This is a genomic window from Pelomonas sp. Root1217, from assembly GCF_001425705.1.
In the GTDB taxonomy this organism is placed as follows: domain Bacteria; phylum Pseudomonadota; class Gammaproteobacteria; order Burkholderiales; family Burkholderiaceae_C; genus Pelomonas.
The window spans coordinates 861,802-1,084,696 of the sequence record NZ_LMDC01000012.1; the positions used below are offsets into that span (position 1 = coordinate 861,802).

Consider the following 222,895-nt stretch of genomic DNA (forward strand, 5'->3'; position numbering starts at 1 on the left):
CCAGTGGGCGTTCGCTAGACAAGAAGGCGGAGGCGTGATCCTGGACAGCCTTTTCGACCTCGACAGCCAGATCATGCGGCGGATCGCCGTCAGTACCCAACGCCGTCGCAATATTGTGTGCCCGTTGAAAAATGGTCGCCAACGCATTCTCTTTCAGCCACTTGGCCTGAAGATCTGCCGCAGCGGCTTTTCGGCTATTCACATCACCGTCGAGAACCTGCATGCCTGTGATGCGCAGGTGGAGCGCCAGATTGATCATTTTGCTTCTCCCTCGTTCTTGCCAGCTATATAGCGATCTATCAGTTTAGCGAAATCCTCAATACGGCCTTGCTGAACAACCCAATCAAACAATCGCCGCTCAATAGCCTGTGTCATGCGGTCATTTGAATTCGCAGGTATTGCATCCAGTTCACTCAAGATGCGGAGACGCTCACCCTCCGTCAAGTCACGGAAGAAGCGCAACAAGACCAAACGATAATTTGGTGGTTCGGGCGGCACTGCGAAGCCCTTCTCTAAGCCTTCGGGCTCGACCACCATCTCGACAATGGCTTCCCGTACCTCGGGCGGCGGCTCAAACGGCTTGGCAGTCGCATTGTCGCCTATGACAGCAGCGCACACTCGAAAATTTGGGCAACCGAGCAGGAAGCGCGGATTAGGTTCGCCAAGCCGGACCGCATCTGCTTCAAAGCGCGTCATCTTTGGATTCCAGACCCGCGGGTGAATTGTTACGGCTAGACCGTCACTGTCCTTATCCCAATCAAATTCGATGACGTTGTAGGTAAAGACATAGGCCGTCTCAGACCTTGACGGAACCGCCGCACCCGCAGCCAACGTCATAAAGTCGGCGCCCTCCTCGATCGTTTCCTTCGCGACCCTTGGGTTGTGCTCATGGCCAGTGATGAGCAATCGGATGCGGCTCTTGAGATAGGTGGAAACTGCATCGCTGTCCTTGAACCAATGCAATGGATGGTGGATGAGAACAATGACCTCTTCTCCGTCATCACGAGGGATCGTGAACTGTCGCTCACCCACCAGCAGTTCAGGCTCCTCGTCATTCTCTTTGCCATGGCAAAGAAGGGAGGAATTCATTCGCACGAATTTTATGAATCGCCCAGGGGCCAGTTCAACGCGCATATTCGTCGAATATCTGCCCTCGGTATCCAAGACGCAATCATAACCCTCTGAGAAACTGCCATAAGCCTGGAATCGGGCGAACAGAGTCCCGCGATCCAGGTCATTCGACAGGACCTTCTCATATTCGTCGGCACCGCCTGCTCGAATGTCATCCAGTAAATGCTGCCCGCCACGAGACAGCATATCTCGGTCCAGATCATGATTCCCCGGCACCATTTGAATACGCGTTATGTCGCAGCCGACGGCCTCTGCAATCTGATCAAGCCATTTTGCCGCGTCAATGTACTGCTCATCTTTGCCTGAATAGGCTATATCCCCGGTCACTAAGACCCCCTGCGCGGCGCCGCCCGGCAAAAGGCGCACGACTCTAGCAACGTCCGCAATCAATTCCCTCTTCACGTCGTTGTGGATATAGAGCGTCTGATCTCGCTCCTGCCCAAAATGAATATCAGACAGATGAACGAATATTGCCGGCATGGACTCCCCCCGTTTGCTCGATATCTTTCTCGCCTAACAGCAAGATTACGCTGAGGGATGCCCGCGATAAATCCGCGTTTGCGCGAACGAGCGCTGCTGAAGCGTCACGACATTGGACTCAAGTCCAGGACATGCTGCAGTCGCTGTTGACTCGCAAAGAGCCTGGCGCGGCGGTCTTCACGCCCCGATCATCAAAAGAAACACAGAGTCAACAGCGCTGGCAGCTTCCTGTGAAGTCAGTCCAGGCGTCACGCGGTGGCTGAAGTCGCCAACTCTGCAAAAGCTGGCGTAACAACTTTGACAAAGGCGCGCGAACTTTGGATCCCCACAGGTAGCGCGAAACCTGATCGGGAGAGCAGCGGCAGGCCTTCAAAGGGCTGCCCAGATGACCACAGGGGCAAGGGTTCATCGCGGCAACGAGCTGGAAGCGCGCCGGGAATTCGGCCTGGCGGGCGGCGCGCGAGATCAGGATGCGGCCGGTCTCCAGCGGCTCGCGCAGGGCTTCCAGCGCGGCGCGGGGGAATTCGGGCAATTCATCCAGGAAGAGCACGCCGTGCTGCGCCAGCGAGATTTCACCCGGCCGGGGCGGTGAGCCGCCACCCACCAGCGCCACGCTCGACGCCGAGTGGTGGGGCGAGCGCAGCGGGCGTTGCCCCCAGCGTGCGATGTCGAACTGGCCGGCCAGGCTGAGCACAGCGGCGGATTCCAGCGCAGCTTCGTCATCCAGCGCCGGCAGCAGGGCGGACAGGCGTCGCGCCAGCATGGACTTGCCCGTGCCGGGCGGGCCCACCAGCAGCAGGCTGTGGCCGCCCGCCGCGGCGATCTCCAGCGCCCGCTTGGGGCCGGCCTGGCCCTTGATGTCGGCGAGATCGGGCTGGCCGCATGCGGCCGCGCGGGTCAGGGCGGCGGCGCGCGGCAGGGCTTCGCCGTCGGGCTGCAGAGCTGCCACCACATCAAGCAGATGGCGGGCCTGCCGCACCACCAGGCCGTCGACGAGAGCCGCCTCGGCGGCGCTGGCCTCGGGCAGCAGCAGTTCTCGCTCGCCACCATCCTGGCGTAGCGCCAGGGCCATGGCCAGGGCGCCGCGCACCGCGCGCACTTCGCCGGCCAGCGACAGTTCGCCCGCGCACTCGAAGCGCGCGAGCCTGGCGGCATCGATCTGGCCGTTCGCGGCGAGCAGGCCCAGTGCCATCGGCAAATCAAATCGGCCACCTTCCTTGGGCAGGTCGGCCGGGGCGAGGTTTACCGTGATGCGCTTGTTCGCTGGAAATGACAGCCCGCTGTTCTGCAGCGCCGCGCGCACGCGTTCCCGCGCTTCCTTGACCTCGGTGTCTGCGAGCCCGACGACCGTGAACGACGGCAGGCCGTTGGCCAGATGGACTTCCACGGTGACCGGCGCGGCGGCGAGGCCATCGAGAGCGCGGCTGTAGACGGTGGCGAGACTCATTGAAGGTCAGCTGGCGTGGGTGGTTGACGCTGGCGGCTGCATTGATCGTGCCGGGGCGAGCGATCCCTGCATCAGTGCGGCTCCTGGGCCGACGGGGCAGTCTAGCCGCCGCTCCGTTGCAGATCGGCCCGGTGTCTCTCCCAAGAATGCACCATACGAGTGCCGTCAAAGCCGAAGACGAATCCAATTTGGTGCAAACGCCTGACTTGTGGGCGCAACCTGCCCAGATTCGTGCGAGGTGACAAGGTGTGACGCTTGGCACGGAAGCTGCAAATACCCCGCCGGATCGAATCCCACCACTTTTTTACTCAGGAGCTCCCCGCCATGAAGTTGTCCCCTTCGCTGCTCGTTCTGGCACTGGCCGCGGCCGCTCTGCCTGCGTTTGCCGATGAGCCGGCGCCGGCGCCGGACCCGCTGTCGTTCAACGTCGGCGTCGTCAGCGAATACCGCTACCGCGGCATCTCGCAGTCGCGCCTGAAGCCGGCCCTGCAAGGCGGCCTGGATTACGCCTCGCCGAGCGGTTTCTATGTGGGCGCCTGGGCGTCGACGATCAAGTGGATCAAGGACGCGGGCGGCGACGGCCAGGTCGAGGTCGACCTGTACGGTGGCTACAAGACCGAAGTCGCCACGGGCCTGACGCTGGACGTCGGCGTGCTGCAGTACTACTACCCCAGCAACAAGCTGCCCACCAGCGCCAATACCTTCGAAATCTACGGTGCACTCAGCTACGGCCCCGTGACGGCGAAGTACTCCAACACCAACGGCACCAACCTGTTCGGCGTGCCGGGCACCAAGTACAGCGGCTACTTCGATGTGTCGGCAAATTTCGACCTGGGTGACGGCATGACGCTGACGCCGCACGTCGGCCACCCCACCAGACGATGCGCCACGTGCCGGCTGGCTCCTACTCCGACTACTCGCTGACGCTGGCCAAGGACTTCTCCGGCCTGGTGCTGAGCGGCGCCGTGATCGGCACCGATGCCGACAAGAGCTTCTACGCCAGTCCCGCCAACGGCAAGTTCATGGGCAAGACCATGCTGGTTGTCGGCCTGAAGAAGACCTTCTGATTACTGGAGAGCGACATGAAATTGATCACCGCAGTCATCAAGCCCTTCAAGCTCGACGAGGTGCGTGAGGCCCTGAGCGCCATCGGCGTGCAGGGGCTGACGGTCACCGAAGTCAAGGGCTTCGGGCGCCAGAAGGGCCACACCGAGCTGTACCGCGGCGCCGAATACGTCGTCGACTTCCTGCCCAAGGTCAAGATCGAGGCCGCCGTGAACGACGACGTCGTCGAGCGCGTCATCGAGGCCATCGAGTCCTCCGCCCGCACCGGCAAGATTGGTGACGGCAAGATTTTCGTGTCGCCGCTGGATCAGGTCGTACGCATCCGCACCGGCGAAACCGGCAATGACGCGCTCTGACGCGCGTCCATAACAACCATTTGGAGATCACTCAAATGAAGAAATTCCTTGCCGGCCTCGCCCTAGCGGCAGCCGTGCTGGTGCCGGCCGCGGCCTGGGCCCAGGATCCGGCCTCGGCGCCTGCCTCCGCCGTGGCTGCTGCTGCGACCGCAGCCGCCCCGGCCGCGTCCGCGGCCGACACTGCGGCTTCCGCGCCGGCCGACGCGGCTTCCGCTCCGGCGGCGGCCGTGCCCAACAAGGGCGACACCGCCTGGATGCTGCTGTCCACGCTGCTCGTCATCATGATGACGGTGCCTGGCCTGGCGCTGTTCTACGGCGGCCTGGTGCGCAGCAAGAACATGCTATCGGTGCTGATGCAGGTCATGGTCGGCTTCTCGCTGATCGTCGTGCTGTGGGTGCTGTACGGCTACAGCTTCGCGTTCACCGAGGGCAACGCCTTCATCGGTGGCACGGATCGCGTCTTCATGAAGGGCATCTGGGACAACGTCGCGGGCACCTTCGCCACTGGCGCCACCTTCAGCAAGGGTGTGCCGATGTACGAGATGGTGTTCGCCGCCTTCCAGGCCACCTTCGCCGGCATCACCGCCTGCCTGATCATTGGCGCCTTCGCCGAGCGCATCAAGTTCTCGGCGGCCCTGGCCTTCCTGACGCTGTGGTTCACGTTCAGCTACCTGCCGATCGCCCACATGGTCTGGTTCTGGATGGGCCCGGACGCCTACACGGCCAAGGAAGTTGCTGATGCGATGAATGCCAAGGCCGGCTACATCTGGCAGATGGGTGCACTGGACTTCGCCGGCGGCACCGTGGTGCACATCAACGCCGCCGTCGCGGGCCTGGTGGGTGCCTTCATGATCGGCAAGCGCGTTGGCTACGGCAAGGAGCAGTTCACGCCGCACAGCCTGACGCTGACCATGGTCGGTGCCTCGCTGCTGTGGGTGGGCTGGTTCGGCTTCAACGCCGGCTCGGCGCTGGAAGCCAATGGCTTCGCGGCTCTGGCCTTCATCAACACCTTCGCTGCCACGGCTGCCGCCGTGCTGGCCTGGTGCGTCGGTGAAGCGCTGCTCAAGGGCAAGGCCTCGATGCTGGGTGCTGCTTCGGGTGCCGTCGCCGGCCTCGTGGCCATCACGCCAGCTGCGGGCAACGTCGGTATCGGTGGCGGTCTCGTCATCGGCATCGTCGCCGGCTTCGCCTGCCTGTGGGGTGTGTCGGGCCTGAAGAAGTTGCTCGGTGCGGACGACTCGCTGGATGTCTTCGGCGTGCACGGTGTCGGCGGCATCGTCGGCGCCCTGCTGACCGGTGTGTTCGCGTCGCCCAACCTGGGCGGCCCCAGCGCCATGGGTGACTGGGTCACGGCGACCATGATCACGCCGGCCGACTTCTCGATCGGTGCGCAGTTCTGGATCCAGGCCAAGGCCGTCGGCATCACCATCGTCTGGTCGGGCATCGTCTCGCTGATCGCCTACAAGCTGGTCGACCTGACCATCGGCCTGCGCGTCACCGAAGAGGAAGAGCGCGAAGGCCTGGACATCTCGTCGCACGGCGAGACGGCCTACCACAAGTGATCCTGGGGACCGGCGTCAGGCCGGCCCCTCTTTCACGCCAGGCCGCCCCTCGGGGCGGCTTTTTCTTGGCCCCTGCGGACCCGCCGCTATGCTGGCCTGCATGGATGTCATCACCCTTCTCGGGGCGGTGCTGGTCAACGCGCTGCTGATGAGCTTGGCGCTGGCCGTGGGCGTTGGACTGCGCGCCCGCAGCGGCTTGCAGGCCTGGCAGTTCATGCTGCTCGGCCAGGCGTTCGGCTTCGGCCTGTTGATTGGCGCCACCTTGGGCGCACCGCGCCTGCTGGCGACGCTCGGGGTCATGGCGCTGAGCGGGTCGGCCTCGGCCACGGTGATCACGGTCTGCCGCTTCCTGGGGCTGGCGGCCTCACGGCGCTGGCTGCTGGGTGCGCCGCTGGGGCTGGGCGTCGTGCATGCCCTGGTCTTCAGCGACCTTGGCGTCGCCACTGGCGTGACCAACCTGACCATCGGCGCCCAGATCATCTGGGCCAGCGTGCTGCTGCTGCGCGGCGCTGACGGCGTGCGCTGGCGCTGGCTGTGCGGCGGCGCGGCGCTGGCCAACGGCGTGATGACGCTGGCCCGCGGCTGCCTGGTACTGGGCTGGCCCGAGATCTATCCGCGCTTTCTCACGCCCAACCCGCTCAATATCGGCTCGATGATGCTGCTCAACGCCAGCCTCGTGCTCGGCACCATGGGCTTTTTGCTGGCCCATCGTGACGCGGCCGAGCAGGCTCTGGTGCGGCTGGCGTCGCTGGACACCCTGACCGGCCTGCTGAATCGCCGCGAATGGATGAGCCGCGCCGGCCGGGCGCTGGGTATCGGCGCCACGACAGAGGCGGCTCCCGTGCTGCTGATGCTGGACCTGGATCACTTCAAGCGCGTCAACGACGAACGCGGCCACCCGGTCGGCGACGAGGTGCTCAAGCTGGCCGGCGAAGTGCTGCGCGGCGAACTGCGCGCCAGCGACCTGGTCGGCCGCTACGGCGGCGAGGAGTTCTGCCTGCTGCTGCAGCACTGCGAGCCCGAGGCCTTCGGCCGGCTGGACTCGCGCCTGCACATGGCACTGACCCGACGCTGTGAGGCGAGCCTGGGCTTCGTTGTCGACTTCAGTGCCGGCGCCGTGCGCGTCCAGCCTGGCGAGGCCCTGGCCGCTGCCATCAAGCGGGCCGACGATGAGCTCTACCGCGCCAAGAACGCCGGGCGCGGGCGCACCTCCTGCGCGGACGGCGTCTTGTGATCCGCCTGGTCGCCCCCAGGTGGGTCCACCTGCAGAAGCTGCAAACGAACACCGCACGCCCGCTCATCTCGCCGCAACGCCGCCACTCGGCGTTGCAAAACTTGCCGTAGCCCCCAGCTACGGCGGCGTTTTGCGCCTTGATTGGCGACGCTGCGGCGGTCTGCTCGGCCGCGCAGAGTCCATTCACAGCTTCTGAGATCATTCGGCCATGGTTCCCCATCTGATCACCGCCCTCAACGGCCCCATCAATGAGCTGGAGGCCCGCATCCTGGAATCCATGCCGGCCACGGAACGCTGGTTCAGGCTGGAATGGATGGAGCACACGCCGACCTTCTACGCCTCGGTGGACCTGCGCAATGCCGGCTTCAAGCTGGCGCCGGTCGACACCAACCTTTTCCCCGGCGGCTTCAACCACCTTACCGCCCAGATGCTGCCCCAGGCGGTGCAGGCCGCCATGGCAGCCATCGAGAAGATCTGCCCCGAGGCGCGCAACCTGCTGGTCATTCCCGAGACCGGCGCCCAGTGCAGCTTCTACCTGGAGAACCTTGCCACGCTGGCGCGTATCTTCACGCAGGCCGGCCTGAACGTGCGCTTCGGCACGCTGGACACCAGCGTCACCGAGCCGACCGAGCTGCGCATGCAAAACGGCGAGACCCTGGTCGTCGAGCCGCTGGTGCGCAAGCGTGGCCGGCTGATGCTCAAGGGTTTCGACCCCTGCACCATCCTGCTCAACAACGACCTCTCCGCCGGCACGCCGCCACAGCTGATGGGGCTGCACGAGCAATACCTGCTGCCACCGCTGCACGCCGGCTGGACAGTGCGGCGCAAGAGCCAGCACTTCCGCGCCTACGAGGAAGTGGCCAAGCGCTTCGGCAAGCTGCTGGGCATGGACCCCTGGCTGATCACGCCGATGTCCCAGAGCGTCGACCTGCACGGCAAGAAGGGCCTTGAGGCTCTGCAGACGGCTGCCGATGCCCAGCTGACCAAGGTGCGCCGCAAGTACAAGGAATACGGCATCAACGAGAAGCCCTTCGTCATCATCAAGAGCGATGTGGGCAGCTACGGCAAGAGCGTCATGACGGTGCGCGACGCCAAGGACATCGAGGGTCTGGCTGCAGCACTGCCCGAGAACCTGGGCCAGGAAGTCATCGTGCAGGAGGGTGTGCCCACGCATGAGCGCGTGCACGAGGCCGTGGCCGAACCGGTCGTCTACATGATGGACCGCTATGTCGTTGGCGGTTACTACCGCGTGCATGCCCACCGCGGCATCGACGAGAGCTTGAACGCGCCGGGCGCCAGCTACGTGCCGCTGGCCTTCGCCGAGTCACCTCATCTGCCGCGCCCCGGCGAGAAGCCTGGAGCGAGCGCGCCCAACCGCTTCTACATGTATGGCGTCATTGGCAGGCTGGCCATGCTGGCGGCCAGCTATGAGCTGGAGGCGACTGATCCGCAGGCGGAAGCCGAAGCCGCCTGAGCGGGCAACTTTCGGCAGGGCGCGGCCTTTGATCTAGGCTGGCGGTTTCGCGCAAACCGCTGCCTCAGATGAAGATCTACCGCCTCGCCGCCCTCGTTGTGTCCCTCCAGTTGGCCGGCCTTGCCTGCGCCGCGCCGCATTCCGGCCTCGACCTCGCCGGCATCGACCGCACCATGCGCCCGCAGGACGACCTGTTCCGTGCCGGCAACGGCCACTGGCTGGCCACCACCGAGATCCCGGCCGACAAGTCCTCCTTCGGCATGGTGGCCCAGCTGCGCGACCTGTCCGACCAGCGCGTGCGCGCCCTCGTCGAGGGGCTGGCCCAGGCCAAGCCCGGTTCGGCGGAACACAAGATCGGCGCCTACTACGCCGGCTTCATGGACACGGCCGCCATCGACAAGGCCGGCCTTGCGCCGATGAAGCCGGTGCTGGACGGTATTGCCGCTCTCCAGACCCGCCAGCAGATCGCCACCTGGCTGGGGCGCCAGAACGGCGTCATCGACCAGCCGCTGACGATGGTTGTCGATGCCGACTTCAAGCAGCCCGGCATCAACCGCCTGACGCTGAACCAGACCGGCCTGGGCCTGCCGAACCGCGACTACTACCTGAAGGACGACGCCCGCATGGCTGCAGCCCGCACGGCCTACCAGGCGTATCTGCAGACGCTGGCCAGCGCTGCCGGCCTGCCCGAGGGCGCCGCGGCGCGGGCCTACGCCGTCGAACAACGGCTGGCCGAAGCCCAGTGGCCGGCCGAGGACAACCGCGACCCGCAAAAGATCTACAACCCCATGACGCCGGCCGAACTGGCCACCAGGCTGCCGGGCCTGGACTGGGCGGCATTGCTGGCCGCCGCGTCCGTGCCGTCGCCGGACCGGGTCATCGTGGCCCAGCCCAGCTATGCCGCTGCCGCCGCCAAGCTGCTGGCCGAGGCGCCTTTCGAAGACCTGCGCGCCTACCTGGCGCTGCGTGCGCTCGACGGCCGGGCCGACGTGCTGCCCCAGGCCTTCCGCGAAGCCCGCTTTGCCTTCCGTGGCACGGCGCTCAGCGGTGCCAAGGCCGAGCAGCCGCGTTGGCAGCAGGCGGTGGCCGACCTGAACAACGCGCTGGGCGAGGCCGTTGGCGAGGCCTATGTGAAGCGCAACTTCCAGGCCGCGGACAAGGCCCGCATGCTCAAGCTTGTCAACAACCTGATGGCCGCCTATGGCGAGTCCATCGACGGCCTGAGCTGGATGACGCCGCCCACCAAGGCCAAGGCCAAGGACAAGCTGTCCAAATATCTGGTCAAGATCGGCTACCCCGACGTCTGGCGCAGCTATGCCACGCTGGAAATCAAGGCCGGCGACCCGACCGGCAACCGCGAGCGTGCGGTGCGCTTCGAATGGCTGCGCCAGGCCGCCAAGGCCGGCAAGCCGGTGGACAAGCGCGAATGGGGCATGACGCCGCAGACCGTCAACGCCTACTACAACCCGAGCTTCAACGAGATCGTCTTCCCGGCCGCCGTGCTGCAGCCGCCCCTCTACAACACCCGGGCCGACGACGCGGTCAACTACGGCGCCATCGGTGCCGTCATCGGCCATGAGATCAGCCATGGCTTCGATGACGAAGGCAGCCAGTTCGACGGCGACGGCGCCCTGGCCAACTGGTGGACGGATGCCGACCGCCAGGCCTTCGAGGCCATCGGCGCCCGTCTGGTGGCCCAGTACGAAACCTATGAACCCATCGCCGGCAAGCATGTGAACGGCAAGCTGACACTGGGCGAGAACATCGCCGACCTGTCCGGCCTGCAGATTGCCTACAAGGCCTATCTGCGTTCGCTGGGCGGCAAGCCGGCGCCGGTCATCGACGGCCTGACCGGCCCGCAGCGCTTCTTCATGGGCTGGTCGCAGGCCTGGCGCGAGAAGATGCGCGAGCCGCGCCGCCTGCAGCAGCTGACGGCCGACCCGCATTCGCCGGCGGAATTCCGCGCCAACGGCGCCGCCGTCAACCACGATGGCTTCCACGAAGCCTTCAAGACCCAGACCGGCGACAAGATGTTCAAGCCCAGCGAGGCCCGCATCCGCATCTGGTAGCGAGGTGCCGCCCGCGTGTACGCCTGCTGGCCGGCAGGCGTCAACCCTGGCTTGTGTGGTTTTGCTGCGCCGCACAAAAACCCAAAACCGGGCGCAGAATCCCGACTTTCGAACAATCGCCACTCCAAGCCGGTGGCCCTCGTGAAGTGAGTTCTTCCCACGCGGCTCGCAGCCCTTCGGCAATGGCGGGCCTCACCCTCGGCGCCCTCGGGGTGGTCTATGGCGACATCGGCACCAGCCCGCTGTATGCCCTCAAAGAAGTTTTCCATGGCGGCCATGTCGCCACCACGCCCGACAACATCCTCGGCGTGCTGTCACTGCTGTTCTGGACGCTGACCGTCGTCGTTTCGATCAAGTATGTGCTGCTGATCCTGCGCGCCGACAACAACGGCGAGGGCGGTCTCATCGCCATGCTGGCGCTGGCGACCAATGCGGTGAACGACAAGCCGGCGCTGCGCCGCGGATTGCTGCTGGTGGGCCTGTTCGGCACGGCCATCTTCTTCGGCGACGCCGTGATCACGCCGGCCATGACGGTGCTGGGCGCCGTCGAGGGCATCGACGTCTATGAGCCGCAGTTGCACGACGCCATCCTGCCGCTGACCCTCGTCGTCATCGCCGGGCTGTTCGCCGTGCAGCGCTTCGGCACTGGCGGCATCGGCAAGGCCTTCGGGCCCGTGATGCTGGCCTGGTTCGCCTCGCTGACTGCGCTGGGCCTGCCGCACATCGTCGAGAACCCGCACGTTCTGACGGCCATCAACCCGCTGTATGCGGTGCGTTTCTGCCTGGAGTACCGCTGGGTGGCCTTCGTGGCACTGGGTGCCGTGGTGCTTGTCGTCACTGGCGGCGAGGCGCTCTACGCCGACCTGGGCCACTTCGGCAAGAAGCCCATCCGCATTGCCTGGTATGGCGTCGTCATGCCGGCCCTGGTGATCAACTACTTCGGCCAGGGCGCCATGCTGCTGGACAACCCCGAAGGCGTGAAGAACCCCTTCTTCCTGCTGGCACCGGGCTGGGCCGAGATCCCGCTCTTCCTGCTGGCCACCGCGGCGGCCATCGTCGCGTCGCAGGCGCTTATCACGGCCGCCTTCTCGGTCACCAAGCAGGCCATCCAGCTCGGCATCCTGCCGCGGCTGCGCGTGCTGCACACCAGCGTGCGCGATATCGGCCAGATCTACGTGCCCTTCATCAACTGGGGTCTGTTCAGCCTGGTCATCCTCGCCGTCGTCTTCTTCGGCTCGTCGACCAAGCTGGCCGGCGCCTACGGCGTGGCCGTCACCATCGACATGACGATCACGACGGTGATGACCTTCTTCGTCATCCGCTACGGCTGGAGGTACCCGCTGGCGCTGTGCATCGCGGCCACGGGCATCTTCTTCCTCATCGACGTCACCTTCCTCGCGTCCAACCTGCTCAAGGTGGCCGCCGGCGGCTGGTTCCCGCTCTTGATCGGCATCGGCATGTTCACGCTGATGCTGACCTGGAAGCAGGGCCGCAAGCAGCTGTCCGACAAGCTGCGCGAGGACGCCATCGAGCTGGACACTTTTCTCGACGCCGTCTTCATCAACCCACCCACACGCGTGGCCGGCACGGCCGTCTTCCTGTCGTCCGAGAAGGGCTCCACGCCCAACGCGCTGCTGCACAACCTCAAGCACAACAAGGTGCTGCACGAGCAGAACGTCTTCGTCACCGTCAAGCACCATGAAGTGCCCTGGGTCGGCTTCGAGAAGCGTTGCGAGGTCGAGGCCCTGGGCCACCACTGCTGGCAGGTGGCCCTGCACTTCGGCTTCAAGAACGAGCCCGACGTGCCCGAGGCCCTGGCTCTATTGAAGAAGCACGGCGTGCAGCTCGACGAGATGGAGACCAGCTACTTCCTGAGCCGCGACATCGTCATCCCGACTATCGGCACGGGCATGGCACTGTGGCGCGAGAAGCTCTTCGCCAGCATGCACCGCAACGCGGCCGCGGCGGCGGACTTCCTGCACCTGCCGACCAACCGCATCGTCGAGCTGGGCTCCAAGGTCGAGATCTAAGGTCTCGGCAGGCGCTAACTGCCACAGAGAAGCCGGCGCTCGATGCGCCCGTCATGCACATGCACGACCTCGCCCTTGGCCAGTGGCTGCCAGGCCTCGGCGTCGTCGCCCAGCGGTTCTGATGCAATCGCCCAGCCGCCCGGCTGGGGCTTGAGATAGAGGCTGGGCGGCTTGTCGTCGCTGGCCCAGCGCACCGCCCAGAGCTGCTCGCCGTCGGAAAGAGCCGCCGAGAAGCGCAGCGGCGTCGTGACGCCGCGCGCCTCCATTTCATCCACCGTGTCCAGCAGCACCTGGCGCGTTGCCGCCTCGACCGTCGCGCCGGCCCGCACACGGCCCATGATGAGCAGGAAGAGCAGCTCCGAATCCGTCGCACCGCGCTTCAGGTCGTAGAGCTCGTCGCTCAGTTGCGCTTCCATGCCACGGCGCAGCCGCGGAAAGTCGCCCACCTGGCCGTTGTGGATGAAGAGATAGCGGTCCAGATGAAAGGGATGGCAGTTCTGCCTGGAGACACCGCCCCCCGTCGCCGCCCGCACATGAGCCATGAAGAGGTGGGAGCGCACGTTGGCGCACAGGGCCATCAGGTTGTCGTCGCTCCAGGCCGGCATCACCTCGCGGTAGACGCCGGGCGTGTCGCGCTCGCCGTACCAGCCGATGCCGAAGCCATCGCCATTGGTGACCGACTTGGCCTCTGAAGCCTGCAGGCTTTGGCGCACCAGGGAATGGCGCGGCTTGCAGACCAGGTCTTCCAGAAAGATCGCGTCGCCCGAGTAGGCGAGGAAACGGCACATCGACAGATCTCCTCAGGTCACATCATGCCTCGGCTGTATTCGGGCCGAGCGCCGGGCCGCCCCAAGCCGGCCCGCCTGTGGCTGCACGCGGCTCGATGCCGCGGGCGGCCTCGTCCCCGCGGGGGACCGGTCAGGCGCGCCCGCGTCCAGCGGCGCGAGCCTGGACGAGGGGCTCAACTTATGCTGGCCGCATGCGTTCTCTGCTGCAAGACTTTTCGCCGTCCACCGTCGTTGCCGGCTTCGTCGCGGTGCTGGTGGGCTACACCAGCTCGGTGGCCATCATCTTCCAGGCCACCGTGGCACTGGGCGCGACGCAGGCCCAGACGGCCTCCTGGCTGTGGGCCCTGGGCCTGGGCATGGGCGTCACCAGCCTGGCCTTGAGCCTGTGGACGCGTCAGCCCGTGCTGACGGCCTGGTCCACGCCGGGCGCGGCCCTGCTCGCGTCCACCTCGGGCCTGGACATGCCCGAGGCAGTCGGCGCCTTCATCGTCTGCGGCCTGCTCATTGCCTGGGCCGGCGCCAGTGGCTGGTTCGAGAGGCTGATGGACCGCATTCCCGTGGCCGTCGCCTCGGCGCTGCTGGCCGGCGTGCTGGCCCGCTTCGGCCTGGACGCGGTGGCCAGCGCCAAGACCGCGCCGGAGCTCGTGCTGGCGATGGCCGCCGCCTATCTGCTGGGGCGGCGCCTGTGGCCGCGCTATGCCGTGCCCGGCGTGCTGATCGCCGGCGTCATCACCGCCCTGGCCCAGGGCCGGCTCAGCTTCCTCGGCATCGACACGGGCCAGATCTTCGTGACGCCGGTCTGGACCGCGCCCGAGTTCACCTGGCATGCCGCCATCGGCGTGGCCCTGCCGCTGTTCATCGTCACGATGGCCTCGCAGAACCTGCCCGGCGTCGCAGCCCAGCGGGCCAGTGGCTATGCAACGCCCGTGTCCGCTTCCATCGCCGTGACCGGCGCGGCGACAACGCTGCTGGCGCCTTTCGGCGGCTATGCCTTCAACCTGGCCGCCATCACGGCCGCCATCTGCATGGGCCGTGAGGCGCATGAGGACCCGGCGCGGCGCTACACGGCGTCCATCGCCGCGGGCCTGTTCTATGTCCTCGTCGGCCTGGCGGGCGGCGCCGTCGCCATGCTGCTGGCCGCCTTTCCGCGCGAACTCGTCGCGGCGATCGCCGGCCTGGCCCTGCTGGGCACCATCGCCGGCGCGCTGGCCACCTCGCTGAAGGACGAGGCCCACCGTGACGCGGCCATCCTGACCTTCCTCGTCTGCCTGTCCGGCATCAGCGTCTTCGGCATCGGCGCGGCCTTCTGGGGCGTGGTGGCGGGCGGCATTGCGACGCTGGCCGCGACCTTCCGCCGCCCTCGGCCTTAGGTGGGCGAGGTGGCCGGCCCTGTGCAACACTGGCTGGATTGCACAGGCCCCCTCGATCATGAAGCTGCTCTTCGTTGCCGACCCGCTATCCACCTTCAAGACCTACAAGGACTCCACCTTCGCCATGATGCGCGAGGCCGGCCGGCGCGGCCACAGCATCGTCGCCTGCGAGGCCAGCCAGCTCGTCTGGCAGCGCGGCGGTCGCGTCACGGCGCGCGGCGCGCTGGAGATCGCGCTGACGGGTCAAACCGGGGAGGACAGCGACGCCTGGTACACCGTCACGTCGACCGGTGATGTGGCGCTGGCCGATGTCGATGCCGTGCTGATGCGCAAGGACCCGCCCTTTGACAGCGAGTTCTTCTACGCCACCCATCTGCTCAGCCAGGCCGAGCGAGAGGGCGCCCGCGTCTTCAACCGCGCCAGCGCCCTGCGCGAGCACCCCGAAAAGCTCGCCATCCTCGAGTTCCCGCAGTTCATCTCGCCCACCCTGGTCACGCGCGACCCGGCCGAGATCCGCGCCTTCCATGCCGAGCAGCGCGACATCATTCTCAAGCCCCTGGACGGCATGGGCGGCATGGGCATTTTCCGCGTCAAGGACGACGGCCTGAACCTGGGCAGCATCATCGAGACGCTGAACAAGGACAGCACGCAGACGGTCATGGTGCAGCGCTTCATCCCCGCCATCACGGAGGGCGACAAGCGCATCCTCATCATCGGCGGCAAGCCCGTGCCGCATTGCCTGGCGCGCATCCCGCAGGGCAACGAGGTGCGCGGCAACCTGGCCGCCGGCGGCAAGGGCGTGGCCCGTCCGCTGACCGCTCGCGACCGCGAGATCGCCGAATACCTCGGCCCCATCCTGGCCGCACGCGGCCTGCTGCTGGTGGGCCTGGACGTCATCGGCGAGAACGTCACCGAGATCAACGTGACCAGCCCGACCTGCTTCCAGGAGATCACGGACCAGAGCGGCTTTGATGTGGCCAAGATGTTCGTCGATGCGCTGGAAGAGGCCATGGCATGAGGCGCCGTGACTTCGCCGCCTTCGGCTTGTCGGCCATTGCGTTGCCGGCATTCGCCCAGGATGCGGGCTTCGGCAAGCTGACCGACAAGTTCCTCGAGGCACTGTGGCGCCAGGACCCCGATGCAGCCGTGGCCGCCGGGCGCTTCGAATTCGCCCCGCAAGTCACTTTGCCCAGCAACGCCCAGCGCGAGCGCATGCGGGCCTTCCTGACGCAGTGGCAGGCCGAGTTTGAGCGTCAACCCGAGGCGGCGCTGAATACCAGCCAGCGCATGGACCGCACCATGCTCGTCGCCAAGATCCAGAGCGACCTCTGGCGCCTGGACACGCTGCGTGAATGGTCCTGGAACCCGGCCGAGCACAACCCTGCCGCGCCGCTGGATCTGCTGCTGAACACCGACTACGCGCCCTTGCCACAGAGGCTCGGGGCACTGAGGCCCCGCATCACGGCCCTGCCGGCGTTCTACCGGGCGGCCCGGCTCAGCCTCGGCGGGGTCACGCGCGAGCACACCGAGCTGGCCATCCAGCAGGCGCCTGGCGTCGTCGGTGTGCTGGACGACATTGCCAAGCGCGCGGCCGAAGCCGGCCAGGCGGCGTCCTTCAGGTTGCCGCTGGCTGCAGCGCGCTCGGCCGTCGAGGCCTATGTGGCCCACCTGAAGCGCCTGCTGCCTGCGGCGCGCCGGCCTTTCCGCCTCGGCGCCGAGTTCTACGAGCCCAAGTTCGCCCATGACATCCAGTCTGCGCGCACGGCGCGTGAAACCTACGAACTGGCCCAGCAGCGCCGCGAGGAGGTGCTGGCCAGCATGCAGACACAGGCCGCGGCCCTCTGGCCCACCGTCATCGGCAGCGAGGCACCGCCTGCCGACCGCTTTGCGCTGATCGGCCGCGTCATCGCCAAGCTCAGCGAAAGGCATGTCGCCCGCGAGCGCTTCGTCGACGAGATCCGCGCGCAGATCCCCCAGCTCGAAGCCTGGGTGCGCGACCACGACCTGCTGAGCCAGGACGCCAGCAAACCGCTGGCCGTGCGCGAGACGCCCGAATACCAGCGCGGCGTGGCCGGCGCCAGCATTGAGGCGCCCGGCGCCTACCGGCCGCAGGACCGCACCTATTACAACGTCACGCCGCTGGACGACCTGACGCCCGAGCAGGCCGAGAGTTCACTGCGCGAATACAACCACTGGATCCTGCAGATCCTCAACATCCATGAGGCCATCCCCGGCCACTACACCCAGCTCGTGCACGCCAACCGCGCGCCCAGCAAGGTCAAGGCCCTGTTCGGCAACGGCGCGATGGTGGAGGGCTGGGCCGTCTACGGCGAGCGCATGATGATCGAGAGCGGCTACGGCGCCTCGCCGGAGATGACGCTGATGTACGGCAAATGGCATCTGCGCTCGGTCACCAACACCGTGCTCGACTACAGCGTGCACGTGCTCGGCATGACCGAGGCCGACGCGCTGGACCTGCTGACGCGCCAGGCCTTCCAGACCGAACGCGAGGCCAAGGAAAAATGGCGCCGCGTGCAGCTCAGCTCGGTGCAGCTGACCAGCTATTTCAGCGGCTACAGCGAGATCTTTGCGCTGCGCGAGGCGCTCAAGGCCAGGCCGGGGTTCAACCTCAAGGCCTTCCACGAGCAGTTCCTGAGCTACGGCAATGCGCCGGTGCGGTTGATTGCGGCGGAGATGTTGTGAGCCCCTCGCCCAGGCTTGCTCCGCTGAACGCGGCAAGCCTGGTCGGTCCCCCGAGGGGACGGCGATGCTTGCGGCATTGGGCCACAAGCACATCGCCCGCGAGCTAGCTCGGGGGCGGCCCAGCGCTTGGCTCGCGGTCAGTCGGGACGCTTACACCGTGAACTGATCGTGCACCCGCGGCACCGTCGCCGCGGGATCGTCATTGCGCCAGACCGGCCCCGGGCTGCCCGCGCGCCGCCAGCGCCGCGGCACGCGGTCGATGGCGATGAAGAAGGCCTGCATGCGGCCGTCCGGCGTGATGCGAAAGCGCAGGAAGCCCTTGTGGTCCTGCCCGTCCAGTGCCGAGTAGGCGTTGTTGGTCAGCAGGCCGAGCCGGCACATCAGCGCCAGGTAGCCGCCGAACAGCGCCGAACCCAGCATCGCGCCGCCGGCGAAGACGCCCGCGCCGACCAGCAGCGAGTGCAGGATCAGCCCCAGCCATTGGTCGCGGCTGCCCAGGCCCGCCCACAGGCTGACGGCCTGGTGCATGAAGAACTCCAGGCTGAACACGGCCAGCACATGCACCGCGGCATGCACGGCGCCCATGCCCCAGGTGACGGCCCAGCGCAGGGTGCGGCCATCGTCGGGTGACAGCTCGTCCACGGCCTCGCGGCCCATGGTCATGCAGCCAAAAGCCATCAGCCCGTTGATCAGAAAGCCCAGCGGGCTGAACACCATCGCCTTGAGCCACAGCGCCAGCACGGCCAGGTAGTCGCCCGGCCCATAGGCCCACAGGGGCTGGAAGCCGTCAGCCCGGAACGACCAGGAGAAGGGGCTGGAGTTCAGGTAGGCGTTGAACCAGTACAGCGCGCCCAGCAGCAGCGCGAAGCCGACATTGCCGTTGCCGCCCTGCAGCCTCGGCAGGAAGGCGAACAGATTGCGCCAGGCCCGCCCCCGCGACGTCTCGGCCGTCGGGTAGACCGTGGCCTCCTGGCGTTCGAAATGCACGCCCCGCGCGCGCCGGCCGGTCAGGCCGACCTTCAGCGCCGGCGTCTCGGTGCGCGGCTCCGGCGGGATGCAGTCCTCGGTGTCGAAGGCCTGCAGCCGTACGGGCCGCGTGGTCGCCCGGGTGTGCGTCGGATGGGTGAAGGCGCCGCCGCAGCCGCAGGTGACGAGGCGGCCGTCTCGGGTCAGATCTTGGGAATCCCAACGCATGTAGTGGTGCAGGTCGCCGGCCAGGCGCAGGCGGATGCGGCCGCGCAGCAGGCCTTCCAGGCGCTGGTAGCGCTTGGGGTGGCTCTCATCGGCGCCGTCGCCGATGGGCCGTGTCCAGTAGGGCTCGGGGTAGATGAGGATGACCTTGTCGTCGGCGCCAATGGCGGCCGGCTTGCCATGGCCGCCGAGGGCCAGGGCCTCGAACTGCTCGTACTGGTCGCGATCGATGTCGCGCGTCAGTGCAAAGTCCAGGGCCAGGGCCCACCAGCCGCCGGGCAGCTTGACGCAGAAATAGGACTGGCGCTGCGGGATGTCGGCGCCCAGCAGCGGTGCGGAGTCGTAGCCACGCACGAAGTAGCGGCTGAAGGTCGAGGCCGAGTCCATCCAGTCGTGGTTCTGCGGCACGGCCGCCAGCGTCAGCCGCCGGCCGCGCACCAGGGTGTCGGCGAAGTCGTTGCGCACCGCCTCGAACATCTCGACGAAGCGGTAGCGGTAGTCCTCGGTGCTGGCAGCCGGGTAGGCGAGGTCGCCACCGAAGAGCAGCAGCTGGCCTCTTGGGAGTGTCTGCAGGGTCTCGCCGTCGAGCGCCAGCTCGGGCGCCAGCGCGGCGCTCGCCACCGCATAGCTGGCGTTGCCGCCGTCACCGGTGTCGGCGATGAAGTCGAACCAGTATTCGCCCTTGAAGTCGCCCTCCAGCTCGGGTTGGCTGCGGTCGATGACCACCAGCGGTTGCGGCTGTGCCTCGCGGCCGTCTCGGTTGCGCAGCTGGTCCAGTGACGACAGCACCTGGTTGGCGGCCGTCCAAAGCACGCTGGGTTGGTACCAGGCGACCGGATGGCGTTCGTGGGGTGGAACGGAGCGGCCGAGCTTGGGTGAGGGCATGGGGCGCGATGATCGTCGCGGCCCCGCCCCTGATCAAGGGGCGCGTGTGCGATGCCCCGCAGCCGCCTTGTACGCATTGATCTCGGCCGCCACCTCGGCGGGGTCGATGACGTCCGCCAGATTCGCGAAGCCCGCCGGTGCCAGCGCCTCCACACGGTCGAGGATGGCGTCCAGCCCTTCCTTGCGATTCATCTCGACGATGCGGGCGCACATCGGCCGCCGTTCGTCCTCGTAAGCGGCCAGCGCCGTGTCGAGATCGGCATGTGCGCTCAGCGCGTCGGCCAGCGCCTTGGCATCCATGATGGCCTGGGTCGCGCCGTTGGAACCGATCGGCACCATCGGGTGGGCCGCGTCGCCCAGCAGCGTCGAGCGGCCGAGCTGCCAACGTGGCAGCGGGTCGCGGTCCACCATGGGCCATTCCAGCATCTGCTCGGCGCGGGTGATGAGACCAGGTACGTCCAGCCAGTCGAAGCGCCAATGGCCGAAGGTGGGCAGCAGGTCGTCGAGCCTGCCGGCGCGGCTCCAGTCGGCGCGGTCGGGGGCGGTCAGGCCGGGGACGGGTTCCTGCACGCGGCGGTCGGCGATCCAGTTGATGAGCTGCAGCCCGTCGGCCCGCGGCGCGCCAATCGGGTAGACGACGAACTTGGCCTGGCTGTGGCCGGCCTGCACCATGGTGCGGCCGTCCAGGAAGGGCGGCGCCCAAGTCGTGCCGCGCCACATCATGACGCCGCGCCAGCAGGGCGCGCCTTCGTCGGGTGCCAGGCGGCGGCGCAGCGCGGAGTGGATGCCGTCGGCGCCGATGACGAGATCGGCCGCCTGCTCGCGGGGGCCGTCCAGCGTTGCGATCTCGGCAATGGCGCGGTTGCCTTCATCGCGCACGTTGACGACGCGCTGGCCGCCGAGCACCGTGACCTTGGCCGAGGCTTCGGCCCACAGCCGCATCTGCAGCTCACCGCGATGGATGCTGAACTGCGGATGGCTGTAGCCGCCCTCCAGGCCGCGCGGGTCGCGGTAGATGGCCTGGCCATGCTTGTTGGCGAAGACGAGGGCCGAGGTCTCGACGGCCATGCCGCGCAGCGCTGGCAGCAGGCCCAGTTCGTCCAGCACGGCCACGGCATGCGGCAACAGGTTGATGCCCACGCCCAGCGGTTGAGGTTCGCGCACCGACTCCAGCACCGTCACGGCGTGGCCGCGTGCGTGCAGGGCCAGCGCCGCCGTCAGCCCGCCGATGCCACCGCCTGCGATCAATATCTCCATGGCCTCAGGGTAAGCGAGATAGTTGCAGTGAGCAACAAAAACTAATCTGAGACGGTGAGCAAGCCCGACACGCCCAAGGCCATGCCCCCCGAAGGCCCGATGTTGCCTGTTCCCGGGCTTGATTACGGCCTTTTGGACGGCTTGCTGGGCTATGCACTGCGCCGCGCGCAGAACGCGCTCTACCTGGACTTCTACCGCGCCACCGCCGAGTGGGACATCAGCCCGCCGCGCTTTGCCGCCCTGGTGCTGATCGCGCGCAACCCCGGCCTGCGCCAGGGGCTGCTCGGCCAAGCCATGGGCCTGCACCGCAGCGGCGCGCTGCGCCTGACAGACTGGCTCACTGCCCAGGGTTATGCCGAGCGCCGCGACGCGCCCGACGACGCGCGGGCCTGGGGGCTGTACCTGACACCTGTGGGCAAACGCCTGTTGGTCAAGCTTGAAGCCGCCGTCGCCACGCACGATCGCGCGCTGATCCAGGCCCTCGGCGACCAAGGCCCCACATTGAAGGCTGGCCTGGAACGCCTGGCCCGCATCGCCACCGCACCGCCCACAGACTGACAACACGATCGGAGACAAAAGAAATGATGCAACGACGCCACCTGATGCTTTCCCTTGCGGCCTTGCCGCTAGCCGCCCGCGCTCAGGGCCAGCCGCCGCGCATCCTTGTCGGCTTCCCGGCCGGCGGCTCGGTAGACACGACGGCCCGCCGCTTCGCCGAGTTCGGCCGCGGCAAGCTGGCCGAGACCATCCTCGTCGAGCAGAAGGTCGGCGCCGGCGGCCGCATCGCCATCGGCGTGCTGAAGGATGCGGCCCCCGACGGCCTGACGATGCTGCTCGGCCCTTCGTCCATGTTCACCGTCTACCCGCATGCCTACCGCAAGCTGGCCTATAACCCGGCGACCGACGTCATCCCGGTGTCGCCGCTGGCGCTATCGACCTGTGGCTTCGGCGTCGGGCCCCAGGTCCCGGCCACGGTGAAGACGCTGGCGCAACTGGCCGACTGGCTCAAGGCCAACCCCGACAAGGCGGCCTACGCCTCGCCCGCAGCGGGCGCCATGCCGCACTTCCTCGGCAACCAGTTCGAGCATGCAGCCGGGTTGAAGCTCACCCATGCGCCTTACCGTGGCGCGGCGCCCGGCATGCAGGACCTGATGGGCGGCCAGATCGCCGCGGGCTGCTTCTCCATCGGCGACTTCCTGCCCCACCTCGCCTCCGGCCGCGTGCGCCTGCTCGGCGTGACGGACAAGGCCCGCTCGCGCTTCGTGCCCGACGTGCCCACCTTCGAGGAGCAAGGCTTCAAGGGCATCGTCGGTGTCGAGAGCTACGGCCTCTTCCTGCCGGCCAGGACGCCTCAGGCGACGGTAGACAAGCTGGCTGAAGTGGCCCGCGCCGCCGTGCGCGAGCCCGGTGTCATCGAGGCCCTGGCCAAGCTGGGTTTCGAGCCGTTGTCGCTGCCGCCGGCAGACTACGCCAAGCGCCTGGCTGCCGAGCGCGACTACTGGGGGCCGGTGGTCAAGGCTTCGGGCTTCAGCTCGGACGATTAGCATGCCGGCTCCACTCATGGAGCCTGAATGCCCTGGCGTCGACTGGCTGCTTGCCTTGCTGTTTGCCTGACCCTGAATGCGGCCCACGCGGCGACCGACGCTGCGCGGCTGCAGGCGCTGCTGACCGAACAGCAATACGCCGCGGCGCGCACCGATGTCGACGCATTGCTGCGCGCCAGGCAACCCGATGCCGCCGAGCGCGCGGTCATCTACCAATGGCTGTTCGCCCGTGATGATGGCGCGGCCATCGATCGCCGCACGCAAGGCGTGCTGCGTGACCGCGAGGCCGATGCCATCGACCTGCTGGCCGCCGGCCGCCTGGCCCTGGACCGGCGCGACTTCGAGCGCGCCAGGCAATGCTTCGAGAAAGCCCTTGAGCGGGCGACGCGCCCCGTCGACAAGGCCCAGGCCTTGCGCGGCCTAGGGCAGCGCCATTACCAGCTGCGTGAGTTCGATGCCTCGCTGCAAAAGCTCGAAGCCGGCATCGCCGCCGAGCGCACCGCCGACGGCCTGGCCGCGCTGGCCGACACGTTGATCCGGCTCGGCCGCACCGAAGACGCGATTGCCGCGGCCGAGGGCGCCGTCGCGCTGAACCGTCATCACGAAGCCGCCCACTACCTGCTCGGCAATGGCTATGTGCGAGAGAACTACAGCCAGCTCGCTGCCCGGCTGGGCGACGGCTTCGCGCCGCTGATGGCCGACGTGAAGCGGGCCTCGGATGCCTTCGACAAGGGCGACTTCGACACGGCGCTGGCCATCAGCCTCGCCGTGCTGGAGCGTTGCCCGCAGCTCGGCCGGGCTCATGCCATCGCGGCCAAGGCGCTGGAGTCGCAGCGCTTTGCCATCGATGTGCACCGCGCCGACTACGAGCGCCGCTTCAAGGCCCTGCCGATGCCCGCCGTGCCGGGCATCGAGCGCTATGTACTGAACTGGCAGGATCTGTCGCCGCGCCACAAGAAGCGTGTCGCGCTGTCCGTCGCGCCGTGGAAGGCCTTCATCCCCGTGCTGGTGGAAGGCGGCGCCACCCACTTCATCAAGCCGATGTGGATGCGCCTGTCCGAGACGCCGCAGGCGCATGCGCTCAAGGATGCTCGCATCGACTACGACTCGCGCCTCTGGGACGACGTACGGGGCATGGGCGGGCACTTCACCGTCACCGGCATCGAGGACGTCGAGCGCAGCATCTTCGACCGCTACAACACCGTGCTGCACGAGCTGACCCACCAGGTTCATGGCGTGCTGACGGCCGACCAGGCGCGCAGCATCGAGGCGCTCTACCAGCAGGCCAAGGCGCGCGACGCCAGAACACGCAACGGTTTCCTGTCGCGCTACGCCGGCGGCTCAGTGTGGGAGTATTTCGCCGAGGGCGCCAACGCCGAGGCCTCGCCCCGGCGAGACGCCTATGACGGCCGCGAGATCGTGCGTGAGCGCCTGGTCGAGATGGACCCGGCCCTGCGCGCCGCGATCCGGCGCTTCTTCGCCCAGCGGGACACGCGCGCCAGTCTGCCCGTGGCCCTGGTCAATGCCGGCAACCAGAAGCTGGAGGATGGCAAGCTGGCCGAAGCCAAGCCGCTGTTCGCCCGCGCGCTCAAGCTCGCGCCCACCGACGAGCGCGTGCTGACGGCCCAGCTCAACGCGCTGGCCATCGAGGGCGATGGCGCTGCCGTCGCTGACTTGGCGGCCCGCGCCCTGGCGGCCCATCCGCGCAGCGGCGCACTGCGAGCGGGTGTCGCCGACGCCCTGTGGCATGGCGGCCGCCCGCTGGCCGCCGAGGTCGTGCCTGGCCTGGCGCGCGATGTCGCCGCGCTCAAGGGCGAGGACCGCTTCCGCGTCGACCTTGCGCTGGCAGACTACTCCCGGCGCCTCGGCGATGTGCCGCGGGCGCTGGCCGCCTATGAAGCCGTGCTCGCCTACCAGGGCGACCAGCCCGAGGCGCTGTGGGGCCGTGCCGCCACGCTGGCGCTGGACGGCCGTTGGGACGACGCCTTCAAGCAGTACGAGGCCGTGCTGCGCCTGCGCACGGGTCTTGTGCCGCTGCGCCGCGATTACGCGCTGGACCTGCTGCGCGCCGGCCGCAAGGAGGCGGCGCGAGCCCAGATCAAGGAAGCGCTGATCCTCGATCCGGCCGACCCCGACATGCTGGCGCTGAAAGGCTGGCTGGCCCTCGTCGATGGCGACCCGACCGCTGCGCGCCGCGATGCCAGCGAAGCCCTGCGGCTCGGGCCTTGGAGCGACTTGGCCGTCATCGTCGAAGCCGCTGCGCTGCAGGCCCTGGGGCAGGGCGAGGCGGCGCAGGCGGCGCTAGCGCGCCTGAAGCAGCGCATCGCCGGCAACGCGCCACCGCAATACGTCTATCGGCCCGAGAAGTCCGGCTGGTTCTCGGTGCATGAGCTGCCGGCCAGCGAGCGTCGTGTCATGGAGCTGCTCGTCAAGTGAGATTCTTCAAGCGCCTGGAGGCAGCCCATCTGAACGGCCTCAGCGTCGCGCTGGGCGTCGCGGCCACGCATCTCGCGGTCGGCGCGCTGTTCGGCGAGACGGCGGGGTTGGCGGCCGTGGGTGGCGCCGTCTGCGCCAGCCTGACGGACGTGCCCAACCCGCCCCAGCGCGTGCTGCCGCGCGTGTTGCCGGCCGCGGCCGCCGCGGCGCTCGTGACGTTGCTGGTCGGGCTGACGGACCACTCCCTCGCGTTGACCGTCGCCCTGATCGCCGTCGTCACTTTCCTGTCGCTGATGGCCCTGGCCTGGGGCCTGCGTGCCGGGCCGCTGTCCTTCGCGCCGGTGCTGGCCATGGTCTTCGCGATGGCCTGGGACCGCACGGCCGGCGCCACGTCGCCGCTGGAGCACGCGCTCTGGGTGGGCCTGGGCGGCTGCGTCTATGCCGGCTGGGCGCGCGGCAGCGCGGTCGTGCTGCGCCACCGGTTGCGCGAGTTGGCACTGGCTACGGCACTGCGCGCCACCGAGAAGCGGCTGCGTTCGCGTGCCCAGCGCATTGCCGGCGCGGTGGGCGGTGCCGAGGCGAACATCCGTGCCTCCATTGCCGACGACGTGCTGCTCGCCGATGCACTGCAGGCCGCGCGCGACCAGGTTTTTGCCGCACGGCGCTCACCGCGCAGCCGCCGTCAGACCGACCTGGTGCTAGGCCTCATCGAGCTGCGCGACCTGCTGCTGGCCAGCCGGCTCGACACTGAACTGCTGGGCCAGGACTTCCCCGGCCGCCAATGGCGGGCTGCACTGGCCGATGCGCTGCGCCACCTCGCCGACGTGCTCGCCGCCCTGGCCGATACCGTGGCCTATGGCGCACCCTTGCCCGAGGTGTCTGCCGACGCCTGGCGGGCGCAGTTGGCGGCGCGGCTGGCCGATGTCAGCGCGCCGGCTGGCGACTCGCGCACCCATCTCGCGTCGGCGCTGGCGTCGCGCGTCGGCCACATGCTGGACGACGTCAGTGCCATGGTGGCCCGCCAGACTGCGGCAGACAACCCCGACAGCCCCTGGACACCCGAGCGCCTCGCGCCCTTCGTGTCGCCCGAGGGCTGGCCGCTCGCAGCGCTGAAACCTCATCTGAACCTGCAGTCCGGCGTCATGCGCCATGCGCTGCGCTCGGCGCTGGCGCTGTCGTTCGCCTATGCGCTGGGTGCGGCCTTGCCCTGGGCCGCCCACCCCTTCTGGTTGATGCTCAGCGTGGCCGTCGTGCTGCGCGGCAACCTCGAGCAGACGCTGTCGCGCCGCAACGAACGCATCATCGGCACGGTGCAGGGCTGCCTGCTGGTGTTGCTGCTCGCGCATGTGCACTGGACGCCGCTGCTCAGCCTGTGCTTCATCGCGGCCGTGGGCACGGCCCATGCCTATGTGAACCGCCGCTACCGTGTCGCCGCGACGGCCGCGACGTTGATGGCGCTGCTGCAGCCATTGATGCTGGCGCCGGGCAGCGACCCCTTCATCACCGAACGCCTGGCCGACACCGTCATCGGCGCGGGCCTGGCATGGTTGTTCAGCTTTGTGCTGCCCTCCTGGGAGCGTGCCGCCGTGCCGCGGCTGGGCCAGCAGCTGCGCGGCGCGCTGGCGCGGCATGCGGCCAACATGCTGCGTTGGATGCCCAGCGCCGAAGAACAGACCGCCCAGCGCCTGAGTCGCCAGCAGGCCTACACGGCACTCGCCGCGCTCGCGGCAGCGGCCCAGCGCACGCGTGTCGAGCCGGAGCGCGTGCGCCTGCCCGATGCCGAGATCGAGTCCGCGCTCAGCCACGGCTATCGACTGATGGCACTGCTCGGTGCCGTGCAGCACCAGGTGCAGCGCCGCACGGCCCGGCTGGACGCTGCCAAGGCCGAGACGGCACTGCCGTTGGCGCGCAAGGCCTGCGTGGATGTGCTCAAGGGCGAGCCGATGACGGGCACCGACCCGGCAGAGACGCCCGATGGAGACGCGGGCGCCTGGCCCGAGCATCTCGGCCAGCAGGACCTGACGCCCTGGCTGCTACGCCGGCTCAGGCTGTGCCGCCTTGAAGCGCGCGAATTTGTCGCCGCACTGACCCAACTTCAAAACCCTGCAGGAGAACCGAAATGAGCATCCAGACCCGCGCCGCCGTCGCCTGGAAGGCCGGCCAACCGCTGAGCATCGAAACCCTGGACCTGGAAGGCCCGCGCGACGGCGAGGTGCTGGTCGAAGTCAAGGCAACCGGCATCTGCCACACCGACGACTTCACGCTGTCGGGCGCCGACCCCGAAGGCCTGTTCCCGGCCGTGCTCGGCCACGAGGGCGCGGGCGTCGTGCTGGAGAGCAAGGTGCCATGGTTGAAGCCGGGTGACCATGTCATTCCGCTCTACACGCCCGAATGCCGCGAGTGCAAGTTCTGCCTGAGCCGCAAGACCAATCTCTGCCAGGCCATCCGCTCGACGCAGGGTAAGGGGCTCATGCCCAACGGCACGTCGCGCTTTTCGCTGAACGGCGAGCCGATCTTTCACTACATGGGCACCAGCACGTTCGCGAACCACATCGTGGTGCCGGGGATTGCGCTGGCCAAGATCCGGCCCGACGCGCCTTTCGACAAGGTCTGCTACATCGGCTGCGGCGTGACGACCGGCGTGGGTGCCGTGCTGTTCACGGCCAAGGTCGAGGCGGGCGCCAACGTGGTGGTCTTCGGCCTTGGCGGCATCGGTTTGAACGTCATCCAGGGCGCGAAGATGGTGGGGGCCGGCAAGATCATTGGCGTGGACATCAACCCCGCGCGCGAGGCGATGGCGCGGCAGTTCGGCATGACCGACTTCGTGAACCCGAAGGATGTTGGGAATGTCGTTGACCACATCGTGCAGCTGACCGACGGCGGTGCGGACTATTCATTCGAATGTGTCGGCAATGTGCAGCTGATGCGCCAGGCGCTGGAGTGCACGCACAAGGGCTGGGGGCGCAGCATCATCATCGGCGTGGCGCCGGCGGGGGCGGAGATTGCGACGCGGCCGTTCCAGTTGGTGACGGGGCGCAAGTGGGAAGGGTCGGCGTTTGGGGGCGCTCGGGGGCGGACCGATGTGCCGAAGATCGTCGATTGGTATATGGAAGGCAAGGTGCGCATCGATGAGTTGATCACGCACAAGCTGAAGCTGGAGGACATCAACGAGGGGTTTGAGTTGATGCGGCGGGGGGAGTCGATCCGCTCTGTTGTGGAGTTTTGAGGTTGCTTTGGCGGAGCGCATGGCTGTCCGCTGCATTGCCGGGAGTCCGTCCCGGCGGCCGGGTAACTTTCTTCTGCTGCCAGAAGAAAGTCACCAAAGAAGAGGCGCTGAACCGCACACGAGCACCACGCCGCCATGAACGGTGCGCGAAAACACTCACCATGATGGCGGGAAGAAGCGAACCGCTGCGCTCTCGCTGCTGTCCCTGTAAAGAGCGCCATCCATTGCCCCTTCACGCCGGTTAACGCCGGCTGCACGCCGGGCTCATCAGGAAATACCGCGTCGCCCGAGCGACGCTGCATTCGGACTTCTGGTGAGCCCGGCGTGCAGCCGCGCGTCGGACGGGCAGCAGGCCCGATGGATGGTGGTCGTGACAAGTCAGGCGCGAGAGCGCAGCGGCTCGCATCGGGGCACGGCCCGCTCCGAGCGACGCGAGCGCCTCATCCCGCTCGAGTGCGGATTGCATTGAGCGCTCCTCTTTTGGTGACTTTTCTCTGGCGCTGCAGAGAAAAAGTTACCCGCCCTGCCGGGGCGGATTCCCGGCTCACTGCACCGAGTCGAAAGGTTCGTCGCAAAGCGTCCTAGCGTTTCTCGGGCGGCAACCCCTGCAGCGAATTGACCAACTCCGCATGCGCCACCAGATCCACCGGCCTCAACTTCGGCACCGTCCTCGCCGGATAGTCCCCAAGATAGTTCCCGCCCTTCCAGTTTCGCGCTGGCCTCACCGGCCGCGGCACAAACCCGCCGCCGCAGTTGGGGCAGACATTGCTCAGCAACCCCTCGGCGCAGGCCGCACAAAACGTGCACTCAAAGCTGCAGATGCGCGCCTCCACCGACTCCGGCGGCAGCGCACCCGCGCAATGCTCACAGCTGGGTCGCAGCTCCAGCATGTCAGCGGTTTTTCCGGTAAGGCTCATCCTCAACGATGAAATCCTTCTCGCGCATCGAGGCCGCAATCCAGTCCTCCACCGCCGGATGCGCCAGCAGCGAATCGCGATACGTCGCCGCCGCTTCCGACACCGGCAGGCCGAAGCGGCTCAGCCGCACCGCTACCGGCGCAAAGTAGGCATCCGCCGCGCTGAACTCGCCAAACAGGAAAGGCCCGCCGCTGCCCTTGAGCGCATCGCTCCACGCCGCATCCAGCCGCTCCACATCGGCGCGCAACACCTCGTCCTCCGCCCACAACTTGGCGCCGACGTCGGGGAAGAACACCTCTATATTCATCGGGCAAACCGTGCGCAGCCGCATAAAGCCGGCGTGCATCTCGGCACACAGGCTGCGCGCCCGGGCGCGGGCTTTCACGTCGCGTGGCCAGATGGCGTGCTCGGGGTGGCGGTCGGCGATGTACTCGGTGATGGCCAAGGTGTCCCAGACCGTGAAGCCATCGTCCTCGACCAGCACCGGCACGCGTTTCGTCGGCGTGATGCCGGCAATGACGCGGGTCCATTCCGAGTCCGGCGTGAAGTCAAAGCGCAGCTTGACCTCTTCAAACGGAATGCCGAAGGCCGCCAGCAGCACACCGCTGCGCATGGACCAGGAGGAGTAGTTCTTGTTGCCGATGTAGAGCTTCATGACACCTTTCGCGTTGAGCCGGCGAGCTTAAACAGCCGCTGCACCGCCGGCGATGAGCAATCCGCAACGGATTGATGCGCGCTCAATGCCTGGCGCGCCAGGCGTCCAGGCGTGCAACGCCGCCGTCAGGCGACAGATAGGTCGGCAGCACGGCTTCCAGCGAACTGGCCTGAATGCCCAGTTCCGCCAGGCCCGGCAGCTTGCCGCTTGGCACATTGGGCACGCTCAGCGACGCGAGGTTGTCGCGCGACAGCAGCGGCTCGCCGGGCAGGCATTCCATGAACAGGGCCTGCAGCGTCGCCAGCGCGCCGGGCAGGCGCAGGATGGGCCGCTCGCGGCCCGCAACACGGCCGGCCAGCGCCACCAGCTCGGCCAGCGTCAGCTCGCGCGGGCCGGCGATCTCGTAGGTCTGGCCGATGGCCTCGCGGCGCAGCAGCACCTCCACCAGCGCCCGGGCCAGGTCCTGCACCCACACCGGCTGCAACCGCGCATCCGCCGCGCCCAGCGGCATCAACGGGAACAGGCCCTGCAGCCGCGCGAACAAGTTGACGCTCTTGTCGCCGTCACCAAAGACCAGCGATGGGCGCAGCAGCGTCAGCTCCAGCGGATGGGTCTGGGCCGCGACCTGTAGCGCAGCCTCGCCGGCGGCCTTGCTGCGCAGATAGCGCGATGGCGCGTGTTCGGCCACGCCCAGCGCACTGACATGCACGAGGCGCCTCGCACCGGCCGTGGCGATGCGCTTGGGCAGCTCCACATGCACATGCTCAAAGGCGGCCATGCTGCCCTGCAGAATGGCGACGAGGTTGACGACAGCGTCATGGCCTTTGACCAAGTCCGGCAGGTCGTGGAACACGTCGGCCTGCACGACGGTGACCCCTGGCAGGCTCTGCACGGCCTGCGCATGCGGCAGGCGGCGCGTCGGTACGGTGACGCGAGCATCGGCGCCGACGCGACGCGTCAGCTGTTCGCACAAGGCGCGGCCGACAAAGCCGCTGCCTCCCAGGATGAGTACGGACAGGCTCATGATTTGGACTCCCCCACCGCTGCGGGTGGCACGTCGCTGACGTCGGCATCGCGCGCGCCGGCGGGCCCGATGCTTTGCCCCAGGCGTTCGCGCAGCTTGGTGGCCGGCAAGCCCAATACCTGGGCGTAGACGGCGCCGCCGAGCAGCACCTTGCGCACATAGTCGCGCGTCTCGTTGAAGGGAATGTTCTCGGCCCAGATGGCCGCGTCGATGACGGGGCCATCGCGCCAGCGTGCGGGGCGGCCGGGGCCGGCGTTGTAGGCCGCCGCGGCCAGCGCCTGGGCGCCTTCAAAGCGGTCCAGCACCAGCTTCAGGTACTGGGTGCCGATGCGCAGGTTGAAGTCGCGGTCGTGCATCAGCTCGGCGTTGTAGTTGATGCCGGCCTTCTTGGCCGTCCACTTGGCGGTGGCGGGCATGACCTGCATCAGCCCGGCGGCGCCGACATGGGAGCGCGCGTCCAGCACGAAGCGCGATTCCTGGCGGATCAGCCCGTAGACGTAGGCCGCGTCCAGCCCCGCGGCCTGGGCCTCGCGCTGCAGCTCGGCGCGGTGCGGCGTGGGATAGCGCTGGGCGATGTCGATCTCGGCCTTGGTGCGCTCGCTGGTGTTGATGCAACGGTCCCAGACCTCGCGGTCGCAGGCCTCCTGGGCGGCGGCCAGCAGGGCGCGGTCGCCCATGCCGCGCAGCGAGAAATTCCATTCGCGCACACCCTCGCTGCGCAGGCCGAGGTTGATCAGCGACAGGGCACGGGTCAGGCCTGGGTGGCTGCGTGCGGCGCGGCGCTCATCGGCCGTCAGCGGCCCGGGGGCGGGCGGCAGCGGCGTGGGCAGGCCAAGATCCTCGGCGGCGAGGCGGCCGAAGTAGTTCAGTGGCGTCGTGGCCAGCGCAGCGAGCTGGGCACGGGCGGCGGGCTGGTCGCCCTGTTGCCGGGTGGCGCGGGCCTTCCAGTAGACCCAGGCCGGGTCACGCTGCTCGACCGACGTCATGCGCTCGATGGCACGCAGGGCCGCAGCCGGCTGGCGGGCGCGCAGCGCGGCGCGGGCGTGCCACGCCAGGGCGTCGTCGGTCCAGGGGAGGTCGGGCGCGAGCTTCTCGGCGCGAGCGAAGGCGGCGAGGGCGTCGTCCTGCAGGCGCAGCGCGGACTGGCGGCCGATCTGCACCCACAGCCAGGCCTGCAGGTCGGCGGGCAGCTTGCTCCATTTGTCCTGCAGCAGGTCGCCGGCCTGATCGGGGTCGTTGCCGGCGACGCGGGCCAGGGCCAGCGCCGTCAGCTCCGCCTCGGGGCGCGGCGAGGTGCGGGCCTTGCGCGTCAAGTAGCGGCCGGCGTTGTCCTGCAGCTCGGCGAGCTTCTGGTCGAAGGGTTTGGCGGCCAGCAGGGCGACGGCCTGGCGCGCGGCGCGGGGGCGGCCCTGTTCGGTCGCCAGGCGCGCCTTGGCCCAGACGGTGTCCGGCTTGAACTGGCCGGCATCGACCATGGCGCTGGCGAGCTGCTGGCAGCCGTCGTCGCCGTCCTTCTGAGCCATCCACGCGGTGCGCGCGGCGTCGGCATCGACCTTGGTGCCGGCGAGGTGATCGGCCAGCAGTACATAGCAGGCGACCTCGCGGTCGTCGCGCATCTGGTAGTTGGCATGGTCGCGCCTGAAATTAGCCCAGTCGCGGCGGTGGCCCAGTTCCAGCAGCCAGTCGTTGCGCAACCTGTCCTCGACATAGCTGCCGGGATAGCGGGCGTAGAAGGCGTCCATCTCGGGCTGGCGCACTTCGCTGAGCCGCGCATTGAGATCGAAGTACTCGACCCAGCCGGCCAGCGGGTGGTTCTGGGCGCGAGCCGCCTCGACGAAGGCCGTGAGGCGCTTGCGGTCGCGCTTGACCCAGGCGTCGCGGGCCTGCACGGCGAGGTCGGCGTCAGCGGGTGGCGCCGGCGGGGCAGCGTCGGCGCTCAACGCCGCCGACAGCAGCAGGGCCAGCGCTCCACGGCTCATGCATTCCAGGACTCGACCACCCATCTGACTCATGCGCTTCACGCCTCGCAACTGCTTCACTTCGCGTGCGCGCCGGCCAGCTGGCCGAGCGCCGCGCCTTCATGCCGAATTTAACCCAGGGAAACCCGGGGCTTCGCGCTTTACGCAGGCGCGCCGTTTGCCCACGAGTTGGCCGGCGCGGCAGGCCTGGCTTGGCGCCGCCGCCAGCGCTAAAGCGACTCAGTCCGCCGCGTCCAGGTTCCAGCCCTCAATCTCGAAGCGCAGCCGGCCGCGGATACCGGGGTTGGTAGGCTTCATCTTGCCGTTGGTGGCGACGGCACTGCTGTCAAAAGGCACGCTGACCTCGATGCGGCCCGACTTGAGCTGCTTGGCCGCGATATCGGTGTCGGCCATGGACACGCCGGCATCCTGCCAGGCGTACTTGACCTTCCACGCCTCGCCCTCGTTGGCCGGCGCCACCATCTCCAGGATCAGCGCATTGCGGAACAGATAGCCGCCCTCGAAGTGCTCGTTGAGCCACAGGCGCTTCTCTATTTCGTAGTCGGGCACGCGCACGCCCAGCGTCATGCCATAGGCAAGCGACTTGCGGCGCGGATTGATCTTGGCCCGGTTGGCGAGGAAGACGCTGCTGAGATAGAGGCTGGCGTTTTTCTTCCAATCGGCCTGGGCCACGCAGGCGACGGAGTCTTCTTCCGACGTGCGCCGGGTCAGGTACCAGAGCTTGCCGCGCGGCGAAGCCTGCACCTCGATCTGGTAGAGGGCATTGACGGCGCGGCCGGCGTCGGCCTCCTCCTGCACCTTGTCGGGCAGGCGGATGTCCTCGATCTCCAGCCACAGGTCCACGCGCACGTCGCCGAACAGGAAGCGGGACAAGTTCTGGAAACCCTCCTCGCTGTTGACGATGCCGAAATAGCCCGAGTGGGCGCGGTAGACGAAGGCCTTGGCGCATTGCTCGGTGATGTTGCCCTTGGCGTCCAGGCCGCACAGCGTCGCGTTCTCTATCTTGACCAGGCCGTCGCTGCCATGGCCGACGAAACTGCGCGACATGCCGGCCGCGGCCTCATAGTCCAGCCGGTTGCTGCCCACCAGCGTGAACACGCGCCGCGACGGGAAGCGGGCTTCGGGAATGAGGTCAGCGCGCTTGTGCTTCTTGGCGGCCGCGGCCAGGTCAAGGTAGGCCGGCATGCGCTTGTCGCGGTCGAAGTTGGAGATGTCGTTGACGCTCAGCCAGGAAGGGATGTTCTGGCCCAGCACGTCGATGCCGTTGTGGGGCGTCGCATAGGTGAAGAACTTGTCGACATGCTTGGCGACCTTCTCGGTGTCCAGCGCCACGTTCTGCAGGAAGGCGCGGCAGACCAGGCCGCCCATGGAGTGGGCGACGAGATAGCAGCGGAAGTCGGCCGGCTTGATCTTGTTGTCGGGGTTCTTGCAGACCAGGTCGCGCACCCGGGCCACCAGCTTGGACAGCCCCCTGGCGAAGTCCTCGATCTCCGGCGTCTTGCCGCTGCCCAGATAGGAGGAGGCGGCGTCGTAGTAGCGGTAGATGACGATGCAGCGGTTGCCCAGCTTGTTGTCGGTCGGCTTGCCCAGGGAGTCGGCCTCCCACTCCGGGTCGACGATGTCGTAGCCGTCCTCGTAGACGTCCTTGTACTGGTACTCCGAGGCCAGCCGCACGACAGGGGACTCGAACACGTATTTGCGTGGCCTGTCGGTCTTGTTCGGCACGGCGCGGTACATCGTCGAGCCCAGGTTGAAGCCGCAGAAGGGGTCGGCCGTGGTCTCGTCGATCTCGCCGCGCGACATTGCATAGCCGCGCACGTAGATGATGGGGTGGAAGGGAGCGTCGGACGTGGGCATGGCGGCAGCACCGGGTGGAGACAACGGCGACCATAGCGCCGGCCAGCTCCTGCGGGCCATCCAGCCCCTGGCCCGCATCCTCAGGGCTGAGGAGCGACCGGAACCCTGGGTTTTAATAGGCCGATGAGTACTGCCCACCCCGACCGCCCAACCCTGCGCCGCGAGCTGCTGGCTGCTCGCCGCGACTTTGCAGCCAGCCCGGCCTTTCAGACGGCCCAGGCCGCGATCGGCGCTGCGCTGCGAGAGCTGCTGGATCAGCTGGAGCCGGAACTGGTCGGCGTCTACTGGCCGCTGCCAGGCGAGTTCGATCCCGGCGCCTTGCCCTGGTCGCGGGCCTTGCCTTTTGCGCGGCGCGAGCCGGCCGAGATGGTCTACCGCCGCTGGGACGGCGGTGCGACAACGACGCAGGATGAGTGCGGCATCGCGACCGCTACCGGTGCGGTCGTCGTGCCCGACGTCGTGCTGGTGCCTTGCGTGGGCTTCACGCGAGAGGGCTTTCGCCTGGGCTATGGCGGCGGCTATTTCGACCGCTGGCTGGCCGAACACCCGGGCGTGACGACCATCGGCCTGGCCTGGTCCGCCGCCGAAACCCATTTCCCTGTCGAAGCGCATGACCGTGCGCTGACGCTGATCCTGACCGAGCGCGAGCTCACCGCGCCCGACTGAGGCGCGAGGCTCAGGCTTTCTGCTTGGAGCCGCCGAAGGCTGCGTACAGGCCGAGCGCGAAGTACACCAGCGCCGACACATAGCGCCCGCTGCCGCCCGCGCCGCGCAGCAGCGGCTTCATCCAGCCGGCCAGCAGCGCATAAAGGCTGTCCGTCACTGCCGCCACCGCGACGAACAGGATGCTGAGCGTCAGGGCCTGCGCGGCCTGCGAGCCCTCGGGATGCAGGAACTGCGGAATGAAGGCGGCGAAGAACAACGTCGTCTTGGGATTCAGCAGCGCGACGAAGAAGCCGTCGCGGAAGAGCCTGCGCGGCTCGGCAGGTACCGACGGCGCACCGTCAGGCGCCGCGTTTGGTTGGCGCAGCGCCTGGATGCCGAGGTAGACGAGATAGGCGGCGCCTGCCCAGCGCACGACGGTGAAGGCCAGCGACGAGGCGGCGAACAGCGCCGCCAAACCGATGGAGGCGCCGATTGCATTGGTCAGATTGCCCAAGGCCACGCCGGCAACCGACGCCAGGCCGGCCGTGCGCCCTTGCGCCAGCGTGCGCGCGACGATGAAGACGACGCCGGGGCCGGGTGTCAGCGCAAGCACCAGGGTGGCGAACAGGAAGGCATAAAGGGCGGTGCCGGTGGGCAGCATGCTGAGGGGCCTCTGTTTTGGTAGGGACCCCGAAGTGTGCCGGTACGCCTGCCGTCACGGGGAGACAATGCGGGCCGCGGAGAACGTCCATTTCGCTGCCTTGCACCGGTGCGGCACCGGCAGGCATGCCTGCCGCGTACGAACTGGAGCCCGGATGGATCTGCACCTGTTTATCGGCGAGCACATGGACGAGATCATGGCCGAATGGGTCTCGTTCGCGCGCACGCTCGACCCCGCCGCGGAAGAAATGACGTTGCTGCAGCTTCGCGACCACGCCGAAGCCATCCTCAAGTCGATTGCCATGGACATCGACAGCCATCAAAGCAAAAGGGAGCAGTACGAGAAATCGCGGGGCAACGCAGACGACGACGGCAACCAGATCAGCGCCGCTTCCATCCACGGCACGCAGCGCCACAAGAGCAACTTCACGCTGCTGCACCTCAGCGCCGAGTTCCGCGCCTTGAGGGCCACGGTGCTGCGGCTCTGGCTGCCTCGCGTGAACACGATGTGCGAGGAGACCATCCGCCAGATGATCCGCTTCAACGAAGCGATCGACCAGGCGCTGGCCGAGTCCATCGTCACCTACTCGGCGCGTTCCGACCAGACGCGCGAGCTGTTCCTGGCCATCCTCGGGCATGACCTGCGCGCGCCGCTGGCCACTGTGATGATGTCGGGCCAGGTCCTGGCGCGGCCCGCCCTGGCGCCGGACGAGATCCTGAAGGTCGGCGCGCGCATCCGCCGCAGCGCCCTCGTCATGTCCAAGCTGGTCAACGACCTGATCGGCTACACGCGCACCGAACTGGGCGGCGGCATGCCCATGAACCTGGCGGCAGCAGACGTGGGCGAGGTGTGCCGGGCGGCGATGGAGGACGCTCAATCGACATTCCCGGACACGCGCTTCGAGCTGGTGACCGAAGGTCCGCTCGCCGGCCTGTTCGACAGCGTGCGGCTGCACCAGCTGTTCACCAACCTGCTCGTCAACGCCGCCAAGTACGGCGCCGCCGGCGAACCCGTGCGCGTGCGGGCCTCGGCGGACGGGCAGACGGTCCGCGTGGACGTGAACAATCGCGGGCCGACCATTGCACGCAGCCAATGGCGCAGCATCTTCGAGCCTTTGGTGCAGTTGCCCGGCGCGTCGTCCAACGATCATCCGGCCGGGCAGGGCAACAGCCTGGGCTTGGGCCTGTATGTGGCGCGCGAGATCGCCACGCTGCACGGCGGCTCGGTGGAGGTCGACTCCACCGACGAGGCCGGAACGACCTTCAGCGTCTGCCTGCCGCGAACGCAGGCCTGAGAGTCCTATACGCCGGCGACCTGCGCCCGCGTGATGGCGGCCTGTTCGCGCACCCAGTCCGCAAACTGCTGCACCTCAGGCCGGCGCGCTGCGTTCGGGCCCAGCATCATCCAGTAGCTGAAGGGGCTGCCCAGCCGCCCGCCTTTGCCGAAGGGCTCGACGAGTTCGCCGCGCGTCAGGTGCTCGTGCACCAGGGGCAGGCGGGCCAGCGCCACGCCCTGGCCGGTCAGCGCGGCCTGTACCTGCTGGTAGGTGAAGTTCAGGTACAGCCAGCGGCGCGGCTGCAGGTCGTGCTCGCCCTGTTCGGTCAGCCAGCGCCGCCAGCTCAGGTATTCGGCGCTGGGGCGGGGGTCGTCTTCCTCGGCCAGCGCATGGCCGGCGAGGTCGGCGGCGCGCTTCAGTGGCGCGGGTGGGTTCTGCAGGTACCAGGGGCTGACGGTGGGCGACAGCAGTTCCTCGAAGAGCTGCTCGGCGTCCGCCGGCACCGACGGGCGGTCGTCGTAGCGCAGCGCCAGGTCGCTTTCACCGTCCTCCAGGTCGACCTTGCGGTCATAGGCCGACACGCGGATGTCGATGTCGGCATGCTCGCGCTGGAAGGCCTCCATGCGCGGGATCAGCCACAGCGATGCGAAGGACGCAAAGGTGCTGACGTTGACGACGCGCCGGCCGCGCGAACGGCGGATCTGGCGCACAGTCTGATCCAGCCTTGAGAGCACGGCCACGGCGGTGGGCAGCAGCACGGCGCCGTCGCTGGACAGCTCGACCTTGCGCGTGCCGCGCAGGAAGAGCACGCAGCCGATCTCCTCCTCCAGCGACTGGATCTGGCGGCTGATGGCGGACTGCGTCAGGCTCAGTTCCTCGGCCGCTGCGCGGAAGGACAGCAACCGGGCGACGGCTTCAAAAGCGCGCAGCGGGCCGACGGACAACGGTCTCTGGCGGATGGGGGCTGTCGGCATGGCAGAAGTCGGTGCGAGAGGGTCTGCGCGGGCGCAGGGCTAGACAGCGTGCCTTGGTCGGGCTGCTGGCCCGGCCAGGGCGCGCAACAACGCCATGCGCCCGCGCAGGCCTTCTCCCGAAGGGTTGGCACTCAAAAGTTCGCGCGCCTGTGTCCGGTCCACAGGGTAGCTGCCCCTTCTTGGACTCCAACCCGGCTCGCGGACTTTTGAGTGGCAACGCGCCGGCTTATGCCGTGCCGGCAGTCCTCTGTGATTCATGCGCGAATGGTATCAATCCGCGCCGCGGAGTCATTGGACCGCCTTGGGTGAAATAAGCAGAATCCCTGACATCAACCCAGGAGTCTCATCATGAGCGACGCGCAATCTGTTTGGCATTTGGACGGTGGCCGGGCCATGACCTTGGCCGGTGGCGCCGAGTCTCGCCGCCTGGCGGTGGCCCGTGGCCGCGTCTGGCTGACACTTTCGGGCACCCCCGACGAGCCGGCCGAAGACAAGTGGCTGGAAGCCGGCGAGGCCGTGGCCCTCGCGCCGGGCCAGACCGCCGTGCTGGAAGGCTGGCCCGCGGCCGACTTTGAGCTGCTGGTGCCGCCCACCTCAGCCGCGAGCCGTGGTTTTCTTGGCCGCCGGTTTTTTGGCGGCTGATCCAGAAAGAGCGGGCCTGGCCGCCGGCTTCGCGCTGGCGGCTGATCCAGAAAGAGCGGGCCTGGCCGCCGGCTTCGCGCTGGCGGCTGATYCAGAAAGAGCGGGCCTGGCCGCCGGCTTCGCGCTGGCGGCTGATTCAGAAACACCCGGTTTGGCCGCCCGCTTCGCGACGGCTGCTGATTTCTTCTTCGCCACGGGGTTCGCGGCCTTGGCGTTGGCGGCACGCAAAGCCGCCTCGAGCGCCAGCCGCGCCCACGGCAGCATCAGCGCAGGCGACTCCAGCGCCTCCTCGGGCGGCTGGTAGTAGCTCATCACCTGGCGCTCGCCGTTCTTTGTGCCGTAGCTGAAGGGCTCGCAGCCGGCCGCGACGAAGCGCTCGCGCGACACGTCGTCGGTCTTCAGATAGAGCTGGTTGGCGATGACCAGGGCCATGAACAGGCCGTCGACGTAGATGCCATGGCCGCCGAACATGCGGCGCGGCCGCACCGGGCCCAAGGGCTGCAGCAGCTCGATGCAGAGCTCAATGAAGCCGTCCATGCGTGGTCAGCCTTTCCAGGTGAACGGGAAGTGCAGCTGGCGCAGGAAGCCGTCCGGCACGTAGTCACCCAACACGCCGTAGTGCTCCGGCCATTTGCGATCCGACTGCACAGCGGTGCCGAACAGGTGGTCAAGAAAGGCGAAGTGAGCCGCGTAGTTCTTGTCCAGCGCCTCCTGGTCCTGCGAGTGGTGCCAGTGGTGGAAGTTGGGCGTCACGATCAGGTAGCGCAGCGGCCCCAGCCGCACGCTGACGTTGGCATGGTTGAACACGGCCTGGAAGCCGACGACGACGATGTAGGCGTCGATGACTTCCTTGCTGAAGCCCAGCACGAAGATGGGTGCCAGCACCAGGGTGCGCGTGATGATGAGCTCCAGGATGTGCTGGCGCGAGCCGGCCAGCCAGTCCATGCTCTTCACGCTGTGATGCACCGCGTGCAGGCGCCACAGCGTCGGCACCTCGTGATAGGCGCGGTGCGTCCAGTACTGCACCAGGTCGGCCACCAGGACGATGAGGAAGAGGGCGACGGGGAAGGGCAGGCCCTGCACCCAGCCTTGGATGCCGTCCTTGGCCGCCCAGCCGAAGAACTTGTGCACCAGGAGATTGGTGGCCAGCATCACGAAGCCCACGGCCAGGTGGTTGACGATGAAGTGGTGGAAATCCGTCTGCCACTCGGGGCGGAACACCGGCTGGTCGCGGCGCAGCGCGAACAGCTTCTCGATGAAGACGAAGATCAGCGTCGAACCCAGCAGGTCGAGGATGAACCAGTCCAGGCCGACATAGGGCGTGTGGTCGGGGAAGTTGGGGTCCACCTCGACCTTGTGCCCGCCCAGGGCCAGCGCCAGGCCGAGCAGCACGAAGGTCCACAGCGCCAGCCAGCGCATGCGGCTGAACACGATGTTGAACAGCGCCAGCCCGCCGGACAGCACCAAGGCCCAGTACAGCAGGCGCCGGATCACATCGACGTCGTAGGACTGGCGCAACTGCGGCGTCGTCAGGTATTCGGGGAAGTGGAAGGCCAGCACGCCGAGGAAGCACAGGATGGCCAGCGTGAGCGCGATGACGCCGCTGATCATGCCGCGGCCCGGCTTGAGCGCCCCGCTTGATTCGCTGAGCTGGTTGAGCTTGTTCAGCACTGGTGGTTCTCCCTGCGTTTCCGTTGGGTCGGGACTCTAGCTAGGTCGGCGCTTGGCCCACAATGGCCAGATTCACAGGTCCGGAAGAAAGCCACGCTCTTGGACGCCAACGACCGCGCCGCCATCCGGCACAAGCTGATCGAACAACGGCTGGCCCTGCCCAACCGCCTGGACCTGGCCGCCGAGCTGCAGGAGGTGCTGAGCGTCTGGCTGCTGCGCCGGCGCGAGACCACCATCGGTGCCTACTGGCCCATCAAGGGTGAGTTCGACCCCCTGCCCACCCTTTACCGATGGGGTGAGACCCACCCCCATCGCCGCATCGGCCTGCCGGTGGTGGACAAGGTGCACGGCACGCTGCGCTTTCATGTCTGGTACCCCGGCTGCCCGATGGAGGAAGACGCCTTCCACATCCCCAAGCCCAAGGACACCGAGGAATTCAAGCCGCAGCTGATGCTGGTGCCCTGCCTGGGGTTCGGGCCTGCCGGTCTGCGGCTCGGCTATGGCGGCGGTTTCATGGACAAGACGCTGGCGGAGATGGATCCGAGGCCGGCGGCTGTCGGGATCGGCTATGCGCATGGCTTTTTGCCGTTGTTGAAGCCGAGTCAGCTGGATGTGGCGTTGGATGCGATGTTGACGGAGGAGGGGGTGGTGTGGGATCGGGAGGGGTGAGGTGGATTGGTTGCTTTAGCGTAGGGAGCGTTGGACTCGGTGCATTGCCGGGACGGACTCCCGGCAATGCACCGAGCGGACGGGCTCTCCGCAAAGGCACGCAGAGCGAGCACCGTAACCGCCCACCTGCCGGACAATCAAAATCCACCGTATCGCCACAAGCGACACCCAGGACCCCGCATGAGCCTCTACCTCGACCACCTCGCCACCCTGCAACGCCACGCGGAGTCCGCGCTCGAGCGCACCGGCCATGACACCCTGCTCATCGCCTCCGGCATCGAGAAATACGCCTTCCTCGACGACCGGCCCTACCTCTTCCAGGCCAACCCGCATTTCAAGCACTGGCTGCCGCTCACCAACCACCCGCATTCCTGGCTGGCTGTGCGCCCGGGCAAGAAGCCGCGCGTCGTCTACTACCAGCCCGACGACTACTGGCATGTGCCGCCCAGCGCGCCGAGCGGCGAATGGGTGGATGCGGTGGAACTCGTCGTCATCCGCGAACCGGAAGAAGCGGCCGCCGCGCTGGCTGACTGCATCACGCCGCGCACCGCTATCCTCGGCGAGGCGGATGCGGCACTGCCGGGGCTCACCCCCAACAACCCCGAGGCCCTGCTGAACCTGCTGCACTGGGCCCGCGGCGTGAAGAGCCCCTATGAACTCGAGCAGATGCGCGCCGCCCAGCGCCGCGCCGTGCCCGGCCACAACGCCGCCCGTGCTGCCTTCCTGCGCGGCGAGAGCGAGGCCGCGATCCACCGCGCCTATCTCGTCGCCACCGGCCACACCGACCGCGACCTGCCTTACTCCAACATCGTCGGCCTCAACGAGCACGCCGCGGTGCTGCACTACCAGTACCAGGACGAGAGCCCGCCGGCCGAGTCGCGCAGCTTCCTCATCGACGCCGGCGCGCAGGTGAATGGTTATGCCAGCGACATCACCCGCACCTGGGCCGCCCCCGGCCACGACGAGTTCGCCGCCTTGATCGCGGCCATGGAGCGCGAGCAGCTCGGCCTCGTCGACGAGGTGCGCGAGGGCGTCGACTACCGCAACATCCACCTCAGCACCCACCGCCGCATCGCCCGCGTGCTGCGCGAGGCCGGCATCGTCAACGGCATGAGTGACGAGGCCATGGTGGCCGAAGGCGTCACCAAGCCCTTCTTCCCGCATGGCATCGGCCATCTGCTGGGCCTGCTGGTGCATGACGTCGGCGGCTTCATGGCCAGCGAGGATGGCGGCGTGGCGGACAAGCCGGAGGGCCACCGCTACCTGCGCCTGACGCGGCCGCTGCAGGCCGGCATGGTGGTCACCATCGAGCCGGGCCTGTACTTCATACCGACGTTGCTGCGCGGACTGCGGGCCTCTCCCCATGCCGCCCAGGTCGACTGGGATGTGGTGGACCGGCTGTCGCGCTACGGTGGCATCCGCATCGAGGACGACGTGGCCTGCCGCGCCGCCGGCGAGGCACCCGAGAACCTGACACGGGACGCGTTCGCCTGATGCGTTTGCCCCTCGCCCATCCTCGCGTCGCTGAACGCGAGCGAGCCTGGTCGGTCCCCCGAGGGGACGGCGACGCTTGCGGCATTGAGCCGCAAGCACATCGCCGGCGCGGGCCGGCTAGGGAGCGGCCCGGCGCTCGGCCCGCAAACTGACATGAACCCGGTCGCGAACTTGCTGGCCGGCGCGCTGGCGCTGCCCGCCAGCGCGCCGTCGCCCGAGGCGCAACTCGGCCGCGTCGAGGTGCAGGGCGAAGCCGCCATCGCGCGCGAGAAGAAGACGCTGGGCCAGCTTTTCAAGGCCGAGTCGCTGTTCGAGAAGTTCCACGCGTTGGCGCCGGCGGCGGCGTTGAAGTTCAAGGTCTATGCCCGCACCCAGGCCGACGCGGCGCCCAGCCTGGAGCTTGGCCTGCTGACGCCGGCGGGCCGGCGGCCGCTCGTCCTTGACGCCGAAGACCGCTTCGTCGTTGACCCCGCATGGCGACAACTGGACGAGCGCGTCGAGATCCGCAGCCGCCTGGCCGATGGCCGCGTGACCTGGCGGCCCGACATCCGCACGCCCGGTGTGCCCGAGGGCGAGCGGCGCCTGGGCGACCTGCGGCTGCAATGCCGCGTCGCGTTCGGCAGCGGCGTTGCGCGCGGCACCGACTTCTTCGGCGGCCTGTTCTCCTTCGCCATCGACGACTGCTGGGACCGCGACTGGAGCCCGAGCAATTTCGCCGACACGCCCATCTTCGCGGTAACGCTGGTGCACGGCGAGCGGCGTCTGACGCTCAGCGAGCGCCTGCTGCACGGCCTGCGCGACGACGGCGGGCCGAAATACGACTGGGGCTATTCGCTGCGCGAGCGCATGTTCCGCCTGCCCATGGGTGACGCGAGCTGGCCGGACGACACGCGCGTCGTCTTCGAGGCCATGGACGATCCACCCACGCCGCCGGACCCGGCCGTGCAGGCGCTCAAGGATGACTGGGCGCAGGCGGCGCTGGGGCTCACGCCGGGCCTGACGCCCGCCGAGGTCGCGCAGCGCCTCGGCGCGGCAAGCGATGACACGCGCTTCGAGTCAGGGCGGCGCCTGCAGCGTCATCTGCACGACCTGAAGACGCCGGCCGGGCCGGTGCAGCTCGAACTCGTCAGCCTGTTCGATGCCAGCGACCGGCTGCATAAGTCGTCGCTGCGGCGGCTGCCCCCGCCGCGGCCTAAGTAGTCGGCGGCAGCGACCGCGGCAGGTCGAACCAGGGCAGCACGCTGCTCTCGAAACGCGTCAGCGCGCAGATGCGATCGCCTGCCAGCGTCATCACGAACAGGCCGGCGCCATGGCGGATGCCGTTGGGCGCGAGCACATAGGCGCCGAAGGCCGGCTGGCCGTTGGCGCGTGTGGGCAGCAGCGTGAAGCGGCGGCCCGCGCCGAAGATGCTGGCAAAGAAGCGCGTGGCGGCCTCCAGGCCCTGGTACTCCAGCGGCATCGGCGGCATGGAGACGAACACGTCGTCCGTCAGCAGGGCCACCAGCGCGTCTAGGTTGCCGGTCTCGTAGGCTTGGGTGAATTTCGTGGCCAACGCGTTTTCGGCGGGAGACTCGCGCGCAGGCGGCGCGGCGTGCCCGGCAACCAGCGAGCGCCGCTGCAGGCCGGCGCGCGCCCGCTTCAGCGCGCTGGTCACCGACTCCAGCGTCGTGTCCAGCATGCCTGCCACCTCGCTGGCACTGAAGCCGAGCACGTCGCGCAGGATGAGCACGGCCAGTTGCCGCGGCGGCAGCAGTTGCAGGCCGGTGACGAAGGCCAGCGAGATGGATTCGCTGCGCTCGTAGACGGCGTGCGGGCCCGGCGCGACGTCGAAGGCGCCGTCCAGCAACTCGTCGGGGTAGGGCTCCAGCCAGACCACCTCGCCCAGCCGCGTGGGCTCGGGTGGTTCGATGTGGGGCACATCCCAGGCCTTGGCGGGTCGCCGGCCGGCGGTGCGGCGCAGGTTCAGGCAGCGATGGGTGGCCACCTGGTAAAGCCAGGTGCGCAGCGACGCCCGACCTTCGAAGCCGGGCAGGCCCTGCCAGGCGGACAGCAGCGTGTCCTGCAGCGCATCCTCGGCATCCTGAAAGTTACCGAGCATGCGGTAGCAATGCAGCTGCAGCTCGCGCCGGTAGGGCGCGAGCGCCTTGCGGAAGGCGTCGCCGTCGCCAGCCCGCGCCTTGTCGATCCAGTCCAGATTCACGCCGTCCATGCCTGCCTCGCTTCGTCGGTGGATTGTCTTCACCGCGTGTAGACACCGGCCGGCCCCTGAACTGGGCGGTGCCCGAGCGCCCTGTTTGTCGACCTCCCGGGGTCTACAGCGTTGACGGCTTCAACCGTCGGCGGGTCGCCATGTCGGCGGCCGGCCCATTCATGCTGGAAGGAAGCGACATGCTGTTGAAGAACAAGGTGGCGGTGGTCTACGGCGCCGCGGGCGCGATCGGTGGAGCGGTGGCGCGGGCGTTTGCGCAGGAGGGCGCCCAGGTGTTCGTGATGGGCCGGCAGCTGGCGGGCGTGCAAGCCGTGGCCGGCCAGATCGCGGCAGCGGGCGGGGCAGCGCACGCCGCGGAAGTGGATGCGCTGGACGAGCGGGCCATCGACCGGCATCTGCAGGCCGTGATCGAGCAGGCCGGGCGGCTGGACATCTCGTTCAACGCGGCGGGTTTCTCGAACGCCAGGGCTCTGGGCGTGCCGCTGGTGGAGCTGGATCTCGCGCATTTCGCGGCGCCGGTTTCGGACTACGCCCGGTCTTACTTCCTGACGGCCCGGCTGGCTGCACGGCGCATGATGACCGGCAAGTCGGGGGTGATCATGACGGTCACCGCGCTGCCCGGGCGCACGGGCACGGCGTGGAACGGCGGCTACGGCGCCGCCCAGGCCGCCAAGGAGGCGCTGACGCGGGACCTGTCCACCGAACTCGCGCCGCACGGCATCCGCGTGGTGGGCCTGCGCCCGCACGGCATGCCCGAGACCGCGGTGATGAAGGAGGCCTTCGAGCTGAAGGCGGCGCGCATGGGCATGACGTGGGAGCAGTTCCAGGCGTTTCTGGCGAACTGGAGCCATCCCAAGCGGGTCATGAAGCTGGAGGAGGTGGCGCAGACGGCCGTGTTCCTGGCCTCCGACCGGGCCAGTGGCATGACCGGGACGACCGTGAACCTGACCATGGGCGGCGCCTCTGACTAGGGGTTTGGATCTCCGTACTGCACGCCGCGGCCATGCGTGCCGACGTAGACGCGGCCGAACACCTTGGGGTCGCCGCTGATCTGCAGGATCAGGCCCCACTGGTGGGCGTCGTCGTTGATGCGTAGCCAACTCGCGGCGCCGTCGGTGGAGCGGAACACGCCGTAGCGGCCGGCCACCGTGCCGACGAGATAGAGGGCCGGATCCTTGGCGCCCGGTGCTGCGCGGCCGAAGCCAAAGGCGTGGATCTCGGAGACGGCGGGCAGGCGCTTGAAGGCCTGCCCATCCGCCGCGCGGTAAAGGCCGTGGAAGGCCGCCAGCCACAGGTCACTCTCACGGCCGGGCGTGGCGTAGAGGCGATCCTGGCCGCCGCGGTCGTCGCCACGATTGCTGCGGTTGTTGCCGCGTGCGGCGGCGCGGGTGATGGCGCCGTCGGGCAGCGCCAGGGGCTTGGCGCTGAAGCTGAGGCCGGCGTCGGTGCTGGCGTAAAGGGCGTCGTCGAACAGGCCCATCGCGTGGAAGCGGCCGGGGTTCACGCGGTCGGCGATGACGCGCGTGCCGGCGGGCAGGCCCTTCACCGCCGTCCAGGTGTCGCCGCGGTCGTGGCTGACGTGGGGCAATCCTCCCTTGGGCGTCCACACCCAGGCCTTGCCATCGGCAGACACCGCGATGAAGCCATCGCCCGACTTGGGATCGGGCACGGTCGCGGGCTCGCGCCAGGTCTTGCCGCCGTCAAGCGAATAGCCAAGGTTCTTGCCGCCATCGCGTGGCCTGCCGATGCGCACGATGACTTCGGGCGCCAGCTCCGCACCGGTCACGTCATGCGTGTTGCCGAAGAAGGGCCGCCTGGGGTTGCCGGGCGCGGGTTTGTCGAGGTCGGTGTGGACGAAGCCCGAGTAGTCACCGATGGCCGTCACCAGCGGCACGCCCTTCGTCGGGCTGTGCAAGGCCAGGGCCACGGTCTCCTCGATGCCGGAACTCATGACCTGCCAATGCGTGGGCTTGGCGCTGTCGGCCTGCGTCAGGTCCAGCGTCTCCCAGCCGCCGTAGCCGGTGGTGAACAGCGCGTGGTCGGGGTTGGCGGGGTTGATCTTGACGTCGTACATCCAGTGCACCGGCGTGTCGGCCACGTAGGGCGCGGCGGTGGCGTCGAAGCGGGCGGCGGGGAACAGAGATGTCCATGTCGCGCCGCCGTCGGTGCTGCGAAAGAGCTGGTCGCCCGCGCCGCGGCCGGCGGTGCTGGCGAGCAGGCGCTGCGGATTTGCCGGGTCGACGGTGACGGTGGCGTAGCCGAAGGGCAGTGTGGCGCTGGGCCGCTCGGGCGTGATGTCGGCCCAGGTCTGCTTGGCGACGTCGTAGCGCCAGACGGCGCCGTCCTTCATGCGATGCGGGCCGGGGTCGCTGGCGTAGGCCACGTAGAGATTCCCGTCGCTCGCGAGCGACGCGCGCATCGGGCGGTGCTGCGTCGGCGCGCCGGGCACGGGCGCCCAGGTCGCCCCGGCATCGCGGCTCACCCACAGGCTCGGCCGGCCGACGACCGACACGCCCGCGTAGATGGTGCGGCTGGGTTGGCCACGCTGGCCACTCGCGGGGTCGAACAGGATGAAGTTGATCGTCGCCTTGCCGTCGCTGCCGCCCCAGCTGGGCGGTGCACCGTCCGACGCATCTCGGCGCCAGGCCGAATCGGGGAAGCTGTCGACACGCTGGAAGCTGGCGGCCGCGTCTGCACTGCGCCACAGGCCGGCCAGGCGCGAACCGAGGTAGACCACGCGGCCATCGTTGGGGTCCACGGCGAGGCGCTCGCCATTGCCGCGGCCACCTTCGTTGCCGCCGAGCTTGAAGGGCAGGTCGGTGCGCTGGAAGGTGCGGCCGCGGTCGTGTGAGCGCAGCACGGCGCCATTGGGCACCGCGGGATTGGTGTAGGTGCCGCAGGCGAGGTAGACGGCGTCAGGGTCGTTGGGGTCGACGGCAAGGCTTTCCACGCCCATCAGGTTCACGTCGGCGAGCGGCAGCCAGTCCAGTAGCGGCTGCCAGGGACCGGTTGCCGTGTCGCGGCGGTAGGCGCCTCCCATGTCGGTGCGAGCGTAGGCCAGGCCCGGCACGGCGGGCTGGAAGACGATGCCATCCACAAAACCGCCGCCACCGATGGCGACCGGGCGCCAGTTGTAAGACACGTCGGCAGGTGGCGCGGCCTGGGCAGTTGCGGCGGCGAGCAGCAGGGCGCCCAGCAGGGGCTTGATGGGGTTCATGTCTCCAGCACTTCTTATGACAGCGCTCGACATCGTAATTTGTTCGCTCGACGAACAAATACGGTTTACCCCCAGAAACTCGATGTCACTGCTGCTGATTGGATTTGGCGCGGCACTCTCTCAAGAGCGGACCGCCGACCCAGGCCGGCCTGCATCGGGCGCGAGGCAAACGATCATCGCTTGCGAAGGCTCTCAACCAATCCATCACAAGCTGCTTCGACCAAGTCCAGCACCTCATCGAAGTCGGCAGCGCCGCCGTAGTAAGGGTCAGGCACGTGGGGGTTGCCTGCGTGAGGCGCGTAGTCCATCAGCAGCTTCAGTCGATGCCGTTGGTTGGGCGGGCACAACCGTTCCGCATGGCTGAGATTGTCGGCATCCATTGCCAGCACAAGGTCGAAGCGGGCGAAGTCCTCGGCCACCAGCTTGCGGGCGCGTAAGCGACTCAGGTCATAACCGCGCAAGCGGGCGTGCTCCTGGCTGCGCTCATCTGGCGGCGCGCCGACGTGATAACCATGCGTGCCTGCCGAGTCCACCTCGACATCGAGGCCGGCGGCCGCCAGCTTCGCGCGCATGACGCCCTCGGCCGTGGGGCTGCGGCAGATGTTGCCCATGCAGAAGAAGAGGATGCGGCGTTTGCTCATGCGCCGCATTGTCTAGAACCTCATGTCCGCTCGCAGCGAGACGACCCGGAAGGTCTTGTTGCGCGACCAGCTGTCCGTGACGATGTCGTGGCTGGTGATGGCGTCGATGTAGACGGCTTCGGACGTCACCTGCGCATCGCGCGGCAGCAGGTTGGCCAGGGACAGGCGCCAGTTGATGCCGTCGCGCACCGAGCCACTGGCCCAGGAGAGGTAGGCGTCGAACTGGCGGCGGGCAGTCTCTTCACGCCTCAGGTTGAGGGTCTGCTGCACGCTGCTGGCCGGCACGTAGTTGAAGTTGAAGCCGCTGCCAAAGTTCTGTCCCAGGGCCTTCCAGCGGTGGTCCAGGCCGAAGTTCAGGCTGCCGCGTGGCTGCTGGTCCAGGCGGGCGTTGGAGCCGGGGATGCCCTTGACCTTGCTGTCGAAGACGGCGATGTTGAAGCGCAGCAGCAGCAACTGCCACTCGGGCGGCGCCTCTTCCCACAGCTCGTCCAGCCGCGCCTTGACCTCGAACTCGAAGCCCATGGTGCGTGCGCCTTCCATGTTGCGTGGCCGGCTGACCCAGCGCTGCGACTCGTCCCAGGGCACCGTCTCCAGCTGCAGATTGCTGCGGATCAGGCTCTTGATGTCGCGCACGAAGGCGCTGCCCGAGACGATGCCTCCGGTGGGCAGCCAGTGCTCCAGGCTCAGGTCCACGCCGGTGGCCAGCTCGGGCTTGAGGTCGGGGTTGCCGGCGCGGTCGGCGTAGGTGGGCAGGTTGGGGCCGGTCGGGTAGGTGGTGTTGATGGTCGGCCGGGCGATCAGGTCGTTGAGGTTGGGCGAACGGTAGCTGCGCGTCAGGCTCAGGCGCACCTGATCCTTGGGAAAGGCCTCGGGCTTCCACAGCAGGTGGAACAGCGGCGAGGTGACCTGGGAGACGTTGCGCGTGTCGGGCAGCAAGCCGATGGCATCGGCGCGGGTCTCGATGCGTTCATAGCGGATGCCGGCATAGACCGACCAGATCTTGCTCGGGCTCCACTCGTCCTGCGTGTAAGCGGCAAAACGCTGGTTGCGCGAGCCCAGCGTGTCGCCGAACTTCTGCAGTGCGGGCGACTCCACGCCGTCGATCAGCGTGCGGCGCACCTGCACGCGGCGGCTCTGCTCGCTCTCGGCGCCGGTCACCCACTGGTGTTCCTTGGCGGTCTTGATACTCCACTTGGCGCCCAGGCTGGTCTGGTCTTCGTCGGTGACGTTGTGATCGTCCTGGATGCGCTCCAGGTCGACGCCGATGTCCTTCAGCGTCTCGCGGCGCTGGCTGTTGCTGGTGGACTTGAAGCCGCCGCGGCCCACGCGGAAGTCCCAGCTCTCGCCGACGGCGGGCCGGTAGTTGGCTGACAGGTTGAGCCGCAGGTTGTGCACGCGGCCGTCGTTCTCGCCCTGGACGTCGCGAAAGCGTGTGAAGCCGACGGCGTTGTTCTGGCTCGACCCTTCGCTCTGCGACAGCGCGAAGAAGGGCGCGAGGTTGAAGCTCAGCGTGTCGCTGTATTTCCAGCGCAGGCGGGCGTTGCCATTGAGGTTGGCGCTGCGGCCCATGCTCGTGCCCTGTTGCACGGTCTCGTTGAGCACCTCGCCGGTGTCGGTGTCGACGACGCGGTTGTGTGAATCGATGTTGTTGAAGCGCCGGTGCAGGCCGGCGTTGGTCGACACCGCGCCGACGAACTCGTCGCCGTTCGGGCCGCCCCACTTCAGGTTGCGCGTCCAACTGGCGTCGGCCTGCGGCTCGCCGCGGTCCTGGCCGAGGCTCAGGCGCAGCTCGTTCGTGGCCTTGAGCAGGGGCTCGCGCAGGATGATGTTGATGGTGCCGGCGATGGCCCGCGCGCCGGTTTCGGCAGTGGGCGCGCGATAGATCTCGATGCGCTCGACCTGGTCGGGCGGCAGGTCCTCCACCGCAAAGCCGGCCGGCGCGCGTTCGCCGTCGACGAGGATCTGCGTGAAGCCGCTGCCCAGGCCGCGCATGCGGATGTCGCCGCCGCGCCCGGGGCGGCCGCCGATGGTGACGCCGGGCAGGCGGCGCAGCACGTCCCCCAGCACGGTGTCGCCGTAGCGATCCAGGTCTTCGCGCTCGATGACGATCTTGCTGGCCGTGCTGTTGCGGCGTCGGCTGTTGGCCGTCGGCCCGCCGTTGACCTCGACGCGGTCCAGGCGGTTGGCAGCGCTGGCGGCGGGGGCCGGCGCGGCGGGTGGGGGCGTTTTTTGGGGCGTTGTCTGGGCCGCGCACAGGGCGTTGGCACACAGCATTGCCAGCGCAACAAGAAGGCGGCTCATGGCCGCGCATTCTTGCGGAGCGAAGTGACTTTCGCTTACGTAAAGCGCTCATTTACATGAGCGCAAGCGGCCGTCAGAACCGCCAACCCAGGCCGACGCTGGCAAGTGTCGGGTTGACCTTGAACTTGCCGGCCGACGCGCCGTTGGCATAGACCGTCGTCTGCAGGTCGACCTTCTTCACGTCGAAGTTCAGATAGGTGCCCTTGCTGATCTCGACGTCTGCGCCGATCTGCCAGGCAGCGCCCCAGCTGTTGTGCTTGATGCTGGGATGAAGAGCGGTCTGCACGGCAGGCGCGAACTCGACGCTGGAGAAGTTGGTGTAGTTCACGCCTGCGCCGACGTAGGGGCGCACGGTGCCGGTCGGGTTGAAGTGGTACTGCAGCGTCAGCGTCGGCGGCAGGTGCTTGAGCGAGCCGATCTCGGTGCCATTGGAGTAGATCGTCTGCTTCTGCGGATAGGTCAGGATCAGCTCGGCCGCGATGTTGGGCGCGATGAAGTAGCTGAAATCAACCTCGGGGAAGGTCTTGTTGTTGATCGACAGGCCCAGGCCGGTGCTGTCCTTGTTGGCGGAATCCAGGTGCAGCACCCGCACGCGCACCAGCAGCGGGCCTTCATCGGCGAAGGCGGGCTGCAGGGCAAGGGCGGCGGCGGCAACGGTGGCCAGGCGCAGGGCGGAAGAGAACTTCATCAATGGCTCCAGTGAATGGGACGTGTCCCGATGGAGGCATTGCACGCGCCGGCTGCCCGCGGCGGTTTGAGGCAACACAAGGCGACGCCTCGCAGCGCCACATTCGATGTGTGGTTTTGAGCTGGATCAAACCTTGTTGCCAAGACCGAGGCGTTTGCACAACTCCAGCGTCAGTGCACTTTGGTTCAGCGTATAGAAGTGGATGCCCGGGGCGCCGCCGTCGATGAGGCGCTCGCACAGCCGTGTGATGACGTCCAAGCCGAAGGCACGGATGCTGGCGGCGTCGTCCATGAAGCCTTCCATCTTCATCTGCACCCAGCGCGGGATGTCGATGCCGTCGCGCTGCGCGAACTGGGCGATGCGGCCGTAGTTGTGGAAGGGCATGATGCCCGGCACGATGGGCTGGGTGACGCCCAGGCGGCGGGCTTCGTCGACGAAGTGGAAGTAGGCGTCGGCGTTGAAGAAGAACTGCGTGATCGCGCCATCGGCGCCGGCCTTCATCTTGTCGACGAAGTGCTGCAGGTCGCGCGCGGCGTAGCGCTGCTGCGGATGCACCTCGGGGTAGGCGGCCACCTCGATATGCCAGTCCTTGCCCTGGGTCTCGCGGATGAAGCCGACCAGTTCGGAGGCGTAGCGGAACTCGCCCGCCGTGGCCGTGCCGCTGGGCAGGTCGCCGCGCAGCGCGACGACGCGGTGGATGTCCTGGGCGCGGTAGGTGGCCAGGATCTCGGCGATGTTCTCGCGCGTGGAGCCCACGCAGGAGAGGTGCGGCGCGGCGTTGAATCCGGCCGCGGCGATGTCCATCACGGCGGAGAGGGTCTTGTCGCGCGTGGAGCCGCCGGCGCCGTAGGTGACGCTGAAGTACTGGGGCGACATGGCGCCCAGCTCCTGCACGACGGTCTTGAGCTTTTCGACGCCGACCGGCGTGTTCGGGGGAAAGAACTCGAACGAAACGGCTGTCATCGGGACGCCCACAAGAAGAATTCGCGATTGCCATCACCGCCGGTGATGGGGCTGTCGAAGTAGTCCAGCACCTTGAGGCCGAGGGCCGTGCAGGCCAGGCGCACGCGGGCTTCCAGTCGCGGGTAATCGGCCTCGTCCTTGACGATGCCGCCCTTGCCCAGGGCTTGTGGCCCCAGTTCGAACTGCGGCTTGATGAGCACGAGCAAGTGGCCGTGCACCTCCAGCCAGGGCAGCAACTCCGGGAGGCTGCCCACCATGGAAATGAAACTCAGGTCGCCGACGATCAGCGTGAAGCCTCCCGTCGGCGCATGCTGGCGCAGCACGTCCAGCTCGCGCACATGCACGCCTTCCAGCGCTGTGACGCGCGGGTCGGCCAGCAGCTTGGCATGCAGCTGGCCATGACCCACGTCCACGCCGACGACATGGCGAGCGCCATGGGCCAGCAGGCAGTCGGTAAAGCCGCCTGTGCTCTGGCCGATGTCCAGCACCGTGTGTGTCGTGACGTCGAAGCCGACGCGGGTGAGCGCGCCTTCCAGCTTGAGCCCGCCGCGCGACACATAGCGCAGCTCCGCGTCGTCGGTGACGCGCAGCTGGGCCGTCTCTGGCAGGTCCTCGCCGGCCTTCTTCAACATCGCCCAGCCGGTGGGCGAGGCCCATTCGGCAGCGGCGTTGGAGATCAGGCGTTGCGCAACGGAACGCGTCGGCGCAAGGCCTTGGGCAACGAGGAGTTGGTCAGCGCGCATCGGCTCAATAACGATAGGTGTCGGGCTTGTACGGACCGACCTTGGGCACGCCGATGTAGGCGGCCTGTTCCTCGGTCAGCTCGGTCAGCTGCGCGTTCAGCGTGGTCAGCTGCAGGCGCGCGACCTTTTCGTCGAGGTGCTTGGGCAGTACATAGACCTTGCCGATGTCGTAGGCGTCCTTGTGCGCGTAGAGCTCGATCTGGGCAATGGTCTGGTTCGCGAACGAGCTGCTCATCACATAGCTCGGGTGGCCCGTGCCGCAGCCCAGGTTCACCAGGCGGCCCTTGGCCAAGAGAATGATCCGCTTGCCGTCCGGGAAGATCACATGGTCGACCTGGGGCTTGATCTCTTCCCACTCGTACTGCTCCAACGCCGCGACCTCGATCTCGTTGTCGAAGTGGCCGATGTTGCAGACGATGGCGTTGTTCTTCATCGCCAGCATGTGCTCGTGGCGGATGACGTTCTTGTTGCCGGTCGTCGTCACGAAGATGTCGGCCTTGTCCTGGGCGTACTCCATCGTCACGACGCGATAGCCTTCCATCGCCGCCTGCAGCGCGCAGATGGGGTCGATCTCGGTGACCCAGACCTGTGCCGACAGCGCGCGGAGCGCCTGGGCCGAGCCCTTGCCCACGTCGCCGTAGCCGGCCACGACGGCGATCTTGCCGGCCACCATCACGTCGGTGGCGCGCTTGATGCCGTCCACCAGCGATTCACGGCAGCCGTAGAGGTTGTCGAACTTGCTCTTGGTGACCGAGTCGTTGACGTTGATGGCGCGGAACAGCAGCGTGCCCTTGGCCGACATTTCCTTCAGGCGGTGCACGCCCGTCGTCGTCTCTTCGGTCACGCCGATGATCTCGGCGCTCTTGCGCGTGTACCAGCTGCCGTCCTCGGCAACCTTCTTCTTGATGGCCGCGAACAGGATGCGCTCTTCCTCGCTGCCGGGGTTGGCCAGCACGGAGAGGTCCTTCTCGGCCTTCTGGCCCAGGTGCATCAGCAGTGTCGCGTCGCCGCCGTCGTCCAGGATCATGTTGGGGCCTTCGCCCGCCTCGCCCTTGCCGGCGAACTCGAAGATGCGATGGGTGTAGTCCCAGTAGTCTTCCAGCGTCTCACCCTTGTAGGCGAACACGGGCGTGCCGACGGCGGCCAGCGCGGCGGCGGCGTGGTCCTGCGTGGAGAAGATGTTGCAGGAGGCCCAGCGCACCTCGGCGCCCAGCGCCTGCAGCGTCTCGACGAGCACGGCCGTCTGGATGGTCATGTGCAGAGAGCCGGTGACGCGCGCGCCCTTGAGCGGCTGGGTCTCGGCGTATTCCTTGCGGATGGCCATCAGCGCCGGCATCTCGTGCTCGGCGATCTTGATTTCCTTGCGGCCCCAGTCGGCCAGCGACAGGTCCTTGACGATGTGATTCGTGGTGCTCATGCAGGGCTCCTTCAAGCGAATGAAGCCGCTGGCGATGACGGTGACGGGGGAATTGGTCCTCACCCAGGCACGGTCGGCCAGCGGGTGAGCGCAGTTGCAGTCGAAACTTGGCTACGACTCACTTGAGTACAAATGAGTCTTCACCGCAACTTCGTTGTCCGAGCCTGGCCTCGAGGGTGAGGTTGCAACGCTCCTCGGAAGAGGCGGCATTCTAGCCGGCAGCGCGGCGCAGCAGCGAGATGTCCTCCCGCGGCGGTGCGCCGAAAAGGCGACGGTATTCACGGCTGAACTGAGAAGGGCTCTCGTAGCCGACCCGGTGGGCGGCGCTGGCGGCGTCCAGGCCGTCGGCCAGCATCAACCGGCGCGCCTGCTGCAGGCGCAGGTTTTTCTGGAACTGCAGCGGTGACAGGGCGGTCAGCTGCTTGAAGCGCAGATGCAGCGTCGACGGGCTCATGTGCGCCAGCGCCGCCAGCTCGTCGATGCTGAGAGGCTCAGCAAAGCGCTGCGTCAGCCGCTCGACGACGCGGGCCAGCCGGCGCGTGACACCGTCCTGCTGCACCAGGCTGCGCAGCCGCTGGCCGAGCGGCCCGGTCAGCACGCGGTAAAGGATCTCGCGCTGCAGAAGTGGTGCCAGCGTGCGCAGGTCCTGCGGGCTGTCCAGCAGCTGCAGCAGGCGCAGGGCCGCGTCCAGCAGCGGCGCGGTGACGGGCGCCACCTGCAGGCCGGCGCCGGCCTCGTCCACCAGCGTCGGCGCGGCGATGTCCAGCAGCAGCTCGGTCAGGGCCTGGGTTTCGCAAGACAGGCGCAGGCAGAGATAGGGCTTGTCGGCGCTGGCCTCGGTGACGCGGCCGCGCGGCAACAAGGTCATCGGCACCAGCAGGCATTGCAGCGCGTCGTAGTGGACGACGGCGCTGCCGAGCTGGGCCTGCTTGCGCCCCTGCAGCACGAGCACCAGGCCGGGCTCGTAGATTGCCGGCACCGCCAGGCCGGCTGCGCTGGCGCGGATCAGCCGCAGCCAGGGCAGGGCGGTGGCATGCAGGCCGTCGGCGGGCGCGCGGGCCAGGGCCAGCGCGATCGTGCGTTCGCGCAGGGCAGGCAGGTCGGCGTCGGTTGGCATGGGGTGATTGTGCAAGTGGCTGCAACGCTGGAGTCGCGCACTGGCGCCAGTCTTGGAGGATTGGGCAAGCATGTTCGAGCTTTGTGCTGGGCGGCTCGGGCCGCGATTTCCTAAGCTCTCGCCGTCCCGCTGATGATTCATTCAAGGAGCTTTTCAATGACGAATCCGAATTTCCCCCGTCGCCGCCTCGGCGCCGACGGTCCTGACGTGTCCGCCCTGGGCCTGGGCTGCATGGGCATGTCCGATTTCTACGGCCCGGCCGACGACGCGCAGTCGCTGGCCGTGCTGCACCACGCGCTGGATATCGGCATCAACTTCCTCGACACCGCCGACATGTATGGCGTTGGTGCCAATGAGCGCCTGCTCGGCCAGCTGCTGGCAACGCGCCGCAACGAGGTGGTCGTCGCCACCAAGTTCGGCAACGTCCGCGCGCCGGACGGCACGGTGCTGCGCATCGACGGCAGCCCGGCCTATGTGCGCCAGGCCTGCGATGCCAGCCTGCAGCGCCTGGGGGTGGACCACATCGACCTCTACTACCAACACCGCGTCGACAAGACGGTGCCCATCGAAGAGACGGTCGGCGCCATGGCCGACCTCGTCAAGGCCGGCAAGGTGCGCCATCTGGGCCTGTCGGAGGCCGGCATGACGACCATCCGTCGCGCCCATGACGTGCACCCCATCGCCGCCGTGCAGACCGAGTATTCGCTGTGGACGCGCGACGTCGAGGAGGAAGTCCTGCCGACCTGCCGCCAGCTTGGCATCGCCCTGGTGCCTTACAGCCCGCTGGGCCGCGGCTTCCTGACCGGCGCCATCCGTTCGGCCGAACAGCTCAGTCCCGACGACCGCCGTCGAATCCACCCGCGCTTCCAGGGCGAGAACCTGGACCACAACCTCGCGCTGGCCGATGCGCTCTCGGCCCTGGCGCGCGGCTGGGGCTACACGCCCGCTCAGCTGGCGCTGGCCTGGCTGCTTGACCGGGGCCAGGACATCGTGCCCATCCCGGGCACGCGCAGCATCGCGCGGCTGGACGAGAACGCGGCCGCGGCCGGCATCCAACTCGACGCAGCTCGGCGCGACAGCCTCGAGACCCTGCTCGTCATGCACGCCGTGGCCGGCACGCGCTACCCGGCGGCGCAGATGGGCGCCCTCAACGTTTAGTACGGAGTGGTCGTGCTGCGATAGGCCCAGAAGCGCGGCAGCAGGAAACCGGTGGCGATGACGCCGAGCAGGCAGATTGCGCCGCCGATCCAGATCGCGGCCGACACACCCCAGGCATCGGCCATGAAGCCGGCCCGCGCGTTGCCGATCAGCGGGCCGGTCAGGTAGCTGATCATCTCGATGCCGGCCAGCCGCCCGCGCAATGTGTTGGGGATGGTCTCGTTCCAGATCGTGCCGCGGAACACGCCGCTGACCATGTCGGCAGCGCCCGCCACGGCCAGGCAGGCCAGGCCCAGCATCAAGCTGGGTGCAAAGCCCAGCGCGACGATGCCCAGCGCCCACACGGCCGCCGCGATGACGACGGCGCGGCCATGGCGCGTGACCTTGCCCGCCCAGCCGCTGAACAGGCCAATGACCAGCGCGCCGACCGACATCGCCGACAGCAGCCAGCCCACCGATTCGGTGCGCCCATCCGCCGCCGCCATGGCCGGGAACAGCGCCACCGGGAAGGCAAAGGCCATCGCGACAATGTCGACGATGTAGGTGCCCATCAGCTCGGGCCGCGCCCAGGCGAAGCGCAGGCCTTCGGCCAGGTCGGCCAGCAGATGCGGGCGCTCGCCGGTGTCGTCAACGCGCCCCATCGCCTCGCGTGGAATGCGGGCGATGAAGAACAGCGCGGCGATGAAGGTCGCGAAGTCGAAGACATAGGCGCCAACCGCGCCCCATTTCGCCAGCAGGATGCCGGCAAGCGCCGGTCCAGCCACCATGCCCACCGTGCCGCGTACCGACGACAGCGCCGCCACGGCGGCGAACTCTTCGGGCCGCGCGAGCTTCTGCGTCAGCGCCTCCAGCGCCGGGCGGTGAAAGCCGCTGGCGCCCTGCAGCGCGGCCACCAGCGCGTAGATGGCCAGTACGCTGGGCGCGGCAGCCAACGCGTTCATCAGCAGCCCGGCCAGGCACAGCGCCATCAAGGCTTCCGAGCCGATCAGCAGCCGCTTGCGGTCGACCCGGTCCGCCACCGCGCCGCCCAGCAGGCCGCAGGCGACAACGGGAATCAGCTGCACCAGGCCGAGCAGGCCGACCTGGGCGTTGGAATGCGTCAACTCATAGAGCTGCCAGGGCACGGCCACATAGCTGACCATGGTGCCCAGGCCGGAAATGAACTGGCTGGCGAAGAGACGGCGAAAGGCGGTGTTGCGGCGCAGCGGCCCGATATCAAGAAGCATTCAACGACTTTGGCTTTCGAAGCGGGCAAAGCGCGTTTCGAGATCCCATTGCAGGCGGGCCTTGGCGTGGGTGGCGAGAAAGTCGCGGCAGCGTGCAGCCTTGGGTTCAGAGCCCGGGCGTTCGCCCATGCAGCTTGCAACGAAGCGGCCGCTGCCGGTGTCGGCCAGCAAAGCCTGGCCCTCGACGAAGCCGTAGTGGAGGGCATTGCGCGACAGCTGCTTGAAGTCACGGTAGGTCAGCTTCGGATATGTCGCCGCGGCGCGCTGGTATTCGTTCGTCAGGTCGATGCGGAACACGCCCTCGTCGTCGGCCGACAGCGCCGTCGGCACGCCGAACTGGCGGTAGAGAAGCCAAGGGTGCTGGTCGCCCTTGAGGTCGTGGACGATGGCATTGCTGGTCAGGTTGATCTCGACCGCGATGCCGCGTCGAGCCATGTCACGCAAGGTGTCCAGCGCGCCGGTCTCCAGGCCGATGGCCTCGCCATGGCCGATGCGGCGCGCGCCGGCCACGTCCAGGGCCTGGCGGATGTGGTCGCGGAAGTCCTCCGGCGGTACCAGGCCGAAGCCGAACTCGCCGGCATGCAGGCTGACCTTCACATCAGGGTAGAGCTTGCCCAGGGCGCCGATGACGCTCATCTGCTCGGTGTAGTGGCGCAGCGTGCTCGGATCGTCCTCGGGCGCGACGAGATTGAGCCCGACATAGCGCGGATCGGCCTTGACGAGCAGAAAGGCCAGCGCGATCTGGGCATTAACCTGCTCGGGCGGGAAGGTGCGGATGACCTGGGCCAGGTAGCGCAGCGCCACGCCGCAGCCCGGCTCGGCGTTCGGCTGCCCGCAGTGCGACAGCTCGCGCCAGCGCTTCTCGATGCGGTCCAGCTCGGCGCGTGTGTCGGTGACGATGCGCTGTAGGACCGGATGGCGAGCCCAATCGCTCGCGGTCCGGCCGGCGCGAAAGGCCCCCGCCTCCGCCGCGGCGATGGCGCGCGCCTTTTCCATACCCCAGGACTGCAGCAGCTCCAGGTAGACGGTGTTCTCGGCGCCGCGCCGGTTGGTCGCCTCGCGCAGCATGTCGCCCTCGCGGCCGAGAGTGCCGGGAATGAAGCGGCCAAAGGTGTCGAAGACTTGGTCGTGGCCTGACTTCGGTCCGCGCTCGTAGTTGCGCACCGAGTAGGCATCGACGAGCTGGCGGTAGTTCACCGAGTCGGCCGCGTAATCCTTCATCGCCGGCCGCGAGGTGTCGCAGGGCGGGAAGCTGATCTGGCCGGTGATGGGCGCCACGCATTTGCCGTCTTCGGCCGCCCATTTGATGATGTTCTCGGCGTAGATGCTGCCGTCCAGATGGTTGTGCAGGTCGCCGCCCTTAGGGAAGCTGGCCATGAACTGGCGCAACAGCCAGGGGCTCGTTCGCAGCTTCTGGAAGGCCTTGGCGGTGCCGGCTTCGTCGGCCTGGGCGAGCGGGCTCAGGGTCAGGGCGAGCAGCAAGGAGACGAGACAACGCATGGGCGTGATTCCGGCGGCAGTCGGGGTGCTCAGGATCGTAGGCGTGAACGGCCAGGTGTCCGGTCGCCGCGATGGCTCAGGGCATTCCTCGCCGGGGCTGGACGCCCCCCTTGACCGTGGGAGGGCGCTCCGCACCTTGCGAAATATCAATTCGCGCCCGCACGGCATGCGTATGGTGCATGGAGCGTCGCGTCCGCCCCCGGGGGGGCAGGTTCGTACGACGTACGAGGTGGCCAGCATGTGCACATGGATACAGACTTCGATCTACACGGCAGCACTGGCGTTGACGCCAATGGCCTGCACCGCAGCCGTATTTGGCTCGCTCGGCAACTTCGATACCGTCAATGACACCGGGAAACCGGCCTATGGATTCGAGATCGATATCGAGGATCCATCGTTTGACCACACGAAGATCACCAGCGTCTTCGGCTACGACCGCGTCTTCTCGTTCATCTCGCCCGACCCCGGCGCGGTGGTGCGGTTCGGCCGGCCGACCATCACCGACGTACCGGGCTATGGCGTTCGCATCGTCTACGGCGGCACGATCGGTGCCAGCATCTTCACACCTGCGAACAATCCCGCCGCGCCTTTCGTCACCACCGGCGAGAGTTGCTGGCCGGGCGCGAATGCGACGTGGACGAACAACCCCTGCGACCATTTCGGCGTCAGCACCTACGGCAACCCGGCGGTGATCCGCTACGGCTGGCTGGTGGACGACGGCTTCGGCAATGCGGTGAAGCAGCCGGTCGCCGTACCGGCGGTCAGCTTTGTGCCGATCAACCCGCCGCCGGCCGGGCCGCCGCCTGCGGTGCAGGCGGTGTTCCAGGCGCCGGTGGTCGAGCCGCCGCAGCCGCGCGCCAATGCCTTCTGGGTCAAGCTGACGCAGACCACGTTGGCGGAAAACGTCGATCTGGGCGACTTGCTGATCGGCGACCACCAGGGCGCGCGTCTGGAGATCGGCGACCTGAACCGCAAGCCCGAATCCGAGACTGAGTGGTACGAACTCCAGATCGGCAGGGTTGACGAGATCTCGAAGGAACTCAAACCGAACGGCGACCCGGCGGTCGTCATCAACTTGAAGTTCTACAGGTACGAGGGGCGGTTTGACGGGGAAGGGCTGGTCGATCCGGCGAGCAACCAGCGGCCGCTGGTCGATGCCAACGGCGTCGCCTATGTGATCCTGCAGGAGAACGGCCTGGATGTGCGGCACGACCTGGTCTACGCCGGCCAACAGGTTGGCGGCTTCAACGCCCAGGAACTCGCGCCTGCGATTCCCGAGCCCCAGAGCTATGCGCTGATGCTGGCGGGGCTGGGTGTGGTTGCCGTGGTGGCTCGGCGAAGGCGAGAGGCGCGCTGAGCGAACCCCAAGGGATCGCCGCGAATGCGCGCCCCACCGATACCGCGGGCTGCGCCGAGCGGTTTGCCTCAGCCCGTGGAAACACCCAGGAAGGTCGCAAGCCTTGCCTGCTCTTCCTCCAGGGCCGCCCTGAACCCCGCATCGCGCGGCGCCTTGCCGCTCACATAGCCGCAATCCAACTGCAACCGCCCGCCCTTGACGCCCGCGTTGGCCCAGCCGATGACCTGATCCCGCCACAGCAGCGGCAGCGCGTAGTGACCGCGCACGCGCTTGGCGGCGGGCGTGTAGGCCTCGAATCGGTAGGCCCAGCCCCACAGCAGCTCGAAGCGACGGCGGTCCCACACCACCGGATCGAAGGGCGCCAGCAGCCGCACCTGGGACGGGATGCGCCAGCCGCGCGTCGGATCCTCGTCGGCCGGCCAGTACCAATCCACGCCGTCGATGCGCGTTTGCGCCAGGCGCGCCTTCGCGCGGGCAATCGTCGTCGGCGCCAGTTCGCGCCACTGATGGGCGCCATGGAACAGCATGCGGATGAGCAGGGACAGGCTGCCGGCGGGCAGCGGTGCGTATTTCTGCACCAGCACATCGGCCAGCGCGTCCATGGCCGTCTGCGGGTCGGGGTGGGCTTCCCAGGTCGGCCCGAGGCGGTAGACGCGCGTGCCGCTGTCGCGCCGCACGACGTCGAGATGGCCGCGGTAGTGCAGGCCGTCCAGCAGCTCGGTGGACAACCGGCTGTTGCCGCCAAACCAGTTCTTCACCGGCCCGTGGCCCAGGGCCGCGTCGACCTCGGCCGGATGCGCCTCGCCCAGCCGCTCGACCTCGGCCAGCACAGCGTTGGCGAGCTTCCAGCGCGGCTTGTCCCAGACGCGGCGCGTGGTGCGCGGGTGCATCAGCGCGCGCAGCTCCGGCGTGACGAAGCCGTAGTTGATGAAGAAGTCTTCCTGCAGCGGCAGGCGCGGGTAGCGGCGCTCCAGATCGCCAGCGCGGTAGTCCTTGACGCGGTGGCGCAGCGTCAGGTCCTGGGCGCGGGCCGGGGCGCGCAGCGGGTCGGCCTGCACGAAGCCGCCGAGCTTCTCGACGGCCTTGAGCAGCGTCGTGGGTGTGAACAGGCTGCGCGCGACGGCATGGCGGCGCAGGGTGCTGAGATCAAGGCTGGCGGGCATCGGTAGGCGGGGGCTGCTTGCGGGCGAACATGTCGGCGTCGGCATGCCGGAGAAGGCTCTCGGTGTCCTGGCCGTCGTCGGGGTAGAGGGCGATGCCGAAACTGGCGCCGACCTGGAAGTCGGAAGGTGCGAGGCCCGCCAGGCTTTCCAGCGGGGCACGCATGCCGGCCTCCAGGTGATCGCGCGCGGCTTCGGCGTCGGCACGGTTCTCGACCGAGTCCAGCAGCATGAAGAACTCGTCGCCGGCATAGCGGGACACGATGTCGCCGATGCGCACGCCGGCCCGCAGCCGCTGGCCGACCTCCTTCAGCACCGCGTCGCCCACGCCATGGCCAAAGCGCTTGTTGACGTCCTTGACGCGCTCCAGGTCGACGAACATGACGGCGAAGGGCCAGCGGTCACCGCGGCGGCGCTGCTGCAGGATGCGATCCTCAATGCGACGCAGGACGGCGCTGCGGTTGGACAGGCCCGTCAGCTGGTCGGTCAACAGGCGCCTTTGCATGTCGGCAAAGCTGCGCGCGAGTTCGCCGAGCTCGTCGGTGCGGTGCACCTCGGGCTGCTCGTCCAGCACACCCTCGCCCACGCGCCGGGCGGCGTCGGCCAGCTCGCGCAGCTCGCGGGTGACGATGCCCTGCACCGCCCAGCCCAGGCCCAGGGCGATGACGACGCCCAGGCCCGCCAGCACGCCGGCCTGCACGAAGTTGCGCTGCACGCCAACCAGGAAGTCGGCGCGCGGCACGGCGACGATGATGAGCCAGTTCAGGCCCAGCGCTGGGTCGACGCGGGCATAGCCGAGCTGCACGACGCGACCGTCGGCATCGGCGAAGCTCGCCGTGCGCGGCGCAGTGCCCAGGGCCTCAGTGCCGGCCGCCGTGCGTTGGCGCACCGCCTCGAAGGCGGCAACAACGAGGGCGTCCGGGCTCTGCGCGGCGTTCAGCCTTTGGTGCTGGCCGACGGCCAGCGTCTTCATGTGGGCGCCGCGTGACACGCCGACGAGTTGTCCATCACCTTCCACGACCATGGCGACGGCGTTCTCGCTCAGCGCCAGCCGCTGCAGCAGCGCGTTGACCTGCTTGAGCGGCAGGTCAGTGGCGGCCACGCCCTCGGGCTCGCCGACGTCGTTGCCTACCCGCTTTGTGCGCGTCGTGACGAGGTCCAGGGTCTTGAAGTCGATGTAGACCGGCGTCCAGCTCAGCGGTGCCGGGTTGGCCAGGGCGGCCTGGTACCAGGGGCGCTCGCGCGGCTCGAAGACCTTGTCCTCGGTGACCGGCGAGCGCATGTCGCCGGTGATGCCGCTGAGGCGGTAGATGGTGCGCGGGCCGGTCCCGGCGGTGCGCACGCGCAGCTCGGCCTCCAGTTCGGAGAAGCGCCACAGGCCGAGGAAATGGCCCTGGCGGTCGCCGTAGTAGACGTAGTTGTTGGGATCCCGGTGCACCGAGGTGGCCAGCCAGAAGCGGTTGCGCAGCGTGTCCAGCTCGCGGGGCAGGTTCGCCGGCGCCGGCAGGCCGGTGGGGAAGGCGGCCTCCAGCACCGCATCGGCCCCGCCGACATGGCGCTCCAGCGACACGGAGATGCGGTTCACGGCCTCGACGAGGAGCTGGCCCGACAAGGTGTTCACCGTGTCGCGCCCGGCGCGCCAGGACAGGGTGCCCACCAGCAGCACCAGGCCCAGCACCAGCACGACGTAGGGCAGCGTCAGCAGGCTGCGCAGGCTCAGTCGGTCGGTCAGCGCCCTGATCGGCAATGTGGAACTCCAGGCAGGTTGAATGCAGCGGCGGCAGGTTAGCAGGGGTGGGTGCTGCGGCGTAGCCCCTCGGAGCTCCGTCATCGGGGCGTTTGGCGCTGCGCACTAGAATTCAAGGTTGCCCTGCGGTTTTTGCGGCCGCCCACCCAAGGAATTCAACGTGTTCATTTCCAACGCCTACGCCCAGGCCGCTCCGGCTGCCGCCAGTTCCGACAACGGCCTGCTCGGCATGCTGCCCCTGGTGCTGATGTTCGTCGTGCTCTATTTCGTCATGATCCGGCCGCAGATGAAACGCCAGAAGGAGCACAAGGCCATGATCGAGGCGGTGCAAAAGGGCGACGAGGTCGTCACCGCCGGCGGCATCATCGGCAAGGTCGCCAAGCTGGGTGACAACTTCATCCACCTGGAGGTTGCCAACGGCGTCGAACTGCAGATCCAGCGCAGCGCCGTCACCCAGGTTCTCCCTAAGGGAAGCGTCAAGGCAGCTTGAAGTAATCGGCCCCGCGCCCATCTCCCGGGCCTCAGCCGCCCGGGCGCTGCTGATTACGCCGTGCAGGCGCATACAAGGAAGTCCCCATGAACCGCTATCCGCTCTGGAAGTACGCGATCCTGCTCGTCGCGCTGCTGATCGGCACTCTGTACACCCTGCCCAATCTGTTCGGCGAAGCGCCGGCGGTGCAGGTGTCCAGTGCCAAGGTGACCGTCAAGGTCGACAACTCGATGACCGCCCGCATCGAGGACGTACTGCAGCAAGCCGGCATCAAGGCGGATTTCGTCCAGTTCGACGGCAACTCGGTCAAGGCGCGCTTTGGCGACACCGACACCCAGCTCAAGGCCAAGGACGCGATCAGCAAGGCGCTGAACCCCAATGCCGCCGAGCCGACCTATATCGTCGCGCTGAACCTGCTGTCGCGTTCGCCGCAGTGGCTGGCCAGCCTGCATGCCAATCCGATGTACCTGGGCCTGGACCTGCGCGGCGGCGTGCACTTCCTGATGCAGGTCGACATGAAGGCAGCGCTGACCAAGAAGGCCGAGTCGCTGACCGGCGATGCGCGCAGCATGCTGCGTGACAAGAACATCCGCCACGCCGGCATCAGCCGTGACGGCAACACGGTGGTCATCGCCTTCCGCGACGCCGAACAGCGCGCTGCGGCCACCGAGTTGCTGAAGAACCAGCTGCCCGACGTCATCTGGACGCCGCAGGGCGAAGGCAGCGAGCTGCAACTGTCCGGCAGCCTGGCGCCCAAGGCCCAGGTCGCGGTGCAGGACGCCGCCATCAAGCAGAACATCACCACCCTGCACAACCGCGTCAACGAACTCGGCGTGGCAGAGCCCGTCATCCAGCAGCAGGGCGCCGACCGCGTCGTCGTGCAGCTGCCGGGCGTGCAGGACACCGCCAAGGCCAAGGACATCATCGGCCGCACCGCCACGCTAGAGCTGCGCATGGTGGACGACGGCGCCGAATCGCTGGAGGCGCTCAAGGGCAACGGCCCCGTGCCCTTCGGCACCGAGCGCTTCATCGACCGCGGCTTCGGCCCCATCATCGTCAAGCGCGCCTTTGTGCTGACGGGCGACGCGCTCGTCGATGCCCAGCCCGGCTTCGACGAGAACCACTCGCCGTCGGTCGACCTGACGCTGGACGCCAAGGGCGCCCGCATCATGAAGGACTTGTCGCGCGAGAACATCGGCAAGCGCATGGCCATCATCCTGTTCGAGAAGGGCAAGGGCGAGGTCGTCACGGCGCCGGTCATCCGCAGCGAATTGAGCGGCGGCCGCATCAAGATCAGCGGCGCGATGACGACCCAGGAAGCCAGCGACACGGCCCTGCTGCTGCGCGCCGGGTCCCTCGCCGCGCCGATGGAGATCATCGAAGAGCGCACCATCGGCCCGAGCCTGGGCAAGGAAAACATCGAGAAGGGCATCGCCAGCGTCACCTGGGGCTTTGCCGCGGTGGCCGCCTTCATGTGCGTCTACTACCTGCTGTTCGGCGTGTTCTCGTCGCTGGCGCTGGGCTTCAACCTGCTGCTGCTGATCGCGGCGCTGTCGATGATGCAGGCGACGCTGAGCCTGCCGGGCATCGCCGCCATCGCGCTGGTGCTGGGCATGGCCATCGACTCCAACGTGCTGATCAACGAGCGCGTGCGCGAGGAGCTGCGCGGCGGTGAGTCGCCGCAACAGGCCATCCGCCTGGGCTACGAGCGCGCCTGGGCCACCATCCTGGACTCCAACGTGACGACGCTGATCGCCGGCGTGTCGCTGCTGGTGTTCGGCTCCGGCCCGATCAAGGGCTTTGCCGTCGTGCACTGCCTGGGCATCCTGACCTCGATGTTCTCGTCCGTCGTGTTCTCGCGCGGCCTCGTGAACCTTTGGTACGGCCGCCAGAAGAAGCTCAAGAGCGTGTCCATCGGGCAGATCTGGAGGCCCGACGCCGACAAGCCCGCCGCCGAGACGACCGACGTCGCCGCCAAGGCCTGAGAAAGCTAGAACATGGAACTCTTTCGCATCAAGCGCGACCTGCCGTTGATGAAGCATGCGTTGGTCTTCAACGCGATCTCCTTCATCACCTTCGCAGCCGCCGTGTTCTTCCTGGTCACGCGGGGCCTGCATTTCTCCATCGAGTTCACCGGCGGCACGGTCATCGAGGTGGCCTACCCGCAGGCGGCCGAGATCGAGAAGACTCGCCTGGTCGTCGAGAAGATGGGCTTCGGCGAAGTGCAGGTGCAGAACTTCGGCTCTTCGCGCGACGTGATGATCCGCCTGCCCGTGCGCGGCGATATCAAGCAGACCGAGCTGGTCGGCAAGGTCTTCACCGAGCTGTGCACGGCCGAGGCCGGCACGATCAGCGAGCATCAGGAAGTGACACCCCAGGGCGAGCAGGTCAGCAAGCAGATCTGCAGACGAGCCGATGGCGCCGAGCCGATCAAACTGTCGCGCTCCGAGGTCGTCGGCCCGGCCGTTGGGGCCGAGCTGGCCCAGGACGCCGCCAAGGCACTGGCCGCGACGGTCATCGGCATCATGATCTACCTGGCCATCCGCTTCGAATGGAAGTTCGCGGTCGCCGGCATCATCGCCAACCTGCACGATGTGGTCATCATCCTGGGCTTCTTCGCCTTCTTCCAGTGGGAGTTCTCGCTGGCGGTGCTGGCGGCCATCCTGGCGGTGCTGGGCTACTCGGTGAACGAATCTGTCGTCATCTTCGACCGGGTGCGCGAGGCCTTCCGCAGGTTCCGCAAGATGAACACCCACGAGGTCATCGACCACGCCATCACCTCGACGATGAGCCGCACCATCATCACCCACGGCTGCACGCAGCTGATGGTGGTGTCCATGCTGCTGTTCGGCGGACCGACGCTGCATTACTTCGCCGTCGCGCTGACCATCGGCATCCTGTTCGGCATCTACTCCTCGGTGTTCGTTGCCGCGGCCATCGCCATGTGGCTGGGCGTCAAGCGGGAGGACCTGGTCAAGGCGGGCGTGAATCGTGACGACCCCAATGACCCGAACTCCGGGGCCGTCGTGTAGAGTGATCGCAACCCAACATTCCAGCCGCGCAGCCCACACTTGTCCATGACCGCCGCTCGTAACCAGGCCCTGGCGACCCAGGCGCGGCGCGTCTATCTGGAAGCCCTGGTGCGCGGCATGACGCCCCTGGTCGCCGCGGTCGGCCAAGGCGCCAGCCAGCAGCTGGCCCACGGCGCCCCCCACGCCATCATGATGGCCAGGCGCGACGCGGTGCAGGCCTGGCAGAAGCTGGGGCCCAACTGGCAGATGGCCGTCGTCGCCGCGTTGCGCCACGCGGCCGTGCACGGCGTCTCCGACAACGCCCGCGAACACGACACGACGGTGCCGGTCCAGTCGGTGAAGATGAGCCTGGTCGACGACTCGACCATCGAGCGCGAGATCACCAGCTCCCGCCTGGCCCTGGTGATGATGGACCGGGCGACCTGGGAATTCACCGACCTGCGTACCCGCATGCAGGCCCTCGAAGCCCATGACGACCTGGAACCGCTGGACCTGCTGCGGGCCCATGTTGTGGCCCGCGTGGCGCTGGACGCCTGGACCCGCGTCGGCCTGGACGCGAACATCTGGCAGCTGCTGCACCATGAGCTGCACGAGGAATTCGCCCAGCTCATCAGCGAGGCCTACCACGAGACCAATCGCTGGCTGATCGCCCAGAAGGTGCTGCCGGAGGTCGATCTGCGCCCCTTCATCCGCCGCACCGCCCAGGCCGCTGCGGCCGCAACAGCGACGGCCACTGGCGCGCCCGCACCGCCCCCACCGCCGTCGTCGCCGGGCCCCGGTCTCGCCCCCACGTCAGGCCCGGTGCCGATGGCCCCGGGTGTGGCATCGGCGCGCAGCAAGGCGAGCAGCCAGGCCGACGAAGTCATGGCGCAGCTGCAGCGCGTGCTGGCCCGCCATGTGCCGGGCTTTCCGGTTGTCAAAAGCCAGGTGCCTGCCCGCCCCGGTGGTGGCAAGCCGAGCCTGGCCGATGTGACGCCCAGCCATGCTGGCGCCCTTGGCGGCGGCAGTTCGTCGAGCGGCGATGCGCCCGGCTCCGCGGCCAAGCCGTCGCTGGCCGATGCGCCGCCCGTCTCCGTTTCCGCCGCCTCGCCGCGGCTGCTGGGTGCCATCAAGCACGCCCAGGAGTCCTTGCAGCGCCGCCCCGGCACAGCTGGTGGCGTGGATACCGGTGGCAGCGCCAGCGCCCCGCGTGCACTGGAGGAGATCGGCGCGCGCAACCAGGCCTTCAAGCAGGTCCTTAAGCAGGCCGCGAGCAACCCGGCCGAGCGTGCGACCATCGAAATCGTTGCCATGATGTTCCAGAGCATCCTGACCGAGGAGCGCATCCCGGCCACGGTGCGGGTCTGGTTCGCCCGGCTGCAGATGCCGGTGCTGCGGGTGGCCGTCAGCGAGCCCGACTTCTTCGCCGCCGCCGACCATCCCGCGCGTCGTCTCATCGACCGCATGGGCGCCTGCGTGATGGGCTTCAACACGGTCCAGGTCAGCGGCCCGGGCTCGGAGCGCGCCAGCAACGATGTGCTGGAGCGCGAGATCAAGCGCGTCGTGCAGGTCGTCGAGGCCTATCCGGACACCGGCCGGCGCGTCTTTGCGACGGTGCTGACCGAGTTCGAGAAGTTCCTCGACCACTATTTCGAGAACGAGAACCAGGCCTCCAAGCGCGGCGTGTCGCTGGCGCAGCAGGTCGAGCAGCGCGAGACCCTGGCCATCCAGTACACCATCGAACTGCGCAAGATGCTGTCCGAGGTGCCGGTGCAGGACGGCGTGCGCGACTTCCTCTTCCACGTCTGGGCCGACGTGCTGGCCGTCACGGCGGTGCGCGCCGGCGCCCAGTCCGACGTGACCAAGTCCATGAAGCGGGCCGCGGCCGACCTGATCTGGAGCGCCAGCTCCAAGGCCTCGCGCGAGGAGCGTGCCGAGGTCATCCGCCGCCTGCCGCCCCTGCTCAAGACGCTGCGCGACGGCATGAGCCACGCCGGCCTGGCGACGGACAAGCAGGACGACCATGTGCGCCAGCTCAACAACGCGCTGGCCGCCGCTTTCACAGCCAAGACGGCCGCCATCCCGCGTGAGCGCCTTGACGAGCTGATGGACCAGCTCGAGACACTGGAAGCCATGCTGCCCGAGGACATCGAAGGCGGCGACAGCCATGTCGACGAGATGCTGGTGCGCGACCTGTCCGGCCACGAATCCGAGGGCATGGAGGTCGTCGCCGAGGGCGGCTCGGCGCCGACGCCGGCCATGGTGGCCTGGGCGCGCGAGCTGCAGGTCGGCGGCTGGTTCATGCTGGACTACCGTGGCCGCAACGAGCAGGTGCAGCTGGCCTGGCGCGGCCTGCGCAAGCAGCTCGCCCTCTTCGTCACGCCCAAGGGCCGCGGCGTGCTGTTCTCTCTGAACCGCATGGCCGCCTTCCTGCAGGCAGGCCTGCTGCTGCCGGCCCAGGACGAAGCGCTGACCGTGCAGGCCACGCGCAAGGCGCTGGCCAAGCTGGATGCGGACCCCGGGCAGCTGCTGAAATGACAAACGGCGCCTTGAGCGCCGTTTGTCATTTCAGTGGGAGGCTTGATCAGTGGATCAATCGATCCTCTGGGGCAACGAACAGCTCGTCCAGGATCAGCGCATCGGGCTCCTCGCCCAGGCTCCAGAACACCATCAGCACGATGATCTTCAGATCTTCCAGGTCCATCGGAGCGCCGGAGATGGCCATGGCGCGGTCGATGACCATTTCGCGCATCGGCCCGGGCAGCACGCCGGCCGACTCCAGGAAGCTGACGAAGCTGATCGACTCCTCGCCCAGGTGTTCCATCTCCGTGGGCGAATACACGCGCATCGCGTGTTCGCTCTGCTCGCCCTGGTAGGACTCGCCGGACGCGGCCAAGCCGTCCAGCCAGGAGAGAGCCTCCTGGATTTCGTCGTTCTCGAAGCCCACCGCCGTCAGTTTGCGCGCAAGCTGCGCGTGATCGGGGCAGGCGTCCGGGCGCCAATAGGTCTCGTAGAGATAAACCAGGACATCGAACATCGTGAGGCGATGATAGCCCAGGGTCTGGCGAGCCCCGGACGCGAATAACCCCTTGGATCAGGCGCTGATATCCGCGGTTAAGCTCGCTGTCCCTGGTGTCCAGCCGGCTCTCAGCCCTGGCGTCTGCGCTGGAAGAGCTGCCCCGCCAGGCGGGCGATGTGGCCGTCCAGCTCCAGCTCCAGCAAGGCGGCGCTGAGCTCGGCCGCCGGCCAGCCGCAGCGCGCCATCAGGGCATCCAGGCTGACCGGATCGAAACCCATGGCGTCCAGCAGCGCCTGCTGTTCATGGGGCGTCTCTTCAATGTCCGCCGATCTGGCGCTGACGGTACCCAGCGGTGGCAGCTCCTCCAGCACGTCCTGGGCCGATTCGACCAGCTTGGCGCCCTGGCGGATCAGCGCATGGCAGCCGCGGGCCTGGGGTGAATGGATGGAGCCGGGGATGGCAAACACCTCGCGGCCGGCCTCGACGGCCTGCCGGGCCGTGATCAGTGAGCCCGACTGCACGGCTGCCTCGACAACCAGGCAACCCTGGGCCAGGCCGGCAATGATGCGGTTGCGACGCGGAAAGTTGGCCGGCAGTACCGGAGTGCCCAGCGAGTACTCGCTGACCATGAGGCCGCCGCCGGCCAGCAGTCGCGCCGCCAGCGCCTCATTGCGGCGCGGGTAGACCTGGTCCAGCCCGGTGCCAACGACGGCGATGGTGGCGCCGCCGGCATCCAGGGCGCCCTCATGCGCGGCGGCGTCCACGCCCAGGGCCAGGCCCGAGACGATGGTGTAGCCACCGCGTGCCAGCGCCCGGGCGAAGGCGCGCGCGTTGTCGCCCCCCTGGGCGGTCGGGTTGCGGCTGCCGACGATGGCGATGGACGGCGTGCCCAGCAGTTCGCGCCGGCCCTGCAGCCACAGCAGCAGCGGTGGGTCGGCCGTGGCCAGCAGGCGCGGCGGGTAGTCGGCGTCGCCCAGCACCAGCAGGTCGTGACCGGGTTGTTGCAGCCAGGCGCCCGCCTTGGCAATCAGATCCTCGAGATGCTCGGGCGGCCGGTTGAAGCCCTCCCGCTGCCTGCCTGGCAGCGCCTGATCCAGCGCCGCCGCGGGCAGCTCGAAAACGGCCTGCGGGCTGCCGGCCATCGCCAGCAGCCGCCGCGCCGCTGCCGGGCCCACGCTCTCGGTGAGCCGCAGCCAGGCGGCCAGCTCGGCCGAATCCAGCATCAGGGTTGAGTAAAGCGGTCGCCTGGGCGAACGGGTTCCTTGACCGAAATGATCAGCGCATAGGACACGCGCTCATAGACCTCGAAGACGAACAGGATGCCGTGACGCTCGTCGGGCAGCTTGATGGCCTCGGCCCTCTCCTGCGTCTTGTCCATCACCCTGTCGCCGTCGCGCCACAGCGCGAACACATGGCCGCGCTCGACGCCATCGCGCTTGCCGCGGTTCAGCGCGACGATCTGGTTCTGGCCGGCGTTGAGCGCCTCTCCGTAGATGGCCGCGATTTGACCCGCCATGGGCTGCAGGGGCCCGTGCGGCACATAGAGCTCGAGATTGCGTGGCGGCGCCGGCGCCAGACGGTCGCCGATGCCGACCTCCTGCTTGATCTGCCTGACGGTCATCGTGGCCGGCACGATCTCGGTCTTGCCATCGGCGCCGGTGCGCTCCTCGCCCCGGCGGGTCAGTTCGGCCGTGCCGACATACGGGGCCTCGTAGCCCAGGATCTCCTTGGTGGCCGGGTCACGCAGCGGGCGGGCGTTGCGGAAGACACGGAAGTCCGTGCCGCTGCCAAAGTCGCCGCGCGCGTAGGCCAGCTCGCCCGGGCCGAGCAGCACATGGCCTTCCTGGGCGGCGACGATGCGCGGTGCCGTGGCCAACGCATCCGTGTCGAAGACGACCGCGTCGGTCAGGAAGGGTTGGATCAGGTGCAGTGGGATGCTTGGGATGGGGCTGGAATCCAGCGCCGAAATGCGCATCTGCGGCCGCAGCTTGACCACGCCATTGCCGGCCTTGCCGCCGACCCCCTGGGCCAATTGCAGCCGCGCCCGGCCGTCGACCTTGACCAGCAGCAGCACCTGGCCCGGGTAGATCAGGTGCGGGTTGCGGATCTGCTCGCGGTTCATGCCCCAGAGTTCGGGCCAGCGCCAGGGGCTTTTCAGAAACAGCTTGGAGATGTCCCAAAGCGTGTCGCCTGGCTGCACCGTGTGGCTGTCCGGCGCATTGGGCGCCAGTTCGGCCAGGGGCACGCCCGCGGACGCGACCTGATCGGCGACGCGTCGCTGTTCGGCGGTGACGGGCAGCTTGCTGGTTTGCGCCCAGGCTGAGGTCGCCGCCGCGAGGGCGAGGCAGGTCGCAAGGACTGCGAAGTGGGCTGGGCGGGCAACGGGCATCTGGCACGGTCTCCGAGGGGATTGCCGGATCGGCGAAAATCCGGGTGATTCTGCCCGCAATCACCGGGGGCAACCAACAACCGCTAGCGCTCGTTTGCGAGTGCTTACAAGGCGCCATGGCCCAACTGCACATCCTTCGCTATCCCGACCCGCGTCTGCACACCGTTGCCAAACCGGTGGCCGCCGTGGATGAGCGCATCCGCCAGCTCGTCGATGACATGCTGGAAACCATGTACGCCGCCGACGGCGTCGGCCTGGCGGCAACGCAGGTTGACGTGCATGAGCGGGTCATCGTCATCGACACGTCGCAGGATCGAGACACCCCGCGCGTGCTGATCAATCCCGAGCTGGTTCGCCTCAGCGAGCGCATGGTCGAGGGCGAGGAAGGCTGCCTGTCGGTGCCACAGATCTACGACAAGGTGCCGCGCCACGCCGAGGTCACCGTGCGCGCAACCAACCGTGATGGCGAGGTCTACGAGTTCGATGCCGATGGCCTGCTGGCTGTGTGCGTGCAGCACGAGATGGACCACCTGCTTGGCAAGGTCTTCGTCGAATACCTGAGCCCGCTCAAGCGCGATCGCATCAAGACCAAGATGGTCAAAAAGACGCGCGAGGAAGAGCTCGAGGCCAAGAAGCGCCTGCAGAGGCTCTGATGCGCATCGCGTCATGAAAGTTGTTTTTGCCGGCACGCCGGAGTTCGCCGCCATCGCGCTGGACGCACTGCTGACCGCCGGCTTCACGGTTCCACTGGTGCTGACCCAGCCCGACCGCCCGGCGGGGCGTGGCATGAAGCTGCAGGCTTCGGCGGTCAAGCAACGCGCCATGGCAGCCGGCATCCCGGTCGCCCAGCCGCAGGGCCTGAAGCTGGACGGCAAATATGCCGCCGACGCGGCCGCGGCGCGCGAGGCGCTGCGGGCGGCGGATGCCGACGTGATGGTCGTCGCCGCCTACGGCCTCATCCTGCCGCAATGGGTGCTGGACACCCCGCGGCGCGGCTGCCTGAACATCCACGCCTCGCTGCTGCCACGCTGGCGCGGCGCCGCACCCATCCACCGTGCCATCGAGGCTGGCGACGCCGAGACCGGCATCACGATCATGCAAATGGATGCGGGCCTGGATACCGGCGACATGCTGCTGATCGGCCGCGAGACCATCCGTGCTGACGACACGACGGCGACGCTGCACGACCGGCTGGCCAACCTGGGCGGCCGCCTGATTGTCGAGGCCCTACAGGTGCCCAGCCCGGCGTCGACGCCCCAGCCCGGCGAGGGCGTCACCTACGCGCACAAGATCGAGAAGGCCGAGAGCGTCATCGACTGGACGCTGCCCGCTGTCGTGATCGAGCGCCGGCTGCGCGCCTTCGATCCCTTCCCCGGCGGCCAGGCGACACTGGCGGGCGAGGCGCTCAAGGTTTGGCGGGCCGAGGTCGTTGAAGGGCGGGGGAAGCCGGGTGAAGTCATCGCCGCCGGGCCGGAGGTCGCCTGTGGTGATGGCGCCTTGAAACTGACCGAACTGCAACGCGCCGGGGGCAAGCGCGGGCCGGCTTCGACCTTCCTCCAGGCCCGACCGATTGCTGTCGGCGAACGCTTCGACGCTTGAAACCCCGGGTGCGTGGCACCATCTCCCACGTATTCCTGACTTCCGGGCCGCTGACATGTTCAATCTGGTGAAAACCGCCGTGCTGATGGCCGCCATCACGGCGCTGTTCATGGCCGTCGGGTCCTGGATCGGCGGCCAGGCCGGCATGCTGATCGCGTTGCTGGTGGCCGTTGGCATGAACTTTTTCGCCTATTGGTTTTCGGCCGACATGGTCCTGCGCATGTACAACGCCCGACAGGTGGACGAGAGCATGGCGCCGCAGTTCTATCGGATGGTTCAGGAACTGGCGCAGCGGGCCGGCCTGCCCATGCCCAAGGTCTATTTGATCGATGAGGAAGCACCGAACGCCTTCGCGACCGGCCGCAACCCGGAGCATGCCGCCGTCGCGGCAACAACGGGCATCCTGCGCGTGCTGTCCGAGCGCGAGTTGCGCGGTGTCATGGCCCATGAACTGGCTCACGTGGCGCACCGGGACATTCTCATCAGCACCGTCAGCGCGACGATGGCCGGGGCCATCTCGATGCTGGCCAACTTCGCCGGCCTGTTCGGTGGCCGCGACGAGAACGGCCGGCAGACCAACTTCATCGCCAGCATTGCGATCGCATTGCTCGCGCCGCTGGCCGCCACGGTGATCCAGATGGCCATCAGCCGCGCCCGCGAGTTCGAGGCCGACCGCGGCGGCGCGGAACTCTCCGGCGACCCCGCCGCGCTGGCCTCGGCGCTGGAAAAGATCCACCGCTACGCTCAGGGCGTCCCGATGGCACCCGCCGAGGCCCACCCGGAGACGGCGCAGATGATGATCATGAATCCGCTCTCCGGTGGTGGCTTGCGAGGGCTGTTCTCCACCCACCCGTCGACCGAGGAACGCGTCACGCGCCTGCTCGCGATGGCCCGGCGCTGACTTGGTGTGACCTCAAGTTGCAGCCGCCCCGGCCGATACCTCAGCAGATGAAGCGCCTCCCTGTCATTGCCCTGGCCCTGCCCCTGCTCGCAGCCCTGTCGGCCTGCGAGCAGCTTGGTATCGACGACCCCGCCAAAGTGGCCGCCGCCAAGGAGGCCGAGGGCAAGGCCATCGGCAGCGCCTGCCGGCACGCGATGCGAGCCATCGAAGACTGCTACATCCTCAATCCCAAGGCCCAGAAGGCGGCCATCTACGCCGGCTGGCGCGAGATGGACGAGTACATGCGTGAAAACAAGCTGGAGGGCGTCGTGCCGGTCGTGCCGCGCCCCGGCTCGGTCAAGCCGCCGGCTGACGAGCCTGAGGCCAAGCCGGTCGAGAAGGCCGCTGAAAAGGCGTCTGAAAAGGGCAGCGACAAGGCCAAGGGCCACTGATCCGCGCCGAATCAGCGCACTCAGCCGCATTTCGCCCCTCCGATCCTGCGCACTGTCGCCTGCCGCGGGCCCGTTGCGCAGCCGCTTGGCACCATGGGAACCATCAAAACCCCGATGGAGCCCGACATGAACACATCCCGCCGCCTCTTTGCCCTCGGTCTCGTGGCCGCAGCCGTGTTCAGCGGCTCCGCCCAGGCCTGGAGCTGGACCATCAACAGCGAGCGTGTCAATGGCAACGGCGACATCGCCACCGAGGCCCGCGACACGGGCGCCTTCGATGGCGTAGCGCTGACCGGCGGCTTCAACGTCGTCATCCGCCAGGGTTCGGGCAACAAGGTCGAGGTCAAGGCTGACCGCAACCTGCTGCCCTTGATCGAAACGCGCGTCGTCGACGGCAGCAAGGGCCGCACGCTGGAGATCTCGCCCAAGAAGGGCGTCAATGTGCACAGCTCGACCAACCCCAGCGTCACCATCGAGATGCCGGCCCTGCGCTCGATCGCGGTGGCTGGCTCCGGCACCGTCAAGGTCGAGGCCATGAAGACGGGCGGCGTCGACGCCTCAATCGCCGGCTCCGGCGACATCCGCTTCGCGGGCCTGGACGCCGAACGCCTGGGCATGAAGGTCAGCGGCAGCGGCGACATCGTCGCGGCCGGCCGCTGTGCCAGCGCCCAGGTGACCATCGCCGGCAGCGGCGACGTGAAGGCGGCTGACCTGGTGGCGGAAGAGGTCAAGGTCAGCATCGCTGGCAGCGGCGACGCCCAGGTCAACGCGACCAAGCGCCTGAACGTGTCTATCGCCGGCAGCGGCGACGTGAAGTACGCGGGCTCGCCGGAGATCTCCTCCTCCGTCGCCGGCAGCGGCAAAGTCCGTCGCATCGGTCAGTGAGCTGACTCCCGCCGAGAATGGCGGGATGCAGTTGATCGACAAACTGCGCGCGCTGGCGGCTGACCCCGATTTCCGCCACGGCGCGCGCGACATGGCCCCGCCCTCCCTGGGCCTGGCCGCCTGGGGGCTGGTGACCGGTGTGACCATGGTCAAGAGCGGGCTCAGCATCCCGCTCGCCATGGGCATGTCGCTGCTGGTGTTCGCCGGCAGTGCGCAGTTGACGGCGCTGCCGCTGATCGCCTCCGGCGCGCCGCTTTGGGTGCTGCTGGCCACGGCCTTCTGCGTCAACCTGCGCTTCGTCATCTTCAGCGCGCAATGGCGCAACTACTGGGCCCACCTGCCCAGGGCGCGCCGGCTGCTGAGCGGCTATGTCGCGGCCGACCTGAACTTCGTCTACTTCGTCAAGCGCTACCCGGACCCGGTGCCAGCACCCGGCCAGCAACGCTATTTCTGGGGCGGCGTGGCCGTCAACTGGCCAACCTGGCAGGCCTGCTCCTTCGCCGGCATCCTGCTGGCCGACCGCATTCCGCCGCACTGGGGTATCGGCTTCGCCGGCGTACTGGCGTTGCTGGGGCTGTCCTATTCGTTGCTGACCGAAAAGGTGCTGTGGTGGGTGGCTGTGACGGCCGGGGCTGTGTCGATTGCGACCTATGCGCTGCCGCTCAAGCTCAACATCCTGTGCGCCATCTTTGCGGCGGGCGCGGTGGGTTGGTGGCTGGACACTCGAAAGGCCAGGGCATGAGCGACGCGATGACCTGGGTGGCACTGTTCGGCCTGGCCGGCATTTCCGTGTTGACGCGCAGTTTCTTCATGATCAGCGAGAAGCCCCTGCCCATTCCGGACTGGCTGCGCGAGCTGCTCAAGGTCGCGCCGCTGGCGGCCCTGGTCGCAGTCGTCGCGCCCGAGATCTTCATGACGCAGGGTCAGCTCATCACGACCTGGCAGGACGCGCGCTGGCCCGCGGCAGTGGCCGCGACGGCCTACTACTTCTGGCGCAAGGGCATCCTGGGCACCATCCTCGTCGGCATGGCCGTCATGCTGCCTTTGAAGCTCGGCCTCGGCTGGTAACTGTTGGCCCCTCGCCCAGTCTTACCTGCTGAACGCGGGCAAGCCTGGTCGGTCTTGCAGACCGCGCTGCAGCAGTGCCGCAGCTCTTCGGCAGGCACACTGCGCCCACTGGGGCGCAGTGTGTCCGGCCTCAGCCCCCGTGGGGACGGCGATGCTCGCGGCATTGAGCCGCAAGCACATCGCCTGCGGGCCGGCTTGGGGCGGCCCAGCGCCGGTCCGCGGTTACAACGCCGTACGGTGGAGAGCAGAGGCGAGAATCGAGGCAGTTCTTCTCATCAACTGCCCGCCCACCATGAACGTCATCCGCTTCTCCGACCTGATCGCCGCCGGCAAGGTGGCCGGCCAGCGCGTCTTCATCCGCGCCGACCTCAACGTGCCGCAGGACGACAACGGCAAGATCACCGAGGACACGCGCATCCGCGCGTCGTTGCCGGCCATCAGGATGGCGCTGGACGCAGGCGCCGCCGTCATGGTCACGTCCCACCTGGGCCGCCCGACCGAAGGCGAGTTCAAGCCTGAGGATTCGCTGGCCCCCGTGGCCGAGCGCATGGCCGAGTTGCTGGGCCGCCCGGTGCCGCTGCAGCGCGACTGGGTCGACGCCGTTTCCGTCGCGCCGGGCCAGCTGGTGCTGCTGGAGAACTGCCGCGTCAACAAGGGCGAGAAGAAGTGCAGCGACGAGCTGTCCAGGAAACTGGCCGCCCTGTGCGACATCTTCGTGCACGACGCCTTCGGCACGGCCCACCGCGCCGAAGCCACCACCTACGGCATCGCCAAGTACGCCAAGATCGCTTGCGCCGGCCCTCTGCTGGCAGCGGAGATCGACGCCATCACCAAGGCCTTGGCCAACCCGCGCCGCCCGCTCGTCGCCATCGTTGCCGGCTCCAAGGTGTCGACCAAGTTGACCATCCTGCAAGCCCTGGCGAGCAAGGTCGACGGCCTCATCGTCGGTGGTGGCATCGCCAACACCTTCATGCTGGCCGCGGGCCTGAAGATCGGCAAGTCGCTGGCCGAGCCAGATCTGATCGACCAAGCCAAGGCCGTCATCGAAGCGATGGCTGCGCGTGGCGCCGACGTGCCCATCCCTGAGGACGTCGTGACGGCCAAGACCTTCTCCGCCGGCGCCACGGCGGCGGTCAAGGCGGCCACCGACGTGGAAGACGACGACCTCATCCTCGACATCGGCCCCAAGACGGCCGCCAAGCTGGCCGAGAAGCTCAAAGCCGCCGGCACCATCGTCTGGAACGGCCCAGTCGGCGTGTTCGAGTTCCCGGCCTTCGCCCATGGCACGGAGGCCATCGCCCGCGCCATCGCCGAGAGCGTTGCCTTCAGCATTGCCGGTGGCGGCGACACGCTGGCCGCGATTGCCAAGTACGGCATCGAGAAGGACGTGGGCTACATCTCCACCGGTGGCGGCGCTTTCCTGGAAGTGCTGGAAGGCAAGACGCTGCCGGCCTTCGAGATCCTCAGCAAGCGCGCAGCGGGCTGATAAGCAAATCGCTTCGACGAAGAAATATGACAAGAAACTGAAAATTTATTAGTATTCAAATACTTATGAGTGATCGTTTCTTGTCATTTGACCGTGGATGCTGAACTCGCTGCCTTGATTGCTGCAGCGGGCATTACAGGTGCGGCGCCCGAGGCGCTGGCCGCGCAGTTGCCTGGCATCAGCCGCTCGACGCTGAACCGGCGCCTGGCGGCCCTGCTGAAAACGGGCGTGATCCGCAGTCAGGGCGCCGGCCGGGCGCGGCGTTACCTGTCGGCCGAGCCCTTCGGCCGCGACGACATCGACGCCTACTTCGCTAGGCCGGCCCAGCAGCGCCCGCTGGTGCGCTTCCGCCCCGAATTGCTGGGCGCGGAGCCGGGCCTGCCGCTGGACAAGGCCCAACGCTGCACACAGGTCCAGGCGCTGGCACAGCCCATAGACGCGCGCTTCCTGGCCAGCTTCCTGATCGACCTGTCGTGGGCGTCCTCGCTATTGGAAGGCAGCACCTACTCGGCGCTCGACACGGCGGCGCTGATCCAGTACGGCCAGCGCAATGCCACCAAGCCGACGGCGGACGCCATCCTGGTGCTGAACCACAAGCGGGCGGCCGAGCACCTTTGGCTGCACCGTGACCTTAGCGTGGCTCAGGTGCACGCGATGCACACGCTGCTGACCGACGACCACGGCCTGCCGGAAGCGGGCGAGTCCGACCACTTCTTGCCCCAGGCGCAGCGCGGCAGGCCGCGCGAGTTCGAAGATGTGCACCTCGCCAACTCGGCCTATCTGCCGCCGTTCCGGCCGGGGACGGGTTTCGTCGCCGAAGCGCTCGGGCAGGTCGTCGAGCAGGCCAAGGCGCTGCACCCTGTGCAGGCAGCGCTCTACCTGATGACGCGCATCCCCTACCTGCAGGCCTATGCGAACGGCAACAAGCGGGCGTCGCGGCTGGCGGCGAATGCGCCGCTGCTGGCGAGTGGCCTGCTGCCGCTGTCGTTCGCCGATGTCGACAAGGCCGACTACATCCGGGGCATGGCCGCGTTCTACGAACTGGGCAGCCTGCATGTCATCGAGCAGACCTTCGTGCGCGGTTACGTCCGCTCGGTCATGCGCAGCAGCGACCTGCCCGCCAGTGTGCGCGCCCGGGGCCTGGACGTCGCGGCGACGGCGCAGGCACTCGTGGAATTCATCAACACCGGGCGGCGCCCGACGCACAAGGTGGCGGAGCTCTATCTGGGCTGAAGCTTTCCATCCAATGCTTGACCAATATCCTGTACTGAACGGCGCACTCGAGGTCGCTTCAGGTCCGGACGCAACGATTGATTTCCTACGCCTGGAACATGTTCTGCAGCGGTACAGGGACGTCTGGGTCGTCATCCCGGTCAAGCCATACCTAGCTGTTGATGCCAGGAGGGTCGGCGAACACTTGGTCGGGGTGTCCTGCTTTGCGGTTATGTCGTCGGGAATCCTCATGCAAAACACCCGTGCTGAGGAGGGCTTGTCGCGCCTTGTATCCATGCTCATGGGCGGCGGCACAAACGCCGGTACTGCCGCGTCTGGTAAAGGGTTGGTGGAGGGAAAAGCGAATCCGCAGGCGCGCTGGTTGTTTCAGGGCAACCCACTTCTTTCAATTGGCACGAGACCGTTCACATCGCTTCAAACCCGATATGTATATGTCGATGGCGGTGACATCTACCAGCGCTCCATTGGTGAACTCGACGTCAGTGGCATGTTCAGTCGCCCACGGTCATCCTTGATTGATCTAGACCCGCTTGCCGATATGCACGAGGCCTTCCGACGCGAAGCTTTCGACAGAGCCATTGGAGATGAGCCCGACGTTGAAAAGCTGACTCAGCTCCTCGACGCCATGTTTGTAGAGAACACGCGCGTTCTTGACCGCGTGACGCTGCATCACAGCGAGGCCTCTCCTGGTGAGGCATTCGATTACAAGGCACCTGAACTGACCAGGTACGGTCGCTTGGTCCACGACGCGACAGGCGCGCCACGCGTTGAAATGGCCTTTGCGCTGGTGCATTACGAACGCGCTCTGCGCGATTTTGATCTCCTAAAAGCTGCGAACCGTACAGCGAACAAGGAGGCTGCTCTGGCCACCGGCGTCTACTGCATCGTCTCCGTCGCGGCCTGTCTGGAGGCGGTGGCAAACAAGCTTTTCTTCATTGAAAAGGGTAGACACCCGACGATGCGTGATCGAGGTACGCCTCTTGAGAAGCTAGACGCTGCTGCCGCCACGCTTGTGGCACAAACCGGTGGCACGTACGTGCCGCTGCATCCGAACGATGCAAGCTACGTTGCGATGGAGCGCGTGCGGGTGCTGCGCAATAGCTTCATGCACGCCAGCGAGCGCGATGCAGCAATATCGCCGGACACGCTTTTGTCTAAGGTGTTCGACGAGGTCAGCGAGGCGCGTTGCAGGGCATATCTGAGAGAACTGCGGTTGACTGTCGGCAAGGTTTTTGACCAACTCCCGAAACTTCCGGCTCCTATCGTCACGCGCGCGAACACGACTTGGCTTGGCAGCCTTGAGGTGCCGTGAGAGGAGGCTGCCTGATTTCGGTCGGCAACTGGTTGTCTGACCGACAGGCAAACGGCCTGAGTCGAACATAGGTCGCGCATGGTGGCGCTACGACCGGGTGATATCGGCTTCGGCATAGATTGCCAAAAAACGAGCATCGGCAGGTGCTGAAACGCGGCGTAACCTCGAGGGTTCCTCCCTGGAGAGTCACCCTCATGGAAAAGAACAACGCGCCCTTGTCGCCTGCCGAAGCTGCGCTACGCGACGCCGCCCTGGACTATCACCGCAGCCCGACGCGCGGCAAGATTTCGGTCACGCCGACCAAGGCGCTGTCCAACCAGCGCGACCTGTCGCTGGCCTATTCGCCGGGGGTGGCCTACCCCTGCCTGGACATCGAACGCGACCCGTCGCTGGCGGCCGACTTCACCTCTCGCGGCAACTTGGTGGGCGTCATCACCAACGGCACTGCCGTGCTGGGCCTGGGCGACATCGGCCCGCTGGCCGCCAAGCCCGTGATGGAAGGCAAGGGCTGCCTGTTCAAGAAGTTCGCCGGCATCGACGTGTTCGACATCGAGCTGGCCGAGCGCGACCCGGACAAGCTCATCGACATCATTGCGGCCATGGAGCCGACGCTGGGCGGCATCAACCTCGAGGACATCAAGGCGCCCGAGTGCTTCTACATCGAGCGCGAGCTGTCCAAGCGCATGAACATCCCCGTCTTCCACGATGACCAGCACGGCACCGCCATCATCTCGTCAGCCGCGCTGCTCAACGGCCTGGAACTGGTGGGCAAGGACATCGGCAAGGTCAAGGTGGCGGTGTCGGGCGCAGGGGCCGCAGCCATTGCCTGCCTGGACGTCATGGTCGGCCTGGGTGTGAAGCGCGACAACGTCTTTGTCTGCGACTCGCGCGGCGTCATTCAGTCAGAGCGTGAGGACGCGAAGGCCGGCAAGCTGGATGAATCCAAGCAGCGCTATTGCCAGATCACGGCGGCGCGCACGCTGGCCGATGTGGTCGACGGCGCGGACGTCTTTCTCGGCTGCTCGGCCGCCGGCGTGCTGACGGCGGAGATGGTCAAGACCATGGGCACCCAGCCCATCATCCTGGCCCTGGCCAACCCCGAGCCCGAGATCCGCCCCGAGCTGGCCAAGGCCGTGCGGCCGGACTGCATCATGGCCACCGGCCGCAGCGACTACCCCAACCAGGTCAACAACGTCCTGTGCTTCCCCTACATCTTCCGCGGCGCGCTGGACTGCGGCGCGACCAAGATCACCGAGGGCATGAAGCTGGCCTGCGTGCGCGAGATCGCGGCATTGGCCAAGGCCGAGACGAGTGACGAAGTGGCAGCGGCGTATGCCGGCCAGGAGCTGGCTTTTGGCCCCGAATACCTGATCCCCAAGCCCTTCGATGCGCGCCTGATTCTGCGCATCGCGCCGGCCGTCGCGGCGGCTGCGGCGGCCGACGGCGTCGCGACACGGCCGGTGACGGACCTCGTCGCCTACCGCCAGTCGCTGGAGCGCTTTGTCTACCAGACCGGCATGTTCATGCGCCCCGTGTTCGCCACCGCGAAGGCCGAGTGCGCCCGCGTCATCTACGCCGAGGGCGAAGATGAGCGCGTGCTGCGCGCCGTGCAGGTGGCCCTGGACGAAGGCCTGTGCAAGCCGACCCTGATCGGCCGCCCCGAGGTGCTGGCCTCACGCATCCAGCGCGCTGGCCTGCGGCTCAAGCTCGGCGAGGACGTCGCCGTCATCGACCCCGAGGACGACCCGCGCTTCCGGCAGTACTGGGAGGCCTACTACGCCCGCATGAAGCGCAACGGCTTCACGCCGGAGATGGCCAAGTCCGCCGTGCGGCGCTCCAACACGGCCATCGGCGCGCTGGCCATCGAGTTGGGCGACGCCGACGCGATGATCTGCGGCATGGTCGGCCGCTTCGACCGCCACCTGGAGCAGGTGCGCGACCTCGTCGGCCTGCGTGAAGGTGCGCGCCAGTTCGCGGCGATGAACGCGCTGATCCTGGAGCAGATGACGCTGTTCATCACCGACACCTTCGTCAACGATGACCCGACTGCCGAAGAGTTGGCCGACATCGCCGCGATGGCTTCCGAGGAGGTGAGCCGCTTCGGTTTGCCGCCCAAGCTGGCCTTTGTCAGCCACTCGATGTTCGGCTCCAGCACGCGGCCGTCGGCCGTGAAGATGCGCCGCGCGCACGAGCTGTTTGCTGCAGCCCACCCCGAGGTCGAATGCGACGGCGAGATGCACGGCGATGCGGCCTTGTCGGAAAGCGTGCGCCAAGCCTTCCTGCCCGACAGCAAACTCAAGGGTGCCGCCAACCTGCTGGTGCTGCCGACGCTGGACGCCGCCAACATCCTCTTCAACGTGCTGAAGATCAGCGCCAGTCACGGCGTGACGGTCGGCCCCATCCTGCTGGGTGCGGCCGCACCGGTGCACATCCTGACGCCCTCGGCGACGGTGCGCCGCATCGTCAACATGACGGCTCTGGCGGTTGCGGACGTGAGGGAAGCCCGCGAGGCCCGTTCAGCGCAGGGCTGAACTGGGCGAGGGCCACGCCAGCGAGGATGACGCTGGCGCCGAGCAGCTTGGCCGCGCTGAACTGTTCGCCACCCCACAGCCAGGCGATGAGGCCGGCCACCAGTGGCATCAGGTAGATCAGCGGCGCGGTGCGAGCCACGCCGCGTTTTTCATTGGCCCAGCCCCAGGCCAGCCAGCCGATGAAGCCGCCACCGATGACCTGCCAGGCCAGGCCCGGCCAGACCCAGGCGGGCTGCGTCGTCCAGTCCATGGACATCAGCGCTGGCGAGCACCACAGCAGCATCGGCAGCGTGCAGACCAAGCTGCCGTAGCCCAGCACGGTCACGCCGCCGTGGTGCTGGATCAAGGGCTTGCTGGCGACCGTGTAGTAGCTGAACAGCGCGGCGGCGGCCAGCAGCGTCAGGTCCCCCAGGCCGGCCTGCCAGTCGGCGGCCAGCAGCTTGTCCGATGTGAAAACCAATGCGCCGGTGGCGGCCATCGCCACGCCCGCGACCTGGCCGGCCGAGAGCCGCTCCACACCGCTCAACCGCAGGATCAGCAACGTGAACACCGGCCCGCAGGCCAGCAGCACGCTGGCGCTGAAGGCGGTCGAGCCCTGCATGCCGTAGGCCGACAGCAGCAGGTGCAGTCCCTGGCCGATCAACGTCAGCCGCACCAGCGGCCAGACCTCGCCACGATCGAGCCGGGGCCAGCGCAGGCCGAAACGCCAGCACAGCAGCGCCACGGCGCAGAAGGGCATCAGCAGGTAGCGCAGCCCCAGGAAACCCGCCGGGCCGACCTGATTGAAAAGCGCTTTCGACAGCGGGAAATTGACGCCCCATGTCAAGACGACCGCCAGTGCGGCGATCAACGGGGCGGTGGACCGGTCCTTCATATCGGCTAGCATATTCTCATATGAGAGAAGAATTCTCTGAATTGAACGAAGAGGGCCAGTTCGAGCGCCAACTGGCGGAACGGCTGGCAGCGCTGCGCACGGCCGCGGGCTGGTCGCTGGATGAGCTGGCCTTGAAGAGCGGCGTCAGCCGCGCGACGCTGAGCCGGCTGGAGCGCGCCGAGACCAGCCCGACGGCGACGCTGCTGTCGCGTTTGGCCCGCGCCTATGGGCTGCCGTTGAGCCGCCTGCTCGCCGAAGCCGAAGCCTTGCCCGTGCGCCTGCTGCGCGCCGCCGACCAGCCACGCTGGCACGATGTGCAGAGCGGCTTCGAGCGCTTGATGCGCTGTCCTCCCCTTGCAGGCTTCGCGACCGAGGTCATCGAAGGCCGTCTCGCGCCCGGCGCCGAACTGGCCTACGACGAGCCCACCGTGGCGCGGCTGGAGCACCACCTCTGCCTGATCGAGGGGCAATTGCGGTTGACGCTGCAGGGCCAGGTTTTTGAGCTGGGCGCTGGCGACTCGATCAGCTTCCGCTGCCTTGGGCGCAGCGTTTTCACCAACCCCGGGGCCGAACCTGCGCGCTATCTGCTCGCGATGACGGTGCCTTCGCTGTAACTGGTATCCAAACACCATGAGTTCCGAACTGCCCCCCCGCCTGGCGCCGCTGGACCCCGGCCACCCGTATGCACAGCGCCTGATCGCGCTGTCGGAGGCCTATATGGGCGCCCTCTATCCCAGCGAGAGCAACCACTTCGAGCCGGCCGACGGCCTGCGCCCGCCGCAGGGCAGCTTCTATGGGCTGTGGCGTGGCGAGCAGCTCGTCGGCTGCGGCGGCGTCAAGCACTTCGACGCGGATGGCTATGGAGAGATCAAGCGCCTTTTCGTGCTGGACAGCGAACGCGGCCGTGGCGTCGCCCGGCAGCTGATGGCGCAGTTAGAGGCCGAATTGATCGAACGCGGCGTGCGGATCGCGCGGCTGGAGACCGGTATCCACCAGCCCGAGGCCCTGGCGCTGTACCGGCGTCTGGGCTATGTCGAGCGCGGCCCCTTCGGCGGCTACACGGCTGATCCATTGAGCGCCTTCTTCGAGAAGGTGTTGGGTTGAAACACGACGAAACTCTCGCGAGGCTTGGCGGACCATAATTCCGCGCCTTCCAAGAATCGAGACAGCCATGACCCGCGCCACCAAGATCGTCGCCACCCTCGGCCCTGCTTCCAACACGCCGGAGATCCTGGAGAAGATGATCCGCGCCGGCGTCGACGTCGTGCGGTTGAACTTCTCCCACGGCAAGGCCCAGGACCACATCGACCGGGCCACCATGGTCCGCGAGGCCGCCGAGCGTGTGGGCAAGTCGGTCGCCATCATGGCCGACCTGCAGGGTCCCAAGATCCGTGTCGGCAAGTTCGAGGGCGGCAAGATCGAGCTGGTTCCCGGCGCGCCCTTCATCCTGGACGCCGACCGCACCGAACTGGGCAACCAGGACATTGCCAGCCTCGACTACAAGGAACTGCCGCGCGACGTGAAGCCCGGCGACACGCTGCTGCTCAATGACGGCCTGCTGGTGCTGACCGTCGAGGCCGTGCGGGGCGCCCAGGTGCACACCGTCGTCAAGCTCGGCGGCGAGCTGTCCAACAACAAGGGCATCAACAAGCAGGGCGGCGGCCTGACGGCGCCGGCGCTGACGGGCAAGGACATGGAGGACATCAAGACCGCGATGTCCTTCCAGTGCGAGTACCTGGCGGTGAGCTTCCCCAAGAACGCGACCGACATGGAGATGGCGCGCCAGCTGGCCAACGTGGCCGGCGAGCCCTATCGCCACAAGCCGGCCATGATCGCCAAGATCGAGCGCTACGAGGCCATCCCTCACCTCGAAGCCATCCTGAAGGCCAGCGACGGCATCATGGTGGCGCGCGGCGACCTGGCCGTTGAAGTGGGCAACGCGGCCGTGCCGGCGCTGCAAAAGCGCATGATCAAGATGGCCCGTGAGCTGGACAAGGTGTCCATCACGGCCACGCAGATGATGGAGTCCATGATCGTCAACCCGGTGCCCACGCGTGCCGAGGTCAGCGACGTGGCCAACGCCGTGCTGGACGGCACCGACGCCGTCATGCTGTCCGCCGAGACGGCCGCCGGCAAATTCCCCATCGAGACGGTCGAGCAGATGGCCAACATTGCGCTGGAGGCCGAGCGCGCCGAGTTCGTCACGCTGGACACCGACTTCGCCGGTCGCCAGTTCGGCCGTATCGACCAGTCCATCGCCATGGGCGCGCTGTTCACCGCCTACCACCTCGGCTGCAAGGCCATCCTGGCATTGACCGAATCCGGCTCGACGGCGCTGTGGATGAGCCGCCACCGCATCCAGGTGCCGATCTTCGCGTTGACGACGCAGCCGATCAGCCAGCGCAAGATGGCGCTGTACCGCAATGTGCGGCCCATCCTGATGCCCAAGTTCGACGACCGCGACGTGGCCCTGGCCGCTGCGGAAAAGATCCTCGTCGAGCGCGGCGTGCTGATGCCGGGCGACACCTATGCCATCACCTGCGGCGAGCCGATGGGCTATCCGGGCGGCACGAACATGCTGAAGGTCTGCCGCGTCGGCTGACGCGGGGCGCGCCCGGGGCCGTCAGCCCTGGCGGCGTCGGGTGCGCAGGCCCAGCGCTCCGATGCCGCAGAGCAGCAGCAGCGTGGAGGCTGGCTCCGGCACGGCCGTGACCGCATCGATGCGGATCGAAGGGTCGCCCGAAGGCGAGACCTCCCAGACGCCAGGCTTGTCCCAGCCGGCATCGAAGGCGTTGGCCTGCATTGAGTGCCCGGCAGAGGACGCGATGATGGAAATCGGGCTCTTGTTGGCCTCGATGGCCAGCCAATAGCTGCCGGGACCAACCGTCCAGCTCAATCCGCTGGCGCTGTACCAGGCGCCGGCGGCACCCGTGGGCACGCTCAGATGGGCGGTTTCAAACAGCATCGTCCCAGGCAGGCCGGCGGCATCGGCATACAGCTTGAAGCTGAATGAACCAGCGGTGGTAAAGCTGGAATTGAACTGCAGATGCGTGGACACCTCCTGGAGGGTGTAGGCCTGCGTGATGCTGAATTGGCCAGCCAGGTATTGGTGGTACTGGAGGCCGCCATTGTCGCCGCTGAGGGCGCTGCCGAACCCGGGGGCGTACGGCTCGCCGGTGTCGACGATGAGCGCGGCCTGGGCTGGCAGCATCGCCAGGACAAGGCCGGTTGCGAAGAGGGCTTGGGTCAGTGCGCGAAAGGGCATGTTCAGCATGGATTCCTCCTGAGTTGAGCGCGTCTTGCCGGATGTCGCAGGCATCCTGTGGCAGTAAGGCGGCGCGCAATTTTCAAGCCCGTGCCGATCGCACGCGACGCAGCGAGCCCTGTGAATGCGTGGGCGGGCAATCCCGGATGCGCGACTCAGTGGCTGTTGCCGATGTGGCTCTTGGGCGGCAGCTCGGCGCCCGGCTCGGCCAGGCTTTCAAGGATCGCGCAGGCCGGTTCGTCGCCCTGGCAGCGGGCGCGCAGCGCTCGCAATTCCTTTTCCAGCTCCTGCAGCGCAGCGATGCGGGCGCTGACATGGCCGATGTGCGCGTCCAGCAGCGCATGCACACCTGCTCCGTTGGCGCCGTCATGCCCCTCGCCCTGCAGCGCCAGCAGCGCGCGCACCTCGGCCAGGTTCATGTCCAGCGAGCGGCAGCGGCGGATGAAATACAGGCGCTCGGCATCAGGCGGGCCATAGACGCGGTAGCCGGCGTCCGTGCGCGGTGGTGGCGCCAGCAGGCCCTCGCGCTCGTAGTGGCGGATGGTGTCGACCGGTGTGGCGGTCAGGCGGCTGAGTTCCCCGATACGCATGTGACGATTCTCGGCTTGACTCTGGAGTGGCTCCAAGGTTTGCAATGAAGGCCTGCGCTACTGAAAGCCCTTTGCATGAGCCACGCCTGCCACCACGATCACGATCATCACCACGCCACCGGCAATTCACGCGCCTACCGCCGCGTACTCTGGGTTGCCCTGGTGCTGAACGCGGCCATGGCGGTGGTCGAGCTGACGGCCGGCTCCCTGGCCGACTCGCTGGCGCTGTGGGCCGACTCGGCTGACTTCATTGCCGATGCCGCCAACTACGCCATTTCACTGGCGGTGCTGGCCTCCAGCCTGACGCTGCGGGCCCGGGTAGCCTGGGTCAAGGGCGCCGCCATGGGGCTGATCGGTGTGGCCGTGCTCGCCAAGGCCGTCTGGGCCTCCCTGCATGGCGCGCCGCCTCAGGCGCTCACCATGGGCGTCGTCGGTGTGGCGGCGCTGGCCGCCAATGTCGTTGTCGCGCTGATGCTCTACGCCTGGCGCGAGGGCGACGCCAACATGCGCGCGGTCTGGCTGTGCAGCCGCAATGATGCGCTGGGCAATATCGCCGTCGTTGTGGCCGCCGGGCTGGTCGCCTGGACGGGCACGGCCTGGCCCGACCTGGCCGTGGCGACGGTGATGGCGGTGCTCGCTCTGTCCAGCGCACGTGTCGTCATGCGCCAGGCGCGCCAGGAACTCAAGCCAAAGCCAACGCCAGCACCATGAGCGCCATCACCGCCGTCGCAATCCAGCCCAGCACGCGCAGCTTGCGGCCGATGACGTGGGGGCCCATGACGGTGGGACGCGTGGCCAGCAGCATCATGGCGGCCATGATGGGCACGGCCGTGATGCCGTTGAACACGGCCGCCCAGAACAGCTGCCTGACCGGATCCAGCGGCGCAAAGCACAGGGCCACGCCCCCCAGCGTCGCGACGGCGATGACACCGTAGAAGCCGCGGCCCTCGCCATGTTCGAGCTTGAGGCTGAGGCTGTCGCGCCAGCCCATCACCTCGGCGACGGCATAGCCGGCCGAGCCGGCCAGCACGGGCACGGCCAGCAGCCCGGTGCCGATGATGCCCAGGCAGAAGAGCAGGGCGGCGTGCTCGCCCGCCACGGGCTTCAGGGCCTCGACGGCCTGGGCCGAGGTCTGGATGTCGTGCACGCCGGCCTTGTTCAGCGTGGCCGCGGCGGCCAGCATGATGCAAAAGGCGATCGCGTTGGAGAAGCCCATGCCGACATGGGTGTCCAGCTTGATGCGATGCAGGTGGCGGTGCACCTGCGTCCTGGACAATTCCCTGCCGGCGCCGCCATTCAGGTCCTCGACCTCCTGGCCGGCCTGCCAGAAGAAGAGGTAGGGACTGATGGTCGTGCCGAACAGGGCCACCACCATCAACAAGGTGTCGCGGTTCCAGTGCAGCTGCGGGTGCAGGGTGCGCACCAGCACCTCGCCCCAGTCCAGCCCCAGCACCAGCACGACGCCGACATAGGCCAGCAGGGCCAGCGTCAGCCACTTCAGCCAGCGCACATAGCTCTCGTAGCAGAGGAAGACCTGCATCAGCACGCTGGCGATGCCGAAGCCCAGGGCATAGAGCTGGGCCGAGCCGCCGAACAGCAGGTGAACGGCAGCGCCCATGGCGGCGATGTCGGCCGCAATGTTCAGCGTGTTGGCCGCCAGCAGCAGGCCGACGAAGAACAGCAGCACGGGCCGCGGAAAGGCCTGCTTCATGTTGGCGGCGAGACCCTTGCCCGACACGTACCCGATGCGCGCGCTGACGATCTGGATGGCCGTCATCAACGGCAGCGTGAAGACCAGGCTCCACAACATGCCGTAGCCGAACTGGGCGCCGGCCTGGGAGTAGGTGGCGATACCGCTGGGGTCGTCGTCGGCGGCGCCGGTGATCAGACCGGGGCCAAGCTGCTTGAGGGGGCTGCGGAGGCGGTCGAGGAGGTGCATGGCGGCGTCAGACTAGCCTCGGCATCCGCCTTGCTCTGTCGGAACGAAGGCCGGCCCGGTGTCAGACCCGGCGCGGCGGCAGGCGTCGGGTCTCGCCGATGGCGAGCGTGAAGAACTCGTCCTCGCACAGACCCAGGTCGGCGCGCTGGCGGGTCAGCTGGCGGGGCGGCTCGTCCAGCGCCTCGTCGGTCAGCTCGAAGGTGCCCCAGTGCACGCCCAGCGAGCGCTTGGCGCCCAGGTCGGCGTGGATCTTCAGCGCTTCCTCGACATTGACATGCTGGCTCTGCATGAACCAGCGCGGCTCGTAGGCGCCGATGGGGATCAGCGCGATGTCGAAGCTGCCGCCTTGATGAGGCTGCTGGCGCTCGGCGAAGCGCTCGCGGATGTCGGCGAAGTCGCGTGAATAGCCGGTGTCGCCGGCGAAGAAGAGCTGGCAGTCCGGTGCGAACACGGCGAAGCCGCCCCACAGCGTCTTCATGCGGTCGTTCAGTCCACGCGCCGACCAGTGCTGGGCCGGGACCAGCACGATATCTACGCCGGCGAGGCGCTCCGCCTGCCACCAGTCCAGTTCCACGACGCGCTCGATGCCGCGCGCCTGGAACCAGGCCTTGAGGCCCAGCGGCGCGACGAAGAGCGGGCTGCCGCCGGGCTGGTGGGCGAGGGCGCGCACCGAGGCCAGGTCGAGGTGGTCGTAATGGTTGTGCGAGACCAGGACGGCGTCGATGTGCGGCAGCTGTGCCAGCGTCAGCCCTGGCGGCTGCTCGCGCTTCGGGCCGGCAAATGACAGCGGCGAGGCGCGCTCGGAAAAGACCGGGTCGGTCAGCAGGTTCAGGCCGCCCAATTGGGCCAACACGGTGGCGTGGCCGATCCAGGTCACCGCCGGCTGCTGCGCAGCGCCGTGGTTGGCGCGGATGAAGCCGAGATCGGCCGGTTGCGTCGGGATGGGTTCGGTCGGGCGCGGCGGCAGGCCGCGGCGCGAGGCGTTCCAGCGCCAGCGGATCACGTCCGCCAGCGACTTGGGCTCGAAGTCGCCGTGGTTGTTCTGGAAGCCGCCGTTGCGGTGATGAGGCGGGAGCTTCACTTCGTCACGATGTCGCGGTGGGAGAAGGCCATGCGGGCCAGCAACTGGTTCTGTACGCCGAAGGGCACGTTGGCCCTGTCCATGGCGCGCTGCAGGTGCTCGACCAGGGTGTTGAAGTCGCCCTTGCCAATGCCCAGGTGGGCGTGCGCGTCCTTCATGCCCACGCCGTCATAGACGCAGGGGCCGCCGGCAACGACGCAGAAGTAATCCGCCAGCACGCGCTTGAGGTGCTTCATGTTGATGCCGTCGAAGAAGCGCGCGATGCGCGCGTCCTCCAGCAAGGCGTCGTAGAAATCGTTGGTGAAGCGCTGGATGGCTTCCTGGCCGCCGAGCTGCTGGTAGAGCAGGTCATCGTGGGGAATCGGTGCCACGCCGGGGCGTACCGTGCTGGCCTGCGTCTGGGCATGGGCCAACGGCACGGCCAGGATCAAGGCCAGGGTGAGGGTGGCGAAGGACAGTCGGGACTTCATCGGGCGGGCGTGGCAGGTGACCGGCGAGTCTAGCGATGGGGCCCTGGCCGTGGCGCGCCGGGTCGGCGGGTATTCGTGCGCCGGTCACGGTCCGCCGGCCGGCTAGGCACCCTTGCGCTCGCCCCGGATTCGCGGGCACGGCATGATGCGGCCCCATGGGCGGGACGCGGCGGTGTTGGATGCGAAGGAGCGTGGGCGGCATGGCCGCGCTGCTGCTGTGCCCGCTTGCCGGTGCCGACCCTGCCCGGCCGCTGGTGATGCTGGTGGAGACCAGCGCGCTGATGCCGCATGCCCGCATCGAGGGCGACCGCGTCATCGAAGGCCTGAACCTGGACATCGGCCAGGCCCTGGCGCGGCGCCTGGGCCGCGACCTGGTGGCCCGCCCGACACCGCGCAAGCGCCTGGCCGAGGCCCTGCAGCGCGGCGAGGGCGACCTGCTGTGCGACTACCAGAGCGACTGGCTGCCCGGTGCCTTCGCTTGGAGCCGGCCCTTCCTGCCCGACCAGGCCCTGCTCATCAGTGCCGCCGCGGTGCCGCCACCGGCCTCGTTGACAGCGTTGACAGGGCAGCCCATCGGCACGGTGCGCGGCTATGTCTATCCGGAGATGGCGGACGCACTGCGATCAGGCTTCCTGCGCGACGACGCGCCCGATGCGGTGGCCAATCTGCAGAAACTCGAACTCGGCCGCATCCGCCATGCGTTGACCGGCCGGCGCGTGCTGGAGTACCAGCAGCGCATCGGCCACTTCAAGCTACCGCTGCATCCGCCGCTGGTCGTGTCGGAAGTGCTGGCCCAGTGCGCGTTGTCTCCGAGCAGCCCGGTGGGCCTGGCGGCGTTGAACACCGCCATCCAGGGTCTGGTCGGCGAAGGCGAACTGAATCGCCTGCTGGCCAGGTACCGCTGAACCCTCAGCCTTGCAGGCCGCGCCAAGCCAGCGGCTTGGCCCTTCGCCAGGCACAGGCCGTCCACTGGACGCCCTGTGTCCGGGCTCAGCCTGCGGCAATGCGCTGGGCCAGATGGGCCAGCGCTTCTTCCACCTGATCCACCAGCACCAGGCAGAGATCGCCCGGCTGCAGGCGCTCCAGTGCGCGGTCGATGGCCGTGAACTCGCCGACGATCTCTTCGATATGCCGGGTGCGAGACGCGCCTTCCAGCCCGGCACGCAGCAGGGCCACGACCTCGCCGGCTGCTCGGCCGCGCTGGCAGGCGTCTTCGTAAAGGATGACTTCGTCGAAGGCGCCACCGAGGATCTCGGTCTGCACGCGGATGTCCTCGTCGCGGCGGTCGCCGGCGCCGCTGATGACGACGCTGCGGGTCTTGGCCGGCAATGCCGCGACGGCGCCGACCAGGGCCTTCATCGCGTCGCCGTTGTGGCCGTAGTCGGCGATAACGGTGGCGCCGCGGTAGTCCATGACGTTGAAGCGGCCCGGCGCGTTGTCGGCGTCATTGGCGAAGCTGGCCACGCCGCGGCGGATGGTGTCCCAGTCCAGGCCCACAGCCCAGGCCGCGGCCACCGAAGCCATCGCGTTCTCGACCTGGAAGCCGATCAGGCCGCCCCGCGTCAGCGGGATGTCGCGCAGCGGGATGCTCTCGCGCCAGACGCCCTGCGCCGCGACGAGTTGGTCGCCGTCCACGTAGACGCAGCGCTTGCCCTGCGCGCGGTGGGTGGCCATCACCGGGTGGTGGCGGTCGGCGGCGAAATAGATGACCTGGCCGGGGCAGACCGAGCTCATGCTGGCCGTCAGCGGGTCGGTGGCGTTCAGCACCGCATAGCCGTTGGGTGCCACGTTCTGCACGATGACGCGCTTGACCAGTACCAGGTCCTCCGCCGTGTGCAGGAAGTTCATGCCGAGGTGGTCGCCCGCGCCGACGTTGGTGACCACGGCGACCTGGCAGCGGTCGAAGCCCAGGCCTTCACGCAGGATGCCGCCGCGGGCGGTCTCCAGCACGGCGGCCTCGACGTCGGGGTGCATCAACACATTGCGGGCGCTTTTGGGGCCGGAGCAGTCGCCGCTGTCGATCTGGCGGCCATCGACGTAGACACCGTCGGTGTTGGTCATGCCGACCTTGAGGCCGCAGCTGGCGAACAAGTGCGCGATCAGCCGCGTGACGGTGGTCTTGCCATTCGTGCCGGTGACGGCGACGACGGGGATGCGGCCGTCCTCGGCCATGCCGCCCGATTTGTTGCCGGTGCCGAACAGATGGCCGACGATGCCCTCGCCGACATTGCGGCCCTTGCCATAGCTCGGGCTCAGGTGCATGCGCAGGCCCGGTGCCGCGTTGACCTCGACGATGCCGCCGCTGATCTCTTCGAGCGGCCGCAGCACGTTCTCGGCGACGACGTCAACACCGCAGACGTGCAGGCCGACGACCTGGGCCGCGGCAATGGCGCGCGCGGCCACCTCCGGGTGGACGTCGTCCGTCACGTCGGTGGCGGTGCCGCCGGTGGACAGGTTGGCGTTGTTGCGCAGGATGACCCGCTGGCCCTTCTCCGGCACCGACTCGGGCGCCAGGCCCTGCTGGGTCAGGCGCGCGACGGCGATGTCGTCGAAGCGGATCTTGGTCAGCGAGGTCGCATGGCCGTCACCGCGGCGCGGGTCGGCATTGACCTTGTCGACCAACTGCTTGACCGTGTGCACGCCGTCGCCGATGACATGCGGCGGATCGCGTCGCGCGGCGGCGATCAGCTTGTCGCCGATGACGAGCAGCCGGTAGTCGGAGCCAGGCAGGAACTTCTCGACCATGACGGGGCCGATCTCGTCGGCCGCCTTGTAAGCGGCCTCGAGCCCCAGGCGTGTCGTCACGTTGACGGTCACGCCCTTGCCCTGGTTGCCGTCCTGCGGTTTGACGACGACGGGCAGGCCGATCTCCTGGGCCACGGCCCAGGCATCGTCCACCGAGTCGACCGGCCGGCCGATGGGCACCGGCACGCCGGCGGCCTGCAGCAGGCGCTTGCACAGGTCCTTGTCCTGGGCGATGGATTCGGAAACGGCGCTGGTCGCGTCGACCTCGGCGGCCCAGATGCGGCGCTGCTTGGCGCCCCAGCCGAACTGCACCAGGCTGCCTTGCGTGAGGCGGCGGTAGGGAATGCCGCGCGCCAGGGCCGCATTGACGATGGAGCCGGTCGAAGGGCCGAGGCGGATGTCCTCGTCCAGCTCGCGCAGTTGCCCGATGACGGCGTCGGCGTCGAATTCACCACCATTCAGCGCGGCCAGCACCAGCTTGAGCGCCTGCTCGAAGGCCAGCCGGCCGACATCTTCCTCGCTGTACTCGATGACGATCTGGTAGGTGCCGGACTCGGGCGTGACATGGGTCTGGCTGAAGGTCACCGGGCAGCCGGCCTGGGCCTGCAGGGCCAGCGTGGCCTGCTCGAGCACCTGGGCCAGCGAGGCGTCGCGGCGCAGCTCGCCGACGGTGGGAAAGAGCTGGCGCAGCCGCGGCTCGAAGCCGGGCAGGCGCTCGAGCGAGCGCTCGGACTCGTTGCAATGCACGACGGCTTCGATGGCCGTGTGGCGGCTCCACATGTTCGGGCCGCGCAGCGCGCGGGTGCGGGAAACGTCCATGAGTCGTGTTCTTTTCAGGCGAGGTGCAGGTTGGGCACGAAGGTGTCGAGCCCGGCGGCGATCAGCTCGGGCGAGATGCCCAGGGCCCAGGCGGCGGCGACGGCGGCGAGCAGCGTCGAGGCATCGACGGCCTGGTCGCCGAAGCGGCGCAGCAGGGCCTCGATGTTGGCGCCCGGCGTCTCGGCCGGGCCATGGGCCAGTACGGCGGCGCCGCCGCGCAGGAAGACGGCGCGCCCGCCGCGGTCGCGGTGGTGCTGCAGGGCCTCGAGGCCGCCGTCCTCTGCGTAGAAGACCACCTCGCCGTCGCTCAGCTCGGCCATGTCCACCAGGCGCGGGTGGGCGGCATTGAGCACGCTGGCGCCGTCGCTGAGCACGACGTCGACCTGGGTGCGCAGCACCTTGTAGAGCTGGTCGATGTCCTGCACGTCGAACTCCGCCAGCGCGTCTATGCCGTCCATGTCGGTGACGACGCCGACGGCGGCGCGGTCATAGGCCAGGCCATCGCGCAGGATGGAGGTGGCATCGTTCTCGATGACGACGGCGTTGACGCCGCGGTTCATCAGGAGGCGGTGGGCGGCGTCCCAGCGGGCGCTGTCGCGCTTCTCGACGCGGCGCGTGCCCAGGAACAGGCCGTCGCGGCAGGCCAGGCCGACATGGCGGCCGTTCAGGTGCAGCAGCCAGGCGACCAGGCGCGTGATCTGGCGCCCGCCGCGCGAGCCGGCCACGCCGACGATGGGAATGCGGCCGGTCTCGTCCTCGGCGAAGAGGTGGTCGATGATGGCCTGGCCGACGGGCTGCGGCGCGCCGCCCGCGGGTTTGAGGTGCATCAGCAGACCCGGGCCGGCGTTCACTTCGACGATGGCGCCGCCGGTCTCGGACAGCGGCTTGGAGATGTCCTCGGTGACGAGGTCGACGCCGGCGATGTCCAGGCCCACGGTGCGGGCGGCCAGCGACACGGCATGCGCCACCTCGGGGTGGACCTCGGGCGTGCAGTCGATGGACACGTTGCCATTGCGCTGGATCAGCACGGCCTTGCCGGCCGCGGGCACGGCCTCGGGCGACATGCCCTGGCGTTGCAGGTCGAGCAGCAGGGCGGTGTCTTCGTGCACGCGGATGCGGTTGAGCGGGAAGTCCTCGCTCAGGCCGCGGCGCGGATCGGTGTTGATCTGGCTTTCGACCAGTTGCTCCACGGTCTGGCGGCCGTCGCCGTGCACCCAGGCGGCTTCGCCGCGCGCGGCCGCCACCACCTGGCCGCCGACGACGAGCACGCGGTGCTCGTTGCCGGGGATGTAGCGCTCCACGAGCACCGAGGAGCCGTGGCGGGCCGCCAGCGCGAAGGCGGCCTCGCAGTCGGCCTCGGTCGCGATATCCAGGGAGACGCCGCGGCCATGGTTGCCGTCGCTGGGCTTGACGACGACCGGCAGCCCGAGGTCCTGCGCGGCGGCCCAGGCCTCGGCGGCGGTCTTGACCTCCTGGCCTTCCGGCACGGGCACGCCCACGGCCTTCAGCAGCGTCTTGGTCAGGTCCTTGTCGCTGGCAATGCCTTCGGCAATGGCGCTGGTCATGTCGGTCTCGGCCGTCCAGATGCGGCGCTGGCGCGCGCCGTGGCCGAGCTGCACCAGGTTGCCGTCGTTCAGGCGGATGTGGGGGATGCGGCGGTCCGTGGCCGCGGCGACGATGGCCGCCGTGGAGGGACCCAGGTAGCAGTCGTCCAGCTTGTCGCGCACGCGGGCCACCGCGGCGGACGCGTCGAAGGGCTGGTCGTTGATGACGGCCATGATCAAGGCGTGACCCTCGGCCAGGGCCGCGCGGGCGACCTGCTCGTCACGCGCCCGGAACACCATGCGGTAGACGCCGCGCTGGCTGGTGGAGCGCGTCTGGCCGAAGCCGGTCGGCATGCCGGCCAGGTTGAGCAGCTCGATGACGATGTGCTCCAGCACATGGCCGCACCAGGTGCCTTCGGTCAGCCGCTCCAGGAAGCCGCCGCGTTCACCGACGCCGCAGTGGTGCTCGACGAGGTTGGGCAGGGCGGCCGTCAGGCGCTCGTTGAAGCCCGGCAATAGATGACTGGGGTGGTCTTCCAGCTCGCCGAGGTCCAGCCAGACCTCCAGCACCGGCCGGTAGGTCCACATATTGGGCCCGCGCAGGTAGTTGATGCGCAGCAGGCGGATGTCGTTCTTCTGGCTCATGGAGCGTATCGAGTAAGGGGTTGTGCGCGGTGCAATCGCGTGGAATTGTGCGCTGAACTCATGGCGGAGAATCGCCGCAGCCCGTAAGAGCCAACAACAACATGCAAGACCTTCCCTCCGCTGCAGTGCTTCATCCCCAAACAGCCGTCCTTCAGGGGCGACTCATGGCTGGCGAGAACGTGGTGGCCCTGCTGGAGGTTGACCTGGATGCCCAGGGCCACTTCGCGCAAGGGCTGATCGCGCTGACGAATTCACGCCTGCTGGCCCTCGATCCCACCAGCGCCAGTTGGGCAGAACACACGCTGGTGCCGGGCTTGAGCCTCAAGCTCAGCGACCATGGCGGCCTGGCCTTCATGGAGCTGTTCGACGCCGACCGGCGCTTGGCCCGCTGGCGTTTCACGCTGGCCTGCAATCCGGTGGCGGTGCGCTTTGCCGACGCCTTCAGCCGCGAGGTGCAGCGCCTGTCAGGCCATGTCGTGCTCGAAGAGGCCGATGACGGCGAGGACTCGGCCTTCGATTTCGGCGAGGCCAGCAAACCACCGAGCACATGGGTGCTGCTGCGGCTGTGGCGCTTTGCGCGGCCCTACCGGGGCCAGCTCTTGCTGGGCTTCTCGCTCATGCTCGGCTCGATTGGCGCAACCCTGGTGGCGCCTTACCTGAGCATGCCGCTGATGGACAGGGTGCTGATCCCGTTCCAGAACGGCCAGTCGATCGACACCAGGCTGGTCGGGTCGCTGCTGGGTGGCCTGCTGGGTGCGGCGTTGTTCTCGTGGTTGCTGGGCTGGGCCAAGACCTATCTGCTGGCGCTGGTGTCCGAGCGCATTGCCGCCGATCTGCGCACGGCGACCTTCGACCATCTGCTCGGCCTGTCGCTCGAATACTTCGGCAACAAGCGCACCGGCGACCTGATGGCGCGCATCGGCTCCGAGACCGACCGCATCAGCGTGTTCCTGAGCCTGCATGCGCTGGACTTCATCACCGATGTGCTGATGCTCCTGATGATCTCGGCGATCCTGTTCAACATCCACCCCGGCCTGGCGCTGGCCACGCTGGTACCGCTGCCCTTCATCGCCTGGATGATTCATCTGGTGCGAGACCGGCTGCGCACCGGCTTCGAGAAGATCGACCGCGTCTGGGGCGAGGTCACCAACATCCTGGCCGACACCATCCCGGGCATCCGCGTCGTCAAGGCCTTTGCCCAGGAGAGGCGCGAGGCGCAGCGCTTTCGGGAGGCCAACGCCAAGAACCTGGTCGTGAACGACCGCCTCAACAAGACCTGGAGCCTGTTCGGGCCCACGGTCTCGCTGCTGACCGAAATGGGCCTGCTCGTCGTCTGGGGCGTGGGCATCTGGCTGATCTCGCATCAAAGCATCACGGTCGGCACGCTGACCGCCTTCCTGGCCTACATCGGCCGCTTCTATGGCCGGCTGGATTCGATGAGCCGCATCGTCTCCGTGACGCAAAAGGCCGCGGCGGGCTCCAAGCGCATCTTCGACATCCTCGACCACGTCTCCAACGTGCCCGACCCGGTCAACCCTCAGCCCTTCGAGAACGTGACCGGCGCGATCTCCATGCAGAGCCTGGACTTCCGCTACGGTTCGCGCTCGGTCATCCGCAACCTCAACCTCGACATCCGCCCCGGCGAGATGGTGGGCCTGGTGGGCCACAGCGGCTCGGGCAAGAGCACGCTGGTCAACCTGATCTGCCGCTTCTATGACGTGACCGAGGGCGCCATCAAGGTCGATGGCGTGGACCTGCGGCGCATCAGGGTGACCGATTACCGCCGCCACATCGGCCTCGTGCTGCAGGAGCCCTTCCTGTTCTTCGGCACCATCGCCGAGAACATCGCCTACGGCAAGCCCGAGGCCACGCGCGACGAGATCGTCGCCGCCGCGCGCGCCGCGCATGCTCACGAGTTCATCCTGCGGTTGCCGCATGGTTATGACAGCCTCGTCGGCGAGCGCGGCCAGGGCCTGTCGGGCGGCGAACGCCAGCGCATCTCCATCGCCCGCGCGCTGCTGATCGATCCGGCCATCCTCATCCTCGACGAAGCGACCTCAGCCGTGGACACCGAGACCGAGAAGGAGATCCAGCGCGCGCTGGACAATCTCGTCAAGGGCCGCACCACCATCGCCATCGCCCACCGCCTGTCGACCCTGCGCAAGGCCGACCGCCTCGTCGTCATGGACCGCGGCGAGATCGTCGAGCTGGGGCCGCATGACGAGCTGATCTCCCGCCAGGGCCACTATTGGCGCCTCTGGGAAGCTCAGGTCCGCCGCGTGGACCAGGAAGACCTGGAGGAACACGTCGTCGCCCCCAACCCCAGCGCCCACACCACCGATGCTTGATACCGCCCTGCACGACCGTGACCGCGAGCTGGACGCCGCCAGCGCGGAACATGGCTTCGACCCCACCGTTCCCCTGCAGATTGGTGGGCGCTACAGCCCGCTGGTGCGTGACGGCCGAACCCTCTACCTGAGTGGCCAGATCCCGCGCATCGGCGACCACATCGCGGTGGCTGGCGTCGTCGGCGCCGAGGTCAGCCTGGAGCGCGCCAAGCGTGCCGCGGCCATCTGCGTGCTGCGGGCGCTGACTTTGCTGCGCCAGGAGCTTGGCAGCCTGAATCGGTTGCAGGCCGTGGTCAGGATGACCGTCTTCGTGCATTGCGACGCCGGCTTCACCCAGCACAGTGAAGTGGCCGACGGTGCCTCCGACCTGGTCTGGCGCGTGCTGGGCACGGCCGGCGCTCACACACGCACCTCGGTCGGCGTGCTGCAGCTGCCCAAGAACGCGGCGGTCGAACTCGACCTGATCGCGACCTCCGCGGAGTCCTGAATGTCCTCACTGCCTTTCCGCGACCTGCATCTGGACGCCCTCGGCCGGCTGCTGCTGACCGACCTGAACGGCGACAGCCATGTCGGCGTCACGCCGGTGCGTGCCCACCCGATCTCGGCGCCGGACGAGGGCCTGTCCCTGGTCGGCTCGCATGGCCATGAGTTAGCCTGGGTGGAGCGCCTATCAGCCCTGCCCGAAGGGCCGCGCCGGTTGCTGGAGGCCGAGCTGGCCGCCCGCGAATTCCATCCGACGCTCAAGCGCCTGATTTCGGTCAACACCTTTGCCACGCCCAGCACCTGGCGCATCGAGACCGACCGTGGCGAGGTTGATTTCGTGCTGAAGAGCGAGGAAGACATCCGCCGCCTGGAAGAGGGCCGCCTGCTGATTACCTCCACCCATGGCGTGCAGTTGCAGGTGCCGGACCGCTGGGCGCTGGACAAGCATTCCAAGCGGCTGCTGGAACGCTTCCTCTAGCCAAGAAAAAGCCGCCTGCAAGAGGCGGCTTGGCGTTGGGGGCGCGAGCGCTCAGCTGGCGTCGCTCATCTGCGACTGCAGATAGTTCTGTTCACCGACGGTGGTAACGAGTTCCAGCTGGGTTTCGAGGTGGTCGATGTGCTCCTCTGTGTCGTCGAGGATCTGCACGAACAGCTCGCGGGACACGTAGTCGCGCACCTGCTCGCAATAAGCGACTGCTTCCTTCAGGTGGACGTGCGAGGCCTTTTCGATGATCAGGTCACAGCTCATCGTCTCGACGGCGTTCTCGCCGATGTAGAGCTTGCCCAGGTCTTGCAGGTTGGGCAGGCCGTCCAGCGTCAGCACGCGCTCGATGAGCTTGTCGGCGTGCTTCATCTCCTCGATGGACTCCTCGTATTCGTGCTTGGCCATCTTCATCAGGCCCCAGTTCTTCAGCATGCGGGCGTGCAGGAAGTATTGGTTGATGGCTGTCAGCTCCAGCTTCAGCTGTGCGTTGAGGTGGGCGATGACTTGGGGGTCGCCTTTCATGGGGAGCTCCGGATCGTGAAATTAAGCCGCAGTATCCCCAGTGAAAGCCCCACGGCAAAACTGCTCTTTCTGCAAATGAGACCGATTCGCATTAGACTTCGCACCCATGATTGTTTGTGTCTGCCACCGAGTCTCTGATCGCGACATCGCGATTGCCGCCTCCAGCGGCTGCCCGAATTTCGAAGCCCTGCAGGATGACCTGCGCGTGGCGACGGCCTGCGGTGCCTGCCGGGACTGCGCCTGTGCAGTTTTCGAGGAAAGCCGTGTCGAAGGCGCTGCTCCGCGGGCACGCGGCATGGTGATCGTCAAGCCGCGCCTGGCGGCATGAACTAGAATGCTCCCCGGCGCCGACTTCCGGCGCCTTTTTGTTGGTCTGATTTCCTGAACGTCGTTGTGAATTCCGCAGCCGATCTGGGGCGGGCCACGCAGCACGACAACAGTAAGGAAATTCCATGAGCACCCTCCAAACCGGCACTGTCAAATGGTTTGACGACGGCAAGGGCTTCGGCTTCATCACGCCGGCCGACGGCAGCAAGGACCTGTTCGCCCACCACAGCGAAATCAAGAACAACGGCGGCTTCCGCACGTTGGCTGAAGGCGCCCAGGTCGAATTCGAAGTGAAGCAGGGCCCCAAGGGCCTGCAAGCAGCAAACATCCGTTCGCTGTAATCCCTCACGGCTTTGGCCGTTGAGTCAAGCCCGCGCCCTGCGCGGGCTTTGTGCTTTCTGGGTCTGACACCGACAATTGCTGGTTATGTCCGCACTTCCCGCCCCGCCCAAGGCCCTGACCGCTTACCGCCCCTTCTGGGCCAAGCGTTTCGGCCCCGCACCCTTCCTGCCCATGAGCCGGGCGGAGATGGAGCAGCTCGGCTGGGATTCCTGCGACATCATCATCGTCACCGGCGACGCCTACGTCGACCACGCCAGCTTCGGCATGGCCGTGATCGGCCGCACGCTGGAGGCGCAGGGCTTTCGCGTCGGCATCATTGCCCAGCCGGACTGGAGCAGCGCCGACGCCTTCAAGGCCCTGGGCAAGCCCAACCTGTTCTTCGGCGTCGCCGCCGGGAACATGGATTCGATGATCAACCGCTACACGGCTGATCGAAAAATCCGCAGCGACGACGCCTACACGCCCGGCGGCCAGGGCGGCAAGCGCCCCGACCGCGCGACCCTGGTCTACACCCAGCGCTGCCAGGAAGCCTTCAAGGACGTGCCCATCGTCATCGGCGGCATCGAGGCCTCGCTGCGCCGCATTGCCCACTACGACTACTGGCAGGACAAGGTTCGCCGCTCCGTGCTGGTGGACAGCAAGGCCGACCTGCTCGTCTATGGCAATGCCGAGCGCGCCATCATCGAGATCGCCCATCGCCTGGCGCGCCGCGAGCCCATCGAGACACTGACCGACGTGCGTGGCACGGCCTTCATGCGTCGCGACGGCGACCCGACGGCCGAGGGCTGGTTCGAGCTGGACTCGACCGAAGTGGACCGCCCCGGTCGCGTCGACGAGCTGATCAGCCCCTACCAGATCGTCGAAGAGAACAAGGCCTGCGCGTCCAATGATGATGGAGCGAAGCCCATCACCATCCACAAGACCGGCCGCATCCAGATGCCGCCGCGCGATCACACCGTGGTGCGCCTGCCGGCCTATGAGCAGGTCAAGAGCGACCCGGTGCTCTACGCCCACGCCAACCGCGTGCTGCATCTCGAGACCAACCCCGGCAATGCCCGCGCTCTGGTGCAGCGCCATGGCGAGCGCGACCTCTGGATCAACCCGCCGCCCATCCCGCTCTCCACAGCGGAGATGGACCACGTCTTCGACCTGCCCTATGCGCGCAGCCCGCACCCGAGCTATGCGGACGCCAGCGGCAGCCACGATGGCGCGACCAAGATCCCGGCCTGGGAAATGATCCGCTTCAGCGTGAACATCATGCGCGGCTGCTTCGGCGGCTGCACCTTCTGCTCGATCACCGAGCATGAGGGCCGCATCATCCAGAGCCGCTCGGAAGACTCGGTCATCCGCGAGATCGAGGAGATGCGCGACAAGGTCAAGGGCTTCACCGGCATCGTGTCGGACCTCGGCGGCCCGACAGCCAACATGTACCGCATCGGCTGCAAGAGCCCCGAGATCGAGGCGGCCTGCCGCAAGCCTAGCTGCGTCTACCCCGGCATCTGCCCGAACCTGAACACCAGCCACGATCCGCTGATCAAGATGTACCGCCGCGCGCGTGCGCTGCCGGGCGTCAAGAAGATCCTGATCGGCTCAGGCCTGCGCTACGACCTGGCCGTGCAGTCGCCCGAGTACGTGAAGGAGCTGGTCACGCATCACGTGGGCGGGTATCTCAAGATCGCGCCCGAGCACACCGAGAACGGCCCGCTGTCCAAGATGATGAAGCCGGGCATCGGCAGCTACGACCGTTTCAAGCAGATGTTCGAAGCGGCGAGTGCTGCGGCCGGCAAGAAGCAGTACCTGATCCCGTACTTCATCGCCGCCCACCCCGGCACCAGCGACGAGGACATGATGAACCTCGCCGTCTGGCTGAAGAAGAACGGCTTCCGTGCCGACCAGGTGCAGACCTTCTACCCCAGCCCCATGGCCACGGCCACTGCGATGTACCACTCGGGCAAGAACCCGCTCAAGGGTATCAGCCGCGACGAGACGCGCGGCGAGAGCGTGGACATCGTGCGCGGCGAGCGCCGCCGCCGCCTGCACAAGGCTTTCCTGCGCTACCACGACGCCAACAACTGGCCGCTGCTGCGCGAGGCGCTCAAGGCCATGGGCCGGGCCGACCTGATCGGCAATGGCAAGCACCACCTGATCCCGAGCTTTCAGCCCATCACCGACGGCAGTTACGAGAGCGCGCGGCGCAAGAACTCCACGGCCGTCAAACCCGCAGCAAAAGCTTCGGTGAATGCGCCGATGAAAGCTGCGACCCCGCGCAAGGGGCAGCTCTTGACCCAGCACACCGGCCTGCCGCCACGCGTCACGGGGGCAAGTCGTAACAGCGCGCCGCGTCCGGGCAAACCCGCAAAACGTTGAGGCGATTCGCAGGACTTTTGCCCCTGCTTTTCGTGGCGGCCAGCTTGAGGATGCCGTACGCTTGCGCCTCATGACGAGAAGAGGCCGCCGCTGCGCCGTGGCGCCCCCAGCCCGGAGCCCTCGCCCCCATGCAAGAAACGCCCGTTGACGATGACCTGCTCGAGCTGCTCGACGACCCCGAGCCTGCTGAAAGCGAGCATCGCCCGCAGAACCGGCCCTGGCGCATCCTCATCGTCGACGACGACGGCGACGTCCACAAGGCCACCGAACTGGCCATGCAGGGCCTGACCGTCGAAGGCCAGCCCCTCGTCTTCCTGCACGCCTCCTCCGCCGCCCAGGCCCGCCAGTTGCTGGGCAGCGAGGACGACCTCGCCGTCGTGCTGCTGGATGTCGTCATGGAGAGCGAAGATGCCGGCCTGCAGCTGGTGCGTCACATCCGTGACGAGCTGTGCCTGAACGCCGTGCGCATCGTGCTGCGCACCGGCCAGCCCGGCTACGCGCCCGAAATCGAGACGGTGCAGGCCTATGACATCAACGACTACAAGACCAAGTCGGAGCTGACCCGCACGCGGCTGTACACGGTGCTGACGGCCGCGGTGCGCTCCTACCGCCAGATCTGCGCGCTGGAGGCCAACCGCCGCGGCCTGGAGATGATCGTCGAGAGCAGCACGTCGCTGTCGCGCATGCGCGGGCTCAGCCGTTTTGCCGAAGGCGTCGTCACCCAGCTCTGCGCCCTGCTCGGCATCCTGCCCGAGGGCCTGGTCTGTGCCCAGGTCAGCGGCGAGACGGGCGACGAAGTCCGCATCGTCGCAGCCGCCGGCCAGTACAGCGGCCTCATCGACCGGCCCCTGGCCCAGGTCAAGATCGCCACCGTGCGGGACCGCCTGGAGCGCTGCCTGCAACAGGAGCGCAACCTCTACGACGACGGCACGGTCCTGTACTTCGGCATGGGCAAGGGGCGCGCGATGGCGGCGCTTGTGGATGTCGGCCGTGAGCTCGACGAGCTCGACCAGCAGCTGTTGCGGGCCTTCTGCTCCAACATCTCGGTCGGCTTCGAGAACGTGGTGCTGTACAGCCAGCTGCTGGACCAGGCCTACAACGATCCGCTGCTGCGCCTGCCCAACCGCAACCGCTTCGTCGAGCTGCTCGACAAGAACCTGAAGGACCCATCCGGCGTCACGCTCGCGCTGATCGACATCGACGACTTCTCCGACATCAACGATGCCTTCGGTCACCACTTCGGCGACCAGGTGCTGCAGGCTGTCGTGCACCGCATGAGCGATGTGCTGGGCCTGAACACCGCGATGGCCCGCGTCGGTGCCGACACTTTCGGCGTGCTGGGCGAGCATGCCAAGGTCTGCCCCGAGACCGTCAACGGCGTCTTCGCCGACCCCTTCGTCGTGGCCGGCGAGCGGCTGCAGCTGTCGGCCACGACGGGCCTCGTGCGCCTGGGCGAATCCAAGGCCGTCGGCTCCGAGCTGCTGCTCGATGCCCAGATCGCGCTCAAGCGCGCCAAGCAACAGCAGCGCGGCTCATCTCAGTACTTCTCTGCCGCCATGGGCAGCGACGCGCGCGAGCGCTTCAAGCTGCTCAAGGGCCTGCGCACCGGCTTTGAGGAAAGCCAGCTCTTCGTCGTCTACCAGCCCCAGGTCGAGCTGAGCAGCAGCCGCATCGTCGGCGCCGAGGCCCTGCTGCGCTGGAAGACGCTGGATGGTCGTTTCATCCCACCCGACCAGTTCATTCCGCTGGCCGAGCAGAGCGGCCTCATCATTCCCATCGGCGAGTTCGTCATGCGCACGTCCTGCGCGCAGCTGAAGAAGATGCAGGCCCTGGGCCATGCCGACTTCCGCATGGCCGTCAACGTGTCCATGGCCCAGTTCCGGCATCCCGGCTTCATCGACATGCTGGGCCGCGCGCTGCAGGACTGCGGCGTCGCCGGCCAGAACATCGAGCTCGAGATCACCGAGTCCATGGCCATGGAGGATGCCGACCTCGTGCTGCGCGTGCTGGCCGACATCAAGCGCCTGGGTTTCAGCGTCGCCATCGACGACTTCGGCACCGGCTTCTCTTCGCTGAGCCAGCTGCGCCAGCTGCAGGTCGACCGCCTCAAGATCGACCGCGCCTTCGTGCAGGAGGCCCAAGCCTCATCGGCGGGCTCGACCATCGCCCAGATGGTCATCAACCTCGGCCGCGGCCTGGGCCTGACCGTCATCGCCGAAGGCATCGAGACCGAGGAGCAGCGCCAGTACCTGATTGGCCTGGGCTGCCATGAGGGTCAAGGCTGGCTGTTCGCCCGGCCCATGCCCGCGGACCAACTTGAAGTTTGGATGAACCGCTGAGGCCCCTAAACTCCGCGCCGTCGATTGACGACAGCCAGGAGCGTTCATGAGTCTCGCGAAGATCCTCGTCGCCCAAGGTGGCGGCCCCACCGCGGTCATCAACCAGAGCCTTGTCGGTGTCGTGCTCGAGGCGCGGCGCCAGGCCGGCGTGGGCAAGGTCTACGGCGCCCGCCATGGCGTGCGGGGCATCGTCAACGAGGACTTCGTCGACCTCACGCAGGAGACCAGCCACAACCTGGAGCTGGTCGCCAACACGCCCGCGTCGGCGCTGGGCTCCACGCGCGACAAGCCCGATGCCGCCTACTGCCGCGAGATCTTCACGGTGCTGCAGGCGCACGGCATCACGCACTTCTTCTACATCGGCGGCAACGACTCGTCGGACACCGTGCGCATCGTCTCGGAAGAGGCGCACGCGGCGGGCTACCCGCTGCGCTGCATCCACATCCCCAAGACCATTGACAACGACCTGGTGGGCAACGATCACACGCCGGGCTATGCGTCGGCCGCGCGCTTCGTCGCCCAGGCCTTTGCCGGCGCCAATCTGGACAACGCGGCGCTGCCAGGCGTCTACGTCGGCGTCGTCATGGGCCGCCACGCCGGCTTCCTTACCGCCGCCGCTGCACTCGGCAAGAAGTTCGACGATGACGGCCCCCACCTCATCTATCTGCCCGAGCGGCATTTCGACAACGAGCAATTCCTGCGCGACGTGAAGGCCACCTACGAGCGCTTCGGCCGCTGCGTCATCGCCGTCAGCGAGGGCATCCACGATGCGGCTGGCACGCCCATGCTGTCCAAGCTGGCCGGTGACCTGGAGCGCGACGCGCATGGCAATGTGCAGCTCAGCGGCACCGGCGCTCTCGCCGACCTGCTGTGCGAGGAGATCAAGGCCAAGCTCGGTATCAAGCGTGTGCGCGGCGATACCTTCGGCTATCTGCAGCGCAGCTTTCTCGGCTGCGTGTCCGACGTGGACCAGCGCGAGGCCAGAGAAGTCGGCGAGAAAGCCGTGCAATACGCCTTCCATGGCAACCGCGACGGTTCGGTGGCCATCAAGCGCACCGGCACCTACGCGGTCGACTACGAACTGCTGCCACTGACCGCCGTGGCCGGCAAGACGCGCACGATGGAAGACGAATTCATCACCGCGAGCGGCACCGACGTGACCGACGCCTTTCGCCTGTACCTGCGCCCGCTGCTGGGCTCGGGCATGCCGGATGCGTTCCGGCTGCGGCCGAACCCGGTGGAGAAGGTGCTGCGGCGCGAGCCGTGAGACCGATCTTCACGCGGCTGGTGTTCTGGCTGGCGCTGGCGATGGCCGCGCCGACGTCGGCGGCGGAGGTCACGCTGCGCTTCGTGAGTCAGGACTTCCCGCCCTACGTGGACCGCGATGGCCAGCAGGCCCGCGGCCCCTTGGTTCGTCTGGTGATGGAGAGTTGTTCGCGCCTGGGCTGGAAATGCTCGGTCGAAGTGCTGCCCTGGCGTCGCGCCCAGGCGGCCGTCGAGCGCGGCGAGGCCGAGGGCAGCTTCCCGCTGCTGGACATTGCGCAGCGGCGCCAGGTCTACCACCTGAGCCAGCCCGTCGTCGGCGTGCAGATGGTCTTCTTTACGCGCGCCGAGCAGGACTTCTTCTACCGTGATCCGGCCAGTCTGGGTACCCAGCGGATCATCGGCGTGTTCGGGCCCTCGGGCACGGCGACCGTGCTCCAGGACATCGTCGCCGCCAACCCCAACACCATGGTCGTCGAGCCCGACAACACGACGGTGCTGCGCAAGCTGCTGGCCGGTCGTTACGGCGAAGACGGCGTCGCGCTGATCAACCGTGACGTGGCCTGGCATCTGGCAGACCGCTCGCACCTGACGGGGCTGCGGGAGGCGGGTGTCGCTCACACGGACACCTACCGCATCGGCCTCGTGCGCAAGCGGGTCAGCGCCGCGCAGGCGAACGCCTTCATGGCCATGCTGGCCGACATGTGCGCTTCGCCTGCGGCGGCCCTGCTGCTCGCGCCCGAACTGGTGCCGAGTCCGGCTTGCAGCGCCGTGCCGGCCAAAGCGATGCGCTGAATGCCTTCCCGGGCCGTGCCCCCACGGTGGCGGCTTGCGTTTGATCAATTGCCGACGAACATCCAGCGGCCCATCAGGTCACCGCCGCGGGCGCCGACGAAAACAGCGAGCTCCGTGGTCTGCGCATGGTGAACGGGGCCGGCAAAGCAGGCCCTCTCCTTGATGAATTGGCCGTCCTTGTAAGTGCCTGGCAGCCAGTCGCCTTGCAGCGTGCCCTGGAACAGGCCCGGTTGGGAGCTGGCGCTGAGTTGGGCCGTCAGGCCGCAAACGCCGAGTGGGCCGCCGGTGTTGAGGACTTGCAGAACGATGTTGGGGAGTCCTCGTGGCGTTGCCGAGATACGGGGAGCGCCGGCTGCGTCGGCGTTGACCTCGCCCATCACAGTCATGGATTGACCGCTGAGGCTCTCAAATGTGGCTTCATGCATCGCCAGGTCACCGCTTCCAAACGGACCGCGCGACCCGTTGGGCAACGCCACCCAGAACGCGCTGGCGCCGGTCGAGGGGTCGCGGGTTGACGAGATGAGAACGGGGCCATCCGCGCTGCGTGCTGCGCTCAGCCGCATCACCCTGTCCTTGGACACCAGTTCGATCTCGCTGCCGACCATCGCCGCCTCGAACCGGTTCAGTCGCGTGGCTGGGCATTGCTCGACAGCGGTGGGCGCGTCGGGCAGACACAGTTCGAAGGCGCCGTCCTTGAAGCGGGCGGAGCCGACGTAGGCGTCCTGCGGCTTGCCGCTGGCATCGGCGCGCGAGCCCAGCACATTGAAGCTGAAGCCTTCCAGCTCGCTCAACTGAACGACCCGCTGGCGCGGCGCCAGATAAGGCTTGCGCACACCGCCGATGTCGAGACCCAGCACCATGACTGGCCCCCAGAAGTTCACGAGGCCGCGGCTCCACAGCGGGTTGGCGCTGCCGTCCCCCAGAAAACCGGCGCCGGTCACGTCAACGACGAACGGAGCGCGGTAGTCGACGTCCTTGGCCGTGGCGCGCAGCGGGCCAGTGACGCCGATGCTCAGCCGGTAGTGGCGCCCTTCCAGGTCGGTCATGAAGAGATGCTCGGCGGCGCTCTGGGCCACCGTGGCTTCGTTGTTGCTCGGCTCGGGATCGCCAGCGGTGTCAGCGCGGCTGGCAATCCCGCCCAACCGTGCGGATACCGATTCATCGACCTCCACCTGCAGCCGCAAGCTGGCGTTCGCGGGCAGGCGAGCAATCTTCATCGCCTCGCCCAGCGTGGTCGGACAGCTCGTGCCCGTGCTCGCAATACAGCTGACGACGCGCCAGACCTGGCCCGGCAGCGTGAGCAGATCCCAGCTCACATCGACCGCCTCGTCCGGCCCCTGGTTGGTCAGCGTCACCTCATAGCCGCGCGCCTGGATGGTGCCCGTGGCGTCGCCGACTGTGACGGCCACATCGGCGGCGTAGGCCGTGAGCTCCTGACGCCACTTCACGCTGCTGCCGTTGGCGCCGGCCTCCCAGTCATTGCGCACCGCACCGCGGTAACCAGGCTTGATGCGCAGGCTCTGGCGCAGCACAACGGCACTGCCGGCCGCGATCTCGGCGATCTCGACGCCGCCATCGCTGCGCGACACACAGCCGGCCGATTCGCAGCTCAGCGGCAACTGCAACGCCTGGGCGTCGGGCATGACTGAGACGACCACCGCGCGTGCGCTGGCATTGCCCGTATTGCGCAGTTCCACGCGGTGCACATGGACCACACCGCTGGGTGCGCGGCTGCTGTCGTCGGCCGTTGCGCTGATCCCCAACTGCGCAGCGGGCTTGGGGGTGTCGGTGTTTCCGCCACCGCCCCCACAACCGCTCACGCCAAAAACCACCGTGCAGGCCAGCCTCGCTACTACTCGTCGCATCCTGTTTTTCTCCCTGATATGGGAGATTAACGGATGAGTTTTGAGGAGACTTCAGGGCTTGGGCTTGATCAGCTTCGGATGCCACTCGTTCACCGCCAGCAACGCTGCCGAGCCGAAGTGCTTGTGCAGCTCGGCCACCATCTCGCCGCTTGCGATGACGGGATCGGTCTCCACGGCCTTGCGGGCCACCTCCATGTCGGACGTCGCGAAGATGAACAGGCCGCGCCAGCCGTCCACGCCGTCGAAAGGGCCGGCGTACACGAGCAGGCCTTCCTTGGCCAGTCGGGTCATGTTGGCGAAATGACCCTTGAACATCTCGTCGCGCGCCGGGCCGGCGGGCATGGGCTTCGGGCCGGTCTTCAGCAGCACGAAGGTGTAGGAACGCAGTCCCTGTTCATTGGCGCCCCACGCCTGAGCCTTGCCGGCGTCGTAGGCAGGGGCCGCTTCCTGGGCATGGGCGCTGAAGGCACAGAGCAGGGCCAAGGCGCAGTGGGTGATGCGGTTCATGGTGTGGCGGCTCGGGAGTCGGGGTGCGAGGATTGAACCGCACCCCAGCCCCGCGGAGACCGCGATGAAAACCCTTGGTTTCGCCAAACCCACCCCACCCGGCTGGCCGCGCCTGTCGCCGGCCCTCTATTGCGACAACGCCCGCGAGGCCATCGCCTGGTATCAGAAGGCCTTCAGCTTCACCGTCGAAATCATCGTCGACGCGGCGGATGGCAGCGTCGAGCACAGCGAGCTGCGCTACGGCGAAGCTCTCATCATGGTGTCCGAGGGCAGCGCCACGCGGGAGGCGCGCTTCGGCGTGGTGGGCCGCGCGCCCAAGGCCGCGGGGGGCGTCAACACGCAGACGCTGTTCCTCTACGTTGACGATGTCGACGCCCATTGCGCGCAGGCGCGCGCCGCCGGCGCTCACGTGACCTACGAGCTGACCAACAACGACTACGGCGCCGACTACTGGAGCGACCGCAGCTATGGCTGTGTCGATCCCGACGGCCACCTTTGGTGGTTCAGCCAGCGGCTGCGCAACCCACCTGGCCACCCGGCGGCCTGACCCCTGCCAAAAGACACTTGCTGGAATCGCTTCGGACCTTCTACATTTGTAGTACGACAACTGTAGAAGATGCCCATGGACGAAGACACCGGCAGCGGGGACGTGTCGCTGAGCGAGCTGCAGCTCAGCCTGATGCGCGTGCTGTGGGCGCGCGGCGAGGCGAGCACCGCCGACGTGGCCGAGGCGCTGCGCGGCGAGCGTGACCTCGCACACACGACGGTGGCGACGCTGCTGACGCGCCTGGAAAAGCGCGGCCTGCTCAGCAGCCGCCGCGAAGGCCGGGCGCTGCTCTACCAGCCCCTCGTCACCCAGGCCGACGTGCAGCGCTCCATGGTCGGCAGCCTCGTCGACAGCCTGTTCGCGGGCCGCGCCAGTGCCCTCGTCAGCCATCTGCTGGATGCGCGGGGTGTGGACGCCAAGGAGCTGGCCGAGCTGCAGGCGCTGCTCAAGCAACGCAAGGGAGATGCGCGATGACCGATTTGATATTGACCTGGCTGTGCAGCTATCTGCTGCATAGCAGCCTGTTGATCGGTGCGCTGTGGGCGGCCGAGCGTTTCGGCGGGCTGGCCCGCCTGGCCACATCGACTCAGGAAACGCTGTGGCGCCTGGCCCTGCTGGGTGGCCTCGTCAGCGCCAGCCTGCCGATGCTGGCCACGTTGCCTCAGACGGCGCCGGCCGGTGCCGCGCGGCCCGCTGTCGTCATGCAGGAGGCCGCGCCGGTGCCCGCCGATGTCGGGCCCATCCTCGTCGAGGCGCCCGCCGCCGTGCGGCCCAGCGCCCAGCTCGGCGCCTTGCCACTCACGACGCCCCTGGCGCCGCAGGCTCATGACGTCGCCATCGGCTTCATGGCGCTGTGGCTGGCAGGCGCCGTGTTGCTGCTGTTGGGCCTGGCCCTGCAGTGGGCCTGGCTGCGCCGCACCGTGCGCCGCCTGCCCGAGCTGGCCGACACGCGTTGGCGAACCCTGGCCGTGCGCCTCGCTGCCGACATGCACCTGCCCCTGCCCTCATTGCGCCATGCCCAGGCCAACTGGGCCAGCCCGCTGCTGGCGCCGGGCCGCGTACTCTGCCTGCCCGCCTGGTGCCTTGACCTGCCCGACGACGAGGCGCGTGCCGTGCTCGGCCATGAACTGGCTCATCTGCGCCGCCGCGACCCCGCCTGGCGCCTGCTCGCCGCCGTCATGAAAACCCTGCTGTGGCCGCAGCTGCTGAACCGCGTCGCACTGCGGCGCCTGGACCTGCTGGCCGAGCTGGCCTGCGATGCCGCGGCCGCCGCGCCGGCGGGCCAACGCCTGGCCCTGGCGCAAAGCCTGCTGCGGTGCGCCGAGGCGCTGAAGGCTCAGGGTCGCAATCATGGCCCGGCCCTGGCCTGTGGCGCCGCCAGCGCCGGCTCGCCGTTGTTCGCCCGGGTGCGTCGCCTGCTGAAAAGCGATGACGACGCGCCCCGCGAGCGCCGTGGCGTGCGCTGGGGCCTGGTGGCCGTGATCCTGGCCGCTCTGGTTGCGATGCCGGCCGTCGTCGTCAGCCACACCGATGGGCGCAATCTGCTGGATCGCTTCGACCTCGGTGGCCTGGGCGACAGCATGTCCTTCTCGGTGCGCGGCACGCGCATCTACAGCCGCTATCCGGGCGGCAGCTTCGCGGTGACGCTGGACGGCAAGGTGGCCTTCAACGACGCCGAGGACGAGGTGCAGACGCTGACGGGCACCCTGATCGTGAAGGAACGCGAGGGCGGGCTGACGCGCGAGATGGTGCTGAAGTCCATGGGCGAAGGACGCATCGAGCGTGAATACCGGGTCGGCAACGAGAGCCTGCCTTTTGACGAGGCCGGCCGCCAGTGGTGGGCCAAGGCCGTGCGGCGCATGGCTGAGGATCTGACCGACCCGCAGGTGCGGGCCCGCAAGCTGTTCGCCAATGGCGGCATCGATGCCGTGCTCGCCGATATCGCGCATGCCCGGGAGGACTTCCAGCGCCGCCGCCGCATCGAGGCCGCACTGCAACTCGACGCGCCGCTGCCCGCGACGGCGCTGGACCGCCTCATCGCCGCCTCGACGAGCCTGCAGGGCGCCTTCGAGCGTCGTGAGGCCTTGAGCGCCATCGCCCGGCAGCCGCTGGCCGAAACCCAGCAGCTGGCTTGGCTGGCCGCCGCGGCCGGCATCGATGGCGACTTCGACCGCCGCGAGGCGTTGGGCACGCTGGCTCCCAAGCTGCTCGACAGCCCCGCCGTGCTCGCGGCCTGGACCGATGCGCTGGGCCGTATCGGCAGCGACTTCGAACTGCGCACGGCCATCGACAACCAGGTGTCTGCCACGCCCCAACCCGCTGTGCTCGCGGCCGCTGTGCGGGCGGCGGCTCGCATCCAGAGTGATTTCGAGAAGCGCGAGGCCCTGGGCGCCGTCGCGCAACGCATGCAGGGCGACGAGGCCGAGCTGGTCGAGGCCTATGCCCGGGCTGCCGGCGGCATCTCGGGCGGCTTCGAGCGTCGCGAGGCCTTGAACCGCCTGCTGGACCGGCCCAAGCTGGCGGCCGCGGGCCTGGAGCGCGTGCTGGCCAGCGCCGAGAGCATGGACGGCGGCTTCGAGCGACTGCAGGTGCTGTTGCGCGTGGCCGAGAAGCTGGGCCAGGCCAAGCCGGTCGATGCGAGCTTGGTTGAGCGCGTGCGCCGTGCCGGCCGCGGCCTGGGAGACCACGAACGCGGCCAGATCGAGAACGCGTTGGATCGGCTGGGCTGACGCCGCAGCGCGCTAACTCGCTCGTTTCGCGAGCACGGCGCGCGCCACGCGCGACACCGGTGGGCGGCCGAGCAGGCCGGAGATGAAGGCGCCGGCGTCCACCAGCTTGTCGAGGTCGATGCCGGTCTCGATGCGCAGGCCATTCAGCATGAACACGACGTCCTCGGTCGCCACATTGCCCGTCGCGCCCTTGGCATAGGGGCATCCGCCCAGTCCCGCCACGCTGGCGTGAAAGCTGTGCAAGCCCAGCTCCATGCTGGCGTAGATGTTGGTCAGTGCCTGGCCATAGGTGTCGTGGAAGTGGCCCGACACCTCCGCGAGCGGAAAGTGCTTCAGCGCCCGTTCCATCGCAGACTGCACCTTGCGCGGTGTGCCCACGCCGATGGTGTCGGCGATGTCGATGGCGTCCACGCCGAGTTCACGCAGCGGCTTCACCACCGCTTCGACCTGGTCGGCGCTGATCTCGCCTTCGTACGGGCAGCCCAGCGAGCACGACAGCGCCGCGCGCACCTTCACGCCGGCAGCGTGTGCGCCCGCGATGACCGGCGCGAACCGCTCCAGGCTCTCGGCGATGGAGCAGTTGATGTTCTTCTGTGTGAAGGCCTCGCTCGCGGCCGTGAAAACGAGGATCTCGTCGGGCCTGGACGCGAGCGCCGGCTCCAGTCCCTTGAGGTTGGGCACCAGCACCGAATAGCGCACCCCGGCGCGGCGCTCGATGGCAGCCATGACGGCCGTGTTGTCGCCCATCTGCGGCACCCACTTCGGACTGACGAAGCTGGTGACTTCGATCTCCTTGAGGCCGGCGTCCTGCAGCATCGAGACCAGCTGGGCCTTGTGCTCGGTCGAGACGTTTTCCTTCTCGTTCTGCAGCCCGTCGCGCGGGCCGACGTCGAGGATCTTGACGTGGGTGGGCAGGGCCATGGTCAGGCCTCCAGCTTGAGCAGTTCGGCGCCGTCGCCCACCTGATCGCCCACCGCGAACAGCAGCTCGGCCACCTTGCCATCACGCGGCGACGAGATGGTGTGCTCCATCTTCATCGCCTCCATGACGGCTAGGGGCTGGCCCTTGGTGACGGTGTCGCCGGCCTGGGCGAGGAAGGCCACCAGCTTGCCGGGCATGGGTGCGGTCAGGCGGCCCCCTTCGCTGGGCGCGTCGCCGGCGTGGGCGATGAGGTCGATCTCGGTCAGCACGGCGGAGCCGTTCGCGCCAAAGACGGCGACGCGCTCGCCCTGCGCGTAGGTCTTCACACGGACACGCTCAGTGCCGAGGAAGAGCTCGTGCGTTTCCGCGTCGCCGGACTGCACGGCGAACTCGATCGCCTCGCCCTCCACGGTCAGCGTCATGCCACCGCGGTGGTGCCGGGACAGCAGCACCTCGTGGTGCGTGCCGCCGGCTTCCAGGTCGAAGCGGCGCGTGGCCGAGCCGAACATGCGCCAGCCGTCGCGGGCGCTCCATGGGTCGGTGCCTTGCGTTGCGCTTTCCATGGCCAGCGTGTGGGCGACGACCGCAGCTGCGCTCACCCGCAGAGGCAGGCCGGGCTGGTCGAACAACACGGCCTTCTCGCGCTCGATGAGGCCGGTGTCGAGGTCGGCGTTCGAGAACGAGTCCGTGGCTGCGCAGCGGCGCAGGAAGGCGACGTTGGTCTGCAGTCCGACGATGTGGGTGTCGCGCAGCGCCAGGTCCAGCCTCGCCAGCGCCTGAGCGCGGTCCTCGCCCCAGACGATGAGCTTGGCGATCATCGAGTCGTAATAGGGGCTGATGGCATCGCCCTCGCGCACGCCGGCGTCGATGCGCACGTTGCCGCGCTCGAAACTCACGTGGCCGGGCCAGCGCGCCACGTCTAGCGAGCCGGTCGCGGGCAGGAAGCCGGCGTCCGGGTTCTCGGCGCAGATGCGCGCTTCGATGGCATGGCCGTGCATGCGCAGTTCCGATTGCTTCAGCGGCAGCGGCTCGCCGGATGCGACGCGCAGTTGCCACTCCACCAGGTCCTGGCCGGTGATCGCTTCCGTCACCGGGTGCTCGACCTGCAGCCGCGTGTTCATCTCCATGAAATAGAAGCGGCCGTCCTGCTCGGCAATGAACTCGACCGTGCCGGCGCCCACGTAGCCCACAGCCTTTGCGGCGGCGACTGCCGCTTCGCCCATCTGGGCGCGTCGCTCCGGCGTCATGCCCGGCGCGGGCGCTTCCTCCAGCACCTTCTGGTGGCGGCGCTGCACCGAGCAGTCGCGCTCGAACAGGTAGACGCAGTCGCCGTGCGAATCGCCAAAGACCTGGATCTCGATGTGGCGGGGCTTCTGCACATAGCGCTCGATCAGCACCGCATCGTCGCCAAAGCTGTTGATGGCCTCGCGCTTGCACGACGCCAGCGCGGCGTCGAATTCATCCGCGCTGTAGACCGCACGCATGCCCTTGCCACCGCCACCGGCGCTGGCCTTGATCAGGACGGGGTAGCCGATGCGGTCGGCCTCGCGCTTGAGCAGGGCAGGGTCCTGGTCGGCCCCGTGATAGCCCGGCACCAACGGCACCTGGGCCGCTTCCATCAACCGCTTGGACTCGGCCTTCAGGCCCATCGCGAGGATGGCGCTGGGCGGCGGGCCGATGAAGACGAGGCCGGCGTCGGCGCAGGCCTGGGCGAAGGCTTCGTTCTCGGACAGGAATCCGTAGCCCGGATGCACGGCCTGCGCGCCGGTGGACTGGGCGGCTTCGAGGATGCGCTGCCACTGCAGGTAGGAGTCGCGCGGTGCGGGGCCGCCGATGTGGACGGCCTCGTCGCAAGCGCTGACGTGCTGGGCGTCGCGGTCGGCGTCGGAGTAGACGGCGACGGTCTGGATGCCGAGACGGCGCGCGGTCGCGGCCACTCGGCAGGCGATTTCACCCCGGTTGGCGATGAGGATCTTCTTAAACATGACGGGTCCCCGGGGTGAACTCGCCTGCATGCCCGGCTGCGCCGAGCATCACGCAATTTGTCGCTTGCGCGACCGCGCCTTCGGCGCGAGCCCCGCGATTCGCGATCAGGATCTTCTTGAACATTTCTTCTTGTCTCCGGTCTCGTGAACCTTCTACACGGTGTTCAGGCGGTGCCAGGGTCGCTGGCGGTGATGAGGGCGAGCAGGGCCTCAGCCGGGCTGGCCTTGCTGCATGCGCTTGCGCCGCGCCTCGTAGTCGTCATAGGCCGGCGCGTTGCGCTTCTCGCAGCTGCGGCGGTCCTGGGCATTGCTGTTGTTGCTGGCGCATTGGGTCTGGGCGACGTCCTGCACCTGGTCATAGACGAAGGCGCAGCCCGACAGGGCCAGCATGGCGGTGAGCAGCAGCGCGGTCTTCATGTCAGTGCGTGCAGACCTGCACCTTGGCCGCCGCGTCGGACGGCGTCAGCTCGGCCTCGGTCGAGCAGCGCATGCCCAGCCGCTCCAACAGCGCGCGGTCTTTCTCGGCCTGCGGGTTGCTGGTGGTCAGCAGCTTGTCGCCGTAGAACATCGAGTTGGCACCGGCCAGGAAGCACAGCGCCTGCATGGTCTCGGGCATGTCTTCGCGGCCAGCCGACAGGCGCACCATGGCACGCGGCATGGTGATGCGGGCGACGGCGATGGTGCGGATGAACTCCAGCGGGTCCAGCGGCGCGGTGCCGGCCAAGGGCGTGCCTTCGACCTGCACGAGGTTGTTGATGGGCACGCTCTCGGGGTAGGGGTCGAGGTTGGCGAGCTGGGCAATCAGGCCGGCGCGCTGGCGGCGCGTCTCGCCCATGCCGACGATGCCGCCGCTGCAGACCTTGAGCCCCTGCTGGCGCACGCGCTCGAGCGTGTCCAGGCGGTCCTGGTAGGTGCGGGTCGTGATGATCTGGCCGTAAAACTCAGGCGCGGTGTCGAGGTTGTGGTTGTAATAGTCCAGGCCGGCACTTTTCAGCTGCTCGGCCTGGCCGTCTTCCAGCATGCCGGCGGTCAGGCAGGTCTCCAGGCCCAGGGCCTTGACCTCGGCAATCATCTCGCCGATGGCGTCCAGGTGGCGTGGCTTGGGGCTGCGCCAGGCGGCGCCCATGCAGAAGCGCGTCGCGCCGTTCTGCTTGGCCGCGCGGGCGGCTTCCATGACCTCTTCCAGCGGGATCAGCTTCTCGGCCTTCAGGCCGGTGTCGAAGTGGGCCGACTGCGGGCAGTAGGCGCAGTCCTCCTCGCAGCCACCGGTCTTGATGGACAGCAGCGTGGACAGCTGCACCGCGTTGGCATCGAAGTGCTCGCGGTGGACTTGCTGGGCGCGGAACAGCAGGTCGTTGAAGGGCAGCTCGAACAGCGCCGCGATCTCGCTCACGGTCCAGGGCTTGGCCTGGCGGCGGTCGGCGTCGGAGGTGGGGGTGAGGGTCTGGATCTGGTTCATGCTGGGAGGTGTTCGAGCAGAGGTTCGAGCGACAGATGGCGTGCCATCGTGGCGTGGTCGGCGTGGGCCAGGCGCGGCACATGGCCGAGGCAGGGGGCGGCAAGGCCGCGCTGCAGAGCTTGCAGATTGTCGGTGACGTGGGGCTGACGCTCATCCACCGTGTTGGCCACCCAGGCGGCCAGCGTCAGGCCGCGTGCGCGCACCGCCTCGGCTGTCAGCAGCGCGTGGTTGATGCAGCCCAGGCGCAGGCCGACGACGAGGATGACCGGCAGGCCCAGGTCAGTGGCCAGGTCGGCCGTGTCCCACTCGTCGTTGAGCGGCACGCGAAAACCGCCCACGCCTTCGACGAGGGCGACGTCTGCGCGGAAGGCGACCGTGCGCAGCGCGTGCAGCACCGGTTCGCGGGCAATGGCCTCGTTCTCGATGCGGGCGGCGATATGGGGTGCGCAGGCGGTGCGCAACTGCAGCGCGCCGACTTCGGCCGACGTGAGGTCCAGGTTGCCGGCGGCGCGCAGGCGCTCGACGTCGTCGTTGAGCCAGTGGCCGCCGATGAAGTCCTGCCCGGCCGAGATGGGCTTGAGCGCGGCGACGCGCCGGCCGGTCTGCGCGAAGGCGTGGGCCAGGCCGGCCGTGACGGCGGTCTTGCCGATCTCGGTGTCGGTGCCGGTGATGAAGAAACCTCTTCTCAAGGCGGTCATGCGGCCTGCTCCTGAGCCGCCGCGGCGCGCTGCAGCGCAGTCAGCAGCGCGTCCACGTCGGCAGCGGTGTGCGTGCCGCACAGCGTGATACGCAGCCGCGCCGTGCCGGCCGCGACGGTCGGCGGGCGGATGCCGGGCACGCGCAGGCCGGCGCTCTCCAGCGCAGCGGCCAGGGCCATGACCTCGGCATTGCCGCCGACGATGAGCGGCTGGATGGGCGTGGCCGAATCGGTCAGCGACCAGCCCAGGCGCGGGTGCTGGTCGATCAGCGCCAGCAGGCCGTCGCGCAACTGGGCTTGCAGCGCGACGAGGTGGGCACGGCGGGCGGCACCGAGCGGCCCTTCAATCAACTCGAAGCTGGTCAGCAGCGCATGCTCGATGGCTGGCGGCGAGGCGGTCGAGAAGATGAAGTTGCGCGCGGCCTGCAGCAGGTAGTCGACGATGGTGGCGTGGGCCGCGACGAAGGCGCCGGCGAGGCCGGCGGCCTTGCCCAGTGTGCCGACGAGGATCAGGCGTTCGCTGTGCAACTCGAAGTGCTCCAGCGAGCCGCGGCCCTTGTGGCCGAGCACGCCAAAACCATGGGCGTCGTCGACGATGAGCCAGGCGTCGAACGCTTCGGCCAAGGCCAGCAACCCGGGCAGCGGCGCCAGGTCGCCGTCCATGCTGAAGACGGCGTCCGTGATGATGAGCTTGACCTTGGCGGTGCTGGCCCGCAGCAGTGCGTCCAGGCCGGCAACGTCGGCATGGCCATAGCGCGTCACCTTGGCCTTGGCCAGGCGTGCGGCGTCGATCAGCGAGGCGTGGTTGAGCTGCTCCGAGAAGATCTCCGTGTGCTCGTCGCCCAGCGCCGTGACGACGGCGAGATTGGCCATGTAGCCGGTGCAGAAGCTGATGGCCCGCGCCTGCGGGATGTGCGGCGTGTACCACCGGGCGAGCGAGTCGGTGACGGCTTCATGCGCGGCGCTGTGGCCGCTGACTAGCGGCGAAGCACCCGAGCCGCCGCCCCACAGCCGCGCGCCTTCGGCAATCGCCTCGGCGATGGCAGGTTCGGCCGCCAGGCCCAGGTAGTCGTTGGAGCAGAACATCAGCAGTGGACGGCCGTTGATGGTCTGGCGGGGCGCTGTGCCGTTGTCGGCGCGGCGCAGCGTACGGGTCAGGCTCTGCGCGGCAATCGCGTGGAGCTTGGCCTGGAGGTGATCAAGCAAGGACATCGTTCAACGTCGCCGTCACGGCCTGGGCCAGGAAGGCCGCGGTCGCGTCGTCGATCAGGTAAGGGGGCATCAGGTAGACGGTGGAGCCGATCGGTCGGATCAGCAGTTCGTGCTCGCGCGCCTTCAGTTGGAAGGCTTCTGCGAAGCGGGGTGGCGCTTGCGGCACATCGAAGGCCAGGATCATGCCCCGCTGGCGCAGATGGGCCACGCGTGGGGCCAAGGGAGCAAAGGCGCGGGTCAGGCGCTCGGCCTGGGCCTGGTTTGTTTCGAGCTGGCCCGCGTCAAAGCGGTCCAGCACCGCATTGGCCGCCGCGCAAGCGAGCGGGTTGCCGGTGTAGGAATGCGAATGCAGGAAGCCGCGCGTGACGTCCTCGCTCCAGAAGGCGCCGAACACATCGTCCGTCGTCAGCACCAGCGACAGCGGCAGCGTGCCGCCCGTGATGCCTTTGCTGAGCAGGATGAAATCCGGCCAATCCGCGCCCGTCTGCTCCCACGCGAAGAAGGTGCCGGTGCGGCCGCAGCCGACGGCGATCTCGTCGGCGATCAGGTGGACGCCGAACTCGTGCGTCAGCTCGCGCAGGCCCTTCAGATAGGCCGGCGCGTACATGACCATGCCCGCCGCCCCCTGGATCAGCGGCTCGACGATGACGGCAGCGATCTGGTCATGGCGCTCGGCCAGCAAAACGCGCATGGCTTCCAAAGCCTCGGCCTCGTTGCCCAGGCGCCCATCCGGCGACGCGATGATGTGGGCGCGCATCAGCAGCGGGTCATAGGCGTCGCGGAACACCTGCACGTCGGTCACGCTGAGCGCGCCCAGCGTCTCGCCGTGATAGCTGTTCTTCAGGCAGACAAACTCGCGCTTCTCGGGCCGACCGCGGTTCTTGAATGAGTGGAAGCTCTGCTTCAGCGCGATCTCGACGGCGCTTGCGCCATCGCTGCCGAAGAAAGCATGGCCCAGCGCGCCACCGGTGCGCGCCGACAGCCGCTCGGCCAGACGCACCGCGGGCTCGTGCGTGCAGCCAGCCAGCATCACATGGGGCAGCGTGTCGAGCTGATGCTTGATGGCGTCGTGCAGCGGCTTGTCGCTGTGGCCGAAGAGATTGACCCACCACGACGAGTTGGCGTCGAAGTAGCGCCGGCCGTCGGTGCCGAACAGCCAGGGGCCGTCACCGCGGGCGATGGGCAGCGGCGGCACGTCGGCCAGGCGCGCCATCTGCGTGCATGGGTGCCAGACGGCCGCGCGGCTGCGTGCGGCGAGATCGGAGGGAGAGGTCATGCGGGAGAGGGGCGGCGCACACGCTTGAGCAGCGCGCGCAGGAACTTGAAGCACAGCCAGATCAGCGCGCCCATCACGGCAAGGGCCAGGACGAGCAGCGGGAAGAAGATGAAAGGGTGCGCCCAGGCCAGCCACAGCATGGTCGGCACGGCCACATCGCCCATCAGCGACAAGCCGATGTTGGAGAACGGCTCGGGCGACGTGTTGGCCGCCGCGCGCGTGCTGGCTTTGGCCGTGTGCGCCACGGCCGCGAGGCCACCGCCGAACAGCGCTGCAACGACAGCCCAGGCCTGGCCATGGTCGCCAGCCCAGGCACTGACGAGCCCGGCCACGAGCGCCGCGCCGGCGGGAATGCGGATCAGCGTGTGCAACGCGTCCCAGGCGCTGTCCACCAGCGGGATCTTGTCGGCCAGGAACTCGACGAATGCCAGCGCCGCGGCGCAGCTCATCACCAGCGGCGACGCGAGCACTTGCAGGCCCGGCGGCAGCGCGATCCAGCCCCAGTGCCCGGCAATGCCGACGAGCAGCACCGTCAGGTAAAGGCGCAGGCCGCTGGCCCAGCCGAGGGCGGCGGCGAGGGCGAGCAACTGGATGGCGTCGAGCTGGGGCATCAGGGCAGGCGCGGCCGGAAGCCCGGCACCGTCGCGTTGAACAAGGCCACGGCCTCGTGTTTGCCGGGCTGGCAGACCATGGAGAAGTTCAGGATCTTGCGCGAGGTCACGTAGCCCAGGAAGAGGTGCACGTATTCGCCCTCGGCGTGTGCAGCAAAGGACATCTCCAGTCCGACGCCACCGGAGTGCGACTTGATGGACTGCTGCAACACCTGCACCGACCCTTGGCTGGCTATTTGCAGGGCTTCGATGCGGCTGCTGATGCACTTCTCGGCCAGGGCCTGGACCTTGTCGTCGGGGATGTCGAAGAAGTCCGCGGAAATGATGATCGCGGCGCCGTCGTCGTCCGAATGGAAGTTGAGCGTGTTGTCTTCCTTGGTCGGGATCTGGCGCCATTGAGCGGACAGGTCGAGCATGAATTCCGAGTAGGAATACTGGTGCTTGACTGGAGAGGTCGGCACCGGAGGCGGCGCCAACTTGAAGGTGTAGTTGAGGATGGTCACGGTCAGCTTGTCAGCCACGACGGCTTGCTCTTGGTCAGAAAGCTCTGCACGCCCTCGCGCCCCTCATCGCTGGCGCGGATGTCCGCGATGCGCCGCGCGGTGTTGTCGCGCAGTTCCGGCGTGATCTCCCGGCTGGCCACGTCCTTGACAAGCTGCTTGCAGGCGCGCGCGGCGGCGGGGCCGTTGGCGGTGACGGCGGCGACCAGTTCGTCCACTTTGGCGTCCAGCGCATCGGCTGCGACGACCTCGTGCACGAGGCCCAGCGCTTTTGCCCCGGCGGCGGTGAAGCGCTCCGCCGTCACGAAGTAGCGCCGCGAGGCCTGCTCACCGAGTGCCTTGACGACGTAGGGGCCGATGGTGGCCGGCAGCAGGCCCAGCTTGGCTTCCGACAAGCAGAAGCCAGCCGCGTCTACCGCGACGACGATGTCGGCACAGGCGACCAGGCCCACGCCGCCGGCGTAGACGTCGCCCTGCACGCGTGCGATGACTGGCACCGGGCACGAGTAGATCGCCCACAGCATGTCGGCCAGCTTGGTGGCATCGGCATGGTTCTCGTCCCAGGAGTAGCCAGCCATCGCCTTCATCCAGTTCAGGTCGGCGCCGGCGCAGAAGGCCTTGCCCTCGGCGGCCAGCACGATGGCTCGCAGGTCGGCGCGCTGGCCCAGCTCGGTGAACGCAGCGGTCAACTCGGCGATCAGGTCTTCGTTGAACGCATTGCGGACTTCGGGCCGGTTCAGCGTGACGCGGGCGACGTGGCCGTGGGTGGTGATGTGCAGGCTGGGCATGTGGCTCGCGTCAGTGGGTAGGGTGCAACAGGCGCAGGCCGAAGTGTTGTTCGAAGGGCAGGAAGTCTCGGTCGCGCTGCAGGAGCAGCAGGTCTTCGTCGATGCAGTGCGAGGCCAGCAGCACGTCGATCGGGCTGTGGACGGTGATGCCCATCTCGCGCAGGCGCCGGTAGCGGCTGGCGGCGCGTTCGGCGCCGGCGGCGTCGACGACGGAGGGCACGCGGATCTGCTCGAACAGCTTCATGGCCATCCGATGCTGGCGTTCGTGGCGAAAGCCGCGCAGCACCTCGAATACCACCAGGTCTGGCGCGACGACCGGCGTGCGGCCTTCCTCCAGCAAGGTCCTGAGTTGTGCGTTCGCCGGACTGGGATTGCCGTTGAACAGGTCGATCCAGACGCCGGTATCAACGACGACCATGGGCCGGCTCCAACGTATCGCTCGCAGCCGGCTCCGCGTCGGGCAGTTCACGGCCCTCGGCATCGACGCGGGACCAGTTCGGCCGGCCGCTCAAGCGCTCGTCGCCTGGCCAGCCCCACGGTAGCTTGCCCGCGTGCTTGAGGATCTCTTGGTACGCAGCCTGCCGCTTCACAAGAGCCAGCCCAGCTTCCACAGCCTCACGCTTGGTCTTGAAGCGCCCGGCCGCCATGGCGTCGGCCATCAACTCGTCATCGATTTCGATGTTGGTGCGCATGATGTGTATAAGGTTTGCGTGATGTGTGTATTTTAGGCAGCCAGGAGCGGCTTGCACATCAGCACGGATCCATACGTCTTGCCCTGCCACTGCACGCCGCCGACGGTGGCATAGCCGCGGCGCTCGTAGCGGCGGCGCAGTGCAACGGCGGGCTCGGCGGTGTCCAGCGCGAGCCGGGCGAAACCTTGTTCGCAGGCCCAGGCCTCGGCGGCATCCATCAATCGCTCGCCGATGCCCTGGCCGCGGCAGTCCGGGTGGACGGCCAGCTGGGACAGGATGGCCGTGCCAGCCGTCGTGTACAGCGGCGGCGGTGGGTCGGCGATGTAGGCCTCGCTGGCAGGCTTGGGGCCGCGCACGGCGACCGTGCCGACGAAGCGGCCGTCCCGTTCGGCGACGAAGCCCTGGGCGCCGGCCAGGCGTTCGCGCGTCATGTCGACGCTCTGGTCTACGGCGGTGAAGTTCCAGCCTTGGGCGGCGAGGCTGGCGTAGGACAGGTGCAGCAGCGTGGTGAGCGTTTGCATGCAGTCATTGCTGCTTAGCGGGCGGATGGTGACCATCTCGTCATCCCTTCAACATTCGGGCTGGGTTGGGCTTGCCGCAGGCGCGGCTGAGCAGGGCCGGATCGAGCTGACGTGCGGCTTCATCGCGCGACAGCTCGTAGCGGGGCAGCAGCCGTTCAGTGGCGGGCCAGGGCGGCTGCGATGCGGCGGCCGCCCGGCAGAAGCTGCGTGCCACCTGGGCCGCGTTGGCATGTCGGCGCGCGTTTTCGGGGTGGGTGGTCGCGCCATGCGACTTCATGCCGGGAATGCGTTGACTGGCCGTGCGCCAGAGTGCCGCGCCGCGATGCACGTCGTACCCCGCCAGGCCGGCAAAGACCAGGCCGAGCGTGTCGGCGTCCAGCTCCTGGGCGCGCAGGTCTTGAGGAGTGTCTGCGTGGGGCTCGATACCAAACTGTTCACTGAGCGACAGCATCATCGCGTGCCCCTCGTCTGGGGCTTTGGCGATCTGCCGGCGCATCCTGAAGATGCCGTGACCCAACACCACGTGCGCCAGCTCATGGCCCATCGCTGCGGCGAGTTCGTCCTCAGACAGCACGGCCAGCAACTCATCGGAGATGCGGGTCATGTCGAACACCGCGAACGCGTTGCCTGCGCCGATCGGCCCCACGCTCTCGAAGGACACGGTGCAGCGGCGCTGGCCCTGCGCGTCGATTTCCGCCAGACGGCCGCACCACGGCGACGCGGCATGGCGCAGCGCGGCGTCCACGCGCCGCAGGTCTTCCTGCGTGGCGGCGTTGGCAGCAACGGTAAGGCTGACCAGCAGCGAGGTCAGCGTGGAGCGCAGGCGTGGGGGCATCACATCCGAAACACGCCGAACTTCGTGTCCGGGATCGATGCGTTCAATGAGGCTGACAACCCCAGCGCCAGCACGCGGCGCGTGTCGGCGGGGTCGATGACGCCGTCGTCCCAGAGCCGGGCCGACGCGTAGTAAGGATGACCCTGGTCTTCGTACTGCTGGCGCAGCGGCGCCTTGAAGGCTTCCTCTTCGTCGGCGCTCCACGCGCCGCCTTTGGCCTCGATGGCGTCGCGGCGGATCGTCGACAGCACGCTGGCCGCCTGCTCGCCGCCCATCACCGAGATGCGCGCATTCGGCCACATCCACAGGAAGCGCGGGCTGTAGGCCCGGCCGCACATGCCGTAGTTGCCGGCGCCGAAGCTGCCGCCAATGATGACGGTGAACTTGGGCACCTGGGCGCAGGCCACGGCGGTCACCATCTTGGCGCCGGCGCGGGCGATGCCGTCGTTCTCGTACTTGCGGCCGACCATGAAGCCGGTGATGTTCTGCAGGAACACCAGCGGGATCTTGCGCTGGCAGCACAGCTCGATGAAGTGGGCGCCCTTGTTGGCGCTCTCGGCGAACAGGATGCCGTTGTTGGCGACGATGCCGACCGGCATGCCCTCGATGTGAGCGAAGCCGCAGACGAGCGTGGCGCCATAGCGGGCCTTGAACTCGTCGAACTCGGAGCCGTCGACGATGCGGGCAATGATCTCGCGGATGTCGAAGGGCTTGCGGGTGTCGGTCGGGATGACACCGTGCAGCTCGGCCGGATCGAAGGCGGGCGCCTTGGGTTCCTGCATCGCCAGCGGGTTGGCCTTGGTCCAGTTCAAGCGCGCGACCGACTGGCGGGCAATCGCCAGCGCATGCGTGTCGTTGTTGGCCAGGTGGTCGGCCACGCCGGACAGGCGGGTGTGCACGTCGCCGCCGCCCAGGTCCTCGGCCGTGACGACCTCGCCGGTCGCGGCCTTCACCAGCGGTGGGCCGCCCAGGAAGATGGTGCCCTGGTTCTTGACGATGATGGTCTCGTCGCTCATGGCCGGCACGTAGGCGCCGCCGGCCGTGCACGAGCCCATGACGACGGCGATCTGCGGGATGCCTTGCGCCGACAGGTTGGCCTGGTTGAAGAAGATGCGGCCGAAGTGGTCGCGGTCGGGAAAGACCTCATCCTGGTTGGGCAGGTTGGCGCCGCCGCTGTCGACGAGGTAGATGCAGGGCAGGCGGTTCTGCTGCGCAATCTCCTGGGCGCGCAGGTGCTTCTTGACGGTGATGGGGTAGTAGGTGCCGCCCTTGACGGTCGCGTCGTTGCAGACGATGACGCATTCCACGCCCGACACGCGGCCGATGCCGGCCACCACGCCGCCGCCGGGCGCCGCGTTGTCATACAGGTTCAGGCCCGCCAGCGGCGCCAGTTCGAGGAAGGGCGTGCCCGGGTCCAGCAGCATCTCGACGCGGTCACGCGGCAACAGCTTGCCGCGGGCCGTGTGCTTGGCACGCGCAGCGTCGCCGCCACCCTGGGCGATCTTCGCGAGCTGGGCGTTGAGGTCGTCGATCAGCCCGCGCATCGCGTCCGCATTGGCCTTGAAATCGGCCGAGCGGGGGTTGAGCTGGGTATTGAGGACCGGCATGGTGTCTCCGCGAAGCCCATGCTCGAGTCAACGACTAAGCAGGGCTCAACTTATTGATTGACGGCCTCGTGAGCCGCGTGAGGGGCGCCAGAATAATCCAGGGTGAACACGGATGCAATGCCGACTTGAGTGTTACTCAAGAATTGCGCAGAATGCGACCTCGATGACCACCGTCGCCGTCACGCCCCAGCGCAGATCCCCCGCAGGCCCCAAGGCCGAGCAGCGCGTGCGCGACATCCTGCGCGTGGGCCGTGAGGTGTTCGCCGAGCGCGGCTACGAGCGCGCGACGACGACCGAGATTGCCCAGCGCCTGGCCATCTCCGAGGCCACCGTCTTCACCTATTTCCGTGGCAAGCGCGAGCTGTGCATGCGCGTCATCCAGGACTGGTACGACGAGATCATCGACGCCATTCAAGCCGGTCTGCCGCGCCAGGCGTCGGTGCGCGAACAGCTGGAGTTCGTCGTGCTGACGCACCTGCGCCTTTTCCTGATCCAGGGCACGGGGCTGTGCGCGCTGGTGCTGTCGGAAGGGCGGACCAAGGGGCAGGACCTCGGTGAAGGTTTTGTCGAGCTGCAGCGCCGCTACACCGCGCCGCTGATGGATCTGCTCTCGCGCGGCCAGGAGGCCGGCGAGGTGCGGCGCGACATCCCGCTGCGGCTGCTGCGGTCGCTGGTCTTCGGGCCGATGGAGCACATGCTGTGGGAGGTGGTCATCACCGGCCGCCAGATCGACGTGGAAGCCAGTGCCCGCGACCTCGTTGCGCTGCTGTGGCCGGCCCTGCAGGCGCCCGACCAGGAGCTGCAGCGGCTGCGCCGGCTGCGGAGCCAGCTGGCAGATGCCCTGTCGCAAAGCTAGCGCGTCCAGGACTGCACGAGCACCGTCTCGCAGACCTTGAACAACAGCCAGGCCGCCATGGCCGCCAGCGTCGAGCCGATCAGCTCCACCAGTTGCCGCAGGCCGCCGTCCTGCAGGCCTTGCCAACCGTAGGACGACAGCAGGGCGGCATTCGCGCTCACCAGCCGCACCAGGTCCAGCGTCAGCAACCCGAAAGCGACGAAGCTCAGCACCATGACGCCGAAGCAGGCGATGCGATGGCGGCGCAGCCAGCCGATGAAGCCCGAAATGGTGAGCATGGCGCGCACTCCTACTGTGTTGGGCATTCTCAGTCATGGGCCTGTCAACGCTATGGCGGCGGGCCTTCCCGAAGGGTTGTGGCCAGAAAGACCGCATGCTGTGTTGCAAATCCTCGCTGGGCAGGAGCCCAGCTTGCGGTTTGCTGTCGTGCCTGCGGCCTTTCTGGCCACAACGCGGCCCGTTGCCATAGCGTTAACAGGCCCTAGGATCCAGGCTTCCTGCGAGGGAGGGAGGCGCCGATGAGTGCATCGAGAATCTGGCTCGCCATGAGCTTGCTGCTGGCCTGCGCCTGGGCGAAGGCGCAGGGCGACGCGGCCGACGCCGACTGGCGCTACCGCATTCAGCCCGGTGACACGCTGATCACGCTGACCGACGCCTGGCTGGCGCCGCCCAAGACCTGGCGCGATCTGCAAAAGCTCAACCGCGTGCCCGATCCTTTGCGGCTGATGCCCGGTTCCACCTTGCGCATGCCCGTGGCCTGGCTGAAGCGCGAGGCCGGCGTCGCCGAGGCCGTGTTTGCGCGTGGCCAGGTCACGCGTCAGCGTGGCAGCACGAGCGAAGCTCTGGCCGTGGGCGCAACACTGCAAAGCGGCGACCGCATCCGTACCGGCGCGCAGTCCAGCGCCAGCCTGCGCTTTGCCGACGGCTCGCGCCTGCTGATCCCGCCGGAAAGCGATGTGACGCTCGACCAACTGCTGGTGCTGGGCCGCGGCGCCATCCCGGCCGTGCGCATCGGCGTGCAGCAGGGTGGGGCTGACAGCCGCGTCGCGCCGAATGCCCAACGCGTGCCGCTGTACGAAGTGCGCACGCCGCATGTCAACCTGGGCGTGCGCGGCACCGAGTTCCGCGTGCAGACGGCGGCCGGTGCCAGTCGCATGCAGGTGCTGTCCGGTGCCGTGCATGCCGACGGCCTGGGCCTCGACGTGGCCACCGGCCAGGGCTTGCTGGCGGAAGGCGCGGCACGTTCAGTCGCGCCGCTGCTGCCAGCGCCCGACCTGAGCGGCCTGCTGCCCGTGACGGAGCGGCTGCCGCTGCATCTGGCCTGGGTCGGCGGGCCGGCGGGTGCCGCCACCTGGCGCGTGCAGCTCTACGTCAGCAGTGACTTCGACCGCCTGCTGCTGGATGACGTCGTGGCCGAGCCGGCCGTCACATGGCCCGAGGCGCGCGAGCTGGCCGACGGCGACTACACGCTGCGCGTGCGCGCCATCGACGCGCGCGGGCAGGAGGGCGCCGCTGCCGATGCAAGCATCCGCCTGCTGGCCCGGCCCGAGCCGCCCTTCATCCAGGCGCCTGCGCCCGGTGCCGTCAGCTACGCCGGTGGCACGGCCTTTGCCTGGACGCGCAACACGGTGGCGCCGAATGTGCGCCTGCAGATCGCGCGGGATGCCGGCTTCAAGGACCTGGTCCTGCAACCCGCACCCATCGATGGTGCGAATTACGACGCCCGATTAGCTGACGGCATCTATCACTGGCGCATCGCTTCCGTCGAAGCGAACGGCCGTGCCGGGCCGTTCGGCGACCCGCAGACGTTCGAGATCAGACCTCCGCCGCCCGTCCCGCCGCCGGCCGAACCCGAAGTTACTGGCGACCAGCTCAAACTGCGCTGGCGGGCCGACCCGGGTGTCACGCGCTACCAACTGGAATGGTCCAGGACCGAGGCCTTCGACCGTGTGGAGGGCGCCGACGTGCAGCGCTTCGCCACCGACAAGCCCGAGCTCGCGATGCCCAAGCCGTCAGCGGGCAAGTACTTCCTGCGCGCCCGCGGCTTCAATGCCGCCGACGCCCCCAGCCCCTGGGGCCAGACGCAGATGATCGAGGTGCCCTACCCGCGCTGGCTGTGGCTGCTGCCCTTGCTGCTGATCCCCGTCCTTTGAAACGCTGGCCCTGGCTCGCCCTGCCCGCAGCGTTGCTGCTCTGGGCGCTGCTGAGCCTGACTGGCGCCCAGCCGCGCATCGACCGCGCCATCGGCGACCTGCTGCTGCGCGCCGCCGCGCCGGCGGGGGCGCCACCCACCAGCGTCATCGTCGACATCGACGACGCCTCGCTGCGCGCATTGCGCCAGCCCCTGGGCGAGTGGCCGTATTCGCGCGAGGTCTATGCGCTGATGCTGGACTATCTTGGGCAGGCTGGTGCACGCCTCGTCGTCGTCGACATCGTCTTTGCCGGCCCGCGTGAGGGCGACGCACGGCTGGCGCAAACCTTGGCCGCCGGCCCGCCGACGGTGCTGGCGGCCGCCGGCCTGGCGACGCGCCAGCGCGCCGGCGTCGAGTTGGCGCCGGCCAGCGCGGCCGAGCAACGCGCGCTGACCCGCCTGGGCGCCGCCCACGCGCCGGGCCTGGATTGGGACGCGCTGACGGCGCCGGCCGATGCACTGCTGGATGCGCTCGCCGAGCCTGCCAGCGTGGGAGTCATTTCGGTGGCGCTGGATGACGACGGTCTGCTGCGCCGCCTGCCGTTGTTGCATCGCGTGCAGGGGCGCAGCCTGCCCAGCCTGGCCTTCGCCGCGCGGCTGCGTGCCGACGGGGCTCCTGGCTGGCGGCGCGAGGGCGACGAGCTTGTCGCGGGTGCGCGCCGCTGGCCCGTGGACGAGGCCGGCCAACTGCGCCTGCGTCTGCCTCTGGGTGGCGGCGAGCCACCGCGCGTGTCCTGGCAGCGCCTGATGCGCGCGGCCCTGGGCGAGAGCGAGGACGCCGAGCTGGCCCAGTTGCTCGCCGGCCGCAGCGTCTTCGTCGGCAGCAGTGCCTTCTTTGCCGACGAGGTCATGACGCCCGAAGGCCGTCTCTCCGGCACGGCGCTGAATGCCGCCGTCTTCGAGGCGCTGGGGCGGCAGCCGCTGCCTCTGTTGCGCGAACGCGGCGCGAGCGTGAGGGCCGTCAACGCGCTGCTGCTCGCCGTGGGCCTGCTGCCGCTGCTGCTGCGCCGCCAGGCGCTTGCCGCCGGACTGGTGATGCTGGCGTTGACGCTGGCTTCCTGGGCCGCAGTACGAGCTGGCCTGCTGCCGATACCCACGCCGGGCCTGTACCTGCTCGCGCTGGCCCTGCTGCTGACGGCGATTGAGCATCAGCGCGATGCGCGCGAGCGCGAACGTGAGCTGACCCGCGAGCGCGAGCTGGCCGATGCGCGCAGCCGCGCCAAGACCGACCTGCTGGCCCATGTCAGCCACGAGATGCGCACGCCGATGAACGCCGTGCTGGGTTTCTCCGACATCCTCTCGCGCTCGCCGCTCAAACCGGACCAGGCTCATTACGTCGAGGTGCTGGGCCATGCGGGCCGGCAGGTGTTCGCCCTCATCAACGACCTGCTCGACAACGCCCGCATCGAGAGCGGCCGGCTGGAGCTGGCCTCGCATCCCTTCAATCTGGTCGACCTCGTCGAGTTGCAGCTGGAGCTGCTCCGCGAGCGCGCCCAGAGCCAGGGCCTGTGGCTGCGCATGTTCGCGCGCGCCGAAGCGAAGGGTTGGGTGCTGGGCGACTCGCAGCGTGTCGCGCAGATCCTCACCAACCTCGTCGGCAACGCCATCAAGTTCACCAAGACCGGTGGCGTGACCGTCGAGCTGACGCGCAGCACCCGCGGCCAGGTGCTGATCAGCGTGCAGGACACCGGCATCGGCATTGCACCCGACGGGCTGGAGCGCATCTTCCAGCCCTTCGCCCAGGCGGATGCGACCATCGCGCAGGAGTTTGGCGGCACCGGCCTGGGCCTGGCCATCACGCGCAGGTTGGCGCGGCTGATGGGCGGCGATGTCAGCGTGCACAGCCGTTTGGGCGAAGGCAGCTGCTTCGAGGTGCGGTTGGATCTGCCCGATTCGCATCCGCCGCAGGCAGACGCGGCAGAGCCGCGCGCTGAACGCATGGCGCCGAGCCGTCCGCTTGAGCTGCTGCTGGCCGAGGACAACGACGTCAACGTGCTCGTCATCGAAGGCATGCTTCAGCCCTTGGGCCACCGCATCAAGCGGGCGCGCGACGGCGAGCAGGCCCTGGCCGCTCTGCGTGAGGGCACGGGCGAGGGTGACTTCGACCTCGTGCTGATGGACATGCTGATGCCCGGGCTGGACGGGCTGTCGGCCACGCGCCAGTGGCGGGCCATCGAAGCTGCCGAGGGCAGGCCGCGCACGCCCATCGTCGCGCTGACGGCGAACGCCTTCGACACGGATGTGCAGCAGTCCCTGGCGGCGGGCTGCGACGCGCACCTGACCAAGCCCCTCAGCCTGGCGGCGCTGCTGCGGGCGCTGGCCCAGCACGCGCGAGTCTGAGCCTTGCGGCGCCGGCCGCGGACGTGAAGGAAGTCAGGCCCTAATTCGCAGTGCTGTGAATGCGCCACAGCCTGACTTCCCGCAGGGGAGGAGCCATGAACTGCGGCTCAACACTTCTTTGCATGAGGGCAACAAGCCGCGCCGCGGCGGGGGTCGGGGGCGACCCTTCACAAGGCCCCAACTGACAGGAGTGAGCTTCCATGCAACACCGCCACACCCGACTGGCGCTGGCCTTGCTGGCCGCCGGTATCGCCGGCTCGGCCGCTGCGCAGAACGCACCGGCCCAACAGCAGCAGCTCGAGCGCATCACCATCACCGGCTCGTCGATCAAGCGCGTGGAATCCGAGACGGCCCTGCCGGTGTCGGTGATGACGCGCGACCAGATCGAGAAGACCGGCGCCACCAACGTCGAGGACATCCTGCGCCGCATCGGTGCCAACACCGCCGTGCAGTCGGACACCACGCAGGGCGCCGGCTATTCCCAGAGTTTCGCCAACCTGCGCGGCCTGGGCCCCAACTCGACGCTGGTGCTGCTGAATGGCCGGCGCCTGGCCAACTTCGCCTTCGGCTCCATCGGCGGCAATTCGTCGGTGGACCTGAACAGCATCCCTTTCGCGGCCATCGACCGCATCGAGGTGCTGCGTGACGGCGCCTCGGCCGTGTATGGCACCGACGCCGTCGGCGGCGTCATCAACTTCATCACCCGCAAGGACTACGACAAGGGCGCCGTCACGCTGAAGTACGGCGCACCCGAGAAGAGCATCGGCGGCAAGGAGACGAGCGCCTCCATCGCCTTCGGCATGGGCGGCCTCAAGACCGATGGCTACAACCTGCTCGTGACCGGCAACGTCAAGAAGCAGACCAAGGTCAGCTCCCTCGACCAGAAGTGGTACCTGCGCGGCATCGACGAGATCCCCGGCTCCGATCCCCCCACCTCGGGCCGCTCCTTCCCGGGCCGCCTCGTCGACTTCAACATCACGCCGGGCGCCTATGCCAACGCGGGCACCAACTTCAGCCCCTGCGACCCCAACTTCAACACCATCCAGGACGTGGTGAATGCCGCAGGGCAGCCCGTTCTGACCCCAAACGGCACCCAGAAAAAGCGCTGCCGCTTCATCTACCCGGCCATGCAGGAGAACCTGCCCGACTCCAAGAAGGCCGACGCCTTCGGTCGGTTGACGCTGGACACGGGCGGCGATTCGCAGATCTTCTTCGAGGCCAGCTACGCACGCAACGACTCCATCGGCCGCACGGCCGCCGTGCCCATTGACTCGACGGCGGGTCATGTGAAGGCCGACGGCACCTACCCGTCCTTCGCCTTCCCCATCTCGAGCAAATACTTCCCGGCGGCACTGCTGACCAGCCTGGGCTACACGCCGGCGCAGTTCGACACGCTGGGTGGCGGTTTCACCGAGATCGCGATGCGTTCCGTGCCGGTCGGCCCGCGCACCAACAACGTGTTGAACGAGCAGACCCGCTTCGTGGCCGGTGCCGCCGGCATCTTCCAGGGCTGGGACTACGACGCCGGCCTGACGATGTCGCAGGCCAAGGGCTCGCTGGACTACTACAACTACCTGCACGAAGGCCGCTTCATCACCGAACTGGCCACCGGGGTCATCAATCCCTTCGGCCCGCAGGATGAAGCTGGACTGGCCGCGCTGAACCGCGCGCGCATGGAAGGCCCGATGCGCCGTTCCAAGAGCACGACCTATGCGCTGGACGCCAAGGCCAGCCGCGAGCTGATGGCGATGGCCGGTGGACCCATGATGCTGGCCGTCGGCACCGACCTGCGCAAGGAAAAGGCCGACGACCATGCCGTGAACGCCGACTATGAGCTGGGCCTGCACATCGGCGGCGAAGGCACGGTGCCCAAGACCGTGGCCTCGCGCACCATCTATGCCGTGTTCAGTGAGCTGTCCATGCCCTTCGCCAAGGGCTGGGAGGCAACGGTCAAGGCGCGTTACGACAAATACAGCGACTTCGGCGGCACGTTCAACCCGGGCGTGACGCTGCGCTTCCAGCCTAGCCGCGAAGTGCTGCTGCGCGGCAGCGCCGGCACGGGCTTCCGCGCGCCGACGCTGTGGGACGTGAACAGCCCGACGGCCTTCACCAACACTGCCAACTCCCTGGTCGACCCGAACTGCCCGGCCGGCCAGGCCGGCGACCCACGCTGCGAAACGCAGTTCAATGTGCGCTTGTCCAGCGACCCCAACCTCAAGCCCGAAAAGTCGCGCCAGTATTCGTTCGGCGCGGTGTTCGAGCCGATGCGTGACCTGTCCATCGCGCTGGACTACTGGCACATCCAGAAGAAGGACCAGATCGGCACCATCGGCGGCGACGCCATCATGTCCGACCCGGTCCTCTATCAGCGCTACATCTCCCGCATCCACCGCCTGGCCCCGCCGAACAACTTCATCAGCTATATCGAGACGCCGGTCGAGAATCTGGGCGACCTTAAGACCAACGGCCTCGACGTGGACGTGAAGGCCAGCTGGACGCTGGGCAGCATGGGCCGCCTGGGCGCCAGCTTCACCGGCAGCTACATCAACCAGTGGAAGCAGCAGAACGGCAAGGGCACGCCGTTCGTCTCCTACGAGGGCACGGCCGGCGACGGCGCCGGCGTGCAACCGGTGCCCAAGTGGCAGCACACGCTGGGCCTGGACTGGAACATGGGCAACTGGAACCTCACGCTGGAGAACGTCTTCATCAAGGGCTGGACGGAATCGGCCGGCCTGGTGGAGGCCAATGTCGGCCCGCTCGTCGAGCACAAGGTCAAGGACACCAGCCGCTGGAACATGGCCGTCGGCTGGAAGCCCACGTCGACGCTGGCTCTGCGCCTGGGCGCGCGCAACCTGCTGGACCAGGACCCGCCGTTCACCGCCGTGTCCAGCTATGGCTCGCACGTGACCGGTTATGCCGGCTCCTTCGTCGATCCGCGCGGCCGCTTCTGGTATCTCACGGCGAGCTATCAGTTCAAGTGAAATGGATCGCGCCCCACCGGCGCGGCGTGATCACAAGGGGCTCCTCGGAGCCCCTTTTTACTGGCTCAGCCCTTCGGCCCGCCGGGCGTAATGCCTGAGTGATGTACTGGGGCGCTGCTTCTGGCTAGAGTCGCCCGCGTCCCACCCCTTGAGGAATCCCATGATCAACATGACCGTCAACGGTCGCGCCGTCTCGCTGGACGCCGAGCCCGATATGCCCTTGCTGTGGGCTGTGCGGGAAGAGTTGCAGCTGACCGGCACGAAATTCGGCTGCGGGGCGGCCCAGTGCGGCGCCTGCACCATGCATGTGGGAGGCAGCCCGGTGCGGTCCTGCATGACACCGATTTCCTCGGTGCAAGGCCCGGTGACCACCATCGAGGGCATCGCCACCGACAAGGTTGGCCAAGCCGTGCAGGCGGCCTGGGTCGAACATGACGTGGCCCAGTGCGGCTACTGTCAGAGCGGCCAGGTCATGAGTGCGGTTGCGCTGCTCAAGGGCAACAAAAAGCCCAGTGACGCGCAAATCGACGAGGCCATGGCCGGCAATCTCTGCCGCTGCGGCACCTACACCCGCATCCGTGCGGCCATCCACGCGGCTGCGGCCCAACTCGCCTGAGGAGGCCGACATGCTGAATCCCCGTCGTATCGACCAGGCCGCCACCCGTGGCCCCGCGGGCCTGTCCCGCCGCAGCTTCGTCACCACCACCGTCGGCGGTGCCGTCGGCCTGGCCCTGCTGCCCGGCGTCGGCCTGGCGCAGGCGCCCAGGCCCGGCTCCAAGCCGACCGAACAGCCGCTGGCCTTCGTCACCATCGCCAAGGACGGCACGACCACCATCCTGTGCAACCGCATGGACATGGGCCAGGGCGTCGAGACCGGCCTGGCCATGATCTGCGCCGAGGAGCTGGAGGCCGACTGGAGCAAGGTCCGCACCGGTTTTGGCGACCAGAAGGCTGCCTACGTCGACCCGCTGTTCGGCATCCACCTGACCGGCGGCTCCAACTCGGTCAAGAACAGCTACCAGCAGTACCGCGAACTGGGCGCGCGCACCAAGGCCATGCTGGTGGCCGCCGCGGCCGAGAGCTGGGGGGTGCCGGCCGCATCGTTAAAAGCCGAGAACGGCGTCATTTCGGGTAGTGGCAAGAGCGCCGGCTATGGCGAGTTCTTCGACGCCGCCATGAAGGGCACGGTGCCAGAGGCCGTCACGCTGAAGGACCCCAAGAGCTTCAAGCTGATCGGCAAGCCCACCGGGCTGGTCGTCGGCAAGGCCAAGAGCACCGGCACCCAGGCCTACGGCATGGATGTGCAACTGCCTGGCATGGCGGTGGCCGTCATCCAGCGCCCGCCGGTCTTCAACGGCAAGGTCGCCAAGCTCGATTCGACCGAAGCGCTCAAGGTCAAGGGCGTCAAGGCCGTGCTGCCGGTGGCGCTGGACCGCGGCGGCCAGGGCGTGGCCGTGGTGGCCAGCGGCTATTGGGCGGCCAAGAAGGGGCGGGACGCGCTCAAGGTCGACTGGGACCTGGGTGGCGTGGCCAAGCCCGACACCGCGGCGCTGACCAAGCAGTACCTGGCCCTGGCCAAGACGCCCGGCACGCCGGCGCCCAAGCCGGAGTTCCAGGCCGATGCCAGCGCCTGGGCGAAGGCGCCCAGAAAGATCACGGCGGACTTCGTCTTCCCCTATCTGAACCACGCCCAGATGGAGCCGCTGGCCTGCACGGTGGACCTGAAGGCCGACCGCTGCGACTTCTATTACGCGGCCCAGATGCCCGGCATCGATGCGATGAACCTGGCCAAGACGGTGGGGCTCAAGCCCGAGCAGGTGCAAGTCAATGTGCAGATGGCGGGCGGCGGTTTCGGCCGGCGCGCCACGCCCGCCACCGAATGGCCGCGCGAGGCGGCAGCCGTGGCGGTGGCCCTGGCCCAGGCCGGCAAACCCATGCCGGTCAAGGTGATCTGGAGTCGCGAGGACGACGTCAAGGCCGGCTACTACCGGCCCATGACCGTGCACCGCGCCGAGATCGGCTTCGACGCCAGCGGCAAGGTCGCAGGCTGGCAGCACCGCATCGTCAGCCAGAGCATCCTGAAGGGCTCGCCGCTGGAGGGCTTTGGCTACCAGAAGGGTGTGGACGGCACGACGACCGAGGGCATGCGCGAGCCCTATGAGTTCCCGATGAACCTCAGCGTCCACCACCCCGACGTCAATGTGCCGGTGCTGTGGTGGCGCTCGGTCGGCTCCACGCACACGGCCTATGTGATGGAGACGCTGGTCGACGAGATCGCCTTCGCCACCAAGCAGGACCCGGTGGCCTATCGGCTCAAGCTGATGGAGGGCAATGCCAAGGCCGACCGCCATCGCGCGGCCCTGCAGGCGGCCGTCGACAAGAGCGGCTATGGCAAGCGCAAGCTCAAACCCGGCCAGGCCTGGGGCGTGGCGGTGCACGAGAGCTTCGAGTCGGTGGTCGCCTATGTCGTCGTGGCGAGCATGAAGGGCAAGGGCAAGGATCGCCAGCCGGTGCTGCAGGAAGTGCATGCCGGCGTGCACTGCAACCTCTGCATCAACCCCAAGGCGGTCGAGACGCAGGTGCAGGGCGCCGCCATCATGGCCTTGGCCACGACCATGCCGACGCACCGCGTCACCTTCAAGGACGGCGTCGTCGAGCAGAACAACTTCTACGACATGGCCATGCCGCGCATGCCGGACGCGCCCAAGGTCATGACCGTCAGCATCGTGCCCAGCAACGACCCGCCCAAGGGCATGGGCGAGCCCGGGTTGCCGCCGCTGGCACCGGCGCTGGCGAACGCAGTGGCCCGGCTGACCGGCAAGCGCCAGCGCGAGCTGCCGTTCAGCTTCGCGTGAGTCAGGTGCTGACCGGCGCTGGCGTGTAGCCGGCGTCGGTCAGCACGGCGACCAGCGCCTCGCGGGGCAGGGCGCTGTGCACCTCGGCCGTCCTGGCCTCGCGGTCGATTTCGACGCGGGCCTGGGCGTCGGCCGCCTTGAGCGCTTCGGTAATGGTGGCGACGCAATGGCCGCAGCTCATGTCGGGAAGGATGAATCGGTACATCGCTGGCATCATGCCCGCATCCTTCTTTGCGGTATCGCCATGCACATCATTGCCCTCAGCGGCGCGCTGCGCCGCGCCTCCTACAACACCGCCCTGCTGCGCGCTGCCAGCGCGATGGCGCCCGAGGGCGTCACGATCGAGCTGCGCACCCTGCACGGCATTCCCCTCTATGACGGCGACGTCGAGGCCCAGGGCATCCCCGAGGCGGTGACCAAACTGCGCGAGGAGATCCGTGCCGCGGATGCGCTGCTGATCGGCACGCCCGAGTACAACCACTCCATCCCCGGCGTGCTGAAGAACGGGTTGGACTGGCTGTCGCGGCCCAGCGGCGAAGGCACCAAGCTGTTTGGCGGCAAACCCACCGGCGTGATCGGCGCATCGCCGGGGGGCTTCGGCACCGTGCGTTCCCAGCGCGCCTTGCTCGCGGTGCTGCATGCCTTCGGCAGCGACTTCTGGATGGCCGGCGAGCTGCTGGTCTCCAAGGCCGGCTCGGTCTTTGACGCCGACGGCCATCTCGTCGATGACCGGGTGCGGGGCCAGTTGCAGGCCTTTGTCCACGGTTTTGTCGACTTCGTGCGCAAGAGAACGTCATGAGCGTCCACGTCGAGCGCATCGCCAGCCACATCGGCGACGTGGGCGGCATTCCGATCCAGCGCGCCCTGCCCAACAAGGGCCGGCGCATCATTGGCGCCTGGTGCTTTGCCGACCATGCCGGCCCTGCCACCTTGCCGCCCGAGCGGCGCATGAATGTCGGCCCGCATCCGCACACGGGGTTGTCGACCTTCAGCTGGATGATCGAAGGCGAGATCCTGCACCGCGACAGCCTGGGTTCCGAGCAAGTGCTGCGGCCCGGCCAGGTCAACCTGATGACGGCGGGCCACGGCATCTCGCACAGCGAGGAGTCGCTGTCCGACCGCATCCACCTGGCCCAGCTGTGGATCGCGCTGCCCGATGCCGAGCGCGAACGCGCCCCCAGCTTCCAGCATTTCGCTGAACTGCCGCGGTTCAGCCAAGGCGGTTTCGAGGCGACGCTGCTCGTCGGCGGGCTGGGCGGCCAACGCTCGCCGGTACCCAGCTTCACGCCGCTACTGGGCGTGGATCTCGTCGCCGACGGTCCGGCCGATGCGGTGCTGGCGCTGCAGCCGGGTTTCGAGCACGGGTTGATGCTGCTGGAAGGCGAGATCGAAGTGGCACCGGCCGGCCATGATGCGGTCGAGACGATAACGCCCGGGACGCTGCTGTACATCGGCCCTGGCTGCGATTCTGTCGAGCTGCGCTGCTCGGTCGCGTCACGCCTGCTGCTGCTTGGCGGCGGACCCTGGGCCCAGCCGCCGCTGCTGTGGTGGAACTTCGTCGGCCGCGAGCCGGCGGAGATGCAGGCTTGGGCGATGGATTGGGCGCGCGAGGACGGTGGGCGCTTTGGTGCGGTCGAGGGCTATGTCGGCCCACGCATCCCGGTGCCACCGGTGCCCGCGCTGCGCAAACCCTAGCCGGCCCTGGCGCTCTTCACCAGCGCCTCAATCCGCGGCGTCGCGTTCACGGCGATCAGCTCGATCTGCGGATTGGCCTTGGCGAACACGCGGAACAGCTCGTCGGTGAAGCCGTGTCCGACGTCGGTCACGCCGTCGAAGTCGATCTCGGCGCGCTTGAAGGCCGACAGCCGCGAGCCGACGCGGCGGGCCTGGGCGCGCGAGTCCAGGGCGAGCCCCTCGCCGGCGAGCAGGCGCAGCTGCACGCGCGTCTGGTCGAACTCGATGCCGTCGCCTGCCAGGCTCCAGGTCTCCATGACGCCGTCGAGCGTGCGCGTCGTGTTCAGCGCGATGGCCATGTAGATGCTGCTGCCCTGGCGGGGCAGGGCGCGGCCCTTCTTCCAGCCGGCGCTTTCCCAGGCGCGGCGCTGGTAGGCGGTGTTGTTGGCGTGGATGTCGAAAACATCGGCCAGCTGCGAGCTGAAGAACAGACCGCGGCCGGTGTGGGCATCGGGGGCGCTGGTGAGCCGCCCCTTGCTGAGCTCCAGCATCGCGTGCTGCGGGTCTTCGAGCTGGAAGGCGCTGCAGATCTTGTCGAATACGCCGATGCCGTCGTCGCTGACCAGCAGCTGCACGTGGGTAGGCGTCTGGCGCAGCGACACGGTGACGCTGCTGCCGCCGGAATGGTCGGCCGCGTTGTTCACGAGTTCGGTGAAGCCATGCTGAACCATGCGCTCGACATGCCTGGGCAGCGCGAAGTGCGGTGCGAAGTCGCGCTGCCAGGGCAGGTCCTCCTGCAGGCCGTAGAGCGTGTAGCTGCGCGCGACCTGGCGCAGGCTGCCCGGCGTGTAGACCGGGCGGCGGCCGCTGCCACCGCGGGCCAGCCAGCCGGCGTCCACCAGGCGCTTGAGCGCCGACATCGCTGCGCGGTGGCTGGCGCCGGTGCGCTCCTCGATGTGGGTGGCCAGGTCGTGGGAATGCTCGCTGGCAGCGGCCGTGATCCAGTTGGTGAGGTGGTCGAACACCAGTCTTGTCATGGCGAGCATTGTGCTGACTACTTCAATCACGGGGGGTGGGGTGGGCCCTGACTCCATAGAATCCCCAACCAGTTACGAAGCGGTTACGGCCTAGGGTGCGTACCGCAGTCGGCCCAGATTTCTCAACTCCACCGGGGACAACCCATGCCTCTCGTTTCCATGCGCCAGTTGCTGGACCACGCCGCCGAAAACGGCTACGGCATCCCAGCCTTCAACGTCAACAACCTCGAACAGGTGCAGGCCATCATGGCCGCGGCCGACGAGGTCGGTGCCCCGGTCATCCTGCAGGCCAGCGCAGGCGCCCGCAAATACGCCGGCGAGCCCTTCATCAAGCACCTGATCCAGGCTGCCTGCGAGGCCTACCCGCACATCCCCCTGGTCATGCACCAAGACCATGGCACCAGCCCCAAGATCTGCGCCGGCGCCATCGACCTGGGATTCGGCTCCGTGATGATGGACGGCTCGCTGATGGAAGACGGCAAGACGCCGGCCTCTTTCGAATACAACATGGAAGTGACCCGCAAGGTCGTCGAGATGGCGCACAAGGTCGGCGTCACCGTCGAGGGCGAACTGGGTTGCCTGGGCAACCTGGAAACCGGTGATGCCGGCGAGGAAGACGGCATCGGCGCCGAGGGCAAGCTGGACCACAGCCAGATGTTGACCGACCCCGAGGAGGCCGCCACCTTCGTCAAGGGCACCCAACTGGACGCGCTGGCGATTGCCATCGGCACCAGCCACGGCGCCTACAAGTTCAGCCGCAAGCCCACCGGCGACATCCTGGCCATCGGCCGCGTGAAGGAGATCCACGCGCGCATCCCCAACACCCACCTCGTCATGCACGGCTCGTCCAGCGTGCCGCAGGAGCTGCTGGCCATCATCAACCAGTACGGCGGCAAGATGAAGGAGACCTTCGGCGTGCCGGTCGAGGAGATCCAGGAAGCCATCAAGCATGGCGTGCGCAAGATCAACATCGACACCGACATCCGCCTGGCGATGACGGGCGCGGTGCGCAAGTTCCTGGCCGAGAACCCCGACAAGTTCGACGCCCGGGAATGGCTCAAGCCCGCCCGGGAAGCCGCCAAGGTCATCGCCAAGGAGCGCTACATGCAGTTCGGCTGCGAAGGCCAGGCCGGCAAGATCAAGGGCCGCACGCTGGCCGACATCGCCGGTGCATACGCCCGCGGTGAGCTGGCACAGAAGGTGCAATAAGCGTTCGGTGACGCGTCACTGCTTCACTTACGGCTCACTGATGTGGGCCGACATCATGGCCCGCGTCTGCGGGCGTGAATTCGCCAGCGAGCCGGCCTCGCTGGCGGACCATCGCCGCCACCCGGTGCGCGGCCAGGACTACCCTGGCCTGCAGGCCGCGGCCGACGGCCTGGTGCCGGGGCGGCTGTATCGCGATGTCGACGCTGGAGCCTGGGAGCGGCTGGATGCCTTCGAAGGTGTCGAGTACGAGCGCGCCGATGTCGTCGTGGCGCTGGCCGATGGCAGCGCGCTACCGGCCCAGGTCTATCGCTTCCGTCCAGAGTTCGCCGAGAGGCTGCTGCCCGGCGACTGGGATGCCGACGCTTTCGCCCGCGAGGGCCGGGAGCGCTTCATCGCCCGCTATGTGGGCTTCGAGCTGATCACGCCACGCTGAAGCTCCGGGAATAAGACACGTTTTCGCCTGATGACCCCCTGTTCGCGGGGTCACAATCATCGGCATAACCCCTTGGTAGTTGGGTTGGGAGCGTTGGATGGACGAGCTGACCGGGATCGTCGCGCGAGCGGGTTTCCTGCCCCACGGCTATTGCTTCCAGTGGTCGCCCGGCCTGCTCTGGACCATGGTCGGCGCCGATCTCTCCATCGCGCTGGCCTATTTCTCCATCCCGCTGGCCATCGCCAGCTACGCCCGTCAACGTCCGCAGGTCAATCTCGGCAGCATCGCGACGCTGTTCGCCATCTTCATCTTCGCCTGCGGCGTGACCCATGTGCTGGACGTCTGGACGATCTGGCGCCCCGACTACGGACTGCAGACCGCCGGCAAGGTCTTCACCGCCTGCGCATCCGTGCTGACGGCGGCCGTGGCTTGGCGCCTGATGCCCACGCTGCTGGCCCTGCCGTCACTGGGCGAGATGCGCACCGCCAACGAGGCGCTTCGCAGCGAGATGGACCGCCGCCACAGCGCCGAGGATCATCAGCTGGAGGCCGAGCAGAGCCTGGCCGCCACGCTGTCGGCCATTGATGCCGGCTTCATCACGACCGACGGCGACGGCCGGGTCACGCGCATCAATGCCGTGGCCGAGCGCATCACCGGCTGGCCGGCGCGCGAGGCCCTGGGCCTGCCGGTCTGGGAAGTCTTCCAGCGCGAAGGCATGCCGGCCGACCTGAAGGCGCGCAACCCCATCGACGTCGTGCGCCAGCACGACCGCGAAGGCGCTTTCCGTCGCCAGGCCGTCTGCGTCGCACGGGACGGCAGCCAGCGGCCCGTCGAGGTCCACGCCGACCTGACCCACCATGCCGATGGGCGGGTGCGGGGCGTAGCCATCGTCTTTCGCGACGTCGGTCGCCTGACCGAAGCAGAGGCCGAGGTGCGCCGCCTGGCGGCCGTCGTCGAGTCCTCGGCCGATGCCATCATTGTCAAGACGCTGGATGGTCGCATCACCAACTGGAATGCGGCCGCCGAGCAAATGTTCGGCTACACCGCCGCGGAGGTCGTCGGGCAGCCGGTGCAGATGCTGATCCCGCCCGAGCGCGAAGCGGAGGAGATGCGCATCCTGGCCAGCCTCGCCCAGGGCCAGCAGGTGCCGCCTTTGCGCACCGTGCGCATCGCCAAGGACGGTCGACGCCTGGAGATCTCCGCCCAGATCTCGCCGTTGCGTGACGCGGCCGGCCACATCGTTGGCGGCGTCAACTCGGCCCGCGACCTGACCCACCAGCGCCAGATCGAGACCGCACTGCGCCAGAGCGAGGCACGGCTGCGCTTCGCCCTGGAGTCCGCAGCCATTGGCGACTGGGAGCTGGAACTGGACAGCGGCCTGATTCACTGCTCGCGCCGCTATGACCAATGTTTCGGCCGGGCCGACGCCGCCGGACCCTGGGAACGCGAGCGCATGCTGGCCGCCGTCCATCCCGACGACCGGGCCATGGTGGAAGCCGGTCTGGCGGCGCTGCCTGAGGGCCACCGGCCCTGGCATGCCGAGTTCCGCGTCGTCTGGCCCGACGACAGCGTGCACTGGCTGCGCCTGGACGCTCGCGTCACCCATGACGACGCCGGTTCGCCGCGCCTGGTTGGCATCGTGGCCGACGTGACGGCCATGCGCACCGCCGAGCAGGCCCGCCAGCAATCCATCTGGCTGGCGGCCGAGAACCGCCGCGTGCAGGAAAGCAGCCGGCTGAAGAGCCTTTTCCTCGCGAATATGTCGCATGAACTGCGCACGCCGCTGAATGCCGTCATTGGCTTCTCCGACCTGCTGACCATGGGGGCCCATCCACCGGACTCGCCGCGCCAGCGCGAATGGCTGCAGCACATTGCCAGCAGCGGCCGGCATTTGCTGGCCATGATCAATGACGTGCTCGATCTGTCCAAGATCGAGGCCGGCAAGATGGACTTCCATCCCGAACCGGTCGAGCTGCCGGCCTTGGTCGATGACGTGATGGCCACCGTCGCGGTGCTCGCCGAGCAGCGCGGCCTGAGCCTCAAGTCCTCCATCGAGCCGGGGCTGCGAGACCTGGTGCTGGACCCTGCCCGGCTCAAGCAGGTGCTGCTGAACTATCTGTCCAACGCCATCAAGTTCACGCTCGCCGGCGGCCACGTCGAACTGCGCGTGGTGGGCGAGGGCCCGCGTCTGTGGCGGTTGGAGGTCGAGGACAGCGGCATCGGCATTCCGGCCGACCGCCTCGGCCATCTGTTCGTCGAATTCCAGCAGCTCGACGATGGCCTGACCAAGCGCCACCAGGGCACGGGCCTGGGGCTGGCGTTGACGCGCCGGTTGGTGGAGGCCCAGGGCGGCCGTGTCGGCGTCTACAGCGAGCCCGGGCGCGGCAGCCGCTTTTACGCCGTGCTGCCGCGCCAGCCGCTGGATGCCGGCGAGCCGGCCGGGCGTCCGGTCCACCAGCAGCTCATCGCGCTGCGCGACCACCCGCTGCGCGACGGCCTGGCCCGTGAGCTGTCGCGGGCCGGCGTGAGTGCCGACACAGCGTCCACGGCCGGCGAGGTGCTGCGCCTGACCCGGGCGCGCCGCTACACCGAACTGGCCATCGACCTTGGCCTGCCCGATGCGCCCGGCCTGTCGTTGCTGGCGGCACTGCGCAGCGGTGGGCCGTCGATGCACGCGGCCGTCAAGGCCCTGGCGTTGACGCCGCCGGCGGGGGCGGGCGTGGCCTTCCCGGTGTCCGACGTGCTGGCCAAGCCGCTGCGCCGCGCGGCCCTGGCGCGCGCCCTCGTGCCGCTGCGGGACCGCTTGGGCTCGGGCCGGCCGGTGCTGGTCGTCGACGACGAGGCGGCGTCGCGCGAGCTGATGTGCGCGGCGCTGCAGGCCGCAGGCATCGAGGCGACGGCCGTTGCCAGCGGCGCCGAGGCGCTGCGGCGCTTACCCGCCCTGGAGCCCGCGGCCCTCGTGCTCGACTTGATGATGCCCGGCATCGACGGATTCCAGGTGCTGCATGAACTGCGCGGCGATCCGCGCTGGGCCGAGCTGCCCGTCATCGTCTGGACGGCGCTGACCCTCAGCGTGCAGGACATCGAGAGCCTGACGCGCTCGGCCGCGGCCATCGCCAGCGCCGGCGAAGCCGACGCACTGGCCGAGGTGCGTGACGCGCTGCTGCGTGCCGCCCGCCAGGACCGGCGCGGCCGACTCACGAAAGGTTGACATGGCCGGCGAACGCATCCTGATCGTCGACGACAACGAACTCAACATCGACCTCGCGCAATACGTGCTGGAGGCCGACGGCTTCATCGTCGATCGCGCTCTGCACGTCGACGAGGCCTGGGCACGGCTGCGCGCCTACCGGCCCGCCCTGGCGCTGGTCGACATCCAGTTGCCCGGCACCGACGGCCTGAGCCTGGTGCGCGCCATCAAGGCCACGCCCGACCTCGCCGACCTGCCCGTCATAGCCTTCACGGCCTTTGCCATGCCGGGCGACGAGGTGCGCTTTCGCGCCGCGGGGTGCGACGGCTATCTGACCAAGCCGATCGACGTGCACAGCTTTGCTGCAACCGTACGTGGCTATCTGGCCGGAGGGGGCACCTAAAATCGCCGCCATGCCCCAAGCCCTCTACGAATCCAACCTGACTTCCCTGCCGCTGCTTGGCCGCGGCAAGGTGCGCGAGAACTATGCCGTCGGCGATGACCGCATCCTGATGGTCGCCAGCGACCGCCTCTCGGCCTTCGACGTCATCATGGGCGAGCCGATTCCCGGCAAGGGCGCGCTGCTGACGAAGATGGCGCTGTTCTGGTTCGACAAGCTGCAGGGCATCGTGCCCAACCACCTGACTGGCGAAGACCCGCTGTCCGTCGTGGCGGCCAAGGAGCGCGAGCAGCTCAAGGACCGCACCATGCTGGTCAAGCGGCTCAAGCCGCTGCCCATCGAGGCCGTCGTGCGCGGCTACCTGGCCGGCAGCGGCTGGGCGGAGTACCAGGCCAGCGGCAGCGTCTGCGGCGTCAAGCTGCCGGCGGGCCTGCGCAATGCCGACAAGCTGCCCGCGCCCATCTTCACACCGGCCACCAAGGCCGAGATGGGCGACCACGACGAGAACATCAGCTTCGAGCAGGCGGTCGGCCTCATCGGCGCCGACCTCGCCAGCCGCGTGCGCGACATCTCCATCCAGCTCTACCAGCGCGCCGCTGATTTCGCGCTGACCAAGGGCATCATCATTGCCGACACCAAGTTCGAGTTCGGCCTGGATGCCGATGGCACGCTGACGCTGATGGACGAGGTGCTGACACCCGACTCCTCGCGCTACTGGCCGGTGGAGAGCTACGCACCGGGCAGCAACCCGCCCAGCTACGACAAGCAGTTCGTGCGCGACTGGCTGGAGGCCGTGCGCATCGACGGCCAGCCCTGGGGCAAGAAGGCGCCCGCGCCGGCCTTGCCGGCGGAGGTGATCGCCAACACGGTGCAGAAGTACGAAGAAGCGCTGCAACGGCTCACGGCATGAGCGTTGCAGCCGGTCCGGTCAAGCTTCGCAGCCGGCTGGCACAGCGGCTTGACGGCGAGATTGCCGCCGTCGCCTCCATGCCCGCGCGGGCCGCCGTGCTTCAGGTCCAGCGTGCCATCCTGTGGCTTCGCCATGGCCGCGAGGTCGAGGCCCGCGAGGAGCTGAACCGGCTGCAGGTGCGTGCCCTTGTGCATCCGCGCATCGAGCTGGCCGCATGGCTGCATCTGGCCGAAGGGCTGACGGCTTATTTCAGCGCCTTTGGCGGCGGTGCCCGTGAACGCGTGCGGCGCGCCCATGTCATGGCCAAGGCGGCCAACCTGGCGGCGCTGCCGGCCCTGTGCGACGCCTGGCTGGCGCAGATGGCCTTTGTCGACCGCGACATCGACCGTCTCGTCGCCCATGCCGCGGCCGTGCTGGCCGCGCCCGCGGACAACCCCGCAGTCTGTCGTGTCGCATCGGCGCTGGGCATGGCCTGGGACCTGGCTGGAGACCAGGCCGCCGCGTCGTCCTGGTATGCCTGGGGCCGCCGCGCCGCCAGTGCCGACGGTGACGACGCCGGCCTGGCTGCCTTGCTCTACAACCAGATGCAGATGCGCGCCCTGCGCATCCGCCACGCCGCCCTGGCCGGCGAGCCCGGCGAGGCGCCGGCCGTGCTGCTGGGGGTGGACTCCATCGGCCATTTCGACGATGCCGTGGGCGGTTCGGCCCGTGCTGATCTGACTCCGCTGCTGCGCGCCCAACTACTGACCGTGCAGGGCGACTACGCCACTGCCGCGGCCTTGCTGGAGGCCAGCCTGCCCGAGGCGGCGGCGGCGGGCCTGGCCCGTACCGGCGGCAGCCTGCTGGCCGACCTGGCCTGGTGCTGGGCCAATACCGGCGAGGTCCAGCGTGCCAGGGCGCTGGCCGACCAGGCCGCCGTCGAGGTGCTGGCCGAGGATGCGGCCCATTGCGACCTTGACGAATGCGCGGCCCTGCACGCCCGCCTGGCCCAGGTCTACGCCCGCTTGCATGAGGATGGGCTGGCAGCACGCCACGGCGACGCCGCTCAGGCCGCCTGGGCCCAGGACGCCGCCCAGCGCCGCCTCTGGGCCGAGCGCCTAAGCAGCGCCGGGCTGGGCACTCCGCCACGCTGACCGGCTTTTTCCGGAGAGTCGGCACGGCCTGGCTGCGTTACCCTCGCCGGCCTATGAGCAACGCACGGCCGCCCGAAGGGGCTCATTCCCGCTCGGCGGGAGTGAGCCCGGACTTGAGATGCCCTGAGGGCATCTCGAGCCTGGAGAACGCCTGGCCGCTCCGCCGGCCAGGCAAGCGCGCAGCGCGAAGGGTGCATCAGTGACCGCCGACGCCCGCGACGACGAAGCCATCAATGCCTTGCCCGCCGGCACCCGGTTCGGCGAGCTGGAGATCATCGGCACCCTGGGTGTGGGCGGCTTCGGCATCGTCTACCTCGCGCGCGACCATTCGCTCGAGCGCGAGATCGCGATCAAGGAGTACATGCCCAGCCAGTTCGCACTGCGCGACGGGCAATCCCAGGTGTCGGTGCGTTCGGTCTCCATGAAGGAGACCTTCGAGCTCGGTCGGCGCAGCTTCGTCAACGAGGCCAAGCTGCTGGCGCGCTTTGACCACCCGTCGCTGCTCAAGGTCTACCGTTTCTGGGAGGCCAACGGCACCGCCTACATGGCCATGCCGCGGCTTGTCGGCCAGAACCTTCGCGAGGCGCGCAAGGCCCGGCCGACGCCGCCACCCGAGGCCTGGGTCAGGCGCATCTTCGACGCCGTGCTGGGTGGGCTCGAAACCCTGCACGCCCAGAACGTCTGGCACCGGGACGTCGCGCCCGACAACATCTTCCTGCCCTCCGACGGCAGCCCGCCCATCCTGCTGGACTTCGGCGCCGCCCGCCAGGCGATCAGCGACCGCACCCAGGTCTTCACCGCCATCCTCAAGCCCAGCTTCGCGCCCATCGAGCAATACGCCGAAGCGACGACGCTGCGCCAGGGGGCCTGGACCGACTTCTATGCGCTGGCCGCGGCCATGCATGAGCTGCTGACCGGCCGCCCGCCGCCACCAGCGACGGCCCGCGCCATGGGCGACGAACTCTTGCCGCTGGAGGTGCCCGGCTACTCGCCGGCCTTCCTCGCCGGCATGGACTGGGCGCTGCGTGTGGCGCCGCATCAGCGCCCCCAGACCGTCGCCGCCTGGCGCGAGGTGCTGGAAGGGCGTTCGGCCGTGCCACGGCCCCAGCCCGCTCAGCCGCGGGTGCCGGCAGCGCCCACGCCACCGGCACCCGCCGAGCCGTTGGATCTCGAATTCGCCGACACCGTGCAAGGCCCGCCGCTGGACGAGGACGACGGGCAGACCGTTGTCGTGCCGCTGCGCAAGTCTGCACCGCCGCCGCCTCCGCCCCCACCCGCGCCGCCGCCGCGTGCCGCGAAAGCATCACTGCCGGCGGCAGCTGCCCGGTCGCCGTCCTGGCAGATGCCCGCCATGATCGGAGGCGGTGTTGGCGCCATGCTGCTGCTTGGCCTTTTTGTCATGCAGTTGCGCGGCAACCAGGCCAAGCCCGAGGTAACACCGCCCGAACCTGCCGCATCCGTGGCCGCGCTGGCACCAGCGCCCGTGCAACAGGTCCAACCCGAACCCCAGGCTCCGGTGGCCAGCGCGCCGGCTTCACAGGCTGCGCCCGCGCCCGCACTCACGCCGGTGCCCGTGCCCGTCAAGCCTGCGCCCACATCGGCCGCGACCAGCGTGAACACCCGCCCGGTGTCGCCGCCCGCCTCGGCGCCCTTGCGCCGCGACACGGCGTCCAAGCCCATCGTGACCGAGAAGGCCGGCGAATTCCGCCCGGTGCCGCGCAGCCCCGTCTTCGCGGCACCCGAGCCGGCGGCCCCGAACCCGGCTGCCGCTTCGAGCAAGCCGGCACCCGCATCAGCGTCGGCCGCGCCCGCGCCGCCTACCGAGCCGCGCACCGCCAACGAGGCCTGTGGCGGCCGGGTGCTGTTCGCGCGCGCCTGGTGCATCGACCGGCAGTGCGAAAAGCCGATCTATCACAACGACCCGGAGTGCGTGAGGTTGCGCGACATCCGCAGCAGCCGCGGCAACAGCGGCACGCCCTGAGGCATCCCGCCAGGCCGATGTGATCAGAACAGCGCCATTGACAGCTTGCGCCGGTACTGGTCGATGAGCGGGTCGCTGGGCACGACGGCAGCCTTGCCGGACAGCTCCAGCGTGCCACTTTTGGCCTCAGCGGCATGCTTGGGAGCCGGCTTGGTCAGCAGCTCGAGGATGGCCACATAGGTCTTGCGCGCCGCCTCGCCGTTCCAGGCCTTGTCGCGCATGATGATTTCCAGCAATTCGTCCATGGCTTCGGTGAAGCGCTGGCCGGCCAGATGGAGCTGGGCCAAGGTGAAGCGGGCCTCAAAGTCGCGCTTGTTGGTAGCTATTGATTCCTGCAGTGCCGAAGGGTCGGCACCAGCGGCGGCCTCGAAGGCGCTGAGCCAGGTGGCCAGGGCGGCCAGGCGGGGCGAGGGCACCAGGGTGTCGGCGGCCTTGGCTGCCACCGGTGCAAAGGCGGCGCGCGCGTCGTTGAGCAGGCCGAGTTCCAGCAGCGCCTTCACGTAGTCGAAGCGGGCGGCGTCGTTGGCCGGGTCGGTCTGCACGGCGTGGGCCAGCTTGGTCAGCGCGGCCTCCAGGTCGCCGTCGGCCATCAGGTCCTGGGCATCGGCCAGGTCGGCCTCGGCTTCGAGTTCTTCGCCGGCCGGCACATGCTTGTCCAGGAACTCGCGGATCTGCGTTTCGGGCAGGGCGCCGACAAAGCCGTCCACCGGCTGGCCGCCAGAGAACATCACGCAGAAGGGGATGGAGCGCACGCCGAACATCTGGCTGAGCTGGGTGGCGATCTCGGGCACCTCGTCGCTGTTCAGCTTGGCCAGCGTGAAACGGCCAGCGTAGGCGGTTTCCAGCTTCTCCAGGACGGGACCCAGGGTCTTGCAGGGGCCGCACCAAGGCGCCCAGATGTCCAGCAGCACGGGCTGGTTCTGGGATGCGACGATGAGTTCGGCTTCGAAGTTCTGGAGGTTGATGTCGATCATGGCGGAAAGGAGATGGAGCCTCGGCTTCTACAATTCAAGGCTTTCCTGAGCCCCGGAGCGCGACTTGCCTACCCCAGCCCCCCAGAACCCGGATGCCGTCATTGGCATCGTCATGGGCTCCAGCAGCGACTGGGAGACGATGAAGCAAGCGGCCGAGATTCTGACCGAGTTCGGCGTCGGCTTCGAGGCGAGGGTCGTGTCGGCCCATCGCATGCCCGACGAGATGTTCGCTTACGCCGAGGCCGCTTCCGGCCGCGGGCTCAAGGCCATCATCGCCGGTGCTGGCGGTGCGGCCCATCTGCCGGGCATGCTGGCCGCCAAGACGACGGTGCCGGTGCTGGGTGTGCCGGTTGCCAGCCGTCATCTGCAGGGCGTCGACTCCCTGCACTCCATCGTGCAGATGCCCAAGGGCATCCCGGTCGCGACCTTTGCCATCGGCAATGCCGGTGCGGCCAATGCGGCGCTGTTCGCGGTGGCGATGCTGGCCACGGGCAATGCGGCGCTGCTGGACAAGCTGAACGCCTTCCGTGCCAGGCAGACGGCCGTGGCCCAGGCCATGAGTGAGGAATTGCGCTGATGCCGGCTTTGCTTCCCGGTGCTGCGACGCTGGGCGAGTCGCGGCAAGCGACGCTGGGCGTCTTGGGCGGCGGCCAGCTCGGCCGCATGTTCGTGCATGCCGCCCAGGCCCTGGGCTACCGCTGCATCGTGCTCGACCCTGACGCCGTCAGCCCCGCCGGCGCCGTGGCCGAGAAGCACATCAAGGCCGACTACCTGGACTCCTTCGGCCTGGCCCAGCTGGCGCGCGACTGCGACGCGATCACGACCGAGTTCGAGAACGTGCCAGCCCTCGCGTTGGAGACGCTGGCCGGCATGCGCATCGTGGCGCCCGCCGCGGCGGCCGTCGCGGTCTGCCAGGACCGCGCCATCGAAAAGGCGCATTTCGAGTCCGCCGGCGTGCCCTGCGCGCCGCATGCCGTCATCACCAACGAGATCGAACTCGCGGCCGTCGACCCGGCGCTGCTGCCAGGCATCCTGAAGACCAGCCGCATGGGCTATGACGGCAAGGGCCAGGTTCGCGTGGCCACCGCCGCCGAGCTGGCCCAGGCCTGGGAAGGGCTCAAGCGCGTCCCTTGCGTGCTGGAGCAGTTGCTGCCGCTCAAGGCCGAGCTGAGCGTGCTGGTGGCGCGCGGCGCGGATGGGCAGATCGTCAATTTCCCCGTGCAGCAGAACCTGCACCGCGGCGGCATTCTGGCCGTCACCGAGGTGCCGGCGCCCGACGTGCCGGTCGAGGTGGACAGACTGGCCGTCGCCGCCGCGCGCCAGGTCGCCCAGGCGCTGAACTACGTCGGCGTGCTGTGCATCGAATTCTTCTGGCTGGATGACGGCCGACTGGTCGTCAACGAGATGGCGCCGCGGCCGCACAACTCCGGTCACTGGACGATGAATGGCGCCGATGTGTCGCAGTTCGAGTTGCAGGTGAGGGCGCTGGCCGGCCTGCCATTGCCTGAGCCGCGCCAGCATTCGGCCAGCGTCATGCTGAACCTGCTCGGCGACTTGTGGTTCAACGAGGATGGCGGTCCCACGCCTCCCGCCTGGGACCGTGTGCTGGCACTGCCGGGCACGCATCTGCACCTCTACGGCAAGGCCGACGCCCGCCACGGGCGCAAGATGGGCCATCTGAACATCACGGCCGAAACGCCCGAAACCGCGCACGCGGTGGCGGTGCAGGCTGCGAGCATCCTGGGCCTGCCCACCGACTTCTGATGTTGCTTCTGCCCGGCAACGACCCCGAAGCCGTCCAGGCCGCCGCGCGCCGCCTGGCCGACGGGGAACTGCTGGGCCTGCCGACCGAGACGGTCTATGGCCTGGCTGCTCGCGCCGACCGGGACGAGGCCGTGGCCAAGATCTTTGCCGCCAAGGGCCGGCCGAGCGACCACCCGCTGATCGTCCACGTGCTGGACACCACCGGCGCCGAACTCTTTGCCGACCATCTGCCCGCCGCCGCGCGCCGCCTGATGGATGCCTTCTGGCCCGGCCCGCTGACCGTCATCTTGCCGCGCAAGGCCGGCATGGCCGAAGCGGCAGCCGGTGGCCACGCCACCGTGGCGCTGCGCTCACCCGCCCACCCGGTCGCCCGCGCTGTGCTGGCCGCGGCGCGCGCGCTGGGTGTAGAGGGCGTGGCCGCGCCCAGCGCCAACCGGTTTGGTCGCGTCAGCCCGACGCTGGCTCGCCATGTCGTCGAGGAATTCGGATCCGAGCTGATGGTGCTGGACGGCGGTGCCTGCGAGGTGGGCATCGAATCCAGCATCGTCGACTGCAGCCGTGCGCATCCGGGCCTGTTGCGCCCGGGGCTGATCAGCCGTGGCCGCATCGAGGCCGCCCTGGGCCAGCCGCTCGTGGAGCCGGATGCCACGGCGCCCAAGGCCTCGGGCACCTTGGCTGCGCACTACGCGCCGAGCGCCCGCGTGCGCCTGCTGGACGCCCAGGCGCTGGCTTTACGTTTGGCCACAACGGCCGCCAGCGGGCTGCTGGAGGGGGTGGCGGTATATTCACGCGCCCAGCTGCCGGCTTGGCGCTGGCAGGCCATGCCGGCAGACCCGGCGGCAGCGGCCCACGAATTGTTTGCGGTGTTGCGGGCCCTGGATGCGGCCGGCGCCCGTGAAATCTGGGTCGAGGCGCCCCCGCGCGACCCCGCCTGGGACGGTGTGCGGGACCGGCTCAGCCGGGCTGCCGCCGCCTTCACTGATTGAGTTTTCCTGTCCTGAGTTGATCGTCATGCAACGTGTTGTGTCCCAGAAATTCAAGCGCACCCTGGCCCTGGCCACGGTGGCAGCGGCCGCGCTGATCGCCGGCTGCGGCGGTGGCAGCACCCAGCAGATCGACCCCTTTTCGCCGACCCGCGTCATCGCCTTCGGCGACGAGATGGGCACCATCCTGCAAAGCGGCAAGAAGTACACGATCAACGGCCTGAATGCCGACACCAGGCTGGTTGACTGCACGCTCAGCCCGGTCTGGAGCCAGATCCTGGCGGTCGGCTTCCGCTTCGTCTACCCTCAGTGCAACAAGGATTTCGTCGCGCTGCCCCAGGGCATCATGTACGCGGCACTGGGCGACAAGGTGGCCGATGTGCGCGACAAGATCGACCAGCATCTGTCCAACGACCGCTTCGGCCCCAAGGACATCGTGGCCATCATGGTCGGCGTCAACGACATCCTCGAGCTGTATCGCCAGTTCCCGGCCCAGAGCCGTGACTCGTTGATCAACGAAGCCAAGGCGCGCGGCAAGCTGCTGGCCGACCAGGTCAACCGCATCGCCAACGCCAACGGCCGAGTGCTGGTGGCCACCATCTTCGACGTCGGCCTGACGCCCTTCGGCCAAAAGGAAAGGCAGCAGCAGACTGACATCGACCGCGCCATCTTCCTGAACGACCTGAGCGCAGCTTTCAATACGGCCATGCGTCTGAACCTGCTCAATGACGGCCGCCTGGTCGGTCTTGTGCTTGTTGACGAAACCATCCAGCAGATCGCGCGCTTCCCAGCCGCCTTCGGCTACTCCGATGTGACGAACGCTGCCTGCCGCAGTGACGTCGCCCCGCAGGACTGCACGACAGACACGCTGGTGGCCGAGGCCGACCCCACGCTATGGTTGTGGGCCGGCGACACGCTGCTGGGCCCGAAAGCGCAGAACAGTATCGGCAACCAGGCGCTCGCGCGCGCCAGAAACAACCCGTTTTAGCCCACCCCCGAGGCGCTCACTGCCAAGGCCAGAGGCCTTGTCCTTCGGCAGGCACAAACAGTCCTCAGGACTGTTTGTGTCCGGCCTCAGTGCCTCCCCCTCAAGGGGGCGCAGCCAGTGGCCTGGCAAAGCCAGTTCCACGGCTGCTACTGGAGGGGCGGCCAGCCTGCGGCGGCCTGGGAAATGCCGCCGTTAGGCCGTAATGGTGCGCAGTTCGCGGCGCAGGATCTTGCCGACGTTGCTCTTGGGCAGTTCGTCGCGGAACTCGATGAATCGGGGCCGCTTGTAGGCCGTCATCTGTGCCGTGCAGTAGCTGGCCAGGTCTTCCTCGGCCAGGGCGGGGTCGCTCTTGACGACGAAGAGCTTGACCGCCTCGCCCGATTTGGCGTCCGGCACGCCCACCGCAGCACACTCCAGCACGCCCGGGTGCATGTTGACGACCTGCTCGATCTCGGTCGGGTAGACGTTGAAGCCGCTGACCAGGATCATGTCCTTCTTGCGGTCGACGATGCGCACATAGCCACGCTCGTCCATGATGCCGATGTCGCCGGTCTTGAAGTAGCCGTCGGCGCACATGACGTTGGCGGTCTCGTCAGGGCGCTTCCAGTAGCCGGCCATGACTTGGGGGCCGCGGATGCAGATCTCGCCGCGTTCGCCGATGGGCAGGTCGCGTCCCTCGTCGTCGCGAATGGCGATCTCGGTGGACGAGATGGGCAGGCCGATGCTGCCGTTGAAGGCGCGCTGGTCCAGCGGGTTGATGGTCGCGGCCGGCGAAGTCTCGGACAGGCCATACCCCTCGACGACCGGGCAGCCGGTGACCTTGAGCCATTTCTCCGCCGTGGCCTGCTGCACGGCCATGCCGCCGCCGTTGGAGATGACCAGTTCGGAGAAATCGAGCCGCGAGAAGCCCGGCTCGGCGGCCAGCGCGTTGAACAACGTGTTGACGGCCGGGAAGATGTGGATCTTGTGGCCGCGCAGCGTCTCGATGAAGCCGGGGATGTCGCGCGGGTTGGGCACCAGGATGTTGAGGTGGCCCATGCGCGCGCCGAGCATGAAGCAGGCCGTCAGCGCGAAGATGTGATACAGCGGCAGCGCACAGACATTCGTGAACTGCATGTTCTGGTCGGGCAGCCGGGCCAGCATGGGCTGGAACCAGGCTTCGACCTGCAGGATGTTGGCGACGATGTTGCGATGCAGCAGCGTCGCGCCCTTGGACACGCCGGTCGTACCACCGGTGTACTGCAGGAAGGCGACGTCGTCAGGGCCAAGTTCAGGCTTCTTCAGGTGCAGGCGCTCGCCATGGGCCAGTGCCTCATTGAAGCGCACGACGGTGCGGCCGTCACCTTGGGCCAGGCGGAACTCCGGCACCATCTTCTTCAGGTGGCGCACGGCAAAGTTGATCAGCGGGCCCTTCCACCAGTTCAGCAGGTCGCCCATCGACGCCAGCACGACATGCTTCACGTCGGTCGCGTCGATGACCTCGGCCAGCGTGTGCGCGAAGTTCTCCAGCACGACGATGGCGCGCGCGCCCGAGTCCTTGAGCTGATGCTCCAGTTCGCGCGGCGTGTACAGCGGGTTCACGTTCACGACAACGAAACCCGCGCGCAGGATGGCCGCGATGGCCACGCCGTATTGCAGCAGGTTGGGCATCATGATCGCGACGCGGTCGCCCTGCTTGAGCCCCTGGGCTTGCAACCAGGCGCCGAGCTGCATGGAGAGCCGGTCGATCTCCGAGAAGCGCATGCGCTGGCCCATGCAGATCGCAGCGTCGCGCGAGGCGTGCTTGCGGAAGGCCTCATTGAGCAGGTCGACCAGCGAGCCGTAGATGCGGGTGTCGATCTGCGCCGGCACGCCGGCTGGGTAGCTGGCAAGCCAGGGCTTGGCGCTGGATGTCACTTCGGTGACTTCGGCAAGGACGGCGGTCATCGAGGGCCTTCTGACGTGCTTGGCGTGAAGCCTTCGATGTTGGGACGGCGTGTTACATCAAGCTAGGGGAGTTGCCCTAACGCAGAGGCATCACCGCGAAACAATGCGCGTGCGAGTGTGTCCTCACGGTGTCGCACAGTGGACAGGAACTCGCCCGCGCCCCGCATCGCGCGGAAGGTGTCAAAGCCGCTCTCGAGAAAGCTCTGCAGCGCGCCCAGGCCCGCCATCTGCGCGGGGCCGCGCATCAGCCGCAGCGTCTGGCGCAGCAGCGGCTTGCGGGTCAGCTTGTCCAGCGACTCGCCCACCGCCATCGTGAGCTCGATCTGTCGCTGCCGTGATGCCGGCTCGCCGCAGGCGCGCCAGGCGACGGCGTATTCGTCGGACGTGATGTCGGTTGACCGCAGGTGCTCGGCCATGCGCGTGTCCAGGCGTTCGGACAGGGCGTGCAGCTGTGCGAGCTTGGCCACGGTGTCGACGACTTCGGCGGGAAATAGACGGGTCAGCGTCGGGATGACGCGGGCGAACTGGGCATCGCGCTGGCGGTAGTCGTCGGGACCGTAAAGCTCGTGCAGGAAAAAACGCGTGGCCGCCTCGTAGCGCGGGTTGGCGAGCAGGTCGGCATAGCTGGCCGCGAAGCGGCGCTGCTGGAAGGTCTTCAGGCTCTGGACGCGGGCCTCAAGCTCGGGGTCGGCAGCACGGCGGGCGCGCTCGGCGTCGACGGCGCGCAGTTCCTTCAGCAGGGATTCAGCACTCAGTTCATCCATGGGTCGGCGGAATTCTGCCTTCCTACACTCGGGCGATGAACGGACGACTGCAAAGGATCTGGGTGTTGCTGCGGCTGGCCGTGGCGCTCGGCGTGGGTTGGCGCTTCGGCTGGGGCTGGGGGCTGCTGACGCTGGGCCTGCATGCGCTCATTCTGGCGGGGGGCTTCCTGCAATTGCGCTGGGTGAACCGGCCCGCACCGGCCTGGGGGCAACTGCTTCGCGCCTGGGCCCGAGAGGTCGTCGCCAGCGAACTGGCCTTCTCATGGCGCCAGCCCTGGCGTGAATGGGCCGAAGCGGACCATCTGCCGGCGGGCGCCGCGCAAGGCGTGTTGCTGGTGCACGGCTTTTCCTGCAATCGTGGCCGCTGGAATGGCTGGATGGAACGGCTGCGCGAGCAAGGCGTCGCTTTCGTTGCGCCTTCGCTGGAGCCGGCTTTCGGCAGCATCGATGCCTATGCCGACAAAATCGAGGCCGGCGTGCAACGGCTGAAGACACTGACAGGCCGCATGCCCATCTTGTGCGCGCACAGCATGGGCGGGCTGGCGCTGCGGGCCTGGTGGCGCCGCTTCGGCGCGGGGCATGAAGCGCCGCATGTCATCACGTTGGGATCGCCCCACCAGGGCACGCGCATGGCAGCGCTCGGTCTGGGCGTCAACACGCAGCAAATGCGCCTGGGCAACGCCTGGCTGGCCGCCCTGCCCGGGCTGCCGGACGTCGACTGCTTCTGGACGCCCTGCGACCAGATCGTCAACCCGGCCGAACGGGCCATCCTGGTCGGTGCGCGGGCGCACCGGCTGGATGGCGTTGGCCACATGGGCCTCGTCCATTCGGAAGAGGCCTGGCAGTGTCTTCAGACCGCCTTGGCTTCGTCCTTCGTGTCGGTCAGCACGCCGCGGCGGATCTGATCCAGCTCGATGCTCTCGAACAGGGCCTTGAAGTTGCCCTCACCGAAACCCTCGTTGCCCTTGCGCTGGATCAGCTCGAAGAAGATCGGCCCGATCACTTCCTTGGTGAAGATCTGCAGCAGCAGCTCGTTGTCCACGCCCAGGTGGGTGGCGCCGTCGATGAGGATGCGCAGGCGGCGCAGCTCGTCCACGTTCTCGCCATGGCCCGGCAGGCGCTTGTCGATCAGGTCGAAGTAGGTTTCGATGGTGTCCTGAAACTGCACGCCCGTGTTCTTCATGCCCTCGACCGTGCCGTAGATGTCGGTCGTGCCCAGCGCCACGTGCTGGATGCCTTCGCCGTGGTACAGGTCCAGGTACTCGGCGATCTGGCTCTTGTCGTCGCTGCTCTCGTTGATCGGGATGCGGATCTTGCCGCAGGGGCTGGTCATGGCCTTGCTCTTCAGGCCGGTCAGCTTGCCCTCGATGTCGAAGTAGCGCACCTCGCGGAAGTTGAAGAAGCGCTCGTAGAACTCCGACCATTCCTTCATGCGGCCGCGGAAGACGTTGTGCGTCAGGTGGTCGATCTCGGTCAGGCCGTGGCCCACCGGGTTGGGATCGACCGGCTTGCCCTGCGCGTCCAGCACGGGCACGAAGTCCACGTCGTAGATCGAGATGTTGCCGATGGCACCGGGTTGGGCGCCATGCTTGCCCTGCCAGCGGTCGACGAAATAGATCAGCGAGTCGCCGATGCCCTTGATGGCCGGGATGTTCAGCTCCATCGGCCCGGCCTTGTTGTCGAAACCCCAGGCGCCCAGTTCCAGCGCACGCTTGTAGGCGTGGCCGGCGTCCTGCACGCGCAAGGCGATGGCGCAGATCGACGGGCCGTGCAGGCGTGCGAAGCGCTGCGCGAACGAGTCGGTCTCGGCATTGATGATGAAGTTGACGCCGCCCTGCCGATACAGCGTCACGCTCTTGTGGCGGTGCTTGGCGACGGCCTTGAAGCCCATGGTCTCGAACAGCTTGCCCAGGCCCGCCGGATCGGGCGCGGCGAACTCGATGAACTCGAAACCGTCGGTGCCCATCGGATTTTCCCAAGGAATGAACTTGCTCATGGATGGTCTTTCTTCGGTCAAACGGTTGTCTAAGGGAGAGGCACCCAGCCGGGGCCAGCGGCCCCCGTCCTTCGGCAGGCAGTGCGAGTCCACTGGACTCGCACTGTCCGGCCTCAGCCCATCGGGTTGTCCCAGGGGGTGAACTTGGCCATGAAATGTCTCCAGCGGCGTGATGCTTGAAAACGAAAATTCTGCGGCGCGGTTCGCGCAGGTTTCATGCAATCTTCGGCGCGGTGGCTCCAATCAACGCAGGAAACCTGCAAAATCAAGGACATGGAAGCCGCCATCGAGCTCGACGCCATCGACCGCCGCATCCTGCGGGCGCTGCAGGCCGACGGTCGCCTGACCTACGACGCGCTGGCCGGCGAGGCTGGGTTGTCGTCGTCCGCCGTGCTGCGCCGCGTGCGTCGCCTGGAGGAGGCGGGTGTCATCGCCGCCTATGTCGCCCTGGTGGCACCGGAGCGCATCGGCCTGGGCCTGACGGCCTATATCAATGTCAGGCTGGAGAAGCAGACCGACAACCCGTTGCGCAACCCGCGCGACCTTTTCCGTGCCGCCGTGCAGACCTGGCCCGAGGTGGTCGAGTGCGCGGCGCTGACGGGTGAAATGGACTATCTGCTGCGTGTGCTCGTGCAGGACATGCAGCACTACGCCCGCTTCATCAGCGACACGCTGCTGATGCACCCCAGCGTGCAGGACTGCAAGACCAGCTTCGTGCTGGAGCGGCTGAAGAACACGACCGCCGTGCCGGTATAGGGCATTGAACCCGGGCGGCGGCCGGTGGCACTCACCGGCCATGGCAGCCCGCCGCCGTCCACTCGCTCAAGCCTCGGTGCCCGATGCCGCCGAGCTGCTCGCCTGGCTGCCCCGGCTGCGCCGCTATGCGCGCATGCTGCGGCGCAACCGCGAGGACGCCGACGATCTCGTGCAGGACACGCTGGAGCGCGCCTGGACACGCGCCGAGCTATGGTCTGACGTGGGTGACATGCGCACCTGGCTGTTCAGCATCATGCACAACCTGCACGTCGACGCGCTGCGCCGTGGCCGGCTGGACACGGTTGACCTGGACGAACTGACCCCCGAGGTGCCCGTCGCCGCGAGCCAGTGCGAGGCGCTGGCCATGCGCGACCTCGATGCGGCGCTGGCCACGTTGCCGGCCGAACAGCGCGAGGTGCTGCTGCTCGTCGGGCTCGAGGGCATGGCCTATGCCGAGGTGGCGCAGGCGCTGACCATTCCGATCGGCACCGTGATGTCCCGCCTGTCCCGCGGTCGCGAGCGGCTGCGCGCGGCCCTCGACGGCGACATTGGCCGCGCGCGCCCTGCTGAGCTGATCCGTGTCAGAGACGTCGCGCCGCGCCGCGCCGCGCCGGCCTGGCCCAGCGATGCCTATCTCGCGCGGTTCTCCCCTCGCCGCGCCGCCACCCTGAACTTCTAGGGAGGCGGGGAATTCGCCGGTCGCCGCCGCCGTCCATCCAAAGGCGGGCCTGCATGGCCCTCTCACCTTTCACGTTCAGCCACAGGAGTTCCGCATGCGTTTTCTCGTTTCTGCCTCCACCACCCTCGCGCTGCTCGGCCTGCCGCTGGCCAGCCACGCCCTGGACGGCATCACCGATCTGCAAGGCGATTTCCTTGCCACCTTCGCCGGCAGCAGCAGCAGCCATGACCTGGACGTGCTCGCCGCCAGCGTCTTCTACAACCCGTCCACCGACCTCTTCACGTTGACCGCGACGCTGGACGGCGCAGTCGGCAGCACTGCGACGGGTTTCTATGTCTGGGGCGTCAACCGCGGCGCCGGCACAGCGGGCTTCGCCAGCCTGGGGATCAACGGCGTGCGGTTTGACCGCGTAATCATCCTGCGCCCCGACCTCACGGGCAGCATCGGTGGCGTCGGCGCCTTGCCGGCTGGTTCGGTGACCGTCAGTGGCAACGTCATCACCGGCACGGTCAGCGGCAGCCTGCTGCCGAGCACCGGCTTCAACAAGATGGACTACACCTTCAACCTGTGGCCGCGTGACGGCGCCTTCGCCGGCACTGCCGCCATCTCGGACTTCGCGCCCAACAACGCCAACTTCACCGCAACGCCGGTGCCTGAGCCCGGCACCGCGGTGCTGGGCGCGCTGGGCCTGGCCGGCCTGCTGGCCTGGCGCCGGCGTCAGTCGAATTCGTGAAGCAGCTTGAGGGTGTGGGCTTCGCTGAGGTTGAGCAACTCGGCGATGTCGTGCAGATCGTCCGGCACGCCGGCGTCGTCCCAGCCGCGCGCGGTGTGGCGCGCCAGGCGCACGGCCAGCTGCACGCAGCGCACCTGCGGGTCGCGTTCATGCTGGGTGCCGGTGATGCGCGTCAGCAGGTCGGGCAGCTGCCAGCGCCGCATCAGCGCCTGCTCCAGGTCGGCCAGCTCGATGCCCAGCACCTGGCGCTGGGCGGCGGCGCTGCGCAGATGCCGGTCGGCTTCCTGCAGCGCGGCGATTTGAAGCGCCAGCGCAGGCGCGTGCACCCACAGCAACATCTCGGCAAAGTCGTGCAGCAGCGCGGCGCTGTGGATGACGGCGGCGTCGGGGTCGGCGCGGTGGGCCGCAAAGCCGAGCGCAAAGCGTGAGGCGCGTTCGGCGCGCTGCATGACGCGTGAGAGACCGAGCAGGGCCTCCTCGTTGTGGGCCATCACGGTCTCCAGCGTCGGCTGCGGGCCGAAGTCGCGGAAGAAGGGCGTGATGCCCATCAGCACCAGCGCCGCCGTGACCGTCTCGGGGGCGGCCCGAAAGCTGGCGCTGTGGCGGCGCTTCAGCTCGTTGGCGTGGGCCAGTACCTTGAGCGTCATCAGCGGGTCGGTGGCGATCATCTCGCCCAGGCTGTGGGCGTCGACGTCGTCCTCGGTCGCACGCATATGCTCCAGCGATTCGGCTGTCTCGGCCAGCACGGGGATCTCTGCGCGCGCAAAGGCGTCGACCCAGCTGTCGAGCGAGGGCAACGGGGCGGTCAGGCACAGTCGGTCGGACATGCTTGCGATGCTAGGCCCGGGCGGGGCCGCCTGCTCGTCGGAGGCGGCCCCGTTTTGCGGCTCAGTTCACAGCCTGCGCACGCCTTCCAGCTGGGCGGTCAGTTGGCCGTCGACGTAGAGCGCCCCTTCGGGCGCGCCGGCTTCGGCGTAGAACTCCAGATGGTTGCGGGCACGGCGCCGGCGGTAGGCCGGCGAGAACACCAACCGGATGGCGCGGGCCGCGCGCTTGACGCGTGTCCAGCGGCGGGCCCAGGCGGCGTGGGTTTCGGCGGCATCAGGGCCGCTCAACTCGATCAATCTCATGAGGGTCTCCTTGGCGCCGGGCCGGCCCTCATGACATGGATCGGTCATGGCTGAGGGGCAGGCGGCGCGCTGTTGTCAGGGGCTGTCGTCGGGGAAGCGGTCGCGCAGCAGGCGTCGCAATTCGAGGCGGGCTTGCTGGCGCTGGGCATGGGCGTCGTGCGCGCTTCGGTGGGCGCCGGCCTGGCGTTGCATGGCCGGTGCCACCAGCGGATTGCGCGGTTTTAGCGCTTTGATCTGCAGGGGACGCGGGGAGGTGAATTGGGGCATGGCGTGCTCCGGTTGGGGCCGCACGTGGGCGGCGGGCAATGCGGCGGCTCGGCCCAGGGTGGCGCCAGCGTTTGCATGGATAAGTTGGAGGCCCGGGGCTTGCGCTCGAGGCAAGCGGGCCGGGCGGTCAGAGGGCTTGGGTGTGCGACCTCGCTGTGGCGGGAGAACTGCAACACGCCACAACTTGCGCAAATGATAAACAAACGTTGCTCTTGCGCAAGCGGTTTTTATCCAACACCCCTAACCTTGAGGAGATGGGCCGTTCAATGACGGATGCGGCTAAGAATCAGCGCTTCTTGGATTTCAGCGGCGCCACGCGCGCCTGCAACTTGCGCCACTCATCGAGCTCGGCCTGGGCGCTGGGCTCAGCTGCCTTCACGGGGGCCGGTGTCGGTGTCGCCGTAGGCGTCAGCACCTCGCCGAGCAGGTCCAGCAGCCGCGTACGGGCGCGCTGTGGGTGCCGGCGGTAATAAGTCAACACCAGGCCAACGATGAAGCGCTCGTCGTCGTCCTGGGGCATGCTGTCGCTGCTGCCCCCCGCCTGCGAGTACTCAGTCAGCCCCCCGAGGGGGCGCCGATCCATGCCGGGGTTGCCCGGCGTGGACATCGGCTCCAGGCGGCCTTGGGACGGCCCAGCGCCCGCCTGGAGATGATCCAAATCCATCCAGCCCGGCGGCTTGTGGCAGAGCTGCTCGAACTGGCGCGCCAGCCGTTCGCCGATCTGGCGGGAGCGGCCCTTGATCTGGCTCCAGTAGCTGGGCTGGATCTGCAGCCTCTCGGCGAAACGCCTCTCCAGGCCACGCAGGGTGGCGGCATCGGCATTCTTGACAGTGGCGCTGACGAACTCTTCGAACAGCCGCATCGCGTTGTCCAGTCGGATCTGCGCGACGTCGCGGGGGGCGCTGGGCATGGGCCGCAATGATAAATGGATCTTCACCTTCACTTCTGAGCCATTGCGGCCCGTAGGACGGCTCCGACCTGACTGAGCCGGCAACTCCTACTGAAGGCTCGCCGGCCGGCGCCCATATTGATGTTTTAGGCCGTCAAAGGAGACAGGCATGCACACCGCAGACAGCACCCTCATCGCGCTGGAGAAGAAGTTCTGGCAGTCGATGGTGGACGAAGACACCGACACCGCCGTGGCGTTGCTGGATGAACCGGCGTTGATGGTGAGTTCCCACGGCGCCATGCAGTTTGATCGCAAGCAGTACAAGCACATGGCGGAAGAAGGCCCGATGGTCATCAAGTCGTTCGAGTTCAGCGACATGAAGGTCATGCACCCGAACGACGACACCGCCGTGCTGACCTATCGAGTCAAGCAGGCCATCGCGCCTCGCGGCAAGTCGCAGGAGAAGCAGCAGGAGATGGCCGACTCGTCCGTCTGGCTGCGCAAGGACGGCGAGTGGCTGTGCGTCATGCACACGGAGACCGAGGTGGATGCTGAGGCCAAGCCGGCCAAGAAGACCGCCGCCAAGGCCAAGCACTGAAGCTCAGTCTCCTTCGTCGTGGGCCTTGTAAGCGCCGACGAGAGCGGCCTGCGTGTTCGGCGGCACCGGCTCGTAATGTGACAGCAGCAGCGTATAGCGACCTTCCCCTGCCGTCATCGCGTTCAGCCGCGTCTGGTAGCTGGCCAGTTCGGCCAGCGGCGCCAGGCCTTGCACGATGAGACTTCCGGGCACGGCAGAGCGCGTGCCGTTGACCTGGCCGCGGCGTGAGGCGAGGTCGCCGGTGATGTCGCCGATGCTGTGCTCGGGCGCCGTGATCTCGACCTGCACGATCGGCTCCAGGATCAGCGGCCGGGCCTCGCGCACGGCCTCGATCAATGCGCGGCGCCCGGCGGTGACGAAGGCGATCTCCTTGCTGTCCACGGAATGGTGCTTGCCGTCGTAGACGACGACGCGCAGGTCCGCCAGCGGGTAGCCGGCGATGACGCCACTGGCTAGTGCCGAGCGCACGCCCTTTTCGACGGCAGGCATGAACTGGCCCGGGATGGTGCCGCCCTTGACGGCGTCGACGAATTCGAAGCCGGCGCCGCGTTCCAGCGGCTCGATGCGCAGATAGACCTCGCCGAACTGGCCGGCGCCGCCGCTCTGCTTCTTGTGGCGGTAGTGGCCCTCTGCTGGCGCCGAGATCGTCTCGCGGTAGGCGATGCGTGGCGGCTCGGTGAGGACTTCGCCCTTGTAGAGCTCGCGCAGGCGCTCCAGCAGCAGACGCAGATGCAGCTCGCCCAGGCCATAGACCAGCGTCTGATGAGTCTCGCCCGCCTGCTCGATGCGCAGGCAGGGGTCTTCATCCACCAGCCGGGCCAACACCTCCCAGAGCTTCTGCTCATCGCCGCGGCGCGCCGGGCTGATGGCCAGGCCGTGCACCGGCGTCGGGAAGTCCAGCGGCTTCAGGTAGATGTGCTCGTCCTCCTGGGCATCGTGCAACACGGCATCAAACGTCAGGTCGTCCACTTTGGCAATGGCGCAGAGGTCGCCGGGCAGGGCCTCGTCGATGTCGACATGCTTGGCGCCCTGCAGCATGAAGAGGTGGCCGATGCGGATCGGTTTGCGCGCATGGCCGACGAATAGCAGGCCGCCCTTGGCGACCCGGCCCTGGTGTACGCGCATGACGCCCATCTTGCCAAGGTAGGGGTCCGCGACGATCTTGAAGATGTGGGCCAGCACGTGGCCGGCGGGGTCGGGCTTGGCTGGATAAGGCGTGGGCTCGGTGCCCTTGCCTTCCAGAAAAGGGGGCGGGTTGCCCTCGGCCGGGTTGGGCATCAGCGCCTCGATGGCCGACAGCAGCTCGCCAATGCCCGCGCCCGTCTTGGCCGAGCAGAAGCAGACCGGGATCAGATGCCCTTCGCGCAAGGCCTGCTCCAGCGGCGCATGCAGCTCGCGCGGGTCGACGTCGCCGTCGGTCAGATAGCGGTCGACAAAGGCCGCGTCCACCTCCACGACCTGCTCGACCAGGGCTCGGTGCGCTTCGGCCACGGACGAAAAATCGGCGTCCCCGGACGCCGCGAAGAAACAGTCGGCGACGCGCTTGGCGCCGCTGGCCGGCAAGTTCAGTGGCAGGCACTCCTTGCCAAACACCTCGCGGATCTGGGCGAGCAGCCCGGCCAGGTCGGTGTCGGGACAGTCGATCTTGTTGACGACGATGAGGCGTGCCAGGCCGCGCTCGGCGGCGGCGGCCAGCAGGCGCTGGGCCATCAGCTCGATGCCGTTCTGGGCGTTGATGACGACGATGGCAGTGTCCGCCGCCTCCAATGCCGGCAGGGCCTGGCCGACGAAATCCGGCGCACCGGGTGTGTCGATGGCATGGACGCGGATGCCGCCATGGGTGAAGTGCGCCAGGCTGGACTGCAGCGAATGGCCCAGGCGCCGCTCCAACGGGTCATGGTCGCTCACCGTGCTGCCGCGCTCGATGCTGCCGGCCTGCGGGATGGCGCCGGCATGGGCCAGCAGCGCATCCAGCAGCAGTGTCTTGCCGGCCGCGGCCGGCCCCACCAGTGCGACCGTTCGGATGGTGCTCACTCGCGAATCCAGGCTTGTCTCGCTCATCGGAATCTCCTCAGTGGCGTTGCCAGGGTAGAAGAACGCGGCCAACCCGGCAAGGGCAGAATCGTTTGCATGCAAGCCCGATTGACCGCCCTCATACTCTTCCCCCTGCTCGCCGCCACGGCCCAGGCCCAGACCCCGCCGGCCGATGAGCTGAAGGCCATGCTGGCCGAAGTCAGCCCTGCGCGCATCGAGTCGCGCATCCGCAAGCTGGTCGCCTTCGGCACGCGCCATACGCTGTCCGACATTGCCTCCGAGACGCGTGGTATCGGCGCCGCGCGGCGCTGGATCACGAGTGAAATGACCACTTGCTCCAAGCTGGCCGGCGGGCGGCTGCAGGTGGAGGAGCAGAGCTTCATCGAGCCGGCCGGCAACCGCGTGCCGCAGGCGACCGAGCTGGTGAATGTCGTCGCGACGCTGCCCGGCCGCGGCGCGTCCAAGAGCCGCGTCCTCGTTGTCAGCGGCCACTACGACTCGCGCAACAGCGACGTCATGGATTCCCTGGGCGAGGCGCCCGGCGCCAACGACGACGCCTCCGGCACGGCTGCGGTCATGGAGCTCGCCTGTGTCATGGCTGGGCGGCAGTTCGACGCGACCCTCGTCTTCATGGCGGTGCCGGGTGAGGAGCAGGGGCTGCTGGGTGCCGCGCAATGGGCGCGCGAGGCGCGTGCCGCGGGCACCAACGTCGAGGCCATGATCACCAACGACATCGTCGGCAGCTCGCGCGGCGACGCGGGCCAGGCCGACCCCAAACGCCTGCGCCTGTTCGCCGACGGCCTCGACCCGCTGGTGCGCCTGCTGACCGCCGCCAACGCCAACCGCCCTGCCAGCGACGCCGACGCCAGGTCCGTCGCTGCCATGCAGGCCGAGCTGCTGCCGTTGCTGCAGGCCGGCGGCAACGAGGACTTGCCCACGCACCAGCTCGGCCGCCACCTCAAGGCGGCTGCCGAGGCTGCCATGCCTGGCTTCAGCGTGCAGTTGATCCAGCGCCGCGACCGCTATCTGCGCGGCGGCGACCACATCCCCTTTCTGGAGCGTGGCTATGCGGCGGTGCGCTTCTCCGAGCCCTTTGAGAACTTCGCCCACCAGCACCAGAACCCCAGAACCGAAAACGGCATCGTCTACGGCGACCTGCCCGAGTTCGTCGACTTCGCCTATGTGGCCGACGTCGCACGTGCCAATCTCGCCGGCTTGGCCACGCTGGCCTGGGCGCCGGCGCCGCCCAAGGGCGTGAAGCTGGACGCACGCGAGCTGACCAACGATTCGACGCTGGAGTGGCAGGCCAGCGACGACCCCGAAGTGGCCGGCTACCGCATCGTCTGGCGCGACACCGATTCGGCCGCCTGGCAGCAGTTCAAGGATGTGGGCCGGGCCTCGCGTGCGACGCTGCCGGTGTCCAAGGACAACGTCGTCTTCGGCGTGCAGGCGGTGTCAAAAAAGGGATACGCGAGCCTGGCGAGCTACCCGTTGCCACGACGTTGAACAGCGCTGAAGAACGCTGACGCCCGGTCGCCAAAGGCAACCCTTGCTTACCGCGGTGGGCGTGGCGATGGACGAATATTCAGCCGCCACCACCGCGAGGGCTGATGCATTGAGCATGACCGCCTTGCCCGTGTCGCCTGTGGCCGTCCACTGTCGAGCCGCGGCGATGAGGCGGTGATGGCACGGGCGCGACAGCCGGTTCATCGGCTGCCGCGCCCGTTCTTTTCAGGTCAGCAGGGCAGCCCCGAGGTCTGGGCCGAGCAGGACTGGCTGTCCAGTTGCAACACCAGGCCATCGGGCATTCGGCCCGTGATGCGCAGCAGCTTGTAGCTGTTGACGTTCAGAGCCGTGTTGCCCACGGTGGCGCTCAGTGAGGCCCCCGTGGCGAAGGCGCCCTTGGTACTGACACCCAGCTCCAGCTCGGCGAGCTTGCTGTTGCAAGCCGTATCTGTGCAAAGCAGGGCGCGATTCGGGAGCAGGTCGCCGCGCGGCAAGGTCCAAGTCGGCCCGTAGCTGATCTTGGCATTGACGGCGCCCTTCATTCCCGTCAGGTCCGTGGCGGCCTTGGCCACCAGCGCCGGCCAGGGCTGGCCGCTCTGGGCGGCGGCCGTGACGGGCAACTGGCCGGCCAGTTCAATGCCGAGGGTGTCGCCGTCCAGGCCGCCAAGCGGCGTGCCACAGGCGCTGTCCCGGAACAACTCGATCTTCAGGCTGCGGCCCGCTCGCACGAAATTGCGCGCCACGGCGTCGCCGGCAGCGCCCGCGGGCACCGGCAGGCTCACGATGTTGTTGCCGCGCGTAGCGCCGCTGAGCGGATCGAGGCTGGGTGTGCCGTCGTTGCTGCTGACGCTCCACAAGCTCAGATAGCCGCCAGCGCCAGCCTTCTTGAACAGCGCCAGCGGCACGTCGGCGCCGCTCGCGTCCTTCTGGCTGACCCGGGCGCACTGCAGCACACCGCCGCCGCTGGCCGTGACGGCGGGGATGCTGACATCCAGATAGCGCGCATAGCCGTCCGGCGCCGTGCTGTCGATGCGGCGCGTCAGCACCAGGCGGGCGGCGGCCGTGGCCTGCACCTCCAGGCGGTTGCCAAGGAAGGTCCAGCCGGAAGCGCGCTTCACCGCGGCCTGCTCGATGCCGAGACGCCGCTGGAAGCCCGCGGTGTTCTGATAGACGAAGCTGACGCGGCACAGCGGGTCACCGGCACCGAAGTCGCAGCGGCCGAGCGTGGAGGGCAGCAGCTTGCCGCCGAACATGACCTCGCCCTCGCCCAGGATGCCATTCATGCGCAGGCAAACCAACTGCGCCGCGTCTTTGGCCCCGATGAAGGGGGTTGAGATCGCATCGACGCTGGCACGCGCATTCGCGTCGAAGACCGACTCCAGGCCGATCAACTTGCTCTGGCAGTTGTTGATGTTGGCCGTTGCCGTGATCAGCTTGGTGAACAGCGCATCCAGGCCGGTCAGGTCCACCCCGGCCGCCGCGGCGTCGAAGCCCAGGCTGCCCTGGGTCGTGCTGGCCTCCAGATAAGCGGTACCTGCCCCAAGGCGGGACGTCAGCGTCACGAAGGCCTTGCTGTCGGCGCCCAGGCCGACGGCGACGGTGTCCAGCATGCGGTCGTAGCCGGTGCGCGAACCGGCCGTCAGCGCGCCGGCCAGCAGGTCGAAGTCGCCTGCCAGGCCTGCATCGGCCAGGGCTGGCGCCAGGGCGGCGCGCAGGCGGGTCTGGGCGCCGGCCAGGGCGGTGTCGCCCAGGCCCTGAACGGGGCCGGTCATCAGCGTCTCGGGAGCCTGGTCGCTGGCCAGCACCGTGATGGCACTGGTCAACGGCGTCAGGTTGAGAGTGCCGCCGTTGCTCGTGGCACCCCACAGGCAGATTGGCTCGTCGCCCACGCTGCCACAGGCCTCGACGCGGAAGGGCCCATCGCCACTCAGGGCAATCGGGCCGTAGGCGCCGGTCGCGGCGGTGACGGGTTTGCCGGTGGCGATGGCTTTGCCGGTTGCGTCCAGCACGCGCACGGTGGCGCTGTTCAGCGCCAGGCCGGCCGCGACGATGCCGGACACCGGCGGAGGCGGCGGCGGCGGAGGTGGCGGCGGCGGAGGAGGAGGTGGTGGTGGTGGTGGCGTAGGGGGCGGCGGTGTCGGCGTCGGCGAAGGAGCGGGCGACGGACTGGGGCTCGGGCTCGGGCTCGGGCTGGGCGCCGGTGCAGGACTTGGCGACGGGCTGGGCGAAGGCGAGGGGTTGGGCGCTGGCGTTGGCACCGGCACCGGCATGGGCAACGGGCTGGGCGTGGCCGCTGGCGGCGGCGGGCCCGGCGCTTCGCTGGGCGCGGAACCGCCGCCCCCGCCACAGGCGGCAAGGGCCAGGGCCATTGGCCAGGCATAGGCCGAAACCCGGCGCGGGGCCGGCGGCGGGGTCAGCGGGAGCGGGGAGGAAGAGAAGGCAGCGTCGGGCATCCGGGCCAACCGCGCGGGCGCGGCACATCGGTCAGGGTCGGTCTGACTTTAGGCTGCCAGGGCTGCTGGCGGTGGCTGGAACTGAGGGGCCGGCTCGGCCTTTTGCGAGTGATCAGTCGCGGTGGCCGTGCCCGTGCCCGTGTCCGCGGTCATGATGATGGTGATCGCGCCAGTCGTCCCGGCGCCAGTCGCGCTCGCGGTGGACGACGACGTTCTGGCGATACCAGCCGTCCTCGACGAAATACACCGGCGCGCCGCAGGCGCGGTACTGATAGCAATGGCGGCGCCAGTCGCGGCGGTGCTCTGGCGGCACCCACAGATAGACCGGCTGGGCGCGGTAGGCCGGTCGGCCGATGATGACCGGCTGGGGCGCAAGCAGCACCGGTTGCGGATAGCGGCCGATATCGACGCGCCCGTACACGCCCGGTTGGCTGAAGCCGATGGACACGCCGACGTCCGCGGCGCGGGCGGCAGGCAGGGCCGTCATGGCGGCCACGCCCAGCAGAGCCGGGGCGATCCACTGTGCGAAGGGGTTGCGGCGGGTGGTCATGGGATTTCTCCTGAGGAATGCGGCAATGTCGCTGTCTCCAGTGAACGTCCCGGCCGGGCAGGTGGTTGTAAGTGCGCCGCCGGGGTGCTTGTAGGACAGGCGGCAGGCCCGCGGGGATGCGGCCTTGTCCTACAGGCTCATGCCCGTCCTGCCGACGCGGCTCCTATCCAGTGGGCTTGATGCTTGCCCGTCTTTGCGTCGGAGCAGCATCGATGAGCGAACCCCTGCAGACGGGTGTGCCGGCAGACGAGGCACCGCGGGATGTGCTCGCTGCCTCGGTGTCAGCCGCCCAGCTTGCGCTGGCGCAGAACGCGCGCTTCCTGGAGCGCTGCAGCCGGCTTGCGGGCGTCGGCGCCTGGGAATGGCAGGCCGACACCGAGAAGCTGACAGTGTCCGACTCGGCCTGCGAGTTGCTCGGCCTGCCCATCGGCCAGGTGCCGACGCTGGCGGCCCTGCTGCAACGTTTCGGCGCCGATGGCGCTGCCATGTTGGATGCGGCCCTGCAGCGCGCTGCGGCAGACGGTGAGGGCTGGGATGTCGAGCTGCCCTGCGAGACCGGCGCGGCCGGGCGTCGCGTGCTGCGCGTGGTCGGCCGCCATGATGAAGACGAAACCGGCCGGCGTGTCGGTGTCGTCATGCTGGACGTCAGTGAGCCCGCCAAGGTGCGTGCCGAGCTGGAGCGCACGCTGGAGCGTCTGGCCCTGGCCACGCACAGTGGTGGCATCGGCGTCTGGAATCTGGACCTGCGGGACTCCCGCCATGGCGAACTCGCCTGGGACGATGCCATGTGGCGTTTGCACGGCGAGCCGCCGCGTGGCCAGCGCACCAGCCTCGCGAACTGGCGCAAGCGCCTGCATCCCGAGGATCGCCGCGCCGCCGTCATGGCCGTGCGGGCGGCCCTGCGCGACGGGCCCCAGCTGGACGGCGAATGGCGAGTCAGCTGGCCCGATGGCAGCGTCCACGTGCTGCGCAGCGCCGGTCGTGTGCTGCGCGACGCCGGTGGCCGGCCGCGGCGCTTGTCGGGCGTCTGTTGGGACGTCAGCGAGGCTCGCCGGTTGCAGCAACAACTGCAGGAACAGCATGAGCTGCTTGAGGTCACGCTGCAATCCATCGCCGATGCGGTGCTGACCACCGATGCCCTGGGCCGCGTGACCTGGCTCAACCCCGTCGCCCAGCGGCTGACGGGCTGGGCTGCTGCCGAGGCGCGCGGCCAGCCGGCCAGCCGTGTCTTCCTGGCCCAGCGCGAGGAAACCGGTGAGCCCCTGGCAGACCCGGTGCAGCGCTGTCTCGCCACCGGCCGGCCGACGCGCCTGGCCGCCGGCGCCATGCTCCTGGGCCGCGATGGCGAACTGCGCGCCGTGGACGATTCGGTCGCTCCCATCCGCGATACCGACGGCCGGGTGCTCGGCGCCGTGCTGGTCTTTCGCGACGTGACCCAGCAGCGCCGCCAGTTCGACGAGATCCGTTGGCGGGCCAGCCATGACGGACTGACCGGCCTTGTCAACCGCGTCGAGTTCGGCCAGCGCCTGGCGCGCGCGCTGGAGCGGGCCAAGCGCGATGGCAGCCACCATGCGCTGCTGGCTTTTGACCTCGACCGCTTCAAGCTCGTCAACGACCACTGCGGCCATGCTGCCGGTGACGAGGTGCTGCGCGAGGTTGCCCGCCGCCTGGAGGCCGGCGTGCGCGGCCGCGACACGGTGGCCCGCCTGGGTGGCGACGAGTTTGCGGCCATCCTGGAAAACTGCTCGCTCGACGAGGCCCTGCACGTGGCGCAGAAGCTGTGCGACGCGATGGACCAGTACCGCTATGTGCACGGCGAGCAACGGTTTCGCATCGGCACCAGCATCGGCGTAGCCCCGCTGGACGGGCGCTGGCCCGATGCCGATGCCGCCATGCGCGAGGCCGATGCCTGCTGCATGTTCGCCAAGGAGCAGGGCCGCAATCGCGTCCAGCTGTGGGCGCCCGACGACGCCACGCTGCGCGCCCACCAGAGCGAGCACCGCTGGGCAACGCGGCTGCAGCAGGCCCTGGACGAGGACCGCTTCGAGCTCGACCTGCAGCGTGTGCTGCCGGCCCAGGGTGATGACGATGGCCGGCTGCGCGGCGAGCTGCTGTTGCGCCTGCGTGAACGCGACGGCAGCCGTGTGCTGCCCGGCGCCTTCATGCCGGCGGCCGAGCGCTTTCACCTCGCGCCGCGACTGGACCGCTGGGTTTTGAGGCAAGCCGTTGAGTTGCTGCAACGCAGCGGCCCTCCGGAAGTCGCGTCGCTGTCCATCAATGTGTCGGCGCTGACGTTGCAGGATGCGGCCTACCACCAGGAAGCCCGGGCCCTGCTGACGGCGCTGGGCCCCACGCGCGCTTCGATCTTGTGCCTGGAAATCACCGAGACGGCCGTCATCACCCAGCTCGGCGAGGCGGCGCGCTTCGTCCAGCAGATGCGGGCCCTGGGTGTGCGCATCGCGCTGGACGACTTCGGCGCAGGCGCCTCCTCATACAGCTATCTGAAGGCGCTGCCGGTGGACCTGCTGAAGATCGATGGCCAGTTCGTGCGCGCGTTGATGACTGACCCGCTCGATCAGGTGGCCGTGCGCAGTTTTGTCGACGTCGCCAGGACGCTTGGCCTGACGACGGTGGCGGAATGCGTGGAGACGCCCGAGGTATTGCTGGAGCTGGTGCGTCTGGGCGTCGGCGAGGTGCAGGGTTTTCTGCTGCACCGGCCCCAGCCCCTGGCCGAGCTGCTGGTTGCCGCCGAAGAGACGATGCCCGCCTGAACTCAGCGGGCGGTTGCTTGCTGTGGTTCGCGGGGCGGCTGCGGCGCCACATTGGCGCGCACCGGCTGGTCGCGGTCGTCGGCGTCAACGGCCGGCGCTTCCGCCTTTGCGACGATGGTGGCGTCGTCGGGTGCCGAGGCCGGCGGCGCGCTGTTGTCGCGGCCGTCCGCGACCGCGCGCAGCGACACCTGCAGCCCGCGCGACAGCAGCTGCTGCCAGCCGTGCAGGGTGTCCGCCGCCTTGTGCATGACGTCGGTCAGCTGCACGTCCAGCGGGCGGGGATCGTCGACCATGTCCACGCCGGCGCTGGCCCCGAGGGCGGCGACGGCCACGAGCATGGCGGCTGCGTGGAAGCGGCGGCTGTGCAAGGGCGGTGACAGCGCGTCGGCGTCCCGCGACATGATGGACATGCCGGGTACCGGCGGCGCCGGCATCTGCGTGTGCCAGCCTTCAGCATGCGGTGATTGCGGGAATTGCATGGTGCCCTCCTGGCTGCGTCTGAGACGGTCACCGCGCTCTGTCGGCGCGGGCCCGGGAGCAGTTTGGGCGCGCCGCATGCGGCGCCATGTCGGCTCGGGCAGGCTTGGCCTGTAGGACTTCAGGACGGGCTGGGGCTACCGAGTTCGCCGGGGGCTGTCACCGGGGCTGGCTCAGGTTGCGGGTCTTCGCGCATCGGCAGGCGAGCCAGCACCAGCGTGCCGCGGCCGGGCGCGGACAGCAGCTGCAGCGTGCCGCCCAGGCTTTCGATGCGATAGCGCATGCCCAGCAGGCCGTGATGGCCGGCGCCGACAGCCTCAGGGTTGAAACCCTGGCCATCGTCGCGGATGTGCAACTGCAGCCAGCCATCCGATTCGGCCAGCGAGACGCGCACATGTTTGGCCTTGGCGTGGCGCAGCACATTGGTCAGCGCCTCCTGCACCAGGCGGTACATCGCCAGCCGGCTGGCCTCGTCGCTGGGGGCCTCCATCAGCTCCAGGCTGAGCTGCAGGCCGGAGCGTTGGGCGAACTCCTGGGTCAGGATCTCCAGCGCCGGGATGAGGCCGAGGTTGGACAGGGCCGACGGGCGCAGGTCCTCGATGATGCGGCGCTTCAGCGCAATGCCCTGGTCGAGCAGCTCGCTCATGTGCTTGAGGCGCTCATCGATCTCGGGCGCCGCGGTGCGTGTCATGCGGCGGATGCGCGCGACATCCAGCTTGGCGGCCGTCAGCAGCGCACCGAGTTCGTCGTGCAGCTCGCGCGCCAGATGGGCGCGCTCGTCCTCGCGCACCGTCTGCAGGTGGTGGGCCAGTTCGGTCAGCTCGGCGGTGCGGCGGGCCACCTCACGGTCCAGCCGGTCGCGTTCCTGCGCAAGCTCCTTGGCATGCTCACGGCGGGCCGCGTGCAGGGCCTCGTTGCGGCGCAGGAAGATGGCCAGGCCGAACAGGCTGAGCAGGGTCAGCCCGTGCACGCCGATGCGGCCGTAGTTCAGCGAGCGCACGACAGCGTCGCGCTCGGTGGCGATTTGAGCGAGCTCATGTTGGTCGAGCTGGCCGACGGCGTCGCGCACCGCCTGCATCTTCTCGCGTCCGATGTCTGACTCGACCAGCCCGTGCCAGGCCGTGTCCTGCCCGTCGCGGTAGAGCTTGACGACCAGCTGCAGTTCGGAGAGTTTTTCGCTGGCACGCCGGCTCGCGTCGGCCACCAGGGCCTCCCATTCGGAGCTGGCGTACTGGCCGCGCAGCCGCGACAGCACATTGGGCAGCTCCTGCTCGGCCAGCTTGATGGGAGTGAGGTAGTCGTCACGCCCGGTCAGCAGATAGCCGCGCTGGGCCGTCTCGGCATCGGTCAGCAGCTCGCGCAGGCGCAAGCCGTCGTTGCGCGCCTGATGGCGGGCCTGGGACTGGTTCAGCGCCTCGTCGGCACCCCAGAAGGCGGCCTCGCTGACGCCCATGACGGCGGCTGCTGCCAGTGCCGCGAAACCGACGGCCAGACCGCGATTGCGGCTGGCGCCTTCCAGCCAGGGATCGAGATGACGCAGCACGGGCAGCCGTTCAACTGGCCGCGGCTGCAGGGCGCGCTGATGAGGCATGTTCGGCCAGTTCGGCGCAGTAGCTGATGAGGTCGTCGAGCTCGCGGCTCTTGTCAAACACCCGTTCCGCGCCGAGGCTGGCACAGCGCCGGCGCATCTCTTCGGTGGCGTAATTGGTCAAGACGACGCGCCGCGCCCGGATGCCGAGTTGCTGGGCGGCCTGCAGCACGCCCAGGCCGGTGCCGGAACGCAGGAACACGTCGACGATGAAGAGGTCGGCATTGGCATCGGGGTCGCGGCTCATCCAGCGCACCGCGCCGGCTTCATCGGCCACCGAGCCCACCACTTCGACCTGAGCCAGTTCCTCAAGCGTCGCAATCAGGTTCTCTAGGATCACCGGACTGTCTTCGACGATGAAGGCTCTGAGTGCTGGCATGGCCCGACGACGGCGCGAGGATGATGAGGTTGAAGTATGGACCGCTTCCGCGTCGGGCCGGCAGTGCCGGCAGCGCATCACGCTGTAGGACTTCTCCTAGGGAAACTCCCTTGGAGGTCCTTCAGCGGCGGTCTTCAGTTGGGGTGTCGCACGGCGATGTCGTTGCGCACGGCGACGACACCGGAAGTTTCGCGGGCCAGCTTCTCGGCCATGGCCTTTTCCTCATGCGACTTGGCAAAGCCGGACAGTTGCACCGTGCCCTTCAGCGTTTCGACGCTGATCGCCATCGCGCTCACGGTCGGGTCGGCGGCGAACTTGCCCTTGACGCGGGTGGTCAGCGCAGCGTCATCGACATAGGCGCCCACGGTTTCCTGGTTGCGGGTGACGGCACAGCCGCTGGTGGTGGCCAGGGTGGCCGTGAGAGCGGTGGCGACGGCCAGAGTGAGGATGGACTTGTTCAGCATTGCAGTTCTCCTTGGATGGCGGCTTCACGGAGCCGCTGTGGCGACTATCGCGGCGCGCCCCCGCTGGCGGCATAGTCCCGAAGCGCGGCCCCCTGTCGGACTCGGCCGGCGTCGATGTAGGACTGAAGGTATCGCGGCGCGCCTTGCGGGCTGCTACGCTGGGCGTTCTCTCAATCCCGCGTTCATCATGATCCGTATCGGCATCGTCGACGACCACGCCATCGTGCGCACCGGCTTGCGCCAGTTCCTGTCCGACCACGTCGACCTGCGCGTCACGGGCGAAGGCTCCAGTGGCCACGATGCCCTCGAGATGGCGCGTGGCGGCGAGGTCGACGTGCTGCTGCTGGACATCTCCATGCCCGACCAGAGCGGCGTCGATGCGCTCGCGGCCATCAAGGCGCGCTTCCCGGAGCTGCCGGTCCTGATCCTGAGTGGTTTCCCGGAGGCGCATTACGCGACGACGCTGCTGCGCCAGGGGGCCAGCGGCTACCTGAACAAGGAATGCGATCCCGACGAGATCGCCAATGCCATCCGCCTGGTGGCGCGCGGCCGGCGCTACATCAGCCCGGCAGTGGCCGAGCAGCTGGCGGACAGCGTCATGGGCGGCGGCGGCGCCGGCGCCGCGCCGGACAAACCCCTGCACGAGGCGCTGTCGGAGCGTGAGTTCCAGGTCTTCCTGCGCCTGGCCCAGGGCGAGACCGTGGGCCATATCGCCGAGGCGCTGTTCCTCAGCGTCAAGACCGTCAGCACCTACCGCACGCGCGTGCTCGAGAAGCTCAAGCTGGCGACCAACAGCGATCTGACCTACTACGCGCTGAAGAATGGCCTGATTCAGTAGCGGGGTTCGCCGCCGTCACTGGGCGCGTCCTCGCCGAGGGTCCAGGGCAGTGCGCATTCATAGCCCAGCTCGGCCTCGCTCGACGTGGCGGCCGGCGACCACAGGCGCGTCAGCGCGGACCAGAAGGGGCGGTGCGGGCTGGATTCGGCCAGGGAGTTGTGCTGCAGCGAGGCGTCGATGGTCATGGGAGGTTCCGGCTGAGGTTGGCGTGCCCAGCATCGCCACGGTCTGAGGCGGCGTGTATCGGCGGGTGTCGCGGTGCCCTGTCGGAGCCGGCTGACAAGCACGCCGTCTCGATCAGAATGCGCGCGTGTTGTCACCTCCTTCCCTGCTCCGTCTGGGCTTGACCTGCCTGGCGCTTGCCTGCCTGCCTGCGTCGGCCTGCGAGCTGCGTGTGCGCTGGAACCCGGACCCGCCCTACAGCATGCGTGACGGGCAGGGCCGCCTCGTCGGCATGCAGATTGAACTGGTCGAGCGCACGCTGGATCGCATGGGCTGCCATGCGGTCTGGGTCGAGCTGCCCTGGGCACGCGCCCTGGTCGAGTTGCAGGCCGGCCGCCTGGACCTGCTGCCCGGCGCGCTGCGCCGCCCCGAACGCGAGGCCTATGCGCATTGGGTCGAACAGCATGTCGCGGTGGCCAACCGCCTCTTCGTGCGCGCCGGCCGGGAGGCCGACTTCGCCAGCGCGACGCGGCTGAAAGAGGCCTGGCACCAGGGGCTGAAGCTGGGCGTGCAGATCGGCGTGGTCTATGGCGCCGACTACGCCGAGCTGCTCGCCGACCCGGCCTTTCGCGCCACGCTGACCCAAGCCTCGGCGCGCCGCAACCTGTGGCAGATGCTGGAGATCGGCCGCGTCGACGGCGTGCTGGCCAGCGAAGCGACGGCGCGTTGGGAGCTGGGCGAGCTGGGCCTGGCCGGCCGCATCGTGCCCACGGCGGTGGTGGTGCCGCACGAGGCTGCGCAGCTGATGTTCAGCAGGCGGTCGGTCAACGCAGCCTTGGTGCAGCGCTACCGTGAAGCCAGCGAGGCGTTGGAGCGCGACGGCACGCAGGGGCGCATCGTGCGCCGCTACCTCGACGATTGAGCAGCGCTCAATCCGCCAACGCAGCGTTCAGAATCCGCGCCGCCTGCGAAACGGGCTGCGTGCCGACCAGCCGGCCATCGGCGCCGAAGCGGGTCGCGATGAAGGCGTCGGCGGCGATGGTAGAGGACTGCTCGCGCATCAGCCGGCCCTGGGCGCAAAGCACGAGGCCTTGCGCGACGCGCCGGGCCTGGGCTTCCAACGCTGCCGGGTCGCCTGTCAGCAGGCGGCGCAGGGCTTGACTTTCGGCGCGCACGGGGGCGTCCGTGCTCGTGTCGAACTCATCGAGCAGCGTGGAGGCCACGTCCGGCTCGCGGGCGACGGCACGCAGCACATCCAGCGCCATCACATTGCCCGACCCCTCCCAGATCGAGTTGACCGGTGCCTCGCGGTACAGGCGCGCCAGCATGCCGTCCTCGACATAGCCGTTGCCGCCCAGCAGCTCCATCGCCTCGCCGGTGCATTCGATGGCCCGCTTGCAGACCCAGAGCTTGGCGGCCGGCGTCATCAGCCGCTGCCATCCGGGCTCGTTGCTTTCAAAGCCGCGTGCCAGGCGCAGCATCAGGCGCATCGCCGCTTCGCTTTCCAGCGCCAGGTCGGCCAGCACGGTTTGCATCAGCGGTTGTTCCGCGAGATGGCGGCCAAACGCGAAGCGCTCGCGGGCGTTGTGCAGGGCCTGGACCAGCCCGGCGCGCAGCAGGGCGGCGCTGCCGATGACGCAGTTCAGCCGCGTGTAGCCGGCCATCTCGATCAGCGTCGGGATGCCGCGGCCTTCGTCACCGAGGCGCCGCGCCCAGGCGCCGTGGAACTCGACCTCGCTGCTGGCATTGCTGCGGTTGCCGAGCTTGTCCTTGAGGCGCATCACCTGGACGGCGTTGCGGCTGCCGTCGGGCGTGTAGCGCGGCAGCCAGAAGCAGGTCGGGCCCGATTCGGTGCGGGCCAGCACGAGGTGGGCGTCGCTGGTGGGCGCCGAGAAGAACCACTTGTGTCCCGTGATCGCGTAGCTGCCGTCGGACCGCTCGACGGCTGAAGTCGTCACGCGGCGCAGGTCGGAGCCGCCCTGCTTCTCGGTCATGCCCATGCCGACCCAGATGGACGGCTTCTCCGTCAGCGGCCGGTCCAGCGGATCGTGCTCGCGGCTGAAGAACTTGTCGCGCAGCGGCGCGAACAGCTCGGGCTGCCTGGCCAGCACGGGGATGGCGGCCTGGGTCATCGTTGCCGGGCACAGCGAGCCGGCCTCGACCTGCCCATGCAGATAGCAGCCGGCCGCGAACTGGGCCCAGCGGCCGGGCGTGTCGGTGGCGAAGACGTCGGCGATCAGGCCCTGGCGGCGGTACATCGCCAGCAGCGCATGCCAGCTCGGATGGAAGTCGACGAGATCGACACGGCGGCCGCGGGCATCGAGCTGGCGCAGCTGCGGGCCATGGCGGTTGGCGTCGCGAGCCAACTGGGCGGTCTCGGCGCTGCCGAGTTCGGCGCCGTAGCGTGTCAGCGGCTCGACCGCCTGGGGCGCGGCCTCGCGCAGCGCAGCCAGCAGGGCCGGGTCGGTGGCCAGCAGGTTGTGGCCGACCCATTCGTCGACGAGGTTGTCTGTGTTCATGGCATGGATCGCTTCAGTCGCCGAAGTCAATGCAACCACAGAGGCACAGAGGTACGGAGATACACACGGCTCAATCTCTGTGTCTCAGTGCCTCTGTGGTTGCATTCGTTGTGCGCGCCTCAGTCCGCCACTCCCGGTTCGGCCATCAACTGACCCTTGCCGGCGCGCCGGGCTTCGTAAAGGGCCGTCTCGGCGCGGCGTTGCAGGTCGGCCAGGCCGCGGTCACCCGGGCGCAGCTTGGCCCAGCCGGCGCTGAAGGACAGCGCCATGCCGAGCTCGGCAGGCGCGCGCTCAAGCAGGGCCTTGCGCAGGCGCTGGTCCAGGGCCTGCGGACCCTCGGGCAGACAGCGCGCCATCAACACGCCGAACTGCTCGCCGCCCAGGCGGCCGGCGAGGTCGCCCAGGCGCATCTGGGCCTGAATGCAACTGGCAAACAGGGCCAGGGCGCGGTCGGAAAAATCCATGTCGCGCTCTGCCTGCAGGGTCGCGAAGTCGTCCAGGTCCAGCACCACCAGAGCCAGGGGCTCGTCGTAGCGGCGCGCCATGGAGATCAGGTCGACCGAGCGTTGGGTGAAGGCATTGCTGTCCGCCAGGCCGGTCAGGCCGTCGGTCTGGGCCAGGCGCGCCAGCTCAGCCTCGGTCTGGCCCCGCCAGGCCAGCAGCAGCATCGGCAGGGCCAGCAGCAGCGCGAGCTGGCCGGCCAGCGCCAGCAGCAGGTCGTGCCAGGACGCGCTGTCGCCCAGCAGGGTCGTGGCGGCGCGGCCCAGCATGGCCGCCAGCAGGGGCAGCACGGCAGCCAGCCCCAGCAGGCGCCAGCGGCGGCTGTTCAGCCCCTGCAGCACCGTGCTGCGGCCCGGCAGCATCAGCGCCACGCCCAGCCAGGCGAGTTGGGCGCCGAGCACCGCGTCTGCCAGGGTTTGGCCGACGGCATGGTTGCCCGCCAGCAGCGCATGGCCGATGCCCAGCACGAGCGGCGCCGCCGCCATGACCCAGCGCCCCGGCCGCGGCGTCAGCCACAAGCCCAGGGCCCACCACAGCGCGGACAGGCCGAGGCTGACGACGGCCAGGCCGGCGCTGTGCAGGATCGGCACGGCCATTCGATCGCCGTGGGTCGGGCTCGCCATGGCCAGGCCCAGGGCCAGGGCCGCCATGCCCACCTGGGCCCAGCGGCCGCCGGCATTCGCACCGTGCCAGCCGATCAGCGTGATCAGCACCAGCGCGGCGGCCAGCGCCTGCATCGGCATCAGGGCGAACAGCGCTTCCGTGAACGTCATGCGTGTGGCTTTCGGTTTGCGGGCCGAACGCTGGGCCGCTCCCGAGCCGGCCCGCGCTGGCGATGTGCTTGCCGGTCAAGCCGGAAAGCATCGCCGTCCCCGCGGGGGACCGGCCAAGGTACTCCTTGGACGAGGGGCTTCATTTCTTGATAGGGATGGGGGTTTCGCGGGCGACGGCTACCGCGGTCACGCTGTTTTGCGGCGAGCCGTCGACGAGGCGGTCGGAGTAGGTCAGGTAGACGAGGGTGTTGCGCGCCGGGTCCACGAGGCGAACGATGCGCAGCCGCTTGAAGACCAGGGAGATGCGCTCGTTGAAGACTTCTTCCTGGCGCGGCAGCGCCTGGCTGATGGTGATCGGTCCGACCTGGCGGCAGGCGATGGAGGCTTCGGACTTGTCCTCGGCCAGGCCGATGGCGCCCTTGATGCCGCCCGTCTTGGCGCGCGACACATAGCAGGTCACCCCCTGCACCTTGGGATCGTCATGGGCATCGACGACCACTTTGTGGTCGGGACCGATCAGCTTGAAGGCCGTATCGACCGAGCCGATAGGTTCGGCGCGGGCCAACGCCGTCGCGGCGAGCAGGAGAACGAGGGCGGCTTGCTTCATCGAGGCAGTCTAGAGCGAACAAGCCCCGGCGGGGCTGGGTACCGCCGTCTGCCGCCCGGTGAAGCGCGGTTGCTCGGGCCGGCCGAGGTCGAAATGGCTGAGCTGGTCGCTGCGCTGGTTGCACACGAACAGGTGGCGGCCGGCGCGGCAGGCGCTGCGCGGGTAGCTGCCATGCACCCAGTGGTGGTCCAGCAGGCGCGGGCGGCGCGGCTGGGCCAGGGCGATGACGGCCAGGCTGTCGTGCAGGCGGTTCAGTGCGTAGAGATGGCGGCCGCCGGGCGCAACGAGCACATCGGACGCATAGCTGGTGCCGGCAAAGCCGGCCGGCAATACCGAGATCTCGTCAATCAGGCGCGGCCCATCGGCCGTCAGTTCGACGGTCGACAAGGTGGACGACTCCTCCTGCAGCACGTAGACCCAGCGGGCGTCGGTCGGGTGGAAGGCGAAGTGGCGTGGACCCGAGCCGGGGCTGAGCGCGAGTTCGAAAGCGGCGGGCTTCGGCGCACCGGACTCGAGTGGCCAGACGAGCAACCGATCGCGGCCCAGGTCGGTGCCGAGCAGCCAGCGGCCATCGGGGCTGGCCTGGATCATGTGGGCATGCGGCGCTTCGTGGCCGCTGTTGGCCTGGCTGCCGGGCGGGGCCTTGGCCGCTTGTTGCGGGCCCGGCCGGCAGTCCGGACCGGCGCAACCGGGCCAGCTCTCGGCCTCGCCGAGGCGGCCATCGGCTTGCAGTGGCAGCGCGGCGAAGCGGGCGTCGCCGTAGTGGGCCACCCAGGCGTGGCCGGCGCTCAGCGACAGTTGCACCGGGCCGCGGCCGCCGCTGGGGTGGCGCTGCAGCAGTTCGAGCCGGCCCTGCGCGTCCTGGGCGTAGACAGCGACATGGTCTGCGCCTTCCTCCGCGGCATAGACATGTCGGCCCTGGGCCACCAGCCAGCTTGGGCTGCGGGTATTGGCTGTCAGGCCCAGGGCTTTCAACCCGCCGTCGGCGGCGATGGCAAAGCTGTAGAGGCCCTGGCCCAGCGGGGCATAGGTGCCGACGTGCAAGAAGCAGGGTGAAGTTGCGGCGGCGGTGGCGGGCATCAGGGCAGCGGCGGAGAGGCTCAGCAAATGGCGGCGTTTCATGCGAACTGCGTGGTGATGGCATCGACAACGCGGTCGTCCTCGTCGACGACGGCCATCCAGGCCCATTTGTCGAAGGTCGTGCATGGGTGCGAGGGCCCCAGCGCGACGCGCTCGCCGACGGCCGGGCCGTCGCCGGCGCTCGGGTCCCAGCGCAGATAGGCATGCTGATCGTTCAGTCCGGTGACACGCCAACCCGCGGGGGCCTTGGCCCGCTCGGCGCCGCGCAGATGCCAGACCGGCAGCGGCCAGCCGGCATCGAAGGACACATCGCGCCGGCCGGCGTTGAGCAAGGCCAGGCCGGGCTCGGGGCAGGACAGCACCTGGGCCCACACCTCCAGCGCCGGCTGCAGGCTGGGCGCCGACAGCGGCGTGCCCATGCGCTCGTCCATGGTGTGCATATAGCGGCCGTAGTGCTCGTGGTCATGGCAGACGTAGCAACCCGAGCGCAGCAGGCCCAGGCGCCCTGGCTTGCCGGTGAGCATGGGAGCGACGAGATCGAAGAGGGCCGAGCCGCCGCCGCTGAGCCAGAGCGGCCGCGCATCGGCGTCGAGCAGGCCTTTCGCCTCGATGTCGCCCAGCAATGCCTCGATGCGGGCCTGCCAATGCTGCATCAGCGCACGGTCGGGTTCGCTCTCGCCCCGCACCTGCAGGCCCTCGTAGAAGCCGATGCCGCGCAGCCGCAGTGCCGGATGGGTCTTGAGCGCACGGGCCAGGGCCAGCGCCGGGCCATGCTCGCGCACGCCGCAGCGTGAGGTACCGAGTTCGATCAGCACATCGATTCGAGCCTCGCCTTGACCCAGATCCGCCCAGTGCGCCGCCAGCAGATCCAGCTGCGCCTGCGAGTCGACAAAGAAGGCCAGCTCCAGGCCAGGGTGGCGGCGCCGCAGGTCCAGCAGTTCGGCCAGCTCGGCCGCGCCGACGAGCTGGTTGGCGATCAGCGCCCGCCGCGCGCCGGCCGCCAGACCGAGGCGCAGCTGATGCACGTTGGCGAAGGTCAGGCCCCAGGCGCCGGCGTCGAGCTGACGACGAAACAGCTGCGGGCTCATCGTCGTCTTGCCATGGGGTGCCAGTTGCACGCCGTGCTGGGTGGCGAAGTCCTGCATCCAGGCGATGTTGTGGGCCAGGGCCTGCTGGCGCACGACGGCCAGCGGTGTCGGCAGCTCGTGCAGCGTCCAGCGGCGCTGGGCCACGTCGGCCAGTGGCAGGGGCGGCTGCAGCGCCGGAAAGCCTTTCAGCCAGGGACCGAGCCAGCCGGCGCGCGGAGTGTCGTCATGATCCATGGCGCCATCATCGCGCGCGGACGACGCTGAGGGCCTGCGTCAGCACGCGCACGGCGATGTCGGTGGCGGACGGCAGGGGCTCGCCGTCCACGGCCAGCGGCACGAGCGCGGGGCTGGTCAGGTGCAGGATCTTGAAGCGGCTCAAACTCACCTTGGCATGACGCAGGTGCAGCCCGGTCAGCAGCAGCGGCATCATGGCCAACGCGCCCAGCCGCCCGAAGGCGGCGACGCGCAGCAGCTGCAGCTCGCCGTCGTCCACGCGCGCGCCGGGTGCAGCCGGCATGCCGCTGCCATAGCTCGGCGTGTTCAGGCTGGAGGCGAACAGCATCGGCCCGTCGCTCAGCAGCTGGCCATCGGCCTCGACGCGCATCGGGTAGACGCGCAGCCGACCAATCTCGTTGAGCGTGGCCCACAGATAGCGCGGCTGGCCGCGCAGCCAGTTCGGCGCGGCCTGGGCGCGGATGGCGATGGCCGCGTCGAAGCCGGCGGTCAGGCTGGACATGAAGAGCTGGGCGCCGCCTTCGGCCGTTGTGATCTCGCCCAGGTCCATCGCTGCGGCCGGCGCGCGCTGTGCGTGGGCCAAGGCCTCGCGCCAACCCATGCGCGCCAGGCCGAGTGCGCGGGTCAGGTCGTTGCCGGTGCCGCCGGGCAGGATGGCCAGCTGCAGCCGGCGTGCGACCAGGGCCGGCAGCAGCTGGTGCACGGTGCCGTCGCCGCCGGCGACGATGACGCGGCTGCCTTCGGGCAGGGCCAGCAGGCGCTGACGTGCGGCGGCGACGTTCTCGGGCAGCACCAGTGGCACGCCGGGGAGGGCCTCCCGCAGCGGGGCGGCGAGGGCGGCACAGCGGCCGTTGGCGGCATGCGGGTTCAGCAGGCACAGCGCCGGGGTCAGGGCAGAGGCGATCACGCCGGGCATTGGATTCTGCGGCGCGCCCTCACGCCATCGGCGCAGACCCTGCGGCGCAGTGTGCCGGCTCTGTCTACACTCGTGTTACAACTCAACACAACCAACGAGGCGCTGCTCGCGCATGTCGCTGCACATCCCCACCCTGGTGCTGATGCTCGTGCTCGGATTCGGGCTGCTGACGCTGCAGCTGTGGATGGCCGGGCGCGGCGCACTCAGCCGCGGCGAGCTCAAGCGCCTGGGCTGGGCGGGGCTGGCCTTCAGCATCGGCTTTGCCTTCTTTGCGCTGCAGCCCTGGCTGCCCGGCTGGGCCGTGCTGCTGGGCGGCAACTGGCTGCTGATGGCGGGCCTCGCCGGTTTCGCGGCGGCGGTGTCGCGGCATCTGCTGAACCGCGGCCTGCCGGTTTGGCATCACGGGTTGCTATTGCTTGCAGCCTTGGCCGTGCCGGCGGTGCTGGACGTGTCGCAGCCGGTGCGTGCTGGCGCGATGTCGGCGGCCATGGGGGCGCTGCTGCTGCCGGCCACCCTCGCGTCGCTGCGGCTGGGCTGGCGCGGCGAGACGAGTTTTCGCGTCGTCTCGCTGATGCTGCTGCTGGCCAGCCTGGCGCTGTGGCTGCGCGTGGGCTTTGCCGCGTGGTGGCTGCGCGCCGGGCCGGCCGACGCTGAGCGCTGGCAGGCCTGGAGCGGCGCCATCTTCATGCTGGCCTTCATGGCGATGCTGGCGGCGGGATTCGGATTCGTGCTGGCGAATTTCGAGCGCATGGCCAGCCAGATGCGCAAGCTCGCCAGCGTTGACGGGCTGACCGGTGCCGTCAACCACAACACGACGGTGTCGCTGCTGGCGCATGCGATGGAGCGCGGCCGCCGCGAGGGCCAGCCGGTCGGCTTCGTCATGCTGGACCTGGACCACTTCAAGCGCGTCAACGACCGGCATGGCCATGCCGTGGGCGACCAGGTGCTGAAGGCCGTCGCGGCCTGCACGCGCTCGCGGTTGCGGGGCTCCGACGTGCTCGGGCGCCTGGGCGGCGAGGAGTTCGGCCTCGTGCTGCCTGCCACCGGTGCCGCCGGCGCCAAACATCTGGCCGAGCAGGTGCGCCTGGCCGTGGAGGCATTGGAACTGCAGGGCGACGGCGGCATGCCGCTGCGCGTGACGCTGTCCGCGGGCGTTGCCGAAGCGGCCAAGAGTGACACGCCCGAAACGCTGATGCATCTGGCCGACAAGGCCCTCTACCAGGCCAAGCAGAAGGGTCGCAACCGCGTCGTCGTGGCGGATGACTGGATGCGCAATTCAACCTTGCAGTCCGTTGTCGGCTAGGCCTCAACAGTCTTCATACTTCCAGTTGCGCGACTTGCCTTCGGCCAGCCACTCCACCGCCTGGGCGATGCGCTTGGCGCGCGTGTCCTCGCGTTTGGCTTCCAGCACCCATTCGAGGTAGTCGCGCTGCTTGCTGGGCGTAAAGGCGTCGTAGTGCTGCTCGGCTGCCTTCACCTTGGCCAGCGCCGCGGCGAAGTCGTCGGGCATCTCGAGCTGGGGTCGCGGCTCGCGATTGGGTTTGGCGGCGCGCGGCGCGCCGGCCCGCAGCAATGCGGCAGCCGCATTGATCTGCTTGCGCAACTCGGTGCGGCTGGGCAGGTCGGCCAGGGTCGTGATGCGGCCGAAATCGCCCATGGCACCGGGCTGGCCGGGTGTCGCGCCCTCGCGCTCCCAGAAGCCGAAGGTGCAGTGCGCCTTGAAGGCCGACATGCCGCAAAGCAGCTTGTCATCCAGCGTGAAGTGCGGCCGGCTCCACTTGATGGTCTCGACGACGTCGGGGCAGGCTGCGTGCACGTCCTCGCGCAGCCGCGCAAGGATGGGCCGGGCGAACTCCGGCACGCCGGCCAGATAGGTGTCGATGCGTGGGTCGAGGGTGGGCATTTCACTCACTCCTGTTCAAGTGGTGCTCGATGCGCCGGTCCGGGATCAGCCACAGCGCCGCGGCGATGGCGTAACCCGCCAGCGACAGACCCACGTGCACGAAGGCCAGCGCGATGGACACCAGGTAGATGACCGGCGAGAGCTTGCCCTTCCAGTCCTTGCCCAGCGCCTGGGCCAGCACGGTGTTGTTGCCGGGGATGCAGACCAGGGCCCGCTGCAGCAGCATGTAGGCCAGGGCGGCCATCACCAGCACGCCGCCGTAGACGGCCACCGGCAGAGCCGCGAAATGGTTCTCGCCCATCCAGCCGGTGGCAAAGGGCAGCAGCGACAGCCAGAACAGAAGGTGCAGATTCGGCCAGAGCACGCCGCCGCTGATCTTGTGCACGGCATGCAGCAGATGGTGGTGGTTGTTCCAGTAGATGCCAACGTAGATGAAGCTCAGTACATAGGACAGCAGCACCGGCCACAGCGGCTGGAGAGCTGCCCAATCGCTGCCATGGGGCACCTTCATCTCCAGCACCATGATGGTGATGATGATGGCGATGACACCGTCGCTGAAAGCTTCGAGGCGGGTCTTGTTCATTCAGACGAGTCTAGACTTCCGGCCCCTGCACCTCCCCTCCGGACTGACCCTTGCGACGCCTGCTGCTGCCCCTGTTGTTCGCCGCTTCGACGAGCTGGGCCCAGCTGCCGTCGCTAACGCTGGAGCAGCTGCCGCGCCCGACCATGCCACCGGGCGAGCGCGGGCCGGTCGTGCCGGCCCAGGTGGAGCGCTGGCGCCTGGAGGCCAAGGCGCTGGAATACGGCGACGGTGTCCGGCGCGACGAAGTGGCGGCTGCCAAGCTGTATTGCCGCGCCGCCCGTTATGGCGACGCCGAAGCCCAGTTCAGCCTGGGCTGGATGCTGACCAATGCGCGCGGCATCCAGCGCAACGACGCCGAAGCCGCTCACCTGTTCGCCGCCGCGGCCGAGCAGGGCATGGAGCAGGCGCAGAACATGCTGGAGCGCATGGGCGGCACGCCGCTGGGCGACCCGCCGCCCTGCCTGCGCCCGCCCGAGACCGACCCGCCGGTGGCCGCCGCCGCCCTGCCACCCGCTGCGCGCAATGCCAAGCCGCTGTCGCTGTGGGCCACGCTGCCGCTGCCTCAGAACGCCCCGCCGGCCATCGTCAACTACGTGAAGCTGCTGGCGCCCGAATACCAGCTCGCGCCGGCCCTGGTGCTGGCGGTCATGGCCACCGAGTCCAACTTCGACCCGCTGGCCGAGTCGCCCAAGCGGGCTCAGGGCCTGATGCAGCTGCTGCCCGAGACGGCGGCGCGCTTCAATGTGATCCGGCTGCGCGACCCGTCGCAGAACATCCGTGGCGGCATGGCCTATCTGCGCTGGCTGCTGGCCTATTTCGAAGGCGACGTGATGCTGGCCGTGGCCGCCTACAACGCCGGCGAGAGAGCCGTGGACCGCTACCTCGGCGTGCCGCCCTATGCCGAGACGCGGCTGTATGTGCGCAAGATCATGGCGGCCACCGGCGGCCAGCGCCTGCACCCCTTCGATGCCAAGGTGACCGGCGCCTCGCCCATGCTGATGCGCGTCAAGGCCGCCATGCAGAGCCTGCAGGCGCGCTGACTTCCGTGAGAACAATCACGGCGCGTGCGCGCCGCCCGTGGGCGCTGTCCTGTGAAGCGGGCATCGTGCTTGCGGTTGAACCCAGCCCAATATGGAACCCCTGCACGCCGACACACTGCTGCGCGTCTTCCAGCTCGTCACGACGATGCTGGCCCTGGCCACGGTGGGCGGCGCCTGGCATCTGAAGGGCGAGCGCGCGTTGTGGTTCTGGGCCGGCGCTTTCGCGGCATCGGCGTTGACCCAGGCGGCGCGCGTGGCCTTCATCGCCATGGGTGCACCGCGCACCTTCTGGGCGGTGGGCCATCTCGGCAGCACGCTGTCTGCGCTGATGGTGCTGCTCGGCCTGCGCGTCTACCTTGGCCTGCCGCTGCGCTGCCGCTGGCCGCTGGTGCTCACGGGCCTGGCCTGCATCGGCTCCTTGGCGCTGACGGCCTGGACGGGCCAGTTCTGGCCTTCGATCACTTTGACGATGCTGGTCTCGGCCGTGTTGACCATGCCCGCGGCCCATGCGGCGCTGCAGGCATGGCGGGAGCAGCGCGGCTTTCCGCTGGGCCTGCTGGCGGCCGACCTGATCGTCAGCGCCATCATCGAGGTGGCGCGCGGCCTGGCCGTGTCGCCCCTGATCGCCCAAACGCGGGCCGAGCTGGTGCAATACAACTCGATCGGCCTGTTCGCCGTCATTGCCCTGCTCATCGGCCAGGCCCTGGCCATGTTGCTGCTGCTGCAGGACCGTGCGCTGCGCCAGATCGAGCGCCTCATCGAGATCGACGTGCTGACCGGCCTGCTGAACCGGCGCGGCTTCGACGAGCGCCTGCGCCGCCTGCTGCAGCGCGGTGTCGACCATCCGCCGGTGCTGACCCTGCTGGACGTGGATCACTTCAAGCGCATCAACGACACCCACGGCCACGCGGTCGGCGACGCCGTGCTCAGCGGCATCGGTGCCCGCCTGCACGACACCTTGCGGCCGCTGGACCTGGCGGTGCGCCTGGGCGGCGAGGAATTCGCCGTCATCTGGCTCAAGCCCGAGGCCGGCGGTGAACTGCGCCTGGGTGAGCGGCTGCGCGAGGCCATCGGCGGCCAGCCCTTCGAGACGGCGGCCGGCCCGCTGATCGTGACGGTCAGCGTCGGCGTAGCCCAGGCCCTCGCGCCCGACGAGGCCCCCGAGGCCTTGTTCAGCCGTGCGGATGCGGCTCTTTACGAGGCCAAGCGCGCGGGGCGCGACCGGGTCGTGCTGGCGCGCTGACCCCGCTTTTGGGGGAGTCTAGGGGGTGGCATCGAGTCTGGCGCCCTGCTTTGAAAAAGTGCTGCTGCACAATCCGCCCCGCCTAGAAAAGCAGGGGAGAAACAGTGGAGCGGGATGGCATCAATTGGCTGGGGATCGGTCTGCGCGCAGCGGCCTTGGTGGTCACCATTTCGCTCCTGACCTGGTGCAGCATGGCGCGGCGCAGCACCCAGGACGTCGCTGGCCTCGGACCCGAGCTGCGCGAGATGATGTTGATGAACGGCATGGCCGACGCCAGCGGCATGATCGACATCGACAAGACGGCCAAACGCGTGGGCGCCGTTGGGCTGAACCGCCTGCTCTACGACAACGCGGGCACCGGCAGCCTGCCGGCGCTGCGCTGGATCGCCAACCACGGGGCCGAGCCCCGTAATGTCGGCGCGCTGGACAAGGGCACGCTGCTGCAGCAGGCCGCTGCCAAGCCGACGCTGGACCGGCTGAAATTCTTCATCGAAGAGCTCAAGCTCGACCCCCGGCAGGAAACGCCCGACCATGTAGGCGTCATGCACCTGGCGGCACGCAACGGCGCGGATGCCCAGACGCTGGTGTTCCTGACTAGCCGTGGGTTGAGCATCAACGCGCCCGACATCGGCGAGCGCCTGCCCATCCATTACGCGGCGCTCAAATCCATCGGCCCGCTGGTGTCGGCCGGCGCTGACATCAACGCGCTGGACGGCCTGGGGCGCACGGCCCTGCACTGGGCCGTCGAGGAAGGGCGGCACGACGCGGTGGCGGAGCTGATCCGCCTGCAGGCCTCCGTCTTCACGCAGGACCGCCAGGGCAACACGCCGCTGCACCTGGCCGCGGTCGGCAATTCCGACGCCATCGTCGATACCCTGCTCGCCGCCGGTGCGCCCAAGGCCGCGCGCAATGCCGACGGCCTGACGGCGCGCGAGTATCTCGAGAAGTCCCGCTACAAGCGCCGCTACAGCAACGGCGGCGACCGGGAACAGAAACTGTGACCCTTGCCCGCGCAGGCTGGGCCGCGCTGGCCCTGGTGTCGCTGGTCGGCACGGCCCGGGCCGACGGCGGCGGGGTCTACAAATGCCGCAAGCCCGACAGCACCGTTGTCTTCAGCGACCGACCCTGCCCCGAGGCCGAGTCCACGCAGATTGCGCGCGCCGGGCCCAAGGCTCCGGAGGCCAGCCAGTTCATGAGCCCGCGCTGCCTGCGCCTGCGCGAACAACTTCGCCAGGGTGAGGGCGACATGGACGAGGGCATGCGCCAGCAGCTCGACTATCGCTACCAGCGCGACTGTTATGCCGAAGAGCAGGAGGCCAACGACAAGGTCAGCCGCCTGATGGAAGACGTGCGCACCCGCTCCATGCAAGAGCGCCGTGCGCTGGCCGAGGCCAAGGCACGGCAGGAGCGCGAGTTCGCCCAATGCGTGGAGCTGCGCACCAGCCTGCGCGCCCGCCGTGCTCGCGAGGCCGAGATGACGGCGGGTGAGCGCGCCGACCTGGAGCGACTGTCGGCCGCCTTCGAGCAGCGCTGCCGCGGGCTGTAGGCCGCGCATCGGTGAACCGGTGGCGTGCGGCGCTCGCGCTACAGGCTGGACAGCGCCTGTGCGATGCCGTCCACACCGATCACTTCCACGCCGTTCTTCATCGGGAAGGGCCGCGCGATTGGCGCCACGACGTAGGCAGCGTCGAGCTTCAGATCGTCAATGGCGACCCAGAAGCCCTTGGTGACCGTGGGCGCGGACGAGAACTTGATCTCGAAGCCGAGAGTGCGCGTGCCGTTGCTCACCACCACATCCATCTCCGTGCCGGCCGCCGTGCGGTAAAAGCCCAGGCTGGCGCTCTGTGGCAGTGTGGCGGCGATCTGCTCGATGACGAAGCCTTCCCAGGATGGACCGACGATGGGGCTGCCTTGCAGCATGTCAAGGTCAGGGATGGCCAGCAGCGCATGCAGCAGGCCGCTGTCCCGGACATACACCCTGGGAGTCTTCACGAGGCGTTTGCCCACGTTGATCAGGTGGGGCTCCAGGCGGCGAACCATCATGGTGTCCACGAGCGTGTCGAGGTACCGGCCGGTGGTGGCGTGGGATGCACCGCCCAAAGACTGTCCGAGCATGGAGGCGTTGAATGGCTGGCCCTGGAGGTGTGCCAGCATCCGCCAGAACCGGTGCAAGGTTTCGGCCGCCACGTTGACGCCGAACTGTGGGAGGTCGCGCCGAAGGAAGGTCAGGATGAAGTCCTGGCGCCAGACATGGGACATCTCGTCGTTCGGCGCCAGCAGGCTCAGCGGGAAGCCTCCGCGCATCCATAGCGTCTGCAGGCTCATCAGGTCGGTCGCGGCCTCGGCAGCCAGCAATGGCGCCAATTCCAGGTAGCCTACGCGGCCCGCGAGCGACTCCGAGCCTTGGCGCAGCAGCGGCCCGGACGCTGAGCCCAGCAGCAGGAATCGTCCCGGGCGGCGCTTTGCATCGATCTCGTGGCGCAGGTAGGCAAACAGGTCGGGCGCGTTTTGCACCTCGTCGATCACCACCAAGTGATCGCGATGGCGGGCGAGGAAGACTTCCGGCTCGCTGATCTGGGCCAGATCCAGGGGACGTTCCAGGTCCAGCCATTCGGCGTCCGGGAAGCTGGCCGCGACTTCGCGGGCCAATGTCGTCTTGCCGACCTGCCGGGCACCAAGCAGCACCATGCCGGGATAGAAATTCAACCGTTCACGCAGCTTGGACGCGATCAATCTTGAAATCATCCTTGCATTTTGATCGGCGAGTGATCAATTTGCAATGATTATTCGTGCGTGGGGATGGTCGATGTCATCTTGATTGCAGATTGAGCGCGGACCGTCAATCTGCAGGGACACCGCCCTTCTCACATGCTGCGCCGGTACTGCCCGCCCACCTCGAACAGCGCGCCCGTGATCTGGCCGAGGGAACAAACCCGCACGGCTTCCATCAGCACATCGAACACATTCCTGTTCTCGATGACGGCCTGCTGAAGCCGGGCCAGCATGGCCGGCGCCTGGGCCGCATGGCGGGCCTGGAACTCGGCCAGCCGCGTCAGCTGCGACTGCTTCTCTTCATCAGTCGAGCGCGCCAGCTCGATGTGCTCAGGCACCGTCTCGCCCTTCGGGTTGCGGAAGGTGTTGACGCCGATGATGGGGTACTCGCCGGTGTGCTTGAGCATCTCGTAGTGCATCGACTCTTCCTGGATGCGGCCGCGCTGGTAGCCGGTCTCCATGGCGCCGAGCACGCCGCCGCGCTCGCTGATGCGCTCGAACTCTGTCAGCACCGCCTCTTCGACCAGCTCGGTCAGCTCGTCGATGATGAAGGCGCCCTGTGACGGGTTCTCGTTCTTGGCCAGGCCCCACTCGCGGTTGATGACGAGCTGGATGGCCATCGCGCGGCGCACGCTTTCGTCGGTGGGCGTCGTGATCGCCTCGTCGTAGGCGTTGGTGTGCAGCGAGTTGCAGTTGTCGTAGACGGCGATCAGCGCCTGCAGCGTGGTGCGGATGTCGTTGAAGGCGATTTCCTGCGCATGCAGGCTGCGGCCCGAGGTTTGCACGTGGTACTTCAGCTTCTGCGAGCGCTCGTTGGCGCCGTAGCGGTCGCGCATGGCGACGGCCCAGATGCGGCGGGCGACGCGGCCGAGCACCGTGTACTCCGGGTCCATGCCGTTGCTGAAGAAGAAGCTCAGGTTGGGCGCGAAGTCGTCGATGTGCATGCCGCGCGCCAGATACGCCTCCACGAAGGTGAAGCCGTTGGACAGCGTGAGCGCCAGCTGGCTGATCGGGTTCGCACCTGCTTCGGCGATGTGATAACCGGAGATCGACACCGAGTAGAAATTGCGCACGTTGTGGTGCACGAAGTATTCGGCGATGTCGCCCATCACCTTCAGGCTGAACTCGGTCGAGAAGATGCAGGTGTTCTGGCCCTGATCTTCCTTCAGGATGTCGGCCTGCACGGTGCCGCGCACATTGGCCAGCACCCAGTCCTTGATCTTGGCGGCTTCGTCGGCCGTCGGCTCGCGGCCGTTGTCTGCCTTGAACTTGGCGAGGTTCTGGTCGATGGCCGTGTTCATGAACATGGCCAGAATGGACGGCGCGGGGCCGTTGATGGTCATCGACACCGACGTGGTCGGGCTGCACAGGTCGAAGCCGTCATACAGCACCTTCATGTCGTCCAGCGTCGCGATGCTCACGCCGCTGTTGCCGACCTTGCCGTAGATGTCGGGCCGCGGCGCGGGGTCGGCGCCGTAGAGCGTCACCGAGTCGAAGGCGGTGGACAGACGCTTGGCGGGCATGCCCTCGCTGACCAGCTTGAAGCGGCGGTTGGTGCGGAAGGCGTCGCCCTCGCCAGCGAACATGCGCGTCGGGTCCTCGCCCTCGCGCTTGAAGGCGAACACGCCGGCGGCGTAGGGGAAGCTGCCGGGCACGTTCTCCAGCATCAGCCATTTCAGCAGTTCGCCGTGGCATTCGTAGCCGGGCAGCACGACCTTGCGAATCTTGGTGCCGGAGAGGCTTTGCGTGACGAGCGCGGTGCGGATCTCCTTGTCGCGGATCTTCACGACGTACTCGTCACCGGCATAGGCCTTGACCATGTCGGGCCACTGCTGCAGCAGCTGGCGGGCGTCGCCGTCAAGCCGCGCGCGGCGTTGCTCGGCGAGGTCGGCCAGCGCGGTGCGGGCGCCCTGCTTGTCGGGGTTGGCGGCCTCCAGCATGGCGCGGCTGGCTTCGAGCTGCTGGATTTCGCGGGCCAGCGCGGCCTGCTTGCGGGCGCGGGCCTTGTAGCTGCGCACGGTGTCGCTGATGTCGGCCAGGTAGCGCACGCGGGCGGCCGGCACGATGGGCGTCTGGTGCGTGCTGTGCCGCGTGTTCACAAGGGGCAGGCGGCCGTCGCTCAGCTTCAGGCCGAGTTCGCCGAGCCGGGTCTTCAGCGCCTGGTAGAGCGCGGTCACGCCGTCGTCGTTGAAACGGCTGGCCATGGTGCCGAACACCGGCATGGTGTCGGGCATCACGGTGAAGGCCTCGCGGTTGCGTTGCACCTGCTTGCTCACGTCACGCAGTGCGTCCAGCGAACCCTTGCGGTCGAACTTGTTGATGGCGACGAACTCGGCGAAGTCCAGCATGTCGATCTTCTCGAGTTGGCTCGCGGCGCCGAACTCGGGCGTCATCACATACATCGGCACGTTCACCAGCGGCACGATGGCCGCGTCGCCCTGGCCGATGCCACTCGTCTCCACGATGACGAGATCGAAGCCGGCGACCTTGGCCGCGGCGATGACGTCGGGCAGGGCAGGGGAGATTTCCGAGCCGAAGTCTCGCGTCGCCAGCGAGCGCATGAAGACGCGTGCACCGCCGCCCCAGGGGCTGATCGCGTTCATGCGGATGCGGTCGCCCAGTAGCGCACCACCGCTCTTGCGGCGCGATGGGTCGATGGAAATCAGCGCCACGCGCAGCGCATCGCCCTGGTCCAGGCGCAGTCGGCGGATCAGCTCGTCCGTCAGGCTGGACTTGCCGGCGCCGCCAGTGCCGGTGATGCCCAGCACGGGCGTCTTGATGCGCTTGGCCTGGTCGCGCAGCGCGTCGACGATGCCGGCGTCGGCCTTGCCGTTCTCCAGCGCAGTGAGCAACTGGGCCAGCGAGCGCCAGGCGGCTTCGGAGTGGCCGGTGATGGCGGACAGGGACTTGGGCGCATGCACGCTGAAGTCCTGGTCAGCCTTCATGACCATCTCGCCGATCATGCCTGCCAAGCCCATGCGCTGGCCGTCCTCGGGGCTGAAGATGCGCACGCCATGCTCGGCCAGCTCGCGGATCTCGGCGGGCACGATGACGCCGCCGCCGCCGCCGAACACCTGGATGTGCTCGCCGCCGCGCTCCTTCAGCAACTGCACCATGTACTTGAAGTACTCGACATGACCGCCCTGGTAGGAGCTGATGGCGATGCCCTGGGCATCCTCCTGCAGCGCCGCGGTGACGACTTCGTCCACCGAGCGGTTGTGCCCGAGGTGGATGACCTCGGCACCCATGCCCTGCAGGATGCGCCGCATGATGTTGATGGCGGCGTCATGCCCGTCAAACAGGCTGGCGGCGGTGACGAAACGGACCTTGTGGGTCGGGCGGTACTCGGCCAGCGCTTTGTAGTCGCTAGAGAGGTCGGTCATGGCTGTCTCCTTGCTCGGCGCGGATTCTAGGTCGCCAATTGACGTTAACGTCAATTGAGCGTCGGTCTAGGGTTATCCGGATCGGCCGGGCATGCAGGCTGCCACGATGATGCGCACCTCGCCAGACCCGGCGTTTCACCCCTCGTCGCAATGAGCACCTCATCGCCTGCCACCCTCAAACTGGGCACAGAACTGACCTTGCGCGGCATCGTGCTGGGCATCCTGATCACCCTGGTCTTCACGGCCGCCAACGTCTATTTCGGCTTGAAGGCCGGCCTGACCTTCGCGACCTCCATCCCGGCCGCCGTCATCTCGATGGCCCTGCTGCGCCGCGCGGCGGGCAATTCCATCGGCGAGACCAACATCGTGCAGACGATTGCCTCGTCGGCCGGCACGCTGTCCTCCATCATCTTCGTGCTGCCGGGCCTGGTCATGATCGGCTGGTGGACGGGCTTTCCGTACTGGATGTCGACGACGCTGTGCGCCCTCGGCGGCGTGCTGGGCGTCATGTACTCCATCCCGCTGCGCCGGGCGCTGGTGACGAATTCACCGCTGCCCTATCCGGAAGGGGTGGCCTGTGCCGAGGTGCTCAAGGTCGGCCATGCCGCCGACAGCGGCGAAGCCAACCGCCAGGGCCTGGCGGCCATCGTGGCCGGCGCCGTGGTGTCGGCCGGCTTCAGCATCGTTGTGGCCACCCAGCTGTTCGCGGCCAACCTGGCGCAGTACTTCCGCCTGCCGGGCGGCGAGAAGAGTGGCACGACGGGGTATGACCTGAACTTCAGCTTCGCGCTGCTGGCCGTGGGCCATCTCGTCGGCTTGTGGGTAGGCATCGCCATCCTGGTCGGCGCCTGCATCGCCTGGCTGGGCGGCGTGCCCTACCTGACCTCGGGTGTCGACGGTGCCGCGGAAGCGGTCGCTCTGTTCGCCTGGAGCAAGAAGGTGCGCTTCATCGGCGCCGGCTGCATTGCCGTCGCGGCGATCTGGACGCTGGTCAAGCTGGCCAAGCCGGTCGTCGCCGGCCTGCATTCGGCCGCCATGTCGGCGCGCGTGCGCAAGGCCGGCAAGGCCGACACCCTGCCGCGCACCGAGCAGGACATCCCCATCGGCACCGTTGGCCTGATCACGCTGGCCTGCATGCTGCCCATCGGCTTCATGCTGTCGAGCTTCGCCACGTCGGCGGGCCTCGGCGACCAGCTCGGCCTGCTGGTTGTCGGCGGCGTCGTCTACGTCGTGCTGATGAGCTTCTTCGTCGCGGCGGTGTGCGGCTACATGGCCGGCCTGATCGGTTCGTCCAACAGCCCGCTGTCGGGCGTCGGCATCCTCGTGGTCATCGGCGTGTCGCTGCTGCTGGCGCTGGTCGTCAAGCCCATGCTGCCGGCCTCCACCGGCCAGGCGCTGGTGGCCTTTGCGCTGTTCGTCACGGCGGTGGTGTTTGCGGTGGCGACCATCTCCAACGACAACCTGCAGGACCTTAAGACCGGCCAGCTGGTGGACGCCACGCCCTGGCGCCAGCAGGTCGCGCTGATCATCGGCGTCGTCGCCGGCGCGGTCGTCATCCCGCCGGTGCTGGACCTGTTGAACCAGGCCTACGGCTTCGCCGGCGCGCCGGGTGTCGATCCGAAGAAGGCACTGGCCGCACCGCAGGCCGCGCTGATCTCGGCACTGGCCAAGGGCGTCATCCAGGGCGACCTGAACTGGAACCTCATCAGCATCGGCGCCTTGATCGGCGTGGCCTGCATCGTTGTCGACGAGGTCATGAAGCGCGTCTCGGGCGGCAAGGCCCACCTGGCGCCGCTGGCTGTCGGCCTGGGCATCTATCTGCCCATGAACAGCACGCTGATGATTGTCGTTGGCGCCGTCGCCGGCTGGTGGTTCGACCGTCGCGCCTCTTACAAGCGCGACCCCGCAGCCACCCGCCAGCTCGGCGTGCTGCTGGCCTCCGGCCTGATCGTCGGCGAGAGTCTGCTGGGCGTCATCCTCGCCGCCATCGTCGTGTTCTCCGGCAACGGCGCGCCGCTGGCGCTGGTGGGGGAGAGCTTCGCGACGGCGGGCCAGGTGCTGGGCTTGCTGGTCTTCGCGGGCGTGGGTGTGGCGCTGTACGCCTGGCTGCTCAGGCGCGGCTGAGCGGCCGCTTCAGTCCTTGGCGCTGAACTTGCGAGAGGAATCCGGAGAGGGAGCCGGCTCACTCCCCGGCGAGCGCAGCGTCAGTGACGCTGCTTGACTTTGCCCGTTGCGCAGGATGCGGAACATGTAGGGCGTGGTGAGGGCGTCTTGCAAGGGCGGGTTGCTGACGACGCAGTGCCTGACCTCGCCGGGGTACGTCAAGGGCAGTTGGTAGCTGCCGGCCATGCAACCAAGGACCATGTCGCCCGGCTGCAGCGTGCCGAAGCTGTTGCTTGTCCGCTCGCCGACGTGGGCCACGACGACGGCGGAGTCCTGGCGCCTGAAAGTGACATGGCCCAGCTGGACGTTGGCCTCCGTGCTCGGGCGCGACACCGGGGGTGGTGCCGGGGGCGGCATGGGTAGCATGGCCGCCGCTCTCAGAGCCTCTTCGACAGCGGCTGCGTTGGCGGCCGTGCGCGCCAGCCCTTGCGGCGGCGGCATCACCAGTGCCGCGGTGGTGCTATGGCCGCGGCGCATCACGTGGAAGACGTAGGTAACGATACCCGTTTTCGGGTCCACGCTCTTGGCAGTGCCGCATGCGGCGGATTCAAGTGCAAAGGTGAACGGCACGCGTTTGTCGATCGTCGCGCAGCCTACCACCCGGTCCCCAGGCTGCAAGGTCGATCGGCCTCGCGCGCTGCCCTTGTCCACCTCGTCCACCGTGATCTGGTCGCTGGTCCGGTTGAAGGTGACGTTGCCCAGGAAGGCGAATTGGGCACCGGCGGCCTGGGGCTGAGGCGATGGTGCCTGGGAAAGCGGGGGAAGGTCCCGGTACAGCGGCGCCGGGATGGTCGTGCCGGATCCGAACTGCGATCCCTTAGACGGGTCCAGGGCCGAGTCCGGCCACGGGTTCGTGGGCGGGCCGCTGGGCATGGTGCTCTGCGGGCGACCCAGGCCGGGCGGCGGTCGGTAGCCGGGCGTCGAGCCGCCGCCGAGCAACTTGGCCAGCATGAACACGACGAAGAGCCCGATGAGCCAGGGTGTCAGTGCAGGCTTTGGCTTCCAGCCGCGATCCAGCGTGGTCAGCGGCTCGGCCGGCGACGTGGACAGGACCGGGGCCGCAGGCTCTTCAGGAGGCAGTTTGGAGAACCAAGTGTTGATGTTGGACTGCGAAGTGACAAGGCGCAGCCAGTTGGGGTAGCGCTGGACGAGAAGTTGCACAAAGTGCAAGTCTTCTCGCAGTAGCGTCGATGACGGGAGTTCATCGCGGCGCAAGCGCTTGATGACGCGGTCGAGTCGATCCAAGTTGCCAATAGGCTGGTCAAAGAAAATCAGCTTCTCGTTGATCGCCGCGTCCAGCGCTGCGCCGAGTTGCCCAAAGACGCGCAGGTGGCTGCGGTCGCTCTCCCAATGGAAGACCTCGCAGGCCGGGCCGAATAGGAACTCATGACCGGGCTGCCAGCCGTTCATGATGCGATGGGCGACCTGCAGTTCGAACAGCGTGCGAGCTTCCAGGTTGAGCAGCCGGTCGTCGGCGAGTGCGCCCTGCAAGGCGGCGGTGGCCTCGGCCTCGTCCTTGAAGCCCGCGTCGGCACGAACGGCAAAGCCCAGGAACATGGCTCGGGCCAGTTCGGCGCTGTCTGGCGGTGCGAAGCCGGCGCTCGCCGTGTTCGACGATGGCTGCGAAGGCTCGACTTCCGGGGTGGGGGCGGCGTCGCTGGCCTGGGCTTCCTGTCGCGCGATGCCGCGCAAGGCCAGTTCATAAGCCTCGCGCAGTTCCTGGAAGGCGTTCAGCTGGGTCGCCTGGTCGATCTGCTTGACCTGCTGGGCATAGGCGCGGCGCACGCTGCGCGCATCAGCGTCAGGCCGCAGTCCCAACGTGGCCAACGCCGCAGCGAGGCCGGCGTCGACCGGGGCGTTCATGTCGGCTCCCGGTCCAGTGCGCTATGCCGCTCCAGCGCATCCAGCAGCTGGCTCAGCGCGCGCCTGCCAGGCGCGATGACGCGGTCGTCCTGGCCAGCCAGCATGCGCTCGAACCCCAGGACTTGAAGGCCGAGGTGCTCGCGCTCCATGCCGCGCAGCTGCTCGTAGAGTCGCTCGGCGCGGGCCAGCACCGTGCGGTTCTCGAGCTGGTCGCGTGGATGGATCTTCAGCTCGGCCATGGCGCGCAGCAGCTCGGCGATCTGGCCTTCGCTGAGCAGGCCCGGGTTGCCTTGAATCAACAGGCCGCTGGTCTCTTGCGTCTTCAGCACCGTCGCATCGATCTGCAGCAGGCCATTCACGTCGTAGGTGAAGCGCACGTCGACGGCGCAGTCCTGCACCGCCGCATTGGGCAGCTCCACGCTCAGGCTGCCAAGGTGGATGTTGTCGCGCACCATGCGCGACTCGCCCTGGTAGATCTGCAGGTCGAGTTGGGACTGGCCCAGGGCCTGCGGGATGTAGCGCTTGACGCGGCTGATCGGTACCGTGCTGTTGCGTTCGATGATGGGATCGAAATGCCCCTGCGAGACGGAGCGTTGGTCCAGCCAGATGCCAACCTCGACGCCCAGCGAATACGGCGCCACGTCCGTCATGACGATCTCGTTCAGCGCTGCGTCCCTGGCCTTGAGCCCAGCCTGCACGGCCGCGCCCAGCGCGACGACCTGGTCGGGATCGAGTTCGGTCGACGGGAAGCGGCCGAACATCATCGTGACGAGACGGCGCACCAGTGGCATGCGGGTGGCGCCGCCGGCCAGCACGATGCTGTCCAGGTCGCTGCTGCGCAAGCCGGCATCACGCAGGGCACGCTCCACGGGCAGGCGAAGGCGCTTGAACAGCGGCGCGCAGGTCTGCTCCAGCAGGGCCTCGTCGATCGTCAACGCGTGCTCGGCGTCACCATGGCGCACCTGGATGGTGGCCGAGGCCTGCAGGCTGAGCAGGCGTTTGGCGGCCTCGGTCTGCGCGCGCAGCCGGGCCATGAAGGTCTCGTCCTTGCGCAGCCCTGCGGTCAGCTGCAGCCGTTCGAAGAAGGCGTCGATGAGGCCGTTGACGAAGTCCTCGCCGCCCAGGAAGTTGTCGCCCGCCGAGGCCCGCACCTCCATGACGCCGTCGAACAACTCCAACACGGATACGTCGAAGGTGCCACCGCCGAGGTCGAAGACGAGAAAGCGCGACTCCGCCTCACGCTGGTGCAGGCCATAGGCCAGTGCGGCGGCGGTGGGCTCGTTCAGCAGCCGCTCAACCTTGAGGCCGGCGATCTGCCCGGCCGCTCGCGTGGCCTTGCGCTGCGCGTCGGAGAAGTAGGCCGGCACCGTGATGATGGCTTCGGTGACCGGCTCGCCGAGGAAGGCCTCGGCGTCGGCCTTGAGCGCCTTCAGGATCAGTGCCGACAGCTCCTCAGGCCGGAACTCGCGCTTGCCCAGGCGCGTCAGCCGGCTGCTGCCCATGTGGCGCTTGAACAGTGCGGCGGAGAGCTCAGGGTGGGTCTGCAGCCGCTCCACGGCCGCGCGGCCCACCAGCACGGTGCCGTCCGCGTCCAGGCTGATGCAGGACGGCGTCAGGACTTCGCCCAGGCCGTTCTTGATGAGTTGCGCCTGACCATCGCGCCAGACGGCGACCAGGCTGTTCGTGGTTCCAAGATCAATGCCGACGATCACTGAGGCCTCCCCGCCCACTTTTTTGTGGCGGGGATGCTAATGCGGTCGTCGCCTTTCCCGCGCCCGCGTGATCCCGCGAGCGCGGGGAGGTTCAGTCGTCCGAGCCGGCGAAGCCGAACAGGTGCAGCAGGCTCGTGAACAGATTGAAGATGGACACGAAGAGGCTGACGGTGGCGAGCACGTAGTTGGTCTCGCCGCCGTCGACGATCTGCTTGGTCTCGAACAGGATCAGGCCGGCCGACAGCAGGGCCACGACGGCGGAGACGGTCAGCGCCAGGGCCGGAATCTGGAAGAAGATCGCCGCCAGGCCTGCCAGCACCGCAACGACCATGCCGGCGAACAGGAAGCCGCCCATCCATGACAGATCACGCTTGGTGGTCGTGGCATAGGCCGACAGCGCCAGGAACACGGCGCCGGTCGCGCCGAGCGCCAGCATGACGGTCTGCGCGCCGCCGGGCAGCGCCAGGGTGCGTGTCAACAGCGGGCCGAGTGTCCAGCCCATGAAGCCGGTCAGCGCGAAGACGAGGCCGACGGCGGCGCCGCGGTTCTTCAGCTTGTGGATGCCGAACAGCAGGCCGAAATACGCAACCAGCGTCAGGATGATGCCGGGCGCCGGCAGGCTGAAGGCCACGGCCGCAGCAGCGACAGCGGCGCTGAACAACAGCGTCATCGACAGCAGCGCATACGTGTTGCGCAGCACCCGATGGGCGGTGCCGCGGTCGAGGGCGCCGCCGTGGGGCATGGCAATGGCGATGGGACGGGTTTGCATGGCAGACCTCCGGTTTGAAAGAACACGGGCAGGGTACGTAGGCAAGACACCAAATAAAAGCAGAGAATCGCGAAGCATTGCTTCGGGATAACTTGCTGATTTGCCATGAGTCTGAGCTACAGCTACCGCCATCTCTACTATTTCTGGGCCGTTGCCAAGGAGGGCGGGTTGACGCGGGCGGCCGAGAAGCTGGGGCTGTCGGTGCAGACCGTCTCGACCCAGGTGCGTGAGCTGGAGCAGGCCCTGGGTGCGGCGCTGCTCAAGCCGGCTGGCCGGGGCCTGACGCTGACCGAGGCGGGGCGCGCGGCGCTGGACGTGGCCGACCAGATTTTTTCGCTGGGCCAGACCCTGCCCGAGCGCGTGCGCGAGGCGGTGGACGTGCCGACGGTGCGCCTGGCCGTCGGCATCTCGGACGGCCTGCCCAAGCTCGTCGCGCACCGCCTGCTCGCGCCCATCCTCGACACACCGCAGCTGCGCCTGCTCTGCCACGAAGATGAATTCGATGACCTGCTCGGCGACCTCGCCCTGCATCGCCTGGACGTCGTGCTGGCCGACCGCCCGGCGCCGCCCAACCCCAACCTGCGCGTCTACAGCCATTCGCTGGGCAGTTCGCCCGTTGCCTGGTACGCCCACCCGCGCTGGGCCGAGGCGGCGGCGCGCGACTTCCCCGCGTCGCTGGCCGACGTGCCGCTGCTGCTGCCGACCTCCCACGCCGCGCTGCGCCCGCGCCTGGACCAGTGGCTGACCGAGCACGGTCTGCGTGTGCGCGTGACGGGCGAGTTCGAGGACAGCGCCCTGCTGGCCACCTTCGGCAGCGAGGGCCTGGGCGTGTTCCCGGCCGCAACGGCAGTGAACGACGCACTCACTGGCCGCTACGGCGTCGTCAACGTCGGCCTGGCCGACGGGCTGGCCGAGCAGTTCTACGCCGTGGGCACCGACAAGAAGATCAGCCACCCGCTGGTGCGCAAGCTGCTGCCCCAATCAGCCTGATAGGCTCGCTTGCTACAGTTGACGTTTACGTCAATCAAGAGGGCTCGGCCGCCTTGAAGCCGGGCTGACAGGAGACTCCCCATGAATCTGCCCGGCCTGAACTTCCAACTCGGCGAAGACATCGACGCGCTGCGTGACGCGGTGCGCGCCTTCGCCGACGAGGAGATCGCCCCGCGCGCGGCCGAGATCGACCGCAGCGACCAGTTCCCCGTGGACCTGTGGCGCAAGATGGGTGACCTGGGCGTGCTGGGCATCACCGTGCCCGAGGAGTACGGCGGCGCCAACATGGGCTATCTGGCCCATATGGTGGCGATGGAAGAGATCAGCCGCGCCAGCGCCTCGGTGGGCCTGAGCTATGGCGCGCACAGCAATCTGTGCGTGAACCAGATCAAGCGCAACGGCAACGACGCCCAGCGCCGGAAGTACCTGCCCAAGCTGATCAGCGGCGAGCATGTCGGCGCGCTGGCGATGAGCGAGCCGGGCGCCGGTTCGGACGTGCTGAGCATGAAGCTCAAGGCCGAGGACAAGGGCGGCTTCTACGTCCTCAACGGCAACAAGATGTGGATCACCAATGGCCCCGACGCCGACACGCTGGTGGTCTACGCCAAGACTGAACCGGAACTGGGCGCGCGCGGCGTGACGGCCTTCCTGATCGAGAAGGGCATGAAGGGCTTTTCCATCGCACAGAAGCTCGACAAGCTCGGCATGCGCGGCTCGCACACCGGCGAGCTGGTGTTCCAGGACGTCGAGGTGCCGGCCGAGAACGTGCTGGGCGCGGTCAACGGCGGCGCCAAGGTGCTGATGTCGGGCCTGGACTACGAGCGCGCCGTGCTGACTGGCGGGCCGCTGGGCATCATGCAGAGCGTCATGGACAACGTCGTGCCCTATATCCACGACCGCAAGCAGTTCGGCCAGAGCATCGGCGAGTTCCAGCTCATCCAAGGCAAGGTGGCTGATATGTACACCGTGCTGCAGGCCGCACGCAGCTTTGCCTACACCGTGGCCAAGAACCTCGACATGCTGGGCGCCGAGCATGTGCGCCAGGTGCGCAAGGACTGCGCCTCGGTGATCCTGTGGACCGCCGAGAAGGCCACCTGGATGGCCGGCGAAGGCGTGCAGATCTTCGGCGGCAACGGCTACATCAACGAGTACCCGCTGGGCCGCCTCTGGCGTGACGCGAAGCTCTACGAAATCGGCGCGGGCACCAGTGAGATCCGCCGCATGCTGATCGGCCGGGAGCTGTTTGCCGAAACCATGTGAAACGCCAGCCCGCGACAATGACCGCATGACGACCGCGACCAACCACGAACTGCAGGACCTGCTCGACAACAACAAGCGCTGGGCCGCCGACACCGAGGCCCGCGAGCCGGGCTTCTTCTCCAGCCTGCTCAAGCAGCAAACGCCGCAATACCTTTGGATAGGCTGCGCCGACAGCCGCGTGCCGGCCAATGAGCTGGTGGACTTGCTGCCGGGCGAACTGTTCGTGCATCGCAACGTCGCCAACGTCGTCGTGCACTCGGACCTGAACTGCCTGTCCGTCATGCAGTTCGCGGTGGACCAGCTCAAGGTGCGCCACATCATCGTCGTCGGCCACAGCAATTGCGGCGGCGTGCGCGCGGCGCTCTACGACATCCGCACCGGTCTGGCCGACAACTGGATCCGCCACGTGCAGGACGTGCGCAACGACCACCTGGCTTGGCTGGACAGCCTGCCCGAGGCCAAGCGCGTCGATGCGCTGTGCGAGCTGAATGTGCTGGAGCAGGCGCGCAATGCCTGCCAGACGACGGTGGTGCAGGACGCCTGGCAGCGCGGCCAGGAGATCGTCGTGCATGGCTGGGTTTACGGCCTGCACAACGGCCTGCTGGAGGACCTGCAGCTCACGGCCACCAGGGCCGAGGATGTGGAGCCGTCCTACCGCCGCGCGCTGGAACGCGTCAAGGCGCGCTACGCCACAGTGGCCTGAATAGAGTCGGGGCATGTTCCCGACCCAGCTCACGGACTCGCGCGCCTTCGACATCGCCCAGGCCCTGCTGGGTGGTTTCGATCGCCACTACAAGCTCTTCCGCGCGACGTCCGCCGAGGCCAAGGCCCGTTTCGAGCGCGGCGACTGGGCCGGCCAGCAGCGCGCCCAGGCGCTGCGCATTGAGTTCTACGACGCCCGCGTCGCGGAGGCCACCGAGCTGCTCGAGCAGCGCTTTGCCGCGTCAACGCTGCGGATGGACGTCTGGCAGCAGGTCAAGCTGCACTACATCGGCCTGCTGACCAACCACCACCAGCCCGAACTGGCCGAGACCTTCTTCAACTCGGTGTGCACGCGCATCCTGCACCACGCCTATTTCCACAACGACTTCATCTTCGTGCGTCCGGCCATCTCGACCGAGTACATCGAGAACGACGAGCCCGGAGCGACCCCGACCTACCGCGCCTACTATCCGGCGCCGGACAAGCTGCGCGAAACCCTCCAGCGCGTCATCACCAACTTCCAGCTGGACGGCGAGTTCGCCCACCTCGATGCCGACGTCGACCGGGTGCTGGCCGCCGTCGCGCGGCGCCTCGGCGAGTTCCGCTGGCGCGCTAACTTCCAGCTGCAGGTGCTGTCCAGCCTGTTCTACCGGAACAAGGGCGCCTATGTCGTTGGCAAGATCATCAACGGTTTTACCGAGACGCCGTTTGCCCTGCCCATCCTGCGTGACGACGACAGCGGGCGCTTCTTCATCGACGCGGCGCTGTTCGGCGAAGACGATCTGCTGATCCTGTTCAGCTTCGCCCGCGCTTACTTCCTCGTCGACATGGAGGTGCCGAGTGCGTACGTGCAGTTCCTGCGCTCCATGATGCCGAGGAAACCCCGCTCCGAGATCTATTCGGCGCTGGGCCTGCAGAAGCAGGGCAAGAACCTTTTCTACCGCGACTTCCTGTACCACCTGCGCCATTCATCGGACAAGTTCCGCATCGCGCCTGGCATCAAGGGCATGGTCATGCTGGTGTTCGACCTGCCGAGCTGGCCCTTCGTCTTCAAGGTCATCAAGGACTTCTACCCACCGCAGAAGGACACCACGCGCGAGCTGATCCAGAGCAAATACCTGCTGGTGAAGAGCCACGATCGCGTGGGCCGCATGGCCGACACGCTGGAGTACACGCGGGTGGCCTTCCCGCGGCATCGCTTCGAGGAAGAGCTCCTCGATGAGTTGAAGCACTTCTGCGGGAGCCTCATTGAAGAGAACGGCGACGACCTCGTCATCCGCCACCTCTATATCGAGCGCCGCATGGTGCCGCTCAACATCTACCTGCAGGACGCCACGCCCGAACAGGTGGAGCGCGTCGTCATCGAGTATGGCAACGCCATCAAGGACCTGGTGGCGGCAAACATCTTCCCGGGCGACATGCTATGGAAGAACTTCGGTGTGACCCGCCACGGCAAGGTCGTGTTCTACGACTACGACGAGATCGAGTACCTGACCGACTGCAACTTCCGCCGCGTGCCCGAGCCGCGCAACGAGGAGGAAGAGATGTCAGGCGATGTCTGGTACAGCGTCGCGCCGCGCGACGTCTTCCCCGAGACTTTCGCGCCCTTCCTGCTCGGCAATCCGAAAGTGCGCGAGGCTTTCATGCGGCATCACGCGGACCTGCTGGACGCCGGCTTCTGGCAGGGCCACAAGGCCCGCATCCTGGCAGGGCATGTGCATGATGTGTTTCCCTATGACCAAGCGCGACAGTTCGCGCGGCACAAGTTTGTTTCGTGACCGGCACACCCGCGGAGACCCATTGGCGCGGCCCGCACGAGGCGGCGCGTAGAACAGCCCTGTCATTTGACTGCTCCGTTTCCATTGGGGCAGGCCTCCGCGGACAGGATTCTCTCGATACTATCGAGCCCGGCTTGGGAATCATCGCCGGGGTTGATGTGATACCACTTGCCCTTGGCTGCGTGTAGTTTTCCGCCGCGCACCTCCAGGCTTTCTCCCTGGCTGACGTAGTCCGCGAAGCGATCGCTGATGGCGATTCGCCGAAGCATGAGCAAATAGGTTCTGCCGTCGTCGAAGCTAGTGCCGTGCGTATTCCAGACCCGGAGCAATTCACCCTGATCAAAAACTTCGCCTCCCTGGCGTAGAACGTTGACGGCTTTTTCCGGATCGAACGATGCATTCCCTTTCAGTTTTCTAGTGATGGTGAACGGGGTTTTGGTAATGATGTCGGCCTTGTCCGCCGTCAGGGCGGAAACAGGGATTCCCGCTTTCGCGACGACAACTCCGTCGACACCGCAGACGTCATCGTGCAGATATTGCTCATCCAGGTTTTTGAACGAATTGCGCTTTTCGCCGGACCTGATCGGGTGCGCCACCAGGGCCATCGAGCGCCCGCGCACTCCATCCGGAAACTTGTCGGCTTCGTGAAGGTTCTGCCTCTTGAAGACGCGAATGCCGAAGTAGTTGGAGGCCCAGGCCAACTCGCTTTCGTCCCAGACTGCATCCGCAGCCGCAAGTGCGGAACTCGTGGCTAGAACCAGTATTGCAATTAAATTCATTTTCATGGAACCGCTGAGCAAATAGTCGCTCTCTTCATTCGCACCCTTTCTGTTCCAGGGATTCCTGGACCATGGCCTTTGCCCGAGTCAGAGTCGTGCCGGGCTTGAACGGCGACCAACCAGGTGCGGGATAGATGGTCCCATTTGAAATCTCTAGCAGATACGGAGTTCCCACAAAGATCTTCTTGTTCTTGTCATTCGCAGAGTGCATGATCATCAGATAGTGGCGCCCCTTGACATAGGCTGCCTGAGGATTGCCGAGACGAATGATTTCTCCCCTGTATTCGACCTCCCCACCTTCGACGAGAAGGTCGAAGGATTGCACCTTCGACCCAGGCTGCACGCTCCAGCTATCAACAAGCTTGAAACGCAGCTTCGTGAAAATGCCGATCTCATCTTTTCCGATGAAAGATCTGGAATTTTGAAGCTCAGCTACGCCAAATACGGCATAGCGGCAAGCGTATGAATGCAACGCTTCTTGGACGGGGTCCTGTATTTCACCTGGCAGCACAGGCGGCTCTGGAACTGACGAATAGGTAGTCCCGCGAACGCCATCGGGATGCCTGCCCTGGAAGAACCTGTCCAGTTTCAGTTTCCTGGATCTGGGGAGCAACGGTGCTGTTATATCTTGGTCATTGTAATCAACGGTTAACGGCTCATCGGCTGCTATCACTGAGGTGGCAGCCATCGTCAACAGCACGGCGATTAACGATCTTCTTTGGAACATAGTTCGAACCATCTTTTGGTGATGATGTCGACTGCAGCGCCTTCAGATGAGCAGGGGTGCGATCGAACAGATGAGAGTGTTTAGCGGATCACAGGGCTTAAGCCTGAACGACGCTGCTAACGACTGAGCTTCGTGCGGTGACTAGAAAGCCACTTTGCAGGCTTTTTCATTCGCACCCCTTCTGTTCCAAGGCTTCTTGAGCCGATGCTTTAACCCTGCTTAGACTCATTCCATCAAATGGCGTCGCGCTATACGGTGCTCGGATGATTCCATTTGAAACCTCAAGCAGACGTGGAAGCTCGACAAAATAGTTTTTCTCGGCGTTCTCCGTATCGCCTTGAATGATCATCAGGTATCGACGGCCCTTGACGTAACTGGTAAGAGGATCGCCTAGACGGAACATCTCCCCCTTGTGCATCACCTCCCCGCCTGGAATGATCAGGTCGAAGAATTGGTCCTTCGGGATTGAACCCGCCTTCCAGTTATCGACAATCTTGAAGCGCAACTTGGTGAGAATCCCAATCTCATTCTTTCCAACGAACGATTTGGCACCCTGGAGATCGGCCACGCCAAATATGGCATAACTGCACGCGTAATGACGCAGAGTTTCTAGCCCGTGGTACATCATAGGCTCCGGAGGGTGGGAGTAAGTAAATCCTCGCGCGCCGTCGGGATGCCTGCTTTGGTGATTGCTCAGTTTAAGATCTGGATCCCCGCCATAAAATTTCACTGCATTTTCTCGATCCCTGTCGTCAATAGTCAAATCCGAATCGGATGCATTAACTGAGGCGCCCGTCGCCAGCAACAGTACGGCGATTAACAATCTTCTCTTGGACATGGTTCAATCCATCTCTTGGTGACAATGTCAACTGCACTGCCCTCAGCTGGGACAGGGGCGTGGTCGAAGAGCTGAGAAGTGTTTGGCGGATCACAGGGGGGGGCAGCCTCTGCCGAGCTACTCCTGTCGGGGCACGTGCACGATGCATTTCCCTATGACCGAGCGCGACAGTCCGAGAGGCAGAGGTTGTTTCGTGACCGGCACACCCGCCGAGACCAATTGGCGCGGACCGCACGAGGCCGTGCGAACGTCATAAGCGCAGCGCTTGGCAACACCCACGCCAAAACTACCTGGGTCCGAATGACGCCCCGCTGCCGCTAGCTATTGCGTGGATGCTGTGTCCGCCATCGTCGCAGCCGATCAGTCCTGCAAGCAGCAGGCTTGCGAGGGGCTTATGCAGCCCTTCCTTAGCGCTTGCCTGCGCCAGTTAATAGGGCGTCGAGCTCGGTTTGGTCGCGGACAGTATTGTTGCTCCGGTCAAAGACGCCTGAACCGTCATCCCAGTAAAACGGGACCAATCCATTTTCCAATGCCCGCTGGGTAACATACTTCAGGTAATACTTGCGCGATGCTTGATGCAATTTTAGCGACTCGCCGGTCAGGTTGCGGCGCCGAATGGCCGTATATTCACCCAGGATCACCGGAATTTCGTTATATATAAATTTCTGTTTAACCCGGGTAAACAGCTCGTTAACGGCGGCCTCCTCGCCCCAGAGGGAATTGTGCTCGGAGTCGGTGCTTGAGCGGAAATTGCTCCCCCAGTAATAGGCTGGCTTACCCCAGGCTTCATCGCGCGTCATCAAGACGAAGTTATAGGGCGTATAGAAGTGCATCTCGGCCATGAGCTTATTGCCGACGGTATCCTTCGGAAGCGTCCACCAGTTCACTGATTTTTCGACATCCGCAGCTGGCCCTTGCACGACCAGTACGCGGTGGCTGTTCTTGCCGCCGGTCGCGCGCACCGCATCGATAAACGTCTGATGATAGGAATTCAGGACATCCACCTGCTCTTCCGTGCTTACATTCGGCTCGTTGGCGCTGGCAAATAGGAGGTGTTCGTCGAAGTCGCGCAGATGCGTGGCAATCTGCTCCCATAGCGCGCGTTGTTTCGCGTTGGTGGCTGCCTGCTTGTCGGCCGTGACATTACGTTCCAGCCAACCGCCGTCCCAGTGAGTATTGACGATCACATAGAGGTTGTTATCCACGCAATACTTGACGACCTGCTTGACACGATCCAACCAGGCCGCGTCGATTTTCGCCGTCTTCTGATTCGCGTGTTGGTTCCAGGACACCGGAATGCGGACCGCATCGAAGCCGCTGGCGCGCACCAGGCGGATCAGTTCTGGGCTGACCTTCGGGTTGAACCAACCCGTTTCGCCGCCTAGAGATTCCAGGGAATTGCCGAGGTTCCAGCCCAACCTTATACGGCTGGCAATCTGGACCGCGGTGCTAGTCATGCCGATATCATCGGCGGCGATAGGATTCAGGTTGTAGCTGGGAAAAATTCCCACATTCTGCGCCGGTGCCGGCGTCGTGGCCGGATGCAGAGTGGGCGTCGGTACGGTGCTGGCGGCAATGGCGCTTCCGCTGCTACAAGCGGCGACGAAAGCAAGGCTCGCCAATAGGAATAGGGCGCGGCATTCCATTGTTTTCACTTCTACACATTCATACTGTATTGATTACGCCGGTCCGCCGGCTTGGCCGGCGCACTCATTGTCCTGGAGCAGCGAGTGCGATTGTGGGTAGAGGTCAGTTGCCAGGGGAGCCTTGGGAATTGAGGCGGGCACGTCGCTTTAGCAGCCGTTCGATTTGAATGGGAAACGCCTTTCTTGCCGAATCGCTATCTTCACGCTTGCCCATCAAAACGTATGTCACCAACGAATTGCCGACACTCGCATTGCACGTCGCGAAATTCCATTCGCCGGCCGACTTTTCGGAGCAAGTAGGTTGGAGCGCCTGGACACCCGATGGCATCGCTGCAATCGACACGGACAGGGATGGTGAATGTGCGTTTTTTGGCGGGGTAAAGGTGCAGACGTCCACGTTCCTTCGTGGTGCGCCGCTCGTACCGACTTCTTTCGAACTGACCAACTTCATTGAGTGTTGGTTGAGTTGGAGCGCTTTGAGTACCTCTTGGTCCACGAAATCGCACGGCGCGCCGGCAGATTGAGCAAAAGCCAATGGCGGGGCAAGGCATGCAGCCAGAAGTAGCGCTAGAAAATTCCGAAACATGTTTATCCTTTGAGGCGATTGAAAAACGTGGTGAAAACGTTGCGGAGGAACCCTTCCATTACCTTAAACAAACGGGCGGCCTAGGGGGGAGTGGGAGGGGATCGCCGCGCAGGCCTGGCAATTTGTCAACGATGCAACCGACTCCCCAAGCCTGATTTCCAGAACTATTGACACCCTGAAAATCAGACATAATGTTCAAACTGCCCGTTTTCGAATCACTTGCCCCCAACGCATGCAGCAACTCGTGAACCACTGAACGATACATCGCATCGTTATATCCAGGCATTTGCGGGTTGAAGCAGAGGCTAATTGCCTCTTTGCTACATCCATCTTGGCCCAAGAAAACTTTGACTTCGGCAGAATCCAGAAATCCATTTACTGGCGGACTGCTCTCAATAACTGCCGTTCGGTTATTGGTTGGGGATTTTGTATTCGGAAATGATATATTTATATTTGGACGATCTATATCATACTCCGTTACTAACTGGAAGTTTATGCCAGCGACCTGGCCGGTCAGCAAAGAGATAGCGCGGGTGACTGCATCCTTCACATCGGCACCCACGACGTCATTTCCATTTGCATCTTTTGTGTTGGGTTTAATGACAATATCCACCGTAGCGTTGGCCTTAATTTTAGGTACGCCTGCGTTTAAACCGACGCCATCACATTCGGTCGCGCTAGCGCTGCCAATCGAGAAACCCGCTGACACGATCAGTATGGCGCTTTTAATAAGCGTCTGGCCGCTCATTTGCACCCCTCCTGTTCCAGGGACTCCTGAACCATGGCCTTCGCACGCGTTACAGTCGTGCCGGACTCGAACGGCGACCAACCAGGGGCGGCGGGATAGATAGTCTCGTTTGAAATCTCGAGAAGATACGGAGTACCGGCAAAGATCCTCCTGTTCTTGTCGGTAGCAGAGTGCATGATCATCAGATAGTGGCGACCCTTCACGTAGGCTGCCTGGGGATTACCTAGACGAATGATTTCCCCCTTGTATTGGACCTCTCCACCTTGAACTAGTAGCTCGAAGGATTGCACTTTCGACGCGGGCTGCACGCTCCAACTATCAACAAGTTTGAAATGCAGCTTCGTAAAAATACCAATCTCGTCTTTCCCGATGAATGATTTTGAATTCTGAAGCTCGGCTATGCCAAATACAGCATAACGACAAGCGAAGCGTTGCAACGCTTCCAGGGTAGGATCCATTTCACCCGATACCGGAAGTGCCTCCGGAAATGAAAAATATGTAGATCCAAGAACGCCATCGGGATGCTTGCTGTCCCGCAGCTTGTCAAGCTTTAGGCTCTGCCTCATTCTTTTCGATTCGGGGAGCAACGACGCTGCTATGCTTTGGTCGCCATCATCGATGGTTAAGGCCTCATCGGCCGCTATAACGGAGGCGGCTGCCATCATCAACAGCGCGGCGATTAACGATCTTTTCTGAAACATAGTTCAATCCATCTCTTGGTGATGATGTCGGCCGCACCGCCTTCAGCTGAACAGCGGCGCGGTCAAACAGGTGAGAAATGTTTAGCGGAGCACAGGGGCTTCAGCCTCTGCCGGCTACTCGACGGCGGCATCAAGCTCGGGTTCTGGTATTTCGCCGGCAATCTTGCAGAACCACTTGGCCCCGGCGGCCGGAATACAGTCGTCATACGGCTTCGGCGCCGGGCACATCCAGCCGCTGATCTGCCATTTGCATCCCTCCTCGGGTGGATCACCAGGAGTGCGCGGGTCATAGACAGTCATGCGTCCGGTGTATGGCGCGTCAACATGCGTAAGCGCCTCGATCATGCCCTGCAGTTTGACCACCGCAGGGACATATTGCCGGTTGATTTCATTCTCGGCGTTGATCAGTAACGCATGCCCGGCGGCTGCGGCGCCTCTACCCACCACGGCAATACGAGTTTTTCCCGACAGGGAATACTTCATGCGCAGGTCAGCATACGCGGCCGGGAATGGCTCGGAGTTAATTTTGGTGCAGGCGACCCTCGGAGAGTTGACGACAACGGCGCACACAAAAATCTCATATTTCGACCGCGCCACCCAACTGGCACGCGCATCCTTGATAATCGGTGCCGGGTAAATGCCCTCCACATTGCCGATGTATTTTGGCATCTCGACTGTGAAGCAAAGGCCCTCTGGGTCATCGCAGATGGCAGCCAGCTGCCCGCCTTGCCACTTCATTTTCGGCGTTGAGGTTTCAGCTGCATAAACGTTGCTGACGCCAGCAAATAAGATAAAGGGCGCCGCCAAAGTTCGGATTGCCATTTTAAATTGACTGATTTGCCACATTGATCTAGTCCGGTAGTGAAATTATCGAGATCGACATTGGAATTCGGCTTCCAGCGATACCCTTGCATGAAAAGGGCTGGTGGCTCACATACCCGCGTGCAGAGACGATGGGTGGACAGTGGCAAGCCAAACTAGTAATGCGCCTTAGAGGAGACGTTCTACTCGGGCGGCAATGGTGCTTGCACTCGTTATGGTCGCCCAGGCGCCATGCGAATCAAGTCTTTGTGAAGCCGTATCGGGCAGACTCATACCCGGCCGAGGCAAATTGTCAGTCTGGTTGGCAAACGTGGGCAGCGACATTGAATTAAAGCCGCAAGACCCGCCACCGCCACCGCCTCCACCACCGCCCCCTCCTGAACAATGGCTTGTGCAACCTGCCATAGCGGAACTAGCGGCAGTTTCACCCGCTTGGGAAGCCGCACTCGCCATACTGGCGAGGCAACCAGCTTCGGCACCCGAGTATTGGGCGTATTGGGAACAGACGCTATACGCCTGTGCCATGATGCTATTTATGGTCTCCTGCCTAACTGAATTTGCGAGGCTGGCGCACGCGTCCAGACAGCCTTGGTCTTGAGCGTGGGCAACAGTGGAAGATGCCATCATGAGCGTCAGTACAAGCGCAGAGACGGCAGAATTTTGGATAGTTTTACGAAAAATTTTCACAAAGGTGGTCCTGATAAAAATTAAAGGAAGGTCACTAGCTCAAAATTCGACGCGCGGGAGGCGAGTCACTTTTGGGAACGCTTAAATGCCTGAATATTCGATGAATCTCTCCGTTTTCCGGAATTGCCCCTAGGGTCGGCCAGCGGGCAGCGTGCGATCCATAGCCCCAATTGGGCGCACGTGAGGCGATTGGTCATGCCACATTGGGTGCTTGAGGCGCGTGGTCATGCCACTTTACCGATTCAGTGCAGTTGTGGGCTTAGGGCTAACGATTTGTGAATATTGCCCAACAGGGTCAGACCGGCAGGCGGAGTGCGGGTCAGGGGCGCAGTTCGGGGCATCGGAGTCGAAGGACTTCTTGCGCCACCCTGCCTGCACCTCGGCGGCCGTGACCTGCCGCAGCGCCGACACGGACTTGCTTGCCGAGGCTGTCGATCGGCAGGCCCGAGCAGTTGGAGGGCGTCGTCGTCGAGTACGGCAACGCGATCACGGACCTGGTGGCTGCCAACATCTTTCCCGGCGACATGCTGTGGAAGAACTTCGGCATCACTCGTGAGGACCGCCGCCACGGCAAGGTCGTGCTTTACGCCGCTGCCTGAGCCGAAGCGGCTCCGTCCGACAGGCGCGGCCCCCTCGCCAACCAACAATGGCGCAGCCGCAACTCGTGGCCGCTGGGAGCCCCTGCATGATCTTCGACGCCATCCGCGAAAGCCACGACCTGCAACGCGATCTGTGCCGCAAGCTCACCGCGTCGCGCGGCGACACGGCCGCGCGCCAGTTGCTGTTCCTGCAGTTGAAGGTCGAGCTGATGGCACACGCGGCGGCCGAAGAGCGCTTCCTCTACGTGCCGCTGCTGATGGAGGATGGAGGCCTTGATGCCTCGCGGCATGCGCTGCATGAGCACCACCAGGTGGACGAACTGCTCGAAGACCTGTCCGTGCGCGACAAGCAACAGGACGGCTGGATCGCAACCGCCAAGCAGCTCAGTTTCAAGGTGCGCCACCACCTGAAGGAGGAGGAATCGAAGTTCTTCCACGTCGCCGGCCGCCTGCTGTCAGACACGAAGAAGCAGCAACTCGCCGGCAAGTACACACGCGAGATCGTGCGCATGCGCAAGCATTACGCCGCCGAGTACCAGACCGTGGCGGTGTCAGCAGCGACTGGCTTGGTCAAGCCCGCCAAGCCCGCTGCCGACAAGCCGGCGACGCACGGCAACGCCAGCGCCGGCGCCCAGCTGCGCGGCAAGAGCAAGCCGCGGCGCACGCGCTGATGTGAACGCCCCTCGTCCGGTCTCGCCACGCTGAACGCGGGCAAGCCCAGTCGGTCCCCCGCGGGGACGCGGCCGCTCACGGCATCGAGCCGCGAGCGGGCTCAGGCGGGCCGGCTTGGGGCGGCCCGGCGCTGGGCCCGAAGTACGAACGCGGAGTCGCCGCGGTGCTTCAGCCCTGCGTCGGCCTGAACACCCGCACCCGGTGGCCGTCCGGGTCCGCCGTCACGGCCGTGTAGCCGAAATCCAGTGCCGTCGGCGCCTGCAGCACCGGCCAGCCAGAGGCCTTCCAGGCGGCGACGGCGGCGTTGACTTCGTTGTCGGTGGCGACCGTGATGCCGATCTCGGCACCGCCGCCGCGCTGGCCGCTGCCCGGCTGCACGTCATGCGCGGCCCAGAGGCCGAGCATGGTCTTGTCATTGAGCATGAACATCGCGAAGTTGGGGCTCTGCTCGACGGGTTCGCGGCCCAGCAGCGAGCGGTAGAAGAGCACGCTCTCGGCGGGGCTGTGCACGTAGAGGATGAGGCAGTCGGGTTGCATGGCGGTCTCCGCTAGGTAGTGAATGAAGCCATCGTCGGCGCCGGTCGTGTCACCGGTTGTCAGCAGGCCCGGCGGCTATCCCGGCGGTAGTTTTCACATCGCGCTTGTGATCCCTGGCGGGGCGCACTTGCGTCCTTGATGACAGGCCCGGCGTGTTGCCGTGCCCCACCTCTATCGGAGAACCATCATGGCCGCATTGCCCGTCACCATCGCCCTGAAGAGCATCAAGTGCAAGATCGAGACCGACGAGGTCGGCTCGGACGAGCCCTATGTGCTCGTCACCGCCGTCGACCTGACCAACCCGATCCTGCCCAACGCCGAAGTCACGCTCTACGGCCCGTGGGGCGACGTCGACGAGGGCGAATCCCGCAGCACCCAGCCGCTGCAGCCGGGCATCAACCCGAGCGACATGCCCTTCATCATCTGGCGCCGCAATGCCTGGGGCCCGTCGGGCCAGGCCAAGGCCATCGCCAACCCGGCCAATGCCGTCATCCTCGTGTCGATGATGGAGCATGACGATGGCAAGCCCGGCACGGCGCGCGAACTGACCAAGGGCGCCGTCGTCAGCTCGCTGGCGGCCTCTGCCGGCATGACGCGGGCTCAGCGCGTGAGCAAGCTGAAGGCCGACATCCACGGCGCGCTCGGCATTCCCACCGGCTTCCCCAACTTCGACGACCGCGTCGGCACGACCCAGGAGTTCGTGCTCAGCACCAACCTGCTAGACGTGGCGGCCGGCCCCAAGAGCAAGACGCTGACCATCGTGGGTGATGGCGGCAAGTACGAGGTCACCCTCGTGGTGACCAAGGGCTGAGACCCGACCGAGCACAGGGCCTGCGCCCTGTGCGACGCGGGCCTGCCGTACAAGGCGGCAGGCATATCGGCCCACTGCTTGTTAACCGCCCGCCTTGACTGGCGCCTTCACCGCCGGGCAGGCGGTGTTGGCCGGGTCGGGACACTTCGGCAGCTTGGGTTTGACCTGGGTACCGGTATTGCTGCCATTGGTTGCGGCGCCACCACCGCTGCCACCGGCGACGGGCGCAGCGCCGCCGGGCGGGGTGGCAGCCTTCACCGCCGGTGAGCTGGCGGCCTTGGCCGCCGGGGTGCCCGTGGCCGGTGCCGCATCAGCGGCGTGCGCCGCGAGCGCGGCGCCCAGGCAGGCCGTGGCCAGTATCAATTCGAGAAGTTTCATCGCAGTCCTCCGTCAGAAGTCCAGCAGGGCCAAGCCCAGCGGCGCCGGGTGGGATGTGGACGATAGCAATTGCGAAAACCGGGTGCGCACGGCCGCGGCGTCGGCACGGTCGGCCAGCGCACCAGCGTAGGCATCCAGCGCGTCGCGCGCGTCGCGGCCCTCTCCGAGCGCGACGAGCGCCCTCAGCCGCAGGCGGTCCGGATGGCCCGGCGGCAGGCCGGCCTCGGCCAGCGCCAGGGCTTCGTGATAGGCGGTGCGAGCCGGCTCGATGCGACCAGCGCTTTCGTGGGCCAGGCCCAGCAGCGCCAGCGTCGGCCAGCGATCGGTGTCCTGCAACCCCAGGCGCGTGCGCTGGGCGGCCTCGGCCTGCGTCAGCATCGCGACGGCCTCGGCCGTGCGCCCCTGACGTAGCGCCGCCTCGCCGAGCAGTGCGCGCGCGCGCTCCGCCGCCGGGTGGCCCGCCTCTTCCAGCGTGGACAGCAGGGGGCGCATCCGCTCTTCGGCGGCCGCCGGCTCGCCACGTCGCAATTGCTGGCGTGCCGCCACCAGCCCCACGACGGCGGTCGCCTGGGCTTCGCCGCCGCTGCGGGCCTGCGCCAACGCCAGCTCCGCTTCGCGCGCCGCCTCGTCGGGTCGGCCGGCGTGGAACAGCGCGGTGGACAGCCAGGTGCGCGTCGAGACGGTGTTGAGGTCAGCCGGCCCCAGCACTTCCTGCAGCTCCTGCACGCTGGCGCGCAGCAAGGGCAGGGCGGCGACGTGGTGGCCCAGTTCGACCTCCATCGTCGCGACGGCCATCCGGGCCTGGGCGGCGATCAGCCGCCCCGCGCCTTCGCTGGCATCGACGAGGGCTTGCAGCCAGTGCCGCGCGTCGTCCCAACGCCCCTGGGCCCGGGCGAGGCTGGACATCGCATCGGCCACGCGCCGATAGCGCTCGTGGCGCGTGCCGAAACGCTCGCGAACCCCTTGCTCGGCCCGCGCCAGCAGCGACTGCGCATCGTCGAGGCGGCCGGCCTCCGTCGCCATCTCGCCGAGATGGGCGAGGGCGGACAACGCCACCGCGTCGTCCTGCGCCGGCGCCGCAGGCACCAACCCCATCAGCAGCGCGCGCGCATCGTCGGTCTGGCCCAGGCGGCTGCGGGCATTGGCGAGCTCGAAGGCGACGTCGCGCCCCGTCTCGCCGCGGCCCTGCAGCTGGGCGTGTGCGAGCGACAGCGCTTCGGCCGCAAGCGGCATGTCGCCGGATTGGTTCAGCAGCAGGCCCAGTGGCCGAGCCACTTCGGCCAGCATGGCCGGGTCATCGCCCAGCCGTCGCTTGGCTTCGGCCCAGCTGCGCCTGAGCAGCTCGAGCATCGGCACCGTCGCGCTACCGGAGGCATCGGGGCTGAGGCCGGCGAGCAGCTCGGTCAGCACGCTCTGCACACGCCGCGTGCGTTCGGCTTCGCGTGCGGCCTCGCGCCACTGCCAGGCGGTGGTGGCCATGCCGGCCAGCAGGCTGGCCAGCACCAGGCTGAGTGCGAGCAGCTGCAGCCGGTAGCGGCGCGCGAACTTGGCGCTTCGGTAGGCCAGCGAGTCGGGCCGCGCCAGGACGGGGCGATGCTCGAGATGGCGGCGCACGTCGTCGGCCAGGGCGCTGGCGCCGGCATAGCGCTCGTCGGGGCGCTCCTTCAGCGCGCGGCCGACGATGAGCGCAAGGTCGCCGCGCAGTGTGGCCCCTGGCTCGCGCTGGCCGGTCAGCAGCAGGCACAGCAGCCGCCCCAGAGCGAACACGTCGGTGGCCGTGCTGACGGGTTCGCCGCGCAACTGCTCCGGCGCGGCGTACTCGGGCGTCAGGCCGGCGGGCAGCTGCGCCGTCAGTTCTGCCCCCGCGTCGTCGGCGAGCAGCTTGGCGACGCCGAAATCCAGCAGCTTCACATCGCCGTCCGCGGTGACAAGGATGTTGCCTGGCTTGAGATCGCGGTGCACGACCAGCCGCGCATGCGCATGGGCCACCGCGTCGCAGACCTGCAGGAAGAGCTGCAGCCGCGCCTCCAAATGGAGGTTTTGCAGCTCGCACCAGCGGTCGATGCGCTCGCCCTCCACCAGCTCCAGCACCAGGTAGCGCGTGCGCGTCGCGCCGACCAGGGCCTCGCCGATATCCAGCAGGCGGGCGATGTGTGGATGGGTCAACCGCGACAGCAGCTCGCCCTCGCGGCGAAAGCGCGCCTGGTTCCCCTCGCCGCGCCACGGGCTGTGCAGCAGCTTGATGGCCGCCTCGCCGCTGTGGGCACCATCGCTGCGCCGTGCGCGCCAGACCTCGCCCATGCCGCCGCTGCCCAGCGGTGCGACGAGGGTCCACGCGCCCAGCACCTGGCCGGCCAGTTCCGGTGCGTTCGGCAAATGGGCAGGCTCTTTCAGAAAGCCACCGGCTTCTGCGGCGCGGTCAGCGTTGATGAGCGCCTCCAGCCGCTCCCGTTGCGCCGACGGCAACTCGGCCAGCAAGGCTTCACGCTCGGCCGGCGTCGCGTCCTGCCATTCATCGAAGGCGGCGAGCGCGCCAGCCTGATAGGTCGTGTTCACGCCTGCAACGCGTCGAACAAGAAGGCCCGCGCTTTACGCCAGTCGCGCTTGATCGTCGGCACCGAAACGCCCAGCAGCTCGGCGATCTCCTCCAGCTCCAGGCCGCCGAAGAAGCGCATCTCCACGACCTGGTGGGCGCGGCCGTCGGCGCGCTCCAGCATCTGCAGCACGTCGTCGAGCTTGAGCACGTCGGGCGGTGCAATCTGCTCCAGCGCGGCGGTCGACAGCGTCACCTCGGCCTGCCCGCCGCCGCGCTTGTCGGCGTGGCGCTCGCGCACATGGTCGATGATGACGCTGCGCATGACCTTGCTGGCATGGGCGAAGAACTGCGCACGGTGTTGGGCGGCTTCGCGGCCCGCACTCTTCAGCCACACCTCATGGATGAGTGCCGCCGGCTCCAGCGTCATTGGCGCATGGCCGGCGAGATGACTTCTTGCCAGGCGCTTGAGCTCGGGATAGAGCAGGGTGTAGAGGCGGTCTCGCGCCTCGGTTTCGCCGGACGCCAGGGCCGTCAGCAGCTGGGTGATCTCTGTCATGGGCGCGATGCTGGCGCCAAGTGCGCCCG

The 222,895-nt window shown here is 67.8% G+C and carries 198 protein-coding genes, 3 pseudogenes and 1 riboswitch (1 of these 202 cut by a window edge); of the genes and pseudogenes, 99 read left to right on the forward strand and 102 right to left on the reverse strand.

What is annotated here, in order from left to right; all coding sequences use genetic code 11:
* The 3 genes and pseudogenes from ASC95_RS12920 to ASC95_RS12930 form a co-directional block, all read right to left on the reverse strand.
* Positions 1 to 259 carry the 5' end (the start) of a GTPase-associated system all-helical protein GASH gene (locus ASC95_RS12920; RefSeq protein WP_057298088.1) on the reverse strand. 770 nt of this gene lie to the left of the window's left edge, so the window shows 259 of its 1,029 coding nt (coding positions 1–259); it begins with the start codon at positions 257 to 259; its stop codon lies off the left edge, out of view.
* Complete coding sequence (locus ASC95_RS12925) at positions 256 to 1,611, reverse strand: metallophosphoesterase (RefSeq protein ID WP_057298089.1); 1,356 nt, start codon at positions 1,609 to 1,611, stop codon at positions 256 to 258. Before ASC95_RS12925 ends, ASC95_RS12920 begins: the two co-directional genes overlap by 4 nt.
* A 301-nt stretch (positions 1,612 to 1,912) precedes the next feature.
* A pseudogene (locus tag ASC95_RS12930) lies at positions 1,913 to 3,058 on the reverse strand (YifB family Mg chelatase-like AAA ATPase); the annotation flags it as partial.
* Between the two features lie 324 nt (positions 3,059 to 3,382).
* Between ASC95_RS12930 and ASC95_RS12935 the strand changes: the two are divergent.
* The 8 genes from ASC95_RS12935 (at position 3,383) to ASC95_RS12965 (ending at position 12,848) form a co-directional block, all read left to right on the forward strand.
* Positions 3,383 to 3,982 carry a TorF family putative porin gene (locus tag ASC95_RS12935; protein ID WP_369820607.1) on the forward strand — a complete coding sequence of 200 codons (600 nt, stop codon included), beginning with the start codon at positions 3,383 to 3,385 and terminating at the stop codon, positions 3,980 to 3,982.
* Positions 3,949 to 4,125 carry a TorF family putative porin gene (locus tag ASC95_RS32520; protein WP_369820608.1) on the forward strand — a complete coding sequence of 59 codons (177 nt, stop codon included), beginning with the start codon at positions 3,949 to 3,951 and terminating at the stop codon, positions 4,123 to 4,125. Before ASC95_RS12935 ends, ASC95_RS32520 begins: the two co-directional genes overlap by 34 nt.
* Before the next feature lie 15 nt (positions 4,126 to 4,140).
* Positions 4,141 to 4,479: a P-II family nitrogen regulator gene (gene glnK / locus ASC95_RS12940; RefSeq protein WP_056192325.1), complete on the forward strand. Its 339-nt coding sequence runs from the start codon at positions 4,141 to 4,143 to the stop codon at positions 4,477 to 4,479.
* 35 nt (positions 4,480 to 4,514) lie between these two features.
* Complete coding sequence (amt, locus tag ASC95_RS12945; RefSeq protein WP_057298090.1) at positions 4,515 to 6,041, forward strand: ammonium transporter; 1,527 nt, start codon at positions 4,515 to 4,517, stop codon at positions 6,039 to 6,041.
* A gap of 100 nt (positions 6,042 to 6,141) precedes the next feature.
* The gene (locus ASC95_RS12950; protein ID WP_162250769.1) at positions 6,142 to 7,275 is read left to right on the forward strand and encodes a GGDEF domain-containing protein; all 1,134 of its coding nucleotides are present in this window, start codon (positions 6,142 to 6,144) and stop codon (positions 7,273 to 7,275) included.
* A gap of 208 nt (positions 7,276 to 7,483) precedes the next feature.
* On the forward strand, positions 7,484 to 8,749 hold the full coding sequence (gshA, locus tag ASC95_RS12955; RefSeq protein WP_057298092.1) for a glutamate--cysteine ligase: 1,266 nt from the start codon (positions 7,484 to 7,486) through the stop codon (positions 8,747 to 8,749).
* Between the two features lie 68 nt (positions 8,750 to 8,817).
* On the forward strand, positions 8,818 to 10,818 hold the full coding sequence (locus ASC95_RS12960; protein WP_057298093.1) for a M13 family metallopeptidase: 2,001 nt from the start codon (positions 8,818 to 8,820) through the stop codon (positions 10,816 to 10,818).
* A 182-nt stretch (positions 10,819 to 11,000) separates the two neighbouring features.
* Complete coding sequence (locus tag ASC95_RS12965; protein WP_057298094.1) at positions 11,001 to 12,848, forward strand: potassium transporter Kup; 1,848 nt, start codon at positions 11,001 to 11,003, stop codon at positions 12,846 to 12,848.
* Positions 12,849 to 12,862: 14 nt separating this feature from the next.
* Here the strand turns inward: ASC95_RS12965 and ASC95_RS12970 are convergent, their stop codons facing one another.
* On the reverse strand, positions 12,863 to 13,636 hold the full coding sequence (locus ASC95_RS12970; protein WP_057298095.1) for a class II glutamine amidotransferase: 774 nt from the start codon (positions 13,634 to 13,636) through the stop codon (positions 12,863 to 12,865).
* Positions 13,637 to 13,827: 191 nt separating this feature from the next.
* Here ASC95_RS12970 and ASC95_RS12975 point away from each other — a divergent pair, with 191 nt between their 5' ends.
* From ASC95_RS12975 to ASC95_RS12985, 3 genes are read left to right on the forward strand one after another with little or no spacing between them, the layout of a single operon-like run.
* Entirely contained in the window at positions 13,828 to 15,006 is a 1,179-nt protein-coding gene (locus tag ASC95_RS12975) for a benzoate/H(+) symporter BenE family transporter (RefSeq protein WP_057298096.1), read from the forward strand.
* Between the two features lie 58 nt (positions 15,007 to 15,064).
* Positions 15,065 to 16,024 (forward strand): glutathione synthase, encoded by a 960-nt coding sequence (gshB, locus tag ASC95_RS12980; RefSeq protein WP_057298097.1) that lies wholly within the window; start codon positions 15,065 to 15,067, stop codon positions 16,022 to 16,024.
* The gene (locus ASC95_RS12985) at positions 16,021 to 17,709 is read left to right on the forward strand and encodes a DUF885 domain-containing protein (RefSeq protein ID WP_057298098.1); all 1,689 of its coding nucleotides are present in this window, start codon (positions 16,021 to 16,023) and stop codon (positions 17,707 to 17,709) included. Before gshB ends, ASC95_RS12985 begins: the two co-directional genes overlap by 4 nt.
* 150 nt (positions 17,710 to 17,859) lie before the next feature.
* Here the strand turns inward: ASC95_RS12985 and ASC95_RS12990 are convergent, their stop codons facing one another.
* Both ASC95_RS12990 and ASC95_RS12995 read right to left on the reverse strand, forming a co-directional pair.
* Positions 17,860 to 19,785, reverse strand: a complete 1,926-nt coding sequence (locus tag ASC95_RS12990) for a hypothetical protein (protein ID WP_057298099.1) — start codon at positions 19,783 to 19,785, stop codon at positions 17,860 to 17,862.
* Between the two features lie 33 nt (positions 19,786 to 19,818).
* Positions 19,819 to 21,042, reverse strand: coding sequence for a flavin-dependent oxidoreductase (locus ASC95_RS12995; RefSeq protein WP_057298100.1), 1,224 nt, complete (start codon positions 21,040 to 21,042; stop codon positions 19,819 to 19,821).
* A 54-nt stretch (positions 21,043 to 21,096) separates the two neighbouring features.
* On the opposite strand from ASC95_RS12995, the gene ASC95_RS13000 reads away from it, so the two are divergent.
* The 5 genes from ASC95_RS13000 to ASC95_RS13020 are packed head-to-tail and all read left to right on the forward strand — an operon-like array spanning position 21,097 to position 28,248.
* A complete protein-coding gene (locus tag ASC95_RS13000; RefSeq protein WP_057298101.1) occupies positions 21,097 to 21,600 on the forward strand; it encodes a MarR family winged helix-turn-helix transcriptional regulator in 504 nt (167 codons plus the stop codon).
* 23 nt (positions 21,601 to 21,623) lie between these two features.
* Positions 21,624 to 22,586 carry a Bug family tripartite tricarboxylate transporter substrate binding protein gene (locus ASC95_RS13005; protein WP_057298102.1) on the forward strand — a complete coding sequence of 321 codons (963 nt, stop codon included), beginning with the start codon at positions 21,624 to 21,626 and terminating at the stop codon, positions 22,584 to 22,586.
* Between the two features lie 27 nt (positions 22,587 to 22,613).
* Positions 22,614 to 25,022 carry a tetratricopeptide repeat protein gene (locus ASC95_RS13010; RefSeq protein WP_057298103.1) on the forward strand — a complete coding sequence of 803 codons (2,409 nt, stop codon included), beginning with the start codon at positions 22,614 to 22,616 and terminating at the stop codon, positions 25,020 to 25,022.
* Positions 25,019 to 27,145, forward strand: a complete 2,127-nt coding sequence (locus ASC95_RS13015; protein WP_057298104.1) for an FUSC family protein — start codon at positions 25,019 to 25,021, stop codon at positions 27,143 to 27,145. Before ASC95_RS13010 ends, ASC95_RS13015 begins: the two co-directional genes overlap by 4 nt.
* A 2-nt stretch (positions 27,146 to 27,147) precedes the next feature.
* Positions 27,148 to 28,248, forward strand: coding sequence for an S-(hydroxymethyl)glutathione dehydrogenase/class III alcohol dehydrogenase (locus tag ASC95_RS13020; protein ID WP_057298368.1), 1,101 nt, complete (start codon positions 27,148 to 27,150; stop codon positions 28,246 to 28,248).
* Between the two features lie 581 nt (positions 28,249 to 28,829).
* On the opposite strand, the gene ASC95_RS13025 is transcribed toward ASC95_RS13020, so the two are convergent.
* The 5 genes from ASC95_RS13025 to ASC95_RS13045 form a co-directional block, all read right to left on the reverse strand.
* Complete coding sequence (locus ASC95_RS13025; protein WP_057298105.1) at positions 28,830 to 29,138, reverse strand: DUF1272 domain-containing protein; 309 nt, start codon at positions 29,136 to 29,138, stop codon at positions 28,830 to 28,832.
* A gap of 1 nt (position 29,139) precedes the next feature.
* Positions 29,140 to 29,820: a glutathione S-transferase family protein gene (locus ASC95_RS13030; protein WP_057298106.1), complete on the reverse strand. Its 681-nt coding sequence runs from the start codon at positions 29,818 to 29,820 to the stop codon at positions 29,140 to 29,142.
* Between the two features lie 82 nt (positions 29,821 to 29,902).
* The gene (locus ASC95_RS13035; RefSeq protein WP_057298107.1) at positions 29,903 to 30,844 is read right to left on the reverse strand and encodes a complex I NDUFA9 subunit family protein; all 942 of its coding nucleotides are present in this window, start codon (positions 30,842 to 30,844) and stop codon (positions 29,903 to 29,905) included.
* Positions 30,841 to 32,823: a lytic transglycosylase domain-containing protein gene (locus ASC95_RS13040; protein WP_157256267.1), complete on the reverse strand. Its 1,983-nt coding sequence runs from the start codon at positions 32,821 to 32,823 to the stop codon at positions 30,841 to 30,843. Before ASC95_RS13040 ends, ASC95_RS13035 begins: the two co-directional genes overlap by 4 nt.
* 219 nt (positions 32,824 to 33,042) lie before the next feature.
* Positions 33,043 to 34,680 (reverse strand): triacylglycerol lipase, encoded by a 1,638-nt coding sequence (locus ASC95_RS13045; protein WP_057298109.1) that lies wholly within the window; start codon positions 34,678 to 34,680, stop codon positions 33,043 to 33,045.
* Positions 34,681 to 34,803: 123 nt separating this feature from the next.
* Here ASC95_RS13045 and ASC95_RS13050 point away from each other — a divergent pair, with 123 nt between their 5' ends.
* Positions 34,804 to 35,346, forward strand: a complete 543-nt coding sequence (locus ASC95_RS13050) for a 5-formyltetrahydrofolate cyclo-ligase (RefSeq protein ID WP_057298110.1) — start codon at positions 34,804 to 34,806, stop codon at positions 35,344 to 35,346.
* 10 nt (positions 35,347 to 35,356) lie between these two features.
* Here the strand turns inward: ASC95_RS13050 and ASC95_RS13055 are convergent, their stop codons facing one another.
* Positions 35,357 to 35,986 carry a LysE family translocator gene (locus tag ASC95_RS13055; protein ID WP_057298111.1) on the reverse strand — a complete coding sequence of 210 codons (630 nt, stop codon included), beginning with the start codon at positions 35,984 to 35,986 and terminating at the stop codon, positions 35,357 to 35,359.
* A gap of 154 nt (positions 35,987 to 36,140) precedes the next feature.
* Here ASC95_RS13055 and ASC95_RS13060 point away from each other — a divergent pair, with 154 nt between their 5' ends.
* Positions 36,141 to 37,280: a sensor histidine kinase KdpD gene (locus ASC95_RS13060; protein WP_057298112.1), complete on the forward strand. Its 1,140-nt coding sequence runs from the start codon at positions 36,141 to 36,143 to the stop codon at positions 37,278 to 37,280.
* A gap of 5 nt (positions 37,281 to 37,285) precedes the next feature.
* Here ASC95_RS13060 and ASC95_RS13065 read toward each other — a convergent pair whose 3' ends face one another.
* Positions 37,286 to 38,236 (reverse strand): LysR substrate-binding domain-containing protein, encoded by a 951-nt coding sequence (locus tag ASC95_RS13065; protein WP_057298113.1) that lies wholly within the window; start codon positions 38,234 to 38,236, stop codon positions 37,286 to 37,288.
* A gap of 348 nt (positions 38,237 to 38,584) precedes the next feature.
* On the opposite strand from ASC95_RS13065, the gene ASC95_RS13070 reads away from it, so the two are divergent.
* Positions 38,585 to 38,878, forward strand: a complete 294-nt coding sequence (locus tag ASC95_RS13070; RefSeq protein WP_057298114.1) for a DUF2917 domain-containing protein — start codon at positions 38,585 to 38,587, stop codon at positions 38,876 to 38,878.
* Here the strand turns inward: ASC95_RS13070 and ASC95_RS13075 are convergent.
* Positions 38,831 to 39,415: a TfoX/Sxy family protein gene (locus ASC95_RS13075; RefSeq protein ID WP_082567749.1), complete on the reverse strand. Its 585-nt coding sequence runs from the start codon at positions 39,413 to 39,415 to the stop codon at positions 38,831 to 38,833. The two genes, ASC95_RS13070 and ASC95_RS13075, sit on opposite strands and share 48 nt — an antisense overlap.
* Positions 39,416 to 39,421: 6 nt before the next feature.
* Positions 39,422 to 40,549 (reverse strand): sterol desaturase family protein, encoded by a 1,128-nt coding sequence (locus ASC95_RS13080; RefSeq protein WP_057298115.1) that lies wholly within the window; start codon positions 40,547 to 40,549, stop codon positions 39,422 to 39,424.
* 99 nt (positions 40,550 to 40,648) lie between these two features.
* Between ASC95_RS13080 and ASC95_RS13085 the strand changes: the two genes are divergently transcribed.
* The 3 genes from ASC95_RS13085 (at position 40,649) to ASC95_RS13095 (ending at position 43,912) form a co-directional block, all read left to right on the forward strand.
* Positions 40,649 to 41,218 carry a 5-formyltetrahydrofolate cyclo-ligase gene (locus ASC95_RS13085; protein WP_057298116.1) on the forward strand — a complete coding sequence of 190 codons (570 nt, stop codon included), beginning with the start codon at positions 40,649 to 40,651 and terminating at the stop codon, positions 41,216 to 41,218.
* A 180-nt stretch (positions 41,219 to 41,398) separates the two neighbouring features.
* The gene (gene pepQ, locus ASC95_RS13090; protein WP_057298117.1) at positions 41,399 to 42,712 is read left to right on the forward strand and encodes a Xaa-Pro dipeptidase; all 1,314 of its coding nucleotides are present in this window, start codon (positions 41,399 to 41,401) and stop codon (positions 42,710 to 42,712) included.
* A gap of 153 nt (positions 42,713 to 42,865) precedes the next feature.
* Positions 42,866 to 43,912 carry a hypothetical protein gene (locus ASC95_RS13095; protein WP_057298118.1) on the forward strand — a complete coding sequence of 349 codons (1,047 nt, stop codon included), beginning with the start codon at positions 42,866 to 42,868 and terminating at the stop codon, positions 43,910 to 43,912.
* Here ASC95_RS13095 and ASC95_RS13100 read toward each other — a convergent pair.
* Positions 43,905 to 44,921, reverse strand: coding sequence for an RNA polymerase subunit sigma-70 (locus tag ASC95_RS13100; protein WP_057298119.1), 1,017 nt, complete (start codon positions 44,919 to 44,921; stop codon positions 43,905 to 43,907). The genes ASC95_RS13095 and ASC95_RS13100 overlap by 8 nt on opposite strands.
* Positions 44,922 to 45,100: 179 nt before the next feature.
* Here ASC95_RS13100 and ASC95_RS13105 point away from each other — a divergent pair, with 179 nt between their 5' ends.
* On the forward strand, positions 45,101 to 45,892 hold the full coding sequence (locus ASC95_RS13105; protein WP_057298369.1) for an SDR family NAD(P)-dependent oxidoreductase: 792 nt from the start codon (positions 45,101 to 45,103) through the stop codon (positions 45,890 to 45,892).
* On the opposite strand, the gene ASC95_RS13110 is transcribed toward ASC95_RS13105, so the two are convergent.
* The 8 genes from ASC95_RS13110 to ASC95_RS13145 all read right to left on the reverse strand — a co-directional run bounded on the left by ASC95_RS13110 (position 45,889) and on the right by ASC95_RS13145 (position 56,008).
* Positions 45,889 to 48,138, reverse strand: coding sequence for a galactose oxidase (locus ASC95_RS13110; RefSeq protein WP_082567750.1), 2,250 nt, complete (start codon positions 48,136 to 48,138; stop codon positions 45,889 to 45,891). The two genes, ASC95_RS13105 and ASC95_RS13110, sit on opposite strands and share 4 nt — an antisense overlap.
* Before the next feature lie 173 nt (positions 48,139 to 48,311).
* Positions 48,312 to 48,779 (reverse strand): low molecular weight protein-tyrosine-phosphatase, encoded by a 468-nt coding sequence (locus ASC95_RS13115; protein WP_057298120.1) that lies wholly within the window; start codon positions 48,777 to 48,779, stop codon positions 48,312 to 48,314.
* A gap of 12 nt (positions 48,780 to 48,791) precedes the next feature.
* Entirely contained in the window at positions 48,792 to 51,080 is a 2,289-nt protein-coding gene (locus ASC95_RS13120; protein ID WP_082567751.1) for a TonB-dependent siderophore receptor, read from the reverse strand.
* A 73-nt stretch (positions 51,081 to 51,153) separates the two neighbouring features.
* Complete coding sequence (locus ASC95_RS13125; RefSeq protein ID WP_057298122.1) at positions 51,154 to 51,768, reverse strand: OmpW family protein; 615 nt, start codon at positions 51,766 to 51,768, stop codon at positions 51,154 to 51,156.
* 126 nt (positions 51,769 to 51,894) lie between these two features.
* Entirely contained in the window at positions 51,895 to 52,731 is an 837-nt protein-coding gene (gene metF / locus ASC95_RS13130) for a methylenetetrahydrofolate reductase [NAD(P)H] (RefSeq protein WP_057298123.1), read from the reverse strand.
* A complete protein-coding gene (locus ASC95_RS13135) occupies positions 52,728 to 53,474 on the reverse strand; it encodes a TlyA family RNA methyltransferase (RefSeq protein ID WP_057298124.1) in 747 nt (248 codons plus the stop codon). The genes metF and ASC95_RS13135 overlap by 4 nt, the downstream gene beginning before the upstream one ends.
* Before the next feature lie 4 nt (positions 53,475 to 53,478).
* The gene (gene ahcY / locus ASC95_RS13140) at positions 53,479 to 54,891 is read right to left on the reverse strand and encodes an adenosylhomocysteinase (protein ID WP_057298371.1); all 1,413 of its coding nucleotides are present in this window, start codon (positions 54,889 to 54,891) and stop codon (positions 53,479 to 53,481) included.
* 79 nt (positions 54,892 to 54,970) lie between these two features.
* Positions 54,971 to 55,093, reverse strand: a riboswitch (S-adenosyl-L-homocysteine riboswitch).
* Between the two features lie 9 nt (positions 55,094 to 55,102).
* Positions 55,103 to 56,008, reverse strand: a complete 906-nt coding sequence (locus tag ASC95_RS13145; protein WP_057298125.1) for an AraC family transcriptional regulator — start codon at positions 56,006 to 56,008, stop codon at positions 55,103 to 55,105.
* Between the two features lie 156 nt (positions 56,009 to 56,164).
* Between ASC95_RS13145 and ASC95_RS13150 the strand changes: the two genes are divergently transcribed.
* Positions 56,165 to 57,166: an aldo/keto reductase gene (locus ASC95_RS13150; RefSeq protein ID WP_057298126.1), complete on the forward strand. Its 1,002-nt coding sequence runs from the start codon at positions 56,165 to 56,167 to the stop codon at positions 57,164 to 57,166.
* On the opposite strand, the gene ASC95_RS13155 is transcribed toward ASC95_RS13150, so the two are convergent.
* Positions 57,163 to 58,392 (reverse strand): MFS transporter, encoded by a 1,230-nt coding sequence (locus tag ASC95_RS13155; RefSeq protein WP_057298127.1) that lies wholly within the window; start codon positions 58,390 to 58,392, stop codon positions 57,163 to 57,165. The genes ASC95_RS13150 and ASC95_RS13155 overlap by 4 nt on opposite strands.
* On the reverse strand, positions 58,393 to 59,892 hold the full coding sequence (locus ASC95_RS13160; protein ID WP_162250770.1) for an adenosine deaminase: 1,500 nt from the start codon (positions 59,890 to 59,892) through the stop codon (positions 58,393 to 58,395).
* On the opposite strand from ASC95_RS13160, the gene ASC95_RS13165 reads away from it, so the two are divergent.
* Complete coding sequence (locus ASC95_RS13165; protein ID WP_200960130.1) at positions 59,891 to 61,249, forward strand: PEP-CTERM sorting domain-containing protein; 1,359 nt, start codon at positions 59,891 to 59,893, stop codon at positions 61,247 to 61,249. The two genes, ASC95_RS13160 and ASC95_RS13165, sit on opposite strands and share 2 nt — an antisense overlap.
* A 68-nt stretch (positions 61,250 to 61,317) precedes the next feature.
* Here the strand turns inward: ASC95_RS13165 and ASC95_RS13170 are convergent, their stop codons facing one another.
* Positions 61,318 to 62,412 carry a DNA glycosylase AlkZ-like family protein gene (locus tag ASC95_RS13170; protein ID WP_057298129.1) on the reverse strand — a complete coding sequence of 365 codons (1,095 nt, stop codon included), beginning with the start codon at positions 62,410 to 62,412 and terminating at the stop codon, positions 61,318 to 61,320.
* Positions 62,396 to 64,156, reverse strand: a complete 1,761-nt coding sequence (locus ASC95_RS13175) for a sensor domain-containing diguanylate cyclase (RefSeq protein WP_057298130.1) — start codon at positions 64,154 to 64,156, stop codon at positions 62,396 to 62,398. Before ASC95_RS13175 ends, ASC95_RS13170 begins: the two co-directional genes overlap by 17 nt.
* Before the next feature lie 160 nt (positions 64,157 to 64,316).
* Here ASC95_RS13175 and yajC point away from each other — a divergent pair, with 160 nt between their 5' ends.
* From yajC to ASC95_RS13195, 4 genes are all read left to right on the forward strand, one after another.
* The gene (yajC, locus tag ASC95_RS13180; protein ID WP_057298373.1) at positions 64,317 to 64,646 is read left to right on the forward strand and encodes a preprotein translocase subunit YajC; all 330 of its coding nucleotides are present in this window, start codon (positions 64,317 to 64,319) and stop codon (positions 64,644 to 64,646) included.
* A gap of 86 nt (positions 64,647 to 64,732) precedes the next feature.
* The gene (gene secD / locus ASC95_RS13185; RefSeq protein WP_057298131.1) at positions 64,733 to 66,631 is read left to right on the forward strand and encodes a protein translocase subunit SecD; all 1,899 of its coding nucleotides are present in this window, start codon (positions 64,733 to 64,735) and stop codon (positions 66,629 to 66,631) included.
* 12 nt (positions 66,632 to 66,643) lie between these two features.
* On the forward strand, positions 66,644 to 67,678 hold the full coding sequence (gene secF / locus ASC95_RS13190; protein WP_056205235.1) for a protein translocase subunit SecF: 1,035 nt from the start codon (positions 66,644 to 66,646) through the stop codon (positions 67,676 to 67,678).
* 45 nt (positions 67,679 to 67,723) lie between these two features.
* Entirely contained in the window at positions 67,724 to 70,195 is a 2,472-nt protein-coding gene (locus ASC95_RS13195) for a DUF1631 family protein (RefSeq protein WP_057298132.1), read from the forward strand.
* 46 nt (positions 70,196 to 70,241) lie between these two features.
* On the opposite strand, the gene ASC95_RS13200 is transcribed toward ASC95_RS13195, so the two are convergent.
* From ASC95_RS13200 to ASC95_RS13210, 3 genes are all read right to left on the reverse strand, one after another.
* Positions 70,242 to 70,694: a DUF494 family protein gene (locus ASC95_RS13200; RefSeq protein WP_057298133.1), complete on the reverse strand. Its 453-nt coding sequence runs from the start codon at positions 70,692 to 70,694 to the stop codon at positions 70,242 to 70,244.
* 110 nt (positions 70,695 to 70,804) lie between these two features.
* Positions 70,805 to 71,896 (reverse strand): DNA-processing protein DprA, encoded by a 1,092-nt coding sequence (dprA, locus tag ASC95_RS13205; protein ID WP_057298374.1) that lies wholly within the window; start codon positions 71,894 to 71,896, stop codon positions 70,805 to 70,807.
* Between the two features lie 2 nt (positions 71,897 to 71,898).
* Positions 71,899 to 73,065 (reverse strand): LysM peptidoglycan-binding domain-containing protein, encoded by a 1,167-nt coding sequence (locus tag ASC95_RS13210; protein ID WP_057298134.1) that lies wholly within the window; start codon positions 73,063 to 73,065, stop codon positions 71,899 to 71,901.
* Positions 73,066 to 73,181: 116 nt separating this feature from the next.
* Between ASC95_RS13210 and def the strand changes: the two genes are divergently transcribed.
* The 11 genes from def to ASC95_RS13265 all read left to right on the forward strand — a co-directional run bounded on the left by def (position 73,182) and on the right by ASC95_RS13265 (position 84,511).
* The gene (def, locus tag ASC95_RS13215; protein WP_057298135.1) at positions 73,182 to 73,718 is read left to right on the forward strand and encodes a peptide deformylase; all 537 of its coding nucleotides are present in this window, start codon (positions 73,182 to 73,184) and stop codon (positions 73,716 to 73,718) included.
* 13 nt (positions 73,719 to 73,731) lie between these two features.
* Positions 73,732 to 74,664 (forward strand): methionyl-tRNA formyltransferase, encoded by a 933-nt coding sequence (fmt, locus tag ASC95_RS13220; RefSeq protein WP_057298136.1) that lies wholly within the window; start codon positions 73,732 to 73,734, stop codon positions 74,662 to 74,664.
* Positions 74,665 to 74,719: 55 nt separating this feature from the next.
* Positions 74,720 to 75,565 (forward strand): zinc metalloprotease HtpX, encoded by an 846-nt coding sequence (htpX, locus tag ASC95_RS13225; protein WP_057298137.1) that lies wholly within the window; start codon positions 74,720 to 74,722, stop codon positions 75,563 to 75,565.
* Positions 75,566 to 75,612: 47 nt separating this feature from the next.
* The gene (locus tag ASC95_RS13230) at positions 75,613 to 75,996 is read left to right on the forward strand and encodes a hypothetical protein (RefSeq protein ID WP_057298138.1); all 384 of its coding nucleotides are present in this window, start codon (positions 75,613 to 75,615) and stop codon (positions 75,994 to 75,996) included.
* Positions 75,997 to 76,122: 126 nt separating this feature from the next.
* Positions 76,123 to 76,881 (forward strand): head GIN domain-containing protein, encoded by a 759-nt coding sequence (locus ASC95_RS13235; protein ID WP_162250771.1) that lies wholly within the window; start codon positions 76,123 to 76,125, stop codon positions 76,879 to 76,881.
* A gap of 25 nt (positions 76,882 to 76,906) precedes the next feature.
* Positions 76,907 to 77,623 (forward strand): AzlC family ABC transporter permease, encoded by a 717-nt coding sequence (locus ASC95_RS13240; RefSeq protein ID WP_057298140.1) that lies wholly within the window; start codon positions 76,907 to 76,909, stop codon positions 77,621 to 77,623.
* Positions 77,620 to 77,949, forward strand: coding sequence for an AzlD domain-containing protein (locus ASC95_RS13245; RefSeq protein WP_057298141.1), 330 nt, complete (start codon positions 77,620 to 77,622; stop codon positions 77,947 to 77,949). The genes ASC95_RS13240 and ASC95_RS13245 overlap by 4 nt, the downstream gene beginning before the upstream one ends.
* 292 nt (positions 77,950 to 78,241) lie before the next feature.
* Positions 78,242 to 79,435, forward strand: coding sequence for a phosphoglycerate kinase (locus ASC95_RS13250; protein ID WP_057298142.1), 1,194 nt, complete (start codon positions 78,242 to 78,244; stop codon positions 79,433 to 79,435).
* A gap of 93 nt (positions 79,436 to 79,528) precedes the next feature.
* Positions 79,529 to 80,668: a Fic family protein gene (locus ASC95_RS13255; RefSeq protein ID WP_157256271.1), complete on the forward strand. Its 1,140-nt coding sequence runs from the start codon at positions 79,529 to 79,531 to the stop codon at positions 80,666 to 80,668.
* 13 nt (positions 80,669 to 80,681) lie between these two features.
* Positions 80,682 to 81,980, forward strand: coding sequence for a hypothetical protein (locus ASC95_RS13260; protein WP_057298144.1), 1,299 nt, complete (start codon positions 80,682 to 80,684; stop codon positions 81,978 to 81,980).
* A 194-nt stretch (positions 81,981 to 82,174) separates the two neighbouring features.
* Entirely contained in the window at positions 82,175 to 84,511 is a 2,337-nt protein-coding gene (locus ASC95_RS13265; RefSeq protein WP_057298145.1) for an NADP-dependent malic enzyme, read from the forward strand.
* Here the strand turns inward: ASC95_RS13265 and ASC95_RS13270 are convergent.
* The gene (locus tag ASC95_RS13270) at positions 84,444 to 85,385 is read right to left on the reverse strand and encodes a DMT family transporter (protein ID WP_082567755.1); all 942 of its coding nucleotides are present in this window, start codon (positions 85,383 to 85,385) and stop codon (positions 84,444 to 84,446) included. The genes ASC95_RS13265 and ASC95_RS13270 overlap by 68 nt on opposite strands.
* 41 nt (positions 85,386 to 85,426) lie before the next feature.
* Between ASC95_RS13270 and ASC95_RS13275 the strand changes: the two genes are divergently transcribed.
* The 3 genes from ASC95_RS13275 to pyk all read left to right on the forward strand — a co-directional run bounded on the left by ASC95_RS13275 (position 85,427) and on the right by pyk (position 87,987).
* Positions 85,427 to 85,999 (forward strand): helix-turn-helix domain-containing protein, encoded by a 573-nt coding sequence (locus ASC95_RS13275; protein ID WP_235537909.1) that lies wholly within the window; start codon positions 85,427 to 85,429, stop codon positions 85,997 to 85,999.
* A gap of 16 nt (positions 86,000 to 86,015) precedes the next feature.
* Positions 86,016 to 86,489 carry a GNAT family N-acetyltransferase gene (locus ASC95_RS13280; RefSeq protein WP_057298147.1) on the forward strand — a complete coding sequence of 158 codons (474 nt, stop codon included), beginning with the start codon at positions 86,016 to 86,018 and terminating at the stop codon, positions 86,487 to 86,489.
* A 67-nt stretch (positions 86,490 to 86,556) separates the two neighbouring features.
* Entirely contained in the window at positions 86,557 to 87,987 is a 1,431-nt protein-coding gene (pyk, locus tag ASC95_RS13285) for a pyruvate kinase (protein WP_057298148.1), read from the forward strand.
* Positions 87,988 to 88,008: 21 nt separating this feature from the next.
* Here pyk and ASC95_RS13290 read toward each other — a convergent pair whose 3' ends face one another.
* Positions 88,009 to 88,659, reverse strand: a complete 651-nt coding sequence (locus tag ASC95_RS13290) for a PEP-CTERM sorting domain-containing protein (RefSeq protein ID WP_057298149.1) — start codon at positions 88,657 to 88,659, stop codon at positions 88,009 to 88,011.
* A gap of 146 nt (positions 88,660 to 88,805) precedes the next feature.
* Positions 88,806 to 89,240: a Cd(II)/Pb(II)-responsive transcriptional regulator gene (locus ASC95_RS13295; RefSeq protein ID WP_057298150.1), complete on the reverse strand. Its 435-nt coding sequence runs from the start codon at positions 89,238 to 89,240 to the stop codon at positions 88,806 to 88,808.
* 75 nt (positions 89,241 to 89,315) lie between these two features.
* Here ASC95_RS13295 and ASC95_RS13300 point away from each other — a divergent pair, with 75 nt between their 5' ends.
* Positions 89,316 to 89,951, forward strand: a complete 636-nt coding sequence (locus ASC95_RS13300) for a cation transporter (protein ID WP_057298151.1) — start codon at positions 89,316 to 89,318, stop codon at positions 89,949 to 89,951.
* On the opposite strand, the gene ASC95_RS13305 is transcribed toward ASC95_RS13300, so the two are convergent.
* The 3 genes from ASC95_RS13305 to ASC95_RS13315 all read right to left on the reverse strand — a co-directional run bounded on the left by ASC95_RS13305 (position 89,923) and on the right by ASC95_RS13315 (position 92,730).
* A complete protein-coding gene (locus ASC95_RS13305; RefSeq protein WP_057298152.1) occupies positions 89,923 to 91,179 on the reverse strand; it encodes an NRAMP family divalent metal transporter in 1,257 nt (418 codons plus the stop codon). The two genes, ASC95_RS13300 and ASC95_RS13305, sit on opposite strands and share 29 nt — an antisense overlap.
* A gap of 61 nt (positions 91,180 to 91,240) precedes the next feature.
* Entirely contained in the window at positions 91,241 to 92,260 is a 1,020-nt protein-coding gene (locus ASC95_RS13310; protein WP_057298153.1) for an MBL fold metallo-hydrolase, read from the reverse strand.
* On the reverse strand, positions 92,257 to 92,730 hold the full coding sequence (locus ASC95_RS13315) for a group 1 truncated hemoglobin (protein WP_057298154.1): 474 nt from the start codon (positions 92,728 to 92,730) through the stop codon (positions 92,257 to 92,259). Before ASC95_RS13315 ends, ASC95_RS13310 begins: the two co-directional genes overlap by 4 nt.
* A 200-nt stretch (positions 92,731 to 92,930) precedes the next feature.
* Here ASC95_RS13315 and ASC95_RS13320 point away from each other — a divergent pair, with 200 nt between their 5' ends.
* The gene (locus tag ASC95_RS13320; RefSeq protein ID WP_057298155.1) at positions 92,931 to 93,635 is read left to right on the forward strand and encodes an ABC transporter substrate-binding protein; all 705 of its coding nucleotides are present in this window, start codon (positions 92,931 to 92,933) and stop codon (positions 93,633 to 93,635) included.
* 85 nt (positions 93,636 to 93,720) lie between these two features.
* On the opposite strand, the gene cphA (ASC95_RS13325) is transcribed toward ASC95_RS13320, so the two are convergent.
* Both cphA (ASC95_RS13325) and cphA (ASC95_RS13330) read right to left on the reverse strand, forming a co-directional pair.
* Positions 93,721 to 96,294, reverse strand: a complete 2,574-nt coding sequence (gene cphA, locus ASC95_RS13325) for a cyanophycin synthetase (RefSeq protein ID WP_057298156.1) — start codon at positions 96,292 to 96,294, stop codon at positions 93,721 to 93,723.
* A 14-nt stretch (positions 96,295 to 96,308) separates the two neighbouring features.
* The gene (gene cphA, locus ASC95_RS13330; protein ID WP_057298157.1) at positions 96,309 to 98,483 is read right to left on the reverse strand and encodes a cyanophycin synthetase; all 2,175 of its coding nucleotides are present in this window, start codon (positions 98,481 to 98,483) and stop codon (positions 96,309 to 96,311) included.
* Positions 98,484 to 98,647: 164 nt separating this feature from the next.
* Between cphA (ASC95_RS13330) and ASC95_RS13335 the strand changes: the two genes are divergently transcribed.
* The 3 genes from ASC95_RS13335 to ASC95_RS13345 are packed head-to-tail and all read left to right on the forward strand — an operon-like array spanning position 98,648 to position 101,792.
* A complete protein-coding gene (locus ASC95_RS13335; protein WP_235537910.1) occupies positions 98,648 to 100,831 on the forward strand; it encodes an ABC transporter ATP-binding protein in 2,184 nt (727 codons plus the stop codon).
* On the forward strand, positions 100,824 to 101,318 hold the full coding sequence (locus tag ASC95_RS13340; RefSeq protein WP_057298159.1) for a RidA family protein: 495 nt from the start codon (positions 100,824 to 100,826) through the stop codon (positions 101,316 to 101,318). Before ASC95_RS13335 ends, ASC95_RS13340 begins: the two co-directional genes overlap by 8 nt.
* Positions 101,319 to 101,792: a DUF1854 domain-containing protein gene (locus ASC95_RS13345; RefSeq protein ID WP_057298160.1), complete on the forward strand. Its 474-nt coding sequence runs from the start codon at positions 101,319 to 101,321 to the stop codon at positions 101,790 to 101,792.
* Between the two features lie 51 nt (positions 101,793 to 101,843).
* On the opposite strand, the gene bfr is transcribed toward ASC95_RS13345, so the two are convergent.
* Positions 101,844 to 102,320, reverse strand: coding sequence for a bacterioferritin (gene bfr / locus ASC95_RS13350; protein WP_057298161.1), 477 nt, complete (start codon positions 102,318 to 102,320; stop codon positions 101,844 to 101,846).
* 106 nt (positions 102,321 to 102,426) lie between these two features.
* Here bfr and ASC95_RS13355 point away from each other — a divergent pair, with 106 nt between their 5' ends.
* The 6 genes from ASC95_RS13355 to ASC95_RS13380 all read left to right on the forward strand — a co-directional run bounded on the left by ASC95_RS13355 (position 102,427) and on the right by ASC95_RS13380 (position 109,753).
* On the forward strand, positions 102,427 to 102,648 hold the full coding sequence (locus ASC95_RS13355) for a bacterioferritin-associated ferredoxin (protein ID WP_082567758.1): 222 nt from the start codon (positions 102,427 to 102,429) through the stop codon (positions 102,646 to 102,648).
* 124 nt (positions 102,649 to 102,772) lie between these two features.
* The gene (locus tag ASC95_RS13360; protein ID WP_056205145.1) at positions 102,773 to 102,988 is read left to right on the forward strand and encodes a cold-shock protein; all 216 of its coding nucleotides are present in this window, start codon (positions 102,773 to 102,775) and stop codon (positions 102,986 to 102,988) included.
* 85 nt (positions 102,989 to 103,073) lie between these two features.
* Positions 103,074 to 105,356 (forward strand): YgiQ family radical SAM protein, encoded by a 2,283-nt coding sequence (locus ASC95_RS13365; RefSeq protein ID WP_057298162.1) that lies wholly within the window; start codon positions 103,074 to 103,076, stop codon positions 105,354 to 105,356.
* Positions 105,357 to 105,484: 128 nt separating this feature from the next.
* Complete coding sequence (locus tag ASC95_RS13370; protein ID WP_057298163.1) at positions 105,485 to 107,695, forward strand: bifunctional diguanylate cyclase/phosphodiesterase; 2,211 nt, start codon at positions 105,485 to 105,487, stop codon at positions 107,693 to 107,695.
* Positions 107,696 to 107,741: 46 nt separating this feature from the next.
* A complete protein-coding gene (locus ASC95_RS13375; protein WP_057298164.1) occupies positions 107,742 to 108,962 on the forward strand; it encodes a 6-phosphofructokinase in 1,221 nt (406 codons plus the stop codon).
* Positions 108,959 to 109,753 (forward strand): ABC transporter substrate-binding protein, encoded by a 795-nt coding sequence (locus tag ASC95_RS13380; protein ID WP_057298165.1) that lies wholly within the window; start codon positions 108,959 to 108,961, stop codon positions 109,751 to 109,753. The genes ASC95_RS13375 and ASC95_RS13380 overlap by 4 nt, the downstream gene beginning before the upstream one ends.
* A gap of 44 nt (positions 109,754 to 109,797) precedes the next feature.
* On the opposite strand, the gene ASC95_RS13385 is transcribed toward ASC95_RS13380, so the two are convergent.
* Both ASC95_RS13385 and ASC95_RS13390 read right to left on the reverse strand, forming a co-directional pair.
* Positions 109,798 to 111,618 carry a DUF11 domain-containing protein gene (locus ASC95_RS13385; RefSeq protein ID WP_235537911.1) on the reverse strand — a complete coding sequence of 607 codons (1,821 nt, stop codon included), beginning with the start codon at positions 111,616 to 111,618 and terminating at the stop codon, positions 109,798 to 109,800.
* A 51-nt stretch (positions 111,619 to 111,669) separates the two neighbouring features.
* The gene (locus ASC95_RS13390) at positions 111,670 to 112,125 is read right to left on the reverse strand and encodes a YciI family protein (protein ID WP_057298167.1); all 456 of its coding nucleotides are present in this window, start codon (positions 112,123 to 112,125) and stop codon (positions 111,670 to 111,672) included.
* A gap of 64 nt (positions 112,126 to 112,189) precedes the next feature.
* On the opposite strand from ASC95_RS13390, the gene ASC95_RS13395 reads away from it, so the two are divergent.
* The 3 genes from ASC95_RS13395 (at position 112,190) to ASC95_RS13405 (ending at position 115,401) form a co-directional block, all read left to right on the forward strand.
* Positions 112,190 to 112,672 (forward strand): glyoxalase/bleomycin resistance/extradiol dioxygenase family protein, encoded by a 483-nt coding sequence (locus ASC95_RS13395; RefSeq protein WP_057298168.1) that lies wholly within the window; start codon positions 112,190 to 112,192, stop codon positions 112,670 to 112,672.
* Between the two features lie 75 nt (positions 112,673 to 112,747).
* Positions 112,748 to 113,146 carry a BlaI/MecI/CopY family transcriptional regulator gene (locus ASC95_RS13400; protein ID WP_057298169.1) on the forward strand — a complete coding sequence of 133 codons (399 nt, stop codon included), beginning with the start codon at positions 112,748 to 112,750 and terminating at the stop codon, positions 113,144 to 113,146.
* Complete coding sequence (locus tag ASC95_RS13405) at positions 113,143 to 115,401, forward strand: M56 family metallopeptidase (RefSeq protein WP_057298170.1); 2,259 nt, start codon at positions 113,143 to 113,145, stop codon at positions 115,399 to 115,401. The genes ASC95_RS13400 and ASC95_RS13405 overlap by 4 nt, the downstream gene beginning before the upstream one ends.
* Before the next feature lie 12 nt (positions 115,402 to 115,413).
* On the opposite strand, the gene ASC95_RS13410 is transcribed toward ASC95_RS13405, so the two are convergent.
* The 16 genes from ASC95_RS13410 to ASC95_RS13480 form a co-directional block, all read right to left on the reverse strand.
* Positions 115,414 to 116,322: a hydroxymethylglutaryl-CoA lyase gene (locus ASC95_RS13410; protein WP_057298171.1), complete on the reverse strand. Its 909-nt coding sequence runs from the start codon at positions 116,320 to 116,322 to the stop codon at positions 115,414 to 115,416.
* A gap of 2 nt (positions 116,323 to 116,324) precedes the next feature.
* The gene (locus tag ASC95_RS13415; RefSeq protein WP_057298172.1) at positions 116,325 to 118,307 is read right to left on the reverse strand and encodes an acetyl/propionyl/methylcrotonyl-CoA carboxylase subunit alpha; all 1,983 of its coding nucleotides are present in this window, start codon (positions 118,305 to 118,307) and stop codon (positions 116,325 to 116,327) included.
* Positions 118,300 to 118,431: a hypothetical protein gene (locus tag ASC95_RS32255; RefSeq protein WP_255355262.1), complete on the reverse strand. Its 132-nt coding sequence runs from the start codon at positions 118,429 to 118,431 to the stop codon at positions 118,300 to 118,302. Before ASC95_RS32255 ends, ASC95_RS13415 begins: the two co-directional genes overlap by 8 nt.
* Before the next feature lie 86 nt (positions 118,432 to 118,517).
* Positions 118,518 to 118,724: a hypothetical protein gene (locus ASC95_RS13420; RefSeq protein ID WP_057298173.1), complete on the reverse strand. Its 207-nt coding sequence runs from the start codon at positions 118,722 to 118,724 to the stop codon at positions 118,518 to 118,520.
* A 1-nt stretch (position 118,725) separates the two neighbouring features.
* Positions 118,726 to 119,766 (reverse strand): biotin synthase BioB, encoded by a 1,041-nt coding sequence (gene bioB / locus ASC95_RS13425; RefSeq protein WP_057298174.1) that lies wholly within the window; start codon positions 119,764 to 119,766, stop codon positions 118,726 to 118,728.
* Entirely contained in the window at positions 119,763 to 120,464 is a 702-nt protein-coding gene (bioD, locus tag ASC95_RS13430) for a dethiobiotin synthase (protein WP_056205112.1), read from the reverse strand. The genes bioB and bioD overlap by 4 nt, the downstream gene beginning before the upstream one ends.
* Positions 120,461 to 121,675 (reverse strand): 8-amino-7-oxononanoate synthase, encoded by a 1,215-nt coding sequence (locus ASC95_RS13435; RefSeq protein ID WP_057298175.1) that lies wholly within the window; start codon positions 121,673 to 121,675, stop codon positions 120,461 to 120,463. Before ASC95_RS13435 ends, bioD begins: the two co-directional genes overlap by 4 nt.
* Positions 121,662 to 122,951 carry an adenosylmethionine--8-amino-7-oxononanoate transaminase gene (bioA, locus tag ASC95_RS13440; RefSeq protein WP_057298176.1) on the reverse strand — a complete coding sequence of 430 codons (1,290 nt, stop codon included), beginning with the start codon at positions 122,949 to 122,951 and terminating at the stop codon, positions 121,662 to 121,664. Before bioA ends, ASC95_RS13435 begins: the two co-directional genes overlap by 14 nt.
* Entirely contained in the window at positions 122,948 to 123,562 is a 615-nt protein-coding gene (locus ASC95_RS13445; RefSeq protein ID WP_057298177.1) for a DUF4126 domain-containing protein, read from the reverse strand. The genes bioA and ASC95_RS13445 overlap by 4 nt, the downstream gene beginning before the upstream one ends.
* Positions 123,562 to 124,083 carry a hypothetical protein gene (locus ASC95_RS13450; protein ID WP_057298178.1) on the reverse strand — a complete coding sequence of 174 codons (522 nt, stop codon included), beginning with the start codon at positions 124,081 to 124,083 and terminating at the stop codon, positions 123,562 to 123,564. The genes ASC95_RS13445 and ASC95_RS13450 overlap by 1 nt, the downstream gene beginning before the upstream one ends.
* The gene (locus tag ASC95_RS13455; protein WP_057298179.1) at positions 124,068 to 124,850 is read right to left on the reverse strand and encodes an enoyl-CoA hydratase/isomerase family protein; all 783 of its coding nucleotides are present in this window, start codon (positions 124,848 to 124,850) and stop codon (positions 124,068 to 124,070) included. The genes ASC95_RS13450 and ASC95_RS13455 overlap by 16 nt, the downstream gene beginning before the upstream one ends.
* A gap of 10 nt (positions 124,851 to 124,860) precedes the next feature.
* On the reverse strand, positions 124,861 to 125,268 hold the full coding sequence (locus tag ASC95_RS13460; RefSeq protein ID WP_057298180.1) for a PIN domain-containing protein: 408 nt from the start codon (positions 125,266 to 125,268) through the stop codon (positions 124,861 to 124,863).
* Entirely contained in the window at positions 125,255 to 125,542 is a 288-nt protein-coding gene (locus ASC95_RS13465; protein ID WP_057298181.1) for a type II toxin-antitoxin system VapB family antitoxin, read from the reverse strand. Before ASC95_RS13465 ends, ASC95_RS13460 begins: the two co-directional genes overlap by 14 nt.
* Before the next feature lie 32 nt (positions 125,543 to 125,574).
* On the reverse strand, positions 125,575 to 126,063 hold the full coding sequence (locus ASC95_RS13470; RefSeq protein WP_057298182.1) for a GNAT family N-acetyltransferase: 489 nt from the start codon (positions 126,061 to 126,063) through the stop codon (positions 125,575 to 125,577).
* Positions 126,064 to 126,103: 40 nt separating this feature from the next.
* A complete protein-coding gene (locus tag ASC95_RS13475; protein ID WP_057298183.1) occupies positions 126,104 to 126,898 on the reverse strand; it encodes a M48 family metalloprotease in 795 nt (264 codons plus the stop codon).
* The gene (locus ASC95_RS13480) at positions 126,898 to 128,505 is read right to left on the reverse strand and encodes a carboxyl transferase domain-containing protein (protein WP_057298184.1); all 1,608 of its coding nucleotides are present in this window, start codon (positions 128,503 to 128,505) and stop codon (positions 126,898 to 126,900) included. Before ASC95_RS13480 ends, ASC95_RS13475 begins: the two co-directional genes overlap by 1 nt.
* A gap of 163 nt (positions 128,506 to 128,668) precedes the next feature.
* On the opposite strand from ASC95_RS13480, the gene ASC95_RS13485 reads away from it, so the two are divergent.
* Entirely contained in the window at positions 128,669 to 129,361 is a 693-nt protein-coding gene (locus tag ASC95_RS13485; protein ID WP_057298185.1) for a TetR/AcrR family transcriptional regulator, read from the forward strand.
* Here the strand turns inward: ASC95_RS13485 and ASC95_RS13490 are convergent.
* Positions 129,358 to 129,639 (reverse strand): hypothetical protein, encoded by a 282-nt coding sequence (locus tag ASC95_RS13490; RefSeq protein WP_057298186.1) that lies wholly within the window; start codon positions 129,637 to 129,639, stop codon positions 129,358 to 129,360. The two genes, ASC95_RS13485 and ASC95_RS13490, sit on opposite strands and share 4 nt — an antisense overlap.
* A 267-nt stretch (positions 129,640 to 129,906) precedes the next feature.
* Here ASC95_RS13490 and ASC95_RS13495 point away from each other — a divergent pair, with 267 nt between their 5' ends.
* The 5 genes from ASC95_RS13495 to ASC95_RS13515 all read left to right on the forward strand — a co-directional run bounded on the left by ASC95_RS13495 (position 129,907) and on the right by ASC95_RS13515 (position 139,728).
* Positions 129,907 to 131,514 carry a FecR domain-containing protein gene (locus ASC95_RS13495; protein WP_057298187.1) on the forward strand — a complete coding sequence of 536 codons (1,608 nt, stop codon included), beginning with the start codon at positions 129,907 to 129,909 and terminating at the stop codon, positions 131,512 to 131,514.
* The gene (locus ASC95_RS13500; protein WP_162250772.1) at positions 131,511 to 133,892 is read left to right on the forward strand and encodes a CHASE2 domain-containing protein; all 2,382 of its coding nucleotides are present in this window, start codon (positions 131,511 to 131,513) and stop codon (positions 133,890 to 133,892) included. The genes ASC95_RS13495 and ASC95_RS13500 overlap by 4 nt, the downstream gene beginning before the upstream one ends.
* A gap of 200 nt (positions 133,893 to 134,092) precedes the next feature.
* Positions 134,093 to 136,873: a TonB-dependent receptor gene (locus ASC95_RS13505; RefSeq protein ID WP_057298189.1), complete on the forward strand. Its 2,781-nt coding sequence runs from the start codon at positions 134,093 to 134,095 to the stop codon at positions 136,871 to 136,873.
* Positions 136,874 to 137,033: 160 nt separating this feature from the next.
* Positions 137,034 to 137,489 carry a (2Fe-2S)-binding protein gene (locus tag ASC95_RS13510; protein ID WP_057298190.1) on the forward strand — a complete coding sequence of 152 codons (456 nt, stop codon included), beginning with the start codon at positions 137,034 to 137,036 and terminating at the stop codon, positions 137,487 to 137,489.
* A gap of 10 nt (positions 137,490 to 137,499) precedes the next feature.
* On the forward strand, positions 137,500 to 139,728 hold the full coding sequence (locus tag ASC95_RS13515) for a molybdopterin cofactor-binding domain-containing protein (protein WP_082567796.1): 2,229 nt from the start codon (positions 137,500 to 137,502) through the stop codon (positions 139,726 to 139,728).
* 1 nt (position 139,729) lies between these two features.
* Here the strand turns inward: ASC95_RS13515 and ASC95_RS13520 are convergent, their stop codons facing one another.
* Positions 139,730 to 139,933 carry a heavy-metal-associated domain-containing protein gene (locus ASC95_RS13520; RefSeq protein WP_057298375.1) on the reverse strand — a complete coding sequence of 68 codons (204 nt, stop codon included), beginning with the start codon at positions 139,931 to 139,933 and terminating at the stop codon, positions 139,730 to 139,732.
* A gap of 39 nt (positions 139,934 to 139,972) precedes the next feature.
* On the opposite strand from ASC95_RS13520, the gene ASC95_RS13525 reads away from it, so the two are divergent.
* Complete coding sequence (locus tag ASC95_RS13525) at positions 139,973 to 140,527, forward strand: NADPH-dependent FMN reductase (protein ID WP_057298192.1); 555 nt, start codon at positions 139,973 to 139,975, stop codon at positions 140,525 to 140,527.
* The gene (locus tag ASC95_RS13530) at positions 140,524 to 141,423 is read left to right on the forward strand and encodes a pirin family protein (protein ID WP_057298193.1); all 900 of its coding nucleotides are present in this window, start codon (positions 140,524 to 140,526) and stop codon (positions 141,421 to 141,423) included. The genes ASC95_RS13525 and ASC95_RS13530 overlap by 4 nt, the downstream gene beginning before the upstream one ends.
* On the opposite strand, the gene ASC95_RS13535 is transcribed toward ASC95_RS13530, so the two are convergent.
* Positions 141,420 to 142,439, reverse strand: coding sequence for an STAS-like domain-containing protein (locus ASC95_RS13535; RefSeq protein ID WP_057298194.1), 1,020 nt, complete (start codon positions 142,437 to 142,439; stop codon positions 141,420 to 141,422). The genes ASC95_RS13530 and ASC95_RS13535 overlap by 4 nt on opposite strands.
* Before the next feature lie 144 nt (positions 142,440 to 142,583).
* Here ASC95_RS13535 and fba point away from each other — a divergent pair, with 144 nt between their 5' ends.
* The 7 genes from fba to ASC95_RS32365 all read left to right on the forward strand — a co-directional run bounded on the left by fba (position 142,584) and on the right by ASC95_RS32365 (position 151,695).
* Complete coding sequence (fba, locus tag ASC95_RS13540; RefSeq protein WP_057298195.1) at positions 142,584 to 143,648, forward strand: class II fructose-bisphosphate aldolase; 1,065 nt, start codon at positions 142,584 to 142,586, stop codon at positions 143,646 to 143,648.
* Between the two features lie 7 nt (positions 143,649 to 143,655).
* Positions 143,656 to 144,081 carry a gamma-glutamylcyclotransferase family protein gene (locus ASC95_RS13545; RefSeq protein WP_082567764.1) on the forward strand — a complete coding sequence of 142 codons (426 nt, stop codon included), beginning with the start codon at positions 143,656 to 143,658 and terminating at the stop codon, positions 144,079 to 144,081.
* A gap of 97 nt (positions 144,082 to 144,178) precedes the next feature.
* The gene (locus tag ASC95_RS13550; protein WP_157256275.1) at positions 144,179 to 147,292 is read left to right on the forward strand and encodes a PAS domain S-box protein; all 3,114 of its coding nucleotides are present in this window, start codon (positions 144,179 to 144,181) and stop codon (positions 147,290 to 147,292) included.
* Position 147,293: 1 nt separating this feature from the next.
* Positions 147,294 to 147,674: a response regulator gene (locus ASC95_RS13555; RefSeq protein WP_057298198.1), complete on the forward strand. Its 381-nt coding sequence runs from the start codon at positions 147,294 to 147,296 to the stop codon at positions 147,672 to 147,674.
* 10 nt (positions 147,675 to 147,684) lie between these two features.
* Positions 147,685 to 148,581, forward strand: coding sequence for a phosphoribosylaminoimidazolesuccinocarboxamide synthase (locus ASC95_RS13560; protein ID WP_057298199.1), 897 nt, complete (start codon positions 147,685 to 147,687; stop codon positions 148,579 to 148,581).
* Positions 148,578 to 149,714, forward strand: coding sequence for a hypothetical protein (locus ASC95_RS13565; protein ID WP_057298200.1), 1,137 nt, complete (start codon positions 148,578 to 148,580; stop codon positions 149,712 to 149,714). Before ASC95_RS13560 ends, ASC95_RS13565 begins: the two co-directional genes overlap by 4 nt.
* A gap of 199 nt (positions 149,715 to 149,913) precedes the next feature.
* Positions 149,914 to 151,695: a serine/threonine-protein kinase gene (locus ASC95_RS32365; RefSeq protein ID WP_057298201.1), complete on the forward strand. Its 1,782-nt coding sequence runs from the start codon at positions 149,914 to 149,916 to the stop codon at positions 151,693 to 151,695.
* Positions 151,696 to 151,718: 23 nt separating this feature from the next.
* Here ASC95_RS32365 and ASC95_RS13575 read toward each other — a convergent pair whose 3' ends face one another.
* Complete coding sequence (locus ASC95_RS13575) at positions 151,719 to 152,669, reverse strand: tetratricopeptide repeat protein (RefSeq protein ID WP_057298202.1); 951 nt, start codon at positions 152,667 to 152,669, stop codon at positions 151,719 to 151,721.
* A 112-nt stretch (positions 152,670 to 152,781) separates the two neighbouring features.
* On the opposite strand from ASC95_RS13575, the gene purE reads away from it, so the two are divergent.
* Genes purE through ASC95_RS13595 form a run of 4 tightly spaced genes read left to right on the forward strand, consistent with a single transcriptional unit; the run spans position 152,782 to position 156,404 of the window.
* Positions 152,782 to 153,246 (forward strand): 5-(carboxyamino)imidazole ribonucleotide mutase, encoded by a 465-nt coding sequence (purE, locus tag ASC95_RS13580; protein WP_057298376.1) that lies wholly within the window; start codon positions 152,782 to 152,784, stop codon positions 153,244 to 153,246.
* Positions 153,246 to 154,433, forward strand: coding sequence for a 5-(carboxyamino)imidazole ribonucleotide synthase (locus tag ASC95_RS13585; RefSeq protein WP_057298203.1), 1,188 nt, complete (start codon positions 153,246 to 153,248; stop codon positions 154,431 to 154,433). The genes purE and ASC95_RS13585 overlap by 1 nt, the downstream gene beginning before the upstream one ends.
* Positions 154,433 to 155,419 (forward strand): L-threonylcarbamoyladenylate synthase, encoded by a 987-nt coding sequence (locus ASC95_RS13590; RefSeq protein ID WP_057298204.1) that lies wholly within the window; start codon positions 154,433 to 154,435, stop codon positions 155,417 to 155,419. The genes ASC95_RS13585 and ASC95_RS13590 overlap by 1 nt, the downstream gene beginning before the upstream one ends.
* Positions 155,420 to 155,444: 25 nt before the next feature.
* Positions 155,445 to 156,404 (forward strand): SGNH/GDSL hydrolase family protein, encoded by a 960-nt coding sequence (locus tag ASC95_RS13595; protein ID WP_157256277.1) that lies wholly within the window; start codon positions 155,445 to 155,447, stop codon positions 156,402 to 156,404.
* A 192-nt stretch (positions 156,405 to 156,596) separates the two neighbouring features.
* On the opposite strand, the gene ASC95_RS13600 is transcribed toward ASC95_RS13595, so the two are convergent.
* Together ASC95_RS13600 and ASC95_RS13605 are read right to left on the reverse strand one after the other, a co-directional pair.
* Positions 156,597 to 158,330 carry a long-chain-fatty-acid--CoA ligase gene (locus ASC95_RS13600; protein WP_057298206.1) on the reverse strand — a complete coding sequence of 578 codons (1,734 nt, stop codon included), beginning with the start codon at positions 158,328 to 158,330 and terminating at the stop codon, positions 156,597 to 156,599.
* 62 nt (positions 158,331 to 158,392) lie between these two features.
* Positions 158,393 to 159,094, reverse strand: a complete 702-nt coding sequence (locus tag ASC95_RS13605; protein ID WP_235537912.1) for a hypothetical protein — start codon at positions 159,092 to 159,094, stop codon at positions 158,393 to 158,395.
* A 35-nt stretch (positions 159,095 to 159,129) separates the two neighbouring features.
* On the opposite strand from ASC95_RS13605, the gene ASC95_RS13610 reads away from it, so the two are divergent.
* The gene (locus tag ASC95_RS13610; RefSeq protein ID WP_057298207.1) at positions 159,130 to 159,999 is read left to right on the forward strand and encodes a triacylglycerol lipase; all 870 of its coding nucleotides are present in this window, start codon (positions 159,130 to 159,132) and stop codon (positions 159,997 to 159,999) included.
* On the opposite strand, the gene hppD is transcribed toward ASC95_RS13610, so the two are convergent.
* Complete coding sequence (gene hppD, locus ASC95_RS13615; protein WP_057298208.1) at positions 159,945 to 161,090, reverse strand: 4-hydroxyphenylpyruvate dioxygenase; 1,146 nt, start codon at positions 161,088 to 161,090, stop codon at positions 159,945 to 159,947. The two genes, ASC95_RS13610 and hppD, sit on opposite strands and share 55 nt — an antisense overlap.
* 113 nt (positions 161,091 to 161,203) lie before the next feature.
* Positions 161,204 to 161,365 (reverse strand): hypothetical protein, encoded by a 162-nt coding sequence (locus ASC95_RS30655; RefSeq protein ID WP_157256279.1) that lies wholly within the window; start codon positions 161,363 to 161,365, stop codon positions 161,204 to 161,206.
* On the opposite strand from ASC95_RS30655, the gene ASC95_RS13620 reads away from it, so the two are divergent.
* The 3 genes and pseudogenes from ASC95_RS13620 (at position 161,364) to ASC95_RS13630 (ending at position 163,258) form a co-directional block, all read left to right on the forward strand.
* Positions 161,364 to 161,846 carry an Lrp/AsnC family transcriptional regulator gene (locus ASC95_RS13620; protein ID WP_057298209.1) on the forward strand — a complete coding sequence of 161 codons (483 nt, stop codon included), beginning with the start codon at positions 161,364 to 161,366 and terminating at the stop codon, positions 161,844 to 161,846. The two genes, ASC95_RS30655 and ASC95_RS13620, sit on opposite strands and share 2 nt — an antisense overlap.
* A gap of 76 nt (positions 161,847 to 161,922) precedes the next feature.
* A pseudogene (locus ASC95_RS13625) lies at positions 161,923 to 162,429 on the forward strand (RNA polymerase sigma factor); the annotation flags it as partial.
* A gap of 190 nt (positions 162,430 to 162,619) precedes the next feature.
* A complete protein-coding gene (locus ASC95_RS13630) occupies positions 162,620 to 163,258 on the forward strand; it encodes a PEP-CTERM sorting domain-containing protein (protein WP_057298210.1) in 639 nt (212 codons plus the stop codon).
* Here ASC95_RS13630 and ASC95_RS13635 read toward each other — a convergent pair.
* The 4 genes from ASC95_RS13635 to ASC95_RS13650 all read right to left on the reverse strand — a co-directional run bounded on the left by ASC95_RS13635 (position 163,243) and on the right by ASC95_RS13650 (position 165,565).
* Positions 163,243 to 164,085 (reverse strand): HDOD domain-containing protein, encoded by an 843-nt coding sequence (locus ASC95_RS13635; protein WP_057298211.1) that lies wholly within the window; start codon positions 164,083 to 164,085, stop codon positions 163,243 to 163,245. The genes ASC95_RS13630 and ASC95_RS13635 overlap by 16 nt on opposite strands.
* Before the next feature lie 66 nt (positions 164,086 to 164,151).
* A complete protein-coding gene (locus ASC95_RS13640; RefSeq protein WP_157256281.1) occupies positions 164,152 to 164,388 on the reverse strand; it encodes a hypothetical protein in 237 nt (78 codons plus the stop codon).
* Positions 164,389 to 164,463: 75 nt separating this feature from the next.
* Positions 164,464 to 164,655 (reverse strand): hypothetical protein, encoded by a 192-nt coding sequence (locus ASC95_RS13645; protein ID WP_157256283.1) that lies wholly within the window; start codon positions 164,653 to 164,655, stop codon positions 164,464 to 164,466.
* A 286-nt stretch (positions 164,656 to 164,941) separates the two neighbouring features.
* Positions 164,942 to 165,565, reverse strand: coding sequence for a hypothetical protein (locus ASC95_RS13650; RefSeq protein ID WP_082567766.1), 624 nt, complete (start codon positions 165,563 to 165,565; stop codon positions 164,942 to 164,944).
* Between the two features lie 148 nt (positions 165,566 to 165,713).
* On the opposite strand from ASC95_RS13650, the gene ASC95_RS13655 reads away from it, so the two are divergent.
* The gene (locus ASC95_RS13655) at positions 165,714 to 166,142 is read left to right on the forward strand and encodes a nuclear transport factor 2 family protein (RefSeq protein ID WP_057298214.1); all 429 of its coding nucleotides are present in this window, start codon (positions 165,714 to 165,716) and stop codon (positions 166,140 to 166,142) included.
* A 3-nt stretch (positions 166,143 to 166,145) separates the two neighbouring features.
* On the opposite strand, the gene fusA is transcribed toward ASC95_RS13655, so the two are convergent.
* Positions 166,146 to 168,209 (reverse strand): elongation factor G, encoded by a 2,064-nt coding sequence (gene fusA, locus ASC95_RS13660; protein WP_369820612.1) that lies wholly within the window; start codon positions 168,207 to 168,209, stop codon positions 166,146 to 166,148.
* Between the two features lie 63 nt (positions 168,210 to 168,272).
* Between fusA and ASC95_RS13665 the strand changes: the two genes are divergently transcribed.
* The gene (locus tag ASC95_RS13665) at positions 168,273 to 169,682 is read left to right on the forward strand and encodes a M28 family metallopeptidase (RefSeq protein WP_057298215.1); all 1,410 of its coding nucleotides are present in this window, start codon (positions 168,273 to 168,275) and stop codon (positions 169,680 to 169,682) included.
* A gap of 230 nt (positions 169,683 to 169,912) precedes the next feature.
* On the opposite strand, the gene ASC95_RS13670 is transcribed toward ASC95_RS13665, so the two are convergent.
* The gene (locus tag ASC95_RS13670; protein WP_057298216.1) at positions 169,913 to 171,742 is read right to left on the reverse strand and encodes a hypothetical protein; all 1,830 of its coding nucleotides are present in this window, start codon (positions 171,740 to 171,742) and stop codon (positions 169,913 to 169,915) included.
* Between the two features lie 505 nt (positions 171,743 to 172,247).
* Entirely contained in the window at positions 172,248 to 172,685 is a 438-nt protein-coding gene (locus ASC95_RS13675; RefSeq protein ID WP_235537913.1) for a hypothetical protein, read from the reverse strand.
* Between the two features lie 212 nt (positions 172,686 to 172,897).
* On the opposite strand from ASC95_RS13675, the gene ASC95_RS13680 reads away from it, so the two are divergent.
* Entirely contained in the window at positions 172,898 to 175,456 is a 2,559-nt protein-coding gene (locus ASC95_RS13680) for an EAL domain-containing protein (protein WP_057298217.1), read from the forward strand.
* A 2-nt stretch (positions 175,457 to 175,458) separates the two neighbouring features.
* Here ASC95_RS13680 and ASC95_RS13685 read toward each other — a convergent pair whose 3' ends face one another.
* From ASC95_RS13685 to ASC95_RS13700, 4 genes are all read right to left on the reverse strand, one after another.
* Positions 175,459 to 175,935, reverse strand: a complete 477-nt coding sequence (locus ASC95_RS13685; protein ID WP_057298218.1) for a hypothetical protein — start codon at positions 175,933 to 175,935, stop codon at positions 175,459 to 175,461.
* Positions 175,936 to 176,054: 119 nt separating this feature from the next.
* On the reverse strand, positions 176,055 to 177,524 hold the full coding sequence (locus tag ASC95_RS13690) for a CHASE3 domain-containing protein (RefSeq protein WP_057298219.1): 1,470 nt from the start codon (positions 177,522 to 177,524) through the stop codon (positions 176,055 to 176,057).
* On the reverse strand, positions 177,487 to 177,900 hold the full coding sequence (locus tag ASC95_RS13695; protein WP_057298220.1) for a response regulator transcription factor: 414 nt from the start codon (positions 177,898 to 177,900) through the stop codon (positions 177,487 to 177,489). The genes ASC95_RS13690 and ASC95_RS13695 overlap by 38 nt, the downstream gene beginning before the upstream one ends.
* Before the next feature lie 134 nt (positions 177,901 to 178,034).
* Positions 178,035 to 178,364, reverse strand: coding sequence for a BON domain-containing protein (locus tag ASC95_RS13700; protein WP_057298221.1), 330 nt, complete (start codon positions 178,362 to 178,364; stop codon positions 178,035 to 178,037).
* 187 nt (positions 178,365 to 178,551) lie between these two features.
* On the opposite strand from ASC95_RS13700, the gene ASC95_RS13705 reads away from it, so the two are divergent.
* Positions 178,552 to 179,202, forward strand: a complete 651-nt coding sequence (locus tag ASC95_RS13705; protein WP_057298222.1) for a response regulator transcription factor — start codon at positions 178,552 to 178,554, stop codon at positions 179,200 to 179,202.
* On the opposite strand, the gene ASC95_RS13710 is transcribed toward ASC95_RS13705, so the two are convergent.
* On the reverse strand, positions 179,196 to 179,387 hold the full coding sequence (locus ASC95_RS13710; RefSeq protein WP_057298223.1) for a hypothetical protein: 192 nt from the start codon (positions 179,385 to 179,387) through the stop codon (positions 179,196 to 179,198). The two genes, ASC95_RS13705 and ASC95_RS13710, sit on opposite strands and share 7 nt — an antisense overlap.
* 125 nt (positions 179,388 to 179,512) lie before the next feature.
* Here ASC95_RS13710 and ASC95_RS13715 point away from each other — a divergent pair, with 125 nt between their 5' ends.
* A complete protein-coding gene (locus ASC95_RS13715) occupies positions 179,513 to 180,286 on the forward strand; it encodes an ABC transporter substrate-binding protein (RefSeq protein WP_157256285.1) in 774 nt (257 codons plus the stop codon).
* A gap of 7 nt (positions 180,287 to 180,293) precedes the next feature.
* Here the strand turns inward: ASC95_RS13715 and ASC95_RS13720 are convergent, their stop codons facing one another.
* The 6 genes from ASC95_RS13720 to ASC95_RS13745 form a co-directional block, all read right to left on the reverse strand.
* Positions 180,294 to 181,883 (reverse strand): acyl-CoA dehydrogenase family protein, encoded by a 1,590-nt coding sequence (locus ASC95_RS13720; protein ID WP_057298225.1) that lies wholly within the window; start codon positions 181,881 to 181,883, stop codon positions 180,294 to 180,296.
* 119 nt (positions 181,884 to 182,002) lie between these two features.
* On the reverse strand, positions 182,003 to 183,157 hold the full coding sequence (locus ASC95_RS13725; RefSeq protein ID WP_057298226.1) for a GGDEF domain-containing protein: 1,155 nt from the start codon (positions 183,155 to 183,157) through the stop codon (positions 182,003 to 182,005).
* Between the two features lie 139 nt (positions 183,158 to 183,296).
* The gene (locus ASC95_RS13730) at positions 183,297 to 183,764 is read right to left on the reverse strand and encodes a CreA family protein (protein WP_057298227.1); all 468 of its coding nucleotides are present in this window, start codon (positions 183,762 to 183,764) and stop codon (positions 183,297 to 183,299) included.
* 9 nt (positions 183,765 to 183,773) lie between these two features.
* A complete protein-coding gene (locus ASC95_RS13735) occupies positions 183,774 to 184,886 on the reverse strand; it encodes a beta-propeller fold lactonase family protein (RefSeq protein WP_057298228.1) in 1,113 nt (370 codons plus the stop codon).
* Positions 184,883 to 186,166 (reverse strand): alanine racemase, encoded by a 1,284-nt coding sequence (locus ASC95_RS13740; RefSeq protein ID WP_057298229.1) that lies wholly within the window; start codon positions 186,164 to 186,166, stop codon positions 184,883 to 184,885. Before ASC95_RS13740 ends, ASC95_RS13735 begins: the two co-directional genes overlap by 4 nt.
* A gap of 7 nt (positions 186,167 to 186,173) precedes the next feature.
* Complete coding sequence (locus ASC95_RS13745; protein WP_162250773.1) at positions 186,174 to 187,073, reverse strand: diacylglycerol kinase family protein; 900 nt, start codon at positions 187,071 to 187,073, stop codon at positions 186,174 to 186,176.
* A gap of 121 nt (positions 187,074 to 187,194) precedes the next feature.
* Between ASC95_RS13745 and ASC95_RS13750 the strand changes: the two genes are divergently transcribed.
* On the forward strand, positions 187,195 to 188,385 hold the full coding sequence (locus ASC95_RS13750; RefSeq protein WP_057298231.1) for a GGDEF domain-containing protein: 1,191 nt from the start codon (positions 187,195 to 187,197) through the stop codon (positions 188,383 to 188,385).
* 3 nt (positions 188,386 to 188,388) lie between these two features.
* Here ASC95_RS13750 and ASC95_RS13755 read toward each other — a convergent pair whose 3' ends face one another.
* Both ASC95_RS13755 and ASC95_RS13760 read right to left on the reverse strand, forming a co-directional pair.
* Positions 188,389 to 188,985, reverse strand: coding sequence for a YdeI family protein (locus ASC95_RS13755; protein WP_057298232.1), 597 nt, complete (start codon positions 188,983 to 188,985; stop codon positions 188,389 to 188,391).
* Between the two features lies 1 nt (position 188,986).
* Positions 188,987 to 189,568, reverse strand: a complete 582-nt coding sequence (locus ASC95_RS13760) for a TMEM175 family protein (RefSeq protein WP_057298233.1) — start codon at positions 189,566 to 189,568, stop codon at positions 188,987 to 188,989.
* 50 nt (positions 189,569 to 189,618) lie between these two features.
* Here ASC95_RS13760 and ASC95_RS13765 point away from each other — a divergent pair, with 50 nt between their 5' ends.
* The 4 genes from ASC95_RS13765 (at position 189,619) to ASC95_RS13780 (ending at position 193,397) form a co-directional block, all read left to right on the forward strand.
* Positions 189,619 to 190,608, forward strand: coding sequence for a transglycosylase SLT domain-containing protein (locus tag ASC95_RS13765; protein WP_235537914.1), 990 nt, complete (start codon positions 189,619 to 189,621; stop codon positions 190,606 to 190,608).
* A 91-nt stretch (positions 190,609 to 190,699) separates the two neighbouring features.
* Positions 190,700 to 191,851 (forward strand): GGDEF domain-containing protein, encoded by a 1,152-nt coding sequence (locus ASC95_RS13770; protein ID WP_057298234.1) that lies wholly within the window; start codon positions 190,700 to 190,702, stop codon positions 191,849 to 191,851.
* A gap of 158 nt (positions 191,852 to 192,009) precedes the next feature.
* Positions 192,010 to 192,852: an ankyrin repeat domain-containing protein gene (locus ASC95_RS13775; RefSeq protein ID WP_157256287.1), complete on the forward strand. Its 843-nt coding sequence runs from the start codon at positions 192,010 to 192,012 to the stop codon at positions 192,850 to 192,852.
* A complete protein-coding gene (locus ASC95_RS13780) occupies positions 192,849 to 193,397 on the forward strand; it encodes a DUF4124 domain-containing protein (RefSeq protein WP_057298236.1) in 549 nt (182 codons plus the stop codon). The genes ASC95_RS13775 and ASC95_RS13780 overlap by 4 nt, the downstream gene beginning before the upstream one ends.
* Positions 193,398 to 193,435: 38 nt before the next feature.
* Here the strand turns inward: ASC95_RS13780 and ASC95_RS13785 are convergent, their stop codons facing one another.
* Positions 193,436 to 194,596 carry an ATP-binding protein gene (locus ASC95_RS13785; protein WP_057298237.1) on the reverse strand — a complete coding sequence of 387 codons (1,161 nt, stop codon included), beginning with the start codon at positions 194,594 to 194,596 and terminating at the stop codon, positions 193,436 to 193,438.
* 119 nt (positions 194,597 to 194,715) lie between these two features.
* Positions 194,716 to 198,006, reverse strand: a complete 3,291-nt coding sequence (gene icmF, locus ASC95_RS13790) for a fused isobutyryl-CoA mutase/GTPase IcmF (protein ID WP_057298238.1) — start codon at positions 198,004 to 198,006, stop codon at positions 194,716 to 194,718.
* Between the two features lie 150 nt (positions 198,007 to 198,156).
* On the opposite strand from icmF, the gene ASC95_RS13795 reads away from it, so the two are divergent.
* A complete protein-coding gene (locus ASC95_RS13795; protein WP_057298239.1) occupies positions 198,157 to 200,130 on the forward strand; it encodes an OPT family oligopeptide transporter in 1,974 nt (657 codons plus the stop codon).
* 9 nt (positions 200,131 to 200,139) lie between these two features.
* Here the strand turns inward: ASC95_RS13795 and ASC95_RS13800 are convergent, their stop codons facing one another.
* From ASC95_RS13800 to ASC95_RS13810, 3 genes are all read right to left on the reverse strand, one after another.
* Entirely contained in the window at positions 200,140 to 202,032 is a 1,893-nt protein-coding gene (locus ASC95_RS13800; protein WP_057298240.1) for a hypothetical protein, read from the reverse strand.
* Complete coding sequence (locus tag ASC95_RS13805) at positions 202,029 to 203,744, reverse strand: molecular chaperone HscC (RefSeq protein WP_057298241.1); 1,716 nt, start codon at positions 203,742 to 203,744, stop codon at positions 202,029 to 202,031. Before ASC95_RS13805 ends, ASC95_RS13800 begins: the two co-directional genes overlap by 4 nt.
* Before the next feature lie 91 nt (positions 203,745 to 203,835).
* Positions 203,836 to 204,513, reverse strand: a complete 678-nt coding sequence (locus tag ASC95_RS13810) for a Bax inhibitor-1/YccA family protein (protein ID WP_057298242.1) — start codon at positions 204,511 to 204,513, stop codon at positions 203,836 to 203,838.
* Between the two features lie 105 nt (positions 204,514 to 204,618).
* Here ASC95_RS13810 and ASC95_RS13815 point away from each other — a divergent pair, with 105 nt between their 5' ends.
* The 4 genes from ASC95_RS13815 to aceK all read left to right on the forward strand — a co-directional run bounded on the left by ASC95_RS13815 (position 204,619) and on the right by aceK (position 209,243).
* Positions 204,619 to 205,503 carry a LysR family transcriptional regulator gene (locus ASC95_RS13815; RefSeq protein ID WP_057298243.1) on the forward strand — a complete coding sequence of 295 codons (885 nt, stop codon included), beginning with the start codon at positions 204,619 to 204,621 and terminating at the stop codon, positions 205,501 to 205,503.
* A gap of 81 nt (positions 205,504 to 205,584) precedes the next feature.
* A complete protein-coding gene (locus ASC95_RS13820; RefSeq protein WP_057298244.1) occupies positions 205,585 to 206,763 on the forward strand; it encodes an isovaleryl-CoA dehydrogenase in 1,179 nt (392 codons plus the stop codon).
* Between the two features lie 25 nt (positions 206,764 to 206,788).
* On the forward strand, positions 206,789 to 207,466 hold the full coding sequence (can, locus tag ASC95_RS13825; RefSeq protein ID WP_057298245.1) for a carbonate dehydratase: 678 nt from the start codon (positions 206,789 to 206,791) through the stop codon (positions 207,464 to 207,466).
* Between the two features lie 13 nt (positions 207,467 to 207,479).
* A complete protein-coding gene (gene aceK, locus ASC95_RS13830; RefSeq protein ID WP_057298246.1) occupies positions 207,480 to 209,243 on the forward strand; it encodes a bifunctional isocitrate dehydrogenase kinase/phosphatase in 1,764 nt (587 codons plus the stop codon).
* 62 nt (positions 209,244 to 209,305) lie between these two features.
* On the opposite strand, the gene ASC95_RS13835 is transcribed toward aceK, so the two are convergent.
* From ASC95_RS13835 to ASC95_RS13850, 4 genes are all read right to left on the reverse strand, one after another.
* Positions 209,306 to 210,028, reverse strand: coding sequence for a hypothetical protein (locus tag ASC95_RS13835; RefSeq protein ID WP_157256289.1), 723 nt, complete (start codon positions 210,026 to 210,028; stop codon positions 209,306 to 209,308).
* A gap of 28 nt (positions 210,029 to 210,056) precedes the next feature.
* Positions 210,057 to 210,722 (reverse strand): hypothetical protein, encoded by a 666-nt coding sequence (locus tag ASC95_RS13840; RefSeq protein ID WP_157256291.1) that lies wholly within the window; start codon positions 210,720 to 210,722, stop codon positions 210,057 to 210,059.
* Between the two features lie 193 nt (positions 210,723 to 210,915).
* On the reverse strand, positions 210,916 to 211,587 hold the full coding sequence (locus ASC95_RS13845) for a hypothetical protein (protein WP_157256293.1): 672 nt from the start codon (positions 211,585 to 211,587) through the stop codon (positions 210,916 to 210,918).
* A gap of 407 nt (positions 211,588 to 211,994) precedes the next feature.
* Positions 211,995 to 213,233: a glycoside hydrolase family 5 protein gene (locus tag ASC95_RS13850; RefSeq protein WP_235537923.1), complete on the reverse strand. Its 1,239-nt coding sequence runs from the start codon at positions 213,231 to 213,233 to the stop codon at positions 211,995 to 211,997.
* Between the two features lie 167 nt (positions 213,234 to 213,400).
* On the opposite strand from ASC95_RS13850, the gene ASC95_RS30660 reads away from it, so the two are divergent.
* On the forward strand, positions 213,401 to 213,757 hold the full coding sequence (locus ASC95_RS30660; protein ID WP_157256295.1) for a hypothetical protein: 357 nt from the start codon (positions 213,401 to 213,403) through the stop codon (positions 213,755 to 213,757).
* A gap of 120 nt (positions 213,758 to 213,877) precedes the next feature.
* Here ASC95_RS30660 and ASC95_RS30665 read toward each other — a convergent pair whose 3' ends face one another.
* From ASC95_RS30665 to ASC95_RS13860, 3 genes are all read right to left on the reverse strand, one after another.
* Positions 213,878 to 214,567 (reverse strand): hypothetical protein, encoded by a 690-nt coding sequence (locus tag ASC95_RS30665; protein ID WP_157256297.1) that lies wholly within the window; start codon positions 214,565 to 214,567, stop codon positions 213,878 to 213,880.
* A complete protein-coding gene (locus ASC95_RS13855) occupies positions 214,564 to 215,268 on the reverse strand; it encodes a hypothetical protein (protein ID WP_057298250.1) in 705 nt (234 codons plus the stop codon). The genes ASC95_RS30665 and ASC95_RS13855 overlap by 4 nt, the downstream gene beginning before the upstream one ends.
* A gap of 114 nt (positions 215,269 to 215,382) precedes the next feature.
* Positions 215,383 to 216,114: a hypothetical protein gene (locus tag ASC95_RS13860; RefSeq protein ID WP_157256299.1), complete on the reverse strand. Its 732-nt coding sequence runs from the start codon at positions 216,112 to 216,114 to the stop codon at positions 215,383 to 215,385.
* Positions 216,115 to 217,226: 1,112 nt separating this feature from the next.
* On the opposite strand from ASC95_RS13860, the pseudogene ASC95_RS29975 reads away from it, so the two are divergent.
* A pseudogene (locus ASC95_RS29975) lies at positions 217,227 to 217,364 on the forward strand (isocitrate dehydrogenase kinase/phosphatase-domain containing protein); the annotation flags it as partial.
* A gap of 98 nt (positions 217,365 to 217,462) precedes the next feature.
* Positions 217,463 to 218,047, forward strand: coding sequence for a hemerythrin domain-containing protein (locus tag ASC95_RS13865; RefSeq protein ID WP_082567799.1), 585 nt, complete (start codon positions 217,463 to 217,465; stop codon positions 218,045 to 218,047).
* 169 nt (positions 218,048 to 218,216) lie between these two features.
* On the opposite strand, the gene ASC95_RS13870 is transcribed toward ASC95_RS13865, so the two are convergent.
* Positions 218,217 to 218,585 (reverse strand): VOC family protein, encoded by a 369-nt coding sequence (locus ASC95_RS13870; protein ID WP_057298252.1) that lies wholly within the window; start codon positions 218,583 to 218,585, stop codon positions 218,217 to 218,219.
* A 187-nt stretch (positions 218,586 to 218,772) separates the two neighbouring features.
* On the opposite strand from ASC95_RS13870, the gene ASC95_RS13875 reads away from it, so the two are divergent.
* Positions 218,773 to 219,396 (forward strand): hypothetical protein, encoded by a 624-nt coding sequence (locus ASC95_RS13875; RefSeq protein ID WP_056204918.1) that lies wholly within the window; start codon positions 218,773 to 218,775, stop codon positions 219,394 to 219,396.
* A gap of 81 nt (positions 219,397 to 219,477) precedes the next feature.
* Here the strand turns inward: ASC95_RS13875 and ASC95_RS13880 are convergent, their stop codons facing one another.
* From ASC95_RS13880 to ASC95_RS13890, 3 genes are read right to left on the reverse strand one after another with little or no spacing between them, the layout of a single operon-like run.
* Positions 219,478 to 219,774, reverse strand: coding sequence for a histone (locus ASC95_RS13880; protein ID WP_157256301.1), 297 nt, complete (start codon positions 219,772 to 219,774; stop codon positions 219,478 to 219,480).
* 12 nt (positions 219,775 to 219,786) lie between these two features.
* Positions 219,787 to 222,330 (reverse strand): protein kinase, encoded by a 2,544-nt coding sequence (locus tag ASC95_RS13885; RefSeq protein WP_057298254.1) that lies wholly within the window; start codon positions 222,328 to 222,330, stop codon positions 219,787 to 219,789.
* The gene (locus ASC95_RS13890) at positions 222,327 to 222,866 is read right to left on the reverse strand and encodes an ECF-type sigma factor (protein WP_056204908.1); all 540 of its coding nucleotides are present in this window, start codon (positions 222,864 to 222,866) and stop codon (positions 222,327 to 222,329) included. The genes ASC95_RS13885 and ASC95_RS13890 overlap by 4 nt, the downstream gene beginning before the upstream one ends.
* Positions 222,867 to 222,895 lie beyond the last annotated feature (29 nt).

What these genes read in the sequence shown, in the direction of transcription:
- ASC95_RS13680 (WP_057298217.1), top strand. Translation starts at nt 172,898, where the DNA reads ATGAGCGAACCCCTGCAGACGGGTGTGCCGGCAGACGAGGCACCGCGG.
- ASC95_RS13435 (WP_057298175.1), bottom strand. Translation starts at nt 121,675, where the DNA reads ATGTCCTTGCTTGATCACCTCCAGGCCAAGCTCCACGCGATTGCCGCG.
- ASC95_RS13605 (WP_235537912.1), bottom strand. Translation starts at nt 159,094, where the DNA reads ATGGATGAACTGAGTGCTGAATCCCTGCTGAAGGAACTGCGCGCCGTC.
- ASC95_RS13890 (WP_056204908.1), bottom strand. Translation starts at nt 222,866, where the DNA reads ATGACAGAGATCACCCAGCTGCTGACGGCCCTGGCGTCCGGCGAAACC.
- ASC95_RS13665 (WP_057298215.1), top strand. Translation starts at nt 168,273, where the DNA reads ATGCAAGCCCGATTGACCGCCCTCATACTCTTCCCCCTGCTCGCCGCC.
- ASC95_RS13640 (WP_157256281.1), bottom strand. Translation starts at nt 164,388, where the DNA reads ATGAGATTGATCGAGTTGAGCGGCCCTGATGCCGCCGAAACCCACGCC.
- ASC95_RS13480 (WP_057298184.1), bottom strand. Translation starts at nt 128,505, where the DNA reads ATGCCGGTCCTCAATACCCAGCTCAACCCCCGCTCGGCCGATTTCAAG.
- ASC95_RS13495 (WP_057298187.1), top strand. Translation starts at nt 129,907, where the DNA reads ATGAGCTTGCTGCTGGCCTGCGCCTGGGCGAAGGCGCAGGGCGACGCG.
- ASC95_RS13095 (WP_057298118.1), top strand. Translation starts at nt 42,866, where the DNA reads ATGAACCCGGTCGCGAACTTGCTGGCCGGCGCGCTGGCGCTGCCCGCC.
- can (WP_057298245.1), top strand. Translation starts at nt 206,789, where the DNA reads ATGACGACCGCGACCAACCACGAACTGCAGGACCTGCTCGACAACAAC.
- ASC95_RS30660 (WP_157256295.1), top strand. Translation starts at nt 213,401, where the DNA reads ATGGGAAACGCCTTTCTTGCCGAATCGCTATCTTCACGCTTGCCCATC.
- ASC95_RS13850 (WP_235537923.1), bottom strand. Translation starts at nt 213,233, where the DNA reads ATGGAATGCCGCGCCCTATTCCTATTGGCGAGCCTTGCTTTCGTCGCC.
- ASC95_RS13150 (WP_057298126.1), top strand. Translation starts at nt 56,165, where the DNA reads ATGACGAATCCGAATTTCCCCCGTCGCCGCCTCGGCGCCGACGGTCCT.
- ASC95_RS13560 (WP_057298199.1), top strand. Translation starts at nt 147,685, where the DNA reads ATGCCCCAAGCCCTCTACGAATCCAACCTGACTTCCCTGCCGCTGCTT.
- ASC95_RS13165 (WP_200960130.1), top strand. Translation starts at nt 59,891, where the DNA reads ATGGGCGTGATTCCGGCGGCAGTCGGGGTGCTCAGGATCGTAGGCGTG.
- ASC95_RS13355 (WP_082567758.1), top strand. Translation starts at nt 102,427, where the DNA reads ATGATTGTTTGTGTCTGCCACCGAGTCTCTGATCGCGACATCGCGATT.
- ASC95_RS12950 (WP_162250769.1), top strand. Translation starts at nt 6,142, where the DNA reads ATGGATGTCATCACCCTTCTCGGGGCGGTGCTGGTCAACGCGCTGCTG.
- ASC95_RS13055 (WP_057298111.1), bottom strand. Translation starts at nt 35,986, where the DNA reads ATGCTGCCCACCGGCACCGCCCTTTATGCCTTCCTGTTCGCCACCCTG.
- ASC95_RS13155 (WP_057298127.1), bottom strand. Translation starts at nt 58,392, where the DNA reads ATGCTTCTTGATATCGGGCCGCTGCGCCGCAACACCGCCTTTCGCCGT.
- ASC95_RS13395 (WP_057298168.1), top strand. Translation starts at nt 112,190, where the DNA reads ATGAAAACCCTTGGTTTCGCCAAACCCACCCCACCCGGCTGGCCGCGC.
- ASC95_RS13025 (WP_057298105.1), bottom strand. Translation starts at nt 29,138, where the DNA reads ATGCTGGAGCTGCGACCCAGCTGTGAGCATTGCGCGGGTGCGCTGCCG.
- ASC95_RS12985 (WP_057298098.1), top strand. Translation starts at nt 16,021, where the DNA reads ATGAGGCGCCGTGACTTCGCCGCCTTCGGCTTGTCGGCCATTGCGTTG.
- ASC95_RS32255 (WP_255355262.1), bottom strand. Translation starts at nt 118,431, where the DNA reads ATGTTCAAGAAGATCCTGATCGCGAATCGCGGGGCTCGCGCCGAAGGC.
- ASC95_RS13360 (WP_056205145.1), top strand. Translation starts at nt 102,773, where the DNA reads ATGAGCACCCTCCAAACCGGCACTGTCAAATGGTTTGACGACGGCAAG.
- bioA (WP_057298176.1), bottom strand. Translation starts at nt 122,951, where the DNA reads ATGACCTCTCCCTCCGATCTCGCCGCACGCAGCCGCGCGGCCGTCTGG.
- ASC95_RS13375 (WP_057298164.1), top strand. Translation starts at nt 107,742, where the DNA reads ATGAGTCTCGCGAAGATCCTCGTCGCCCAAGGTGGCGGCCCCACCGCG.
- ASC95_RS13875 (WP_056204918.1), top strand. Translation starts at nt 218,773, where the DNA reads ATGGCCGCATTGCCCGTCACCATCGCCCTGAAGAGCATCAAGTGCAAG.
- ASC95_RS13520 (WP_057298375.1), bottom strand. Translation starts at nt 139,933, where the DNA reads ATGTACCGATTCATCCTTCCCGACATGAGCTGCGGCCATTGCGTCGCC.
- gshA (WP_057298092.1), top strand. Translation starts at nt 7,484, where the DNA reads ATGGTTCCCCATCTGATCACCGCCCTCAACGGCCCCATCAATGAGCTG.
- htpX (WP_057298137.1), top strand. Translation starts at nt 74,720, where the DNA reads ATGTTCAATCTGGTGAAAACCGCCGTGCTGATGGCCGCCATCACGGCG.
- ASC95_RS13170 (WP_057298129.1), bottom strand. Translation starts at nt 62,412, where the DNA reads ATGCCCGCCAGCCTTGATCTCAGCACCCTGCGCCGCCATGCCGTCGCG.
- gshB (WP_057298097.1), top strand. Translation starts at nt 15,065, where the DNA reads ATGAAGCTGCTCTTCGTTGCCGACCCGCTATCCACCTTCAAGACCTAC.
- ASC95_RS13880 (WP_157256301.1), bottom strand. Translation starts at nt 219,774, where the DNA reads ATGAAACTTCTCGAATTGATACTGGCCACGGCCTGCCTGGGCGCCGCG.
- ASC95_RS13315 (WP_057298154.1), bottom strand. Translation starts at nt 92,730, where the DNA reads ATGAAGTCCCGACTGTCCTTCGCCACCCTCACCCTGGCCTTGATCCTG.
- ASC95_RS13280 (WP_057298147.1), top strand. Translation starts at nt 86,016, where the DNA reads ATGAGTTCCGAACTGCCCCCCCGCCTGGCGCCGCTGGACCCCGGCCAC.
- ASC95_RS13340 (WP_057298159.1), top strand. Translation starts at nt 100,824, where the DNA reads ATGCTTGATACCGCCCTGCACGACCGTGACCGCGAGCTGGACGCCGCC.
- ASC95_RS13865 (WP_082567799.1), top strand. Translation starts at nt 217,463, where the DNA reads ATGATCTTCGACGCCATCCGCGAAAGCCACGACCTGCAACGCGATCTG.
- ASC95_RS13240 (WP_057298140.1), top strand. Translation starts at nt 76,907, where the DNA reads ATGCAGTTGATCGACAAACTGCGCGCGCTGGCGGCTGACCCCGATTTC.
- ASC95_RS13160 (WP_162250770.1), bottom strand. Translation starts at nt 59,892, where the DNA reads ATGCGTTGTCTCGTCTCCTTGCTGCTCGCCCTGACCCTGAGCCCGCTC.
- ASC95_RS13835 (WP_157256289.1), bottom strand. Translation starts at nt 210,028, where the DNA reads ATGAAAATGAATTTAATTGCAATACTGGTTCTAGCCACGAGTTCCGCA.
- bfr (WP_057298161.1), bottom strand. Translation starts at nt 102,320, where the DNA reads ATGAAAGGCGACCCCCAAGTCATCGCCCACCTCAACGCACAGCTGAAG.
- def (WP_057298135.1), top strand. Translation starts at nt 73,182, where the DNA reads ATGGCCCAACTGCACATCCTTCGCTATCCCGACCCGCGTCTGCACACC.
- ASC95_RS13415 (WP_057298172.1), bottom strand. Translation starts at nt 118,307, where the DNA reads ATGTTTAAGAAGATCCTCATCGCCAACCGGGGTGAAATCGCCTGCCGA.
- ASC95_RS13050 (WP_057298110.1), top strand. Translation starts at nt 34,804, where the DNA reads ATGAGTACTGCCCACCCCGACCGCCCAACCCTGCGCCGCGAGCTGCTG.
- ASC95_RS12960 (WP_057298093.1), top strand. Translation starts at nt 8,818, where the DNA reads ATGAAGATCTACCGCCTCGCCGCCCTCGTTGTGTCCCTCCAGTTGGCC.
- ASC95_RS13690 (WP_057298219.1), bottom strand. Translation starts at nt 177,524, where the DNA reads ATGCCTCATCAGCGCGCCCTGCAGCCGCGGCCAGTTGAACGGCTGCCC.
- secD (WP_057298131.1), top strand. Translation starts at nt 64,733, where the DNA reads ATGAACCGCTATCCGCTCTGGAAGTACGCGATCCTGCTCGTCGCGCTG.
- ASC95_RS13405 (WP_057298170.1), top strand. Translation starts at nt 113,143, where the DNA reads ATGACCGATTTGATATTGACCTGGCTGTGCAGCTATCTGCTGCATAGC.
- ASC95_RS12965 (WP_057298094.1), top strand. Translation starts at nt 11,001, where the DNA reads ATGGCGGGCCTCACCCTCGGCGCCCTCGGGGTGGTCTATGGCGACATC.
- ASC95_RS13620 (WP_057298209.1), top strand. Translation starts at nt 161,364, where the DNA reads ATGGAAGCCGCCATCGAGCTCGACGCCATCGACCGCCGCATCCTGCGG.
- ASC95_RS13030 (WP_057298106.1), bottom strand. Translation starts at nt 29,820, where the DNA reads ATGAAGCTCTACATCGGCAACAAGAACTACTCCTCCTGGTCCATGCGC.
- ASC95_RS13575 (WP_057298202.1), bottom strand. Translation starts at nt 152,669, where the DNA reads ATGATCGACATCAACCTCCAGAACTTCGAAGCCGAACTCATCGTCGCA.
- ASC95_RS13635 (WP_057298211.1), bottom strand. Translation starts at nt 164,085, where the DNA reads ATGTCCGACCGACTGTGCCTGACCGCCCCGTTGCCCTCGCTCGACAGC.
- ASC95_RS13735 (WP_057298228.1), bottom strand. Translation starts at nt 184,886, where the DNA reads ATGAAACGCCGCCATTTGCTGAGCCTCTCCGCCGCTGCCCTGATGCCC.
- ASC95_RS13465 (WP_057298181.1), bottom strand. Translation starts at nt 125,542, where the DNA reads ATGCGCACCAACATCGAAATCGATGACGAGTTGATGGCCGACGCCATG.
- ASC95_RS30655 (WP_157256279.1), bottom strand. Translation starts at nt 161,365, where the DNA reads ATGTCCTTGATTTTGCAGGTTTCCTGCGTTGATTGGAGCCACCGCGCC.
- bioD (WP_056205112.1), bottom strand. Translation starts at nt 120,464, where the DNA reads ATGACCGCCTTGAGAAGAGGTTTCTTCATCACCGGCACCGACACCGAG.
- ASC95_RS13385 (WP_235537911.1), bottom strand. Translation starts at nt 111,618, where the DNA reads ATGCGACGAGTAGTAGCGAGGCTGGCCTGCACGGTGGTTTTTGGCGTG.
- ASC95_RS13105 (WP_057298369.1), top strand. Translation starts at nt 45,101, where the DNA reads ATGCTGTTGAAGAACAAGGTGGCGGTGGTCTACGGCGCCGCGGGCGCG.
- ASC95_RS13210 (WP_057298134.1), bottom strand. Translation starts at nt 73,065, where the DNA reads ATGCCCGTTGCCCGCCCAGCCCACTTCGCAGTCCTTGCGACCTGCCTC.
- ASC95_RS12970 (WP_057298095.1), bottom strand. Translation starts at nt 13,636, where the DNA reads ATGTGCCGTTTCCTCGCCTACTCGGGCGACGCGATCTTTCTGGAAGAC.
- purE (WP_057298376.1), top strand. Translation starts at nt 152,782, where the DNA reads ATGGGCTCCAGCAGCGACTGGGAGACGATGAAGCAAGCGGCCGAGATT.
- ASC95_RS13335 (WP_235537910.1), top strand. Translation starts at nt 98,648, where the DNA reads ATGGCTGGCGAGAACGTGGTGGCCCTGCTGGAGGTTGACCTGGATGCC.
- ASC95_RS13585 (WP_057298203.1), top strand. Translation starts at nt 153,246, where the DNA reads ATGCCGGCTTTGCTTCCCGGTGCTGCGACGCTGGGCGAGTCGCGGCAA.
- ASC95_RS13490 (WP_057298186.1), bottom strand. Translation starts at nt 129,639, where the DNA reads ATGCTCACCATTTCGGGCTTCATCGGCTGGCTGCGCCGCCATCGCATC.
- ASC95_RS13860 (WP_157256299.1), bottom strand. Translation starts at nt 216,114, where the DNA reads ATGTGGCAAATCAGTCAATTTAAAATGGCAATCCGAACTTTGGCGGCG.
- fmt (WP_057298136.1), top strand. Translation starts at nt 73,732, where the DNA reads ATGAAAGTTGTTTTTGCCGGCACGCCGGAGTTCGCCGCCATCGCGCTG.
- ASC95_RS13400 (WP_057298169.1), top strand. Translation starts at nt 112,748, where the DNA reads ATGGACGAAGACACCGGCAGCGGGGACGTGTCGCTGAGCGAGCTGCAG.
- ASC95_RS13510 (WP_057298190.1), top strand. Translation starts at nt 137,034, where the DNA reads ATGATCAACATGACCGTCAACGGTCGCGCCGTCTCGCTGGACGCCGAG.
- ASC95_RS13135 (WP_057298124.1), bottom strand. Translation starts at nt 53,474, where the DNA reads ATGCGCGCTGACCAACTCCTCGTTGCCCAAGGCCTTGCGCCGACGCGT.
- ASC95_RS13005 (WP_057298102.1), top strand. Translation starts at nt 21,624, where the DNA reads ATGATGCAACGACGCCACCTGATGCTTTCCCTTGCGGCCTTGCCGCTA.
- ASC95_RS13710 (WP_057298223.1), bottom strand. Translation starts at nt 179,387, where the DNA reads ATGACCATCGACGCCTCGCTGCAGCACAACTCCCTGGCCGAATCCAGC.
- icmF (WP_057298238.1), bottom strand. Translation starts at nt 198,006, where the DNA reads ATGACCGACCTCTCTAGCGACTACAAAGCGCTGGCCGAGTACCGCCCG.
- ASC95_RS13535 (WP_057298194.1), bottom strand. Translation starts at nt 142,439, where the DNA reads ATGACAAGACTGGTGTTCGACCACCTCACCAACTGGATCACGGCCGCT.
- ASC95_RS12935 (WP_369820607.1), top strand. Translation starts at nt 3,383, where the DNA reads ATGAAGTTGTCCCCTTCGCTGCTCGTTCTGGCACTGGCCGCGGCCGCT.
- ASC95_RS13010 (WP_057298103.1), top strand. Translation starts at nt 22,614, where the DNA reads ATGCCCTGGCGTCGACTGGCTGCTTGCCTTGCTGTTTGCCTGACCCTG.
- hppD (WP_057298208.1), bottom strand. Translation starts at nt 161,090, where the DNA reads ATGAGCAAGTTCATTCCTTGGGAAAATCCGATGGGCACCGACGGTTTC.
- ASC95_RS13195 (WP_057298132.1), top strand. Translation starts at nt 67,724, where the DNA reads ATGACCGCCGCTCGTAACCAGGCCCTGGCGACCCAGGCGCGGCGCGTC.
- pyk (WP_057298148.1), top strand. Translation starts at nt 86,557, where the DNA reads ATGACCCGCGCCACCAAGATCGTCGCCACCCTCGGCCCTGCTTCCAAC.
- cphA (WP_057298157.1), bottom strand. Translation starts at nt 98,483, where the DNA reads ATGAGCCAGAAGAACGACATCCGCCTGCTGCGCATCAACTACCTGCGC.
- ASC95_RS13125 (WP_057298122.1), bottom strand. Translation starts at nt 51,768, where the DNA reads ATGAAGTTCTCTTCCGCCCTGCGCCTGGCCACCGTTGCCGCCGCCGCC.
- ASC95_RS13420 (WP_057298173.1), bottom strand. Translation starts at nt 118,724, where the DNA reads ATGAAGACCGCGCTGCTGCTCACCGCCATGCTGGCCCTGTCGGGCTGC.
- aceK (WP_057298246.1), top strand. Translation starts at nt 207,480, where the DNA reads ATGTTCCCGACCCAGCTCACGGACTCGCGCGCCTTCGACATCGCCCAG.
- glnK (WP_056192325.1), top strand. Translation starts at nt 4,141, where the DNA reads ATGAAATTGATCACCGCAGTCATCAAGCCCTTCAAGCTCGACGAGGTG.
- ASC95_RS12990 (WP_057298099.1), bottom strand. Translation starts at nt 19,785, where the DNA reads ATGCCCTCACCCAAGCTCGGCCGCTCCGTTCCACCCCACGAACGCCAT.
- ASC95_RS13720 (WP_057298225.1), bottom strand. Translation starts at nt 181,883, where the DNA reads ATGAACACAGACAACCTCGTCGACGAATGGGTCGGCCACAACCTGCTG.
- ASC95_RS13295 (WP_057298150.1), bottom strand. Translation starts at nt 89,240, where the DNA reads ATGCGTATCGGGGAACTCAGCCGCCTGACCGCCACACCGGTCGACACC.
- ASC95_RS13505 (WP_057298189.1), top strand. Translation starts at nt 134,093, where the DNA reads ATGCAACACCGCCACACCCGACTGGCGCTGGCCTTGCTGGCCGCCGGT.
- ASC95_RS13460 (WP_057298180.1), bottom strand. Translation starts at nt 125,268, where the DNA reads ATGGTCGTCGTTGATACCGGCGTCTGGATCGACCTGTTCAACGGCAAT.
- fba (WP_057298195.1), top strand. Translation starts at nt 142,584, where the DNA reads ATGCCTCTCGTTTCCATGCGCCAGTTGCTGGACCACGCCGCCGAAAAC.
- ASC95_RS13565 (WP_057298200.1), top strand. Translation starts at nt 148,578, where the DNA reads ATGAGCGTTGCAGCCGGTCCGGTCAAGCTTCGCAGCCGGCTGGCACAG.
- ASC95_RS13610 (WP_057298207.1), top strand. Translation starts at nt 159,130, where the DNA reads ATGAACGGACGACTGCAAAGGATCTGGGTGTTGCTGCGGCTGGCCGTG.
- ASC95_RS13855 (WP_057298250.1), bottom strand. Translation starts at nt 215,268, where the DNA reads ATGTTTCAGAAAAGATCGTTAATCGCCGCGCTGTTGATGATGGCAGCC.
- ASC95_RS13530 (WP_057298193.1), top strand. Translation starts at nt 140,524, where the DNA reads ATGAGCGTCCACGTCGAGCGCATCGCCAGCCACATCGGCGACGTGGGC.
- ASC95_RS13455 (WP_057298179.1), bottom strand. Translation starts at nt 124,850, where the DNA reads ATGCCCAGCCTGCACATCACCACCCACGGCCACGTCGCCCGCGTCACG.
- ASC95_RS13730 (WP_057298227.1), bottom strand. Translation starts at nt 183,764, where the DNA reads ATGAAGCAAGCCGCCCTCGTTCTCCTGCTCGCCGCGACGGCGTTGGCC.
- ASC95_RS12925 (WP_057298089.1), bottom strand. Translation starts at nt 1,611, where the DNA reads ATGCCGGCAATATTCGTTCATCTGTCTGATATTCATTTTGGGCAGGAG.
- ASC95_RS13550 (WP_157256275.1), top strand. Translation starts at nt 144,179, where the DNA reads ATGGACGAGCTGACCGGGATCGTCGCGCGAGCGGGTTTCCTGCCCCAC.
- secF (WP_056205235.1), top strand. Translation starts at nt 66,644, where the DNA reads ATGGAACTCTTTCGCATCAAGCGCGACCTGCCGTTGATGAAGCATGCG.
- ASC95_RS13755 (WP_057298232.1), bottom strand. Translation starts at nt 188,985, where the DNA reads ATGCCCACCCTCGACCCACGCATCGACACCTATCTGGCCGGCGTGCCG.
- ASC95_RS13260 (WP_057298144.1), top strand. Translation starts at nt 80,682, where the DNA reads ATGCTTGACCAATATCCTGTACTGAACGGCGCACTCGAGGTCGCTTCA.
- ASC95_RS13270 (WP_082567755.1), bottom strand. Translation starts at nt 85,385, where the DNA reads ATGAAGGACCGGTCCACCGCCCCGTTGATCGCCGCACTGGCGGTCGTC.
- ASC95_RS13485 (WP_057298185.1), top strand. Translation starts at nt 128,669, where the DNA reads ATGACCACCGTCGCCGTCACGCCCCAGCGCAGATCCCCCGCAGGCCCC.
- ASC95_RS13200 (WP_057298133.1), bottom strand. Translation starts at nt 70,694, where the DNA reads ATGTTCGATGTCCTGGTTTATCTCTACGAGACCTATTGGCGCCCGGAC.
- ASC95_RS13675 (WP_235537913.1), bottom strand. Translation starts at nt 172,685, where the DNA reads ATGACCACCCGCCGCAACCCCTTCGCACAGTGGATCGCCCCGGCTCTG.
- pepQ (WP_057298117.1), top strand. Translation starts at nt 41,399, where the DNA reads ATGAGCCTCTACCTCGACCACCTCGCCACCCTGCAACGCCACGCGGAG.
- ASC95_RS13740 (WP_057298229.1), bottom strand. Translation starts at nt 186,166, where the DNA reads ATGGATCATGACGACACTCCGCGCGCCGGCTGGCTCGGTCCCTGGCTG.
- ASC95_RS13600 (WP_057298206.1), bottom strand. Translation starts at nt 158,330, where the DNA reads ATGACCGCCGTCCTTGCCGAAGTCACCGAAGTGACATCCAGCGCCAAG.
- ASC95_RS13305 (WP_057298152.1), bottom strand. Translation starts at nt 91,179, where the DNA reads ATGCACCTCCTCGACCGCCTCCGCAGCCCCCTCAAGCAGCTTGGCCCC.
- ASC95_RS13700 (WP_057298221.1), bottom strand. Translation starts at nt 178,364, where the DNA reads ATGCTGAACAAGTCCATCCTCACTCTGGCCGTCGCCACCGCTCTCACG.
- ASC95_RS13290 (WP_057298149.1), bottom strand. Translation starts at nt 88,659, where the DNA reads ATGCTGAACATGCCCTTTCGCGCACTGACCCAAGCCCTCTTCGCAACC.
- ASC95_RS13815 (WP_057298243.1), top strand. Translation starts at nt 204,619, where the DNA reads ATGAGTCTGAGCTACAGCTACCGCCATCTCTACTATTTCTGGGCCGTT.
- cphA (WP_057298156.1), bottom strand. Translation starts at nt 96,294, where the DNA reads ATGGACGTTTCCCGCACCCGCGCGCTGCGCGGCCCGAACATGTGGAGC.
- ASC95_RS13630 (WP_057298210.1), top strand. Translation starts at nt 162,620, where the DNA reads ATGCGTTTTCTCGTTTCTGCCTCCACCACCCTCGCGCTGCTCGGCCTG.
- ASC95_RS13320 (WP_057298155.1), top strand. Translation starts at nt 92,931, where the DNA reads ATGGCCGCGCTGCTGCTGTGCCCGCTTGCCGGTGCCGACCCTGCCCGG.
- ASC95_RS13515 (WP_082567796.1), top strand. Translation starts at nt 137,500, where the DNA reads ATGCTGAATCCCCGTCGTATCGACCAGGCCGCCACCCGTGGCCCCGCG.
- ASC95_RS13820 (WP_057298244.1), top strand. Translation starts at nt 205,585, where the DNA reads ATGAATCTGCCCGGCCTGAACTTCCAACTCGGCGAAGACATCGACGCG.
- ASC95_RS13410 (WP_057298171.1), bottom strand. Translation starts at nt 116,322, where the DNA reads ATGGCCCTGCCCACCCACGTCAAGATCCTCGACGTCGGCCCGCGCGAC.
- ASC95_RS13705 (WP_057298222.1), top strand. Translation starts at nt 178,552, where the DNA reads ATGATCCGTATCGGCATCGTCGACGACCACGCCATCGTGCGCACCGGC.
- metF (WP_057298123.1), bottom strand. Translation starts at nt 52,731, where the DNA reads ATGACAGCCGTTTCGTTCGAGTTCTTTCCCCCGAACACGCCGGTCGGC.
- ASC95_RS13525 (WP_057298192.1), top strand. Translation starts at nt 139,973, where the DNA reads ATGCACATCATTGCCCTCAGCGGCGCGCTGCGCCGCGCCTCCTACAAC.
- ASC95_RS13695 (WP_057298220.1), bottom strand. Translation starts at nt 177,900, where the DNA reads ATGCCAGCACTCAGAGCCTTCATCGTCGAAGACAGTCCGGTGATCCTA.
- ASC95_RS13035 (WP_057298107.1), bottom strand. Translation starts at nt 30,844, where the DNA reads ATGAGCCTGTCCGTACTCATCCTGGGAGGCAGCGGCTTTGTCGGCCGC.
- ASC95_RS13040 (WP_157256267.1), bottom strand. Translation starts at nt 32,823, where the DNA reads ATGAGCCGTGGAGCGCTGGCCCTGCTGCTGTCGGCGGCGTTGAGCGCC.
- ASC95_RS12995 (WP_057298100.1), bottom strand. Translation starts at nt 21,042, where the DNA reads ATGGAGATATTGATCGCAGGCGGTGGCATCGGCGGGCTGACGGCGGCG.
- ASC95_RS13595 (WP_157256277.1), top strand. Translation starts at nt 155,445, where the DNA reads ATGCAACGTGTTGTGTCCCAGAAATTCAAGCGCACCCTGGCCCTGGCC.
- ASC95_RS30665 (WP_157256297.1), bottom strand. Translation starts at nt 214,567, where the DNA reads ATGAGCGGCCAGACGCTTATTAAAAGCGCCATACTGATCGTGTCAGCG.
- ASC95_RS13100 (WP_057298119.1), bottom strand. Translation starts at nt 44,921, where the DNA reads ATGGACGGCGTGAATCTGGACTGGATCGACAAGGCGCGGGCTGGCGAC.
- ASC95_RS13870 (WP_057298252.1), bottom strand. Translation starts at nt 218,585, where the DNA reads ATGCAACCCGACTGCCTCATCCTCTACGTGCACAGCCCCGCCGAGAGC.
- ASC95_RS13655 (WP_057298214.1), top strand. Translation starts at nt 165,714, where the DNA reads ATGCACACCGCAGACAGCACCCTCATCGCGCTGGAGAAGAAGTTCTGG.
- ASC95_RS13650 (WP_082567766.1), bottom strand. Translation starts at nt 165,565, where the DNA reads ATGCCCAGCGCCCCCCGCGACGTCGCGCAGATCCGACTGGACAACGCG.
- ASC95_RS13810 (WP_057298242.1), bottom strand. Translation starts at nt 204,513, where the DNA reads ATGCAAACCCGTCCCATCGCCATTGCCATGCCCCACGGCGGCGCCCTC.
- ASC95_RS13555 (WP_057298198.1), top strand. Translation starts at nt 147,294, where the DNA reads ATGGCCGGCGAACGCATCCTGATCGTCGACGACAACGAACTCAACATC.
- ASC95_RS13785 (WP_057298237.1), bottom strand. Translation starts at nt 194,596, where the DNA reads ATGATTTCAAGATTGATCGCGTCCAAGCTGCGTGAACGGTTGAATTTC.
- ASC95_RS13590 (WP_057298204.1), top strand. Translation starts at nt 154,433, where the DNA reads ATGTTGCTTCTGCCCGGCAACGACCCCGAAGCCGTCCAGGCCGCCGCG.
- ASC95_RS13800 (WP_057298240.1), bottom strand. Translation starts at nt 202,032, where the DNA reads ATGAACGCCCCGGTCGACGCCGGCCTCGCTGCGGCGTTGGCCACGTTG.
- ASC95_RS13760 (WP_057298233.1), bottom strand. Translation starts at nt 189,568, where the DNA reads ATGAACAAGACCCGCCTCGAAGCTTTCAGCGACGGTGTCATCGCCATC.
- ASC95_RS13120 (WP_082567751.1), bottom strand. Translation starts at nt 51,080, where the DNA reads ATGAGCCGCCTTCTTGTTGCGCTGGCAATGCTGTGTGCCAACGCCCTG.
- ASC95_RS13685 (WP_057298218.1), bottom strand. Translation starts at nt 175,935, where the DNA reads ATGCAATTCCCGCAATCACCGCATGCTGAAGGCTGGCACACGCAGATG.
- ASC95_RS13065 (WP_057298113.1), bottom strand. Translation starts at nt 38,236, where the DNA reads ATGCCGACAGCCCCCATCCGCCAGAGACCGTTGTCCGTCGGCCCGCTG.
- ASC95_RS13235 (WP_162250771.1), top strand. Translation starts at nt 76,123, where the DNA reads ATGAACACATCCCGCCGCCTCTTTGCCCTCGGTCTCGTGGCCGCAGCC.
- ASC95_RS13145 (WP_057298125.1), bottom strand. Translation starts at nt 56,008, where the DNA reads ATGCCAACCGACGCCGACCTGCCTGCCCTGCGCGAACGCACGATCGCG.
- ASC95_RS13770 (WP_057298234.1), top strand. Translation starts at nt 190,700, where the DNA reads ATGGAACCCCTGCACGCCGACACACTGCTGCGCGTCTTCCAGCTCGTC.
- ASC95_RS13245 (WP_057298141.1), top strand. Translation starts at nt 77,620, where the DNA reads ATGAGCGACGCGATGACCTGGGTGGCACTGTTCGGCCTGGCCGGCATT.
- ASC95_RS13645 (WP_157256283.1), bottom strand. Translation starts at nt 164,655, where the DNA reads ATGCCCCAATTCACCTCCCCGCGTCCCCTGCAGATCAAAGCGCTAAAA.
- ASC95_RS13110 (WP_082567750.1), bottom strand. Translation starts at nt 48,138, where the DNA reads ATGAACCCCATCAAGCCCCTGCTGGGCGCCCTGCTGCTCGCCGCCGCA.
- ASC95_RS13750 (WP_057298231.1), top strand. Translation starts at nt 187,195, where the DNA reads ATGTCGCTGCACATCCCCACCCTGGTGCTGATGCTCGTGCTCGGATTC.
- bioB (WP_057298174.1), bottom strand. Translation starts at nt 119,766, where the DNA reads ATGAACCAGATCCAGACCCTCACCCCCACCTCCGACGCCGACCGCCGC.
- ASC95_RS13060 (WP_057298112.1), top strand. Translation starts at nt 36,141, where the DNA reads ATGGATCTGCACCTGTTTATCGGCGAGCACATGGACGAGATCATGGCC.
- ASC95_RS13115 (WP_057298120.1), bottom strand. Translation starts at nt 48,779, where the DNA reads ATGAGCAAACGCCGCATCCTCTTCTTCTGCATGGGCAACATCTGCCGC.
- ASC95_RS13365 (WP_057298162.1), top strand. Translation starts at nt 103,074, where the DNA reads ATGTCCGCACTTCCCGCCCCGCCCAAGGCCCTGACCGCTTACCGCCCC.
- ASC95_RS13250 (WP_057298142.1), top strand. Translation starts at nt 78,242, where the DNA reads ATGAACGTCATCCGCTTCTCCGACCTGATCGCCGCCGGCAAGGTGGCC.
- ahcY (WP_057298371.1), bottom strand. Translation starts at nt 54,891, where the DNA reads ATGAGCACCACGAATCACATCGTCAAGGACCTGTCGCTGGCCGACTGG.
- ASC95_RS13845 (WP_157256293.1), bottom strand. Translation starts at nt 211,587, where the DNA reads ATGTCCAAGAGAAGATTGTTAATCGCCGTACTGTTGCTGGCGACGGGC.
- amt (WP_057298090.1), top strand. Translation starts at nt 4,515, where the DNA reads ATGAAGAAATTCCTTGCCGGCCTCGCCCTAGCGGCAGCCGTGCTGGTG.
- ASC95_RS12975 (WP_057298096.1), top strand. Translation starts at nt 13,828, where the DNA reads ATGCGTTCTCTGCTGCAAGACTTTTCGCCGTCCACCGTCGTTGCCGGC.
- ASC95_RS13370 (WP_057298163.1), top strand. Translation starts at nt 105,485, where the DNA reads ATGCAAGAAACGCCCGTTGACGATGACCTGCTCGAGCTGCTCGACGAC.
- ASC95_RS13265 (WP_057298145.1), top strand. Translation starts at nt 82,175, where the DNA reads ATGGAAAAGAACAACGCGCCCTTGTCGCCTGCCGAAGCTGCGCTACGC.
- ASC95_RS13445 (WP_057298177.1), bottom strand. Translation starts at nt 123,562, where the DNA reads ATGCCCCAGCTCGACGCCATCCAGTTGCTCGCCCTCGCCGCCGCCCTC.
- ASC95_RS13475 (WP_057298183.1), bottom strand. Translation starts at nt 126,898, where the DNA reads ATGCCCCCACGCCTGCGCTCCACGCTGACCTCGCTGCTGGTCAGCCTT.
- ASC95_RS13045 (WP_057298109.1), bottom strand. Translation starts at nt 34,680, where the DNA reads ATGCCCACGTCCGACGCTCCCTTCCACCCCATCATCTACGTGCGCGGC.
- ASC95_RS13230 (WP_057298138.1), top strand. Translation starts at nt 75,613, where the DNA reads ATGAAGCGCCTCCCTGTCATTGCCCTGGCCCTGCCCCTGCTCGCAGCC.
- ASC95_RS13390 (WP_057298167.1), bottom strand. Translation starts at nt 112,125, where the DNA reads ATGAACCGCATCACCCACTGCGCCTTGGCCCTGCTCTGTGCCTTCAGC.
- ASC95_RS13070 (WP_057298114.1), top strand. Translation starts at nt 38,585, where the DNA reads ATGAGCGACGCGCAATCTGTTTGGCATTTGGACGGTGGCCGGGCCATG.
- ASC95_RS13300 (WP_057298151.1), top strand. Translation starts at nt 89,316, where the DNA reads ATGAGCCACGCCTGCCACCACGATCACGATCATCACCACGCCACCGGC.
- ASC95_RS13470 (WP_057298182.1), bottom strand. Translation starts at nt 126,063, where the DNA reads ATGCAAACGCTCACCACGCTGCTGCACCTGTCCTACGCCAGCCTCGCC.
- ASC95_RS13725 (WP_057298226.1), bottom strand. Translation starts at nt 183,157, where the DNA reads ATGACGTTCACGGAAGCGCTGTTCGCCCTGATGCCGATGCAGGCGCTG.
- ASC95_RS13345 (WP_057298160.1), top strand. Translation starts at nt 101,319, where the DNA reads ATGTCCTCACTGCCTTTCCGCGACCTGCATCTGGACGCCCTCGGCCGG.
- ASC95_RS13795 (WP_057298239.1), top strand. Translation starts at nt 198,157, where the DNA reads ATGAGCACCTCATCGCCTGCCACCCTCAAACTGGGCACAGAACTGACC.